This is a genomic window from Streptomyces griseicoloratus (genome assembly GCF_014534645.1).
Lineage (GTDB): Bacteria > Actinomycetota > Actinomycetes > Streptomycetales > Streptomycetaceae > Streptomyces > Streptomyces griseicoloratus.
Genome location: NZ_JACVQF010000223.1, coordinates 110,844 through 316,875, shown reverse-complemented (window position 1 = coordinate 316,875; position 206,032 = coordinate 110,844). Strand labels below are relative to the sequence as shown.

The following is a 206,032-nucleotide window of genomic DNA, read 5'->3' as shown; positions in this document are numbered from 1 at the left end:
CACCGGGCGGCTGGGCCGCGCGGGTGGTGCCGTGGGGTGGTCGTGCGCGGCTCACCCGGACGGACCGGCGCGCTGGCCGAGGGGCGGGGCGGTGGTGGCGTGGAATGGCGTGACCGATCTTGCACGGCCCCCGGCCGCCCCGGCTCCCAGGAGGGACCCCCGATGCACCGCACCCCGGCCGCCCGCCCTCTCCTCGTCCTCGTGCTCTCGGCCGCCCTGGTCCTGGCCCTGTCCGCCTGCTCCGCCGGTGACCGCCACGACGCCCGCCAGGCCCCCACCGCCCCGGCGACCGCCCAGTCCCCGGCCGTGTTGCCCTCGCCCACCGCGCCGCCCGCCCTCACCCGGGACCAGGCGCGGGCCGCCCTGATCACGGAGGCCGACCTCGGGGAGCCGTGGGAGCCGACCCAGGGTGCCGCGACCTGGCGGGACGGGCTGCTCAAGGCCACCGCCGAGCACCCGGACTGCCAGCGGCTGCTGGACGCCCTCTACACCGAGGAGCTCTTCGACTCCGCCCCGGCTCCCCGCGCGACGGCCGCCCTCGACGACGGCGTCGACGGGGCCCAGCTGCACTACCGGATCACCGCCCACCGCGCGGCGGACCTCGACCGGACGCTGGCCTGGATGGGGACGCTGCCGGACACCTGCGGCCAGTTCCCCGCCGAGACCGACCACGGAGACCCCCTGGACGTCCAGGTCGTCGGCCTGGACGTGCCCGAGGCGGGGGACGCCCGCCAGGCTCTGCGGGTGGCGGTGGGCATCGAGGACACCGTCCTCACCATGGACGTCGTCGCGGCACGCCTCGGCGACGACGCGATCAGCCTGACCAACGGCACCCTCGGCGAGATCGCGGGCGACGCCACCTGGACGGCCCTGGAAACCGGCGCCCGCCGGCTGACGGAGATCCGGCGTCAGGGCCGCGCCCAGGTGTAGGACCACCGCCACACCCGCGCCAGCCATGGAACAGGCCGTGCGGCCCCGGCAACGGCACGGACGCGCAGTCGGGCTGTCGGGCCGTCGGGCCGTCGGGCCGTCGGGCCGTCGGGCCGTCGGGCCGTCGGGCTGTCGGGCTGTCGGGCTGTCGGGCTGTCGGGCTGTCGGGCTGTCGGGCTGTCGGGCCAAGGCATCGCCGGCCGGGGACAGGGGCCGCCGGCCGGGGCGCCATCCACCGGTGGTGCCGCGGCCCGGCCACGGGCCCCGGCGGAACCTCTGCCGGTGCGCCACACCCGCGTCAGCCACGGCACAGGCCGTGCGGCCCCAGGCAAAAGCACTGCGCGTCGTCGGGCCGTCGGGCCAAGGCGTCGCCGGCCCGGCGGCATCCACCGGGGGTTCCGCGGTGCGGCTAGCGGTCCTGGTCGAACGTCTGCCGGTGGGCGACCACCTCGCGGGCCATGGTGTGAGCCGTGTGGCCGCGGGCGAAGGCGCGGGCGCGGAGTCGGGCCAGGGCCTCGTCGGCGCCGACACCGAGCTGGGCCATGATCATGCCGACGGCCTGGTGGACCTCGTGGTGGTCGCCGCCCAGCCCGCTCAGCCACGCCTCCCCGCCCTGGACGTCGTACTCCTCACCGAGCGGCAGTGCCGTCAGCGCCGTCGTCATCACGGCGGCGACGAGCCGTGCCGTGCGCAGCTCGGAGCCGGTCAGCCGGCCGGGGGTGTCGCGGTAGAGGTCGAGGGTGCCCACGCACACCGCGTCGTCGCCCAGCGGCAGCGCGTACACCGCCCGCACCCCGACGGCCGTCGCCTGCTGGGCGAAGACGGGCCAGCGGCCGGCGTCGGCGCCGGCGGTCAGGTCGCAGGCCAGCACGGGCGCGCCGGTCTCGGCGGCCCGCACGCAGGGCCCGTCGCCGAGGGTCGTCTGGATCTCCGCCAGGTAGGCGGCCCGCTCGCCGCTGGTGCACAGCCGTACCGGCACGCCCTCGCCGCGCAGCGACACGCTGGCGCCGGTCACCGGCAGCAGCCGCACCGCCATCTCGCACAGCCGTCCCGGCACCTCGCCGGGCGGCGCGTCCCGCACCCCCTCGGCGATCACCTCGGCGGCGCCCGCCACGTCCGGGGACCACCAGGGGTCGTCGCTGGGCCGCACGGTCACCGCCTCCTTCGCACCCACCTGCCCGGAGACGAGCCCCGACTACCCGTGGCCGGCCCCGCGAAACCGGCCCGGCGACAGCGCCTGCCGCCTTCCCCGCGCCACCCGCCCCGGACCCGTCACAGGGGAGGCTGTGCCGGCGCGGGTCCGAGGGTGGTGGTGCCGGGGGCCGTACGGTGCCCGAGCCCCGTCCGGTACGCGTCCAGCGCCGCCTCCACCCGCCCGGTGCGGCGCAGCAGGTCGCCCAGCAGCCGGCACAGGTCGGCCAGGTCCCCGGCGGCGCCCGCCCGCTCCAGCAGGCTGAGCGCACGGACGTAGTGCTCCTCGGCGGTCTCGGTGTCGCGGGCGTCCTCGGCAATGATGCCGAGCAGCCGGTGCGCGCCGGCGGAGTGCACGGCGCCGCGTTCGGAGGACAGGTCGTCGAGCACCCCGTGCAGCAGCTCGGCGGCCTCCTCCGACTTGCCGCGCCGGTGCAGTACGTCGGCCAGCTCGACGGCGACCTGGCTGCTGTAGAGGGTGGCGCGGCTGGCGGTCAGCATGCCCAGGGCCTCCCGCATCTCGGCCTCGGCGCGGGGGAGTTCGCCGTTCTGGGCGCAGACGTAGCCGCGCATCCAGTGGCAGTTGGCCAGTTCGGTGCGCAGCTGGAGCGTGCGGTACAGCTCGGCCGCCTTGGCCAGCGAGGCGTCGGCCTCGGCGAGGCGGCCCTCGGCGAGCAGGGTGCGGGCGACGGACCGGTGCATCCGCGCCACCAGCGCCGGGTCTCCCGCCCGGGGCGCGAGGGCGAGGGCCAGCTCGGCGGCCTGGGCGGCCCGCGCGTGCGCCCCCATGTCCATGTAGGGGCCGATGACGCTGGCGTAGAGCAGGAGCAGCGCGTCGGGGTCGTGCAGGCCGCCGCGGTTGAGCTCGTCGAGGGTGGATTCCAGCAGGTAGACGGCGTACCGCAGTTCACCGGCGAGGTAGTGGGCGAGGGCCCGGCCGCGCAGCGCCGGGACGCGCGCGGGCAGCGGCGCGTCGGCCAGGCACTCCTCGGCGGCCTCGAAGTACCGCCGGCCGGCCACCAGCTCGCCGGTCTCCACGGCGCACTCCCCGAGGCCGAGCAGCGCGGCGGCCCGCTCCTCGGTGAGGCCGTACCTCTCCGCCTCGGCGAGCAGTTCGCCGTAACTTTCCGCCGCCTGCTCGGCACCGCCGGTGGCGAGCGTGCGCCGGGCCTCGGTGAGCCTGAGGCGCAGGTCGGTGGCGAGCCGTGCCGGGCGTCCGGTGGCCAGCTCCTCGTAGCCGACGCCGAGCCGGTCCGCGAGGTGCCGCAGCGCCTCGTCGGAGGGGCGGACGCGGCCGGCCTCCAGCGTGGAGATGTAGGCGGGCGTGTACGCCGGCTCCGCCAACTGGCGCTGTGTCATCCCGCGTTCGACGCGCAGCCGCTGCACGCGGCGCCCGATGGCCTCCTGGTCGTCACGGTCCCCCACTGCCAACTCCCCCTGTGGCTCTTGCCGTTCGACTCCGACGCCCCTAGGTTAAACCGCAGATTAAGCGCGCTTAACACGATGTTGCAGAGGACGCCGTGCTCGAACGCACCCGCACCGCCGAGCGGTACGCCAGAGGTTTCGCCGCCGGCGTCGCGGCCGTGGCCTGTCTGCTCCTGGCCGCGAACGCGGGCCCGGCCGGGCCCGCGGATCCCCCCGAGCCGGCCCGGCACCCCGCGGTCACGGACTCGCTGGCCACGGTGAGCCGCTGAGGCCCGTCCGTCGGATCATGCCCCGGCCGCGGGTTGCGCACGCACCCCGGCCCCGCTCGTCCGGACCGGCGTCATGCCTGCGTCTGGAGCCGCCGCAGTTTCCGCTGCACATGGTCGAGCGCTCCCTCGCGCCGGCCCGGGACCCGGCCGCGCAACGCGGCGAGTGCCGCGCCCAGCTCACGGGCCGGCCCCGCCTCGCCGATCCGCCCCCACTGGTGGTGGGCCCGGTCGACGGCCGCCTCGACGGCGGGCGCGTCCGGCGCCTGTCCGGCGTTCAGCCGGGCGGTGGCCACCGCCAGCCAGGCGCGGCAGCTGCGCACCGGATCCCCGGCGAACATGGCCAGGTCCGCCCGGACCTCCGTCCAGTGCAGCGCGTCCTCGGAGGCGGGCCCGTACGCCTGCGCGGCGGCCCGCTCGTGGTGCGCGGCGAGCGCCTCGGCGTCGGCGTGCCGCCCGGACCGGACGGCGTCGGCGATGACCGCGTGCGGATCACCCGGCAGGGGCCCCGGCGCCGACAGCACCAGGTCGGCCGCGGTGGCCCCGCCCTCGGCCGCGGCACGGGCCAGCGCCTGCTGGTGCAGCTGGTCCGGCGGTGGCCGGTGCCCGCTGCGCAGGATCGTGGCGATGGCGCGCATGTACGCCGGCTCCGCCACGGTCCGCCGGGACGGCGGCGGCGCGATGCGGCCGTGAACGGTGTTGTTGCGCCCCGAGTCGAGCGGATTGGCCCGCAGCCACTGCCAGGTCTCCCGGTCCGCGTGCAGGTCCAGCAGCAGCGTCGTCGCCCCGGTCGGCCGCAGGCGCAGTTCCTCGCGGATCCAGTGCCAGGGCAGGGCGGTGTAGCGGACCGTCGCCGGTGTCGTGCGGGCCAGGGCCAGGTGGGGCAGGCGCTGGCGGCGGTCCAGCTGGAGCTGTCCGGTGACGTACACCGTGAGCGGGCCGGGGGCCGCCGCGGCGGCGCGCAGCCGGGTGAGGACGGCCTGCGGCTCCAGCGGGTCGGCCAGTTCGACGACGTTCGCGGTGTCCGTGCCGGCCAGCACGGCGGGCGGCACGGCCGCGAGGACGGGAAGCACCGACGCCGCGTCCACCAGACACCCCTTGCCCACGGGCGATGCCGCGAGCAGCAGCACGGTTCCGGGCATGTCCCCTCCCCCTGTCGATCACGTACGGCAGCACCGTAACCGCTGCGCCTGCAAAGGGTGGCCCTCACCGGACACTCGGCCCCCCTCGGCGCACCTGCGGTACCTGGCAGCCCCCGGCCCGCCGGGTGCGCCGGCGTTCAGTGCCACAGGCGTCGTACCGCGAACACCGTCGTGTCGTCGGCCAGCCGGCCCCCGCAGTGGCGCAGTGTGCCGTCGCGGACGAGGGCGACCAGCCGCCGCGGCTCGGCGTTGCGCGGGTCGGCGGCGACGGCGCGGGCGACCTCGTCGGCGTGCCGGTAGAAGCATCCCGAGGAGTCCCGGCACTCGGTCACCCCGTCGGTGACCATCAGCAGCGTCTCGTCGTGCGCGAGGGCCACCCGCTGCACCGGCGCCGACGACCCGGGGACCAGTTCCCCGAGGCCCAGCGGAAGCCCGCCGCGGGCCGGCACGGGCCGGACTCCCGCCGGGCTGACCGCAAGCGGCGGCTCGTGGCCGAAGACGACGGCCTCCACCGCGTCGGGCAGCTCGTCGCGGAACCCGATCAGCACGGCGGTCGCGAAGCGGTCGCCGTCGGAGCGGCCCAGGGCAGCGGTGTGCCGACGGTGGCGCACCATGCGGACCTCCAGCCGCTGGGCGACCGTGGCGAGGTCCGGCTCGTGGTAGGCGGCCTCGCGGAACGTGCTGAGCAGCGCGGCCGCCGTCTCCACCGAGCCCAGCCCCTTGCCCTGCACGTCGCCGAGGAGGACGCGGGTGCCGTGGGGGCCGGGCTGGATGTCGTAGAAGTCGCCGCCCACCCGGGCGTCGATGTCCGCGGAGAGGTAGACGCCGGCGTGGTCGAGGCCGCCCCAGCCGACCGGGAACGGGCGCAGCACGGTGCGCCGGGTGGTCTCGGCGATGTCCCGCATGTGCAGCATGCGCCGCTCCCCGCCGATCCGGACCATACAGGCCAGCGTGGCGAGGAGACTGCCCACGGCGACGAGGATGAAGTCGGGCAGCCCGCTCTGGTACTGGTGCGGCCAGGCGCCGTCCACGACGACGTAGCCGCCGATCGCGAGCACCCCGAAGACGGCCGTGCTCCATACCCCGCAGATCGCGGCGGCGATGCCGGGCACCAGCACGATCCAGGAGATCACCCGGAAGTCGCCGCCGGTGCCGAGGTCGGTCAGCAGGATGCCGGCGAAGAGCAGCAGCGGGATCACCCAGGCGATGCTGCGTCCGCCGACGCTCAGCAGTCGCCGTCGGTGGGCGACGTCCTCCGGGCTCGTACCGAACGGCCGGCCGGGCCGCCCCGGACGTCCGCTCACCGGCCTCAGGACGCGACCCCTCACGCGCCTCAGCGAAACACGGCACGGTCGGGCCCGCATCCTGACTTGCCCGCCGGGCCGCCCCGGTGTCCGCTGGTAGTCGGGGCGAGGAGAGAGGAGTGCTGTCATGGCTCACGCGGCACCCGCGACCCGCGGGACGACCGGCCGAGGCCCTTCGACACCCGACGTCTTCGGCCCGGGTGTGCACACGGCCGCGAGGTGGGCGGTGCCCGTCGTCCTCGGGCTCGTCTACGGCTACTGGGCCGCGGCCAACCGGCGCGACGCCGGACCCATCACCGGCTGGAACCTGTTGTTCGGCTTCGTCACCGCGCTGGTGTTCGCCGTGCTGTACGTGGCGGTCCGGACGGTGGCCCAGCGGCTGGGCCGCGAACTGCACGCGGTGCTGTGGGCGGCGTTCGCCGGATGCGCGTTCGGCTTCCTGTTCAGCCAGACCGGGGCGAGCGTGCTCAAGTCCACGGGCCTGTCGCTGGTGATCGCGGCGGCGCTGTTCGCGGTGCTGTTCTACCGCTACTACACGCACGAGGACGCGGAGGGCCATCGCATCGCCTCCTGACCCCGAGGGCGGCCCGGTCCCGCCGGGCGTTCGGTCCGTGCCGCCCGTTCGGTCCGTGTCCTGCGGCCATTTGCAGGCACACCGCTCGCGCGCCCCGTCGCCCGGGCCTTGTCTGGGAGGGTGCCCCCACGTCTTCGGAGCGCCCTGTCGGCCGTCCTGGTCGTCCTCGCCTGCCTGCTCGCACCCTGCGGGACGCTGGCGGCCTGGGCGGCCTACGGGCTGGCCGACACCGGCCGGTACGTCGCCGCCATGGCGCCGCTCGCCACCGACCCCGACGTGCGGGAAGCGGTCGCCGACACGGTGGGCGACGGGATCATGGACAAGGTGGCCACGGGCCCGGCGCACGGCGCCGTACGGCTCTTCGTGCACGACGCGACCCGCTCGTTCACCCAGACCGCCGCCTTCCGCGTGGGCTGGGACGCGGCGAACCGCGCCGTCCACGACGCGGTGCTGCGCGCCCTGCGCGACGAACGGACGGACGGACGCCCCGTCACCGTCGACCTGGCCCCCGTCACCGCCCGGATCAAGGACCGGCTGGCCCAGGACCACGTGCCCTTCGCGCACCGCATCCCGGTCCGGCACACGACGGTCACCGTGCTGCGGGCCCAGGAGGCGGACCGGCTGAGGAAGGGCTACGACGTACTGGAGGTCGCCGCCTTCTGGCTGCCGCTCGCGGCCGTCGTCTTCGCCGTCGCGGGCATCGCGGTCGCCGCCTGCCGCCGCCGCGCGGTCGCGGCCACCGGGATCGGCACCGCCGTCGGCGGCGCGCTGCTCGCCCTCGCCGTCGTGGTGGGCCGGCACCTGACCCTCGCCGAGCTGCCCGGCGCGATGCGCGGCCCGGCCGCGGGCGCCGTCTACGACGCCCTCACGGCCACCCTGCGCACCGCCTCCTGGCTGCTGGTCGCCCTCGGTCTGACCGTCGCCCTCGTCTCCTGGCTCACCGGCCGCTACGGCCGCGTGCTGCGCCGCCGGGCACGCGGCCGTACGGCGGACCCGGCCACCCCGCCACGGCCCACACGCGCCCGCCTCTAGGCGCCCGTACCTGGCGAAGGGCGCCCGCCCGGCCTCAGGTGCGGCCGGAGGGGCAACTTTCCACCCCCGCGTCCCGTCTTTGAGGGAGGATTCGGGCATCTCTGGGATTCGGGGATTCGGGGACCTCAGGTGTGGGCGCCGCACCCCGCGAGCGGAAGGCCGGACGTGGACACGGACACGGTGACCGATGAGCGGACGGACTCCCGCGGCCGTGCGGAGGGGCGCCGGACCGGCCGGCGGTCCGGGGCCTGGTGCGCCGGGCTGCTGTTCGCCGGGGTGAGCGTGGTCGTCGGCTGCCGGGCCGCCGACAGCGACGGCATCACGCCGGTGCCGCAGCTGCTCGCCTTCCTGCCCTGGCTGCTCGTGCCGACCGGGGCCGGGCTGCTGCTGACGCTGCTCGCCCGCTGGTGGACCGGGGCGGTGTGGGGGGTCGCCCTGCTGGGGTCACTGGCCTGGTTCATCGAGCCGTACGGCAAGACCGCCGATCCCTCCGGCCCTCCCGTCGCCGAGGTGCGGGTGCTCACCTCGAACGTGGAGTTCGGACAGGGCACCGACTCGCTGGTCGCCGCCGTGGGCCGCGAGAAACCGGACATCCTTTTCGTGCAGGAGTGCGAGTACTCGTGCGACGCGGCGCTGCGGCGGGAACTCGCGGACGGCTACCCCCACCGCCGGGCCGTCGAGGGCGGCGGCTCCGAGGGGTCCGTCATCCTCAGCCGGTTCCCGCTCCGGGCCGGGCCCGGCGTCCCCGCCACCATGGGCATGCCCGGCGCCGTCGCCGACGTGCGCGGGCACGCCGTACGGCTCCAGCTCGCCCACCCGATGCCCCCGCTGCCGGACCAGGTCGGCCTGTGGCGCGAGGAGCTGGACGCCCTGCGCGACGCCGTCGCGGAGGACACCGGGACCCCCACCGTCGTCGCCGGCGACTTCAACGCCTCCCAGGACCACGCGGCCTTCCGCCGCATCCTCGACACCGGCCTGCGCGACGCCGCCCGCCTGGCCGGTGCCGACCGGACGCCCAGTTGGCCGGCCAGGACCGCCCCGACACTGGGGGTGCAGATCGACCACGTGCTGGTGTCGGAGGACTTCGCCGCGCACCGCGCCCGCTTCCTCGACCTGGCCGACACCGACCACCGCGCGCTGGTCGTCGACCTCACGCTGCACGGGGGCGAGTGACCCGGCGCCGCACGGGGACGGCCGTACGGCGCCGTGGTCACGCTCAGACGCCGATGTCGCGGCCGTCCGCGCGCCACACCGCCACGACCGCCGGGCGCACGATCTTCCCCGGCCCGTCGGGCCAGGTGCTGGCCGGCTTCTCCACCGAGGCGCCGTCGATCTCGCCCGGGTGCTGCACGGCGACCAGGACGCGCCGGTCCTGGATGACCGGGCCGCAGGTCTCCGCGCCGTTCGGCACGGTCAGGAACTGCTTCAGCTCGCCGCGCCGGTCGCCCTTCGTCGCCACGCCGAAGAGGCCGTCGTGGTTGCCGAGGGCGTTGCCGTCGGTGGACAGCCACAGGTTGCCGTGGTCGTCGAAGGCCACGTTGTCCGGGCAGGAGATCGGGCTGACGGCGTCCTTCGGGAAGCCCGCGAAGTACGTCGACGGGTCCTCCGGGTCGCCGGCCACCAGGAACAGCGACCAGGCGAACGTGGTGCTCTCCGGCCGGTTGAAGCGCTCGGTCAGCTCCAGGACGTGGCCGTGCTTGTTGCTGCTGCGCGGGTTGGCCTCGTCGGGGCCCGCGTATCCGGACTTGCCGCGGTTGGAGTTGTTGGTGAGGGCGACGTAGACCTTGCCGGTGTGCGGGGAGGGCTCGATGTCCTCGGGCCGGTCCATCTTCGTGGCGCCCACCTTGTCGCCGGCCAGCCGCGTGAAGACGCAGACCTCCTCCGCGGTCATGCCCTCGACGTGCGAGACGGCGCCGTCCGCGGTGGCGGTGACCAGCGGGATCCACCGGCCGCTGCCGTCGAACTCGCCGTCGGCCGGGAGCTTCCCGCTGCCGTCGATGTCGGTGGCCGGGGAGTCTCCGGTGAGCTTGGCGACGTAGAGGGTGCCCTCGTCGAGCAGCGACAGGTTGTGCTCGCGGACGCTGCGGCTGCTGCCCCGCTTCATCCGCTTGCTGCCGACGAACTTGTAGAAGTAGTCGAACCGCTCGTCGTCACCCGTGTAGACGACGGGCCGCCCGTCCTGCGTCAGCCGCACGGTCGCCGCCTCGTGCTTGAAGCGGCCGAGGAGGGTGTGCTTGCGGGGCGTGGAGGTGGGGTCGTACGGGTCCAGCTCGACGACGTACCCGAAGCGGTGCACCTCGTTCGGCTCCTGGGCGACGTCGAACCGCTTGTCGAAGCGCTCCCACTTGCGCTCGGTGGCGCCGGTGCCGACGCCGTACCGCTTGTCCGTGGCCCGGCTGCTGTTGGCGAAGTACTGGTTGAAGTTCTCCTCGCCGTGCAGGGTCGTGCCCCACGGGGTGGTGCCGCCGGAGCAGTTGTTGAGGGTGCCGAGCACCTTGGTGCCGGTGCGGTCGGCGGAGGTCTTGACGAGGTCGGAACCGGCGGCCGGACCGGTGAGCCGGAACTCGGTGGTGGCGGTGACGCGCCGGTTGAGGTGGTGCCGGGGCACCGGCGTCAGCCTCCCGCTCCGGCGGTCCTCCTCGACGACCACGGCGGACAGCCCGTGCGCGGCCCACGCGATCTCGACCTGCTCGCGGGTCGGGTTCTCGGGGTCGTAGCCCCGGAACATCAGCACCTCGTCGGTGTACTCGTGGTTGGCGACGAGGAGCTGCCGGCCGCGCTCGCCGTGCAGCGGCAGCAGCGCGAGGAAGTCGTTGTTGTACCCGAACTGCCCGGCCTGCGCCTTGGCGGTCTGCTTCTCGGGGTCGAACGCGGGCGCCCCGCGCAGGATGGGCTCGCCCCAGCGGATCACGACGTCCTGACGGTAACCCTCGGGGACGACGACGGCGTCCTCGGTGTTGGGCGCCACGGGCGTGAAGCGCAGGCCCCGCGCACCCTTCGGTGCGCTGCCGTGGCCCTGCCCCTTTCCGGCCACCGGCGCCGCCTGCGCCGACGGCGCACCCGCCACGCCCACGGCTCCGGCACCGGCCGCGGCGACGGTCACGACGGCGGCGGCACGCATCATCGAACGGCGGCTGAGTGCGCCCGCGATGACATCGCCGACGTACTCGTTGGAACTGGTGTTGGGTACCTCGTGGAAGCAGGCGTCACCACACCGGAAACGACAGGTCATGGCGGACCGGCCGCCGGGGTGGGAACCGGACGGCGTTCCGATCAACGGCAGCAGCTTGCGCACTCTGTTCTCCCCTTGAGAATCCCTGGATGCCCTTGGTGTCAGCGCGACCGTAGGGGCACATACGTGCGGGAGACGGGCGCCGGGATGAACGGCGAGTGAACCCCCGGCGGCCGGAGGGGAATTGTCCGCCAACCCCGCCGGGACGCCGTCGTCGACTCGATCCGTCCCTTGACGCGCCCGGACTTTCCTGGCAGACCCTGCACAAGATCACAAGCCGGGGCCGCTAACCTTACGTGTCCGTCCTGGCCAGGGATTGACGGGCTACAACTCACGCGAAGGGTTGCGCACATGGGCATTCTCTCTCTCCTGCGGAACGCGTTCGGCCGGTCACGCAGAGCACGGGCCGCCCAGGCGGAGGATGCGCCGCAGGAGTCGGCGGCGCCGGCCGCCCAGGACACGGCACCGGCCACGCCGGAGGCGACGGTCCCGCCCCAGCCCACCGCGTCCCCCGAACCCGCCGAGCCCGCCGAGTCCGCGCCCAGGGCCCACGTCCCCGAGCCCCGCGCGGCCACCGGCGACGAACACGAACTCGTCGCCGCGGCCTTCGACAACGTCACGGTCCCGAAACCGTCCCAGGCCCCGGACGACCGGACACCGACGGAACCGGCCCCGGAGCCCGCCCTCGAAAGCGCTCCGGAACCCGAGGCGGCCACAGCACCACCCACGACGGAGCCGGAAACGGCACCAGAGGCAGCCGAGCCCCGGCCGGAATCAACGCCGGAAGCAGCCGAGCCCAACCCGGAGCCCGCACCGGAGGCAGCCGAAACGGAGACGCCGGAGGCTCCCGCAGCCGAACCGCAGCCGGAGCCGGAGCCGACCCCCCAGCCCGAGGCCCAGCCTGAACCGGAGGCAGCCGCCCAGCCCGAGCCCCAGCCGACGGCGGCCGCCCCCACCCCCGAACCCGCGGCAGCCGCCGGCGGCGAGGACACCCCACAGGGGCCACCCGCACCCGAGGGCGCAAGCAGCACGGGTGGTGCGGGCGGGAATACGAAGGCCGAAGGCGAAGCCGAGGCCGCACCAGAGGCAGCCGAGCCGGAGGCCCCCGCACCCGACGACGAAGGCAGCACGGGTGGTGCGGGTGGCAACACGGAGGCCGAAGGCGAAGCCGAGGCCGCACCCCCCAAGCCCGCCACCCCCGCCGCCCGCATCCGCACCCGCGCCCCCGGCCTCACCACCGCCTACAAGGCCGCCGGCACCGCCCTCAAGAAGCACAGCCTCACCGGCACCCGCGCCAAGGTCCACCTCGTCCTGGACCGCTCCGCCTCCATGCGCCCGTACTACAAGGACGGCTCCGCCCAGGCCCTCGCCGAGCAGACCCTCGCCCTCGCCGCCCACCTCGACCCCGAGGCCACGGTCCACGTCACGTTCTTCTCCACGGACGTGGACGGCACCGGCGAGCTCACCCTCACCGACCACGAGAACAAGATCGACGAGCTGCACGGCACCCTCGGCCGCATGGGCCGCACCAGCTACCACGCGGCCGTCGAGGCCGTCCTCGCCCACCACGAGAAGGAAGCACCTGGCACCCCCGCCCTGGTGGTCTTCCAGACGGACGGCGCGCCCGACGCCAAGACCCCCGCCACCCAGTCCCTCACGGACGCCGCGAAGCACCACCCCGACGTGTTCTTCGCCTTCGTCGCCTTCGGCGACCCGGAGAACAAGGCGTTCGACTACCTCCGCAAGCTCAAGACGCCCAACACGTCCCACTTCCTCGCCGGCGAGACCCCCCGCGAGCTGACGGACAAGGAGCTCTACGAGGGCCTGCTGGCCTCCTGGCGGCCGTAGCCGGCCGTAGCGGCCGCAGCAGCGCCGGCAGCGCCGCCCCACAACCCGGGCCGCCCCCTTCCACCCCTCAAAACGGAAGGCGGGCGGCCCACCCGTGTCGGCTACGATTTCAAGGTTCCAAGGACGACCCGAAACCACGAGATCGTCACTTCACGTAACGACCTGGGAGCAGCCCGCGATGGCTCGACACCTCATCACCAGCGCCCTTCCGTACATCAACGGGATCAAGCACCTGGGCAACATGGTGGGGTCCATGCTCCCGGCGGACGTCTACTCCCGTTACCTGCGCCAGCGCGGCCACGAGGTCCTCTACATCTGCGCGACGGACGAGCACGGCACCCCGGCGGAGCTGGCCGCGAAGGAGCAGGGACTGCCCGTCGACGAGTTCTGCGCGCAGGCGCACGACGCCCAGAAGGCGGTCTACGACGGCTTCGCGCTCGCCTTCGACTACTTCGGCCGCAGCTCCTCGCCGGAGAACGTCGAGATCACCCAGCACTTCGCCCGCAAGCTCAACGAGAACGGCTTCATCGAAGAGCGCGCCATCCGCCAGGTGTACAGCCCCGCCGACGGCCGCTTCCTCCCGGACCGCTACGTGGAGGGCACCTGCCCCCACTGCGGCTACGACAAGGCCCGCGGCGACCAGTGCGAGAACTGCACCCGGGTCCTCGACCCCACGGACCTGATCAACCCCCGCTCCGCGATCTCCGGCTCCACCGACCTGGAGGTCCGTGAGACCAAGCACCTCTTCCTCCTGCAGTCCAAGCTCCAGCACGAGGTCGAGGAGTGGGTGGCCCGGCACGAGGAGGACTGGCCCCAGCTGGCGTCCTCGATCGCCCGCAAGTGGCTCAACGAGGGCCTGCACGACCGTGCGATCACCCGCGACCTGGACTGGGGCGTCCCGGTCCCGGCCGACACGTGGCCGGACCTGGCGGCCGAGGGCAAGGTCTTCTACGTCTGGTTCGACGCGCCGATCGAGTACATCGGCGCGACGAAGGAGTGGGCGGACCAGGACCCGGAGAACCGTGACTGGAAGTCGTGGTGGTACGACGCCGACGACACGGTCCGCTACACGGAGTTCATGGCCAAGGACAACGTGCCGTTCCACACGGTGATGTTCCCGGCGACGGAGCTGGGCGTCCGCGAGCCGTGGAAGAAGGTCGACTACGTCAAGGCCTTCAACTGGCTGACGTACTACGGCGGCAAGTTCTCCACGTCCCAGAAGCGCGGCGTCTTCACCGACCAGGCCCTGGACATCCTCCCGGCCGACTACTGGCGCTACTTCCTCATCGCCAACGCCCCGGAGTCGGACGACTCGTCCTTCACCTGGGAGCACTTCACCGCCACGGTCAACAAGGACCTCGCCGACACGCTCGGCAACTTCGTCAACCGCGTGCTGTCCTTCTCCAAGAAGCGCTTCGGCGAGGAGGTCCCGGCCGGCGGCACGCCCGGCGAGGCGGAGGCCCGGCTCGGTGAGGAGATCGCGAAGCTCCTCGCGGAGTACGAGACCCAGATGGAGGCGCTCCAGTTCCGCAAGGCCGCGTCCGCGCTGCGGGCCCTGTGGTCGGCGGGCAACTCCTACCTGGAGGAGAAGGCCCCCTGGCTGGAGATCAAGACCGACAAGGACGCCGCCGCGCTGACGCTCCGTACGGCGATGAACCTGATCCGCCTCTACGCGGTGGTCTCGGAGCCGTTCATCCCGGCGACCTCGGCGGCGATGCGCCAGGCCTTCACGCTGCCCGACGACACGGCGGCCTGGGTCACGCCGGAGGAGGCCCGCGCCCTCACCACGGTGACCGCCGGCACCCCGTTCACGGTCCCGCCGGTCCTCTTCGCCAAGCTGACGGACGAGGACCTGGAGACGTACAAGGAGCGCTTCGGCGGCGAGCCGCAGTCCGCGTAGCGCCCAGCACGACGCGCACCGAGGGCCCGGGAGCAACCGTTCCCGGGCCCTCGCGCGTCCGTTACTCCGAACACATCGTGAAGATCACGGGAAGACGTGATCCAGCCACACGGGGGGCGTCCATGGCACTGTTCGGCAACGCGCACAGCATCGACCCGGCCAAGGCCCAGCAGGACTACGCGCGCCTGCTCGGTCACGGCGAGCAGGTCCACGCCGCGTACCTGCTGATCCGCGACACCATCCTGTTCACCGACCGCCGCCTGATCCTGGTCGACAAGCAGGGCATCACGGGCAAGAAGACGGAGTACCACTCCATCCCTTACCGCAGCATCACCCACTTCTCCGTCGAGACGGCCGGCCACTTCGACCTCGACGCCGAACTGAAGATCTGGCTCTCCGGCACCCCGGCCCCGATCGAGAAGACCTTCACCAAGGGCGTCGACATCTACGAGGTCCAGGCCATCCTCACCCAGTTCGTGGCCCGCTAGGGCCGGTCCGGGAAGTCGGCTCCCACCTGCGCGAAAAGCCCCGCGAGCCCTCGCACGAGGACTGATAGCATCCGGCCACTTGTGCGAGGGCAGGGGCCCTCGCGGGGAGGGAACCTCACGTGGGCAGACACGCCCAGGGACGGGGCGGTCGAGCCGCCGCCGTCTCCTCGCTCGCGGTCGCCGTGGCGGCCGCGTCCCTCGTCGTCCTGCCGGACGGCGACGGTACGGCCGAGGCCGCCACCACGGCGTCCTCCGCCACCACGGAGATCACACTGCCGGACCCCGGCTCCACGACACCGCGCGCCGAGCGGCCGTACGCCGCCGGTCCGAGCGGGTTCCTGCACCGGTCGGGCGGGGTGCCCGGCATGCTGTGGACGAACCCCGCCGACGGCACCACGGTCACCGTGAAGAAGGCCGACGGCAGCGTCTACACGCCGGGCGCCGGATGCGACGTCATCGGCGCCGAGTGCCGCACCGCCTGGTACGGCACCGATTCCGACCTGGTCGCCCTGCCGTCGTCCCTGACGGGCAACTCCGTCACGCTCTGGGATCCGGCGACGGACCGGCGGACGACCGTGACCACCGGTGACGCGTACGACTACTACCGGGCGCTGGCCGGTGACACCGTCGTCACCAGCGACAGCCTCATCGACATCGTCGACGGCGAACAGCGCAGACGCCCCATCACCGGCGCGCCCGCGGACATCCGGGACAAGGAGATCGTCGCCGCGGACCCCGAGGGCGTGCTCTTCGAGCGCGGTGCGGCGCTCAGGTACGTCGATCTGGAGTCGGCGGTGAACACCGAGGTGTCCACCGCCACGGACTACCCCACCCACTTCGTGATGAGCGAGGACCGGATCGGCTGGTACGAGTCGGGCCGGCTGCACCTGAAGTCCCGTGCCGACCTGGCCGCCCCCGAGCAGGTCGTCACCGTGCCCGGCCCCACCGTCCTCGACGGCAAGCCGGTCCTGATCGGCGACTGGCTGCTGTTCGCCCGCGACACCGACACCGCCACGTCCAAGCTGCTCGCGGTCTCGCTGACCGACGGCTCGACGAGGACGCTGCTGAACTCCGCCGGCAAGTACACGACCCCCGCTCCCGGCGACACCGCCCTGGTCACGGGCGGCACCGGTGCCGCCGACTGGTGGGTACAGCGGGTGAGCCTCGCCGCCGACGGTTCGCCGAAGCTGGAGAAGCTGCACCAGGTCCCGGCCGTGGAGAACGCCAAGACCGGGATCGCCCTCAGCCGCGGCAGCCTGCGCGTCGTCGAGGACGACCCGGGCAACGACGTCATGGACACCACGTCCGTACGCACCCTCACGACCGACGGCGGAGCCACCCTCAGCGCCTCGGACGCCAAGGCGGGCGACGCGATCGCCGCCAAGTGCCCCTACCCGGGCGCCGAATGCTCGGCGCTGTGGGGCAACACCGGCACCGACCCCGAGGACGTCCACCTCAAGACCTACTACGACGGCGGCAGCGGCCTGGCGGACGCCGACCGGCTGGTCGCCACCCTCGACGGATGGTCCGACAGCACCCTGGCCTTCGGTACCACGGGCGGTCACATCGTCGACGTCTCCGACGGCTACGCGGTCTACAACTCCGGCGGCGCCTCCCCGATGCAGTACGTCGGCGAGTTCGGCTACGGACAGCAGATCAAGCGCTCCGTGCGCGCCGCGGCCCTGAACGGCTCCACCCTGTGGAGCGCCACCACCACGGCCGGCACGCTCACCTCGTACAGCCTGACCGAGAGGAAGACCCTCACCACGGTCACGGTCCCGAAGCTGGGCTGCGTGCCGACCGAGCTCCAGGCGGCCGGCCGCTGGGTGTACTGGTCCTGCGGCACCGCCTCGGCGGGCGTGTACGACACCAAGGCCGCCACGTCGACCGCCGTCACCCCCGGGGACGTGCTGCTCGGCGACGGCTTCACCGTCCGCCACGACGGCGCCGCCGGCACCCTCGTCCTCACCGACGCGGTCACCGGCACCACCCGCGTGATCGCCTCCGGCCTGAAGGACACCGGCCTCGCCGCCGACCGGCGCTACCGCTGGACCGTCGACGAGTACACCGGCCTCGTCGCCTGGTTCGACGCGTACGAGCGCACGCACGTCGCCACCACCGGCATCACCCCGTCCGCGCCGACCGCCTTCCGCACCGAGGCCGGGTCTTTCGTCCAGCCGACCTCGTCCGAGCCGTGGACGGGCCACTGGCAGCTGTCCCGGCCCGCCACCTCCTGGTCGCTGGCCTTCACCTCGGTGCAGAGCGGCACCACCGGCAGGGCCACCCGGACCGTCACCGGCGGCGCCACCACCGGCGAGGTCTCGGCGACCTGGAACGGCCGGACCGCGAGCGGTGCCTACTTCCCCAACGGCGCCTTCACCTGGACGCTCAAGGCCACCGGCCTCGGCACCACCACTCCGGTCACCGTGGCCACCGGCAAGGGCTACCTGCTGCGGGGCGCGCCCGTGCCCCACGACCACGTCAGCCCCGACGGGCCGGACGGACGGGGCGACCTGCTCACCCTGAACTCCACCGGCGGCCTCACCTTCCACAGCGGCACCGGAACCGGCGGGTTCGGCACCAAGGTGTCCGCGAGCGGCTGGGCGACGAACATCAAGGCCGTCCCCGTCGCGGACATGAGCGGGGACCGCTGCAACGACCTGCTCGTGAGGCCGAGCGACGGTTCCCTGCGCCTGTACAAGCCGGCCTGCGGAGCGGCGGCCAAGCCCGCCACGGCGTACACCGTCGTGGGCACCGGCGGCTGGAACCAGTACGACGTCCTCACCTCGCCCGGCGACGTCAGCGGCGACGGACGCGCCGACCTGATCGCGCGCAACTCCTCCACCGGCGCGATCTACCTCTACACCGCCACCAGCACCGGCAAGCTGTCCGCCCGCGTGAAGCTGGCCGACAACTGGAAGGCGTACAAGAAGATCGTCGGCACCGGCGACCTCAACGGCGACGGCATCGGCGACCTCCTCGTCCAGGACACCGCCAACACCCTCTACCGCTACAACGGCAGGGGCAACGGCACCTTCGCCGCCCGCGCCAAGGTGTTCGGCAACTGGGGCGCCACCTACAACGCCGTCCTCGTCGTCGGCGACCTCACCGACGACGGCAAGGCCGACCTGGTCTCCCGCGACAGCAGCGGCACCCTGTGGCGCAACAACGGCGACGGCAAGGGCTCGTTCGGCGCCCGGTCGAAGATCTCGACCGGCTGGAGCGGCTACAAGTTCCTGGTCTGACCGACGACGAACGGCCCGGTTCCCTGGAAGGGGAACCGGGCCGTTTCTCGCAGAGCGCCGCCTACTTCGGCTGCGGCTTGCGCACCGACAGGTGCAGCTCCTTCAGCCGGGCCTCCTCCAGCTCCGTCGGGGCGCCCATCATCAGGTCCTGGGCGTTGCCGTTGAGCGGGAAGGCGATGGTCTCGCGGATGTTGGGCTCGTCGGCCAGCAGCATCACGATGCGGTCGACGCCCGGGGCGATGCCGCCGTGCGGCGGGGCGCCGAAGCGGAAGGCGCGCAGCATGCCGGCGAACTTCTCCTCGACCGTCTCGCGGTCGTAGCCCGCGATCTCGAAGGCCTTGAGCATGATCTCCGGCTCGTGGTTCCGGATGGCGCCGGAGGACAGCTCGACGCCGTTGCACACGATGTCGTACTGCCAGCCCAGGATGTCCAGCGGGTCCTGGGTCTGAAGGGCCTCCAGGCCGCCCTGCGGCATCGAGAAGGGGTTGTGCGAGAAGTCGATCGCGCCGGTCTCCTCGTCCTTCTCGTACATCGGGAAGTCGACGATCCAGCAGAACCGGAAGACGTTCTCCTCGAACTGGCCGGCCCGCTTGGCGGCCTCGACACGGACCGCGCCCATGATCTTCGAGACCTCGTCGAACTCGCCCGCGCCGAAGAACACGGCATGGCCGGGGGCCAGGGAGAGGCGCTTGGTCAGCTCCGCGACGTTCTCCTCCGTCAGGAACTTCGCGATCGGGCCGGTCAGCGAGCCGTCCTCGCCGACGCGGACCCAGGCCAGGCCCTTCGCGCCCTGGGAGACCGCGTAGTCACCGAGCTGGTCGAAGAACTTGCGGGGCTGTCCGGAGACGTCCGGCACCGGCAGCGCGCGCACGTGCTTGCCGGCGAAGGCCTTGAACTCCGAGCCCTCGAAGATGTCGGTGATGTCGACGAGCTCCAGCTTGGCGCGCAGGTCCGGCTTGTCGGAGCCGTACTTCAGCATCGCCTCGCGGAACGGGATCCGCGGGAACGGGGACGTCACGTGACGGCCGTTGCCGAACTCCTCGAACAGCTCGGTCATCAGCTGCTCGATCGGCCGGAAGACGTCCTCCTGCTCGACGAAGCTCATCTCGACGTCGAGCTGGTAGAACTCGCCCGGCGAGCGGTCGGCACGGGCGTCCTCGTCGCGGAAGCAGGGGGCGATCTGGAAGTAGCGGTCGAAGCCGGAGATCATCAGCAGCTGCTTGAACTGCTGCGGCGCCTGCGGCAGCGCGTAGAACTTGCCCGGGTTGAGGCGCGAGGGCACCACGAAGTCACGGGCTCCCTCGGGGGAGGTGGCGCTCAGGATCGGCGTCGCCATCTCGTTGAAGCCCAGCGCCGTCATCTTCTGGCGGATGGCGGAGATGACCGCCGTGCGCAGCATGATGTTGCGGTGCATGCGCTCGCGGCGCAGGTCGAGGAAGCGGTACTCCAGTCGCCGCTCCTCGTTCACCCCGTCCTCGGTGTTGATCGTGAACGGCAGCGGCTGGGCGGCGCCGAGCAGCTCGACCTCGCCGACCTCGACCTCGACCTCACCGGTGGGCAGGTCGGGGTTGACGTTCTCGGTGCCGCGCGAGACGACCTTGCCGTCGACGCGGACCGTCGACTCCTTGGACAGCTTGTCCAGCGCCTCGTACGCCTCCGTACCCGGACGGGCGACGAGCTGCGTGATGCCGTAGTGGTCGCGCAGATCGATGAAGAGGATGCCGCCCAGGTCGCGCCGATTGTGCAGCCAGCCACTCAGCCGGACGTCGGTGCCGACGTCAGAGGAGCGGAGCTCGCCGCAGGTGTGGGACCTGTACCGATGCATCGTCGTTCATCCAGTCTTCGCGGATCGTGGGCTGTGTTTCACGTGAAACAACCCCAGCGTACCGGGCCCCGCCTGTCGGCTTCCCCTCATTGGGGCCGCGGGCGAGCGGTGGCAGCGTCCGATCCCCTGTTCTTACAGTGGGGCAATGCGCACTGGTGAGCCCCTGCCGGAGGTGGGGGACGTACTCGCCGCCCTCGCGACCGGCCTGTGGCACTGGGACACCGCCGCCGGAGAGGTCAGGGTCGACGCGGAGGCGGCACGGTTGCTCGGGCTGCCCGCCGAGGGAGCCCGGCTCACCGAAGCACAGGTGCGGGCCCGGCTGCATCCCGTGGACTGGAACGAGATCACCGGTGTGGTCCGGCTGGCGGTCACCGAGGGCACGCTCGCCGAGGTCCGGATCCGGGTCATGGACGAGCAGGGCCGGGTGGTCCGGGTCGTGCGCAGCCGCTCCAAGCAGTCCTTCGACCCCGACCACAAGACGTACGAGCTGATCGGCACCCTCCAGGAGGTCGCCGAGCCCGCTCCGGGCACGCCCGCCGGGCGCAGCGCGGTCACCGGTGACTGGCGCCGCTCGCGGGAGGCGTTCCTGCTGGACGCGGGCCGGGCGCTGGCCGAGGCCCGCTCCACGCAGGAGGTGCTGCGGGTCGCGGCGGGCCTGTCGATGCCGGGTTTCTCACCGGACGGGCTGGCGGTGTTCGGCGTGGAGGGCGACCGGCTGAGGATCATCGGTCACCACGGGCAGCGGCAGGGGGAGGAGGGACCGTTCTCGGGGATGCCGCTGGACACCGACTACCCGGCCGCCGAGGTGGTCCGCACCGGTCGTGCCGTCTACCTCTCCTCCCCCGAGGAGTACCGTTCCCGCTACCCGGTCACCTGGCCGCTCGCCGAGCGCTTCGGACGGCACTCCTGGGCGTATCTGCCGCTGACCGTGGCGGGCCGCACCATGGGCGCCTGGATGGCGGCCTTCGCCTATCCGGTCGCCTTCACACCGGACGAGCGGTCGGTGCTGACCACCGTGGCACGGATGCTGGCGCAGGCCCTGAGCCGGGCCGGCGCGGCCGAGACCCAGCGGGAGCTGACCGACGGACTGCAGCGTTCCATGCTGCCCGTACTGGGACCGGAGATCCCGGGCATGGACATCGCCGCCCGCTATGTGCCCACCGGCGGCGGGCTCCAGGTCGGCGGCGACTGGTACGACGTGATTCCGCTGCCGGGCGGCCGCTTCGCCCTGGTCATCGGTGACGTCCAGGGCCACGACGTGCGGGCGGCCGGGCTGATGGGGCAGCTGCGCATCGCCCTGCGCGCCTACGCCGCCGAGGGCCACCGCCCCGACGCCGTGCTCTCCCGGGCCTCGCACTTCTTCCACGGCCTCACCCAGGCGGACTGCGACGAGGACCCCGCCGACATGCGCTTCGCGACCTGCTACTACGCCGAGGTCGACTCCGCGACGGGGACCGTGGAGAGCGCCCGGGCCGGGCATCTGGACCCGGTCGTACGCATGGCGGACGGCACGGCGCTGATCCGCGCCACGGCGGGCGGGCTGCCCCTCGGCATCGACCCGGACTCCGACTACCCGACGACCCGGCACGCCCTGGAGCCCGGCGAGACGCTGATGCTCTGCACGGACGGCCTGGTGGAGACCGGCGGCCACGACCTGCGGACCGGCTGGGGACGGCTGCGCCATGTCCTGGAGGACCGCTGGGAGACCATGGACGAGCTGGCCGACGCACTGGTCCAGGCCGTCCTCGGACCGTCCTCGCACCACACGACCGGGCCGCTCGCCGACCGCCGCGAGGACGACATAGCGCTCCTGCTGCTGCACCGGGAGACCGGGGACTACGGCCGTGGCCGGCCGCCGGCGCGCCGCACGATGATGACGGTCGCGCAGGCCGAGCCGGAGCGCATCTCCGAGGCCCGGCAGCAACTGCGCGCGCTGCTGCACGACTGGCCCGACGAGGACCAGCGGGACTCGGCCGTGCTGCTGCTCTCCGAGGTGCTGACGAACGTCCTGGTCCACACCGACACGGACGCCCTGCTGGTCACCGACGTCACCGGAGAGCCCGGCGAGCGGCGGATCCGGGTCGAGGTCACCGACACCGGCGAGGACCTGCCGCACAAGCGCCGGCCGGGCGAGATGGCGTCCTCCGGACGCGGCCTGATGCTGATCGAGCTGCTCTCCCACGCGTGGGGCGTGGCACCACGCGGCGAGGGCAAGAGCATCTGGTTCGAGTTCTACGAGTCCGAGGGCTCGCGTGCGGAGCCGGTGGCCCCCTCCGAGGTGCCGTAGCGCGCCTGGAGCTCATGGAAGACGCCGAAGCCGGCGGCGGTGAGCGGCACCGCGAGGAGCATGCCCAGGATCCCGGCGACCGAGGCCCCCGCCGTGATCGCCAGCAGTACCGCCGCGGGATGCATGTGGACCGTACGGCTCTGGATCATGGGCTGGAGCACATGGCCCTCAAGCACCTGCACGGCCAGGACCACGCCCAGGGCCCACAGCGCGATGGCGAACCCACGGTCGGCGAGCGCGACCAGCACGGACACGGCACCGGAGATGAAGGCGCCGAGGTAGGGGATGTAGGCGCCGACGAAGACCAGGGCGCCGAGGCCGACGGCACCGGGCACGCGGAGCACGAGCAGCCCGACGGTGATGCAGACGGCGTCGATGAGGGCGATCAGCGTGGTGCCGCGCATGAAGCCCTCGACGGCCCCGTAGGCCCGCCGTGCGATCGCCTCGACGGTGTCGGCGCTGTTGTGCGGGGTGATGCCGCGCAGGGCGGCGGCGGCCCGGTCGGAGTCGCGCAGGAAGAAGAAGACCAGCAGCAGGGCGAGGACGGCCATGGCGATGGTCTCGCCGACCACGCTGACTCCGCTGATGACGCCCGAGGCGGCCGTCCCGCCGAACTTGCCGAGCAGCTCGCGCGCGTTGGAGGCGAGGTCGTCCAGCGAGGTCCCGGCCGCCCCGAAGTGGTCGGCGATGTCCTTCGCGGCGGCCTTGAGCGAGGCGACGATCTGGTCGCCGCTCTCGATGAGGGCGGCGGCCACGATGTAGACGGCGCCGCCGACCACGGCCACGACGGCGACGCAGGTGAGCCCGGCGGCCAGCGACCGCTGCACCCCGGCCCGCACCAGCCGCCGGTGCAGCGGGCCGAGCAGCGCGGTGCCGAGCAGCGCGAGCAGCACCGGCGTCACCGCGGTGCGCAGCTCCACGCAGAGCCGGATCCCGACGTAGACGACACCGGTGACGAGCAGGGCGACGGCGCACCAGGCACCGAGACGGCGTACCGGACCGGGAAGCAGCTCCACGCCTCCAGCCGATCACGCGCGGGGCGCACTGTCCTGCGCGGACGACCCGCCCGGGTGACAGCCGTCAGCGGCCCACCACACGGACCCGGGTCCGCGCCCCCCACCGCACAGAGCCAGATCCGCCACCCAACCGCACGAAGCGCGGCCCCGCGGCCTGCCCGCACGGGGCGGAAACGGCAAAGGCTGCCGCACGGCACACCGGGGGGTGTGCGCCGCGCGGCAGCCAGTAAAGGGGCGGGCGCCAAGCGGGCCTCCCGACCGAGCGGACCGGCCCGGGCCGACAGGCGCCCGCCCGGCGGAACGGACCCGCCGGCACCCGTCGGCCGAGTGGCCCGCGGGGAGGCCGAGACCAGTGCGACCGGGCCGTGAGCGGGCCGCCGAGGCCGGCACGGCCGGACCCGGGAACAGACCACCGAGACCACCACAGCCGAGCCCGGAAACGGGCCGCCGGGGCCAGTGCTGCCGGGGCCCGGGAACAGACCGCCGGGGCCACGGCCGGGCCCAGCAACAGACCGCCGAGGTCAGTACTGCCGGGCCCGGAAACGGGCCGCCGGGCCCGGTGCGGACAGGCCGGGACGCAGGCGCCGCGAGCCGTCGGGCCGTCAGGCGCCGGGACCCTCCGACGACATGCCGTGGACCGCCGGGACGGTGCCGAGGCGGCCCTTCTGGAAGTCCTCGAAGGCCTGCATCAGCTCGTCCTTGGTGTTCATGACGAACGGGCCGTAGTGCGCCATGGGCTCGCGGATCGGCCGGCCGCCGAGCAGGACGACCTCCAGGTCCGGCGTCCGGGAGTCCTGCTTCTCATCGGCGCGGACGGTCAGCGAGGAACCGGCGCCGAAGACGGCGGCCTGCCCCAGGTGGACCGGCCGGCGCTCGGCGCCCACCGAGCCGCGCCCGGCCAGCACGTACGCCAGGCCGTTGAAGTCCTCCCGCCAGGGCAGGGTGACCTCGGCGCCCGGCGCGAGCGTGGCGTGGATCATCGTGATCGGCGTGTGCGTGCTGCCGGGGCCCTGGTGGCCGTCCAGCTCGCCGGCGATGACGCGGATCAGCGCGCCGCCGTCGGGGGAGGTGAGCAGCTGGACGCTGCCGCCGCGGATGTCCTGGTACTTCGGGGCCATCATCTTGTCCTTGGCCGGCAGGTTCACCCACAGCTGCAGGCCGTGGAAGAGGCCGCCGGACATCACCAGCGACTCCGGCGGGGCCTCGATGTGCAGCAGCCCGCTGCCGGCGGTCATCCACTGGGTGTCGCCGTTGGTGATGGTGCCGCCACCGCCGTGACTGTCCTGGTGGTCGAAGGTCCCGTCGATGATGTACGTGACGGTCTCGAAGCCGCGGTGCGGGTGCCAGGGCGTGCCCTTGGGCTCGCCGGGCGCGTACTCCACCTCACCCATCTGGTCCATCATGATGAACGGGTCGAGATGGCGGTAGTTGATACCGGCGAACGCGCGGCGCACCGGGAATCCCTCGCCCTCGAAACCGCTCGGCGCGGTCGTGACGCTGAGTACGGGACGCGCCACGGCGTCGGCGGGTGCGGATACACGGGGCAGCGTCAACGGGTTCTCGACGGTCACTGCAGGCATGTCGGTACCTCCTCGGGTACACCCACTTTAGTTGAGCGTTGAACTTCTTGCCACCCCAAACCAAGAAAGCCCGGAGGGCATTCCCTCCGGGCTCGCGGTTGCGCCGGCATCCGGCCACGCGGACCTAGCCGCACATGCGGACCTAGCCGCACATGCAGACCTAGCCGTACATGCGGCGCATCGCGAAATCGACCATCTGCTCGACGGCCTTCGCGTCGAACACCATCCGGTGCTCGCCCTCCATGTCCAGTACGAAGCCGTAGCCGGTCGGCAGCAGGTCGATCACCTCGGCACCGGTGATCACGAAGTACTTGGACTCCTTGCCCGCGTACCGGCGCAGCTCCTTGAGCGAGGTGAACATCGGGATCACCGGCTGCTGGGTGTTGTGCAGGGCGAGGAAACCGGGGTTGTCGCCGCGCGGGCAGTAGACCTTCGAGGTCGCGAAGACCTGCTGGAAGTCCTCGGCGGACATCTGCCCGGTGGTGAAGGCCCGCACCGCGTCCGCGAGCGAGGGCGGGGACGGCTCGGGGTACAGCGGCGGCTGCTGCCCGTATCCGCCGGACATCGGCTGCTGGGGCGGGGCGTACTGCTGCTGCTGAGGACCCGCGGTCTGGTCGTAGCCGTACATGCCGCAAAGAGTAACGAGTCACAGATGACCCGCTCGGGGTTGCTTCTTATTACTGACGGGTAGCATCATCTTAGCTACTAGTTGGTACGCGTAACAGGTGCGAGGAGACAGTGCCTCGCCGATCTCTCAACGGAGCCGTCGCCATGGGGCACTACAAGCCGAATCTCCGGGACATCGAGTTCAACCTCTTCGAGGTGCTCGGCCGCGACAAGCTGTACGGCACCGGCCCGTTCGCCGAGATGGACGTCGACACCGCCAAGAGCATCCTGGAGGAGCTGACCCGCCTCTCGGAGAACGAGCTGGCCGAGTCCTTCGCCGACGCCGACCGCAACCCCCCGGTCTTCGACCCGGAGACCAACACCGCGCCGGTCCCCGCCTCCTTCAAGAAGAGCTACCAGGCCTTCATGGACTCCGAGTACTGGCGCCTCGGCCTGCCGGAGGAGATCGGCGGCACGACCTCTCCCCGCTCCCTCATCTGGGCCTACGCGGAGCTGATCCTCGGCGCCAACCCGGCCGTGTGGATGTACTCCTCCGGCCCGGCCTTCGCCGGCATCCTCTTCGACGAGGGCAATGAGGTCCAGAAGCACATCGCGAAGATCGCCGTCGAGAAGCAGTGGGGCTCCACCATGGTCCTCACCGAGCCGGACGCCGGCTCGGACGTCGGCGCCGGCCGCACCAAGGCCGTGCAGCAGGAGGACGGCTCCTGGCACATCGAGGGCGTGAAGCGCTTCATCACCTCCGGTGAGCACGACATGTCGGAGAACATCCTCCACTACGTGCTCGCCCGCCCCGAGGGCGCCGGCCCCGGCACCAAGGGCCTGTCCCTGTTCCTCGTCCCGAAGTACCTCTTCGACTTCGAGACCGGCGAGCTGGGCGAGCGCAACGGCGTCTACGCCACCAACGTCGAGCACAAGATGGGCCTGAAGGCCTCCAACACCTGCGAGATGACCTTCGGCGACCAGCACCCCGCCAAGGGCTGGCTGATCGGCGACAAGCACGACGGCATCCGCCAGATGTTCCGCATCATCGAGTTCGCCCGCATGATGGTCGGCACGAAGGCGATCTCCACCCTCTCCACGGGCTACCTCAACGCCCTGGAGTACGCCAAGGAGCGCGTCCAGGGCCCCGACCTGGCCAACTTCATGGACAAGACCGCGCCCAAGGTCACCATCACCCACCACCCCGACGTGCGCCGCTCGCTGATGACGCAGAAGGCGTACGCGGAGGGCATGCGCGCGCTCGTGATGTACACCGCGGCCGTGCAGGACGAGATCCAGGTCAAGGAGGCGAACGGCGAGGACGCCTCCGCCGAGCACGCCCTCAACGACCTGCTCCTGCCGATCGTCAAGGGCTACGGCTCGGAGAAGGCCTACGAGCAGCTCGCCCAGTCGCTGCAGACCTTCGGCGGCTCCGGCTTCCTGCAGGAGTACCCGATCGAGCAGTACATCCGCGACTCCAAGATCGACACCCTGTACGAGGGCACCACGGCGATCCAGGGCCAGGACTTCTTCTTCCGGAAGATCGTCCGCAACCAGGGCGCCGCGCTGAACTCCCTCGCCGAGGACATCAAGAAGTTCCTGGCCCTCGGCACCGGCGGCGAGGAGCTGTCCGCCGCCCGCGAGCACCTGGCCAAGGCCGCCGTCGAGCTGGAGGCCATCGTCGGCCTGATGCTCACCGACCTCGCCGCCACCGAGCAGGACGTCAAGAACATCTACAAGGTGGGCCTCAACACCACCCGCCTGCTGCTCGCCTCCGGTGACGTGGTCGTCGGCTACCTGCTCCTCAAGGGCGCCGCCGTCGCCGCCGAAAAGCTGCCGACGGCCTCCGCCAAGGACAAGGCGTTCTACACCGGCAAGATCGCCGCGGCGAAGTTCTTCGCGGCCGAGGTCCTGCCCGGCGTCACGCTGGCCCGCAAGGTGGCCCAGGGCGTCGAGCTGGACCTGATGGAGCTGGACGAGGCGGCCTTCTAAGACATCCGAGACACCGGGGCCAAGGCTCCGAGGGTCCCTCCACAGACCCCACACACCCCTGCGAGGGCCCGCTCCCGTCTGACGGGAAGCGGGCCCTCGTCCGTCGTTAAGGTGAACCCCATGAGCGAACCTCCTCGTTTCGACCGCGGCCACACCGACGACCTGATGTCCTTCCTCGCCGCGAGCCCGACGCCGTACCACGCCGTGGCGAACGCCGCCGACCGGCTGGAGAAGGCCGGCTTCCGGCAGGTCGCGGAGACGGACGCCTGGGACGGGACGAGCGGCGGCAAGTACGTGCTGCGCGGCGGCGCGATCGTGGCCTGGTACGTCCCGGAGGGCGCCGCGCCGCACACCCCCTTCCGCATCGTCGGCGCGCACACCGACTCCCCCAACCTGCGCGTGAAGCCGCGCCCCGACAGCGGGGCGCACGGCTGGCGCCAGGTCGCCGTGGAGATCTACGGCGGACCGCTGATGAACTCCTGGCTCGACCGCGACCTGGGCCTGGCCGGCCGCCTGAGCCTGCGCGACGGCTCCACGCGCCTGGTGAACGTCGACCGGCCGCTGCTGCGTGTCCCCCAGCTCGCCATCCACATGGACCGCAACGTGTCCACGGAGGGCCTCAAGCTCGACAAGCAGCGCCACCTCCAGCCCGTCTGGGGCCTCGGCGACACCGTGCGCGACGGCGACCTGATCGCCTTCCTGGAGGAGGAGTCGGGGATCCCCCGGGGCGAGGTGACCGGCTGGGACCTGATGACCCACTCCGTGGAGCCCCCGGCGTACCTGGGCCGCGACCGGGAACTGGTGGCCGGACCCCGCATGGACAACCTGCTGTCCGTGCACGCGGGCGTGGCCGCGCTGACGGCGGTGGCGGCGGCCGGGACGGAGCTCACCCACATCCCCGTCCTCGCCGCCTTCGACCACGAGGAGAACGGCTCCCAGTCGGACACCGGCGCGGACGGACCCCTGCTCGGCGGCGTACTGGAGCGCTCGGTGTTCGCGCGCGGGGGCTCCTACGAGGACCGGGCGAGGGCGTTCGCGGCCACGGTGTGCCTGTCGTCGGACACCGGCCACGCCGTCCACCCCAACTACGCGGAACGGCACGACCCGACGCACCACCCCCGCGTCAACGGCGGCCCCATCCTCAAGGTCAACGTCAACAACCGCTACGCCACGGACGGTTCGGGCCGCGCGGTGTGGGTCGCCGCCTGCGAGAAGGCGGACGTCCCCTTCCAGTCCTTCGTCTCCAACAACTCCATGCCCTGCGGCACGACGATCGGCCCCATCACCGCGGCCCGGCACGGCATCCGGACCGTGGACATCGGCGTGGCCATCCTGTCGATGCACAGCGCCCGGGAGTTGTGCGGCGCCGACGACCCGCACCTGCTCGCGAACTCCCTGGTGGCCTTCCTCCAGCCGTAGAACGGCACACCACGGCATGGGGGTTGACGCCCGGGGTACCCGCCCGGAACCGGATCGACCGGAAAGCCCGGACCGACCGGATCTCCAGGGAGGCGACACTCATGGGCCTCGGCGGGTGCATCATCCTCATCGCCGTGGGAGCCATCCTCACGTTCGCGACCGACTGGGACATGCGGGGCGTCAACCTCGACCTGGTCGGCGTCATCCTCATGGTCGTCGGCCTGATCGGCGTGGCGACCTTCAGCAGCATCGCCCGGCGCCGACGCGTGGTGGTACCGCCGACGACCCCGGTCGTCGACGACCCGACGACCCGCCGCCGCGGCGACGGGTACCGCGACGGCTACGGCGTCTGACACCCGCGGACCCGCGGGTGTCAGCCGTCCAGCCCGGCCAGGACCAGCGGCAGACGGTCCGCGCCCGCCTCGGTGAGCCGGACCGGCACGCCCCAGTCCTGCTGGTGGACATGGCAGGCCGGGTACTCGTTGGCCGGATCGTCGTCGCAGGACGCCGCCATCGCGGAGACGTGCAGGACGCCCTCCGGCACGTCCGGGTCGAGCTCCAGCTCGCGGGTCAGGTCCGTCCCCGCGCCCTCACCGGCGCGCAGCAGCCCGGGCGGGGTGGAAGAGACCAGCAGCCGGGTCGAGGGGCCGTAGCGGGTGTCGAGCTTCTGGCCCGACGGCGCCTGGAAGATCACCTCCAGCCGCAGCGTGCCCGGCGCCACCTCCGTGGCCGCCCGCTGGGTGCGGTGGGCGACCGCCTCCACACGGACCGCCTCCTCGGGCAGCCGCAGCCGGGTCAGCCGGTGCCGGGCCGACTCCACGACCACGATGTCGTCCCCGGCCAGTACCGCGTCGCTCGGCTCCCGCAGATCCGTGGCCAGCGTGGTCACCTCGCCGCTCGCCGGGTCGTAGCGGCGCAGGGCGTGGTTGTAGGTGTCGCTGACCGCCACGGAGCCGTCGGGCAGCGCGGTGACGCCCAGCGGGTGCTGGAGCAGCGCCTGCCCGGCGGCACCGTCACGGTGCCCGAAGTCGAACAGACCGGTGCCGACGGCCGTGTGCACGGCACCCTCCCGGTCCACCCAGCGCAGGGCGGACGTCTCGGAGTCGGCGACCCACAGCCGCTCGTCCGTGGCCGCGAGACCGGACGGCTGCGCGAACCACGCCTCGCCGCCGGGCCCGTCGACGAGCCCCTCGTTGGTCGTGCCCGCCGTGACGGCGACGGAGCCGTCGGCGGGGTCGTACGCCCAGAGCTGATGGACGCCGGCCATGGCGATCCACACCTTGCCGTTCCACCATGCGACGTCCCACGGCGAGGACAGGCTGACGTCGCGGCCGGGGCCGGAGGTGGGCTCGCCCTGCATCCACTGACGGCCGGTGCCGGCCAGCGTGGTGACCTCGCCGGAGCCGAGGTCCAGCCGGCGCAAGGCGTGGTTGACAGTGTCGGCGACGACCACCGAACCGTCATCCAGGAGGGCGAGGCCCTGCGGCTCGTTGAAGGCGGCGGCCCCGGCCGGGCCGTCCACGAGCCCGCGCACGCCGGTCCCGATCCGCCGCACGACGCTCTCCCCGTCCTCCGCCAGCTCCACCAGCTGGTGCCGGGTGGTGTCGCTGACCAGGAAGTTCCCGGACGGCAGCAGCAGCGCCTTGCCGGGGAAGCGCAGCGTGGTCGGCTCCGGCTCCGGCGCCACGTACGGCCCGTCGCCGCGCCGCAGCGTGCCCTTCGCCGCGTGCTCGGCCTCCAGCTCGTCGATCAGCCGCTCGATGGCGTGCGCGTGCCCCTCGCCGGCGTGCTGGGCGACGACGTAGCCCTCCGGGTCGATGACGACCAGCGTCGGCCAGGCGCGCACCGCGTACTGCTTCCAGGTGGCCAGCTCCGGGTCGTCGAGCACCGGGTGCTCCACGCCGTAGCGCTCCACGGCGTCGACGACAGCCTGGTGCTCGGCCTCGTGGACGAACTTCGGCGAGTGCACGCCGATGATCACGACCGTGTCCCGGTGCTTCTCCTCCAGCTCGCGCAGCTCGTCGAGGACGTGCAGGCAGTTGATGCAGCAGAAGGTCCAGAAGTCCAGGACGACGATGCGTCCCCGCAGGTCGGCGAGGCTGTACTGCTTCCCGCCCGTGTTCAGCCATCCGCCCTTGCCGATCAGCTCGGGGGCGCGGACTCGGGCGCGGCGGCCGGTCGGAGCCGGGGTGGAATCGCTCATGGACCAAGGGTGCCACCCGGCTCGGACATTCACGTCAGCGCATGCCCCGTCGTCGCGTCCACGTGGTCCGGCACCTCGTCGTGCCGGTCGCCGACGGTGAGGGTGCCGGTCGGCTCGAACACCAGGATGGCCGTGGGGACGGGCGCGTACGGCTTGTGTTCCGTGCCGCGCGGGACCGTGAAGACCGAGCCCTTCGGCAGGACGACCGTGCGCTCGCCGGCCGGCTCGCGCAGGCCGATGTGGAGCTCGCCGTCGAGGACGAGGAAGAACTCGTCGGTGTGGTCGTGCACGTGCCAGACGTGCTCGCCCTCGACCTTGGCGACACGGACGTCGCAGTCGTTGACGGCGGTGACGATGCGGGGGCTCCACTTCTCGGTGAAGGAGGCGAGGGCGGAGGAGAGGGAGATCGGTTCCTGGGTCATGACGTCATCGTCGGGGGTGACCGGGCCGTCGCATAAGTGCTAGGAATCGCACATGCCGCAAGGATCCTCTCAGCCCTCGCGCCCCCACCGGGTCGCGGTGATCGTCGACGAGGGCACCAATCCGTTCGAGGTGGGCTGCGCCACCGAGCTGTTCGGTCTGCCCCGCCCCGAGCTGGGGCTGCCGGGGCCGTTGTACGAGGTGACCCTGTGCACGCCGACGCCCCGGGTGCGGATGAACCACGGGTTCTTCACGCTCACCGGCGTGCCCGGACTGGACGCCGTGGACGACGCGGACACGCTCGTCGTGCCCGGCCGGCCGGACAACGTCGTGCCGCGCGGCCCCGCCGTACTGGACGCGATCCGGCGCACCCACGCACGCGGCGCCCGCGTGATGAGCCTGTGCACCGGCAGCTTCGCACTCGCCGAGGCCGGGCTCCTGGACGGGCGGCGGGCCGCGACGCACTGGCTGTGGGCGGACTCCTTCCGCCGGCTGCACCCGCGCGTACTGCTCCAGCCGGACGTGCTGTTCGTGGACGAGGGCGACATCCTCACGGCGGCGGGCAGCGCCGCCGCACTGGACCTCGGGCTGCACATCTGGCGCCGGGACCACGGCGCCGAGATCGCGAACGCCGTCTCCCGGCGGCTGGTGTTCGCCGCGCACCGGGACGGGGGCCAGCGGCAGTTCCTGGAGCGGCCGGTGCCGGACGTGCCGGACGCATCGCTCGCGCCGCTGCTGGAGTGGGCGCAGGAGCGGCTGGGCGAGCCGCTGACGGTGGCCGGTCTGGCGGCCCGCGCGGCGGTGTCCCCGGCCACGCTGCACCGGCGGTTCCGGGCGCAGCTGGGGACGACCCCGCTCGCCTGGCTCACGGCCGAGCGGGTGACCCTCGCGCGGCGGCTGATCGAGCGCGGCGAGGAGCGGCTGGACGTGGTGGCGGCCCGCAGCGGGCTGGGGACCGCTGCCAACCTGCGGATCCGGCTGCGGCGCGAGACCGGGCTCAGCCCGTCGGCCTACCGGCGGCGTTTCGGGACGGGTGCGCGGGAAGCGATCACGCCATGAGATTCCTCGTGTACGACCGGCTCCTCGGCTTCGGCGACGACTACTGGATCGAGGACGCCGAGGGCAACAAGGCGTACCTCGTCGACGGCAAGGCGTTGCGGCTGCGCGACACCTGGGAGCTGAAGGACGCCCAGGGGCGGGTCCTGATCGACATCCACCAGAAGATGTTCGCCCTGCGGGACACCATGGTGATCGAGCGGGGCGGCGGGCCGCTGGCGACGATCAGGCGCAAACGGCTCTCCCTGCTGCGCAATCACTACCGGGTGTCCCTGGCCGACGGAACCGAGCTGGACGTCAGCGGCAGGATCCTCGACCGGGAGTTCGCCATCGAGTACGACGGTGAACTGCTGGCCGTCGCCTCGCGGCGCCTGGTGACCCTCCGGGACACCTACGGCGTGGACGTCGTCCGGGACGACGCGGACCCGGCGCTGCTGATCGCGCTGACGGTGTGCGTCATCCACCTGGCGGAGAAGGAACGCGAGCGGGACTAGGGCCCGTCGGACACGCCGCCCTGGCCGTGTCCGTGTCCCTGTCCCTACCCCTGCCCCTGCCCCTGCCCCTGCCCCTGACGCCAGGGAGTTTCCAGGCCCAGCACCCGGTCCTTCAGCGCCGGGAACTGCTCCCGGGTCCTCGTCACCTTCTGCGGGTCGAACTCGACCGTGAGGATCTCCTCGTCCGCGCCGGCCTCCGCCAGCACCTCGCCCCAGGGGTCGACCACGATCGAGTGACCGGCCTGCGGAACTCCGGCGTGCGTCCCGGCCGTTCCGCAGGCGAGGACGAACGCCTGGTTCTCCACCGCCCGCGCCTGTGCCAGGAGCGTCCAGTGGGACCGCCGGCGCTCCGGCCAGCCCGCCGGGACGACGAAGGTCTCGGCACCGGCGTCGACGAGGCCGCGGAAGAGCTCGGGGAAGCGGAGGTCGTAACAGGTCGCCACGCCCAGGGTGGTGTGCGGCAGACGGACCGTCACCAGCTCGCTGCCCGCGCCCATCAGCACGGCCTCGCCCTTGTCGAAGCCGAACCGGTGGATCTTGCGGTAGGCGGCGGCCAGGTCACCGGAGGGGGAGAAGACGAGAGAGGTGTTGAAGAGCTGTCCGTCGGGGGCGCGCTCGGGGACGGACCCCGCGTGCAGCCACACGCCCGCCTCGCTCGCGGCCTTGGCCATCGCCTCGTACGTCGGGCCCCGGAGCGGCTCGGCGCCGGTGCCGAACTCGTCGAAGGCGAAGGCGCCCGTGGTCCACAGCTCCGGCAGGACGACGAGATCGGCGCCCTCCTGCTGCCGTACCAGCGACGCCGCCCGCCGGCGGCGCGCTTCGACCGTTTCGTCCTCGTTCACGGCGATCTGGATCACAGAGGCGCGCACACTACCACCGTCCTGGCATTCGAGCCGTCCACACGGGCCTACGATCGTCACACGAAAGCACTGCCGGGGTGCCGCACAGCAGCGTAACTTAGCCTCCCAAGACGCCCGCCGACCGCAGCCACCTCCCACTGGCACCGCCGCCACAACCTGCCCGTGTACCGACCGCCGAGGGGTCCCGTTCCGTGAGTCTGCATCCCACCCTCCAGCCCTACGCCGACGCCTGGACTCACTCCATCGAGGCGATATCCGAGCTGGTCCAGCACCTCGTGGAGGCAGAGTGGAACCGCCGCACCCCCTGCCCGGGCTGGTCGGTGCGGGACGTCGTCTCCCACGTCATGGGCCTGGACTCCGAGATGCTGGGCGACCCGCGCCCCATCCACACCCTCCCGCGCGACCTGTTCCACGTCACCAACGACCACCAGCGCTACATGGAGATGCAGGTCGACGTCCGCCGCCACCACACGGCGCCGGAGATGACGTCCGAGCTGGAGTACATGATCATCCGGCGCAACCGTCAGCTGCGGAACGAGTCGCGGGACCCGGGCACCAAGGTCCGCGGCCCCTACGGCGCCGACCTGACGCTGGAGGAGTCCATGCGCCGGCACGCCTTCGACGTGTGGGTGCACGAACAGGACCTGCGCACGGCCCTCGGCCGTCCCGGCAACCTCGACTCCCCGGGCGCGCACGTCGCCCGTGACGTGCTGCTGGCCGAGCTCCCGCGCGTCGTCGCCGAGGACGCGAGCGCGCCGCGCAGCTCGGCCGTCGTCTTCGACGTCCACGGTCCGGTCGAGTTCCTGCGCACGATCCGCGTCGACATCCAGGGCCGCGGCACCCTGGAGACGGCCCCCGCCCTCGGCCCGGCCGCCACCCTCACCCTCGACTGGGAGACGTACGTCCGCCTGGCCTGCGGCCGGGTGACGCCGGAGGCGGTGGCGGACCGCGTCAAGACGGAGGGCGACCCGGCCCTGACGACGGCGATCCTCAGGAACTTCACGGTGACGAAGTAACCCGAGCTGCGGGCAGTCGTGCCGCAGGGGCGGCACGGGTGGGCGCAGCGGCACCCCGCAACGCCGGGCTGCGCACCCACCCCCGCCCCGCACCCACGCCGGGCGCCTACGCAGGAACGTGCACCGTCTCCACCCGGCTGGCAACCAACCGCTCCCGCTCCCTCCGAGCCGCCCGCTTCCGCAGCCGCAGAATCTGCGACACCCCCAGCGCCTGCAGCACGAACACCGACGAGAAGGCGACGGCGTAGTCGTCCCCGGTCGCATCCAGCAGCACCCCGATCGCGAACAGCGTGGTCATCGACGCGACGAAGCCGCCCATGTTCGTGATCCCGGACGCGGTCCCCTGCCGCTCCGGCGGGTTGGCCGGCCGCGCGAAGTCGAAGCCGATCATGGACGCCGGTCCGCAGGCGCCCAGCACCACGCACAGCACGACCAGCAGCCACATCGGCGCGTGCTCGGCCGGGTAGGCGAGCGTCGTCGCCCACAGTGCCGCCGTCGCGGCCACGGTGCCGAGGGCCAGCGGCAGCCGCGCGCCGTGGTGCCGGGCGATGATCTGGCCGTAGACCAGACCGACGGCCATGTTGGACAGCACGACGAGCGTGAGCAGCCCGCCGGCCGTGCCGCGGGACAGCCCCTGAGCCTCCACGAGGAACGGCAGGCCCCACAGCAGCAGGAAGACCATCGCCGGGAACTGGGTGGTGAAGTGCACCCACAGCCCGAGCCGCGTACCCGGCTCCCGCCAGGAGGTGGCGATCTGCCGCCGTACGTACGCGGCCCCCTGGTGCGGCATCGGCTCCGGCTCGTACCCCTCGGGGTGGTCCTTGAGGAAGAGCAGCAGCAGGACGAGGACGACGACTCCGGCGAGCGCGCTGCCCGCGAACGCCGCCGTCCAGCCGACGCCGTGCAGCAGCCGGGCCAGGACGAGCGTGGAGACCAGGTTGCCCGCCATGCCGACCAGCCCGGCGAGCTGGGCGACCAGCGGGCCGCGCCGGGCCGGGAACCAGCGGGTCCCCAGCCGCAGCACGCTGATGAACGTCATCGCGTCGCCGCAGCCCAGGAGAGCGCGCGAGGCGAGCGCCATGCCGTACGACGGTGAGAAGGCGAAGCCGAGTTGGCCGGCCGTGAACAGCACCACGCCGATGCCCAGCACCTTCTTCGTGCCGAGCCGGTCGACGAGCAGGCCGACGGGTATCTGCATGCCGGCGTAGACCAGCAGCTGGAGGATGGAGAAGGTGGACAGGGCCGAGGCGTTGACGTGGAAGCGGTCGGCGGCGTCGAGCCCGGCCACGCCGAGGGACGTGCGGAAGATGACGGCGACGAAGTAGACGGCGACGCCGATGCCCCACACGGCCATCGCGCGCCGGCCGCCCGGGGGGTCGCCGGGTATTCCCGTGGTGCCGCTCATCGGACCTCCCCCCTGGCCAGGTGCGAGAACCAGCCCACGTGCCGGTGGACGATGCCCACGGCCGCCTCCGCGTCCCCCGCGCGCAGCGCGTCGAGGATCTCCTCGTGCTCGGCAAGGGTCTTGGCGATGCGGTCCGGGTGGGAGTGCATGACGGCGACGCCCATGCGCAGCTGGCGGTCCCGGAGCTGGTCGTAGAGGCGGGAGAGGATCTCGTTGCCGCCGCTGCGGACGATCTCGGCGTGGAAGCAGCGGTCGGTGACGGAGGCCGCCGCGAAGTCGCCGGCGGCGGCCTGCTCCTTCTGCCGGGCGAGCAGTTCCTCCAGCCGCTCGATGAGTCCGGCCGGGGCGGGGACGGCCTTGCGTGCCGCGTGCTCCTCGACCAGCAGCCGGGTCTCCACGACGTCCGCGATCTCCTGCGCGGAGACGGGCAGGACCATCGCGCCCTTCTTCGGGTAGAGCCGGAGCAGTCCCTCGGCCTCCAGCCGCAGCAGCGCCTCGCGCACCGGTGTGCGCGAGACCCCCACGGCCTCGGCGAGCTCTCCCTCGGTGAGCAGGGACCCGCCCTCGTAGCGGCGGTCCAGGACGCCCTGCTTGACGTGGGTGTAGACGCGGTCGGCGGCGGGAGGTTGCTTCACGGCCATGGTCATGCCCACAGGATAGATACAACAGGGACGCAAGCAGGCCCCCGTCCAGCATGCGGACGCACGCACCCACGCCCGAACGGCCACCCGTCAGAGGGACGCGCCGACCCGGCCGGCGCCAACGGCACAACCATCCGTGCTACTTACGAGTCGCACATACATGGCCCCACGCCGTAATCGACCACAACGCGGCCACACCACCGGGGCGTTCACATAATCGGGGTATCTCACTTGATAAACGACATCCAGGGCATCCGCCTTCGCAGAGCCGTCGCCGTCGCCGTGACCACCGGCGCCGTCCTGACGACCGGAGCCCTCTCCACCGCACCCGCGCAGGCCGCGCCCGCCGCCGCCGTGCGCGCCGCCGCCGCGCCCACGATCGTCGCCAAGGGCGGCTACGTGATGAACGACGCGAACGGCAAGTCCCTGTACACCAAGTCCGCGGACACCAGGCGTTCCACGGGCTCCACGACGAAGATCATGACGGCCAAGGTGGTGCTCGCACAGCCGAAGCTGAACCTCGACCGCAAGGTCACGATCCAGATGGCGTACAGCGACTACATCGTGTCGAAGAACGCCTCGTCGGCACGCCTGATCGTCGGCGACAAGGTGACCGTCCGCCAGCTGCTGTACGGGCTGATGCTGCCCTCGGGCTGCGACGCCGCGTACGCGCTGGCCGACACCTACGGCTCGGGCAAGACGCGCGCCGCCCGGGTGAAGTCGTTCATCGGCAAGATGAACGCCACCGCCAAGTCCCTGGGTCTGAAGAACACGCACTTCGACTCGTTCGACGGCATCGGCAACGGCAAGAACTACTCCACGCCCCGCGATCTGACGAAGCTCGCGAGCAGCGCGATGAAGAGCTCGACGTTCCGCACGATCGTCAAGACGAAGAAGTACACGGCGAAGACGACGACGAAGAACGGCGGCACCCGCACGATGGCGCCGTGGACCAACACCAACACGCTGCTGAGCAGCTACAGCGGCGCCATCGGCGTGAAGACCGGCTCCGGCCCCGAGGCCAAGTACTGCCTCGTCTTCGCCGCCACGCGCAAGGGCAAGACGGTCATCGGCACGGTGCTCGCCTCCTCGTCCGCCACCCAGCGGGCGACGGACGCCAAGAAGCTGCTGGACCACGGTTTCAAGACGCTCGGCTGACCCGCCGTCCGCCGGCGCCGGGCCGCGCGCCCCGGTCGGGGACGCGCGGCTCGGCGACTGCCGGGACTCAGGCCCAGGTGATGAGCCGCTTGGGCTGCTCCAGGATCGCCGCCACGTCGGCGAGGACCTTCGAGCCCAGCTCGCCGTCGACCAGGCGGTGGTCGAAGCTGAGCGCCAGCGTCGTCACCTGACGAGGCTTCACCTTGCCCTTGTGGACCCACGGCTGCGGCTTGATCGCGCCGACCGCGAGGATGGCGGACTCGCCGGGGTTGAGGATCGGCGTGCCGGTGTCGACGCCGAAGACGCCGACGTTGGTGATGGTCACCGTGCCGCCCTGCATGGCGGCCGGGGAGGTCCTGCCCTCCCGGGCCGTCGACACCAGCTCGCCCAGGGACTCGGCCAGCTGCGGCAGCGTCTTGGCGTGGGCGTCCTTGATGTTGGGCACGATCAGACCCCGCGGGGTCGCCGCGGCGATGCCCAGGTTGACGTAGTGCTTGACCACGATCTCCTGGTTCGCCTCGTCCCAGGACGCGTTGATGTCCGGGTTGCGCCGGATCGCGACCAGCAGGGCCTTGGCGATCAGCAGGAGCGGGTTCACCCGCAGGCCCGTGAACTCCTTGTCCTGCTTCAGCTCCTCGACCAGCTTCATCGTGCGCGTCACGTCGACCGTCACGAACTCCGTGACGTGCGGCGCCGTGAACGCCGAGCCGACCATCGCCGCCGCCGTCGCCTTGCGGACGCCCTTGACCGGGATGCGGGTCTCGCGCGCCGTGTCGTACGGCACCGCGGGCGCGGGGGCCGCCGGGGCCACGGGCGTCGCCGGTGCCGCCTCGGGCTCCGGGGCCTTGGGGGGCGCCACGGCCGCGTGGACGTCCTCGCGGGTGATGATGCCGTCCGGACCGGTCGGGGTGACCGTCGCCAGGTCGACGCCGAGGTCCTTGGCCAGCTTGCGCACCGGGGGCTTGGCCAGGGGGCGCTCGCGGGTGACCGGCCCGTGGCCGTTCAGCTCGGACTGGATCGCGGCCGGGGCCTCCTGGGCCGGGACCTCCGCGCTCTTGCGGGGACGGCGCCGGGTCGAGGAGGTGGCCACCCCGTAGCCCACCAGGACCGGCTGGCGGCCCTCCGGCTTCGGCTCCTCCGCCTGCGCGGGCGCGTCCTCCACGGGCGCCTGCGCCGGCTCCTGTTCGCCGGCCGCCGCGCCGCCCACGGCGACCGCGATGATCGACGTGCCCACGTCGACCGTGGTGCCCTCGGGGAAGTGCAGCTCGCGGACCACCCCGTCGTAGGGGATGGGGAGTTCGACGGCGGCCTTGGCCGTCTCGACCTCGCACACCACCTGTCCGTCGGTGACCGTGTCACCGGGCTGGACGTACCACTTGAGGATTTCGGCCTCGGTGAGTCCCTCGCCCACGTCGGGCATCTTGAACTCGCGTACGGACCCTTCAGTCATCGTCGTCACGGCCCTCTCCTCAGTACGCCAGCGAGCGGTCGACGGCGTCCAGCACCCGGTCCAGGTCGGGCAGGTACTCCTCCTCCAGGCGGGCCGGCGGGTACGGGGCGTGGTAGCCGCCGACCCGGAGAACCGGGGCCTCCAGGTGGTAGAAGCAGCGCTCCGTGATCCTGGCCGCGATCTCCGCGCCCGAGCCGAAGAACACCGGCGCCTCGTGCACCACGACCAGGCGGCGGGTCTTCTCCACCGACGCCTGGATCGTGTCGAAGTCGATCGGGGAGACGGAGCGCAGGTCCAGCACCTCCAGGGAGCGGCCCTCCTCGGCGGCCGCGTCGGCGACCTCCTGGCAGAGCTTCACCATCGGGCCGTAGGCGGCCAGCGTGAGGTCGGTGCCCTCGCGCACCACGCGCGCGCCGTGCAGCGGGCCGGGAATGGCCTCGGTGTCGACCTCGCCCTTGTCCCAGTAGCGCCGCTTGGGCTCGAAGAAGATCACCGGGTCGTCGCTCTGGACGGCCTGCTGCATCATCCAGTACGCGTCCGAGGCGTTCGACGGGGAGACCACCTTCAGGCCCGCCACGTGCGCGAACAGCGCCTCCGGGGACTCGGAGTGGTGCTCCACCGCGCCGATGCCGCCGCCGTAGGGGATGCGCACGACGACCGGCAGCTTGACCTTGCCCAGCGAGCGGGCGTGCATCTTCGCGAGCTGCGTGACGATCTGGTCGTAGGCCGGGAAGACGAAACCGTCGAACTGGATCTCCACCACCGGGCGGTAGCCGCGCAGGGCCAGGCCGATGGCGGTGCCGACGATGCCGGACTCGGCCAGCGGGGTGTCGATGACGCGGTCGTCGCCGAAGTCCTTCTGCAGGCCGTCGGTGACCCGGAAGACGCCGCCGAGCTTGCCGACGTCCTCACCCATGATCAGGACCTTGGGGTCGGAATCCAGGGCGCGCCGCAGCGATTCGTTGATCGCCTTGGCCAGAGCCATTTTCTCCACTGCCATGTCAGACCCCCTCTGCGTCCGCGAACGACGCCTGGTAGGCGGCGAACTGGGCTCGCTCCTCGTCGACGAGCGCGTGCCCGTCCGCGTACACGTTCTCGAAGATGGCGAACCGGTCCGGGTCCGGCATGGCACGGACCACTTCGCGCACTCGTTTGCCCAACGCCTCGCTCTCCGCCTCCAGTTCCGCGAAGAATCCCTCGTCCGCGTGGTTTGCGGCCTCCAGGTGGCGGCGAAGGCGCAGGATCGGGTCCTTCGCCTCCCAGGCGGCCCGCTCGTCGTCGTGGCGGTAGCGGGAGGGGTCGTCGGAGGTGGTGTGGGCGCCCATGCGGTAGGTGTACGCCTCGATGAGCGCGGGTCCCTCGCCGCGCCGGGCCCGCTCCAGGGCCCAGCGGGTCACCGCGAGGGAGGCCAGCACGTCGTTGCCGTCGACGCGGACGCCGGGGAAGCCGAAGCCCTGGGCGCGCTGGTAGAGCGGCACGCGGGTCTGCTTCTCGTTCGACTCGGAGATCGCCCACTGGTTGTTCTGGCAGAAGAACACCACGGGGGCGTTGTAGACGGCGGCGAAGTTGAACGCCTCGCTCACGTCACCCTGGCTGGAGGCGCCGTCGCCGAAGTAGGCGATCACGGCGGAGTCCGCGCCGTCCTTGGCGACGCCCATCGCGTAGCCGGTGGCGTGCAGCGCCTGCGAGCCGATGACGATGGTGTAGAGGTGGAAGTTGTTGCCGTTCGGGTCCCAGCCGCCGTTGTTCACACCGCGGAACATGCCGAGGAGATTGGTCGGGTCCACGCCGCGGCACCAGGCGACGCCGTGCTCACGGTAGGTGGGGAAGACGTAGTCGTCCTCGCGGGTGGCGCGGCCGGAGCCGATCTGGGCGGCCTCCTGGCCCAGCAGCGACGCCCACAGGCCCAGCTCGCCCTGGCGCTGCAGGGCGGTGGCCTCGGCGTCGAAGCGCCGGGTGAGCACCATGTCGCGGTACAGGCCGCGGAGCTCATCGGCGGTGATGCCGTCGACGTAGCCGTCGTACTCGGCGTTCTTCACGCGCTCGCCCTCGGGCGTCAGCAGTTGCACGAGCTCGGGGTCCGTGCCCTGCGCCTTCTTGGCGGTCGTGCGGGTGGTGCGCTTGGTGCCGGTGGTGCCGGCCTTGCCTCCGGCGCTGCGTCGCGGCTTTCGCGCGGCAGTGCTCTCCACGGTCACGTGTGCTCCTCCGTCGGTCCGGCCCCCGGGTTCGCCGGAAGCCAGTGCGGCTCACCTGCGGCCCGTCAGACGCACAGGGTGGGTGCGCCGCGATCGGGAACAGGCGTGACAGGTGCCCCGGCGAGCGCCCTGCAAAAGGCACGTTACCCAGTGCTCCACATTTCTGTGAAACCCCTCCTGACCTGCGTTTTTACTTGGGTTTCCAAGTAAACCGCGAAAGTCGGGAAGTCCTACTGGTCACAGCCTCGCAGGGGGCCGGAACAACGGCACGTTATCCCGGCCACCCCGGGCACGGGAAGAGTTCGTGTGTGACACTGAGCGCGTGCATGAAATCGGAAAAATCCGGGTATTTCTTCTCGATGACCACGAGGTCGTCCGCCGGGGCGTCCACGATCTGCTGTCGGGCGAGGACGGCATCGAGGTGGTCGGCGAGGCCGGCACGGCGGCCGACGCGCTGGCCCGGATCCCGGCCACCCGCCCGGACGTGGCGGTGCTGGACGTACGCCTCCCGGACGGCAGCGGCGTGGAGGTGTGTCGCGAGATCCGCTCCCGGGACGAGTCCGTCCGGTGCCTGATGCTGACCTCCTTCGCCGACGACGAGGCCCTCTTCGACGCGATCATGGCGGGCGCCTCGGGCTACGTCCTCAAGGACATCCGCGGCGCCGAGCTGCTGACCGCCGTGCGGGACGTGGCCGCCGGCAAGTCGCTGCTCGACCCCGTGGCCACCGCGCGCGTGCTGGAGCGGCTGCGCGACGGCGGGGCGAGGACGGACGACCGGCTCGCCCGCCTGACCGAGCAGGAGCGCCGGATCCTGGAGCTGATCGGCGAAGGGCTGACCAATCGTGCGATCGGCGAACGGCTGCACCTCGCCGAGAAAACGATCAAGAATTACGTGTCGAGTCTGCTGGCCAAACTCGGCATGCAGCGACGTTCCCAGGCCGCCGCCTATGTGGCCCGGATGCAGGCCGGGAAGCGCTGAGAATTCGCCGGTCCCGCACGGCGGACTCCATCCGCCCCGGACGGCGCGTTTATTCGGGACTTACGTCCCGTCACACCGGGGCGGGGGACCCTGTTCCGTCCTTTCCCGCTCCCGCACAGTGAGTGCATGCCCACCGACGAAAAGCTCGCCGTCGGCCTGCTCGGCCGCACCGACCACGGCCGGGCGGCCACCAGCATGCGTGCCCTGCCCTTCCTCGCGTTCGCGCGGCACATCGTGGTCGACGGCCGCGTTCTGCTGCGCATGCCCAGGAGCTGGGGATACCACCGCGCGTGCGCCGGGAGCGTCGTCGCGTACGGTGCCGACAACCTCGACTCCGCCCGGCCGGGCGAGAGCCTGTGGACCGTACAGGTCGTGGGCAGGTGCGAGGTCCACGACCCGACCGCCGCCGAGATCGAGCGGTTCGGCCCCGCCCCGCACGCCGTGGACGGCGTCCCGTACGAGCCCGTCTACCTGCGCATCGAGCCGCGGTTCGGCACCGTGCACTCCCTGGGACACGGCCTCGAACGCCACTTCCAGGACGCCGTCTGACCCTGACGCGACCGAAAGCGACCGCTGGCGACTGTCTGTGACAACGCCCAGCTCACAGCTTCTTTTCGTGCCCTAGCATCAGCCGCGTGCCGCGCTTACGTGTACCACCCCCTGTACCTCATGCGCCCCCCTTGGGCGCCCTCCTCCGCCGCTACTCCGCCGGTTCCGCGCTCACCTGCGAGCCCGTCGACCAGGGCCTGCTCAACCGCGGCTACCGGCTGTGCACCACCCGCGGCCGGTACTTCCTCAAGCACCACTCCGACCCCGACACCGCCGACCCCGCCGCCATCGACCGCCAGCACCGGGCCACCCGGCGCCTGGCCGACCTGGGCGTCCCGGTCGCGCCGCCGCTGCCCGGCCGCGACGGGCGCACGGTCGCCGTCGTCGGCGGCCACGCCTACGCCCTGCACCCGTGGATCGACGGCCGGCACCGCCACGGCGGCCAGCTCACCCTCGCCCAGTGCGCACGCCTCGGTGCGCTGCTCGGCGCGGTGCACGCGGGCCTGGAGCAGGTGATGCCGGCGCACGGGAGGGCGCCCGCGGCCCGCACCGAGGGCCCCTCGGGACCCGGCCCGGCCGAGAGCGCCGACCCCGCCGACACCTTCGCCCTCATCGACGACCTGCTCGCCCGGGTGCAGCGGCACCGCCCCGCCGACTCCTTCGACGAACTCGCCCGCCACCGGCTCCTGGAGCGGCGCCTGCTCCTGGCCCGCCACGCCGACCGGCGCCCCCCGCGCGGGGCCGCGGTCGGCTGGGTGCACGGGGACTTCCACCCGTTCAACCTGCTCTACAAGGGCGACGCCCCCGCCGCCATCGTCGACTGGGACCGGCTGGGCGTACGCCCCCGCGCGGAGGAGGCCGTCCGCGCCGCCGCGATCTTCTTCGTCCGGCCCGGCGGTGCGCTCGACCTGCCGAGAGTGCGGGCCTACGCGCGCGCGTACCGGCGGACGGCCGGGGCCACGCCCTCCCACCTCGGGGCGGCCGTGCACCGCGTGTGGTGGGAACGCCTAAACGACTTCTGGATGCTGCGCTGGCACTACGAGCGCGGCGACACCCGCGCGGACCCGCAGTTCCCGGCCGCCTCGGCGCTCGCGGTGTGGTGGACACGGCAGTACGACGCGGTGTGCGACGCGTTCGCGCAGTGACGGCCGGCCGGCCGGGGATCAGCCGCCGCTCGTGCTGCCGGTCGTACCGGGGTCGCCCGCGCCGCCGTCGTCGCCGCCGCCGTCGCCCGGGGGCGGGGTGACCGGAGCCGACGAACCGGGCGACTCGCCGCCCGACGTCTCCTCCGGCGGGGTCGACGGCAGCGTCTCCTCGTCCGTCGGCTCACCCGACGGGTCCTGGGTGACGCTCTGCGACGGGGTGTAGGAGGGCGTGTACTCGGGCTGCGTCCAGTCGCCGCCCGTACCGCCGCCGCCGTTGCCCTGCTCGGTGCCCGGGTCGGTGGTCTCCTGGGTCGCCTCGTCGCTCGGCGACTCGCTGGCCTTCTCGTCCTCGGTGGTCTGGGTGGCCGTGGGCGAGGGGGAGGTCTCCGGATCGCCGCCCTTGCCGCCCCCGCCGTTGTTCAGCGCCAGCGCGACGCCCGCGGCGATGGCGATCACCGCGAGCACGGCCAGGATCCACAGCTTGCCCCGGCCGCTGCCCTTGTTGCCGTGGCCCTCGAAGCCTCCGTCGTCCCCGCCGCCGTATCCGTTGGGCAGGATCGGCTGCGGGATCTGCTGGGTGTCCGAGGCGTGGTCGGGGTGCGGCAGCACCGTCGTGCCCGCCATCCCGGCCGAGGGGGTGTGCCGGCCGTCGTGCATGCCGACCGGGCCGGTGTTCCAGGTGCCGGTGTGGCCGCCCTGGTCGTACAGCATCTGCAGCCCGTACTGCACCAGGCCGCGCATCTCCTCGGCGGTCTGGAAGCGGTCGTCGGGCTCCTTGGCCAGCGAGCGCATCACCAGGCCGTCGAGCTCCGGCGGGGAGGCGTCGGAGACCTCGGACGGGGGCGTCGGGATGTCCTGGACGTGCTGGTAGACCACCGACAGCGGGGTCTCGCCGGTGAACGGCGGGCGCAGCGCGAGGAGTTCGTACAGCAGGCAGCCGGTGGCGTACAGGTCGGAGCGGTGGTCGACGGCCTTGCCGAGCGCCTGCTCCGGGGAGAGGTACTGCGGGGTGCCCATGACCATGCCGGTCTGCGTCATCGTCGTCGACGCCCCGTGCAGGGCGCGGGCGATGCCGAAGTCCATCACCTTCACCGCGCCGTTGTGCGTGATGATGACGTTGGCCGGCTTGATGTCTCGGTGCACGATGCCGTGCTGGTGCGAATAGGCCAGCGCCTCCAGGACGCCCGAGACGATGATCAGCGCCTGCTCGGGGCCGGGTGCCTCGGCGTTGAGGAGGAGGTCGCGGATGGTGCGGCCCTCGACGAGCTCCATCACGATGTACGGCACGGACTGGCCGCCGACGAAGTCCTCGCCGGAGTCGTACACCGCCACGATGGCGTGGTGGTTGAGGCCGGCCACCGACTGCGCCTCACGCGTGAAGCGGGCCTTGGACACCGGGTCCTCGGCGAGGTCCGCGCGCAGCAGCTTGACCGCCACGGTGCGTCCCAGGCGGACGTCCTCGGCCGCGAAGACCTCGGCCATGCCGCCCCGCCCGAGCCTGCGGGTCAGCCGGTACCGGCCGTCGCCGACAAGCCCGCCGTTGCCCCAGGTCTCCGGCGCGTCCGACATACCGCCGCCAGTCGCCTCGGGGTCGGACGGGCCCTGAGCGCGCTGCTGCTGTGCCATCAGTCCTCGCCGTCGTTTCTGCCCGCGGTGCGCGCGGTGTTGTTACGGTCTCCGTCGGCCACGCTACAGCCTCGCCGGTGGCCTCCGGTCCGAGACGGGCGCCCCGACCGGCACGAGACGGACCGGCCATGAAACCCTGGTTCCGTACTGTCGTGCAAATTCTGTGTACCGGCCGTACGCCCGCTGTAACGCTTCCGCGACGCTTCTTTCGCGTACGGTCACGGAACGGGCACCGCGCTTGACGTGTCAGTGCCCTGGGGCAGACTTGGCCGGGAATAACACTTTGGATCAACGTGCGCCCGGGCCGCTGCCACCGGCGCCTATGGGGGACGCAGAGACATGAGCCAGGACGGCGGACAGGGCCGGTACGCGGGGCGTGCGCTCGCCGGCGGCCGCTATCAGCTGCGCGACCTGCTCGGCGAGGGCGGCATGGCCTCGGTGCACCTGGCGTACGACTCCGTGCTCGACCGCCAGGTCGCCATCAAGACGCTCCACACCGAACTCGGCCGGGAACAGGCCTTCCGCGAGCGGTTCCGCCGTGAGGCCCAGGCCGTGGCCAAGCTCACGCACACCAACATCGTCTCCGTCTTCGACACTGGCGAGGACGATCTGAACGGCATGACGACGCCGTACATCGTCATGGAGTACATCGAGGGCCGCCCGCTCGGCTCGGTACTCGACGAGGACGTCCGGCAGTACGGCGCCATGCCCGCCGACAAGGCCCTGAAGATCACCGCGGACGTGCTGGCCGCCCTGGAGATCAGCCACGAGATGGGCCTGGTCCACCGGGACATCAAGCCGGGCAACGTGATGATGACCAAGCGCGGTGTGGTCAAGGTGATGGACTTCGGCATCGCCCGCGCCATGCAGTCCGGTGTGACGTCGATGACACAGACCGGCATGGTCGTCGGCACCCCCCAGTACCTCTCGCCGGAACAGGCCCTCGGCCGCGGCGTGGACGCCCGCTCCGACCTGTACTCGGTCGGCATCATGCTGTTCCAACTGGTCACGGGACGCCTGCCGTTCGACGCGGACTCGCCGCTGGCCATCGCCTACGCGCACGTGCAGGAGGAGCCGGTCGCGCCCTCCTCCGTCAACCGCTCCCTGCCGCCGGCCGTCGACGCGCTGGTGGCCCGCGCGCTGAAGAAGAACCCCAACGAGCGCTTCCCCAGCGCCGAGGCCATGCGCGACGAGTGCCTGCGCGTGGCGCAGTCCTTCCACGCCGCCCCGCCGAGCATCGTGCCCGGCGCCCACACGCCGAGCGGCGCGGGCGTCGGCTCCGCGGTGTTCCCGCCGGTCGACCAGTCCACCCCGGCGCCCACCGGACCCGTGCAGTCGCCGTACCAGCCGACGCCGGCCCCGGGCCCGTACGGCACCCCGGCCCCGTCGGCGCCCTCCCCAGCGTACGGCTATCCGCAGCAGGGCGGCTACCAGACGCCGGCCGCGTCGGGATACGCGCCGCAGCAGAGCCCGTCGACACCGCCGCCGTACAACATCACGCCCGCGTCCCAGGGGTCCGGCTCCCCGGGCGGCGGGAAGAGCAACAAGGCCGTGATCATCGGCTCGATCGTGGTCGCCGTGGTCGCGGTCGGCGGTCTCGTCGGGGCGCTGCTGATGAACGGCGGCGGCGATGACGACCCCCAGGGCGGTGGCGGCGGCACCTCGACCGCCACGGCGTCCGCGTCGCCGTCGAAGGCGGCGGGCTACCGCGGCCCCGACACCTCGAAGACGATCGAGAAGGAGGAGTGCACGGAGCCGGAGGAGTCGTACAACGACCCCGACAAGATCCGGGTGCCCGACTTCACCTTCAAGTACATCGGCTCGGTCAAGGAGTGCTTCCAGGCCGCCGGCTGGACGATGAAGGTCGTGAACGTGGACGAGAACACGTACGGCGAGGGCTCGATCAGGGACCAGTTCCCCGCGCCCGGCACGGACGTCGACCCCAAGGACATGCCCGAGATCCAGCTCAAGGTCTCGACGGGCAACCCTCCGTCGTCCTGATCCGGCGCGCGGTTCCCGCGCACGGTTCCCGCGCACGGTTCCCGCGTACGGCGAAGGGCCCGGCGCCCCCGAAGGGTGCCGGGCCCTTGCCGCCCGTGACGGCCTCCGGTGAGCGGTGCCCGGCGCCGTCCGGACCGGGGGGTCAGACGAAGATGGAGAGGTTCTTCGCCATGAGGACGGACTGGTCGAGCAGGAGGTGGCGCTTCACCACGCGCCAGCCGTCCTCGGTGCGCCGCAGGGTGTCACGGCGGCGGCCGACCAGGAAGTCGGTCTCGTCGGCGACGCGGTTGCGGTAGACCAGGAACCGGCAGCTGACCTCCACCTCGGGCAGCTCGACCCGGTCGAGGCGCACGTTGGTGACCAGGTGCGAGACGCGGGACACCGGCTCCTCCGCCCAGTGCACGCCGGTGGCGAGCTGGGCGACACGGAGTTCGACGGTGCTCTTGTCCTCGTCGAACCACTGAACCTCGCAGGCGCGGGTGTTCTCCCGCTCGGCGACGTCGTCGTACCGGACGTTGAGCCGCAGCGGGACGGAGTAGTGGTAGTCGTCGGCGAGCAGGTCGAGCCACTCGTCGTAGCGGCGCTCGTCGAGCAGGTCGGCCTCACGGTAGAGGAAGTCGGCGACCTCCCGCTCCAGCAGCACCTTCTCGATGAGCTTCTCGTCGATGGCCATGTCGGGCCCTCCCTCGGTGGTCAGTTGTCCTCTTCGCGGCGGCCGATCTCGGGCAACGCGTCCGGGGCGACAGCGGTGGCCCGGTCGTCGGTCTTCGCGAGTTCCTCGAGCTCGGGCCACGACAGGTTGTCGGTGAACTCCGCCCAGCGGCGATAGAAGGCACGGGCGTTGACCTCACCGGCGATGGCGTGGTGGGAGTGGACGGCCCGGTCGAGGTCGCTGGGCAGTTCCTGGCCGAGGCCCTGCTGGTAGTTGTACGGGTAGCGGCGGGCGACGACGCCGAGGCTGGCCTGGGTGGCGTAGTCCCAGTTCTCCATGTCGTCCTGCTCGGTCATGCCGGCCGGGCCGCCGTAGCGCATGTAGTAGTGGCGCAGCCACTCACGCACGAACTCCGGCGCGTCCTTGTCGACGATGAACCAGCGCCACACCTCGGTCTCGGTGGGGCTGATCGGGTGGGCGACGAGGATGGAGCGCGGGAAGCCGGCCGCGAAGGACATGTTGGGGAACAGCGTGGCCGGTCCGCGGCCGCCCAGCGGGCGGTCCTCGGCGCGGAGCTTCTCGGCGCGCTTCTGCCACGCCGCAGCGAAGTACTCCTCCATCTCGGGCTCCGCGAACTCGGGGTAGGGCACCTCGTAGGCGAGGTTGTCGGAGGCGCCGTGGCCGAGCCGGAAGGAGGTCTTCATCCGGCCCTTGGAGAAGCCGCCCTGGTCCTGGCGCTCGCCGTGGCGGCGCTTGCCCTTTCCGCCGGGGCCGATGCCGACGGCCTCGACGGAGGCGTGGGTGGACGCGCCGTGGTAGGTGTCGCCGAGGAAGTTCTCGGAGACGAACTTCCAGTTGGACTTGATGCGCCACTTGAGCACGCCGCGGAAGACCTCGGTGGCCCCCTCGGTGCCGTCGAAGGCGTCGGCGAGGTTGTCCAGCCACCAGTGGAAGTCGCCGACGTACTCCTCGAACGACGGCGCCTCCGGGTCCCAGTTGGCGAATACCAGGCCCTTGTAGACGTGGATGTTGGGGCAGTGGACGAGGCCCCACTGCTTCTTGCGGAGCTTGTTGTCGTACGCCGCCTTCATCTGCGGCACGCCGTGCAGGTCGCCCGGGGTCTCCACCAGGGCGCCGTCGATCGAGTAGGACCAGGCGTGGTACGGGCAGGTGAACTGCATGGTGTTGCCCTCGTCGTAGCGGCACACCCGCATGCCGCGGTGGCGGCACGAGTTGAGCAGGACGTGGATCTCGCCCTTGTCGTCCCGGGTGAGCAGCACCGGGTCGGAGCCCATCTGCGAGGAGAAGTAGTCGCCGGGGTTCGGGACCTGGCTGGCGTGGCCGACGAAGAGCCAGGCGCGGGGGAAGAGGTGCTCCATCTCGCGGCGGAAGATCTCCTCGTTGACGAAGATCTCCCGGCTGATCTCGCCGGTGCCGAGGTCGACGAGGTCGCTGACCGGTCCGAGCCCCTGCTTCTCAGGGGTGTTCGTGCTCATGCGCGGTTGCCTTCCAGGTAGGTCGACGATGACAGGTCGAGGGGAGTGAGTGCGGTGGTCAGGCCGGCGAGCCGGGCCGTCACGTCGGCGATGTCGGCGCCCTTGGCCCAGGCTTGTCGTGCGGTCATGCAGCCACGCGGCCAGCCGAAGGTGACGGCGGCGGTGAGGCGGCCGTCGCGGCTGTACAGGACGACCTTCCGGTCGCCGGTGGGCGTGGTGGCGGTGAAGGCCTGCACGTGGTCGTCGGCGGAGCGGCGGCCGACCATCTGGAGCTTCACCCCGTGCTGGTCGGACCAGAGGTAGGGAACAGGGTCGAACGGCCGGCGCTCCCCGGTGACCAGTGCGCGGGCGACCAGCGCGGCCTGCTCGGTGGCGCTGGTCCAGTGCTCGACGCGGCGGTGGCCGCCGGTGCGCCGGTCGTACCAGCGGGACACGTCGCCGACGGCCCAGACACCGTCGGCGCCCGGCACGGCGCAGTACTCGTCGGTCACCACGCCGTCGTTCAGCCCGAGGCCCGAACTCTCCAGCCACTCCGTGTTGGGCACACAGCCGATGCCGACGATCACGGTGGCGGCTTCCAGGCACCGCCCGTCGTCGAGCCGCACCAGCGCCCAGCCGTCCGTGAGCGGCTCCACCCGGTTCACCCGCGCTCCCGCCAGCACCTCCACGCCGTGATCGGCGTGGAGCCCGGCCAGCAGTGCACCGACCTCCGGGCCGAGAGCGGCGAAGGGCGCGGGGCCGGATTCGGCCAGGGTGGTGGGGCAGCCGAGCGCCGCCGCGGTGGCCGCGGCCTCGGCGCCGATGAAGCCGCCGCCGACGACGATCACGGGCTCCTTCTTGGCGAGCCGGGCCGCCAGCTCGGCGCTCTCCGACAGCTCCCGGACGGTGAAGCAGGGCAGCTCCGTGACCGGCTTCCCCACCGGCGCGGGGAGCGTCCGCGGCCGCACGCCGGTCGCGAGCACCAGGGCGTCGTAGCCGAGCAGCTCACCGTCCGCCAGCCGCACCCGGCGCCGCTCCACGTCCAGGGCGACGGCCGCCCGACCGAGCCGCAGGGTGAACCCGTGGTCTGCCTCGGGGCCGCCCGGCAGCAGCCGGATGTCCTCGGCGCCGCGCGTCCCGGCGAGGAACTCCTTCGACAGCGGCGGCTTGTCGTACGGCAGGTGCGGTTCCGCACCGACGAGGGTCAGCTCGCCGGTGTGGCCCTCCGCGCGCAGTGCCTGGGCGGTGCGGACGCCGGCCACGGAGGAGCCGACGACGAGGACCCGTTCCGGGCGTTCAGCCGTCATTCTCGACCAGCCACAGGGCGTCCGCCGGGCAGCTGCGCACCGCCGCCGCCACCCGTTCCCGGTCGGCCTCGGACACCTTGTCGTCCAGCAGGACGACCAGTCCGCTGTCGTCGAGGTCGAAGTGCGCCTCGTCCGCGGCCACGCAGTTTCCGTAGCCCTGGCATTTACCCAGATCCAGGCCGATGTGCATGGAACGTCCTCCCCGCTTCCCAGTGAACGTTTAATGGTTTAGTGATTAAACCGATGGAGACGTTAAGAAGCAGCAGGCGTGAGTGTCAAGGGGTGGAGCGATGGACTTACCCTTGGCGAGCACCCAGGGAGAGGGAGTGGCAGTGGCCTCGAGCACGGCGGCGCCAGGCGCTTCGGACGAGATCTTCCGGCCGGTACCCACCGGCCGGGCGTCCGCGATGATCGTCGGTCAGATCCGGGATCTCATCCGTTCAGGATCGCTGCCGGTGGGCACGCGTCTGCCGGCCGAGCGGGACCTGTGCGAGCGGATGAACGTCAGCCGGCTCACGCTGCGCGAGGCCCTGCGGGCGCTCGAGGTCAGCGGCCTGATCCAGATCCGCGCGGGCGCCCATGGCGGGGCCTTCGTCACCGCGCCGGACACCGACCGCGCGGGGCAGGGCCTCACCGACCTGCTGTCGACGTCCGGGCTGAGCGCCTCCCAGGTGACGGAGGCCCGGATCGCCCTCGAACTGGGCACCGTCCAGCACATCTGCGAACGGGCCACCGAGGACGACCTGCGGGAGCTGCGCGTGCTGTGCGACCAGGCCGAGGAGGCCCGGGAACTGGGCAGCTACACCGTCGACATGTCGTACAGCTTCCATCTGCGGGCCGTCCAGGCGAGCCACAACCCGGCCATCGGCATGATCATGGGTTCCATCCGGGACGCCGTGCTGATGTCCATGCGGGCCGCTCACCACGAGGGAAAGCAGGGTGTCGAGGAGCACCGGGCCTTCGTCGACGCCGTCGGGCGCAGGGACGCCGCCGAGGCCCGCCGCATCCTGGCGGCACACCTCCAGCGCACCGTCGACGCGGTGGCGGGCGACTGACCGCACACTGCGCCGGCGCGGAACCGGCGTGGAGGCGGGCACGCGTCCGACACCTCCAGGGGCCTGTCGTCACGTTCCCGTCGTCGCCCCGGAAGTCCTCGTAGGCCTTCGAGGCAGAGGAGGAGCGTGCCAGGCGTCGCGGGGAGGACGGGAATGTGACGACAGGCCCTAGCAGGACGGCGCGGCGCGGAGGATGTCCTCGAGCTGAGCGGCGGCGGCGTGCAGGTGGCGGACGACGCGGCGCTGGTCACGTTGCGTCATCCGGGAGGCCGGTCCCACGGCGTTGATCGCGGCGACGGTGACGTCGTCGCCGTCGCGCACCGGTGTCGCCACGGAGATGACGTCGTCGGGACGGGCGTTCACCGCGTATCCGCGCTGGCGGATCTGCTCGAGCTCCTTGTACAGGCCGGACAGTTGCGCATCCTGGGTCACCAGGCGCTCCACGATGGGTCCGAGCCTCGATTCGGGCAGGTCCGCCAACAGGACCCGGCCGGTGGCGCTGGTGTGCGCCGGCACGACCTGGCCGGTCCGGTCGACCACGCGCAGCGCCTCCCCGCCCTCGGCGCCGATGAGGTAGCGCACGTTGGCGCCCTCCAGCTGGGCGAGGTGGACCGTCTCACCGAGCCTCATCGCCAGGTCGGTGAGCACGGGCCTCGCGTGTTCGCGGATGTCCATGTTCCGGACGGCGGCCAGGCCGATGTCGAGGAACGCGGGCCCCGGCACGTAGGTGCGTACGTTCTCCTCCTGCCGGACGAACCCGTGGAACTGCAGCATGGCCAGCAGCCGGTGAGCCGTCGACGTCGCGACCCCCAGCTCCTCGGCGGCGTCGGAGAGCCGGACGCGCCGGTGTTCCTTGAACATCAGCATCAGGCGCAGGGCGTTGTCGACCGACGTGATCGGATAAGCCGGCCGGCTGTTCCCACTCGAATTCAAGGCTCCTCACTTTCGGGCTCCCCGCGGCGGGCGAAGTGTCCGTTCCGGACGCTTCGTCACGGCACGGGCCTGTTCTTCGCCGCGTCCGGTCGGGGGAACCCCGTGCCGGAACACGGTCACGATAGACGAGACACGCCCATGTCAGTGGCGTGATCGGACGTGCTTCTCCGTGGGGCCGTTCCGTAGTGACACGAGGACCGCGGGCAGGGACATCAGCGCCCCCGCCGTCGCGAGGGCGGCGCCGGCGGACATGACCAGCACCAGCGCACCGGCGCCGAGCGGCGCCGCCAGGAGCGTCGCGGCCCGGAACGTTCCGATGGTCGCGATGGCGTCGCCGCGTTCCTCCGGGCCGACGGAGTCCGCCGCCAGCGCGGGGCCCACGGTCTGCAGGACACCGGCGCCCAGTCCCGCCGCGAACAGCATGGCCGTGGCGACCACGATGCTCCCCGGGAAGAGTCCGGTCAGGCCGATGCCCACCCCGGCGGGCACAAGCCCCAGGAGCATCGCCGGGCGCAGCCCGGCGGCCTGCACCCGCTTCGAGACGGCGCTGCCCATCAGACCCGCCAGATTGGCACCGGTGACCAGCGCGCCGACGGCGGGAGCGGCGTGCCCGGCGTGCGACAGGACCACCGGTACGTAGGAGTTCATCAGCCCCTTCCAGGCTCCGCCGCCCGCGGTCATCGCACAGGCCGCGCCGACACCGGGCCGCAGCCAGAGACGGCGCCGCCCGTTGCCCTTCTCCTGAGGAGCCGAGCGGAACGGCCGGAAACTCCTGAGGAGCGCGGCGGAGACGAGTCCGAGCACCCCCATTACAGTCGCCACGACCAGGGAGAGGGACAGGGACCGGACGGCCAGGGCTCCGGCGAGGACGGGACCCACCAGGGCCCCCACCCCGTTGGCGATGTTGATGACGGTCAGGCCGCCCACCGAGGTCGGCCAGGCCCGGATCGCATGCGTCTGGGTCCCGGTCCAGAACAAGGCGCGGGCCAGGCCCTGCAGCAGTTGGGACACCGCGAACGCCCACATCGCGGTCTCCCGTACGAGAAGCGCGCAGGACACCGCGAGGGCGCCGGACGCGAACGCGACGAACAGCTTGTCCGGGAACCGCCGCAGCAGTGGCCCCATGCACAGGCGGGTGGCGATCTGCGAGACCCCCGAGAGCGCCACGAGCAGGCCGATGGCCGCGGTCGAGATCCCGGCCTGCACGGCGATCACCGGCGCCGCGACACTCACCATGCCCAGGGAGACCGAGAACAGGGTCGTCGTGACGACGCTGAACGCACGGTCGGTCCCCGGCGAGACCGGCCCGGCTGCCTCGGCGGACTCGCCCGGTGAGCTGTCCTCGGCGGCCGCGCCCGGCGAGGTGTCCTTGTCCGGCACGCGCCGCCTACCTCCGCAGCCCGAGGCCGGCCAGTTCCAGCTGTGCGCGCTGGTACTGCCAGACATACATGTCGTTGAACGTCGATCCCAGATCGGGCATCGCCGACATGTCCTCCTCGGGGACCTCGGGCGGCACCGTTCCCGGGCGGTTGGCGTCGAGCGTCATCCGGGCCAGGATCTCGAGGTTCAGGGCACGGACCACCGCCTGTTCCACGGTCTCGCCGACGGTGACGACGCCGTGTCCGCGCAGGACGCACGCCGGACGGTCGCCGAGCGTGGCGGCGACGGCGGCGCCGAGCTCGTCGTTGTTGATGAGCAGGCTGCGTGGGTAGAGGGGGATCCCCTCACTCGCCATCCGCATCGCGGGGATGTTGTAGGCCCCGACGATCGGCCGCAGCTCAAGGCCCGCCAGGTCGCAGGCGACGACGGAGGGAGCATGCGCGTGCACCACCGAGTTGACGTCCCGGCGAGCCTTCAGGACCTGGCTGTGGATGGGGAACTCGTTGGGAGCCCGGTAGCCCAGCGGCAGCGTGTCGTCCTTGTCCCCCACCTCGTGGATGTCGGCCGGTGTGGTGAACAGCAGCCCGCGTTCCTGAGGACTGCGCGACCGCACCAGGACGGCGTCGCCCCCCGGGGTACGCGCACTCACGTGCCCGAGGATGTCCTCGGCGAGGCCGGCCCGGGCGATCACGCGGCATGCCTCGGCCAGGACCAGCTTCAGTTCGCCCGTCGCTCCGTCCGCCGCCGTGCCCGGTGTGGCGGGCACGTCCGTGCGCGGGCCGGGCGCCTGGGTACCGGTGACGGTCACAGCAGGGTCTCCTCGACGTCGTCGGCGCACCGGCCGGTTCTGAGGGTCTCGAGCAGGGCGTTGCCGGCGGGGAAGGGCCGGTCGGCGTAGTCACTCGCGACGAGGCGGCCGAAGAAGTCGGTGACGACCGACAGGGTCGGACTGCTCACTCCGGCCGCCTCGGCGAGTTCGGCGGCCAGCACCATGTCCTTGGCGATGGTGCGGGCCGGCCCGTGCGCCGCGACCTCGGCGGCGTCGTCGAGGAAGTAGGCGGCCGCGTCGGCGAAACCGCGGCTGGCGCCGCTGGACCGCTCCACCGCCTCGACCACCGTCCTCGTGTCCAGTCCCCATTCCCTGGCGACGAGCAGTGCCTCGGAGGAGGCCAGGTACCACGCGTACTTGATGTGCTGGTTCACCAGCTTGACGGCGTATCCGGCGCCGCGTGACCCGCAGTGGACGACCGACGAGGCGACGTCGCGGAGCACCTGCTCCGCCTCGCCGAGCTCTCCCTCCTCCGCTCCGAGCAGCACCGTCATCCCAGGCGCCTTGCCCGACACCGGCGCGTCGACGAAACGCCGGCCCACGGCGGTGAACTCGCCGTGGAGGCGGTGCGCCAGCGGCGGGCCGGCGGTCGTCATGTCGATCAGCAGCGCGCCGTCGGCCAGTCCGCCCAGGATCCCCCGCTCCGCGTCGAGCGCCACCTCGAGGACGGCGCCGGCATGCGGCAGCACCGTGAACACGACGTCGCTGCCGGCCGCCGCCTCCCGGGCGTCGCCCACCGCCGTCACCCCGGCTGCCGCGGCGGCGGTGCGCCGCTCGGGGTCCCGGTCCCAGCCCACGACGTCGTACCCCTTGGAGAGGAGAGCGCCGGCGAGGGCCCGGCCCATGGGCCCCAGGCCGACCACGCCCACCTGTCGTTCCGTCAAGAGTCAGCCTCCCGCGATCGATCTATGAAGATGTTTCTTCTGTATAGCAGAAAAAGCTCTTGAAGAGATACGTATGAACCGCCGGTCCGGGACCCGGGAACGGACTCGTCGGCCAGCCACCACAAGGGTGCACCGAGGGATTGAGTGGCCGCCATCTCGCCTGCATGGAACGCATATTCGCAGTTCAGAAGCCCTGCAACAGCTCCTGTCAGATTCGTTGACAGCCCATGTGACGGAAGCTACAGTCCACCCCCGTCGACGCAGAAAACTTCTCTGCAGTGCGAACCAGCACCACACCGCCACGAGCCGATGAGCGACGACCGGCGTCCGTTCCCAGTCAGTCGTCGAAGGAATCCGGCAATCGTGGGCGAGATTGGAGTCGGGCCTTGTTGGAACAGCTCGGGAGCGCACTGCAGCAGGTGGTCGCGCCCGATTCGCTCGCGATGCTGCTGTTGGGCGTCGCCATCGGTTTCGTGGTCGGCATCCTGCCCGGCCTGGGCGGGGCGGTCACGCTCGCCCTGCTCATCCCCATCACCTTCGGCATGGATCCCGTGCCGGCGTTCTCCCTGCTGCTGGGCATGTACGTGGTCTGCGCCGTCGCCGGTGACTTCACCTCGGTGCTGTTCGGCATACCGGGAGAGGCCAGCGCGGCAGCCATGGTGCTGGACGGCTTTCCACTGAACAAGAAGGGGCAGGCCGGCCGGGCCCTGGGCGCGGCCCTGGCCAGCTCGGTCATCGGCGCGGTCTTCGGCGTGGCCGTACTGACCGCGCTGATCCCCGTCCTCAGCCCGCTGGTGCTGATGATCGGCCCGCCCGAACTCTTCGCGATCGGCCTGCTGGGGCTCGCCTTCGTCGCGTCGCTGTCCGGCAAGAACATGTTCAAGGGCTCGATCATGGCCGCCCTGGGCGTCCTCCTGTCGCTCGTCGGCCTCGACCCCAACACCGGTATTCCGCGCTATACGTTCGGTTCGCTGGAGCTGTGGGAGGGGATCGGCATCGTCCCGGTGGTCGTCGGCCTCCTCGGCGGCGCCGAACTGCTCCAGATCATGCTGGACAAGGACAACCGGACCCGCCACCACGGCCGGCCGAAGGTCGGGGGCATCAGGACGGGCGTGCTGGAGACGGCGAAGCACTGGTTCCTGGTGGTGCGGGCCAGCGCGATCGGTGTCGCCGTCGGCATCGTTCCCGGTCTGGGCGGATCGATGGCGCAGTTCATCGCCTACGGACACGCGAAGCAGACCTCGAAGAAGCCCGAGCGGTTCGGCCGTGGCGCGATCGAGGGCGTCATCGCCTCCGGCGCGACCAGCACCGCCAAGGACGGCGGTGCGCTGGTTCCGACGATCGCCTTCGGCGTGCCCAGTTCGGTCTCGATGGCCGTACTGCTGGGAGCCTTCGTGATCCTCGGACTCGACCCGGGGCCGTCCATGCTCACGGACGACCTCGATGTCACCCTGTCGATGGTCTGGATCGTCGTCCTCGCGACCGTCGCCGCTGCCGCGCTGGGCTACGTGCTGCTGCGCCCGCTCACCCACCTGACCCGGGTGAAGGGGCGTGTCCTGGTGCCGTCCCTCATCCTGCTCCTGACCCTGGGCGCCTACTCGGAGTCCAACAGCTTCGCCAACGTGCTGGTGATGCTGCTGTTCCTGGCGGTCGGAGTCGTCGCCATCCGCTGGGACTGGCCGCGCGTGCCCCTGCTGCTCGGCCTGGTGCTCGGGGCGATCCTCGAGCGGTACTTCATCCTGTCCCACTCGATCTACGACTGGGAGTGGCTCGGCCGGCCCTCCGTCATCGCCATCATCGCGGTCGCCCTGCTCCTGGTCGTCTCCCAGATCCTGCGCGCTCTCCGCAAGCCCAGGACGGCAGTTGACACCCCTCGGACGAAAGAAGGTGCCGCGGTATGACGAACAGTGTGAGCCCGGGTGCGACCGTCACGGGCACCGGCGAGGAGAGCGACGCGGCCGAGGAGATCACCGGTCCCGGGGCCCCGCGCCGGCGCGGCGGCGCCAGGTCGGCCGACTTCGTCATCGCTGTCGCACTGCTGGTCATCTTCACCGCCGCGTTCGTCACGGCGCTGCAGTGGCAGGCGATCGCGGGTCTGTTCCCGCTGATCGCCACGGGTACCGGGATCGCGCTCTCGGCGGCCTTCGCGGTGAGTTCCCTGCTGTCCCGCGAGCGCGAGCGGCCGTCGGAACCGGGTCCGGCGTCCACCGGCCCCGCCGCGGGCCAGAACGCCGAGGACGCCGAGGGCACCGAGGACGACCAGGCCGACGCCGACCACTTGTTCTTCGCGTCGCTCGGCCGCCAGGACTGGACGGTGTCCCTGGCTTACTTCGCCGCCTTCTTCTCGGGCCTGTACGTCTTCGGCCTGTACGTGGCCTCGGTCGTCTTCACCGTCGTCTACCTGCGGTTCCAGGCCAGGTCGTCCTGGCTGTTCTCCGCCGTCTACGCGGTCGTCCTGGCCGCGGCGGTCTACGCCCTCTTCGGGATGGCACTCGAGCTGCCCGTCCCGGAGGGACTGCTCGAACTGACGGGCAGGCGCTGAGCAGCCGCAACCGAAGCACCCCATGATGGAGCACACGGATGAGAGCACACAGGAGACAAGGGACCCGCATGCGCCTGCTTCCCGCCTTGGCTGCGGGGGCCGCGGCGATGCTCGCCCTGACCGGCTGCGCCAACGCGTCGGCCGGTGACGGAAACACGGTCTCCCTGGCGGGGAGGACCATCGAACTGATCGTCCCGTTCGCCCCCGGCGGCGGGTACGACTCGTACGCCCGCCAGCTGGCCCCGAAGCTGGGCGAGGAACTGGACGCCACGGTCATCGTGGTGAACAAGCCCGGCGCAGGCGGCGTCCTGGCCACCAACGAGCTGTCGAAGGCCGAGCCGGACGGAACCACACTCGCCCTGTTCAACATGCCCGGTCACATCGGGAGCGCACTCGCCGGGGCGCCCGGTGTCCAGTACGACGTCAATTCCTTCTCCTACATCGGCCGGCTCAGCTCCGAACCCGACGTGGTCCTCACGTCCGAGAAGGGTGCCATCGACACCTGGTCCGACGTGATGAAGGAGAAGGATCAGGACCCGACGCGCTTCGCGGCCACCGGCCCCGGTTCCAACGAGTACATGGACGGTGTCGTCCTGCACAGCCTGCTCGGGCTCGACTCCAAGGTGATCACCGGATACTCCACCAGCAATGAGGCCTACCTCGGTGTCCTGTCCGGGGTCGTCGACCTGCACTCCCGGTCGTACGGGAGCCAGGAGTCGGCCCTCAAGTCCGGCGACGCGGTACCGCTGCTGACCATCGGCAGCAAGCAGGGCAAGAAGCTGCTGGCCGACACCCCGGTGCTCGCCGACATCGTGCCGCCGGAGAAGGCGGAACTGGCCCGCAGCCACACCGCACTGGTCGAGAGCGGTCGCGCCATCGCCGGACCTCCCGGCATGAAACCGGAACAGCTCGAACTCGTCCGCGACGCGTTCCGGAAGGTGGTCACCGACCCCGAGTACGCGGCCGCCGCCGAGGAGTCGCGACGCCCCATCTCCTTCGCCACGGGGCAGGAGGTGGCCGACAACGTCGCGGCCCTGATGCGATCGCCCAAGGCGTACGTCGACCTGCTCGAAGAGGCGTACGGGGTCTGACCGTCGCCGGTGCGGGCGGCGCCCGTCGCCCACACCGGCGAAGCAGGGCCGCCCGGACCTCCGCTCAGGCTCCGCCAGTGATCAGCCGTTCGGCGCGTTCGGACATCGACACGCCGAGGCCCGGCACTCCGAAGGGTGCCGGGCCCTTTCACCCAACGCAGTGGTTTACAGGTACGGCCCGCCCGAGCGGCCGCCCTTGTGGCCCTCCTCGCCGTCGTGGCCCACGCCCGGCGGCAGGGCACGGCGCATCTGCTCCAGCTGGGCCCGCGCCGCCATCTGCTGGGCGAACAGCGTGGTCTGGATGCCGTGGAACAGGCCCTCCAGCCAGCCGACCAGCTGGGCCTGCGCGATGCGCAGCTCGGCGTCGGTGGGGGTCGCGTCGTCCGTGAAGGGGAGGGAGAGCCGCTCCAGCTCCTCGACCAGCTCCGGTGCCAGGCCGTCCTCCAGTTCCTTCACCGAACTGGCGTGGATCTCCTTGAGCCTGGCTCGGCTGGCCTCGTCCAGGGGAGCGACGCGCACCTCCTCCAGCAGCTGCTTGATCATGCTGCCGATCCGCATGACCTTGGCAGGCTGCTCCACCTGCTCGGTCACCGGGACCTCCCGGGAGTCCTCGTCTCCTCCGCCTCCGCTGAGCGCCATTCCGTCCTGGCCGACGACCAGGATCTGGGGGTTCTCCGGTGACCTGTCGTTCCTCGGCTTCTCCATGCCGCCATTCTCTCGCACGGCCGCGCCTAGCCCGGGTGGTGCCCCCGAGGAAGGCCGGCGCCCCGCGTACGGCGGAACACGGAATGCCGGAATAGTCAGTGAATGTGAGGCTTGTGCCGTCGATCTCGCCGACCGGTACGAGGAGGGGGCCACCGACGTGACTCCATGGCTGCGCGCACTGCGGACGACGGGACTGGCGGGGGCCCTGGGGATGGGCGCGGTGGCGATGCCGTGCGCGGTCGGGGCGGCGCACGGTGCCGGGCTCGTCCCTCCGGCCGCCGTGGCGTCCCCGTCCCCCTCGGCGTCGGCCTCCGCCGCGGCCTCGGGAACGGCTCATGAGGATCCGGACGGCACGGGCAGCACGGGCAGCACGGGCGGCAGGGACGGCACGGGCGGCAGGGACAGCGCGGGGGGCAGGGACGGCACGGGCGGCACGGGCAGCATGGAGGGCACGGGCGGCAGGGACGGCAGGGAGACCGGCTCCGCCTCCCCGGCCGCGTCCACCCACGCCTCCCGCCCGACGTCCGGTCCGGCGGGCAGTACGGCACGCTCCAAGTCCGCCACGCCGCCGTCTCCTTCCGCTTCGCCCGTCTCGTCCGCGTTCACCGCCGACTCCGCGCCGGGCGACGAGCCGTCCCGGGCGGGCAGCCTGCCGGGCGAGGGACGCGAGCGGCCGGGGCGGCTGGAGCCGTGGGACGCGGAGGAGAGCCCGGACCGAAACTCCGGTGACACCGGCGCCGACGGCGGTGTGGGCTTCTCCGACGGCCTCCATCCCGTCATGTCGCCGGGGAAGCCCGGGGAGCCCACCCTCGTGTCCTCCGCGGTCCCGACACGGCAGGAACCGCAGACCGGCACGGGCGCCGAGCCGGCCGCCGAGCCCGTCATGCGGCTCCTGCCGCTGGGCACCGGGCTGGTCGTCATGGGCCTCGGCCTGGCCCTGGCCTTCGTGGGCCTGCGGCTCCGGCGCGGCTAGGCGGCGTGTTCGGCTCTCAGGACCGTTGTCGGCTCCCAGGAGCCGTGGTCAGCTCTCAGGAGGCCGTGGTCAGCAGCACCTTGCCGATGTGGCCGCTCTCCTCCACGACCCGGTGGGCGGCGGGCGCCTCGCTCATCGGCAGCTCGCGGTCGACGATCGGGCGGACGTGGCCCGCGGCGACCAGCGGCCAGACGTGTTCGCGCACCGCCGCCACGATGGCCGCCTTCTCCTCCAGGGGGCGGGCACGCAGCGAGGTCGCGCTGACGGCGGCGCGCTTGGCGAGGAGCGTGCCGATGTTCAGCTCGCCCTTCCTGCCGCCCTGCATCCCGATGATCGCCAGCCGTCCGTTGACGGCCAGGGCCTGGACGTTGCGGTCCAGGTACTTGGCGCCCATGTTGTCCAGGATGACGTCGGCACCGGCGCCGCCCGTGGCCTCCTTGATCTCGGCGACGAAGTCCTGCTCCCGGTAGTTGATCAGGATGTCGGCGCCCAGCTCGGCGCAGCGCTCCAGCTTCTCCTTGGTGCCCGCCGTGACGGCGACCTTCGCGCCGACGGCCTTGGCGAGCTGGATCGCCATGGTGCCGATGCCGCTGGAGCCGCCGTGCACCAGCAGCGTCTCGCCGGGACGGAGGTGGGCGACCATGAAGACGTTCGACCAGACCGTGCAGACCACCTCGGGCAGCGCCGCCGCCTGCTTCAGGCCGACGCCCTCGGGCACCGGCAGCAGCTGACCGGACGGGACGGCGACCTTCTGGGCGTAGCCGCCGCCCGCGAGGAGCGCGCACACCTCGTCGCCGACGGCCCAGCCGGACACTCCGGGCCCGAGCGCGGCGATGCGCCCGGCGCACTCCAGGCCGGGGTACGGGGACGCGCCGGGCGGCGGGTCGTAGAAGCCCTGCCGCTGCATGATGTCGGCCCGGTTGACGGCGCTGGCCGTCACCTCGACCAGGACCTCGCCCTCGCCGGGCACCGGATCGGGGACCTCGGCCCAGACGAGCGCCTCGGGGCCTCCGGGTTCGGAAATCGTGATCGCATGCATGAGGGGGACGCTACTCCTCCGGCCCCGGCCGGAGCCGGGTTGCCTGCGCCCGCGGTCGGACCGGTCCTCCGTCTTTGGACCCATCCGCCGGAAATCCCTGTGCGTGACCGATGAGTTTGCGCGACGGTAAAGGTCTCCCCATGCGTACCCCAAGCACGCGGAAGGACCAAGCATGAGAACGCAGACGTCCGGTCTCGCGATCGAGACGGCGGGCCTGGCGAAGACGTTCGGCGAGACGCGGGCCGTCGACGGTGTGGACCTCGCGGTGCCGGCCGGCACGGTCTACGGCGTCCTCGGTCCGAACGGCGCCGGAAAGACCACCACCGTGAAGATGCTCGCCACGCTGCTCAGGCCGGACGGCGGCGAGGCCCATGTCTTCGGCCACGACGTCGTGCGCGAGGCCGACGAGGTGCGCGCCCGCGTCAGCCTCACCGGGCAGTACGCGTCCGTGGACGAGGACCTCACCGGCACCGAGAACCTGGTCCTGCTGGGCCGGCTCCTCGGGCACGGCAAGAAGGCCGCCCGGGAGCGGGGAGCGCAGCTGCTGGAGGCGTTCGGGCTGACGGACGCGGCCGCCAAGCAGGTCAAGCACTACTCCGGCGGCATGCGGCGGCGCATCGACATCGCCGCGTCCATCCTCAACACACCCGACCTGCTCTTCCTCGACGAGCCGACGACGGGCCTGGACCCCCGCAGCCGCAACCAGGTGTGGGACATCGTGCGCGCGGTCGTCGCCCAGGGCACGACCGTCCTGCTGACCACGCAGTACCTGGACGAGGCCGACCAGCTGGCGTCCCGGATCGCCGTGATCGACAAGGGCAGGGTGATCGCCGAGGGCACGAAGGGCGAGCTGAAGGCGTCCGTCGGCGCCGGTTCGGTCCATCTGCGGCTGCGGGACGCGGACCAGCGGCCGGAGGCCGAGCGGGTGCTGCGGGAGCTGCTGGTCGCCGAGGTGCAACTGGAACCCGACCCGGTGGCGCTGACCGCCCGGCTCGGTGCGGCGGCGAGCGACACCGCGGCGGGCCAGGCCGCACGGGCGCTCGGCGAACTGGCCCGGACCGGCATCACCGTCGACAACTTCTCGCTGGGACAGCCCAGCCTCGACGAGGTGTTCCTGGCCCTGACCGGGCACGACGCCGGGCAGGACACCGGCCACGACACGAAGGACGAGGTGACGGCGTGAGCACGGCCACGAGCACCGAGAGCAAGGAACTGGCACCGGTCCGGACCGAGTCCCTGGCCGCCCTTCTGATCGCCAGGGAACGGCCGCCGCGGCCCAGCTCCCTGTCGACCTCGCTGACGTTCGGCTGGCGCGCGATCCTCAAGATCAAGCATGTGCCGGAGCAGCTCTTCGACGTCACGGCCTTCCCGATCATGAACCTGCTGATGTTCACGTACCTCTTCGGCGGTGCGCTGGCCGGTTCGCCGAGCGACTACATCCAGTTCGTGCTGCCCGGCATTCTCGTGATGTCGGTCGTGATGATCACGATGTACACCGGGGTCTCGGTGAACATCGACATCGAGAAGGGCGTGTTCGACCGCTTCCGGTCACTGCCGATCTGGCGGCCGTCGGCCATGGTCGGTTACCTGCTCGGCGACGCCCTGCGCTACACGATCGCGTCCGCCGTGATGCTCGTCGTCGGGCTGGTCCTCGGTTACCGGCCGGACGGCGGGTTCACCGGGGTCGTCGTCGGCATCGGGCTGCTGCTGGTGTTCTCGTTCGCCTTCTCGTGGATCTGGACGATGTTCGGACTGATGCTGCGCACCGAGAAGTCGGTGATGAGCGTCAGCATGATGGTGATCTTCCCGCTCACCTTCCTGTCCAACGTCTTCGTCGATCCCCGGACGATGCCGGGCTGGCTGCAGGCGTTCGTCAACAACAGCCCGATCACGCATCTGGCGTCCGCCGTGCGCGGGCTGATGGCGGGCGAGTGGCCGGCCGACGAGATCGGCTGGACGCTGGGCTGGGCGGCCCTGTTCCTGGTGGTCTTCGGGCCGGTCACGATGCGGCTGTACAACCGCAAGTAGCCGGGTCGCGGCCGGTCGCCGACCGGCCCGCCGGTGAGTCGCCGGGCCGCGGTCAGTCGCCGAGCAGCGGTCAGTCGCCGAGCAGCGGGCGGGCGTCGGGTGCCACCTTGGTGCCCGGTGTCGCCCGCACGATCGTGATCAGCCGGTCCGTCAGTTCCAGTCCGCCGACGGCGGGATCGTCGTAGCCGAGCACCCGGTGCCCGCGCAGCACGCTCACCACCAGGTCGTCCGTCTCTCGGGGGCTCCTGCCCACCTCGGCCTTTATGACCGGCCGTTCGACGAGATCGAGGCCGCTGCCCTGATGGATCAGGTCCTCCATGACCATGCCGGCGGCGGGGCTGAGCACGGACAGACCGAGCAGGCGGCCCGCGGCGCTGGCGCTCGTGATCACGGCGTCGGCGCCGGACTGTTTCAGCAGCGGCGCGTTCTCCTCCTCGCGGACCGCGGCCACGATCTTCGCGCCGCGGTTTATCTGCCGGGCCGTCAGGGCCACGAGAACGGCCGTGTCGTCGCGCTGGGTTGCGATGATGATCTGGCGGGCGCGCTGCACCTCGGCCCTCTTCAGCACGTCGCTGCGGGTGGCATCGCCTATCACCCCGGCGAAGCCGTCGGCCGTCGCGGCCTCGATCGCCTTGCTGCTGGGGTCGACCACGACGACCTGATCCTTGCGCAGCCCGGTAGCGCAGACGGTCTGGAGCGCGGACCGCCCCTTCGTGCCGAAGCCGACGACGACGGTGTGATCGCGCAAGGTGGACCTCCAGCGGGTCAGTCGCCATTCCTCCCGGGTGCGCTCGGTGAGGGCTTCCAGCGTGGTGCCGACCAGGATGATCAGGAACAGCACGCGCAGGGGCGTGATGACGAAGATGTTGGTCAGCCGGGCGGCGTCGCTGACGGGCGTGATGTCGCCGTACCCGGTGGTGGAGAGGGTGACGGTCGCGTAGTAGAAGGAGTCGAGCAGGTCGACGGAACCGTCGGAGTTGTCGTTGTAGCCCTCGTGGTCGGCATAGACGATGAAGGCGGTGACCACGAGCACCACGAGGGCCATGGACAGCCGCTTGCCGACCTGCCGGATCGGGTGCTCCACCATCTTTCTCGGGAGTTTCACCCGATGGGTCACAAGGTGTTCGTCCGCCTGGCGGGCGATCGCGTCCTGGCCCGGAAGTTTCACGTGAAACACACTCCGATTCCGCCGGCGGCCCAGGGCAGGTCGAGAAGTTCCGTCTCCCGCCCCGGCCGTGCGCCGCCCGGGGGTACGACGGCCAGGGCGTCGGCCGCCGCGATGCCGCGCAGCATGGCCGGACCGTTGTAGTGCAGCGGCACGGCCTCGTCGCCGCGCAGGACGACGGGGACGAGCCGGGTGTCGTACGGGTGTCCGTGCACCCCGTCCCGCAGCGGCAGCGCGTACGGGTCCGGTGCCGGACGGGCCGCGAGGACGCGCAGCAGCGGCTCGGCGAGCGTGAGCAGCCCGGAGACGGCGGCGAGGGGGTTGCCCGGCAGACCGACGAGGAACCGGCGCTCCGAGATGCGGGCCAGCAGCATGGGGTGGCCCGGGCGGACCTTGACGCCGTCCACGAGCAGTTCGGCGCCGATGCGCCGCAGGGTGGGGTGGACATGGTCGACCGGGCCCGCCGCGGTGCCGCCGGTGGTGACGAGGACGTCGGCGTCGGACGTCGTGACCGCGCGGTGCAGTGCCTCGGCGTCGTCGCCGATCCGGCGGACCGCGGTGACCTCGGCGCCCAGTGCCCGCAGCCAGGGCGGCAGCATGGGGCCGAGCGCGTCGCGGATGAGGCCGTCGTGCGGCAGGCCCTCGGTGAGCAGTTCGTCGCCGAGGACGAGGACGTCGACGCGGGGGCGGGGGACAGCGGTGAGGGCGTCGTACCCGGCGGCCGCGGCGAGCCCGATGACCGCCGGGGTCACGAGGGTGCCGACGGGCAGGAGCTGGTCGCCCGTGCGGCACTCCTGGCCGCGCGGACGGATGTCCTGGCCGTGCACGACCTCTCCGGTCGCGTGCAGACGGTCCTTGTCGTCGCTGCGGCCGTGCTCGGTGCGGAGCACGGCGGTGGTGTCCGGGGGGACACGGGCACCGGTGGCGATGCGGACGGCCTCGCCGTCGGTGAGCGGTTCCTGCTCCGCGTGTCCGGCCAGGGCGCCTTCGGCCCGCACGCTCCAGGGTCCGGGGCCGGCGACCGCCCAGCCGTCCATCGCGGAGGTGTCGAAGGAGGGCAGGTCGGTGAGGGCGGTCAGGGGCGCGGCGAGGGTGAGGCCGAGGGCCGCGTCGAGGGGCACGGAGACCGGCGCCCTGCGGGCGCCGCGGCTCCCGCTCCGGGCGGCGCGCTCGGCGGTCGTCCGGGCCTCGGGCCAGGGTGTGGCGCGGTGGCGGTGCTCCGCCGGCCGGTGGGAAGTGCCCTGGTGACCGTGGTGCGGGGCGTGCGCGGGCACAGGGCCGCCGGGGGGAGCTCCGGGGTTCTCCTTCACGAGGGCGAGCACCTCCTCGACGTCGAGGTCTTCCGCTTCCTCGTCGGTCCGGGCGCCGGGGGCGGTCATCCGGCGTCCGGGCGGGTGTCCGGGGTGGCGTCGGGTGCCACGTCGGGCCTTGCCTCGGCGGGGGTGGCGGTGGCCTCCTCCGCCCAGCGCTGGGCGAGGGCCGCGGCCTTGCGGGCGGCCTCGGCGACGGCCTCGGGGCCTCCTCCGGCGCGCGCGGCCGCGTAGCCGACGAGGAAGGTGGTCAGCGGGGCGGCCGGCCTGGCCACGCCGTGGGCGGCGTCACGGGCGAGGTCGAGCAGGACGCCGGTGTCGACGTCGAGGTCGATGCCCAGCTCGTCCTTGGCTGCGGAAATCCATTCATCCAACACGTGCCCATGCTCCCTGATGCGTGCCCTTGCCGTGGCGATGTCGTCCCAGGTGTCGCAGTCGAAGGCCGCGACGGGACCGTGGACGCGGGTGAGACGGAGACCGGCGGTCAGGCGACGCAGGGGCAGGCCGGCCGGGCCCGCGCGGTCACCGGTGAGCGCGGCCAGTTCGCGGCGGACCGCGGAGGCACGGTAGGCGGCGACGAGGGGCTGGTCGCGGCCCTCGGCGTCGATGAGCAGCGCGCCCTCGGCGGCCTCCGCGACCAGGGCCGACAGCAGCCGCTCGACGGTCCGCGCGTCGAGGAACGGCAGGTCGGCGGAGACCACCACGACGTGCTCCGCCGTGGTGTGCCGCAGGCCGGCGGCGAGCGCGGCGAGCGGTCCGCCGCCGGGCGGGTCCTCGCGCGCCCAGGTCACCGGCCGCGCGGTGGGCCGGGGGTCGGCGACGACGACGGTGGTCCGTGCTCCGGCGCAGGCGGCGAGCACCCGGTCGAGCAGCGCGCGGCCGCCCACGCGCACGCCGGGCTTGTCCGCGCCGCCGAGCCGGCGTGCGGCGCCGCCGGCGAGTACGACGGCGTCCCACGCGGCGGCGGCCGTCCCCGGCGCGGGGTCGGTACCGGAGCCGGGGTCGCCCGGGGGCTCGTACGCGGTCACCCCCCGAGTATGCGTGTCCGGGCGATCACAGGGAACGCAGGGGGACCGGCTCGGTCACAGTGTGCGCAGCAGCACCGCCGGCTGTTCCACGCAGTCCGCCACGTACCGCAGGAAACCGCCCGCCGTGCCGCCGTCGCACACCCGGTGGTCGAAGGTGAGCGAGAGCTGGACGACCTGCCGCACCGCCAGCTCTCCCTCGTGCACCCAGGGCTTGGGGACGATCCGGCCGACGCCGAGCATGGCCGCCTCGGGGTGGTTGATGATCGGAGTGGAGCCGTCGACGCCGAACACGCCGTAGTTGTTCAACGTGAAGGTGCCGCCGGTCAGTTCGGCCGGTGTCAGCCGTCCCTCCCGGGCCGCCCCGGTCAGCCGGGCGAACTCCTCGGTCAGCCCCTCGGCGTTGCGCGCGTGCGCGTCCCGGACGACCGGAACGACCAGGCCGCGGTCGGTCTGGGCGGCGAAGCCGAGGTGGACGCGGTCGAGCTGGACGACCTCCCGGGCCTGCGTGTCGACCGTGGAGTTCAGCTCGGGGAAGCGGGCGAGCGCGGCCGTGCAGATCCGGGCCAGCAGGGCGAGCAGGGAGATCTTCGGCCCGCCGGCCGCGTTCATCGCGGCTCGCGCCCGCATCAGCTCCGTGGCGTCGGCGTCCACCCAGGTCGTCGCGTCCGGTATCTCGCGCCGACTGCGGGAGAGCTTGTCGGCGACGGCGCCCCGGACTCCCTTCAGGGGGGTCCGTACGACGCCCCCGGAGACCCGGGCCTCGGGGGCGGCGGCTGCCGGCTCCCGGACCACCCCGGCCGCGGGCGCCCCGGCCGCGGGCGCCCCGGCCGCGGGCGCCCCGGCCTGCGGGACCGCCGTACGGCCCTGCGCGGCGGCGGCACGCAGCGCGTACTCCACGTCCGCCCGCAGGATCAGCCCGTCCGGGCCGGAGCCGGTCAGCTCGCGCAGGTCCAGGCCGTTCTGCCGGGCCAGCCTGCGGACCAGCGGCGAGATGACGGGGACGGGGCCGCCCTCCTCGTCGGCGGTGCGGACCTCCCCGTCGGCCCGTCCGGACGCCGCGGGGGCTGCGGTCGCCGTCCGCACCGGCCGCACCCGGCGCCGGCGCGCGGGCGCCTCGGAGGTGCCGTACCCCACCAGGACGTTGCCCGAGCCCTCGGTGCCCGTGCCGTCGCCGGTACTCGTGCCGTCGCCCGTGCGCGTGCCGTCGCCCGTGCCCGAATCCGCCGGCGCGCGGTCGGCGTCGGGCTCGCCCACGGCCACCGTCAGGAGCGGCGCTCCCACGGGCAGTTCCGAACCCTCCTCGCCGAAGCGGGCGGTGACCACGCCGCCGTACGGGCAGGGCACCTCGACCATCGCCTTGGCCGTCTCGACCTCGACGACCGGCTGGTCGACCGCGACGACGTCGCCGACCTCGACCAGCCAGCGCACGATCTCCGCCTCGGTCAGCCCCTCACCGAGGTCGGGGAGCTTGAACTCCAGCACCTGTGCCATCAGCTCTCGGCCTCCCATTGCAGACGCCCCACCGCGTCCAGGATGCGGTCCACACCGGGCAGGTGGTGGCGCTCCAGCATCGGCGGCGGATACGGCACGTCGAACCCGGCGACACGCAGCACCGGCGCCTCCAGGTGGTGGAAGCAACGCTCCGTGACCCGGGCCGCGATCTCCCCGCCCGGGCCCCCGAAGGAACCCGACTCGTGGACGACGACCGCCCGTCCCGTCCGCCGCACCGAGGCGCACACCGTCTCGTCGTCGAACGGCACCAGCGAGCGCAGATCGACGACTTCGAGGTCCCAGCCCTCGGCCCGGGCCGCCTCGGCCGCCTCCAGGCAGACGACCACGGACGGCCCGTACGTGATGAGCGTGGCGCTCCGCCCCGAGCGCCGCACCACCGCGCGGCCTATCGGTTCAACGGGCGTCGGCTCCTCGGGGTTCCAGGCGTCCTTCGACCAGTACAGGCGCTTGGGTTCGAGGAAGACCACCGGGTCGTCGGAGGCGATGGCGGCACGCAGCAGCCCGTAGGCGTCGGCGACGGTCGCGGGCGTGACGACATGGAGCCCCGGAGTCGCCATGTAGTACGCCTCGGAGGAGTCGCTGTGGTGCTCGACGCCGCCGATGCCGCCGCCGTAGGGCACGCGGATGGTCAGCGGCAGGGGCATCGCCCCCCGCGTGCGGTTGCGCATCCTGGCGACGTGGCTGACGAGCTGCTCGAACGCCGGGTAGGCGAACGCGTCGAACTGCATCTCCACCACCGGGCGCAGCCCGTACATCGCCATGCCGACGGCCGTGCCGAGGATGCCGGCCTCGGCGAGCGGCGTGTCCGTGCAGCGGTCCTCGCCGAACTCCTTGGCGAGCCCGTCGGTGACCCGGAAGACGCCGCCGAGCGTGCCCACGTCCTCGCCCATGACGTGCACGGCGGGGTCGGCGGCCATGGCGTCGCGCAGCGCGCGGGTGAGGGCCTGCGCCATGGTGGCCGGCCTGACGGCGACGGTCGTCATCGGTGCGTCCCTTCCGACTCGGCCTCGGCCTCCAGCTCGGCCCGCAGCTGCTCCTGCTGCTCACGCAGTTGGGGCGTGGGCTCGGCGTACACGTGGGCGAACAGGTCCATGGGGTCGAGCACCGGGTCCTGGTTCATGCGGGCACGCAGGTCGGCGGCCATGGTCTCGGCGTCCTCGCGGGCGGCGCGGATGCCGTCCTCGTCGAGCAGGCCGCGCTCGGTCAGCTCGCGCTCCAGCAGCTCGACCGGGTCGTGCGCGCGCCAGGTCTCGACCTCGGCCTCGCCGCGGTAGCGGGTGGCGTCGTCGGCGTTGGTGTGGGCGTCCACGCGGTACGTGATCGCCTCCACCAGGGTCGGGCCGCCACCGGCGCGCGCGTGCCGTACGGCGTCGGAGAGGACCTCGTGGACGGCGGCGGCGTCGTTGCCGTCGACCAGGCGGCCGGGCATCCCGTAGCCGACGGCCTTGTGGGCCAGCGACGGGGCCGCGGTCTGCTTGGCGAGCGGGACGGAGATCGCGAAGCCGTTGTTCTGCACGAGGAAGACGACCGGGGCCTGCCAGACGGCGGCGAAGTTCAGCGCCTCGTGGAAGTCGCCCTCGCTGGTGCCGCCGTCGCCGACCATCGCCAGCGCGACCACGTCGTCGCCCTTGAGGCGGGCGGCGTGGGCGAGGCCGACGGCATGCGGAAGCTGGGTGGCGAGCGGAGTGGACAGGGGGGCCACCCGGTGCTCGTAGGGGTCGTAGCCGGTGTGCCAGTCGCCGCGCAGCAGCGTGAGGGCCTGGACGGGATCGACTCCGCGGGCGACGACGGCGAGCGTGTCGCGGTAGCTGGGGAAGAGCCAGTCCTGCTCCTGGAGCACCAGCGCGGCGGCGACCTCGCAGGCCTCCTGGCCGGTGCTGGAGGGGTAGACGGCGAGCCGTCCCTGCTTGGTCAGGGCCGTGGCCTGCGCGTTGTACCGCCGGCCGTGCACCAGCCGGGCGTAGAGCGCGCGCAGCAGCTCGGGGTCGGCCCGGTCGGCCGCCTTCGTGCCGAGGACCCGGTACGGCTCCGCGTCGGGCAGCAGCGGCGCGGGGTCGGTACGGGGCTGCCAGGCGGGCGGCGGGGTGGGCCGGTACGCGCCCCGCTGCTCCATGACCGTCATGACGGCACCTCCTCGTGGGAGCGGCTTGTCGGCACGGCACGGGTGTGACGGGCCTCACCTACCGATTGTTCGGTCGTCGGCACAATTTGGCTACAGGCGCCCCCAGGCTGTGGACAAACGGTTCTCCACAGCCTGAGATGGATGCAGTACGTCCATGGTAGGAAGGCGGGGGGACATGGCATCTGAACAAATGGCCGAGCGCCCGGAGGAGACCGGCGTCCTGCCGCCCCCGCGCCCCCTGGACGCCATCGACCAGGACATCCTGCGCATGCTCCAGGCGGACGGCCGTGCCTCCATACGGTCGGTCGCCGAGCGGGTGCACGTCTCGCGCGCGAACGCCTACGCGCGGATCAACCGGCTCGTCGAGGACGGCGTCATACGCGGCTTCGGCGCCCGCGTCGACCACGAACGCGCGGGACAGGGCACCTCGGCGTACATCACCCTGAAGATCGTCCAGAACTCCTGGCGCACCGTGCGCGAGCAGCTCAGAGAGCTTCCCGGCGCCTCCCACATCGCCCTCGTGGGCGGCGACTTCGACGTCCTGCTCCTGATCCACACCCCCGACAACCGCGCCCTGCGCGAGCTGGTGCTCACCCGCCTCCAGGCGATCCCGGAAGTGCTCAGCACCCGCACCCTGCTGGTCTTCGAGGAGGAGGACCTGGAGCCGCAGGGCTGAGCCCGCGCCGGGTCACGAGGTTCCGCGCAGCCCCCCGAACACCAACCGCGTCACGGCGTCGGCCACTTCGCGCTCGCTCATGCCCCGCCCGTCCGGCCTGTACCACTCGACGATCGAGTTGATCATTCCGAAGACCAGCCGCGTCGCGAGCCGCACCTCCACGTCGCCGCGCACGTCCCCGTCCGCGGCCGCCGCCTTCAGCAGTCCGGCCACCCGGTGGTCGAACTCGCGCCGCCGCTCCAGCGCCCACCGCTCGGTGTCCGTGTTGCCGCGGACCCGCAGCAGGAGCGTCACGTAGGGCAGTTCGGCTATGAGCACCTCGACCATCCGCCGCACGACGTACTCCAGCCGCCCCGCGGCGGGCCCCACGCGCGCGTGCTCCTCGTCGAGGATCCCGAACAGGCCGTCCAGCGCCCGGCTCACGGCCCGGCGCAGCAACTCCTCCTTGCCCGTGACGTGGTGGTAGATCGAGGACTTGGAGATGCCGGCGGCCCTGGAGAGGTGCTCCATGGACGTGCCGTCGTAACCACGCTCGTTGAAGACCCGGACGGCCACGGACAGCAGCGTCTCCGGCGTGTAGGTGTCGCGCTTGGCGGTGGTCATGACGAGCTGCCCTCCCGCTTGTCGGAGGCGTACGCGTGGCGGTAGAGCGCGAGGGACGGCGCGTAGCGGCCCGAGGGCGTGCACTCGTGCAGGTTGTCGAGGACGGCGCAGGCCCAGCCGCCACCGAGCCTGCGGCTCCATTCGAACGGGCCCAGCGGGTAGTTGACGCCCAGGCGCATCGCGGTGTCGACGTCCTCCTCGGTGGCCACGCCCTTGGCGACCGCGTCGTGCGCCAGGTCGATGATCCGTGCCACCGTGCGGGCGACGATCATGCCGGGGACGTCGCCGATGACGCTGACCTTCTTGCCGAGCGCCTGGAACAGGCCGGTGGACTCGGCGAGCGTCCGGGGCGAGGTGTGCTGCGCGGCGGACAGGGCGATGCGGGTGGCCTCGCGGTAGTCGAGGGCGAGGTCGAAGTACACGACGTCCCGGAACTCCACGGAGGTCTGGCCGTCGGCGAGCACGAGCTGTCCGCCGCCGGGCAGGACCAGCCGCGTGCCGTTGTCCTCGTCCGTCTCACGGACCTCGATGCCCGCCTCGCGGATCAGCGCGAGCAGTTCGGCGGCCGGCCCCAGGTCCCCCTCGGCAACCACGTACGCGGGCGGCTCGGCCGGCTCAGCGGTGTGCGGCTCGGGACGCTCGGCGCCGTCCCGGTAGTCGTACCAGCCCTGCCCGCTCTTGCGGCCGAGCCGGCCGGACTCGACCAGGCGGCGCTGGACGAGCGACGGCGTGAAGCGCGGGTCCTGGAAGAAGGACTGCCACACGGAGTGCGTGACGGACTCGTTGACGTCCTGCCCGATCAGGTCGGTCAGCTCGAAGGCGCCCATCCGGAAGCCGCCCGACTCGCGCAGCACGGCGTCGATGGTCGCGGGGTCGGCGCCCTGGTTCTCGTACACCTCGAAGGCCTCGGCGTAGAAGGGCCGGGCGATGCGGTTGACGATGAAGCCGGGGGTGTCGGCGCAGGCGACCGGGGTCTTGCCCCAGGCGCGGGCCGTCTCGTACGCGCGCGTGGCCGACGCCACGTCGGTGGCGAACCCCGAGACCACCTCCACCAGCGGCAGCAGCGGCGCGGGGTTGAAGAAGTGCAGGCCGACGAAGCGTCCGGGCCGGGCGAGGGCGCCGCCGATGGCGGTGACGGACAGGGAGGAGGTATTGGTGGCGAGCAGGCAGTCGTCGCCGACGATGCCCTCCAGCTCGCGGAACAGCTCCTGCTTGATCTCCAGCCGCTCCAGGACCGCCTCGACGACCAGGGCGCAGTCGGCCAGCTCGGCGAGGTCCTCGGCGGGCTTCAGACGGGCGCGTGCCGCGTCCCGGTCGGCGGCGGTGAGCCGTTCCTTCTCCACGAGCCGGTCGAGCCGGGCACCGATCGCGTCGGCCGCCGACCGGGCACGCCCCGGGACGGCGTCGTACAGCCGTACGGGATGGCCCGCGACCAGCGCCACCTGGGCTATGCCCTGGCCCATGGTGCCGGTGCCGACGACGGCCACGGGGCTGCTGAGGTCGAGTGCTGTCATGTGCGCGATCCTCCCGCACGGGGTTTTCCACAGATGCGGCGGTCCCCCTTGTCCCGACCGATCGTTCGGTTACTCTAACTCTGTCCGGTTGTTCCCGCCCAGGTTTCTGCCCAGGTCATGAGCTCGACGAAGAGTTCCTGAGACGAGGAGTTGGTCCCGCATGGCCGCCGAACTCACCGCGCCCCAGCTGATCGCCCAGCACCGGCCCACCCTCGATCAGGCGCTGGAAACGATCCGCACGCGCGCGTACTGGTCCCCCCACCCCGAGCACCCCAAGGCCTACGGGGAGAACGGCAGCCTCGACACGGCCGCGGGCAAGGCCGCCTTCGACGCGCTGCTCGGCACCCGCCTCGACCTGGGCCAGCCCGGCACGGACGGCTGGGTGGGCGGCGAGGTCTCGCCGTACGGCATCGAGCTGGGCGTGGAGTACCCGCACGCGGACATCGACGTGCTGCTGCCCGCCATGAAGGCCGGGCAGCGCGCGTGGCGGGACGCGGGTCCCGAGCTGCGCGCGATGGTCTGCCTGGAGATCCTCAAGCGGATCAGCGACCGGACGATGGAGTTCGCGCACGCGGTGATGCACACCTCCGGCCAGGCCTTCATGATGGCCTTCCAGGCGGGCGGCCCGCACGCACAGGACCGCGGCCTGGAAGCGGTGGCGTACGCGTACGCGGAGCAGGTCCGCACGCCCGAGGCGGCACAGTGGACCAAGCCCCAGGGCAAGCGCGACCCGCTCGCGCTCACCAAGCGGTTCACGGCGGTGCCGAGGGGCATCGGCCTCGTCATCGGCTGCAACACCTTCCCGACGTGGAACGGCTACCCGGGCCTGTTCGCCTCCCTCGCCACCGGCAACGCGGTCCTGGTCAAGCCCCACCCGCGCGCGGTGCTGCCGCTCGCGCTCACCGTGCGGACCGCCCGCGAGGTGCTCGCCGACGCAGGCTTCGACCCGAACCTGGTGGCACTGGCCGCCGAGCGCCCCGGCGAGGGCATCGCCAAGGACCTGGCGACCCGCCCGGAGATCCGGATCATCGACTACACGGGCTCCACCGCCTTCGGCGACTGGCTGGAGGCCAACGCCCGCCAGGCGCAGGTCTTCACCGAGAAGGCCGGTGTCAACACGGTGATCGTCGAGTCGACCGACGACTACAAGGGGATGCTCTCCAACCTGGCCTTCTCCCTGTCCCTGTACAGCGGCCAGATGTGCACCACCCCGCAGAACCTCCTCATCCCCCGCGACGGCATCCGCACCGACCAGGGAGCGAAGACCTACGACGAGGTGGTCGCCGACCTGGCGCGCGCCGTCGACGGGCTCCTCGGCGACGACGCGCGGGCGAACGCCCTGCTCGGCGCCATCGTCAACCCGGACGTCAAGGCACGCCTGGAGGCCGCCGCCGGCCTCGGCGAAGTGGCCCTGGCCTCCCGCGAGGTGACCAACCCCGAGTTCCCGGACGCGGTCGTGCGCACCCCGGTCGTCGTGAAGCTGGACGGCGCCAAGCCGGACGACGAGGCGGCCTACATGAGCGAGTGCTTCGGGCCCGTCTCCTTCGCCGTCGCGGTCGACTCGGCGACGGACGCGGTGGAGCTGCTGCGCCGCAGCATCCGCGAGAAGGGTGCGATGACGGTCGGCGCGTACACCACCGACGCAGAGGTCGAGCAGGCCGTGCAGGAAGCCTGCCTGGAGGAGGCCGCCCAGCTGTCCCTCAACCTCACCGGCGGGGTGTACGTCAACCAGACCGCCGCCTTCTCCGACTTCCACGGCTCCGGCGGCAACCCGGCGGCCAACGCGGCCCTCACCGACGGGGCGTTCGTCGCGAACCGGTTCCGGATGGTGGAGGTGCGCCGGGAGGCATAGGGTGCCGGGCCCGTCCTAGCGCAGGTGGGTCGCGCCCCCGGTGGCACTCCAGTGGTACAGCGTCATGGCCACGCTGGTCGCGAGGTTGTAGCTGGAGACCTGGGGGCGCATCGGCAGCGCCAGCAGATGGTCGGCACGCGCACGCAGCTCGCGGGACAGGCCGCTGCGCTCGGAGCCGAAGGCGAGCAGCGCGTCGTCCGGCAGCTTGACCCCGCGGAGGTCCTCGCCCTCCGGGTCCAGCGCGAACACCGGCCCCGGCGGCAGCTCCTCGACGGACAGCCGCTCCACGGTGGTCGCGTAGTGCAGCCCCGCCCCGCCGCGCACCACCGTGGGGTGCCACGGGTCGAGCGTTCCCGTGGTGACCACACCGGTCGCCCCGAAGCCGGCCGCCAGCCGGATCACGGCCCCCGCGTTGCCGAGGTTGCGGGGGTTGTCGAGGACCACGACGGGCGCGCTGCGGGGCGTGTGCGCCAGCTTCCGCAGTCCGGCCGCGCGCGAGGGACGCACGGCCAGGGCGGCCACGGCCGTGGGGTGCGGGCGCGGGACGAGGGACGCGTACGTCTCCTGGGGCACCTCGGCGAGCAGACCGTCCAGGGCGTCCCGTACGTCCGGGGCCAGCTCGCCGGCGAGGGCGAGGGCAGCCGCGCGGTCGCCCGTGACCGCCACCGGCACCTCGGCACCGAAGCGCAACGCGTGCTTGAGGGCGTGGAAGCCGTCGAGCAGCACACACGCGTCGGCGTGCCTGCGCCAGACGTGCAGGGCGTCGGTGCCGGTTCCGGTCATGCCGAGAAGCCTACGCGCGCGTGCTCGGCGTCCTTTCCGTCGCGCGGGGCGGGCACCGGCGCGCGCCCGCCCCGGCACGGGACCAGCCGGTCACGGGCGCGTTCCGCCCAGCCGCCCAGGCGGCGCAGGAACGTCGTCGGCAGGAACACCGCATCGGCGGCGATCATCGCCAGCGAGAAGAAGGGCAGTCCGAGCACCACGGCGATCACGGCGTGCTCGATGATCATTGCGGCCAGCAGGACGTTCTTGATCCGCCGGTTGAACAGCGTGAACGGGAAGGCGACCTGCACGGCGACCGTGCCGTACGTGATGAGCAGCACGAGCGTGCCGCTGGCGGTCAGCAGGTCGGCGAGGGCGGGCCAGGGCGAGAAGTAGTCCAGGTGCAGCGGGTAGTAGACCGCGGTGCCGTCCTGCCAGCGCGAGCCCTGGATCTTGTACCAGCCGGCCGTGGCGTAGATCAGACAGGCCTCGGCCATGATCACGAACAGGGCGCCGTTGTGCACGATGTTGGCGACGACGTCCAGCAGCACCCGGGGCTCACCGCTCCGCGCGAGGCGCCCCACGACCCACCACACGGCCTGCCCGAGCCACACCGCCCACAGCAGCGCCGGTACGAACCAGTCGCCGTCGAGCCGGCCCGCCAGCGTCACGGTGACGAGCAGCAGCCCGAGCACACCCCACAGCGCGGGACCGGTCCGGTCCACGACGCGTTCCCCACGCGCGCGTGCCTCGCGCGCCCGCCCCGCCCGGCGGGCGTCGAGCGACCACACCTGGCCGCAGCGGGTGAGGACGAGGTAGATGCTCATCAGGTGCAGGACGTTGTCGCCGCCGTCCCCCATGAAGATGCTGCGGTTCTGCAGCGAGAGCACGCCGGCCATGAAGAGCACCGACATCGTGCGGGTGCGCCAGCCGAGCAGCAGCAGGACGCAGGCCAGGGCGGACAGCGCGTAGACGGCCTCGAACCAGAACCGGCCGTCCCACCACATCAGCGCCGTGAAGGCACCGTTGTCCGTGATCAGCTGCTCGGCGAGGTCCCGGCTCCAGGGGCCGTCGGGGCCGTACAGCTCGTGGCGGTGGGGGAACTCGCGCAGCAGGAAGAGCAGCCAGGTCGCGCTGAAGCCGATGCGGATCACCGCGGTCTGGTACGGGCCGAGCGCGGAGTCGGTGACGCGGGAGATGCCCCGGGAGACCGAGAGGGCGAAGCGGTTCACGCGGCGCCCCCCACCGTCTCGCCGGCGGGCACCGTCCACCAGGGGAGCACCCGGTACACCGGCCGGTCGGAGACCCGCTCACCGCTCCATTCGGGCGGCGGCACGTTCACGGTCCGGGAGCGGTACTGGACGCGCTCGACGACGCCGCGCGGCCCGGCCGCGTCGTTCCGGTCCAGGCGCAGCACCGCGATCCGGCGCAGATAGGTCTCCGAGAGCGCGCCGCGCAGGCCCACCGGGCGGTTGTCGGAGTCGTGGGTGGCGACGAAGAAGTCCCAGGCACGGCGCAGCTCGTTCTGCTGGGTGTGGCTCGGCAGCGGGTTGCCGTCGATGGCCCGGCCGTCCTGGGCGGACAGGTCGTACCAGCCGGTGGTGCGTATACCGCCGTCCGCCGTACTCACCTCGGCCCGGACCTGGACGGAGATGTTCTGCTGGAGCGGGTTCGGCGCGAAGAGCTTCCAGTTCTGCTCGAACTCCGGGTAGATCCACTCGTCCATCACCGCGCCGTGCTGCTTGGTGAGGGTGTTGGACGGGGCGACGTGCAGGAACGTCAGGCCGATGTGGACGCAGACGGCGACCGCGACGACCGCGAGCGCGAGAGCGGCACCGATCTGATACCGCGGGGAGAGCGCGGCGACTCCGGTACGGGGATCCACGGCACCGTCCCGGACCGCCGCGACGCCCTCCCGGGCCGCCGCGACGCCGCCTCGGGACTCCGTGGCGCCGGACTGGGACTCCGTGACCGCCGTCTGAGACTCCATGGGCCCGGCATGGAACCACCGCTCGGCCCCGGCACCAGCCGCCTCGGGCCCGGAAAGAGACCCCTCTGCCCCGTCCCGAGACGCCTCCGACCCGACACGAGCCCCCTCGAACCCGTCGCCGGACTCGGCGGAACGACCTGGCTCGCCAGCACCGCCGGGCTCGCCGGCACCATGGGACGCAGCACCGCCAAGCTCGCCAGGACCACAGGACCCGCCTGGACCACTGGCCCCGCCGATACCGTCAGCAACGTCACTGGGACCACGGGTGTCACTGAGCCCAGCGGCCTCACCGGCCCCACCGGCGCCACCCGGCTCGCCCCGACCGCCCGGCCCCTGCCGGGCGGTCGAGCCTGTGTCGTACGCGTCCATCCCGCCCCGTTTCCCGGTCCCGGTTCGTCGTTCCACCCGCCTGCCGCGGGGCGCCGTGCCCACCACCCGTGGCGCCCGCTCCACGGCGCTCGAACGGGAACGGTACTCAGGACCGCCCGCCCGCACAGCCCCGTCGGACCGACCGCAGCGTGGCCGTCACCACACCCGCCGCCACACGCCGCCGCACGCCTCCACCCGCCGCCCGCTCCGGGCCGGGCCGGACACGGGCCGCGATCCTCCGGGCCACGGGAGGATTCCGCTTTTCCACAGACGGCCCCGGCAGGTTATCCACAGCGGTTGACACCTTACGGCCCCCGTCTCACCATGGAATCGCACGAACCGAACGATCGGTCGGGAGCATGCCCCGAGCAGAGCCCAGGTCGAGGGGGACCTCATGGCGACAGCAGCCGCGCACGACACGGCCGGTACCACGGCATACGGCACTCCGGACGCCGCCGAAGACACCACCGCGTTCGAGCGCGCCTTCGACGCCGCCGTGGCCGCCGACGACCGCATCGAGCCGCGCGACTGGATGCCCGACGCCTACCGCGCGACACTCGTCCGGCAGATCGCCCAGCACGCCCACTCCGAGATCATCGGCATGCAGCCGGAGGCCAACTGGATCACGCGCGCGCCTTCCCTGCGCCGCAAGGCCATCCTGATGGCCAAGGTCCAGGACGAGGCCGGCCACGGCCTGTACCTGTACAGCGCGGCCGAAACCCTGGGCGTGAGCCGCGACGAGCTGCTCGACAAGCTCCACTCGGGCCGCCAGAAGTACTCCTCGATCTTCAACTACCCCACGCTGACCTGGGCGGACGTCGGCGCGATCGGCTGGCTCGTGGACGGCGCCGCGATCACCAACCAGGTGCCCCTGTGCCGCTGCTCCTACGGCCCGTACGCGCGCGCGATGGTCCGGATCTGCAAGGAGGAGTCCTTCCACCAGCGCCAGGGCTACGAGCTGCTGCTCGCCCTCAGCCGCGGCACCCCCGAGCAGCACGCGATGGCACAGGACGCGGTGAACCGCTGGTGGTGGCCGTCGCTGATGATGTTCGGGCCGCCCGACGACGCGTCCCGGCACTCGGCGCAGTCGATGGCCTGGAAGATCAAGCGCCACTCGAACGACGAACTGCGCCAGCGCTTCGTCGACATCTGCGTCCCCCAGGCCGAGTCGCTGGGCCTCACCCTCCCCGACCCGGACCTGAAGTGGAACGAGGAGCGCGGACACCACGACTTCGGCCCGATCGACTGGACGGAGTTCCAGAACGTCCTCAAGGGCAACGGCCCGTGCAACGAACAGCGGATCACCCAGCGCAGAAGGGCACATGACGAGGGCGCCTGGGTACGGGAGGCCGCCGCGGCCCACGCGGCCAAGCACCACGGTGAGACCCGGCACGCCGGGCAGACGGGAGCGACGCGAGCATGACCACCACCGACTGGCCCCTGTGGGAGGTCTTCGTGCGCTCGCGCCGGGGCCTGTCCCACACCCACGCCGGCAGCCTGCACGCGCCGGACGCGGACATGGCCCTGCGCAACGCCCGCGACCTGTACACGCGGCGCGGCGAGGGCGTCTCCATCTGGGTCGTCCCGTCGTCCGCGATCACGGCGTCCTCCCCGGACGAGAAGGACCCCTTCTTCGAGCCGTCCGCCGACAAGCCCTACCGGCACCCGACCTTCTACGAGATCCCCGAGGGAGTGAAGCACCTGTGACAGCCCCGGTCGACACGACGGCAGCCGCCGCCCTCGCCCTCGGCGACGACGCCCTGGTGCTCTCCCACCGCCTGGGGGAGTGGGCGGGCCACGCCCCCGTCCTGGAGGAGGAGGTCGCCCTCGCCAACATCGCCCTCGACCTGCTGGGCCAGGCCCGCACGCTCCTGTCGATGGCCGGCGACGAGGACGAGCTCGCCTACCTGCGCGAGGAGCGCTCCTTCCGCAACGTGCAGCTCGTCGAGCAGCCCAACGGCGACTTCGCCCACACCATCGCCCGCCAGCTGTACTTCTCCGTCTACCAGCAGTTGCTGTACTCGGGCCTGGCCACCGGCGACGGCCCCTTCGCACCACTGGCCGCCAAGGCCGTCAAGGAGGTCGCCTACCACCGCGACCACGCCGAGCAGTGGACCCTGCGGCTCGGCGACGGCACGGATCTCAGCCATGAGCGGATGCAGCGGGCCTGCGACGCCCTGTGGCGGTACACCGGCGAGATGTTCCAGCCGGTGGACGGGCTGGACGCCGACTGGGCGGCGATGGAGACGGCCTGGCTGGAAGGGGTGGGAGACGTACTGCGCCGGGCCACCCTGACGGTCCCCGAGGGTCCGCGCACGGGCGCGTGGTCGGCCGGAGCGGGCCGCCAGGGCCTGCACACCGAACCCTTCGGCAGGATGCTCGCCGAGATGCAGCACCTGCACCGCAGCCACCCGGGGGCGTCATGGTGACGACCACCCCGCTGGAGGCGGAGCTCCTCCGGATCGCCGGCTCGGTCCCCGATCCCGAACTGCCGGTGCTGACCCTGCACGAGCTCGGCGTCCTGCGCGCGGTGCACCTCCGCGGCACGGACGCCGTCGAGGTCGAGCTGACCCCGACGTACACCGGGTGCCCTGCGATAGAGGCGATGTCCCTGGACATAGAGCGGGCGCTGCGCGAGCACGGCATGCGGGAGGTCACCGTCCGCACGGTGCTCAGTCCCGCCTGGTCGACCGACGACATCACCGACGAAGGGCGGCACAAGCTGCAGCGGTTCGGCATCGCCCCGCCGCGCGCACACCGGCCCGCCGGCCCCGTCCCCGTGGCGCTGGGACCGGTCCGGACACGGTCCCCGGAACCGGAAGAGCCCCCCGCCCAGCCCCCCGTCCGCTGCCCGCACTGCGGATCCGCCGACACCGAACTGCTCAGCCGCTTCTCGTCCACCGCGTGCAAGGCGCTACGGCGCTGCCTCGCCTGCCGTGAACCGTTCGACCACTTCAAGGAGCTGTGATGGCCCGCTTCCACCGGCTCCGGGTGGCCGCGGTCGACCGGATCACCGACGACGCCGTGGCCCTCACCCTCACCGTGCCCCCGGCGCTTCGCGAGGAGTACCGGCACGCGCCCGGCCAGCACCTGGCCCTGCGCCGTGCGGCCGACGGGAGGGAGATACGCCGCACCTACTCCATCTGCTCACCGGCGCCCGGCGACGAGGGCCCGAGCGAGCTGCGGGTCGGGGTGCGGCTGGTCGAGGGCGGAGCCTTCTCGACGTACGCGCTGAAGGAGATCGACATCGGTGACGAACTGGAGGTGATGACCCCGGCCGGCCGTTTCACGCTCGACCCCGCGCCGGGCCTGTACGCCGCGGTCGTCGGCGGCAGCGGCATCACCCCGGTGCTGTCGATCGTGTCGACGCTGCTGGCACGGGAGCCGGAGGCCCGGTTCTGTCTGATACGCAGCGACCGGACGTCCGCGTCGACGATGTTCCTGGAGGAGGTCGCCGACCTGAAGGACCGCCACCCCGAGCGGCTGCAACTGGTGACGGTGCTCTCCCGGGAGGAACAGCAGGCCGGGCTGCCGTCCGGGCGGCTCGACCAGGAGCGGCTGACCGGGCTGCTGCCGGCGCTGCTGCCGGTGGAGCGGGTGGACGGATGGTTCCTGTGCGGGCCGTTCGGGCTGGTGCAGCAGGCCGAGCGGGCACTGCGCGGGCTCGGCGTGCCGCGCACCCGGATCCACGAGGAGATCTTCCACGTGGAAGCCGGTACGGCCGTGGCGGCGCCCTCCCCCGCCCCCGCGCACAGCACGGTGACGGCCCGGCTCGACGGCCGCGGCGGCACCTGGCCCGTCCAGGACGGCGAGTCACTGCTGGAGACGGTGCTGCGCAACCGGCCCGACGCTCCCTACGCCTGCAAGGGCGGGGTGTGCGGGACGTGCCGGGCCTTCCTGGTCGCCGGCGAGGTGCGAATGGACCGCAACTTCGCGCTGGAACCGGAGGAGACGGAGGCCGGATACGTGCTGGCCTGCCAGTCGCATCCGCTGACGGAGAAGGTGGAACTGGACTTCGACCGCTGACCCGAAGCCCGACCACTCACCGGCCCGCCCGCCGGCTCACGGTCACCCAGCCGCCCGACCAGGCCCCGGACAATCCTGACCCGACCAGGTTCCGGGTGGCCCTGCCCGACCAGTCCCCGGACGGCTCTAGAGGACGTGCCCCGGCTCGCCCTGCTCGTTCACCACGGGACGGCCGGCGGCCGCCCACACCTGCATGCCGCCGTCGACGTTCACCGCGTCGATACCCTGCTGGACCAGGTACATGGTGACCTGGGCCGAGCGCCCGCCCGAGCGGCAGATCACATGGACCCGGCCGTCCTGCGGCGCGGCCTCGGTCAGCTCGCCGTAACGGGCCACGAACTCGCTGATGGGGATGTGCAGCGCCCCGTCGGCGTGACCCGCCCGCCACTCGTCGTCCTCGCGGACGTCCAGCAGGAAGTCGCCGTCCTTGAGGTCCGTGACCTCGACCGTGGGCACACCAGCTCCGAAACTCATGCCCCCGACGCTACCCGAACCGCCGCCCCGCTCAGCTCTGCCCGAGCGCCGCCGCCAGTTCGGCCTCCCGCTCGCCGACCTGGGCCGTCAGCTGCTCGGCGATCTCGTCCAGCAGTCGGTCGGGATCGTCCGGGGCCAGCCGGAGCATGGAGCCGATCGCGCCCTCCTCCAGCTCCTTGGCGAGCCGGGTGAGCAGTTCCTTGCGCTGGGCGAGCCATTCGAGGCGGGCGTACAGCTCCTCCGCGCGGCTCGGCCGCCGTTCGGGCACCGGACCGGCGGCCCACTCCTCGGCCAGCTCCCGCAGCTCCGCCTCGTCCCCCCGGGCGTAGGCGGCGTTGACGCGGGTGATGAACTCCTCGCGCCGCACCCGCTCGGCCTCCTCCTGCGCCAGGTCGGGATGGGCCTTGCGGGCCAGCTCGCGGTAGAGCCGCCGGGCCTCCTCGCTGGGCCGCACCCGCTGCGGCGGCCGTACCGCCTGGTCCGTGAGCATCGCGGACGCCTCGGGGAACAGCCCGTCCCCGTCCATCCAGCCGTGCAGCAGCTCCTCCACCCCGGGGATCGGCATCAGCCTGGCCCGCGCCTCGTCGGCCAGGCGCTGGTCCTCGGGGTCGCCGGTGCGGGCCGCCCGGGCCTGGAGGATCTGCGCCTCCAGCTCCTCCAGCCGCGCGTACATCGGGCCGAGCCGCTGTTCGTGCAGCCGGGAGAAGTTCTCGACCTCCACACGGAAGGTCTCCACCGCGATCTCGAACTCGATGAGTGCCTGCTCGGCGGCCCGTACGGCCTGCTCCAACCGCTCCTCGGGCCGCGGCGCGCCCTGCTCTGGCTCAGCTTCCGGGGTCGTCACCCGACCAGCCTAGGGCCTGTCGTCAAACTCCCCGCCACGCGAGGCCACACCCCGCGCACGCCACGGCGGCGAGACCCGTCACACCCCCAGTTCCGCCGCGACCCGCCCCGCCCGCACGGCCGCGACCAGGTGGGCGTGGTCCGCCTCGGTGCGGTCGGCGTAGGCGACGGCGAAGGCGGCCACGGCCTCGTCCAGTTCCCCGTTCTTGCCGCAGTAGCCGGCGATGACGCGCGGGTCGGCACTGTGCGAGTGGGCCCGGGCCAGCAGGGCGCCGGTCATGCGGCCGTAGTCGTCCATCTGGTCGGCGGCCAGCGCCGCGGGATCGACGCTGCCCTTGCGGTTGCGGAACTGCCGCACCTGGAAGGGCCGCCCGCCGACGGACGTCCACCCCAGCAGAATGTCGCTGACCACCTGCATCCGCTTCTGCCCGAGCACCACCCGCCGGCCCTCGTGCGCCACCTCCGGCGCCTCGAAACCGGCTGTCGCCAGGTGCGGTACCAACGCCGACGCCCGTGCCTCCTTCACCTGGAGCACGAGCGGTTCGCCACGGTGGTCCAGGAGCAGCACGACGTAGGACCGCGTGCCCACGCTGCCGGTGCCGACGACGCGGAAGGCGACATCGTGCACCGCGTACCGGGCCAGCAGCGGAAGCCGGTCCTCCGACAGGGTGGCCAGGTACTGCTCCAGGGACGCGGCGACCTCGGCCGCCTCCTGGGCCGGCACGCGCCGCAGCACCGGCGGGGCGTCGACGAAGCGCCGCCCGCCGTCCCCGGTGGCCTCGGTCGACCTGGCGGCGAAGCGCCCGCTGGTGTTGGCCCGCGCCTTCTCCGAGACCCGCTCCAGGGTGCCGAGCAGGTCGTGGGCGTCGGTGTGGGAGACCAGTTCCTCGTCCGCGATGGCGTTCCAGGCGTCCAGTGCCGGGAGCCGGGCGAGCAGCCGCATGGTGCGCCGGTAGGCGCCGACCGCGTCGTGGGCCGCCTCACGGCAGGTGTCCTCGTCCGCCCCGGCCTCCCGGCCCGCGAGGACCAGCGAGGCGGCGAGCCGCTTCAGGTCCCATTCCCAGGGGCCGTGCACCGTCTCGTCGAAGTCGTTCAGGTCGATGACCAGGCCGCCGCGCGCGTCCCCGTACAGACCGAAGTTGGCCGCGTGCGCGTCGCCGCAGATCTGGGCGCCGATGCCCGTCACCGGCGTGCGCGCCAGGTCGTACGCCATCAGGCCGGCCGATCCGCGCAGGAAGGCGAACGGCGTGGCCGCCATCCGGCCGACGCGGATCGGGGCGAGCCCGGGTATCCGGCCGCGGTTGGACTCCTCGACCGCGCTCACCGCGTCGGGACGGGCCCCGTCCAGGTCGAGGGCGGCGTGCGCGGACCGCGGAACCCGCGTGCGCAGCGCCTTGCCCCCCGCCTTCGCCGAGCCGTCGGCGGGCCACCGCGCGAACCCCGGCACGTCCGGCACCCGCGCCGCCGAGCGTCCGCCCGGTCCCGTGTCCGTCCCCCTGTCCGGCCCCGCGTCCGTCCCCGCGTCCGTCCCCCTGTCCGTTCCGGTGCGCGTCCCCGCGATCGCCTCGGTCATCCGTCCGCCCTCCCCAGTTGCACGTGCTCGCGCGTACTCGGCCGTACGCCGACGACGACGCGCCACGACGGTACAGCCGGCCGCCCCGCCCGTACACGGCACCACCCACCCCGCACCCCCGCGACCCCGCGCCCCCAACCACCCGCCCGTCCGCCCGCCCCCCGGTCCGCCCGCCCCCCGGTCCGCATAACGCGGGGCAGAGGGCGAAACGGGAGGTCCGCGCGACCCTCCGGCCCGACTACGGTTTCGGCGATCACCACCGGAACGCGCCCCCGGAAGCGATCACCGCCTGCCCCGCACCCCGGGGGCGCGCTCCGTGTCATGCACGTCGTCATGCACGTCCCGTCCTTCTTCCCCCACCGAGGAGACCGAGGAACCCGCCATGACACCCACCACCCCCGACGAATCCGGCACCGGGCCCGGCGCGGGCGCCGACCGCGGCATCAGCCGCAAGACCCTGCTCAGGGCGGCCGTGGCCGCCGGTGCCGCCGTTCCGCTGCTCGCCACCGGCGCGGTGGCACTCGCCCGGGACGCCCGCTCCGAGGGCCGGTCCCTCACCCCGACCCCGTTCTGCGACGACGGCGACGACCCCACGCCCGACCAGATCGAGGGCCCCTATTTCAAGCCGAACTCGCCGCTGCGCACCAACCTGGTCACTCCGGGCACCGCCGGCACCCGGCTGACGGTGAGCGGCTACGTCTTCGGCCGCAACTGCGTCCCGCTACCCGGGGTCCTGCTCGACTTCTGGCAGGCCGACAACGCCGGCGCCTACGACATGGCCGGATACACCTTCCGCGGCCACCAGTTCACCGACACCACCGGCGCCTTCACCCTGCAGACGATCGTGCCGGGCCTCTACCCGGGCCGCACCCGGCACATCCACGTCAAGGCCCAGGCGCCCGGCGAACCCGTGCTGACCACCCAGCTCTACTTCCCCGGCGAGCCCCGCAACAACACGGACGCGATCTTCGACCCGGCGCTGCTGATGAACGTCCGCGACGCCGGCGGCGGCAAGCAGGCCACCTTCGACTTCGTGCTGAACGTGGACGGCGACCCGGGCACGGGCGAACCCACCGACCCGCCGACCGACCCGCCGGGCGGCACCTGGGCACCCGGCCGCTCGTACACCGCGGGCGACCGGGTCACCTACGGCGGCGCCGCCTACCGCTGTCTGCAGGCCCACACCTCGATGGCGGGCTGGGAACCGCCCAACGTCCCCGCCCTGTGGCGCCGCGAGTGACCCGCCCGCCGGCGGGCCGCCACCCCTGAGACGTTCCTCACAGGTCCACAGATGCACAAGTGCACAGATACACAGGTGCACAGATACACAAGTGCACAAGTACGCAGGTGCACAGGAGACCGGCCCCCGGCAACGCGAAAGCCCCGCAGGTCCGAGACCTACGGGGCTTCCGTCTTGTGCGCGAGGGGGGAGTTGAACCCCCACGCCCTTGCGGGCACTGGAACCTGAATCCAGCGCGTCTGCCTATTCCGCCACCCGCGCATTGGGTGTGTCCTCCGGCTCCGTTCCTTTCGGCCCGGCGCCTTCCGACACCGAGAACATTAGCACGCCGGACGGGGTGGACTCACATCCCTTGTGCCGGGCCCCCGGCCGCCCCCGGGCACGCAACGCGACGCGCGCCCGTTCACGTATCAACCTCGTACCGGTCCGGCCCGTCTCCCCAGGAGCCGGTGGGGGTCCGCCCTCCGGTGCGGGACACTGGTCTTCGGACGCCTCTACGATCCTGGGCAGAAAGTCACGTCCAGGAGTGCTTCCCGAGGAGTTCCAACAGGACTCCGCAGGGGAACCAGTCGATCGACCGGCGCGTGGATACGATCAGTAAGCACTACCAGGTAAGCGGCACGCAGGGCAGTGAACAGGACGGCAACTACGGAGGAGGTGCCCCATGGGAGTCCTGAAGAAGTTCGAGCAGCGTCTCGAAGGTCTGGTCAACGGCACCTTCGCCAAGGTGTTCAAGTCCGAGGTGCAGCCCGTGGAGATCGCGGGAGCGCTCCAGCGCGAGTGCGACAACAACGCGACCATCTGGAACCGCGACCGCACCGTCGTCCCCAATGACTTCATCGTGGAGCTGAGCGCGCCCGACTTCGAGCGCCTCAGCCCCTACTCCGGCCAGCTCGGCGACGAGCTCGCCGGCATGGTGCGCGACTACGCCAAGCAGCAGCGCTACACCTTCATGGGACCGATCAAGGTCCACCTGGAGAAGGCGGACGACCTCGACACCGGCCTGTACCGGGTGCGCAGCCGCACGCTCGCCTCCTCCACCAGCCAGCAGGGCGGCGGCCAGGCACCGGCCGCCGCACCCCCCGCCCCCTCCGGGCGGCCCGGCGGCCCCGGCGGTCCCGGAGGCTATGGCTACCCGCCCTCGGCACCCGCGGGCGCCCCGCCGATGCCGTCCGCGCCGCCGCCCGGCGGCCGGCCCGGCGGCTACGGCTACCCGCAGCCCGCCGGCGCCCAGCGACCCCCGGCCGCACCCGCGCCCGGCGGACGCACCCGCTACTGGATCGAGATCAACGGCACACGCCACCAGATCTCCCGCGCGACGCTGGTGCTGGGCCGCAGCACCGACGCCGACGTGCGGATCGACGACCCCGGCGTGAGCCGCCGGCACTGCGAGATCCGGACCGGAACGCCCTCGACGATCCAGGATCTCGGGTCCACCAACGGCATCGTGGTGGACGGGCAGCACACCACCCGCGCTACGCTCCGCGACGGCTCGCGGATCGTCGTGGGCAGCACCACCGTTATCTATAGGCAAGCCGAAGGGTGATCCGGGGGCAATGTCAGAGCTGACCCTCACGGTCATGCGGCTGGGTTTCCTGGCCGTACTGTGGCTGTTCGTGATCGTGGCCGTGCAGGTCATCCGCAGCGACCTGTTCGGTACGCGCGTCACCCAGCGCGGGTCGCGCCGGGACGCCGGCCGTGCACAGCAGCAGGCCGCACGCCAGGCGCCCCCGCAGCAGCGCCAGCAGCAGAGCGGCGGCCGGGGCCGCCGCAACGCCCCCACCAAGCTGGTCGTCACCGAGGGCACCCTCACGGGCACCACCGTGGCCCTCCAGGGCCAGACCATCACCCTGGGCCGGGCCCACGACTCGACCATCGTGCTGGACGACGACTACGCCTCCAGCCGCCATGCCAGGATTTACCCGGACCGCGACGGCCAGTGGATCGTCGAGGACCTGGGCTCCACCAACGGCACCTACCTGGACCGGTCCCGGCTGACGTCCCCCACACCGATTTCGCTGGGTGCGCCGATCCGCATCGGCAAGACCGTCATCGAGCTGCGGAAGTAGTACGACAATGAGCGAGCGGAGCGAGCACGCAGCGGCGGCCGGCACCCCGGGCCACGGCGCGCTCCCGACCGGAGGGTGGGCAGTGTGGCTCGACACGACCGGCTGTACCCGGAGCCGACGGGCGAGGTGCGCATGAGTCTGTCACTGCGCTTCGCCGCCGGATCGCACAAGGGCATGATCCGGGAGGGCAACGAGGACTCCGGTTACGCCGGTCCGCGCCTGCTCGCCATCGCCGACGGCATGGGCGGCCAGGCGGCCGGCGAGGTCGCCTCCTCCGAGGTGATCTCCACCATCGTCGCCCTCGACGACGACGTGCCCGGCTCCGACATCCTCACCTCCCTCGGCACCGCCGTACAGCGCGCCAACGACCAGCTGCGCCAGATGGTCGAGGAGGACCCCGCCCTGGAGGGCATGGGCACCACCCTCACGGCCCTGCTGTGGACCGGCCAGCGACTCGGCCTCGTCCACGTCGGCGACTCCCGCGCCTACCTCCTGCGCGACGGCGTCCTGACCCAGATCACGCAGGACCACACCTGGGTGCAGCGCCTCGTCGACGAGGGCCGCATCACCGAGGAAGAGGCAGGCACCCACCCCCAGCGGTCCCTGCTGATGCGCGCCCTCGGCAGCGGCGACCACGTCGAACCCGACCTGTCCATCCGCGAGGTCCGGGCCGGCGACCGCTACCTCATCTGCTCCGACGGGCTCTCCGGCGTCGTCTCCCACCAGACGCTGGAGGACACCCTCGCCAGCTACCAGGGCCCCCAGGAGACCGTGCAGGAGCTGATCCAGCTCGCCCTGCGCGGCGGCGGACCCGACAACATCACCGTCATCGTCGCCGACGTCCTCGACCTCGACACCGGCGACACCCTCGCCGGGCAGCTGTCCGACACCCCGGTCGTCGTCGGCGCCGTCGCCGAGAACCAGCACCAGATCGGCGACAACGGCATCATGCAGACGCCCGCCGGCCGCGCCTCCGGCCTCGGCCGCCAGGGCGGCTCACAGGGCGGCGGCGGCGAGTTCGGCCCGCCCGGCAGCGGCGACACCACCGGCTACGTCCCGGCGGCCGGCTTCGGCGACTACGGTGACGACGACTTCGTCAAACCCCGCAAGAACCGCAAATGGCTCAAGCGGTCCTTCTACACCGTGCTCGCCCTCGCCGTCGCCGGCGGCGGCCTCTACGGCGGCTGGCGCTGGACACAGACCCAGTACTACGTCGGCACCAAGGACGACCACGTCGCCCTCTACCGCGGCATCAGCCAGGACCTCGCCTGGGTGTCGCTGTCGAAGGTCCAGAAGGACCACCCCGAGATCGAACTCAAGTACCTGCCGCCCTACCAGCAGAAGCTGGTCGAGGCGACCATCGCCGAGGGCGACCTGAACAACGCCCGGGCGAAGATCGAAGAGCTGTCGGTACAGGCCTCCGCCTGCAAGAAGCAGGCCGAACGGCGTGCCGCGGACAGCGAGAACGCGAAGACGGGCGAGGGCGAGGCCGGAGGCACCACGGGAACCACACCCGCCTCCTTCACGTCCAAGGCCTCGCCGACCCCGGACCCGTCGGGCTCCCCGTCGGCACCGGAATCGTCCCCGTCCACGACCGCACCCACTCCCAGCCCCGGCCCCAGCCTCTCGGAGGAAGAGCAGAAGGTCGTCTCGCTGTGCGGTAAGCAGTAGGCAAGCCGTGAGAGGCCCTGTCACACGATGAGCAGTACTACCAACTCGCCGACGCACCACACGTCCACGATCGGCGCCATCGGCGCGCCGAGCCGGCGCAACACCGAGCTGGCGCTGCTGGTGTTCGCCGTCGTCATCCCGGTGTTCGCCTACGCGAACGTCGGCCTGGCCATCAACGACTCGGTGCCGCCGGGCCTGCTGAGCTACGGACTCGGCCTCGGCCTCATCGCCGGGGTCGGCCACCTCGTCGTCCGGAAGTTCGCCCCGTACGCGGACCCGCTGCTGCTGCCGCTGGCCACGCTGCTCAACGGCGTCGGCCTGGTCGTCATCTGGCGCCTGGACCAGTCCAAGCGGCTCCAGGCGAGCAGCACGTTCATCGAGGCGGCCCCCCGCCAGCTGCTGTACTCCGCACTCGGCGTCGGCCTGTTCGTCGCCGTACTGATCTTCCTCAAGGACCACCGCGTCCTGCAGCGCTACACCTACATCTCCATGGCCGGCGCGCTGATCCTGCTGATCCTGCCGCTGGTCCCGGGCCTCGGGGAGAACGTCTTCGGCGCGCGCATCTGGATCAAGATCCCCGGCCTGGGCACCATCCAGCCGGGCGAATTCGCGAAGATCGTCCTGGCCGTCTTCTTCGCCGGCTACCTCATGGTCAAACGCGACGCGCTCGCCCTAGCCAGCCGCCGCTTCATGGGGCTCTACCTCCCCCGCGGACGCGACCTCGGCCCGATCATCGTCGTCTGGGCGATCTCCATCCTGATCCTGGTCTTCGAGACCGACCTCGGCACCTCGCTGCTGTTCTTCGGCATGTTCGTGATCATGCTGTACGTCGCCACCGAGCGGACCAGCTGGATCGTGTTCGGTCTGCTGATGTCCGCGGCCGGCGCCGTCAGCGTCGCCTCCTTCGAACCGCACGTGCAGCAGCGCGTCCAGGCATGGCTCGACCCGATGCGCGAGTACACGCTCAGCCGCCAGGGCGTCGTCGGCCACACCGAGCAGTCCATGCAGGCCCTGTGGGCCTTCGGCTCCGGCGGCACCCTCGGCACCGGGCTCGGCCAGGGCAACTCCGACCTCATCGGCTTCGCCGCCAACTCCGACTTCATCCTCGCCACCTTCGGCGAAGAACTCGGCCTGGCCGGCGTCATGGCGATCCTCCTGCTGTACGCACTGATCGTCGAGCGCGGCGTGCGCACCGCCCTCGCCGCCCGCGACCCGTTCGGCAAGCTCCTCGCCATCGGCCTGTCCGGCGCCTTCGCCCTCCAGGTGTTCGTCGTCGCCGGCGGTGTCATGGGCCTCATCCCGCTCACCGGCATGACCATGCCGTTCCTGGCATACGGCGGCTCCTCGGTCATCGCCAACTGGGCCCTGATCGGCATCCTGCTGCGCATCAGCGACACCGCACGCCGGCCCGCCCCCGCCCCCGCAGCCAACCCCGACGCCGAAATGACCCAGGTGGTCCGACCGTGAACAAGCCCCTGCGCCGCATCGCGATCTTCTGCGGCCTCCTGGTTCTCACCCTGCTCATCCGCGACAACTGGCTGCAGTACGTCAAGGCCGACACCCTCAAGGACGACGAGCACAACCGCCGCGTCGCCATCGAGCGGTACGCCACCCCCCGCGGCGACATCATCGTCGACGGCAAGGCCATCACCGGCCACACCACCACCGACGGCGACTTCAAGTACAAGCGCACCTACAAGGACGGCGCCATGTGGGCGCCGGTGACCGGCTACGTCTCCCAGGCCTACGGCGCCACCCAGCTCGAAGCCATCGACGACGGCATCCTCACCGGCAACGACGACCGGCTCTTCTTCCGCAACACGCTCGACATGATCACGGGCAAGAAGAAGGAGGGCGGCAACGTCGTCACCACCCTCAACGCCGCCGCGCAGAAGGCCGCCTACGAGGGCCTGAAGAAGCAGGGCGCCAAGGGTGCCGTCGCCGCCATCGAGCCGTCCACCGGCAAGATCCTGTCCCTGGCGTCGTACCCGTCGTACGACCCCTCGACGATCGCCGGCGGCTCCTCCGCCGACGAGAAGGCCTGGACCAGGCTCGACAAGAAGAACAACCCCGACGACCCGATGCTCAACCGCGCGCTGCGCGAGGTCTACCCGCCCGGCTCCACCTTCAAGGTGGTCACCGCCGCCGCGGCCCTGGAGCACGGCAAGTACGGCTCGGCGGACGAGAAGACCGACTCCCCCCTGCCGTGGACCATGCCGGGCACCACCACCGAACTGCCGAACGAGGGCGACCTCCCCTGCGAGAACGCCACCCTGCGCGAGGCGCTGCGCGTCTCCTGCAACACCGTCTTCGGCAAGATCGGCTCCGACCTCGGCAACGACAAGATGCTGGAGACGGCCAAGAAGTTCGGCTTCACCAAGGAGCAGTTCGTCCCCGTCCGCTCCAGCGCCTCCGTCTTCTCCGACGACATGAACGAGTCGCAGACCGCGCTGTCCTCCATCGGCCAGTACAACACCGCCGCCACCCCGCTGCAGATGGCCATGGTCTCCGCCGCGATCGCCAACAACGGCACCCTGATGAAGCCGTACATGGTCGACGAACTCCAGGCCCCGAACCTCGACACGATCGAGAAGACGGACCCCGAGGAGATGAGCAAGCCGCTGTCGCCGAAGAACGCGCAGATCCTGCAGTCGATGATGGAGACCGTCGTCAAGGACGGCACCGGAACCAACGCCCAGATCCCGGGCGTCACTGTGGGAGGCAAGACCGGTACGGCTCAGCACGGTGTCGACAACAGCGAGAACCCCTACGCCTGGTTCATCTCGTACGCCAAGGGCGAGGACGGCAGCTCGCCGGTCGCCGTCGCCGTGGTGATCGAGGACGAGAACGCCGTCCGTGACGACATCTCCGGCGGCGGCCTCGCGGCGCCGATCGCGAAGAGCGTGATGGAGGCCGTCATCAACAGCAAGAAGTGACCAGGAGCTGAACGGGACGTGAGTCCGCTCACGTCCGCTTCACAACGGTGCACGTTGCGATACCGGTCCTGTATCGGGTGACGGGCTTGGCCAGGTCACGCAGAGCGAGCCGGGTACGGTAGGCCGGACGGCAGCCTCCGACCGTACAAGCATGCCGGTCGGGACCGACGGAGAGGGCTGGTAGGTAACCATGGAAGAGCCGCGTCGCCTAGGCGGCCGGTACGAGCTGGGCCCGGTGCTCGGCCGTGGTGGCATGGCGGAGGTTTACCACGCACATGACACACGGCTCGGGCGTCAGGTGGCGGTGAAGACGCTGCGTGCGGACCTCGCGCGCGACCCGTCCTTCCAGGCCCGGTTCCGCCGGGAGGCCCAGTCGGCCGCCTCGCTCAACCATCCCGCGATCGTGGCGGTCTACGACACGGGCGAGGACTACATCGACGGGGTCTCCATCCCGTACATCGTCATGGAGTACGTCGACGGCTCCACCCTCCGTGAGCTTCTCCACTCCGGCCGCAAGCTGCTGCCCGAGCGGGCCATGGAGATGACCATCGGCATCCTCCAGGGCCTGGAGTACGCCCACCGCAACGGCATCGTCCACCGCGACATCAAGCCGGCCAACGTCATGCTGACGCGCAACGGCCAGGTCAAGGTCATGGACTTCGGCATCGCCCGCGCCATGGGCGACGCCGGCATGACCATGACCCAGACCGCCGCCGTCATCGGCACCGCCCAGTACCTCTCCCCGGAGCAGGCCAAGGGCGAACAGGTCGACGCCCGCTCCGACCTGTACTCCACCGGCTGCCTCCTCTACGAGCTGCTGACCGTCCGCCCGCCCTTCGTCGGCGACTCCCCGGTCGCGGTCGCCTACCAGCACGTGCGGGAGGAACCGCAGGCGCCGAGCGTCTTCGACCCCGAGATCACGCCCGAAATGGACGCGATCGTGATGAAGGCGCTGGTCAAGGACCCCGACTACCGCTACCAGTCGGCCGACGAGATGCGTGCCGACATCGAGGCCTGCCTCGACGGCCAGCCGGTCGCCGCCACCGCCGCGATGGGCGCCGTCGGCTACGGCGGCTACCCCGACGACAAGCCGACGACGGCCCTGCGCGCCGAGCCCGGCGCGGCCGCCACCACCATGCTGCCGCCCATGAACCCGGACGACGGCGGCTACGGCTACGACGACCGCCCCGACCGGCGCCGCCAGCAGAAGAAGAACAACACCTCCACGATCCTGCTGGTCGTGGCCGGCATCCTCGTCCTCGTCGGCGCGATCCTCATCGGCAAGTACGCGTTCAGCGGCGACGGCGCGGGCAACGACACCGTCCCCGTACCGAACCTCGTCGGCCAGACGCAGGGCGACGCCGAGAAGCTGCTCACCAACTCCGACCTGAAGCTGGGCGAGGTCACGCGCAAGCCCTGCGAGGAGCAGCCGGAGGGCAAGATCTGCGAGTCGACCCCGGCCTCCGGCACCAAGGTGGACAAGGAGTCGGCCGTCGACCTGGTGGTCTCGACCGGGGCCCCCAAGGTGACCGTGCCCAGCGTGATCGGCCTGAGCCTGGAGGAGGCCCAGTCCAAGCTGGAGGGCGACGACTACCAGTTCAAGATCAAGACCGAGGCCCGCGAGTCGTCGGAAGAGGCCAACACCGTCCTCGACCAGGACCCGAGGCTGGGTGAGGAGATCGAGAAGGGCTCGACGATCACTCTCACCATCGCCAAGGCCGCGGAGAAGGCCACGGTGCCCGACGTCGTCAACCAGACGTGCGACGCGGCGAAGGCCCAGATGACGGCCAACAACCTCGTCGGCACCTGCGCGGACCAGCCCACCACCGACCCGAACCAGAACGGCAAGGTCATCTCCACCACGCCGACGGCTGGCCAGCAGGTCGACAAGGGCTCCCAGGTGCAGATCTTCGTCGGCAAGGTCGAGCAGAAGACCAAGGTCCCGGAGGTCCGGGGCCAGACCGTGGCACAGGCCCGGCAGGCCCTGCAGGGCTCCGGCTTCACCAACATCCGGGTCGCCAACGGTGGTGACGAGAACTCGCTCGTGGTCAACATCGACCCGGCGCCCGGCACCGAGGTCGAGGACCCGGCCGCCACGCCGATCACCCTGACGGTCGCGGGCGGCGGCGGCAACGGCGGGAACGGCAACGACGGCGGCGGAATCTTCGGCGGCCTCACCGGCGGCCGCGGCGACGACTGACGCCCGGCTGAAGCCCGCGACGCACGGCAGAGCCCCGGCCCCTCGACGGAGGGACCGGGGCTCTGCCGTGTCCGCCGTGTCCGCCGACACAGCACCGCCGTCAGGCGACTGAGGCCCCGTCAGGACACCGGTGTCACCGCAGTTCCTTCGGCGGCGTCCGCTCGCTGTCCACCTTCTCCGTGCGCACCAGCTCGCCCCACACCACGTACCGGTACCGGCTCGTGTACACCGGCGTGCAGGTCGTCAGCGTGATGTAGTGGCCCGCCTTCGTCTTCCCGGACTCCTTGGGCACGGCGCCGAGGACGTCGACGTTGTACTTCGAGGTCTCCGGGAGGATCCCGTAGACCTTGTAGACGAACCACTTGTCCTTCGTCTCGAAGACGATCGGGTCGCCCTTCTCGATCTTGTGGATGTTGTGGAACTTCGCCCCGTGCCCGTCCCGGTGCGCCGCCAGCGAGAAGTTGCCCGCCTTGCCCGACGTCGGCAGCGTCGCCTTGACCGGGTCCGTGTAGTAGCCGGCGACGCCGTCGTTGAGGACCTTCATCGACGTCCCCTTCTCGACCAGGATGTCGCCGTTGCCCATCGCGGGCACGTGCAGGAATCCGATGCCCGCCTTGGTGTCCAGCGCCCCCGGGCCCCCCGGACCGACCCTGTCCTGCGCCCAGTTGTCCCGGACCTTCTCACCCTGCTTGTCGGCCGCACGGTCGGCCATGACGTTCGTCCACCACAGCGAGTAGACGACGAACAGACCGAGCACCAGGCCCGCCGTGATGAGGAGTTCACCGAAGACGCTCACCGCCAGGGCGAGCCCGCGGCCCCGACCGCGCCGGCGCGGGACGGCCGGCGGTTCTCCGGGCGTGCCGGTGTGCTCTTCGTGATCCGTTTCGGTGGTCGCTGCCACTGGTCTTCCGCCCTTAACTGACGAGCGCATCCGGCTTGCCCTTGCTGCGCGGCCGTTCCTCGACCATCTTGCCCCAGACGATCATCCGGTACTTGCTCGTGAACTCCGGCGTGCAGGTCGTGAGCGTGATGTACCGGCCGGGCCCCTTGAAACCCGACTGCTTGGGCACCGGATCGAGGACGCTGACGTTGCTCGGCGACGTCACCGGCAGGATGGACGCCATCTTGTAGACGAAGTACTTGTCCTGCGTCTCCACGACGATGGGATCGCCCGGCTTCAGCTTGTTGATGTACCGGAACGGCTCACCGTGCGTGTTGCGATGCCCCGCCAGCCCGAAGTTGCCGGTCTTCGCGTCCGGCATCGCCGTCTTCAGGGCACCCTCGGCATAGTGCCCGACCATGCCCCGGTCCAGCACCTTCTTGCTGTCGATGCCCTCCGCGATCGGCACCACGACGTCCAGCTCGGGGATGTGCAGCAACGCGAAGCCCTGACCCGGCTCGAACGTCCCCGGGTTGCGCTTGCCGTTCGCCCAGTCGTCCTGGAGGTTGCTCGCCGCCTTGTCGGCCTGCGCCTGCGCGCGCACGTTCGTCCACCACAGCTGGTAGGTGACGAACAGCAGCATCAGCACGCCGGTCGTGATGAAGATCTCGCCTATCGCACGGCTCGCGATCACCGCCGCGCCCGGCTTCCGTGCCCGCGCCTGCCGACGGGCCTCCACGCGCGACAGAGGCGCCTTCGGGGCCTCTGCGGCCTCCGGGGCCCCAGTGGCCCGCCGCGTGCCCCCACGACGCCCGTGACGCCGTCTGGCGGCCTTCCTGCGCGCCGCACGGCCGCCGCCGGGGGGAACGGAAGCGGACGGCACCTCCTCGCGCGCCGTCCGCTCCGGCGGAGCCGGGACCCGCAGCGCCACGGTCTCGTCGTCCACGACCGGCGGCACGTACGAGCCGTACTCGTCACCGCCGGCGGAATACCCCTCGTACCAGCCGCCCCCGAACGCACCCGGATCCTCGTACGGCTGCCCGTACGAGCCCCCCTGGTCACCGGCCGCGCCGGATGCGCGCTCGGGGCGCAGCGCGGTCACGCCGTGGCCCTGCCCACCACCGGGGCAAGCCCCGCCGACCTCGCCACCGCGCCCTCGTCCCCGCACTCCACCAGCCAGTTGGCCAGCATCCGGTGCCCGTGCTCCGTCAGCACCGACTCCGGATGGAATTGCACGCCCTCGACGGGCAGCTCCCGGTGGCGCAGGCCCATGACGATGCCGTCGGGCGTGCGGGCCGTCACCTCCAGCTCCGCGGGCACGGTCGCCGGCTCCGCCGCCAGCGAGTGGTAGCGCGTCGCCGTGAACGGGGAGGGCAGGCCCGCGAAGACGCCCTTGCCGCCGTGCTCGACCGGTGACGTCTTGCCGTGCAGCAGCTCCGGCGCCCGGTCCACCACACCGCCGTACGCCACCTGCATCGACTGCATGCCGAGGCAGACGCCGAAGACGGGCACGCCGGTCGCCGCGCAGTGCCGCACCATGTCGACGCAGACGCCCGCCTGCTCCGGCGCGCCGGGGCCCGGCGACAGCAGCACGCCGTCGAAGCCGTCCTGGGCGTGCGCCGTGGACACCGCGTCGTTGCGCACGACCTCGCACTCGGCGCCCAGCTGGTACAGGTACTGGACCAGGTTGAAGACGAAACTGTCGTAGTTGTCGACGACGAGAATGCGCACGCTCACTGGTTGTCCACCGTCACATCGTTGAAGGGAAGCAGCGGTTCGGCCCATGGGAAGACGTACTGGAAGAGGACGTAGACCACGGCCACGACCAGCACGAGCGAGAGCAGCGCCTTCACCCACGCGTTCCCCGGCAGATGCCGCCAGATCCAGCCGTACATGCCGTCCCTTCCGTCGCACCACGGCACCAGACTCACGCCGTACGGCACCAGACTAGCGGCGCGGGGCCCTCCGGAACGGCGTCAATCCACAGGCTGGGCATAGTGCAGGTCCACGGCGCCCGAGTAGCCGGGCAGCGTGACCTCCCCGTCGTCCTCGACCTTCCAGCCGAGCCCGTAGACATTGACGTACACCATGTAGTTCTGGATCGCCGGGGACTCGGCGAGCGCCTGCTTCAGCCGCTCCGGGTCGCCGACCGCCGTGATCTTGTACGGCGGTGAGTAGACGCGGCCCTGGAGGATCAGGGTGTTGCCGACGCAGCGCACGGCGCTGGTGGAGATCAGCCGCTGGTCCATGACCTTGATGCCCTCGGCCCCGCCCTGCCACAGGGCGTTCACCACGGCCTGCAGGTCCTGCTGGTGGATCACCAGGTAGTCGGGCTGCGGCTCCGGATACCCGGGCAGCTTGGCGGTCGCGTCCGGCGGGGCGTCGTCGAGCGTGACGGATATCGCCTCGCCCTTCAGCTCCTGCGTGCCGGCCTTCTCCTCCAGGGCGGAGAGCTTGTCGTCCTGCGCCTTCGTGCTGCCGTCGTCCCGCTCGGCGAGGGATTCGATGTCGCTGCGCAGGGCCGCGTTGGACTCGTCCAGCTCGCCGTTCTTGCGACTGCGCTCGTGGATGAGATCGGACAACTTCAGCAAAGAGGTGTCCGTGCGGATATTGGTGCCCTTGGCGGTATTGAAGCTGGTGAAGAAAATGAGGCCCGCGAGAGCGAAGACCGCGGCCGTGAGCACCCGCACGGGCCGGAAACGGCGCCTGCGGGCGGGGCTGGAACCCGTCCCGGGGGAGTCGGCAGAATTGCTCAACGTACCCTTATCTCCTTCGGCGCCACGGAAGCACTACGCTAACGGACGCCCGGGGGAGCGTTAAGAGTCCCCTTGTACGTCTTGTACGTCGCCCCCGAGCCCGACCCGTTCCCTGCGCGGCCACGCAGCGCATCGACAGGAGAGACCCTCGTGCCGAAGTCACGTATCCGCAAGAAGGCCGACTACACGCCGCCGCCCGCGAAGCAGGCGACCGCCGTCAAGCTGAACAGCCGGGCCTGGGTCGCACCCGTGATGCTGGCCATGTTCGTCATCGGCCTCGCCTGGATCGTCGTCTTCTACGTCACCGACGGTTCACTTCCCGTCGACCAGTTGGGCAACTGGAACATCGTGGTGGGATTCGGCTTCATCGCCGCCGGATTCGGCGTCTCGACGCAATGGAAGTAGCCCTGCCCAGGGCTATCCACCGAGTTATCCACAGGCGCTGTCCACACCCTGAGGAAAAAGAAAGACGATCTGTGGATAACTCGCTGGGCATTGACGCCGGTGTGACAGAACCACCGGCGACCGAAAGCTTGTTCGCCCCCTGCCTGACCTGCGGAAACACTGGTCGGTGACAGGGGGCACACCTGTTCCCGCACACTGTGCACAAGATCCGGCACCCGCTGTGGACAACCCGGCGCTCAGGTGAGCTGAGCGGTTCTCAACAGGGTCAGTCCGACGACCAGGACGAGCACCAGTGCACAGGTGCCGTACTGCACGAGCGTCCGCCGCTCACGCGGGGCGTGGACCATGCCGTAACCGATCACGACGCCCGCGACGAGGCCGCCGATGTGCGCCTGCCAGGAGATGTTGAAACCTGGACTGAAGGTGAAGATCAGGTTGATCGCCAGGAGGGCGATGACCGGCCGCATGTCGTAGTTGAGCCGGCGCATCAGGACGGCGGTCGCGCCGAAGAGGCCGAAGACGGCTCCGGAGGCGCCGAGCGTGGCCGTGGTGGGTGAGCTCAGCAGATAGGTGAGGGCGCTGCCGGCCAGGCCGGAGACGAGGTAGAGGGCGAGATAGCGCGCTCGGCCGAGGGCGGCTTCGAGGGGGCCGCCGAGGAACCAGAGGCTGAGCATGTTGAAGGCGATGTGCCAGATCTCCTCGTGGGTGAACATCGTGGTGACCATGCGGTACCACTCGCCCTCGGCGACGCCCTGGTCGGGGACGAACGGTGCGGGCGGCCAGCGTCCGATGAGTACGAGGTCGTTCAGCAGGGACGACGAGGCGTGGACGGCGATGAACACCGCCACGTTGATCCCCACGAGGATCTTGGTGACGAGGCGGGGATCCGCGGTCACGGTGCCGCCGGCGAGGGTGCGGGGCCGGGAGGCGTCGGGTGCGTGGCCGGTGCCGGAGCCGGTGCGGACGCAGTCGGGGCAGTGGAAGCCGACGGAGGCGTTGACCATGCACTCCGGGCAGATCGGGCGGTCGCAGCGGGTGCAGCGGATGCCGGTCTCGCGGTCCGGGTGGCGGTAGCAGCCGGGCAGGCTCTGGGCGGGCCGGGGTCCTTGCTTCTCCGGGCCCTGCGGGTCGCCTGGTGCCTGGTCCATGGGGATCCCCTCACTCGTCCGTCCGCAACGTGCAATCGCCCCGCCCATCCTTACGGACGAGCGGGGCGATTAGTTCCCTTCGGACACGCCGGACATGGCGTGACGGAGGGGAATCAGCCCTCGCGGGTCTCGATCACGACCGAGTTGATGACGACGTCGTTGACCGGGCGGTCGGTGCGGGGGTTGGTCTGCGTGGCGGCGATGGCGTCGACGACCTTCTGGCCGGCCGTGTTGGCGACCTCGCCGAAGATCGTGTGCTTGCGGTTCAGCCACGTCGTCGGGGCGACGGTGATGAAGAACTGCGAGCCGTTGGTGCCCGGTCCCGCGTTGGCCATGGCCAGCAGGTAGGGCTTGTCGAAGGAGAGGTCCGGGTGGAACTCGTCCTCGAACTGGTAGCCGGGACCGCCGGTGCCGTTGCCCAGCGGGTCACCGCCCTGGATCATGAATCCGCTGATCACCCGGTGGAAGACCGTACCGTCGTAGAGCTTGTCCGTGGACTTCTTCCCGGTGGCGGGGTTCGTCCACTCACGCTCGCCCTTGGCGAGCTCGACGAAGTTCTTGACCGTCTTGGGGGCGTGGTTCGGCAGGAGCCGGACTTCGATGTCGCCGTGGTTGGTCTTCAGGGTGGCGTAGAGCTGCTCAGCCACGATGTGCCTTCCGTCGTCTTGTTGTGCTCACCGATCCTCGCACGGTCCGCGCCGCACGTCGCCCAGCGGCCCATTCCTGCTCCCGGTCGGTGCGTGTCGCTTGCGGAAATCGGGTCCAGTACTCCCGGGTCGCGAGCGCGGTGCGCCGATCCGTGGCATTGTCGTCGACAAGCTCGCGTTGCTCCGTATTCATCCGCTATTGCAGTCGATCGACTCTTGATCGCTTCTTCATCACCACTTGTCCCATGGGGCCCGGGGTGATCGGCCATGACCCGGATGCCCGCCCTCACATGCCTGGCAGAGCGTCGGCAGGCATGATCCGTAAAAGGGTGGAAAGTCGAATTACCGTACGCCACCGAGGAGGAGGAACCCGTGACCCGCATCGACAGCGTGCGCGCCGCGACCGGTTCGGCGAAGGACAGCGTGCTGCACGCCGCGGAAGTGGTGGCGCCCTACGCCGACACGGCCAAGGACAGGGCCGCTCACTACGCACACGAGGCGCGCGTACGGCTGGCGCCCAGGGTGTCGCAGGCCGCCGACCAGGCTCGCCTCCAGTACGGCGTGCATGTCGCGCCTCGGCTGGAGCAGGCCCGCACACATGTGCCGCCGAAGATGGACCAGGCCGCCCACGAGGCCGCCATCCGTACGCGCCTGGCCGCCCGGCAGGCCGCCGACTACTCCCGGCCGAGGATCGAGCAGGCGGTGGCCGCGGCCGCTCCCGTCAGTCAGGAGGCCGCCGCACGGGGTGCCGCCGCTCTGGCGGCGCTGCGTGGTCAGGTGACGGCCGAGGACATCCAGCGGCTGGCCCGCAGGAAGGAGCGCCGGGCGAAGGCGGGCCGCATCGCCAAGGCGGTGGCGGTGTTCGGCGTCGTCACGGCGGGTGTCTTCGCCGTGTGGAAGTGGTGGGACAAGCAGGCGAACCCGGACTGGCTGGTGGAGCCGCCCGCGGCGACGGATGTTCCCGAGAACGGGCGGCTGACGTCGGTGGACGGCAGTGGCGACGCGATTCTCGACCCCGAGGTGCAGGCCAAGCAGGCTCAGGACGAGGCCGCCGAGGGCGACGAGCCGCGCTGACTCACGGCGGCCTGTGTTTCGCCGCGGGGCGGGAGGCCCTGACGCCTCCCGCCCCGCGGTGACGTTTCACGTGGCGGTGTTTCACGTGGAACGGCCGTGCTCCGGCGATCAGCGGCCGTAGCGGCGCTCGCGCAGGGAGTAGGAGCGCAGGGCGCGCAGGAAGTCGATCTCGCGGAAGTCCGGCCAGTAGGTCTCACAGAAGTACATCTCGGCGTAGGCGGACTGCCAGAGCAGGAAGCCGGACAGCCGCTGCTCGCCGGAGGTGCGGATGATGAGGTCGGACTCGGAGCGCGTCTTGGAGTACAGGTGCTTGGAGATGTGCTCCATGGTGAAGGAGTCAATGAACTCGTCGATGTCGCCGCCCTGGGCGCTGTGTTCCATCAGCGCCGAGCGGACGGCGTCGACGATCTCGCGTCGGCCGCCGTAGCCCACGGCCACGTCGACCTTCGTTCCGCCCCGGCGGCCCTCGGTCGCGGCGGTGGCGGTCTTCAGCCGGCTCGCCGAGTCGGCGGGCAGCAGGTCCAGGGCGCCGACGACCTGGACGGGCCAGGGGTTGCCCGGAACGGCCAGCCGCTCCACCACCTCGGCGATGATGTCGATGAGCGGGTTCAGCTCTTCCTCGGGCCGGTGCAGGTTGTCGTCGGAGAGCATGTACAGGGTGACGTGCTCGATCTCGGCGGAGTCGCACCAGCGGAGGAAGTCCAGCACCTTGGCCCCGCCGGCCCGGTAGCCCTCACGCGGATCGTTGATGCCCGACATCTTGGCCCACCGGCGGTTGCCGTCCAGCATGATGCCGATGTGCTGCGGGCGTGGTCGTCCTTCCAGTTCCCTGACCAGCCGCTTCATATAGATCGCGTCGAGAGCGGCCCGTACCTTCGCCCGCATGGTCTACCCCTTCCACCTCGTCGGCAGCGACCGAACGGCTCCGACGGCGATGAGCCACTTGGCACCGCCCCGCAGGGGTGTGGCGCTGGTGCCCTGTGGGGTGACGATATCAAGAGCAGACCACCGCGCCTCGGCGCTGAGCGGGGGCCCACCGTGAGCCTGCTGAGGCCCGGTTCCCCGGGCGCGTCGGTTGTCCTGCATCGTCAACGGACCCTTCCCGGCCGGTCGTTGGTGATCGTTCTGGTCGGTGCATCCGGGAGCGGATGCGGTGCACGCGTGAAGTCGGCGCGGTACGTCCGCCCAGTCCACCGAGCCCCGGGCGCGCACCGCACTCGGCCGGCGGGCGCCGTGGATCGCGAGGCGTGACCGCCTGGATGCGAAGAGCCCGTCCGCCCTGCGTATCCGCAAGGTTGGACGGGCTCTCGGGTTGTGGAGCCTAGGGGAGTCGAACCCCTGACATCTGCCATGCAAAGACAGCGCTCTACCAACTGAGCTAAGGCCCCGGAAGAGGAAGCGTCCGACCGGCTGGACAGCATGCCGATGGGGCGCCGCAGACAAGAGTACCGGGTCGCACCCCGTATCTCACAAATGATTGGGGGTCCCGATGAACGACCACGCTCCGTAAGATGCTCGGCGTGGTTCGCTGGAGCGAACTGCGGTTTTTGGGGAAGCGATGGGGAGACGCAATGGACGCCGCACAGCAGGAAGCCACCGCAAGAGCGCGGGAACTGCAGCGGAACTGGTACGGGGAGCCGTTGGGGGCGCTCTTCCGTAGGCTCATCGACGATCTTGGTCTCAATCAGGCTCGTCTCGCGGGGGTTCTGGGACTGTCCGCACCGATGCTGTCGCAGCTGATGAGCGGCCAGCGGGCGAAGATCGGCAATCCCGCGGTGGTCCAGCGGGTGCAGCTGCTGCAGGACCTGGCGGGGCAGGTCGCCGACGGCAGCGTGAGCGCGGCCGAGGCCACCGAGCGCATGGACGAGATCAAGAAGTCACAGGGGGGTTCTGTGCTCAGCAACACCACGCAGACCACGAGCAGTTCGGGTGCTCCGACGGTCAAGCGTGTCGTCCGCGAGATCCAGTCGCTGCTGCGCTCGGTGGCGGCCGCCGGTGACATCATCGATGCGGCGGACGCACTGTCTCCGACCCACCCGGAACTGGCGGAGTTCCTCCGGGTGTACGGCGCCGGTCGCACCTCCGACGCGGTCGCGCACTACCAGTCCCACCAGAACTGACCCCGGAGTCCGGCCGCCGAAGGGGGTGCGGCGGCCGGGCCCGCGAGTGGTGCGAGGGGGAGGAGCGGCACAGAGCCATGGGTGAGGTCTTCGCCGGCCGGTATGAACTGGTCGACCCGATCGGCCGTGGAGGAGTCGGCGCCGTCTGGCGCGTGTGGGACCAACGCCGTCGGCGCTATGTGGCCGCGAAAGTGCTTCAGCAGAGGGACGCCCACTCGCTGCTGCGGTTCGTCCGTGAGCAGGCGCTGCGGATCGACCATCCCCATGTGCTGGCGCCGGCCAGCTGGGCCGCCGACGACGACCAGGTCCTGTTCACCATGGATTTGGTCACGGGCGGCTCGCTCGTCCACCTGGTCGGGGACTACGGCCCGCTGCCGCCCGCGTTCATCTGCACGCTGCTCGACCAGCTGCTGGCGGGGCTGGCCGCGGTGCACGCGGAGGACGTCGTGCACCGTGACATCAAGCCCGCCAACGTGCTTCTGGAGGCCACCGGCACGGGCCGGCCCCGGCTGCGGCTGTCCGACTTCGGCATCGCGATGCGGCTGGGCGAACCGCGCCTTACGGAGACCAACCTCGTGGTGGGGACGCCCGGTTACCTCGCGCCCGAGCAGCTGATGGGCTCGGAGCCGGACTTCCCCGCCGACCTGTTCGCCGTCGGCCTGGTGGCTCTGTACCTGCTGGAGGGCGCCAAGCCGGATGCCAAGGCGCTCGTGCAGTACTTCACCGAGCACGGGACGCCGGGTGCGCCCCAGGGCATTCCCGAGCCGCTGTGGCAGGTCGTGGCCTCCCTGTTGCAGCCGGATCCGTCGGCGCGGTTCCGTACGGCCATGGGGGCGCGCAAGGCGTTGGCCGCGGCCGCGGAACTGCTGCCGGAACCGGGCCCCGACGACGAGCTGATCGAGATCTTCGACCAAGTCGGCCCGCTGCCACCGGGGTTCGGCCCCGACGGACCGCTCAGGACGGCACCCGGAGCGGCACCCGAGCCGCCGGCCCGCGGCGTGGCCACGCCCCCCGTCCCCACGGATCCTCGGCAGGGCTCGGCCCCGGCCCCGGCGGTCCCGGACAGCGCGCCTGCGTCCGGCCCGGTCTCCGCCCCCGGTGATTCCGGTACCCGGGTACCGCCTCTCCCGGCTCACCAGGAGGCGCCCGTGCCGCCCGCTGCTCCGTCCTCGATGTCGGACACCGGCAGCTTCCCTCTGCCGCCTCCGCAGGCCACGGTCACCCCCTTCCCCCGGCCCGGCGCCCAGCAGCACGCGCAGCCGGGCGCAGAGCAGAACGCACAGCCGGACGCACAGCAGAACGGCCGTCCACAGGCCGTCCCGCAGCCACCGCGTCAGCCCTCCCATGCGCTGCCCTCGCATGTGCTGCCCTCCCCTCAGCCGCTCGCGCCGCCGTACCCCGCTCAGTCCCTGACAGCGCCGCCGCACCAGCGCGCCGACGCCTCTACTGCTTCGTACACCGCCCAAGCCCCGAGGGTTCCCCCTTCCGCCCGGACTTTTCCGCAGCACCGCGCGGAGCGGCGACGCCCCGGCCCTCCGGCCAAGGTGGCGGTCCCGCTTCTGCTGCTGGCGGTGGCCTGCTACGCCGTGGGCTTCTGGGCCTTGGCCCGCCTCTGACACGCGGGAGGGCCGCGCCGCCGCCAAGTCCGGGGCCGCGGGGCCGCCGCTACAGTCCCGGGCTGCCGGGGCGCGGGCCCGGACCTCTGCGCCGCGCCACCACCGTCCACACGCCGAGCCCCACCAGCAGCGCGCTCCCCGTACCGATGCCGCCCACGGCGACCGCCTTCATGGCGAGGTCGTCACTCGCGGCCCCGCCCTCCGAAGCGGCCGCCCGGCCCGCGACCTCGAAGACGCCCCGGGGCACCGGCTCCCCGTCGTACCCGGGACCGCCCTGCCCGCCCCCCTTGATGCGCACGCGCAGCGTCAGCCCGAACGGACCCTCGCCGAAGTCCTCGGCGACCCCCTCCGCGAGGTGCACGACGAGGTAGTACTCGCCGGCGAACCGCATGCCGCTGACCTGGTCGGCGGCGGCATGGCGGTTGGCGTGGGCGACCGGGGGCACGGGCGACAGGTCGGCAGTCGCCCGGCGGCCGGCGTATCCGGTGGCGGCGTCGTCGACCTCTCCCCGCACGGGGTTGTGCAGGGTCAGGGACAGGGCGCCGGGCGCATAGCCGGAACCACCGCCGGCGCTGCCGAGTTCGGCCGTCGCGTACAGCTGCCGGCCCCAGTCGACCGGCACCTTGTAGAAGAGGGTCTGCCCGGGCCGGACGTCGTCGCGCCAGACGCCCTGCGCGACGGCGGTGGCGTCGGCGAATCCGCTGCCGCCGCGGCGGCGCTCCGGCTCGCCGGTGACGGGCTCCGGCGAGGACGAGTCCCAGGTGCCGGGTGCGCTCGTCGCCCCGGTGCGTTCCAGGCCCGGCTCGGTGGCGGTGGCGAGTTCCAGGGCCCAGGGATCCGGCGGGGAGTCCTGCGGCCGGATCCGCTCGACCGTGACGTAGTAGGTGCCGGGTTCCTGGCACCTGAGCCCGCCGGGGGAGATCTCCCGCATGCCCCAGGCCGTGAGGGGGCGCGGGCTGCGGGCGGCGCCGAAACTCACGCTGTCCGAGGAGCAGGAACTGCCATCGGCGTCCCGTACGGACATCCGGATGCCGTCGGCGGCCGTGACAGCGGCACCGGCAGCCGGGACGGCGGTGACGGAGGCGTACGCGTTCGAGGCGGCGTCCAGTTCGAGCCGGAAGTGGACCGTGCCGCTCCGCGGCAGGGAGCTCCGGTACGTCGTGCCCGGCTCCAGGGCGACGGCGTCCGCCGTACCGGTCGCTCCCTCGATGCGCCGGGCCCCGTCGGCGAAGGCGTAGGCGTAGCCGTCCGCCGCGTCGGCCGCCGGTGCGGTGGCTCCCGGCAGGAGGACCGTGGCACCGGCCACCGCGGTCACCACGGCCAGGCGTACGGCCACCAGGCCCGGGCGTACGACCACCCGTGCGCGCCTCCCCGACGGCCTGACGCGCCGGACCCCGGCCCGCCACGCCCAGGGCCGGCAGCCCCAGGCTCGCCGCGCCCGGGCCCGCCGCCGAGCCATACACCACCGCCCCATCACCCGCCACTCCTCGCAGTCGCCCGGACCGGACCGTGGCCCATCCTGCCCGGCGACCCCGCCCGCCATCCGGGCAACACAAAACCCCGACCGCAATGACGGCCGGGGTCTGTTCAGAACCGGATGTCGGTCGTACTCACGAACCCGTGGGCACGGAGTCAGTCGCCTCCGTCCACAGATCCTGCTCGGCGCGATCCGCCTGGATCTGGCGGTACACGAGGAGCCCGCCGATGGCGGCCAGTGCGACCAGGAGAAGCTTCTTCACCGCGCGACCTCGTCTTTCCTTGACGTAGGGGACCTCTGGCGCCCGACTATACACACCGATCGATATCGATCGGTGACCTGTGTCGTCCGTCAACTCCCGGTCACCAGAGCCGGATAGAAGCGGACCAAACCGTTCCGACCGGAGGGTGATCACACCCGCACGGACGGTCACTTTGCCCGCGGTCCTCCCGTCTCCGGTCTTTTTCACCTCTCTTGCGTCCATCCGAGTGGTGTTCATCAGAAGAGCGCCGCGCCACGGGCGTCGGTCCACCACTTCGCGGCCCACATACACATCATGAGCAAAGTACGCAAATCGCCCGACCCGAAAGTGAGGGGCCATGGCCCGGAACAAGGTCATGAAGCTGTGGACCACCATCGTCACCGCCTTCCTCGCGCTGTTCACGGCGCTCGGAATCTTCACGACGACCGCCTCGGCGGCCGTACCGCAGACCGAGACGCAGCGCAACAGCGAGAACAGCAAGAAGAGCGACAGCACCGGCCGGGTGACGGCGCCGACGATGCCCTCCCGAACCTCACTCCGGGCAGAGGCCCTGCCCCCCACGATGAAGCAGCGCATCCACGCCGAGGCCCACGGCAAGTCCCCCAGCTGCCGGCACCGCCCGCCCTCGGACGCTTCCCAGGCCACGCTCTCCGCCGCCCTCTGCGACTCCGGCTCGTCCCAGGAGGAGGAAGAATCCCCCGCCCCCGCCGACACGCCCCTCCAGCGCTGACAGCCGGGCACGTCACCGCACGTGCCGACGCCGGCCGTCCGGCCTCTCGACCCTCTCGATCCCCCCGTTGCTCTGCCCCTCCCGGCCCTCTGGCCACTCCCGCCCCGACCAGTCCCCCACGGCGTACTTGCGTACAGCACCGCCCACGACGAAGGCCCGGCCGCTCGAAGGAGCCGCCGGGCCTCTCTGTCTGCGCGAGTCGCGGCCCCACGCCCAGGCCCGGAGCCACCCATACATGCAGAAGACCTCCAGGTGGATCACCTGGAGGTCTTCTCGCTGGTGGGGCTAACAGGATTTGAACCTGTGGCCTCATCCTTATCAGGGATGCGCTCTAACCAACTGAGCTATAGCCCCGCCGCGCTTTGCGGTGTGTGTCCCGCGCGCTGACTCCTGAAGATTAGCGCACGAGGTGGGCAGTCCCAAAATCGGTTGTCGGAGGGCCGCCGGGGGACCACCGAAAAGCCGTCGTGAGGCCCGTCGGAGAACCCCCCGCTCCAGCCGTGAAACCGCCCGTCTCAAGCGCGGAACCGCCCGTCTCAGGCGTGGAACCACCCGTCCCAGCCGCGCGGCACTCGTCCGCGCGGCACTCGTCCGTCCGTCACTCGTCCTCGGCGAGCGTCAGCTCGACGCCGCCGACGAAGCCGGCGGAGAGGTTGTAGATGAACGCGCCGAGCGTCGCCAGGGCCGTCGCGAGGACGACGTCGATGACCGCGATGATCGTCGTGAACATCAGCACGTTGGGCAGCGACAGGAACGACTGCAGGTCGAAGCCGTTCGACTCGTTGGAGCCGGTCGCCTCGGAGATCGTGCCGCCGACCGATGAGAAGACGCCCATGGCGTCCATGACCATCCACAGCACGGCCGACGCGACGATCGTGCAGATGCCCAGCGCGATGGAGAGCAGGAAGCTGACCTTCATCACCGACCACGGGTCGGCCTTCGCCACGCGCAGACGTGCCTTGCGGACGCGGGGCGTGGTGCGCGCACCGGTGCGCGGGCGGCGTACGGCGCCGGACGGGCCGGCGCCGCCCTGGGTCTGGTACGCCTGCGGCGGGTGGTACGGCCCGCCGGGCTGCTGCGGTTGCCGTTCCCCCGGCAGCGGCGAGGCCGGCTGCTGAGCGGCTTCCTGGTGGTGCGCGGGCCGCCCCTGGGCGCCCGAAGCGGCCGGGCCCGCTCCAGCCGCGTACTGCTGGGTCTGCGGACCTCGGGTGTCCGTCACAGTTCCCCCCTGGGATCCATGAGTGTCGTACGAGGGTGAGGACGAGGGGGCTTGCGAGTCCGTTCCGTGCGCGACGGAGCCACGGCCGCCGTCCGATTCCGTACCCCTGGAGGTACCGGCCGATCCGGCGCCCGTGGCTCCGTTCACGATGACTCTCCTCGTGCTACTCGGCCGAGGGCGCCTCACCCTCGTCCGTGCCGGCGGCAACGGCGTCCTCGGCGGTCTCGTCGACGACCACGTCGCCGTCGACCTCCTCCGCCTCGCGTCCCGCCTCGGCGTTGCGTGCGATGCCCACGACGGCATCGCGCTTGCCCAGATTGATCAGTTGAACGCCCATGGTGTCACGGCCCGTCTCCCTGACCCCGTTGACTCGCGTGCGAATCACACCGCCCGAGAGTGTGATGGCAAGGATCTCGTCGTGCTCCTCGACCACCAGCGCTCCCACGAGCGATCCACGGTCCTCGACGATCTTGGCGGCCTTGATGCCGAGACCGCCGCGACCCTGGACGCGGTACTCGTCGACGGGAGTGCGCTTCGCGTACCCGCCGTCGGTGGCAGTGAACACGAACGTACCGGGTCGAACAACATTCATCGAGAGCAGCTCGTCCCCCTCGCGGAAACTCATGCCCTTGACGCCCGAGGTGGCACGGCCCATGGGACGGAGCGTGTCGTCCGAGGCGGTGAACCTGATCGACTGCGCCTTCTTGCTGATCAGGAGCAGATCGTCGTCGGCCGAGACGAGCTCGGCTCCGATCAGTTCGTCGTCGGATCCGTCCTCCCGCTCGCGCAGGTTGATGGCGATCACGCCGCCCGAGCGCGGGGAGTCGTAATCCTTCAGTGACGTCTTCTTGACCAGACCCGCCTTGGTGGCCAGCACCAGGTACGGCGCCGCCTCGTAGTCGCGGATCGCGAGGATCTCGGCGATCGCCTCGTCCGGCTGGAAGGCCAGCAGGTTCGCCACGTGCTGGCCGCGGGCGTCCCGGCCGGCGTCGGGCAGCTCGTAGGCCTTGGCGCGGTAGACCCGGCCCTTGTTGGTGAAGAACAGCAGCCAGTGGTGGGTCGTCGACACGAAGAAGTGGTCGACGATGTCGTCTTCCTTCAGCTTCGTGCCGCGTACGCCCTTGCCGCCGCGCTTCTGGGCCCGGTAGTCGTCGGTCTTCGTGCGCTTGATGTAGCCGCCGCGCGTGACCGTGACGACGATGTCCTCCTCGGCGATCAGGTCCTCGATGGACATGTCGCCCTCGTAGGGGATCAGCTTCGTCTTGCGGTCGTCGCCGTACTTCTCGACGAGCGCGGCCAGCTCCTCGCTGACGATCCCGCGCTGACGGACCGGGGAGGCCAGGATCTCGTTGTACTCGTTGATCTTCGCCTGGAGCTCGTCGTGCTCCTGGACGATCTTCTGCCGCTCCAGGGCCGCCAGGCGGCGGAGCTGCATCTCCAGGATCGCGTTGGCCTGGATCTCGTCGATCTCCAGGAGGTCCATCAGGCCCCCGCGCGCGATCTCGACGGTCTCGCTGCGCCGGATCAGCGCGATGACCTCGTCGATGGCGTCCAGGGCCTTCAGCAGGCCGCGCAGGATGTGGGCGCGCTCCTCGGCCTTGCGCAGCCGGAAGCGGGTCCGGCGGACGATGACCTCGATCTGGTGGGTCACCCAGTGGCGGATGAACGCGTCCAGCGACAGCGTGCGCGGCACGCCGTCGACCAGCGCCAGCATGTTGGCGCCGAAGTTCGTCTGCAGGTCCGTGTGCTTGTAGAGGTTGTTCAGGACGACCTTGGCGACCGCGTCCCGCTTCAGCACGATGACCAGGCGCTGTCCGGTACGGGACGACGTCTCGTCACGGACGTCCGCGATGCCGCCGATCCTGCCGTCCTTCACCAGGTCGGCGATCTTCTGGGCGAGGTTGTCCGGGTTGACCTGGTAGGGCAGCTCCGTGACCACCAGGCACTGGCGGTTCTGGATCTCCTCGACCTCGACGACCGCGCGCATGGTGATCGAGCCGCGGCCGGTGCGGTACGCCTCCTCGATGCCCTTGCGGCCGACGACCAGGGCGCCGGTCGGGAAGTCGGGGCCCTTGATGCGCTCGATCAGCGCGTCCAGGAGCTCTTCGTGCGACGCCTCCGGGTTCTCCAGGTACCACTGGGCGCCGGCCGCGACCTCGCGCAGGTTGTGCGGCGGGATGTTGGTCGCCATGCCGACCGCGATGCCGGCCGAGCCGTTGATCAGCAGGTTCGGGAAGCGGGCGGGCAGGACGGTCGGCTCCTGGGAGCGGCCGTCGTAGTTGTCCGTGAAGTCGACGGTCTCCTCGTCGATGTCGCGGACCATCTCCATCGACAGCGGCGCCATCTTGCACTCGGTGTACCGCATGGCCGCCGCCGGGTCGTTGCCCGGGGAGCCGAAGTTGCCGTTGGAGTCGACGAGCGGCATGCGCATCGCCCACGGCTGGGCGAGGCGGACCAGGGCGTCGTAGATGGAGGAGTCGCCGTGCGGGTGGTAGTTGCCCATGACGTCGCCGACGACACGGGCGCACTTGTAGAAGCCGCGCTCGGGGCGGTAGCCGCCGTCGTACATGGCGTACAGCACGCGGCGGTGGACGGGCTTGAGGCCGTCCCGGACGTCGGGCAGCGCACGCGAAACGATGACGGACATCGCGTAGTCGAGGTAGGAGCGCTGCATCTCCGTCTCGAGCCCGACGGGCTCGACGCGCAGGCCGGCCTGGCCGTCCTCTTCAGACGTGACGGGAGTGTTCTCGTCGGTCATTGCTGGTGAAGGTCCTTCCTGGTGCGGTCAGCTGAGACCGACTCAGATGTCGAGGAAGCGGACGTCCTTGGCGTTGCGCTGGATGAACGCGCGGCGGGCCTCGACGTCCTCGCCCATCAGCACCGAGAACAGGTCGTCGGCCTGGGCGGCGTCGTCGAGGGTGACCTGGCCCAGGACGCGGTGCTCCTGGTCCATCGTGGTGACGCGCAGCTCCTCGGCGTTCATCTCGCCGAGGCCCTTGAAGCGCTGGACGGAGTCCTCGCGGATGCGCTTGCCGGCCTGGCGGCCCATCTCGATCAGCGCATCGCGCTCGCGGTCGGAGTAGGCGTACTCGAAGTCGTCCCGGCCCCACTTGATCTTGTAGAGCGGCGGGCGGGAGAGGTACACGTGACCGGCCTCGACCAGCGGCCGCATGAAGCGGAACAGGAAGGTCAGCAGCAGGGTGTTGATGTGCTGGCCGTCGACGTCGGCGTCCGCCATCAGGATGATCTTGTGGTAGCGGAGCTTCTCGATGTCGAAGTCCTCGTGCACGCCCGTGCCGAACGCGGAGATCATCGCCTGGATCTCCTGGTTTTGCAGGATGCGGTCGATGCGCGCCTTCTCGACGTTGAGGATCTTGCCGCGGATCGGGAGGATCGCCTGGTACTCCGGGTTCCGGCCGGACTTGGCCGAGCCGCCGGCGGAGTCGCCCTCGACGATGAAGATCTCGCACTTGGTCGGGTCGTTCGACTGGCAGTCGGACAGCTTGCCCGGCAGGGACGCCGACTCCAGCAGGCCCTTGCGGCGGGTCAGGTCGCGGGCCTTGCGGGCCGCCACGCGCGCGGTGGCCGCCTGGATGCCCTTGCGGACGATGTCCGCGGCCTCGTTCGGGTTGCGGTCCAGCCAGTCGTTGAGGTGCTCGTAGACCGCCTTCTGCACGAAGGTCTTCGCCTCCGTGTTGCCCAGCTTGGTCTTGGTCTGGCCCTCGAACTGCGGCTCGCTCAGCTTGACCGAGATGATCGCGGTCAGACCCTCGCGGATGTCGTCGCCCGTGAGGTTGTCGTCCTTGTCGCGCAGCAGCTTCTTGTCGCGCGCGTACTTGTTGATGAGCGAGGTGAGCGCCGCGCGGAAGCCCTCTTCGTGCGTACCGCCCTCGTGGGTGTGGATGATGTTGGCGAAGGAGTACACGCCCTCGGTGTAGCCGCCGTTCCACTGCATGGCGACCTCGAGGGACAGGGCCTTGTCCTTGTCCTCCGCCTCCAGGTCGATCACGGTGGGGTGCACCACGTCGCCCTTGCGGGAGTTGAGGTACTTCACGAAGTCGACGATGCCGCCCTCGTAGTGGTACGTGACCGTCTTGGCCTTCTGCTCCTCGGCCAGCTCGTCCGCACCGGCCTCGTCCGCGCCCGCAGTGGCCTTGGCCGACTCCCGCTCGTCGGTGAGCTTGATCGACAGCCCCTTGTTGAGGAACGCCATCTCCTGGAAACGCCGCGACAGCGTCTCGAAGGAGTACTCGGTGGACTCGAAGATGTCCGGGTCGGCCCAGAACGTGACCGAGGTGCCCGTCTCCTCGGTCGCCTCGTGCTGCGCGAGCGGGGCCGTCGGGACACCCATCTTGTAGTCCTGCGTCCACCGGTACCCGTCGGTCTTCACCTCGACGGACACCTTGGTCGACAGGGCGTTCACGACGGAGACGCCGACGCCGTGCAGACCACCGGAGACCGCGTAACCGCCGCCGCCGAACTTGCCGCCCGCGTGCAGCACGGTCAGCACGACCTCGACCGCCGGCTTGCCCTCCGAGGGCACGATGCCCACCGGGATGCCACGGCCGTTGTCGACGACGCGCACGCCGCCGTCGGCCAGGATCGTCACGTCGATGGTGTCCGCGTGGCCGGCCAGCGCCTCGTCGACGGAGTTGTCGACCACCTCGTACACGAGGTGGTGCAGGCCGCGCTCACCGGTCGAGCCGATGTACATACCGGGTCGCTTGCGGACCGCGTCCAGACCCTCGAGGACGGTGATGGCGCTGGCGTCGTACGACGCGGCGGCTGAGCCCTCGGCGCCTTGGGCCGGGGCCTCGGTGGACGGGATGTTCTCGTTGGGGTTGCCGGAATCGGCCACGAAGCGCCCTTTCTGGCACAGCACGAGCCGGGCTCGTCGGCGGGTTGCCGGAGCGGCTGCGGCATGTTGCGTTGGTAAGCCTGGATTCAGCGTTGCTCAGCTTTTCCCGGACGGTCCCCACGTTCGGGGCGGGATTGTCTCCCAGTCTACCGGTAGCACTGACACTGATGGGTGTTTGCCGGTACCTGAGTCCCCATGTGCCGCCCTGAACCATCGTCGTCCGACTCCCGATATGCGGATGGGGGCCCCAAGAGGCTCACGAGGGCACTCAGCGCTTCGAGGCGTCAACCCATGGCTACTTCGAAGTCAGATCGCGATTCGCAACCGTGTGCGGTTGTACGACAAGGGGCGCGCCGTCGGCACACACCGGCCGTTGACGCGCGTTGATGTGATGTCAGTCACCCTGCGTCAAGGCAGGGGCCGCAGCTCACCCGTACGTGTCCCCCGGCCCCGTACTCCCCGGCGCACGCAGCGGACCGTAGCGACGGGCCGGACCACCCGGACCACCCGGACCCTGCACCTTGATCACGCGCACCGAGCCGTGACCGAGGTCCTCGTTCAGCCGGGCGACCAGCGTCGGCGCGAGCAGCCGCAGGTTCGTCGCCCACGCCGTCGAGTCGCACCGCACGACCAGCACCCGCTCGTCCTCGTCGTACCGCTCCGGGACACAGTGCTTGGCCACGTCCTCACCGACGATCTGCGGCCACCGCCCCATCACACCACCCACCGCGGCCGGGGTCTCCCAGCCCCGCTCGGTGATCAGCCGGTTGATCGCCGAACCCAGCGCCATGGGATCGCGGCCGTCGGCGCGCGCGCCGGAGCGCAAACCACCACGCCGGGCCTGCCGCTTCTGCTGAGCCGCCTCACCACGCGCGCGTGCCGCCTCCCGCGCCGCCCGCAACGCCACGCGCGCGAGATCGACACCGGACGGCTCGGGAGACCTCCGCGGCGTCGGCTCGTCCGTGCTCATACGCGCTCCACCGTCCCCTCGGCCACGGCGAACCGCGCCCCCGCCAGCACATGCGGTACGTCGTCGTCGACCGCGGCGGTCACCAGGACCTGCTCGCCGGGCGCGACCAGCTCGGCCAGCCGCTCGCGGCGCCGGGCGTCCAGCTCGGCGAAGACGTCGTCGAGGACGAGCACCGGCTCGTTGCCCTCCGCTCTGAGCAGGTCGTACGACGCGAGACGCAGCGCCAGCGCGTACGACCACGACTCGCCGTGGGAGGCGTACCCCTTGGCGGGCATCTGCCCGAGCCTGAGGAGCAGGTCGTCCCGGTGCGGACCGACCAGCGTGACGCCCCGCTCGATCTCCTGCTTGCGGGCCTCGGCGAACGCGGCCATCAGCTGCTCGAAGAGGTCCTCCCGCGTGTGCGCCTCACCGGGCGCCGACGGCTTGTAGTCCAGGGCGACGGGGCCGCCGCCGGGGGCCAGCTGTTCGTACGCCTTGTCGGCCAGCGGCTGGATCGCGGCGATCAGGTCCAGGCGCTGGGCGAGCAGCTCGGCACCCGCGCGCGCGAGGTGCTGGTCCCAGACGTCGAGCGTGGACAGGTCCATCGCGCGGCCGCCGTGCCGGCGGGCGAGCGCGGCCGACTTCAGCAGGGTGTTGCGCTGCTTGAGGACCCTGTCGTAGTCCGAACGCACCCCCGCCATGCGCGGGGAGCGGGCGGTGATCAGCTCGTCGAGGAAGCGGCGACGCTCACCCGGATCGCCCTTGACCAGGGCGAGGTCCTCGGGCGCGAACAGGACGGTCCGTACGATGCCGAGCACGTCACGCGGCCTGACCTGCGAGGACCTGTTGATACGGGCACGGTTGGCGCGGCCCGGGTTCAGCTCCAGCTCGACCAGCTGCTGCCGGTCCCCCTGGCGCACCTGGGCGCGGACGATCGCGCGGTCGGCGCCCATGCGGACCAGGGGGGCGTCGGAGGAGACCCGGTGACTGCCGAGGGTCGCCAGGTAGCCGACCGCCTCGACCAGGTTCGTCTTGCCCTGCCCGTTGGGACCGACGAACGCGGTCACGCCGGGGTCGAGCGGGACCTCGACCCTCGCGTACGAGCGGAAGTCGGCCAGCGACAGATGCGTGACGTGCATGGTCGTTCGCCGACCTCCACCCATGTCCTTCGCGTACTGATTACTTCTTCTCGACCGCGTGGCCGCCGAACTGGTTCCGCAGCGCGGCGATCATCTTCATCTGCGGCGAGTCGTCCTGGCGCGAGGCGAACCGCGCGAACAGCGACGCTGTGATCGCCGGCAGCGGAACCGCGTGGTCGATCGCGGCCTCCACAGTCCAGCGTCCCTCACCGGAGTCCTGTGCATAACCCCGGAGCCCGTCCAGGTGCTGGTCCTCGTCGAGGGCGTTGACCGCCAGGTCGAGCAGCCAGGAGCGGATGACGGTGCCCTCCTGCCAGGAGCGGAAGACCTCGCGGACGTTCTCCACGGAGTCGACCTTCTCCAGCAGCTCCCAGCCCTCGGCGTAGGCCTGCATCATCGCGTACTCGATGCCGTTGTGGACCATCTTCGCGAAGTGGCCCGCACCGACCTTGCCGGCGTGCACCGAACCGAAGTCACCCTCCGGCTTCAGGGCGTCGAAGATCGGCTGCACCTTGGCGACGTTCTCCGCGTCACCGCCGTACATCAGCGCGTAGCCGTTCTCCAGGCCCCACACGCCGCCCGAGACGCCGCAGTCGACGAAGCCGATGCCCTTGGCCGCCAGCTCCTCGGCGTGCTTCTCGTCGTCGGTCCAGCGGGAGTTGCCGCCGTCCACGACGACGTCGCCGGGCTCCAGCAGCTCGGCGAGCCGGTCGATGGTGGCCTGCGTGGGTTCGCCGGCCGGGACCATCACCCAGACCACGCGGGGACCCGTGAGCTTGCCCACAAGCTCTTCCAGGCTGTGGACATCGGCGAGGTCCGGGTTGCGGTCGTATCCGACGACGGTGTGGCCCGCGCGGCGGATCCGCTCGCGCATGTTGCCGCCCATCTTGCCGAGGCCGACGAGACCGAGCTCCATCAGTTGTTTTCCTTAGGTGTGCGAGATGGCGTGGCGGCACCGACGTGCCGCGGCACTTTCGTACCCGCGTACGAGACTAAACCCGGACGCTCGTGCACACCTGTGGGCACTTGCGCTCAAACGTCGCCCTGACCTGCGGCTTCGTCCGCCGGGCCCGGTTGTCCACCGGCCCGGCGGGGCTGTGGACAACCGGTTCCGGACAGTCGCCCGGCGGATCAGCCGCTCAGGCGCACCGGCATGATCAGGTACTTGTAGGCCTCGTCCGCCTCGGCGTCCACCGCGGGCTTGCCGCTCAGCAGCGCCGGCTTCGTGGACGTCGTGAAGGACAGCTGCGCCACCGGGGAGTCGATGGCGCTCAGGCCGTCCAGCAGGAACGTCGGGTTGAAGGCGATCGAGATGTCGTCGCCCTCCAGTTGGGCGTCGACCCTTTCCACAGCCTGTGCGTCATCGCTGGAGCCGGCCTCCAGGATGAGCACGCCCTGCTCGAAGCTGAGCCGCACCGGGGTGTTGCGCTCGGCGACCAGGGCGACGCGCTTGACGGCCTCCACGAAGGGGGCGGTCTCGATCACGGCGACGCTGTTGAACTCCGTCGGGAACAGCGTCTTGTACTTCGGGAGGTCGCCCTCCAGCAGCCGGGTCGTCGTCCGGCGGCCGGCGCCCTCGAAACCGATCAGGCCCTCGCCCGCGCCCGAGCCGGACAGCGCCAGGATCACCTGGTCGCCGCTGGTCAGCGCCTTGGCGGTGTCCAGGAGCGTCTTGGCGGGCACCAGGGCGACCGCCGAGGCGTCCGGGTTCTCCGGCTTCCACAGGAACTCGCGGACCGCGAAGCGGTAGCGGTCGGTGGAGGCCAGCGTCACCGTGTCGCCCTCGATCTCGATGCGCACACCGGTGAGGACGGGCAGCGTGTCGTCGCGGCCGGCGGCGATGGCGACCTGCTGCACGGCGGACGAGAAGACCTCGCCGGGGACCGTGCCCGTCGCGTTCGGCATCTGCGGCAGGGCCGGGTACTCCTCCACAGGCAGGGTGTGGAGGGTGAACCGCGAGGAGCCGCAGACCACCGTCGCCCGTACACCGTCTGTGGAAATCTCCACCGGCCGGTTGGGCAGGGCACGGGAGATGTCGGCGAGGAGGCGGCCGGAAACGAGGACCGTGCCCTCCTCCTCGACCTCGGCCTCCACGGACACCCGCGCCGAGACCTCGTAGTCGAAGCTCGACAGGCTCAGCTGCCCGTCCTCGGCCTTCAGCAGCAGGCCCGCGAGGACCGGCGCCGGCGGACGGGCCGGGAGGCTGCGCGCCGCCCAGGCCACTGCCTCCGCGAGTACGTCGCGTTCCACCCGGATCTTCACCGTAAGCCGCCTCCTGCTGTTGCCGGCGCTTCTCGCCCTGCTTCGCCTTCGTCGTCTGACTCGGTGTCGCCGGTCCCTGTGACGGGAAGGACACCGGGGACCAGTCTGACGCACCGCACTGACAGTAGGTGCCCTTCGGGGTCAAGTCGCGACGAGGGGCGGTCGGGCTCGAGACCGCGAGTTGTGCACAGGACCCGCTTCGAAACGAATTCCGCGCTCTCTCTGGTCGGGAGTAGTAGTAGGGCCTGTGGATACCGTGGATAACCACGTTTGCCCAGCTCAGCGCGGGAATTTTGTCCACGGGGCCTGTGGGTGGAGGCCGTGGACAACCCGGGGTCTCTGTGGAGAACGGAAAGTTCTGCACACCCCGTGCACAGGGAGAGGCGACTTCTCCCCAGAGCCGTCCCCAGGTTTACCCACCTTTCCCACAGCCCAATCCGGCACCTTGTTGTGACGCCTTTCACTCGACGCGGTGAGGGCGGGCTCCTGGTTGCCGAACAGTGGACAGACATGTGGAGAAGCCGGTGATCACTGGGGACAACCGGCCGCCGCCTGTGGGTTGCCCGTGGACAACCCGATGCACAGGTTGTGGACCACTCGGTCATCCACAGCCTGTGGAGATCGTTCGTCCACGAATCCACAAGGGGCTGACCTGGCCTGATGCATCTTCAACAGACCTGGCTGTGGACAGGATCGGGACAACTTCCCGGTCCCCAAGGTGTGGACGGAAGAAAGTCGCCGAATCTGTGGAGAGCGACCGTAACCCGGCAGGTATTCGAACAGCGGGTTGCCCGTGCACGACAGCGACGTGCCCTGCGGGACCACGAGACGGGATGAGGTTCTGGGGCACTGACGAGGTTCTGGGGCACGGGGTGAGGTCCGGAGGCGACGGGGCGGGGCCCGGAGGCGACGGGGCGAGGCCCGCGGGCGCGAAAAGGCGCCCCCAGGACTCCCCGGGGGCGCCTCGGCGAACGCGGCCGGCCTGCTGCCGTCAGCCGTTCTTGATGCGGTTGGTCAGCTCCGTCACCTGGTTGTAGATGGAACGCCGCTCGGCCATCAGGTTGCGGATCTTCCGGTCGGCGTGCATGACCGTCGTGTGGTCGCGGCCGCCGAACAGCGCACCGATCTTCGGCAGCGACAGGTCCGTCAGCTCCCGGCAGAGGTACATGGCGATCTGGCGCGCGGTCACGAGCTGGCGGCCGCGCGAGCTGCCGCACAGGTCCTCGACCGTGAGCCCGAAGTAGTCGGCGGTCGCGCCCATGATGGCCGTCGAGGTGATCTCCGGCGTCGAGTCCTCACCGCCGGGGATCAGGTCCTTCAGGACGATCTCGGTCAGGCCCAGGTCCACCGGCTGCCGGTTGAGCGAGGCGAACGCCGTGACACGGATCAGCGCGCCCTCCAGCTCGCGGATGTTGCGCGAGATGCGGGAGGCGATGAACTCCAGGACCTCCGGCGGTGCGTTCAGCTGCTCCTGCACGGCCTTCTTGCGCAGGATCGCGATGCGCGTCTCCAGCTCCGGCGGCTGGACGTCGGTGATCAGACCCCACTCGAAACGGTTCCGCAGCCGGTCCTCCAGCGTGACCAGCTGCTTGGGCGGCCGGTCGCTGCTGAGGACGATCTGCTTGTTGGCGTTGTGGAGCGTGTTGAAGGTGTGGAAGAACTCCTCCTGCGTCGACTCCTTGTCCGCCAGGAACTGGATGTCGTCGACGAGCAGGATGTCCATCTCGCGGTAGCGCTTGCGGAAGCTGTCGCCCTTGCCGTCGCGGATGGAGTTGATGAACTCGTTGGTGAACTCCTCCGAGCTGACGTACCGCACGCGCGTGCCGGGGTACAGGCTGCGCGCGTAGTGCCCGATCGCGTGCAGCAGGTGCGTCTTGCCGAGCCCCGACTCCCCGTAGATGAACAGGGGGTTGTACGCCTTCGCGGGCGCCTCGGCGACGGCGACCGCGGCCGCGTGCGCGAAGCGGTTGGAGGCGCCGATCACGAAGGTGTCGAACAGGTACTTCGGGTTCAGGCGTGCGGTCGGCTCGCCCGGTCCGGTCGCCGGTGCGGGCTGGGCGGCCAGCGGGCCGGGTGCGCCGGTGGCCGGCAGGCCGGGGCCGACCGGGCCGCCGCGATGGGCCTGGCCCGCGCCGGACGGCGGTTCGGGCAGGTCACGTCGGGTGGCGCGCTGGTCGTAGTCGCCGCGTGGCTGGTCGTAGTCGGCGCGCTGACCGTCGTACGACGGGTGCTCCGGCGACTGCGGGCGGTAGTCCTGCTGGTACGGGTCCTGGGGGTAGGGCTCCTGCTTGTAGGAGTCCTGGGGCGACGAGCCGTACGAGTCCGGCGGAGAGGCGTACGGGTCCCGCTCGGGGAAGCCGAGGCGCTGCTGCTGCCATCCGTAGTCGTCCTGTGCGGGGCGCGGCCAGGAGCCTGGTTCGGGGCGCTGGTACTCCGAGGGGTAGGCGGGGCGGGCCGTGGGGAGCTGGTCGCCGCGGTGGCGCCCGTAACCCTCGTAGTCGTCGCGGCCGCCCGGGCCGGGGGCCGGCAGTTCGGGCTCTTCGTAGCGCGACTGGGGCCGCGAAGGCGGGGCCGGCGGGGCCGGGGGTTCCCCGGCGGAGTCGTCGACGGTGATCGCGATGCGGATCGGCCGGCCGCACTCGCGGCTCAGGGTCTCGCTGACGACCGGGGCGAGGCGGCCTTCCAGTACGCCTTTCGCGAATTCGTTCGGTACGGCAAGCAGGGCGGTGTCCGCGACCAGAGCGAGCGGCTGGCAGCGACGGATCCAGTGCTCGTCCTTGGACTCGACGCCCTGGCCGCGTCCCTCCCCGAGGAGCTGCTCCAGTACGCGTGGCCACACTGCGGCAAGATCGGCAGGTACGTCAGCCACAGGGCACGCTCTCTCATGTGTCCCTCGAAGGTGTGATTCGGGGACGGGTCGGGATGAAAATCGGGGCGGGCAGGGATAAGGGAACGAATCGGAGTCCACCAACGGTAGTCAGCGCGGCCGGTAGGGTTCAAGTCGTTGTCCCCAGCCTGTGGACAAGTCTCGCCCACCGCCCGTTGGTTTGACCGAATGGCGCAGTCCCGCGTACCGTGACCAGGTCGAGTTGTCGATGGCTGCTGCCGCCTGCCTCCGATGGGCACAGATCACGTCAAGGTGATCGGACAGCGGTGCACTCGGGCGTAACGCGAGCTACTCGTGGGCGCACGGTGACAGCCAGGCACCCCGCCAACCCCGATTTCTTTCTGGAGCCCCCGAGTGAGCAAGCGCACCTTCCAGCCGAACAACCGTCGTCGCGCGAAGACCCACGGCTTCCGGCTGCGTATGCGCACCCGTGCCGGCCGCGCGATCCTCGCGTCCCGCCGCAGCAAGGGTCGCGCCCGTCTGTCCGCCTGATTCCGATCAGGTCATGACGTCGTGCTGCCCACCGAGAACCGGCTGAGGCGGCGCGAGGACTTCGCGACCGCGGTACGACGAGGTCGCCGGGCAGGCCGCCCGCATCTCGTCGTCCACTTTCGTAGCGGTGCCACGGACCCGCACGCGCCTGGGGAGAGCGCTTCCCCGACGCGTGCGGGTTTCGTCGTGAGCAAAGCCGTCGGCGGTGCGGTCGTGCGCAACAAGGTGAAGCGCAGGCTTCGCCATCTGATGCGCGACCGGGTCGACCTGTTTCCCCCCGGTAGCCTGGTAGTCGTACGAGCGCTGCCCGGTGCGGGTGACGCCGACCATGCACAGCTGGCCCGAGACCTGGATGCCGCCCTGGAGCGGCTGCTGGGAGGGGGCGCGCGATGAAGTACCCGCTGCTGGCCCTGATCAAGCTGTACCAGTGGACGATCAGTCCGCTGCTGGGGCCGGTCTGCAAGTACTACCCGTCGTGTTCCCACTACGGCTACACGGCCATCGACCGGCACGGTGCCATCAAGGGCACGGTGCTCACCGCCTGGCGCATCCTGCGGTGCAATCCGTGGTCGCCGGGCGGAGTGGACCATGTTCCGCCGCGCAAGCGTCCGCGGTGGCACGAAATGTTGCGTGACGCCTGGCGTGCACGCAGGGGCGGGACCTCCGCCGCCGAACCGGCCACCGGGGGACAGACTTCTCCGACGAGTCCGTCCGGTCCTCCGAGCCCGGCCGCAGAGACCCAGTCCCATGCCCAAGGAGCATGATTAGTGGACACGATTGCCAGCCTCTTCAGCTTCATCACGACACCTGTCTCCTGGGTCATCGTCCAGTTCCACAGCGTGTACGGCGCCATCTTCGGCCCCGACACCGGATGGGCCTGGGGCCTGTCCATCGTGTCCCTGGTGATCCTGATCCGTATCTGCCTGATCCCGCTCTTCGTGAAGCAGATCAAGGCGACGCGCGGCATGCAGACGCTCCAGCCGGAGATGAAGAAGATCCAGGAGCGTTACAAGAACGACCGGCAGCGCCAGTCCGAAGAGATGATGAAGCTGTACAAGGAGACGGGCACCAACCCGCTCTCCTCGTGCCTTCCCATCCTGGCGCAGTCCCCGTTCTTCTTCGCGCTCTACCACGTGCTCAACAGCATCGCGTCGAACGACACCATCGGCGTGATCAACCAGAACCTGCTGGAGAGCGCGCAGAAGGCGCACATCTTCGGGGCCCCGCTGGCCTCGAAGTTCTTCAGCAGCGAGAGCGACGTCGCCGCGCTCAACGCTTCGCTGACCGACGTCCGGGTCGTCACCGCGATCATGATCGTCCTGATGTCGGCCTCGCAGTTCTTCACCCAGCGCCAGCTGATGACGAAGAACGTCGACACCACGGTGAAGACGCCGTTCATGCAGCAGCAGAAGATGCTGATGTACGTCTTCCCCGTCATGTTCGCCGTCTTCGGTGTGAACTTCCCGGTCGGTGTCCTCGTCTACTGGCTGACCACCAACGTGTGGACCATGGGCCAGCAGATGTACGTCATCCACAACAACCCGACCCCGGGTTCGAAGGCCCAGGCTGCCTACCTGGAGCGCCTGCACAAGCGGGTCACCCACCACGGCAAGACCCGTGGCCGCGGTGAGAAGGCGATCGTCAAGGCCATCGTCGCCAAGGGCCGTGACCGCAACGAGTTCGAGCGCAAGTTCATCAACGGCCTGAACAAGGCGGGCCTCGCGGCCCAGGCGGACGGCACCGTGGTGAAGAGCGAGACCGCTGTCGCCGCCCAGACCGAGGACGGTGCGCCCGCCGCCACCGGCGCACCCAAGCGCCAGCAGCCCAAGCGGCAGAGCAAGTCTCAGCGGCAGTCCGCGAAGCCGGCCGGTGCGGCCGAGCCGAAGACGTCGCTCAGCAAGTCCGGAGAGCCGGAGGATGCCAAGCCCGCAGGCGGTGCGAAGAAGCCGGCCCAGAAGCCCGGCACCGGTGCCCGCAGCAAGGCCCAGTCCGGACAGCGCAAGGGCCCGCAGCGGCCCAAGTCCCCGTCGAAGAAGTAAGAAGGAGTCCATCCCGTGACGGAAGGCACCACCTCCGCCGCTGCCGAGGGCGCAGACACCCTGACCCGCCTGGAGCAGGAGGGTGAGATCGCGGCGGACTACCTGGAGGGTCTGCTCGACATCGCCGATCTCGACGGCGACATCGACATGGACGTCGAGGCCGACCGTGCCTCTGTCTCGATCATCAGCGACACGGGCAGCCGCGATCTGCAGAAGCTGGTCGGCCGTGACGGCGAGGTGCTGGAGGCCCTGCAGGAGCTCACGCGGCTGGCCGTGCACCGGGAGACCGGGGACCGCAGCCGGCTGATGCTCGACATCGCGGGCTACCGCGCCAGGAAGCGTGCCGAGCTCTCCGAGCTGGGCGCCAAGGCCGCGGCCGAGGTCAAGAGCAGCGGGGAGTCCGTGCGGCTGAAGCCGATGACCCCCTTCGAGCGCAAGGTCGTGCACGACGCGGTCAAGGCCGCGGGACTGCGCAGCGAGTCCGAGGGCGAGGAGCCGCAGCGCTTCGTCGTCGTGCTTCCTGCCTGATCGGTCTCCACGTTCCCCGGCCCCGTCTGTTGCGCAGACGGGGCCGAATTTTGTCAGCCTGATAGTTCTGGTGGTTCTGGCATCGGCGCCCAGGGCACCGATGCGGTACGGAAGGACGGTCCCCCGTGACGGAGGCAGCGGAGCTTCCCCCCGCGCCCGAGCAGGCACGCGAGGTTTTCGGCGATCGCTATGCGGATGCGGTCCGCTACGCGGAGTTGCTCGCCGAGGCGGGAGTGCAGCGCGGTCTGATCGGCCCGCGTGAGGTGCCCCGCCTGTGGGAGCGGCACCTGCTGAACTGTGCGGTGCTCGCGGAGGTCGTGCCCGAGGGGGTCACGGTGTGCGACGTCGGCTCGGGTGCCGGTCTGCCCGGGATCCCGCTGGCGCTCGTCCGGGACGACCTGAAGATCACGCTCTTGGAGCCGCTGCTGCGGCGCACGAACTTCCTGACCGAGGTCGTCGAGCTGCTGGGGCTGGATCATGTGACGGTGGTACGCGGCCGGGCCGAGGAGGTCATGGGCAAGCTCACTCCGGTGCATGTGGTCACGGCCCGTGCAGTGGCCCCGCTGGACCGTCTGGCCACCTGGGGGATTCCGCTGCTGCGCCCGTACGGCGAGATGCTCGCGCTCAAGGGCGACACGGCCGAGGAAGAGCTCAAGAGCGCGGCCGCGGCCCTGAGCAAGCTGGGTGCGGTCGAGACGTCGATCCTGCACGTCGGTGAGGGGATCGTGGAGCCCATGTCGACCGTGGTGCGGGTCGAGGTCGGGGAGAGCCCCGGTGGTGTGCGCTTCGCCGCCAAGCGGGCCAAGGCGGCCCGCACGGGGCGGACGCGCCGGCGTCGCTGAGGAGGAGACGTACTCCACGACAAGGAGACGTACTCCACACAAGCCTGCAAACCTGCGCATGCCGGAGTGTCGCGACAGTTCGGGCTGGGTCGCTCGGCATCGTGTTTCACGTGAAACGTCGCTCACTGTTGCACGGCATCATCAGTCGCGGCCGCGCTGCGGCCGAACCTCGCGACCGGCAGCCTCTTGGGTCGCTCGGCGAGGATCCCGCCGCTCGGGACACTCCGCCCCCCGTGAGGGGTGCGGAGTTGTCCACAGAGGTGGATTTCTCCACAGAACGTCAGGCCTCACTGGTTCATGACCCCGAAGGCATGGGAGGCTCTGTTCATTGCGAGCCTGAAGTCGAGGAGAGTGAATCCTTGCGGTCCGACGCCAACATCGCGGGACCGATGACCGATCCGGTCCCCGGTCCCCGTACCGAGTCGATGGGGGCCGATGTTTCACGTGAAACACCGCCTCCGATGGACGACACTCCGATCGGTCGTGCGGCCCAATTGGCGGTGGACGCCCTCGGCCGCGCCGGCGAGGGCCTGCCACGGCCCGAGCAGACCCGAATCATCGTGGTCGCCAACCAGAAGGGCGGCGTGGGCAAGACGACGACGACCGTCAATCTTGCCGCGTCGCTGGCCCTGCACGGCAGTCGCGTCCTGGTGGTCGACCTCGATCCTCAGGGCAACGCGTCCACCGCCCTGGGTATTGATCATCACGCCGAAGTGCCGTCCATCTATGACGTGTTGGTCGAGAGCCGGCCGCTGTCTGATGTCGTCCAGCCGGTCCTCGATGTCGAGGGCCTTTTCTGCGCCCCTGCCACGATCGATCTCGCCGGTGCGGAGATCGAACTGGTCTCCCTGGTTGCGCGGGAAAGCCGACTGCAGCGAGCCATCCAGGCGTACGAGCAGCCGCTGGACTACATCCTCATCGACTGCCCGCCGTCCCTGGGCCTGCTGACCGTCAACGCACTCGTCGCCGGCCAAGAAGTGCTCATTCCGATCCAGTGCGAGTACTACGCGCTGGAAGGCCTGGGGCAGCTGCTGCGCAACGTCGACCTGGTGCGTGGACACCTCAACCCCACTCTTCACGTGTCGACGATCCTGCTCACGATGTACGACGGCCGTACGCGGCTCGCGTCCCAGGTCGCGGACGAGGTGCGCAGCCACTTCGGCGACGAGGTGCTGCGGACGAGCATTCCCCGTTCCGTCCGGATCTCCGAGGCCCCGAGCTATGGACAGACGGTGCTGACCTACGATCCAGGATCGAGCGGAGCCCTCTCCTATCTGGAGGCGGCACGAGAGATCGCGCTGAAGGGCGTCGGCGTCAGTTATGACGCCACTCATGCCCACCTCGGCGCCCAGAACGACCCGAGCATGGTGGAGGGGATCCAGTGAGTGAGCGACGGAGGGGGTTGGGTCGTGGTCTCGGCGCACTGATCCCGGCCGCCCCGACGGAGAAGACGGTGGCCTCGGCCGCTCTGGGGAATGCGGGTGCCGCTTCCCCTGCGGCCGTGCCCCTGCCGTCGGGCGACCGGGGAGTAGCCGCGGCGAAGGTGGCCACGCTGGGCTCTGTTTCACGTGAAACAGAGGCAGCGAACGCATCAGGCGTCGAGGGAAGTCCCGCGGCTCCCATGGGGGCGTACTTTGCGGAGATCCCCCTCGGCGACATCACGCCGAATCCACGACAGCCGCGTGAGATCTTCGACGACGACGCCCTCGCCGAGCTCATCACCTCCATCAAGGAGGTCGGTCTCCTGCAGCCGGTCGTCGTGCGGCAGACGGGCCCGTCCCGTTATGAGCTCATCATGGGTGAGCGCCGCTGGCGGGCCTGCCAAGAGGCGGGCCTGGAGGCCATCCCGGCGATCGTGCGGGCCACAGAGGACGAGAAGCTTCTTCTGGACGCCCTCCTCGAGAACCTGCACCGCGCGCAGCTCAACCCGCTGGAAGAGGCCGCCGCCTACGACCAGCTGCTGAAGGACTTCAACTGCACGCACGATCAGCTGGCGGACCGTATCGGGCGTTCTCGGCCCCAGGTCTCCAACACCCTGCGCCTGCTGAAGCTCTCCTCGGCGGTCAAGAAGCGCGTCGCCGCCGGGGTGCTCTCCGCGGGCCACGCCCGGGTGCTGCTTTCGGTGGAGGACTCGGAGGAGCAGGACCGGCTGGCCCATCGGATCGTGGCCGAGGGGCTGTCGGTGCGGGCGGTCGAGGAGATCGTCACGCTGATGGGTTCTCGACCGCAGAAGGCGGCGCGTGCCAAGGGCCCGCGGGCCGGCGCCCGGGTCTCCCCGGCTCTGTCCGAGCTGGCCACGCGGCTCTCGGACCGCTTCGAGACCCGGGTGAAGGTCGACCTGGGCCAGAAGAAGGGCAAGATCACCGTTGAGTTCGCCTCCATGGAGGACCTCGAACGGATCCTCGGCACTCTCGCTCCCGGCGAGGGCCCCGTGATGCAGAAGAGCCTGCTGGAAGGGGACTCCGAGGAGGAGTCCGACTCCTGAGGCGCGGGAGGCGGAGCGCGTGACGGCGCTCCACGGTCCGGCAGGGCGGGTCGTGTCCGGCGTGTACTGGAACACGGTCCGCCCTTTGCTTTCCGTCGGTATCGAGTCGATCGCATCATCGATACGATGCGATCGGGATGGCGCTATCACCTGGCAGTACCTCTGAGAGGGAGGCAGGGGCCATGCGAACCAGGAGCCGCACCGGGCTGGTGAGCGCAGGTCTGGGGCTGGGCGCGATCGGTGGTTTCATCGGCAGCCTGCTCAGGGAACGGAGTGCTCTGACCGCCGCCCGTGATGCGGCGGGAGAAGGAAGCGAGGAACAGCCTCCATGGGGCGTCGGCTCGTACCGCTCACGCTGGACAATCTTCAGGACCTTCCCCAGCGCTGTCGCTCGTGTGTCTTCTGGGAGCTGGATCCCGTCAGCGGTGAAGCGGCGGTAAGAGCGGGCACGGCCGCCCTGGAGAAGGAATCCTGGATCTCCGCGGTGCTGCTGGACTGGGGCTCCTGCGGGCGGGTGGTCTACGTCGACGACGTTCCGGTGGGGTTCGTGCTGTACGCCCCTCCCGCCTACGTCCCGCGCTCGACGGCGTTCCCCACCAGTCCTGTCTCACCTGATGCGGTGCAGTTGATGACCGCGTTCCTGATGCCGGGCTACCAGGGGCAGGGTCTGGGCCGGGTGATGGTCCAGACGGTCGCCAAGGACCTGTTGCGGAGGGGCTTCAAGGCGGTCGAGGCATTCGGGGACGCCCGCTGGAAGGAACCCGCCTGTGTCCTGCCGGCGGATCATCTGCTGGCGGTGGGCTTCAAGACGGTCAGGCCCCATCCCAGCTATCCACGGCTGAGGCTGGAGCTGCGGTCCACGCTCTCCTGGAAGGAAGACGTGGAGATGGCGCTCGACCGACTGCTCGGAGCCGTACAGAAGGAACCGGCGCTGAGGCCGTTGTGAAGGGGGCCTGCTGAGAGCGGGTGCCTGTGGGGTGCCGTCATGCGAATGGGCCAGCCCGTCCGGGCCGGCCCATTCGTGTTTCACGTGAAACGTCAGTCGGCGATGAAGTCCTCGAGGTCGCGAACGATCGCGGCCTTCGGCTTGGCACCGACGATGGTCTTGGCGACCTCGCCGCCCTGGTAGACGTTCAGGGTCGGAATCGACATGACGCCGTACTTGGCGGCCGTACCCGGGTTCTCGTCGATGTTCAGCTTGACGACCTCGATCTTGTCGCCGTACTCGGCGGCGATGGCCTCGAGGGACGGCGCGATCTGGCGGCAAGGACCGCACCAGGCGGCCCAGAAGTCCACCAGGACGGGCTTGTCGCTCTTGAGGACGTCCTGCTCGAAGGAGTCGTCGGTCACTTGCTTCAGGGTGCCGGCCACGGCGGGCTCCTTAACTGTTTGGTGCGTGGGGCGGATGGGGGTCAGACAGTGGTCTTCTCGGGCTCGGCCTTGTCCTCGTCGCTCAGCGCGGCGAGGTAGCGCTCCGCGTCGAGAGCGGCGGAGCAGCCGGTACCGGCCGCGGTGATCGCCTGGCGGTAGGTGTGGTCGACCACGTCACCGGCGGCGAAGACACCGGTCAGGTTGGTGCGGGTCGAGGGCGCGTCGACCTTCAGGTAGCCCTCCGAGTCCAGGTCGAGCTGGCCCTTGAAGAGCTCGGTGCGCGGATCGTGGCCGATGGCGATGAACAGGCCGGTCACCGCGAGGTCCGAGAGCTCGCCCGTCTTGACGTTGCGCAGCTTCAGGCCCGAGAGCTTCTGGTCGCCCTGCACCTCGGCGACCTCGCTGTCCCAGATGAACGTGATCTTCGGGTCCGCGAAGGCACGCTCCTGCATCGCCTTGGAGGCGCGCAGGGTGTCGCGGCGGTGGACGATGGTCACGGACTTCGCGAAGCGCGAGAGGAACGTCGCCTCCTCCATGGCGGTGTCACCGCCGCCGATCACGGCGATGTCCTGGTCCTTGAAGAAGAAGCCGTCGCAGGTCGCGCACCAGGAGACACCACGACCGGAGAGAGCGTCCTCGTTCGGCAGGCCGAGCTTGCGGTGCTGGGAGCCGGTGGCGACGATGACGGCCTTCGCCCGGTGGACGGTGCCCGCGGTGTCCGTGACGGTCTTGATCTCACCGTCCAGGTCGACGGCGACGACATCGTCCGGGACGAGCTCGGCACCGAAGCGCTCGGCCTGAGCGCGCATGTTGTCCATGAGCTCGGGGCCCATGATGCCGTCCTGGAAGCCCGGGAAGTTCTCCACCTCGGTGGTGTTCATCAGCGCACCACCCGCGGTGACGGCGCCCTCGAACACCAGCGGCTTCAGCGACGCGCGCGCGGTGTAGAGCGCCGCCGTATAGCCGGCGGGCCCGGAGCCGATGATGATCACGTTTCGGACGTCGCTCACGGCTTCATTCCTCGTCTCTGGACTGCGTCTTCAGGACCGGTGGGAGCTTTCTCGGAGCTCTCACCCCACCCAACGGATCCTAAGGGGCGCGCATTCCCGCGGAGACCAGGCGGCGGTGTCGCCCGCGGTCACGACCGGGAGTAGGTGTCCTTCAGGAGGACCTCGGCCGCCGTGGGTGAAGCCTGAGACACACAGCTCGCCTCGACGATGTAGGCGGTGACCCTGCTGTCGTCGGAAGGGTCGGGCAGCACGACGAGCAGCGCCTCCTTGCCCTTGTAGACGCCCTCCTCGGTGGCGAGCGCCGCATCGTTGCGGCCGATGCCCTTCTGGACGCACTCGGGCACCGTGGGCTGCTTGAAGACGTGGTTCTCTGCGCCGGTCTCGGATTCCACACCGAAGCTCTGCGGGGTGCGGGGCGTCCCCTGCTGGTCGGAGAGGAGAGTGGTGACCTGCTCCTGCAGCTTGCCCTTGGAGAAGGTGTCCGCAAGTGCCGTCTGCCGGCCGTGAGCGGTGTCGTCGGGCGTGTTGCCGTCGGTGACGGACGCCACGATCACAGAGCCGAGCCCCAGGGCGGCGGCAGCGACCACAGCCCCGAGGGCGGCGATCCTGCGGCGTCCGCCCCGCCTGCGCTCCTTGCGGCCCGGGCCGGTGGTGGAGGGGCGAGCGCGCCCGGCAGGACGGTCTGCCGGTGCCGATGTTTCACGTGAAACATGTGCGCTGTCGTCCCCGTCGGAAGGGGCAGCCGAAGCGTCGGCGGCACCGGGGGCAGTGGTGTGGAGCAGCGCCTCGGCCGCGAGGGCGGCGTCGATACGGCCGACCACGTCGTCCGGCATCCGTGCCGGCCCCGGCGCTGTGCCCAGCAGTCCGCGGATCTCCTCCAGAGACGTGTAGACATCCGCGCAGAGTTCGCAGGAGTCCAGGTGGAGCCGTAGGTCCGTGGTCCGCGAGGGCGGCAGCAGGCCCTCGGCGAGGTCGGAGATCTCCGTGACGTCCGGGTGCCCGGTCAGGTCTGTCGTCGACGACGTCACGCTCGTCCACCTCCGCCCTTCACTGCGGCTGAATCGCTCGGCCCTGCGTCCGGCGGACCCGCCTGGTGCGGTCCCGCTGCGGGTGGGACGGATGTCTCTTGCATCCGGTTCCGCTTCCCGTCCCGGTTCTTGCTGTCGCCGCTGCCGTCCGGACGCAGATGGTTGAGCAGCGGCAGGAGTCTGGCTCTGCCGCGGGCGCACCGGCTCTTGATCGTGCCGGTCGGCACGTCGAGGATGCGGGCGGCCTCGGCGACGGGGTAGCCCTGCATGTCCACCAGGACGAGGGCCGCCCGCTGGTCGGGCGGCAGGGTGTCCAGGGCCTCCAGCAGCTGGCGGTGCAGATCATTGCGCTCGGCGGGCGCGGACGCCGACTCGTGCGGTTCGAGGAGCTGCTCCAGACGTTCTGTGTCGTCGACCGGAGACGTCTTCCGGGAGTCCGCCTTGCGGGCACGGTCCAGGCAGGCGTTCACCGTGATCCGGTGCAGCCAGGTCGTGACGGCCGACTGACCGCGGAAGGTGTGGGCGGCCCGGTAGGCGGAGACGAGAGCGTCCTGGACCGCGTCAGCGGCTTCCTCGCGGTCCCCCAGTGTCCGCAGGGCCACGGCCCAGAGCCGGTCCCGGTGGCGGCGCACCAGTTCGGCGAAGGCGTCCGGGTCGCCTTCCACGTGGCGGGCCAGGAGGTCCTGATCGCTGGTGCCGCCGTACGCGGTGTCATCGGCCATCGGACCCCCCTCCCCTGTGTTCGGCGGGCTGTCAGCCCTTGAACGTCACGTCGGTGATCGCCTGCTTGTATCCGGCATTGCTGTACCCGTCACCCGGTGCGTACGGCAGGGCTGTGAACCAGACCAGAACGTACTGGGTCTTCGCGGGCTTGCTGACCTTCACCGTGGCGGAGCTGCCGGTCGTGGTCGTGGTTCCGAGCTTCTGCATCGAGTCGACGGGGCCGGCGGGGCTGAGCGAGTCCGCCGCGTACAGCGTGGCCGTGGTGTGGTCCCCGCTGAACCGGAGCCCTATCGACGCGGACGAGACCGTCTGGGCCGATCCGAGGTCGTAGACGATGCCGACACCGGGCTTGAAGGAGGGCTTCATCTCCGGGCCGTCGACGAAGCTCTTGGTACGCCAGTACGTCGAAGCGTCTCCGTCGTAGGTCTTGGCCACGTCCCCCGGGGCCTGGGCGTCGCCCTTGGCGACGTACTCCTGGGCGCCCTGGACGGCGATCGGCTTGGCCGGCCTGACCTGCTTGTCGTTCTTGTCGTTGCCGTCGGTCGTCTGTGTCTGGTTCTGGTCGTCGGCCTTGCCGCCGCGTTCCATGAGGGCGTCCGCCAGTTGCCAACTGCCCAGGCCGAGCGCGGCGATCAGCAGGGCGGAGACGCCCCACTTCAGTGCCTTGCCCGTGCGGCTCTGCAGCGGGGGCGGCGGGGCCGGTACCGGCTGGGTGGCGCCGGGGCGCGGTGCCGGGCGGCCGTACGTGCCCTGCTGGTACGTCGTGCGCTGGTACTCCGGCGGGGCGGTGAAGGCCGGCTCCGGCGGGCGGATGCGGGGCATCTCGCCGATCGCCTTCACCAGCTCCTCCGGCGTGGTGCACGGAGACTCGTGGCGGGAGGCGGTGGCGCCGTCGTTGGCGAGAGCGCGCATGGCGAGCTCGGACAGACCGCGGTGGACACCGGCGCGCACCTGGTCGGGCGGGATCAGACCGATGTCCTTGGGCAGGCCGGACAGGCCGTAGGCGTCGCTCTCGTACGGCCAGCGCTGGGTGAGCGCCGCGTACAGCAGCGCGCCGATGGCCTCGGTGTCGGTGCGCTGCGGAGTGTCCGAACTGATGCCGCGCAGCGCGGCGTTCACGGCGAGTCCCCGGATGCGCCACTGGCCGGTCGACGTGCGCAGCACGGCGTTGGGATTCAGGCGCAGATGGGCGAGTCCCTCGCGGTGGGCGGCCGCCATGGCGAACGCGACCTGACTGACCATCTGGTAGGCCTCGTACACCTCCAGCGGGCCGGAGGCGAGGAGCGCTGTCAGCTCGGTGGCGTCGGGGAGCCACTCGTGGACGACGTAGACGAGGTCGTTGTCCTCCACGGCGTCCAGCACCTGCACGAAGCGGGGGTCGCCGAGGAGGGCGGAGGAGCGGGCCGCGGCCAGCACCGAGCGGGCCCGCGCGTGGTCCGCGGGGAGGACATGGACGCCGACGGCCCGGCGGAGCTTCTCGTCGACGGCCCGCCAACTGCTGAATCCGTCCAGACGGGTGACGCACTCCTCGAGGCGGTAGCGTCTGGCGAGCTTGTGCCCGCTGTGCAGTTCGGGGGGCGAGGCCTTGCCGGATTCCTCGCTCTTGGCGCTTCCCTGTCCCTCGTCGCTGTCCGTGTCCCGCTCCCGGTTGTTGGCCACCCCGTCGGCCGTGGACTGGTCCGCCTGTGCGGTCAGCGACTCCTCGCCGCTGTTGTCTGCCACGTCGACGGCAGCTGTGCTCCGTTCCGCCACCGTCGTTCCTGCCTCCCCATTCGATGCGCGCCGGCCGACACCCGTTGCGCGCCGTCCGACGCCGAAACCAATTGTGCCCACAGTCCGCCGCTATGCACGACACACAGAGGCGGACGATGGTTGTGCGCCTACCCCCGGTATCAACGTCCCAGGCGTCCGCGGACCATGCCGACGAGCGAGTTGACCTCCTCGATGCGCATGCGGCGGGCGGCGACGTAGAAGACGCCGAGCAGGATCAGGCCGCCGGCCAGCAGCGCGGCGAACGAGCCCAGCACGCCCTGGCCGAGTGTCTTGGTGACCCCGTAGCAGGCTGCCCCGCTGAGCAGTGCGGCCGGTACCGATGCGATGCACAGGCGGGCGTACGTGCGCATGACGCGGGCGCCGTCCAGGTCCCCGCCGAGCCGCTTGCGCAGCCGGCGCCAGGCGACGGCGACGCCGATCACGTAGGCCAGTCCGTAGGAGGCCGCCATGCCGACCACGGCCCAGCGCGCCGGGATCAGGAAGAAGCACAGGGCCGAGGCACCGGCGTTGACGAGGGCCACGATGACCGTGTTGTAGAAGGGCGTCCGGGTGTCTTCGTAGGCGTAGAACGCGCGCAGGACGACGTACTGCACGGAGTACGGGATGAGGCCGAGGCCGAAGGCCATCAGCATGTAGCCCATGTTGGTGGCCGGGCCGGTGCCCGAGGAGCCGAAGATCAGCGTGCACATCGGGACGCCGAGCGCGACGAAGCCGAAGGAGACCGGCACGATCGCGACGGCCGTCGTGCGCAGACCCTGGGAGATGTCGTCGCGGACCGCGCCGACGTCGTTCTCGGCCGCCGACCGCGAGATGCGGGGCAGCAGGGCGGCCATCAGCGACACGGTGATGATGGCCTGCGGCAGGCCCCAGATCAGCTGGGCGTTCGCGTAGGCGCTGTACCCCGTGCCCGAGATGCTGGTGTCCGCGACGGACGCGGTGGCCAGCTGGGTGACGACGAGGGCGCCGGCCTGGTTCGCGAGGACGAAGAGGATCGTCCACTTGGCGAGCATCGCCGCCTTGCCGAGGCCGTGACCCTTCCAGTCGAACCGCAGCCGCAGCCTGAACCCGGTCTCCCGGAGATAGGGGATCATCGCCAGCGCCTGGACGACGAGGCCGAGGAGGACGCCGACGCCGAGCAGCCGCTCGCCCTCCGGCGGGATGCTGTCGACGGTCATGCCGGAGTTTGCGGCGGTGCCGTACACCCAGATGAACGCGCCGAGGGCGACGATGATGACGATGTTGTTCAGGACCGGGGTCCACATCATCGCGCCGAAGCGGCCGCGGGCGTTGAGGATCTGCCCCATCACCACGTGGATGCCCATGAAGAAGATGGATGGCAGGAAGTACCGGGTGAAGGTGACGGCGGCGTCGTTGGCCGCCGGGTTCGAGGCCACCGGGTTGGACAGCGCGCGGACCAGCAGCGGCGCCGCGAGCATGGCGAGTGCGGTCAGGACGCCGAGGGCGACCATCACCAGCGTGAGCAGCCGGTTGGCGAAGGCCTCGCCGCCGTCGTCGTCCTCCTTCATGGCGCGGACGAGCTGGGGGACGAACACCGAGTTGAGGCCGCCGCCGACGGTCAGGATGTAGATCATCGTCGGCAGCTGGTAAGCGATCTGGAAGGACTCGCCCAGCAGGGCGAGTCCCAGCGCCGAGACGATCATCGCCGATCGGATGAACCCGGTCAGGCGGGAGACCATCGTGCCCGCCGCCATCAGGGCACTGGACTTCAGCAGACCCCCCGCCCGTCCGCCCTTCTTGGGGGCGGTGGCCGCCGGCGCGGGCTCCGGCTCCTGGAGCGGAGCCTCGGCCGCCTCCGGAGTCGGGGCGGTCGCGTACTGGCCCGGTGCGGGCGCCGCGTGCTGTCCCGGTGCCGGAGCGCCGTAGTGGCCATGGGCCTGGGCGTCACCGTAGTGGCCGGGCGCCTGGGCGCCTCCGTACTGACCCGGCGTGTACGGCCCGCCGTACTGGTCCGGTCCGGGAGCTGCGCCGTACTGGCCGGGCGCCGGCGCTCCGCCGTACTGCCCCGGTGCCGCGGAGGGGCCGGGTACCGACAGGGAGTCGTCGTACGCCGGGTGGCCACCGCCTTGCTGCTGGTCCCGGAAGAGGTGCGCGAAGGCGTCCGGCTCGTGACGCTGCTCGCCGGCCTGGGTGACCAGGTCGTCCACCCCGACGAACTGGGTCGTCCGCGGGTCGTCGCCGTACGGCAGGTACTGCGTCGGCCCCTCCGGCTCGGGCGCCGGAGGCTGCGCCCAGACCCGCGGGTCGGGGGCGTGCGGCGACTGGGGCGGCTGCGCGTAGAGGGGCTGTTGCGGCGGGTAGGTGCCCGGAGGCGGCGGAGGGTGCGCGGCGCGGTCGTAGAGCGCCTCGGAGACCGGGTCCTGAGCGGAGAGGTCGTGCGCCCGGTAGGGGTCTTGGTCGTAGGCGTCCTGGAGGTACATGTCCGCGGGCGGCTGCTGCGGCGTCTGGCCGTGCTCGGGCGGCTGGCCCTCGGGGTGCCCCGAGCCGCCCGCGGCCTGGCCGCGGTCACCGTCGTACGGCGCGTTCATGGTTACCCCACCTCATCGTCCCGGGCCCACCGGCCACGACATCCTCAACGGTCCACTCTCTCACCCGTGCCGGACGGGTCGCCTTCTTCCGCTGCGGTGTCCGGGGCCGGGTCACTCGGCTGCTCCGGGTCGCCTGCCCGGGAGCGTTGCTCGGACTCCTGCTGGGGACGTTCGTCGGGGTTCTCCGGGTTCTCCGGGCCGTCCGTGACGTCGTCCGTCTCCGGATCGCCCTTCTCGTTCTCGCGGGTGGCGGCCCGCTTGCGCTGGGTGTACATGCGGAATCCGGCGAGGACGAGCAGCAGGACACCGCCGCCGATGACCAGCATCACGGTGGCCGTGATCTCGGTGACCTTCACGTCGAAGGTGACGGGGGCGCCGTACTTCCGACCGTCCATCGTGTAGAGCTGGGCGATCACCGTGGCCCGGCCGTTGGCGTTGGCCGATGTGGTGAACTTCACCGACTGGCTGTGGCCGCCGGAGACGGAGACCGGCTGCTCCTGGTAGGCGGCCCCGTCGATCTCGAGGCGCGTGGGGTTCGTGGAGGTGAGCCGCAGCACCAGGGGGCCGACGTCCTGTACCAGGTTGTTCTGCACCGTCACGGGGATCGTGGCGCTGCGGCCGGAGAGCTTCGTCTCCGACTTGTCGATCAGTCTGACCCGGCTGGTCAGTCCGTCGAGGTAGGTCTCGACGCCGTCGCGGAAGGAACTCGCCTCGGTGGCCCGGCCGCGCCAGGAGGTGGACATCCCGCGGTTCAGGGCCCGCCCGAAGGGGGTCACCACCCGGGACGGGTCCGACAGGACGACCTTGAAGTTGTCGAGCTTGCCCTGCGTCTCCGCGATCTGCTGGAACGCCGACCGGGGCAGCTCCTTCTTGCGCAGCGAGGACGGGTAGGAGGAACCGCCCGGGACCCTCGTGGAGGCGTTCGGGTCCGGCTTGGCCGCGGCGGCAGCCGTCAGATCCTGGGACTCGGACCAGGTGCCGCCCTGCAGGGCCGTCAGCGCCTCGGCCATCGCCCGGGCCTGACTGCCGGAGGGCATGCGCTGCGGGGCGACGACGATGCTGCGTTCCTTGCCGGTCTGCAGGCCGAGCGTCAGGCTCTGGGCGAGGAACCGCTGTACCGCCTGTGTGGACGCGGAGGCCCTCGTCAGATCGCCTTCGAACGCCCTGGACAGCCGGGCGTCCGCGACGACCGCCGTCGTGCCGCCGCCGATGGGGCGGGCCGCGGAGGGTGTGTACGACAGGCCGCTGCTCTCCTGGAGGCTGTCGCTGCGGGCGATCACCTTGTCGGCGCCGGCGGAGGTCGCGACCTTGACGATCGACCGGTCCACGGCGCCGTCCACGGGCCAGGCGAAGTCGGTGCTCGGCTTCACGTGGAGGATGGGCTCGACCGTGTTGGCGACGACGTCGGTGGCGTCCTTGAGCTGGCTGAGCGAGCCGGTGATGTCCGTGCCGTTGTGGGCCAGGGACGCCAGGTCGGGGTCGGCGAAGGGCAGGGCGACGACCTCCTTGTCGGCCACCGCGTCCTGCAGCTCGGCGAGCCACTGCTTGGCGACCGCCTGGTGGGTGCCGTTGGTGGTCTCGTCCCCGTCACGGACCTGGTAGCTGCGCGTCATCGCGTCGACGGAGGCGAGCAGGTCGGGATCGACGACCCAGGTGACGTCGAGGTCCTTGCCCAGCGTCACCATCTGGTTCAGGCGGCCACCGGGAGAGATCTCCTTGGCCAGGTCGTCGTTGAGGAAGACCGGCGTCTGCTGTTCGTTCGGTCCCGTCTCGGCCGCCATGTGCGTGGTCGAGACGAGCGGCCACAGAAACGTCGTCCTGGTCTTGGTGCCGGCCCCGTCGGGCTGCCAGGGCAGGAAGGTCCGCTGGATGCCGAGGATCTGCTCCCAGGGCTGTGCGGACGTCTGCCCGGAGAGTGCGACGCCCAGCTGGTAGACGCCGTCCTGGCCGAGGTCCAGCTCACTGACGGGGACGGAGATGTTGAAGTGCTCGGCGACGCCGGGGGTGAGCTTGGAGAACTTCTCGATGTACTTGTCGTCGATCGCCGAGCCGAGGGATTCCTGGAGTCCGTCGCTGTTCTTGGCAACTGCGTCGATGGCCGAGCGGGTGTTCAGCGGGGGACCCACACGCAGGCCCACGTGGGCGTCGGTGATCGTCCGCTTGCCGTTGTTCGTCACCGTGCCCGACACGGTGACCGTGTCGCCGTCCCTGGGGGCGGCGGGGCTGAGCGAGTCGACGGCGACGGCCACCCTGCCCGAGTCGGAGTCGGCCGGGGCAGCCCGGCCGTCGGCGTGTGCGGGGTCTGCCGCGGGCAGCTGGAGCAGACCGGCCAGCAGGGGCACACCGGCGATCAGTGCCGTGGTGCGCCGTAGCCACCGGCGGGCAGGTGAGGGACTGGTCCCCTGGAAGTCTGCCGCCTCGGCCACGCGCTCGCCCGTCCCTCGTCGTCGTCAGTGGTCTCGGAATGTGCGTCCACGCATGGTAACGATGCGCGCCGAGGGGAAGTGCCGCGGAGTGCTCCACAAGATCGGGGACTCACGCTGTGCTGTCCCGTATATGCCCCTATAAAAGGGAGCGCTCCGGTGCACGATGAACGGGGGAGCCCGCGGCCGCTCGGGCCACGTACCCTTTTCTGTTGTGCCGAACGCCAACGAAGTCAACCCCAGTGCCCTGAGCCAGGCGCAGCACCGCGCGGTGAGTGAACTGCTGCGGGTCGCCCCTGTCGCCGACGACCTCGCCCGCCGATTCCAGGAGGCCGGGTTCTCTCTTGCCCTGGTCGGCGGCTCGGTCCGGGACGCGCTGCTCGGCCGGCTCGGCAACGACCTGGACTTCACCACCGATGCCCGCCCGCAGGACGTCCTGAAGATCGTCCGGCCCTGGGCGGACGCCGTCTGGGATGTCGGGATCGCCTTCGGCACGGTGGGGGCGCAGAAGGACGGCTACCAGATCGAGGTGACCACCTACCGGTCGGAGGCCTACGACCGCACCTCGCGCAAGCCCGAGGTCTCCTACGGCGACTCCATCGAGGAGGACCTCGTCCGCCGGGACTTCACCGTGAACGCCATGGCCGTCGCCCTCCCGGAGAAGGAGTTCATCGATCCGCACGGCGGGCTCGACGACCTCGCTCAGCGGGTGCTGCGTACCCCGGGCACCCCCGAGGAGTCCTTCTCGGACGATCCGCTGCGGATGATGCGGGCCGCGCGGTTCGCCGCGCAGCTCGACTTCGAGGTGGCTCCGGAGGTCGTGAAGGCCATGAAGGACATGGCCGGGCGTATCGAGATCGTTTCGGCCGAGCGGGTGCGGGACGAGCTGAACAAGCTGGTCCTCTCCGCTCACCCGCGCAAGGGACTGACGCTGCTGGTGGACAGCGGCCTCGCCGAGTGGGTCCTGCCCGAGCTGCCGGCCCTGCGTCTGGAGAGGGACGAGCACCACCGGCACAAGGACGTCTACGACCACACGCTCATCGTCCTGGAGCAGGCGATGGCCCTGGAGGACGAGGGTCCCGACCTGACCCTCCGCCTGGCCGCGCTGCTGCACGACATCGGAAAGCCGCGCACGCGCCGCTTCGAGAAGGACGGCCGGGTCTCGTTCCACCACCACGAAGTGGTCGGGGCGAAGATGACGAAGAAGCGCATGACCGCGCTCAAGTACTCCAACGACCTGGTGAAAGACGTCTCGCGCCTGGTCGAACTGCACCTGCGGTTCCACGGTTACGGCACGGGCGAGTGGACGGACTCCGCCGTCCGCCGGTACGTACGGGATGCCGGCCCCCTGCTCGACCGTCTCCACAAGCTGACCCGCTCGGACTGCACGACCCGCAACAAGCGGAAGGCCGCCGCGCTCTCACGTGCGTATGACGGGCTGGAGAAGCGGATCGCGAAGCTTCAGGAACAGGAGGAGCTGGACGCGATCCGCCCGGACCTCGACGGCAACCAGATCATGGAGATCCTCGGAATCCGGCCCGGTCCGGCCGTCGGTCAGGCGTACAAGCACATGCTGGAGCTGCGCCTGGAGAACGGCCCGATGGAGCACGACGAGGCGGTGGCGGCCCTGAAGGTCTGGTGGGCCGAGCAGGAGGGGTGAGCCGGGAGTCGGGTCATGTTTCACGTGAAACATGACCCGACACGCGCCGAGGGGGGCGGTGTTTCACGTGAAACACCGCCCCCTCGGGCGTCTGAGCGTCCGCCTTACTTCTTGTAGTCCTTCAGGCAGAGCAGGAAGTCGCTGCCGTCACCGCTCTCGGTGTACGAGTACTGGAAGTCCTTGGCCTCTTCCTCGCACTTGCTCTCGGCGGTGAGAGCGGAGTACGAACCCTCGACCTTGGCCAGCACCACGTACTGGGCCTTCGCGTCACTGCACTCGACGACCTCGAGATCGGGGTTGTTGTCGTCGGTGCTGCCGCGGTGCATGCAGTCGCCGACCGCAGCGGTGTTGGCGTCGTCCCGGCTGGCGATGAAACCGCCGATGGCCACGCCGACGACGATCACGGCGATGACGATGTTCTTGATCGTCTTGAAGCTGAGCTTGCGGCGGGCCGGCTGCGGCGGAACCGGGGCGTAAGGAGCGCCCTGCTGGGGAAAGCCGGGCTGACCGGGCTGACCGGGCTGCTGGGGGAAGCCAGGCTGACCCTGCGCGTAGGGGTTCTGCCCGTAAGGCTGCTGCGGAGCCTGCGGCTGGCCCTGGGCGAACGGGTTGCCTTGGGGCGGCGGAGTGGTCACTGGGGGTCCCCCTTGGAAAATAGCTGCGTGACGCGAACATGGCGCGAATAAGACGCACGTAAGCTATCGGTCCCCGCTGACATCTCTGTAGTCCGGTGGGACTCTGTGGCATTGATGTGACACTTACTGACGGGCAAACCGTGCCATAGCGAGGGCAACCGCTCCGTAGATCACAGCGACCGAGACGACCAGCGGAACCGACCGTCCGTCCGGCGGCAGCATCAGCGCGGCCACTCCGGCGGCGCCGACGAAGGCGACGTTGAACAGCACGTCGTAGACGGAGAAGATCCGGCCGCGGAAGGCGTCGTCGACCGAGGACTGCACGATCGTGTCGGTCGCGATCTTGGATCCCTGGGTCGCCAGCCCCAGGACGAACGCCGCGGCCAGCAGCGGCACGGTGGTGAACGGCAGGCCGAGAGCCGGTTCCAGTACGGCGGCGACCGCGGCGCACAGGGCCATCCAGCGGACGGGGCCGAGTACTCCCGCCGCCCAGGGCGTGATCACGGCGGCGGCGAAGAAGCCGGCGCCTGACACGCCCAACGCCAGCCCCAGCAGGGCAAGCCCCTCGTCCCTGTCCGAGGTCAGGGCGTAGCGGCACAGCATCAGCAGCATGACCAGCAGGGCGCCGTAGCAGAACCGCATCAGCGTCATGGCGGCGAGCGCCCAGGCCGCCCCCCGGCGCGTGGGTTCGGCGAGATGACGCACCCCCGCCACCAGGTCCCGGGCGGTGCCGACGAGTGCCGCGGCGAGCCTCGGCCGGACCAGCGCGCGGTCGGGCCCCAGCAGTTCCACGGCCATGCGCAGCGACGCCAGTGCCCCGCACAGGTACAGGGCGGCGCCCAGCAGCACCACGGCGGCGTCGGAGTCGGCGATGACCAGACGTACGACGAACGCGAGGCCACCGCCCGCCGTCGCGGCCAGTGTCCCGGCGGTCGGGGAGAGGGAGTTGGCGATGACCAGGCGTTCGGCGTCGACCACGCGGGGCAGTGCGGCGGACAGACCCGCGAGGACGAAGCGGTTGACGGCGGTGACGCACAGGGCGGAGACGTAGAAGAGCCAGTCCGGTACGGAGGCGACCATCAGCACGGCCGTGACCGAGGCCAGCAGGGCGCGCAGCAGGTTGCCGTAGAGAAAGACCTGGCGGCGGCGCCAGCGGTCCAGCAGGACGCCGGCGAAGGGGCCCACCAGGGAGTACGGCAGCAGCAGGACCGCCATGGCGGAGGCGATCGCGGCGGCCGAGGTCTGCTTCTCCGGCGAGAAGACGACGTAGGTGGCGAGCGCGGTCTGGTAGACGCCGTCGGCGCCCTGGGAGAGCAGGCGTACGGCGAGCAGGCGCCGGAAGCCCTTCAGGCGCAGCAGGACGCGCAGGTCACGGACGACGGCCATGGGGCACAGCCTCACATACGGGAAAGCCCCCGGGTCAGGTGACCCGGGGGACCCTCAGCGGACTTCAGTCCGAGGCTTTCAGCGCTCGACCTCGCCCTTGATGAACTTCTCGACGTTCTCGCGGGCCTCGTCGTCGAAGTACTGGACCGGCGGGGACTTCATGAAGTAGCTCGACGCCGACAGGATCGGACCGCCGATGCCGCGGTCCTTGGCGATCTTCGCGGCGCGCAGGGCGTCGATGATGACGCCGGCCGAGTTCGGGGAGTCCCAGACCTCGAGCTTGTACTCCAGGTTCAGCGGGACGTCGCCGAACGCGCGGCCCTCCAGGCGGACGTAGGCCCACTTGCGGTCGTCCAGCCAGGCGACGTAGTCGGACGGGCCGATGTGGACGTTCTTCTCGCCGAGGTCCCGGTCGGGGATCTGGGAGGTGACGGCCTGCGTCTTGGAGATCTTCTTGGACTCCAGGCGCTCGCGCTCGAGCATGTTCTTGAAGTCCATGTTGCCGCCGACGTTCAGCTGCATCGTGCGGTCCAGGATGACGCCCCGGTCCTCGAACAGCTTCGCCATGACGCGGTGCGTGATGGTCGCGCCGACCTGCGACTTGATGTCGTCACCGACGATCGGCACGCCCGCCTCGGTGAACTTGTCCGCCCACTCCTTGGTGCCGGCGATGAAGACCGGGAGGGCGTTGACGAAGGCGACCTTCGCGTCGATGGCGCACTGGGCGTAGTACTTCGCCGCGTCCTCGGAGCCGACGGGCAGGTAGCAGACGAGGACGTCGACCTGCTTGTCCTTGAGGACCTGGACGATGTCGACCGGCTCCTCGGCGGACTCCTCGATGGTCTGGCGGTAGTACTTGCCGAGACCGTCGAGGGTGTGGCCGCGCTGGACCTGGACGCCGGTGTTCGGCACGTCGCAGATCTTGATGGTGTTGTTCTCGGAGGCGCCGATGGCGTCCGCGAGGTCCAGGCCGACCTTCTTGGCGTCCACGTCGAAGGCGGCGACGAACTCGATGTCACGGACGTGGTAGTCGCCGAACTGGACGTGCATCAGGCCCGGGACCTTGGACGCCGGGTCGGCGTCCTTGTAGTACTCGACGCCCTGCACCAGCGATGCGGCGCAGTTGCCCACGCCGACGATGGCTACGCGAACCGAACCCATTCCGGTTGCTCCCTGTGTGTACGAGTGAGGCCCTGACTGGGCGCTCACGTGGCGGTGTCGCCGGGCGTATCCGGCCGGGAGTCGTCCCCCGGCCGGGGCAGGCCGCCCGTCGCTCCATGTGTGGTGTCCTGTTGAGCGGTCCCCTCGGAGGCGGAACCCCGCAGGTCCCGTCCCGCCCGCTCGCTCTCGATGAGCTCGTTCAGCCAGCGCACTTCGCGCTCCACGGACTCCATTCCGTGGCGCTGGAGCTCAAGCGTGTAGTCGTCGAGGCGCTCCCGGGTGCGGGCCAGTGAGGCGCGCATCTTCTCCAGGCGCTCCTCCAGCCGACTGCGTCGGCCCTCCAGTACGCGCATGCGTACGTCGCGCGACGTCTGACCGAAGAACGCGAAGCGAGCGGCGAAGGTCTCGTCCTCGTACGCGTCGGGGCCGGTCTGCGACAGGAGCTGCTCGAAGTGCTCCTTACCCTCTGCCGTCAGCCGGTAGACGATCTTGGCTCGGCGGCCCGTGAGGGGAGCGGCGGCCTCGGCGGTGGTCCCCGGTTCCTCGATCAACCAGCCGTTGGCGACCAGCGTCTTGAGGCACGGGTACAGCGTCCCGTAGCTGAACGCCCGGAACACGCCCAGTGATGTGTTGAGCCGTTTGCGCAGCTCATAGCCGTGCATCGGGGATTCGCGGAGCAGGCCGAGTACGGCGAACTCGAGGATTCCGGAACGCCGGCTCATCGTCGCCTCCTCTCTGCCGCGGCCCGTGGCGGCGGGTGCCGTGACGGTGTCGTCCTGGTCTTTATGCCGCACTGATGTATCGACTCGATACATCACGACGATAGAACGGCCTCCGGCATGCGACAAGAGGGGAACTGGTGAACGGGGTCACATCACCGATTCATGGGAAGCAAGTTGCCTGATTTGAGGTGAACTTCGGGGCTCGGGGGTTTTGGCGGTGCGTAGTCTGTGCGCCATGCACACCACCGGGAACCGAGTGACGCCCGGGGGGCGTCCTCGTCCCCGGTGCAGTACGGGTGAATGTGGAAGGGACCACATCCGTACTTCGGGGGGACCGGAAATCAGCCGCCGTTTCCAGGCGCGCAGAGGTGCGCCTGCCCGAGGAGTAGTCGTTCGATGAGCGAGCACCGTCGCAAACCGCCGCCGCCGCAGGGAGGCGGACGTGCCGCGGCCCGACGCGGCCAGTCCGGCTCGTCCTCCGGCCGCCGCGCGGCACCGCGAGGCGCCACAGGGACTCCGTCCGGCTCCTATGAGTCGGGCTCGTACGGTCCTGGAGACGAGGGCCGTCCATACGGTGGTCGCGCCGAAGCCCGGCGCGCGGCGCAGCGTGGAGGCGGCCGCCGCAGAGCGGCCGAGCCGGGACGCGGAGGCCGGCGTGCCGCTCCCGGCGGCCCGACCGGACCCGGACGGGGCCGTGCGGCCGCGCCCGGCAAGAAGCGGATGATCGACTACCCGCGCCGGGACCGGGACGGATGGGGCCGCTGGGTGCCGTCCTGGAAGCTCGCTTCCGGCCTGTGCATCGGGTTCTTCGGCAGTCTGGTGGCCGCCGCCGGCATCGCCTACGCCATGGTGGGCGTCCCCGTCGTCGCGGAGACCGCGACGGCGCAGAACAACGTGTACTACTGGTCCGACGGCAGTCAGATGGTCGCCACGGGCGGTGAGCGCAACCGCCAGATCATCAATCTCTCGCAGATCCCCAAGGCGATGCAGAACGCCGTCATCTCGCAGGAGAACAAGACCTTCTACGAGGACAGCGGCATCGACCCCAAGGGCATCGCCCGCGCCATGTTCAACATGGCCCGGGGTGGTGACACGCAGGGTGGCTCCACCATCACCCAGCAGTACGTCAAGAACGCGATGCTGGAGGACCAGTCCCAGACGCTCTCCCGCAAGTTCAAGGAGATCCTCGTCTCGATCAAGGTCGGAGCCGAGGAACCCAAGGACAAGATCCTCGAGGGCTATCTGAACTCCGCCTACTACGGGCGCGGTGCCTACGGCATCCAGGCGGCGGCACGGGCGTACTTCAACACGGACGCCGTCGACCTGAACCCGGGCCAGTGCGCCTTCCTGGCGGCCGTGCTCAAGGGCGCCACGTACTACGACCCGGCCGGTGCGACCTCCATCGATCCGGCCGCCACCCCCGAGGCCAACAAGAAGCGTGCCCGGACCCAGATGCAGGACACGCTGGACAAGATGGTCGAGTACGGCCATCTGAACCAGGCCGAGCGGGACAAGTACACGGACCTTCCCAAGGTCGAGAACCCCCGGTCGAACACCCAGCTGGGCGGCCAGATCGGCTACCTGGTCGACCTTGCCAAGTCCTCTCTGATCAAGAACGACGTCGTCACGCAGGACCAGCTGGAGCAGGGCGGCTACTCGATCTACACGACCTTCGACAAGAAGAAGGTCGAGGAGCTCGAGACCGCGGTCACCAAGGTCTACAAGGCCAACATCAAGCCCGAGGAACGTCCGAAGACGGACACGCACGTCCAGTTCGGCGGGGCGTCCGTGGACCCCGAGACGGGTGCCATCAAGGCCATCTACGGCGGTGCGGACGCGACCAAGCACTTCACGAACAACGCCGACGTCACCGGTGCCCAGGTGGGTTCGACGTTCAAGCCGTTCGTGCTCGCGGCGGCGATGAAGTGGGGCGTCCGGGACCCGGACCTCGGTGAGGTCCAGGCCCAGGACGAGCGCACCGTCGTCTCCCCCAAGAGCCTCTACAGCGGCAAGAACAGGCTCAAGATCAAGAACTACGACGGGACGATCTGGAAGAACGAGAAGGGCGAGGAGTGGCTGCAGACCAATGACGGCGACGCCTCGCTCGGCGAGCCGCCGAACTACCAGATCGACCTCCGCGAGGCCATGCGGGAGTCGGTCAACTCCTCCTTCGTGCAGCTCGGCATGGACGTCGGGCTGGACAAGGTGAAGGAGGCCGCCGTCGACGCCGGTCTGCTGGAGAGCAGCCTGACGGGCACCACCTACCCGTCCTTCTCCATCGGCATCTCCGACCCCAGCGCGATCCGCATGGCGGGCTCGTACGCCACCTTCGCGGCCAGCGGCAAGCAGCGTGAGCCGTACTCCGTCACGAAGGTGACGAGCAAGGACGGCACCATCTACACGCACAAGACCCGGACCAAACAGGCATTCACCGCCAAGGTCGCGGACAACGTCACCGACGTCCTGAAGACCGTCGTCGACAAGGGAACCGGTAGCAACGCCCAGCTGGAGGGGCGTGATGTGGCGGGCAAGACCGGTACGACGGACGGCAACAAGTCCGCCTGGTTCGTCGGCTACACCCCGCAGTTGTCGACCGCGATCAGCATGTTCCGGTACCCGGACGACGAGACCATCAAGAACCGCACGTTCCTGGAGATGTACGGGACGGGTAACCAGACGTCGATCCACGGTGCCTCGTTCCCGGCCGTGATCTGGCACGACTACATGGAGAAGGCGCTGAAGGGCGAGCCGGCGAAGAAGTTCCCCACGCCGGAGCCCATCGGCGAGGTCATCAACGACACCCCGCCCCCGAGCCCGTCTCCCTCGCCCTCCAAGACGCAGGAGACGAGCCCGTCGCCATCTCCGTCGCCCAGTAAGACCGAGACCAGTCCTTCGCCCTCGCCGAGCGCCACGTGTGGCGTCTTCGACTGGAACTGCGATGACGGCAAGAACGGCGGCAACGACACGTCCGGCAACGACAGCGGCGGGCCGGGCACAAGCCAGTCTCCGTCTCCTTCCGCCAGTGAGTCCGGGGGCGACGACGGCAACGGCAACGGCAACGACAACGGGAACGGGCCAGGAGGAACCATCTGGGGGTCGAGCGGTTAGCCGTCAGATCGCCCGGCATGGGTGTTTCACGTGAAACACCCGCATGTTTCACGTGAAACAGGGGCCGTCGCATCCACGAGGGTGCGGCGGCCCCCGCGTTTTCCCAGGCTCGTACGGCAGGATGTGCCCCATGCCCAGTGCAGAATCGATGCAAGCGAGCGTGCGCAAGCCGGACCCGGTGCGGCCGACCAGCGAGGACGAGGTCGCCGCGGCCGGCAGCGAGCTGATCGGCGGCCCCGCCGGCCGACATGCCCTGCTCGGGACGTCCTGGTGGACCCCTGTCCGGGTGATCGCGCTCGTGGCGATCGGTATGTTCGCCCTCGGCCTGGTACAGAAGGCGCCCTGTTACAACGGCGCCTGGTTCTTCGGCGCCAGTTCCCAGTACACGCACGCCTGCTACTCGGACATCCCGCACCTCTACCAGGGGCGTGGGTTCGTCGACGGGCTCGTGCCGTACTTCGACAAGCTCCCCGGCGACATGGAGTACCTCGAGTACCCGGTGCTGACCGGCGTGTTCATGGAGGTGGCGTCCTGGCTCACTCCGGGCAGCGGCAGCATCCAGTACCAGGAGCAGTGGTACTGGATGGTCAATGCCGGGATGCTCATGGTGTGCGCGGCCGTCATCGCCGTCTGCGTGACCCGCACACACGCCCGGCGGCCCTGGGACGGGCTGCTGATCGCCCTGGCGCCTGCCTTCGCCCTGACCGCGACCATCAACTGGGACCTGCTGGCGGTCGCTCTGACGGCCGCCGCGATGCTGATGTGGTCAAGGGGCCGGTCCCTCGCCTTCGGCGTGCTTCTCGGGCTGGCCACGGCCGCCAAGCTCTATCCCTTCCTGCTGCTCGGCCCGTTGCTCGTCCTGTGCTGGCGCGCGGGCAAGTGGCGTGAGTACGGAACGGCACTCGCGGGCGCCGCGGTCGCCTGGCTCGTGGTGAACGTGCCCGTGATGCTCTTCGCCTTCGACGGCTGGTCGAAGTTCTACACGTTCAGCCAGGAACGCGGCGTCGACTTCGGCTCCTTCTGGCTGATCCTGGCCCAGAACTCGGACGACCCGCTCAGCACGGAGACCGTCAACACGGTCGCCATGCTCCTGATGCTGCTCAGCAGCGGCGTCATCGCGGCGCTCGCACTGGCCGCCCCACGGCGTCCGCGGTTCGCCCAGCTCGCCTTTCTGATCGTCGCCGCGTTCATCCTCACCAACAAGGTCTATTCGCCCCAGTACGTCCTGTGGCTGGTGCCGCTGGCCGTGCTGGCCCGGCCGAAGTGGCGGGACTTCCTGATCTGGCAGGCGTGCGAGGTGGCGTACTTCCTGGGCATCTGGATGTACCTCGCGTACACGACCAGCGGAGACGCGCACAAGGGCCTGCCGACGGACGGCTACCACTGGGTCATCGGCGTGCACCTGCTGGGAACGCTGTACCTGTGCGTCATGGTCGTGCGCGACATCCTCCTGCCCGACCGGGACCCGGTCCGCCGCGACGGCGGCGACGACCCCTCAGGTGGCGTGCTCGACGGTGCCGAAGACGTCTTCGTCCTCAGCACCGCGGGCGGGCGCAAGGACCACCTTGCCGGGCCTCAAGTGGAGTGGGGCACGGGGCGGGAGCCCGGCAGTTCGCTCTGAGCGAACGGACGTTGGTGGTCCGTCGGAGCAGGCGCCGTACCCACGTGCACATCCGAAAGGGCCGTACACGGGAAACCGTGTACGGCCCTTTCGCCGTCCTGCCGAACCGCGGCCGGCCCCGCGGTCGTCAGCGGTCGACGATCCGGTCGAACTGCGTGGTGGTGTGCCGCAGATGGGCGACGAGCTCGTCGCCGACCGTCGGCTCCGGCGCGTCCGAGGGCACGAACAGGATCGACACCTGCATGTGCGGCGGCTCGGCGAACCAGCGCTGCTTGCCGCCCCAGACGAAGGGTGAGAGGTTCCGGTTGACCGTGGCGAGGCCGGCCCGGGCGACCCCCTTGGCGCGCGGCATGACGCCGTGCAGCGCCTTCGGGGCCTCCAGGCCCACCCCGTGGGAGGTGCCGCCCGCCACGACCACGAGGAAGCCGTCCGAAGCGGCCTTCTGCTGCCGGTAGCCGAAGCGCTCGCCCTTGGCCACGCGCGTGACGTCCAGGACGGCACCGCGGTACTCGGTGGCCTCGTGGTCCCCGAGCCACAGCCGCGTGCCGATGCGGGCGCGGAAGCGGGTCTGCGGGAACTGCTGCTGGAGGCGGGCGAGTTCCTCGGCCTTGAGGTGGCTGACGAACATGGTGTGCAGCGGCAGGCGGGCCGCGCGCAGCCGGTCCATCCAGCCGATGACCTCCTCGACGGCGTCCGAGCCGTCGGTCCGGTCCAGCGGCAGGTGGATGGCGAAGCCCTCCAGCCGGACGTTCTCTATGGCTGCGTGAAGCTGCGGGAGGTCGTGTTCACTGATGCCGTGCCGTTTCATCGAGGACATCACCTCGATGACCACGCGGGCGCCCACGAGCCCGTACACGCCGTCGACGGACGACACCGAGCGCACGACCCGGTCGGGCAGCGGCACGGGCTCCTCACCGCGCCGGTAGGGCGTCAGCACCAGCAGGTCACCGCTGAAGAAGTCCTTGATCCGGGCGGCCTCGTACGTCGTGCCCACGGCGAGGATGTCCGAGCCCAGCCGCGTGGCCTCCTCCGCCAGCCGCTCGTGCCCGAAGCCGTAGCCGTTGCCCTTGCAGACCGGGACGAGCCCGGGGAACTGCTCCTGGACGTGCTTGTGATGCGCCCGCCAGCGCGCGGTGTCGACGTAGAGCGTGAGCGCCATGGCCGGACCTGGAACCTTTCTCGTGGCTGCGGTGTATCAGAGATATGGGAGCTGTTGGAGCTATTGAAGCCGTCGCCGGGGCCGCCGGCGCGCAGAACGCGGGGTCAGCGGCGCGACATGTAGATGTCGAGCGCCTTGTGGAGCAGCTTGTTCAGCGGGAAGTCCCACTCGCCGAGGTACTCGGCCGCCTGCCCGCCCGTGCCGACCTTGAACTGGATCAGACCGAAGAGGTGGTCGCTCTCGTCCAGGGAGTCGGAGATGCCGCGCAGGTCGTAGACGGTGGCGCCGAGGGCGTAGGCGTCGCGCAGCATCGCCCACTGCATCGCGTTCGAGGGCCGGACCTCGCGGCCGATGTTGTCGGAGGCGCCGTAGGAGTACCAGACGTGGCCGCCGACGACCAGCATGGTCGCCGCCGACAGGTTCACGCCGTTGTGGCGGGCGAAGTACAGGCGCATGCGGTTGGGGTCCTCGCTGTTGAGGGCCGCCCACATGCGCTGGAAGTACGAGAGGGGGCGGGGCCGGAACTGGTCGCGCACGGCCGTGATCTCGTACAGGCGCTGCCATTCCTCGAGGTCGTGGTAGCCACCCTGGACGACCTCGACACCGGCCTTCTCGGCCTTCTTGATGTTGCGGCGCCACAGCTGGTTGAAGTTCTTGTGGACCTCTTCCAGGGAGCGGTTGGCCAGCGGCACCTGGAAGACATAGCGGGGCTGGACGTCGCCGAAGCCGGCGCCGCCGTCCTCACCCTGCTGCCAGCCCATGCGGCGCAGCTTGTCCGCCACCTCGAAGGCGCGCGGCTCGATGTGGTCGGCCTCGATGTCCCGCAGGCGCTTGACGTCGGGGTCCTGGATGCCCTTCTTGATCGACGGGGCGTCCCAGCGCCGGATGATCACCGGCGGGCCCATCTTCACCGAGAAGGCGCCCTGCTGCTTGAGGTGCGCCAGCATCGGCTGGATCCAGTCCTGGAGGTTCGGCGCGAACCAGTTGATGACCGGGCCCTCGGGAAGGTAGGCGAGGTAGCGCTTGATCTTGGGCAGCTGGCGGTAGAGGACGAGACCCACGCCGACCAGCTCACCGGTCCGGTCGTCGAACCAGCCGAGGTTCTCCGAGCGCCACTCCGCCTTTACGTCTGCCCATGCCGGGACCTGCATGTGACTCGCCGCCGGCAGGCTCTGGATGTAGGCCAGATGCTGCTCGCGACTGATGGTCCTCAGGGTCAGGCTCATTCGGGGCGCTCCTCGGGCTGGTGTGTCCCCATGGGTACAGGGGCTCCGGCTCTCGCGCCGAAGCCTACTGCGCCCCGCAGAGCCCCGATCGGGCGCCGGACACCTTCGCTCCGGCCGGTAGGCCGGCCGGAGCGTTCCGTGGCGTTCGAGAGGTGGTGTCCGTGGCGTCAGTCGATGACCCCGCCGAAGAGGCCGCCGTGCGCCATGCCCAGCAGGAATCCGACCCCCGCGGCGCCGAGACCGACGATCAGTCCGAAGCGTTCACGGGTCGTCACAGAGATCCACTGGCCGTATGCGCCGGTGATGATCCCCACCAGGCCGGTCCAGGAGCTGAGCAGGTGCAGATGGTGGAACATCGCCGTGATGAAGGACGTGATGCCCAGCACCAGGGTCACCGCGAGCAGGGTGTCCTGAAGCGGGTGGGACTTCCCGTCCGTGGCGAAGAGGCCTCCGGCGGTGTTGGGTCGCATTGCCTGTGCCATAAGGCACCTCCTGCGAAAGGCGGCGCATCGTAGCGCGGTACACACCCGATGTGTACAGACTGACTGCCCTCGCGGCCGGATTTCAACCGGAAGCGGGTGTGCGGGTAGTCTGTACCCTCTGCACCGGTGTCTGTCCGGACAGAACCAGGAAGGGCCCGGATCACCTGGGCCGACCTGGCAGGACCATCGGCCGTCCCCTGATTGTCAGTGGCGGCTGTTTTACTGACAGGCACTGTTGCTCACGCATCACGACCCTCCTGCCACGGAACGACCGTGGCCGCTGAGTCCAAAGGAGGTGGGTTCCACATGCGTCACTACGAGGTGATGGTCATCCTCGACCCCGATCTCGAGGAGCGTGCTGTCTCCCCGCTGATCGAGAACTTCCTTTCTGTCGTCCGTGACGGCGGCGGAAAGGTCGAGAAGGTCGACACCTGGGGCCGTCGTCGTCTCTCGTACGAGATCAAGAAGAAGCCCGAGGGCATCTACTCGGTCATCGACCTGCAGGCCGAGCCTGCGGTCGTCAAGGAGCTCGACCGCCAGATGAACCTGAACGAGTCGGTCCTCCGGACCAAGGTCCTCCGTCCCGAGACCCACTGAGCCCTTCCGCTCAGCCGATCTCGGTATTCGAGTAGCAGCACAAGCAGCCAGCAGCAAACCCGCCGAGAGGTTCCCCCATGGCAGGCGAGACCGTCATCACGGTCATCGGCAATCTTGTCGACGACCCCGAGCTGCGCTTCACCCCGTCCGGTGCGGCCGTCGCGAGGTTCCGTGTCGCGTCGACTCCCCGCACCTTCGACCGCCAGACGAACGAGTGGAAGGACGGCGAGAGCCTGTTCCTGACCTGCTCGGTCTGGCGCCAGGCGGCGGAGAACGTCGCCGAGTCGCTCCAGCGAGGCATGCGCGTCATCGTGCAGGGCCGGCTGAAGCAGCGGTCCTACGACGACCGTGAGGGCGTCAAGCGTACGGTCTACGAGCTGGACGTCGACGAGGTCGGCGCCAGCCTGCGCAACGCCACGGCCAAGGTCACCAAGACCTCGGGCCGCGGTGGCCAGGGCGGTTACGGCGGCGGCGGTGGCGGCCAGCAGGGCGGCGGCTGGGGCGGCGGCCCCGGCGGCGGTCAGCAGGGCGGCGGTGCTCCGGCCGACGACCCGTGGGCGACCGGCGCTCCCGCCGGTGGCGGCCAGCAGGGCGGCGGCTGGGGCGGTGGCTCCGGCGGCGGTGGCGGCTACTCGGACGAGCCCCCCTTCTAGTGCCATGGGCCGGACCGTGAGGTCTGGCCGGGCCGGAGGACGGGCCGTAACCAAACTTCTTGATCACACAGGAGAAACACCATGGCGAAGCCGCCTGTGCGCAAGCCTAAGAAGAAGGTCTGCGCGTTCTGCAAGGACAAGGTCACGTACGTGGACTACAAGGACACGAACATGCTGCGGAAGTTCATTTCCGACCGCGGCAAGATCCGTGCCCGCCGCGTGACCGGCAACTGCACGCAGCACCAGCGTGACGTCGCCACGGCCGTCAAGAACAGCCGTGAGATGGCGCTGCTGCCCTACACCTCCACCGCGCGATAAGGGAAGGGTGACCGACTCATGAAGATCATCCTCACCCACGAGGTCTCCGGCCTCGGCGCCGCGGGCGACGTCGTCGACGTCAAGGACGGCTACGCTCGCAACTACCTGATCCCGCGGAAGTTCGCGATCCGCTGGACCAAGGGCGGCGAGAAGGACGTCGAGCAGATCCGTCGTGCTCGCAAGATCCACGAGATCCAGACCATCGAGCAGGCCAACCAGGTGAAGGCCCAGCTCGAGGGTGTGAAGGTCCGCCTGGCCGTCCGCTCGGGCGACGCCGGTCGTCTCTTCGGTTCCGTCACCCCGGCCGACGTCGCCTCGGCGATCAAGGCTGCCGGTGGTCCCGAGGTCGACAAGCGCCGCATCGAGCTGGGCGCGCCGATCAAGACCCTGGGCGCCCACGAGACGTCCGTGCGTCTGCACCCCGAGGTTGCCGCGAAGGTCAACATCGAGGTCGTTGCTGCCTGAGCCTGGCTCTCGCTGAAGCGATGAGATGGGGCCGCACCCCTGGCTGGGGGTGCGGCCCCGTCTTCATGACGCCATGTTTCACGTGAAACGGCGTGTTTCATGTGAAACGGTCAGCGTGTGGCACCCGTGACAATCCAGCGGCCGGACCGCGTGCGCAGCCACAGGGTCAGCATGCGTACGGCCATCATCAGCGTCATGGCCGCCCATACGGCGGTCAGTCCGCCGCCGAACGTCGGGACGAGCAGCGCAGCAGGGGTGAAGACCGCGAGCGTGAGCAGCATCGCCCAGGCGAGGTAGGGGCCGTCACCAGCGCCCATCAGGACACCGTCCAGGACGAAGACCACACCGCAGATCGGCTGTGAAGCGGCGACGATCATCAAAGCGGGCAAGGCTGCGTCCTTGACCGCGGAGTCCCCCGTGAACAGCGCGAGGAACGCGGGGCGCGTCAGTACCACCAGCAGGCCGAGCAGGACCCCGACGGCCACGCCCCACTCCACCATCCGGCGACATGCGTTGCGGGCACCCTGGGCGTCACCGGCTCCCAGATAGCGGCCGATGATGGCCTGGCCGGCGATGGCGATGGCATCGAGGGCGAAGGCGAGCAGGCTCCACAGGGACAGGATGATCTGGTGGGCCGCGACGTCGGCGTCGCCGAGGCGGGCCGCGACAGCCGTGGCGATCATCAGGATCGCCCGCAGGGAGAGCGTGCGCACCAGCAGTGGCACGCCGGCCTGCGCGGAGGCCCTGATACCGGCGGCGTCAGGGCGCAATGAGGCGCCGTGCCTGCGAGCCCCACGGACCACGACCAGGAGATACACCGCGGCCATACCGCACTGAGCGATGACCGTTCCCCAGGCGGAGCCCGCGATGCCGAGGCCGGCGCCATAGACGAGCCCGACGTTGAGGACGCCGTTGGCGATGAAGCCGGCGATGGCGACGTAGAGCGGGGTCCTGGTGTCCTGCAGCCCCCGCAGGACACCGGTCGATGCGAGGACGACGAGCATCGCGGGGATGCCGAGGGCGGATATGCGCAGATAGGTGGTGGCGTAGGGGGCCGCGGTGTCGGAGGCGCCGAAGAGTTCCACCAGGGACGGGGCGGTGGGCAGGACGACGGCTATCACGGCGGCACCGAGCAGCAGAGCCAGCCAGATGCCGTCCATGCCCTGCCGGATCGCGGCTTGCAGGTCGCCCGCACCGACGCGCCGGGCAACGGCTGCCGTCGTGGCGTAGGCGAGGAAGACGAAGACGCTGACGGCGGTTGTCAGGAGGGCCGAGGCGACGCCGAGTCCGGCGAGTTGTGCCGTGCCGAGATGGCCGACGATCGCGCTGTCGGCCATGACGAAGAGAGGCTCGGCGACGAGTGCGCCGAAGGCCGGGACGGCCAGCGCGATGATCTCTCGGTCGTGCTGGCGCCGGACCGTCCGGGAGCGCGCGGGGGCCTGTGTCATGAGCACCAATCTAATCGTCCACAGGTAAGAGATGCAAAGCTTTTGTGCCCCTTACTTCTGGTGTCGTCGTGTGCGCTCTTGTGCACGGTTCGAAGTGATCTTGACTCGGTCGGGAAAGTTTTTCTTCTGCACAGCCCGTGGACGGCATATGTGCAGGTCAGAGCGGTCTCTGCGAACGCTTCGAGGGCTTGTTCACAGGGCTGTCCACCGGGTCGTGCACAGGTTTCCCGAAGTTCTCCACAGCATCTGGGTCGTCTTCCACAGGGCCTGTGGATAACCAGATTGGCTGACGGTGCCGGGGGGCCTACCGTGGTCCGGCGCCTCCTCCCTCCGCGGGCTTGTGAACCATCACAAAACCGACGCGTCAGAACCGGAGTTGGGCGTCTTACTTGTCAGTGCCGTGCCGTAGAAATGAGGGGCATGGCGAGGTCCGCTCGGCGGACGGGAGGAGGTGGCTCGGTGAGCATTTCCGAGCCCTTGGACGACCCGTGGGCCGACAGCGGACCCAGTGATCGTCTGCCCGCTTCCCGCCGCCGCGAAGACAGTGTCCGAAGCCGTGAGGAGCAGCACGACCGCGGCCGGGACAGCGGAGCGTGGGACGGGGCAGCACCGTCGTTCGAGAGGGTGCCGCCGCAGGACCTCGACGCCGAGCAGTCCGTCCTCGGCGGCATGCTCCTGTCGAAGGACGCCATCGCGGATGTCGTCGAGATCCTCAAGGGCCACGACTTCTACAAGCCCGCCCACGAGACGATCTACCAGGCGATCCTGGACGTCTACGCCAAGGGCGAGCCGGCCGACCCGATCACCATCGCCGCGGAGCTCACCAAGCGCGGCGAGATCAACAAGGTCGGCGGGGCCTCGTATCTGCACACCCTCGTCCAGACCGTGCCGACGGCTGCGAACGCCGCGTACTACGCGGAGATCGTGCACGAGCGAGCCGTGCTGCGCCGTCTGGTCGAGGCCGGTACGCGGATCACACAGATGGGATACGCGGCCGACGACGACGTCGACGAGATCGTCAACCGCGCCCAGGCCGAGATCTACGCCGTCACCGAGCAGCGCACCAGCGAGGACTACCTGCCGCTCGGCGACATCATGGAGGGCGCTCTCGACGAGATCGAGGCGATCGGCTCGCGCAGCGGTGAGATGACCGGTGTGCCCACGGGCTTCACGGACTTCGACTCGCTCACCAACGGCCTGCACCCGGGGCAGATGATCGTCATTGCCGCGCGTCCCGCGATGGGTAAGTCGACGCTCGCACTGGACTTCGCGCGAGCCGCCTCGATCAAGAACAACCTGCCGAGTGTCATCTTCTCGCTCGAAATGGGGCGCAACGAGATCGCGATGCGTCTGCTGTCCGCCGAGGCCCGTGTGGCACTGCACCACATGCGCTCCGGCACGATGACGGACGACGACTGGACCCGTCTGGCCCGCCGGATGCCCGACGTCTCGGCCGCCCCGCTCTACATCGACGACTCCCCGAACCTGTCGATGATGGAGATCCGCGCCAAGTGCCGCCGTCTGAAGCAGCGCAACGACCTCAAGCTGGTCGTCATCGACTACCTCCAGCTGATGCAGTCGGGCGGCTCCAAGCGGGCCGAGAGCCGTCAGCAGGAGGTCTCGGACATGTCCCGTAACCTCAAGCTCCTGGCCAAGGAGCTGGAGATCCCGGTCATCGCCCTCTCCCAGCTGAACCGTGGTCCCGAGCAGCGTACGGACAAGAAGCCGATGGTCTCCGACCTGCGCGAGTCCGGCTCCATCGAGCAGGACGCAGACATGGTCATCCTGTTGCACCGTGAGGACGCCTACGAGAAGGAGTCGCCGCGCGCGGGCGAGGCGGACCTGATCGTGGCCAAGCACCGTAACGGTCCGACGGCGACGATCACGGTCGCCTTCCAGGGCCACTACTCGCGGTTCGTGGACATGGCGCAGACCTGATCCGCCGCCACGGGGAAATCGGCTCGACGCCGGGGCCCGGGCCGGGTGGACTGGGGCCATGACGACACCTCAGGATGACCTGCTGCCCGCCACCCGTCGGGCCCTGCTGCACCGGATCGCCGTGGCCCAGGCCGAAGGGCGGGCGCCCTCTCTCGTCGCGGCGGTCGTGCGGGGCGGGCGGACCGTGTGGCACGGTGCGCGGACCTCGGTGGACGGGCATGGTCCGGACGAGAACGTGCAGTACCGGATCGGCTCCATCACCAAGACCTTCACCGCCGTCCTCGTCCTGCGACTGCGCGACGAGGGCGTGCTGGACCTCGGGGATCCGCTGGAGAAGCACCTCCCGGGCACCGGCGTGGGTGAGGTGACGATCGTCGAGCTGCTCTCGCACACCAGCGGCCTGGCCGCCGAGTCGCCGGCGCCGTGGTGGGAACGGACTCCCGGCTCCCTCCGCCCCGAACTCGCCGACGTGCTGGGCGAGCAGCCGCTGCTGCATCCGGCAGGCCGCCGGTTCCACTACTCCAATCCCGGCTACACCCTGCTCGGCGCGCTGGTCGAAAAGCTCCGGGGCGCCCCCTGGGAGGACGTGCTGCGGCGAGAGGTGCTCGAACCACTGGGCCTGAACCGTACGACCGGCCGACCGCAGGCGCCCCACGCGGGTGGCTGGGCGGTGCATCCGTGGGCCGATGTGATGCTGGCGGAGCCCACCGAGGACCTCGGACGGATGGCTCCGGCCGGTCAGCTCTGGTCCACCACCGGTGACCTGGCGCGGTTCGCAGCCTTCCTGGCGAACGGGAACGACAAGGTGCTGAGCGCGTCGAGCGTGCGGGAGATGCGGACCCCCGCGGCGCCGGCCGAGGCCACCGACTTCGCGGACGGTATGACCTACGGCCTCGGACTGCAGATCCAGCACCGGGACGGGCGGTTGCTCGTCGGACACTCCGGCTCCCTGCCGGGCTTCTTGGCGAACCTCACCATCGGTGTCGAGGACGATGTGGCGGCGGTGGTGCTGGCCAACTGCACCTCGGGTCCGCTGCTGTCCGTGGTGGGTGCCGATCTGGTCCGTATCGTCGCCGAGGCCGAGCCTCGGATGCCGGAGCCGTGGCGTCCGCTGTCGGAAGTCGATCCGTCCGTTCTGGAGCTGGCCGGTCAGTGGTACTGGGGGACACACGGGTTCGCCCTGCGGCTGACGATCGACGGGGGAGTCTCGCTGGAGCCGCTGTCGGGCAACGGTCGTCGGTCGCGCTTCCGGGCGAACGCCGACGGCACCTGGACGGGGCTGGAGGGCTACTACGCAGGCGAGCTGCTCCGGGCGGTGCGTCGTCCTGACGGGAGCGTGAGCCATCTGGATCTCGGGTCGTTCGTGTTCACGCGTCAGCCGTACGGCGAGGGTGCTGCGGTACCGGGTGGCGTGGACCCGGAGGGGTGGCGGACGATCGGCTAGGCAGGGCTCGCGGTGGTGGGCTCTGTTTTCCGTTTCACGTGAAACAGAGCCCACCGCCTGTCAGAGCTGGAGTTTGAAGCCCGTGTGCGAGGCCGAGAAGCCGAGCCGTTCGTAGAAGCGGTGGGCGTCGGTGCGGGTGTTGTCCGAGGTCAGCTGGACCAACTGGCAACCCTGCCGACGGGATTCGTCGATCGCCCACTCGATCAGTTGTGTGCCCAGGCCGCTGCCGCGCTCGTCGGCGTGAATGCGCACCCCCTCGATGATCGACCGCGTCGCACCGCGCCGGGACAGCCCGGGGATGACCGTGAGCTGGAGCGTGCCGACGACACGGCCCTGGCGGACGGCGGTGATCAGGTGCTGGTTCGGATCGGCGTTGATCTGTTCGAACGCGGCCAGGTAGGGGCTCATGTCGTCCAGGGACTCGCGTTGGGCGCCCAGGGGGTCGTCGGCGAGCATGGCGACGATCGCGGGGATGTCGCTCTTTTCGGCGGGCCGTACTTCAAGATCTCCCATGGGCCGCACCCTACGCAGGGACGGCCGGGGAGGGCACGGGGGTGTGATGGTCGGGCACCGGCCTCGCCGTCACCGGCAGCAGGTCAGCCCGCAGCCACGGTCAGCGGAGCGAACCGCCGGCTCCAGTCACCCGGCAGCTCGGTCACCCCGTACGTCATGACCGCGTTGAACGCCACCGAGCCGAGACCCCGTTCCTTCACCCAGGTCAGCAGCTCTTCGTGGCGTACGTCGATGTCGGTGCGCAGCGGGCGGTCGGTGTGGGCGGCCAGGGACGCCACCAGGGCCTTGGCCGTCTCGGTGTCGCGGGCGATCAGGGGGCCCACGACGTGCGTGTCCATGTTGGGCCAGGCGGCGGCGTACCCGATGAGGCGGCCGTCCTCCTCGGCGACGCGCAGCTGGTCGGCGAACGCGGGCAGCCGCGTGATGACGTGCGTGCGATCGGCGCCGAACACCTCCTCGTCGAGCCGCAGAATGGCGGTGAGGTCCTCGGCGGTGGCCGCACGTGTGGCGATCCGGGGCCCGGGTCCGCCGGGCGTGAAGTGCCCGCGCACCATCTCCGCCCGGCCGGTGACCTTGAAGCCCAGCTCTTCGTAGAGCGGTCGGCCGTACGGGGTCGCGTGCAGGGTCAGGGGGGTGGTGCCCATCGCCGAGACGATGTGGCGCATCAGCCGGCGTCCGACCCCCTGGCGGGCATGCCGCTCGGCGACGAGCACCATGCCGATGGCCGCGAGGGAGGGGCGTTCCTGCGGCCCGTACTCGGTGACCGCGCAGGCGGTGACGAGCCCGCCGTCGGGATCGTCGATGCCGTAGCCCTTCCCGGCGGTGAGGAGGAGGCCCCACTTGTGCTCTTCGCGTGGCCACCCCCGGTCCTCGGACAAGTCGGCGCAGGCGGTGAGATCGCGGAGCGTCAGACGGCGGACGGGCAGAGAGGCGAGCGAAGGAGTCGGCACGCAGGTCAGGCTGTCCGACAGGGGCCGCCTGCGTCCACCTCTTTCCGCCGGAACACGCGACGTTTTGGCCATGTCGTGGCCGGGCGCACAGCACCACGACACCTGCCGGACGCTTCACGGGCCGGCAGGCCGGTGCCCTCGGCGTCAGCCGAGATCGGGGGCGTGCATGGCGCGGACGCCTTCGATGTTGCCGTCCAGGTAGTGCCGCAGCGACAGCGGTACGAGGTGGACGGAGGCGATACCGACGCGGGTGAACGGCACCCGGACGATCTCGTACTCGCCCGCCGGCTCCTCGATCTCGGGGCCGTGCCGCAGGGACGGGTCCATGGATTCCAGACGGCAGACGAAGAAGTGCTGCACCTTCACACCCGTCGCGCCGCCGTCCTCACCGATGTGCTCCACGGTGTCCACGAAGCACGGGACCACGTCGGTGATCTTGGCGCCGAGTTCTTCGTACACCTCGCGGTGCAGGGCGTCGACGACGGTCGTGTCCCCCGGCTCGACCCCGCCTCCGGGAGTGACCCAGTAGGGATCGACGCCGGGCTTGGTGCGCTTGATCAGGATCAGGTCGTCACCGTCCAGGAGAACGGCGCGGGCGGTGCGCTTGACCACGGGTCGGACGGTCATGGGAGAAATGTGGCCCGGCTGGTTCCACGTGAAACATCGCGGACGGCTCCTTGCGTGCGACGTCCTGCGGCGCTTCTGCCTCCCTGGTCGTTTGCCCTGCGGCCGCGGCTGCTCAGTTCCAGTCGGCGGCCGCACGCAGCAGCCACTCATGGGCCCGTGCGATGTGCGGCATCGCCAGGGTGCCGGTGCGCACCACCAGGAAGTATGTCCGCAGCGGCGGCACCGCCGGATCGTGCAGCGTGACGACGTCGCCGCTCTGCAGGGCGTGCGCGCACAGATAACGCGGCAGCACCGCGAGCCCGGCGCCCATGACCACGCAGGCGAGCACCGCGCGCAGATCGGGGACGACGACCGTGCCGGGAGCGGCGGGGCAGGAGTCGAAGACGGACGCCCAGTAGCGGGAGACGAAGGGCAGTGACTCGTGCACCTCGACCACGGGGACGTGTTCCAGGGCGGGTGCCGCGTCGCGCCGGAGCCTTCCGGTGTCTATGCGCTCGGCCCAGCGGGGCGAGGTGACCAGGACATGCTCCTCGTCACACAGCGCAGTCGCCGTGAGCAGTGCGCCGCGTGGGCGGGCCGTGCCGATGGCCAGATCATGATGTCCGGCGGCCAGCCCCTCCAGGGTCTCCTCGGCGTTTCCGAAGGAGGCGCGCAGGGCGAAGCCCTGACCGTCCTCGCCGATCAGTCCGGTGAGCGCGGGCAGCGCCCGCTCGGCGGTGAACTCGGGTGGGCCGGCGAGATGCAGTGTCCGCAGGGAGGAGCCGTCGTCGAGCCCGGTCTCGGTGATCTCGACCAGGGCGTCGAGATGCGGTGCGGCCTTGTGGGCGAGCTCGTCGCCGATGGTCGTCGGTGTCACGCCGCGGGCCTGCCGGAGGAAGAGGGGGCGTCCGAGCTGCCGTTCCAGCGTGCGGATCTGCGAGGTGACGGCCGGCTGGGAGAGACCGAGCAGGGCGGCCGCGCGGGTGAAGGAACCGGCCCGGTGCACGGTCACGAAGGTGCGCAGCAAGGCCAGATCCACGGAAAGCCTTCCCCTCTTCTGCCCTTCTCCCGGCCCCCCGGCCGCGCCCAACTATAAATATGTCGATAGGTCGCTGTCGCTACAGTGATTGGACACTGACACTGAGTCAACTAGCCTTGGTCGGGCGGTTCTTCGCGCGCGGAACCGAGGACGGTCCGAGCCATGAGGGGGGAGGCTCGGACCGTCCGTCGTGCCTGGCGGAGCGCCTGCCGGGCCGCCCGCGCAACGGCGGTCAGCCGGCCGATTCCTCCAGCGCGCGCACCAGGTCCGCGATCAGGTCGTCGGGATCCTCGGCCCCGACCGAGAGGCGGATGAAGCCCTCCGGCACCGCGTCGCCGCCCCAGCGTCCCCGCCGCTCGGCCGTGGACCGCACGCCGCCGAAGCTCGTCGCGTCGTCGACGAGCCGCAGCGCGTCGAGAAAACGATCGGCACGCGCGCGCGTGGGCAGGGTGAAGGAGACCACGCACCCGTAGCGCCGCATCTGCTGCGAGGCGATCTTGTGCGAGGGGTCGTCGGGCAGCCCCGGGTACCGCAGCCCGGTGACCTCGGGCCGCTCCCGCAGGGCCTCGGCGACCTTCAGCGCGGTGGCGTTCTGCCGGTCGACACGCAGATGGAGCGTGGCGAGGGAGCGGTGCGCGAGCCAGGCCTCCATGGGACCGGCGATCGCCCCGACGATCTTGCGCCAGCGTCGTACCGCGGCCATGGCCTCGGCGTCGCGTCCGGCGACGTATCCCAGGAGGATGTCACCGTGGCCGGTGAGCTGCTTGGTGCCGCTGGCCACGGCGAAGTCGGCGCCGAGCTCCAGCGGGCGCTGGCCGAGCGGGGTGGCGAGCGTGTTGTCGACGGCGACCAGGGCACCACGCGCATGTGCCGCCTCGACGAGCCGCCGGACGTCGCAGACGTCGAGCCCGGGGTTCGACGGCGTCTCGATCCACAGCAGCTTCGCCCCGTCCAGGACGCCGAGCTGGGCGTCGCCGCCGGTGGGCGCGGTGCGCACCTCGACGCCGAACGCCTCCAGCTGGGCGCGGACCAGCGGAAGCACCTGGTAGCCGTCGTCGGGCAGGACGACCGCGTCACCGGCGCGCAGCTGCGAGAACAGCACCGACGAGATCGCGGCCATGCCCGAGGCGAACACGAGCGTCTGGACGTCGTCCCGCCCGGGGGCCTCCAGTTCGCCGATGGCCTGTTCGAGACGGGTCCACGTCGGATTCTCGTCGCGGCCGTAGGTGTACGGACCGGTGGGGTCGCCGGGGAGATGGAAGTGGGCGGCGAACACCGGGCCGGGCAGGGTCGGCTCGTACTTCACCGGTTCCGGCAGCCCGGCGCGCACCGCGCGCGTGCCGTCACCGGCGCCGGAGGCGGACGCCGCCGCCCCCGCGGATCCCTCGTCGTTCGTGGCGGAACCGTTCATGCCGCCCGTCCTTCCACTTGCTCGCGTACCGCGGCGAGCAGTCCGGTGCTCGCCGCCTCCACCATCTCAAGGCACTCCTCGAAACCGTCCACTCCCCCGTAGTAGGGGTCCGGCACGTCGAGGTCGCCGCTGTCGACGGCGGGATCGTAGGATCGCAGCAGGCGCACCTTGGCCGCGTCCTGCTCCGTGGGCGCGAGGCGGCGCAGGGCCCTCGCGTGGCCGGCGTCGAGGGCGACGACCAGGTCCAGGCGGGAGAACCAGGAGGGCTGGAACTGCCGGGCCGTGTGGTCGATGACGTAGCCGTTCTCCTCCAGGACGGCCACGGTGCGCGGGTCGGCGCCCTCGCCCTCGTGCCAGCCACCGGTGCCGGCGCTGTCGGCCTCCACCAGGTCCTCGAGCCCGGCCTCCGCCACGCGCGCGTGGAAGACGGCCTCGGCCATCGGGGAGCGGCAGATGTTGCCGGTGCACACGAAACAGACGCGGTAGGTCATTGGGTTCAGTCCTTGTCGGGCAGGAACGCGTTCAGGGCCCAGGAGACGATCGAGACGATCAGGCCGCCCAGTACCGCGGTCCAGAATCCCTCCACATGGAAGCTCAGGTCGAGCTTGTCGGCCACCCACGAGGTGAGCAGCAGCATGAGCGCGTTGACCACCAGCGTGAACAGGCCGAGGGTCAGGATGAACAGCGGGAAGGTCAGCACCGTCACGATCGGCTTGACCAGGAGGTTCACCAGACCGAAGACCAGGGCGACGAGGATCAGCGTCACGGCCTTCTCGCCCGTGCTGCCTCCGGTCAGCGTGATCTTGTCGAGCAGCCACACGGCGACCGCGAGGGCCCCCGCGTTGGCGATCGTCTTGACTAGGAAATTCATCATGTGTCTGATCGTGGCAGACGCGATCGGAATCGAACGGTGAGACAGGGGCGGACGAGGCGATGAAGGCATTCCGGCTGGACGAACTGGAGGCGGAGCGCGCCGCCAACGACGGTGCCTACCTGCAGTTCCTGCGGGAGCGGAACATGTCCGTCGGCCTGTACGCCCTCGACGCGGGCGCGACCGACCCCCAGAAACCGCACGAGCAGGACGAGGTGTACTTCGTGGTCAGCGGCCGCGCTGCGATCACCGTCGGCCTGGAGACGACCCAGGTGGCCCGGGGCAGCGTGGTCTACGTGCCGGCCGGCGTCGCCCACAAGTTCCACCACATCAGCGAGGACCTGCGGGTTCTCGTGGTCTTCTCTCCGCCCGAGAGCTGAGCCGCGGCCTCGGGGTTCCCTAGGGGTTCGGTCAGGGGACGGCAAGGGATGCGAGGCCTCCGTCCGGCCCCCCTGCGGCCCTAGCATCGAGTCAGGACATCAGGAGATGCCCGGACACCGAAGGACCCGGCAACCGGACGGGTGGAGAGGTAAGGACGAGGGCGATGCGAGAGATCTTCACGGAACTGCCGTGGTGGGTGAAGTGGATCGCGGTGCCGGTCATCGCCCTGGTCGTGTTCGGCGGTCTGATCGCGAGCGTGGTCGGCTTCGTGATCGCGCTCCTCTTCAAGGTGCTGGTATTCGTGGCGCTGGTCGGCGGACTGATCTACGTCGTGCGCAAGTTCATGTCGAGTTCGTCCTCGCGCAGCGACTGGTGAGAGCCGTGGGACACCGGTGGTGGTAACAGGAATCACCGGTTCCCTCGCGCGAGGGAAGTTTCCCGGAGGCGCTGCCTGCGAGCGGTGACCGGCGGTTAGAGTCCGGAATTCCACGCGGGGACCACCCCCGCAAGGGCGTACACCCCCACCCGTGTGCTCCGCACGGGGCAGCCCCCTCGCGCTTCGGGAGTGACCCTTTGGCCTCGGCTGACACCGCACCCGCCCAGCTGCACCCGCTCCCCGTGCAGCCCCACTCGAAACCTCCCGCTGTGGATCCGCCGCCCGCGAAGCCGCCGACCGGAACGCTCATCGGGTCCGTGCAGCGGGCGATGCGCCTGCTGGAGTGCGTCGCCGAGCACGCCTACGGGGCGCCCGCCAAACAGCTGGCCCGTGAGACGGGACTGGCGCTGCCGACGGCATACCACCTGCTGCGCACGCTCGTGCACGAGAACTACCTGCGCCGCGAGAAGGGCCTGTTCTTCCTCGGTGAGGCGGCTGAGCGGCTGGCCGGCAGCGGTGCCGAGCAGAAACGTCGCGGCGCGGTCGTCGACGCGCTCGCGCGCTGCCGGGACGCGATCGGCGTCCCCGTGTACTACGCCCTCTACCGCGACGGCGAGATCGACATCATGTGCGTCTCCGACAGCCCGGACATCCCGGCGGTTGAGGAGTGGGCCGACTTCCGCGAGACCGGGCACGCGCACGCCATCGGGCAGTGTCTGCTGTCGCAGCTGGACGAGGAGGCCCGACGCGACCACCTCGACCGCTATCCCGTGCAGGCCGTCACGCCGTACACGGTGCGCGACGGCCACAGTCTTTTGAAACGCCTGGAACGCGTGCGGCGGATGGCCCCGGTGACCGAGCGCCAGGAATACGCGCTGGGGACGGTCTGCGCGGCGATTCCGATCACGATCGGCACCGTGGCCGCGACCATGGCCATCTCCCTGCCCTCGAATCAGGCCGAACGACTGCTGCCCGCGGTGCAGCGGTTGCAGAACGAGATGGGACGTCTCCTGGGATCGCTGGCGATCTCTATCAGTATCTGAAAACTCACTCCTTGTGATCTGGTGTGTACGTTCAGCAAGATGCCACCAGTGTAAGAGGTTTGATTCCCGGCCAGTCGACGGCGAATGACGGGGTAGGCGATGGGCGAGTCCGTACAGGCGGAGGTCATGATGAGCTTTCTCGTGTCCGAGGAGCTCTCTTTCCGGATCCCGGTGGAGCTGCGTTACGAGACCTGTGATCCCTACGCCGTGCGGCTCACGTTCCATCTCCCCGGGGACGCTCCGGTGACCTGGGCCTTCGGCCGGGAACTGCTGGTCGACGGGGTGGGCCGGCCGTGCGGCGACGGCGATGTGCGCATCTCGCCCGTGGATCCGGAGCCGCTGGCCGAGGTGCTGATCCGCCTTCAGGTCGGCAGTGACCAGGCGCTGTTCCGTTCCTCGGCCGCACCGCTCGTGGCCTTTCTCGACCGCACCGACAAGCTGGTGCCGCTGGGCCAGGAAGGCGCGCTCGCCGACTTCGACGCGCACCTCGACGACGCCCTGGACCGCATCCTGGCGGAGGAGCAGAGCACGGGCTGAACCGTTACGGCGCGGCCGTGCGGCGGTGGCGTAACGCTTCGCCGGTGCCGCCGGCTCAGCAGGAACGGTTCTTCAGGAGTCGTCCCGGGAATCGGTGGCCGGTGTGCGCCGTGCCACCGGGCCGGGCCGAGCGGAGGCCGGGTGCGACAGCGCCCGCCTCAGCGCTTGCGCCGGCGGCCCCGCCCACCGCGTACGGGCGACGCCGGTCCCGCGGCGGACGTCGCCGTCTGGCCTGCCGGCCGGTCGGCGGAGACGACCAGGGCGGCGAGTGCGGTGGTGACCGGAACCGACGCGACGAGTCCGATGGAGCCGACCAGCGTGCGCACGATCTCCTCGGCGACCAACTCGCTGTTGGCGACCGTCCCCACGCTGCTCTGGGCGATCGAGAACAGCAGCAGCAACGGCAGGGCGGCGCCCGCGTAGGCGAGGACCAGCGTGTTGACGACGGAGGCGATGTGGTCCCGGCCGATGCGGATGCCCGCGCGGTACAGCCCGCGCCGGCCCATCGTCGGATTGGCCTCGTGCAGTTCCCAGACCGCCGACGTCTGAGTGACGGTCACGTCGTCGAGGACACCCAGCGAACCGATGATGACGCCGGCCAGCAACAGGCCGCTCATGTCGATCGACGGGTACAGGCCGTGGATCAGCCCGGTGTTGTCGTCCGTGTTGCCGGTGAGCGCCGCCCAGCCGATGAACAGCGAGCCCAGGACACCGATCAGCAGCAGCGAGATCAGGGTGCCGAGCACCGCCACCGAGGTACGGGCCGACAGCCCATGACACAGATACAGCGCGATCAGCATGATGGCGCTCGACCCGATCACCGCCACGAGCAGCGGATTCGAGCCCTGGAGGATCGCGGGCAGGATGAAGAAGTTCAGCACCAGGAAGCTGATGGCGAGCGAGACCAGTGCCATGACGCCCCGCAGCCGCCCGACGACCACGACGGCCAGCGCGAAGATCCCGGCCAGCAGGGCCATGGGGACCCGGCGGTTGATGTCGGTCACCGAGTACTGGAGGTCCTTGGGCGCGGAGGGCTCGTAGGCGACCACGACCTCCTGGCCCTCGTGCAGCTGGCGTGACTGGTCCGGCTGCACGATCTCGGTGAACGTACGGCCCTTGTCCTTGCCGGTGTCGACCCGGATCGTGGCCCGCTTGCAGGTGCCGTTGGCCTGCTGCACCGCCGAGGACCCCTCCGCGGTGGAGGTGTCGCCGGTCGGGGTGCTGCCCGAGGCGTTGACGGACGCACAGCTCAGCTCGACCACCTTGGTGACCGTGGCCTGCTGTGTCTGCCGGTCGAAGCCGACACCGGTGCGCTCGTGCGGCGGCGCGCCGCCCGGCCAGAGCACCGCGAGGCCGACCAGCACCGCGGTGGCGAACGGGATGAGGACTGCCGCGATGACCTTCCGCAGATGCCGGGAGACGGGCGCAGCGGGCCCGTGGCTGTGCCCGTGGGAGTGCCCGTGTCCGCCACCCGGCCCTGAGCCGCCGCCCGCCCCCGGGCCGCCTCCCGCCCCTGGGCCGCCACCCTGTTCCGGGCCACCGCCTGAGCCATGGCCACCACCCCAGCTCCTGCCGCCACCGGTGCCGTGGCCCCCACCCGCGCCGTGCGCGCCGCCGGCAGCGGAGCCGTCGCCGCGGCCGTTGCCGTCTTCGGCGCCCGGGCCGTGGTGGGGCTCGTGCGGCGGGTAGGGGGGATGCTGCGTCATGGTCACCGACCGATCATCGCAAGAACGAGGGGGGCCCTCTGTTCACCGCGCCCGAATTGACGCTAGCGTGGAGGCACCTTTGTACACGCGGGAGCTCGGAGCACCGGGCTGAGAGGGCGCTGACCTCCGTCCCAGCGATGTTTCACGGGAAACATCACCGAAGCCGAGTGATGTTTCCCACGAAGCGTCGGCAGACGGAAACCGCTGCGTCGACCGCCGAACCTGTTACCGGGTAATGCCGGCGTAGGGAGTAGGTCTCATGACCATCAAGGACGCACGCACGCCTGCCTCCACGCAGAACACGACGGAGACGTCGACGGACGCGGAGGTTGGGAAGTCCATCGGCTGGCACAAGGCGTACGTCGAGGGTTCACGCCCCGACCTGCGGGTGCCGGTCCGTCAAGTGCACCTCACCAACGGGCAGTCGGTCACGCTCTACGACACCTCGGGCCCGTACACCGATCCACTCGTCGACACCGATGTCCGCCGGGGACTGTCGCCCCTGCGGGAGAACTGGATCGTCGCCCGCGGCGACACCGAGGAGTACGCGGGCCGCCCCGTCCGTCCCGAGGACGACGGGATCAAGCACACCTCTCCGCGCGGTGGCCTGCGCAACCTCGACGCGGTCTTCCCCGGACGGCCGCGCCAGCCGCGCCGGGGCCGTGACGGCCAGGCGGTCACGCAGCTCGCGTATGCGCGCCGGGGCGAGATCACACCGGAGATGGAGTTCGTGGCCATCCGCGAGAACGTCTCTCCCGAGGTGGTCCGCGAGGAGATCGCGGCGGGCCGGGCCGTGCTGCCCGCCAACGTCAACCACCCGGAGATCGAGCCGATGATCATCGGCAAGCGGTTCCTGGTGAAGGTCAACGCCAACATCGGCAACTCCGCGGTCACCTCCTCCATCGAGGAGGAGGTCGAGAAGATGACCTGGGCGACCCGCTGGGGCGCCGACACGGTCATGGACCTGTCCACCGGCCGCAACATCCACACCACCCGCGAGTGGGTGCTGCGCAACTCCCCCGTGCCGATCGGCACCGTGCCGCTCTACCAGGCGCTGGAGAAGGTCGACGGCAGGGCCGAGGAGCTGACCTGGGAGATCTACAAGGACACGGTCATCGAGCAGGCCGAGCAGGGCGTCGACTACATGACGGTGCACGCGGGCGTCCGCCTGGCGTACGTACCGCTGACCGCGAACCGCAAGACCGGCATCGTCTCGCGCGGCGGCTCGATCATGGCGGCGTGGTGCCTGGCGCACCACAAGGAGTCGTTCCTGTACGAGAACTTCGAGGAGCTCTGCGAGATCCTCGCCGCCTACGACGTCACCTACTCCCTCGGCGACGGCCTCCGGCCGGGGTCGATCGCGGACGCCAACGACGAGGCGCAGTTCGCGGAGTTGAGGACGCTCGGGGAACTCAACCGGATCGCGAAGCGTTACAACGTTCAGACCATGATCGAGGGCCCGGGCCACGTCCCGATGCACAAGATCAAGGAGAACATCGACCTTCAGCAGGAGATCTGCGATGAGGCTCCGTTCTATACGCTCGGCCCCCTGACGACGGACGTCGCGCCGGCGTACGACCACATCACCTCCGGCATCGGCGCCGCGATGATCGCCTGGTGGGGTACGGCCATGCTCTGCTACGTCACCCCCAAGGAGCACCTGGGCCTGCCCAACCGTGACGACGTCAAGACCGGCGTCATCACCTACAAGATCGCCGCCCATGCCGCCGACCTCGCCAAGGGGCACCCAGGTGCGCAGGAGTGGGACGACGCCCTGTCGGACGCCCGCTTCGAGTTCCGGTGGGAGGACCAGTTCAACCTGGCCCTCGACCCGGACACGGCACGGGAGTTCCACGACGAGACGCTGCCGGCCGAGCCCGCCAAGACGGCCCACTTCTGCTCCATGTGCGGGCCGAAGTTCTGCTCGATGAAGATCTCGCAGGACATTCGCCGTGAGCACGGCGGCACCAAGGCCGAGATCGAGGAGGGGATGGCGCAGAAGTCGAAGGAGTTCGCGGCCGCCGGCAACCGCGTCTACCTGCCGATCGCCGACTGACGGGATGCGGGAGGGGGCTGACCGCCGTGCGCTGCCCCCTCCCGCACCGGGGGCTGTTCTCGGCAGACTGGCCCCATGACAGCCCGATCCCTGAGCAAGGGCGCGAACGTCGCCGTCGACTCACCCGCGGTACGTGTCGAACTCGCCTGGTCCACCGCGCCCGGTGTGCCCGAGGTCGTCGCCTCGGCCCTGCTGGTCGGCGCGTCCGGCCGCGTGCGGGACGACGGCGACTTCGTCTTCTACAACCAGCCCCGCCACGCGTCCGGTGCCGTGCGGCATGCGGGGAAGCGGAGCGACTCCGCGGCCGGTGTCACCACCGACGCCGTCGAGGTGGACCTCGGCTCGCTGGAGCCGGGTGTCGAACGCATCGTCCTGTGCGCGTCGGCCGACGGCGGGACGTTCGGCCAGGTATCCGGGTTGTCGTTGCGGCTGCTGGACGCCGGGACCCGGACCGAGCTGGCCCGGTTCGACATGGCGGCGGAGACAGAGACCGCGTTGATCGGCGGCGAGCTGTACCTGCGCCAGGGGAGGTGGAAGTTCCGCGCGGTCGGGCAGGGTTACGCGTCCGGGCTCGCGGGGCTGGCCACCGACTTCGGCATCACCGTCGACGACGCTCCCCCGCCCGTCCCCGTCCCCGCCACCACCGCGCCGACGGCCCCGACGCCGCCCGTACCGCCCGCACCGCCGGCTCAGCCCACGCCTCCCCCGGCGAGCCCGCCCGCCGCGCCGCCCGGCCCGCGCCTCACCAAGGGCGAGGAACGGCTGCCGGTGGACATGCGCAAGCGGCTGTCGCTGCGCAAGGAGCAGGTGGCGGTCAGCCTGTCCAAGCACGGGGCGTCCGGTGTCACCGCGCGCGTCGTGCTGGTCCTCGACGCCTCCGGGTCCATGTCCTTCCTGTACTCCAAGGGCGTGGTGACCGATGTCGTGGAGCGGATGGCCGCCGTCGCCGCGCAGCTGGACGACGACGGTGAGATGCAGGCGTGGACCTTCGCCTCGAACCCGGCGCGCCTGCCCGACCTGCGCCTGGGCGAGCTGCCCGAATGGCTGCGACTGCATGTGCGCGTGGGGGAGGTGGGCCTTTTCCGCCGCAGCAGGAAGAAGGGACTGCACCCCGACCAGGTGGACATGCGGGAGGTCGGCATCCAGAACGAGGAGCAGAAGGTGATCGCCGAGGTCCGCGCCTTCGTCCGGGACCATCCCGCGCCCGTTCCGACCTTGGTGCTGTTCTTCTCCGACGGAGGCGTCTACCGCAATGCGGAGATCGAGCGGGAGCTGCGGGAGGCGGTGGAGGAGCCGGTCTTCTGGCAGTTCGTGGGGCTGGGCCGGTCCAACTACGGCGTGCTGGAGCGCTTCGACACCCTGCCCGGACGCCGCGTCGACAACGTCGGGTTCTTCGCGGTGGACGACATCAGCACGGTCCCCGACGCGGAGCTGTACGACCGTCTGCTCTCGGAGTTCCCGTCCTGGATCACCGCCGCCCGCGGGGCGGGCATTCTCTGAGCGGCCCGCGGACAGGGGCGCAGGACAGGGACAAGGGCACACCGGCGTGCGCTCCCCGGAGGAAGGGCCTCCCGAGAGGGGAGCGCAGGCCGGTGGCTACTCCGGGCGGTGCTCCGGGCCGCCGAAGTCCGGGCTGGTGTAGTCGGGGCTCGAGTAGCTCGGACGCGGGCCCGCGGCGGGACCGTCGTCGGGGCTGGTGAATCCGGGCCGGTCGTATCCGAGGTGCGGGATGCGGCTGGTCGGCGCGGCCGGTGCCGTGCGGTGCAGGGCGGTCGCCGTGCCGGGGTCGGCGAGCGCCTCGCGCAGGAACGGCATGATGCCGCGCTCGAGCAGGGCTTCGTGCCAGGCTTCCCTGGCCCGCGCCACCTCCCCGTCGAGTTCGCCGTGGGGCCGGGCCTTGGCCGAGGGGCCGTTGCGCAGCGCGGTGAGCAGCAGCCCCACCGCGGCCACGAGGATCGCGACCGCGGTCACGGCGCCGAACACCCACCCCGTGGTGAGCATGGTCTGGGCGAACGTCTGGTCGGGGTCCAGCATCTTCAGGACGTAGCCGACGAGCAGGAAGATCGCCGCGGCGGTGCCCGCCAGGACGGGTGCGAGGACGGCGACGACGGCGACGGCACCCGCGCCGGTCTCGGCGACCTCTCCCACGGTGGCGGCGAGACCCGCCCCGTTCGCGTCCGACTCGGTGGAGCCGGAGGTGCGGACCGAGGGCGACGGGCCGGCCGGCCGGCGCATCTCCTCGCGGACCTTCACGTAGTGCTGGTACTCGGTGGCCGCCGCCGCCGTGATGAGGGCGGAGGCGTTGAGCGCCATGGTGCGCAGTTGTTCCGAGTTGAGCCGCCGGCCGGCAGCGGCCAGTTCCGGACGGTGTGGTGCGGAGCGCAGCGCCTCATCGAGGATCCGCTCGTAGTCCTGGCGGTCCTCGCTCGACAGGTGCTGCGGAACGCTGTTCATGTGCATCCCCCGATGCTCCGTAGGGCTTGGGGCTCGCATGCCAACGAGCCGTCGGGCAGAAACGGAGGGGAGCCTGCTACGGATAAGCCGATGGTAGAGCGGTGACGGCGTACGGTGACAGGGGGTTTCCAGAAATTGGGTGCCGGCCTGTACGGACGCCGTCGGTGAACTGCTCTTTCGGTGAACGGTCAGTCGTCGAGCGGAAGTTGCTGGACCAGCAGCTTTCCGGCCATGGTCACGCCGCCGTCCATCGCGATGGCCAGTCCGTCCGCGTAGACGTGGGGTCCGTCGACCGCGGTACGGGTGTCGTCCTCGCCGTCCTCGGAGCCGACCTCGCCCAGCAGGTAGGGGATGGGGCTGTGGCCGTGAACGATTCGGGTTCCGCCGTACGTATCCAGCAGTGAGCGCACGGCGTCGGCGCCGCCCTCGTCGCGGAAGGAGAAGCGCTTGGTGAACTTGCGGAACAGGTCCCACACCTCGTCCGCGTCGTTGCGCGTGAGCGTTTCGCGGACCGTGTCGTTGACCTCCTCGATGGAGCGTCCGTAGTCGAGGTAGGCGGTGGTGTCGGAGTGGACGAGGAGGTGTCCGTCGACCTCTTCGAGGGCGTCGAGACGGGCCATCCACTGCAGGTGGTGGTCCTGCAGGCGGTCCATGTCGGTCTTCTGCCCGCCGTTCAGCAGCCAGGCCGCCTGGAAGGTGGCGGTGCCGGCGCCCGAGTTGACGGGCGTGTCGCCGAACCGCTTGGCGCCGATCAGCAGCAGCTCGTGGTTGCCCATGAGGGCCTTGCAGTAGCCGCCGGCCGCGGCGGCTTCGGCGGACAGCCGCATGACCAGGTCGATGACGCCGATGCCGTCCGGTCCGCGGTCGGTGAAGTCGCCGAGGAACCACAGCCGGGTGGTGCCGGCACACCACTGGCCGGAGGCGTCGATGAGGCCCTTCTCCTGCAGGGCCGCCGTCAGCTCGTCGAGGTAGCCGTGCACGTCACCGACGACGTAGAGCGGGCCCGGGCCCGTGGCGGGCTGGGGGGCGGGATCGGGCGCCGGCAGGGGCTCGACGGTCACCTGGACCGTGTCGCCCCGGTTGATGACGGGCAGGTCGCGCTGGGTGGGTGTGTACCCCTCCGGATACGCGTCGTCGTACGGCTCCTCCGCGTGCGGGGCGGGGGCGGCCGGGGGCGTTCCGGGGGCGTACGGACGGGCCTCGTGGACGTACGCGGGTACCCGGAAGTCGCGCAACGTCGCCGTCCGCTCCGTCTCGGGTCCCTGACCGGCCCCCTGAGTCATCGACCCCTCCACCATTGCGCCGCATCTGCACCGCTTCGGACTGCCTGGTCGCAGCGGCCCGCGGTGTCGTGGGCCCATCATAGGAATGCGGATCGCGCTGTGTGATGACCCAGGGGTGGTGAATCAGAGCAGGACTCCGGTTCACCGCGGCTTTCGCCCCGATTGGGCCGGGGTTCGACCGTCCGCGACCACCACGTGACCATGGTGTCACCGTGGCGCGATCGCTCCGGTGACGGCCGTGCGGCCACGTCGCGCGCGTCCGCCTTCCGCCTCGTGCCGAACCCGCGATGCCGTCGGGGCTCCGGGTACGGATCGCGCCCGGAGCCGGGCTTTCGCGGGGCCTGTGCCCTACGTGGGGGCTGGGCCCTAGCGGGCCCTGTGCCTTACGCGGGCCCGGTGCCCTATTCGCGCTCGGGTGACCGCGGCGGGCTGACGGTCGTGCGGGGCGGGCGGCGCTGCGACGACGTCCGCACGATCAGCTCGGTCGGTATCACCTGCTGCACCGGCTGGTCCGACTCGACCCCCTCGATGGCGTCGATGAGGAGCTGGACCACCGCCGTGCCGATCCGGCGCGGTTTCAGGGAGAGCGTGGTGATGGCCGGGTCGGTGCTGGCGTACACGTTGGACTCGCTGCAGCAGACCAGCAGCAGGTCCTCCGGGACGCGCAGCCCGTAGCGGCGGGCGGCGGCGAGCAGATCGGTGCCGTTGGGGTCGAAGAGGCCGTAGACGGCGTCGGGGCGGTCGGGGCGGGCGAGCAGCCGGTCGGCGGCGACGGCGCCCGCGCACGGATCGTGCGCCGGGTAGGCCTCGTACACCGGGTCCTGGCCGACGCGCTCGCACCAGCGCAGGTACGCGGTGGTCGACAGGTGGGTGTAGGTGTCGGTCGTGGTGCCGGTGAGCAGGCCGATACGGCGGGCGCCGGCGGCTGCCAGGTGGTCGAGGATGCCGAGTACGGCGGCCTCGTGGTCGTTGTCGACCCAGGCGGTGACGGGGAGCGAACCGGCCGGGCGGCCGTCGGAGACGACCGGTAAGCCCTGGCGTACCAGCTCGCTGACGACCGGATCGTGGTCGGAGGGGTCGATGACGACCGTGCCGTCGAGGGCGACGTTGGACCACACGTCGTGACGGGAGGTCGCCGGGAGGATGACGAGGGCGTAGCCGCGGGCCAGCGCGGCCGAGGTGGCGGCGCGCGCCATCTCCGCGAAGTACGCGAATTCGGTGAAGGTGAAAGGTTCATCCCCGTACGTCGTCACGGTCAGGCCGATGAGTCCCGACTTGCCGGTGCGGAGCGTACGGGCGGCGGCCGAGGGGCGGTACCCCAGCCGGTCGGCGACCTCGCGGACATGGCGCCGGGTGGCATCCGGGAGCCGGCCCTTGCCGTTGAGGGCATCGGAGACGGTTGTGATGGAGACTCCGGCGGCGGCGGCGACGTCCCTGATGCCCGCCCGACCCGGCCGGCTGCCTCGACGTGAGGTTTCCGCGCGGCTCACCTGGTGCTTCCCTGCTGCTGTCATGGCGAGCCGATAGTAGGGCTCATGCGGCGGGGTAGGGCGGACGCATATGCACGCGTTGACAGGCACGTTTCTGCATGATCATTTATGATCAATGGCCTTTGAAAGCAAGTCAATTGAGGGTCCGCACCCCAGTACGTGGCCTGTCGGCGTACGGGGGCCTGTCGAGTCGCCGATGTTGCGAAGAGGTCTCAACTCACCTTCACGGGGGATGCGCGCCACGGCGTGAGCTACCGGCGCGTAGATATATGTGCGGCGCGCCCCCCGAATCGTGCGCCTTCGTGTACTGATGCCCCTGATGCCGGTGTGACGGATGAGGTCGTTCCCCACCTATACGCAGCGGCGCCGAATCCTCATAAGGTGAGGAGTATTCGATGCCGGTGGTGGTCACGAGGAGGACTGCGGTGAGCGAGACGAGCCCCAAGCTGCGCGCCGAGCTGGAGGGTATTCCCACCTACAAGCCGGGCAAGCCCGCCGCCGCCGACGGTCCGGTGGCCTACAAGCTGTCCTCCAACGAGAACCCCTATCCGCCCCTCCCGGGCGTGATGGAGACGGTGACGGCCGCGGCCTCGTCGTTCAACCGCTACCCGGACATGGCCTGTACGGCCCTGATGAACGAGCTGTCGGAACGGTTCGGCGTCCCGCTCTCCCACCTGTCCACCGGTACCGGGTCGGTCGGTGTGGCCCAGCAGCTGATCCAGGCGACCTCCGGCCCGGGTGACGAGGTGATCTACGCCTGGCGCTCCTTCGAGGCGTACCCGATCATCACGCAGATCAGCGGCGCGACGTCGGTACGGGTGCCGCTGACCCCGGGCGATGTGCACGACCTGGACGCGATGGCGGAGGCGATCACCGACCGGACCCGGCTGATCTTCGTCTGCAACCCCAACAACCCGACGGGCACGGTGGTGCGGCGCGCCGAGCTGGAGCGGTTCCTCGACCGGGTGCCCGGCGATGTGCTCGTGGTCCTCGACGAGGCGTACCGCGAGTTCATCCGCGACCCCGAGGTGCCGGACGGTGTCGAGCTCTACCGCCGGCGGCCCAATGTCTGTGTCCTGCGGACCTTCTCCAAGGCGTACGGCCTCGCCGGCCTGCGCGTCGGCTTCGCGATCGCCCACGAGCCGGTGGCGGCGGCACTGCGCAAGACCGCGGTGCCCTTCGGGGTGAGCCAGCTCGCGCAGGAGGCGGCCATCGCCTCGCTCCGGGCCGAGGACGAGTTGCTGGGCCGGGTCGGCTCACTGGTGTGCGAGCGCACGCGCGTGGTCGACGCGCTGCGCGCCCAGGGCTGGACGGTGCCGGAGACCCAGGCCAACTTCGTGTGGTTGCGGCTGGGGGAGCGCACGGTCGCCTTCGCGGACGCGTGCGAGCAGGCCGGCGTGGTCGTCCGGCCGTTCCCGGGCGAGGGTGTGCGGGTCACGGTCGGGGAGAGCGAGGCGAACGACATCTTCCTGAAGGCGGCGGAGGCGTTCCGCAGGGAGCGGTAGGCCGCGGGGCCTACCGGGCGACGGGGCGGCGGGTCGGCCCAGGCGCAGCGCGCCGGGTCGGCCGTCGTGCTCAGGCGCCCACGCGCTCCACGCGTACCGGGTCGCCGTCGCGCACCGTCGCCAGCAGGCGCGGGTCGCCGTCGAGGCGGCCGAGGATGTTGCACGGGCTCGCGAGGCGGCATTCGTCCGCCCGTGAGATCGGCGTCGGCCCATAGGGGAGGGCCAGGGCGTCCCCGTCGGTCCAGAAGGCGACGGTGCCCGGCTCGACGACCTGCCGGGCGTCCGTTTCACGTGAAACCGACACTCCTGTATCGAAGTACACCTCCTCGCCCCATGTGCGGGCAGTGGAGGTGAGCGGCAGTGCCTTGAGGAGGGCCTGCGTGCACGGGGTGTCGTGAAGGTCCGCGGTGAGGTGACCCGCGGGCCAGGAGATCCGTATCCGTGTCTGCCGTGTGATCGGCGTCTCTGTGGTCATGCGGCGGATTCAACAAGATGTTGAAGTTCTTGCCAAGGGGTTGACGTCACAGGGGACCCCCCTTCCGGCGTCGAAAATCGGTACGTCATAATTGCTTGTGAATGTGAACGCGTTCACAAGCGTGTCTGCTTGCTCCCAAGTTAGGTGCGACATACACGCACAAAGTGCCGCTGACCCACGGCGATGTGGCGATGTAAGGAGACCGACGACGTGGACATGGCATTGGCGCCGGAGACGCTGGCGCGCTGGCAGTTCGGCATCACCACCGTCTACCACTTCCTGTTCGTTCCCCTGACGATCTCGCTGGCCGCCCTCACGGCCGGACTGGAGACCGCCTGGGTGCGCACGGGCAAGGAGAAGTACCTCCGGGCGACCAAGTTCTGGGGCAAGCTCTTCCTGATCAACATCGCCATGGGCGTGGTCACCGGCATCGTGCAGGAGTTCCAGTTCGGCATGAACTGGTCCGACTACTCCCGGTTCGTCGGGGACGTCTTCGGGGCGCCGCTCGCCTTCGAGGCCCTGATCGCCTTCTTCTTCGAGTCCACCTTCATCGGCCTGTGGATCTTCGGCTGGGACAAGCTGCCGAAGAAGATCCACCTGGCCTGCATCTGGATGGTCTCGATCGGCACTCTCCTGTCGGCGTACTTCATCCTCGCGGCCAACTCCTGGATGCAGCACCCCGTCGGCTACCGGTTCAACGAGGAGAAGGGCCGCGCCGAACTCACGGACTTCTGGCAGGTCCTCACCCAGAACACCACGCTCAACCAGGTCTTCCACAGCTTCTCGGCGGCCTTCCTGACGGGCGGCGCCTTCATGGTGGGTATCGCCGCCTTCCACCTGATGCGCAAGAAGCACATCCCGGTGATGCGGACGTCGCTCCGGCTCGGTCTGGTCACCCTCGCGGTCGGCGGCATGCTCACCGCGATCAGCGGAGACACCCTCGGCAAGGTCATGTACGAGCAGCAGCCGATGAAGATGGCCGCAGCCGAGGCACTGTGGGACGGCGAGAAGCCGGCGCCGTTCTCCGTGTTCGCCTACGGCGACGTCGACAAGGGGCACAACAAGGTCGCCCTGGAGATACCCGGCCTGCTGTCCTTCCTCGCGCACAGCGACTTCGAGTCGTACGTGCCCGGCATCAACGACACCAACGAGGCCCTGCAGGAGAAGTTCGGGCCCGGTGACTACAAGCCCATCGTCCCCGTCGCCTACTGGGGCTTCCGCTGGATGATCGGCTTCGGAATGGCGTCCTTCTCCCTCGGCCTGCTGGGGCTGTGGCTGACGCGGAAGAAGTTCCTGCTGCCGGCAGCCTTCCGGACCGGGGAGGACGAGGTGCCGCAGCTGGTGCTGCTGAAGAAGCCGCTCGGATCGAGGCTCACCCGGCTGTACTGGCTGCTGGCTCTCTGGACGATGGCGTTCCCGCTGATCGCCAACTCCTGGGGCTGGATCTTCACCGAGATGGGCCGTCAGCCGTGGGTCGTCTACGGCCTGTTCCAGACCCGCGACGCGGTCTCCCCCGGTGTCTCCACGGCCGAGGTCCTCACCTCGATGATCGCCTTCACCCTGCTCTACGCCGTCCTCGCCGTCATCGAGGTCAAGCTGCTCGTCAAGTACGTCAAGGCCGGCCCGCCCGAGCTCACCGAGGCCGACCTCAATCCGCCCACGAAGATCGGCGGCGACGCCCGTGACGCCGACAAGCCGATGGCCTTCTCGTACTAGGCCGAGGGAGCTGCACAGTCATGGAACTGCACGACGTCTGGTTCGTCCTGATCGCCGTCCTGTGGACCGGCTACTTCTTCCTGGAGGGCTTCGACTTCGGGGTCGGTGTGCTCACCAAGCTGCTCGCCCGGAACCGGGCCGAGAAGCGGGTGCTGATCAACACGATCGGTCCCGTCTGGGACGGCAACGAGGTGTGGCTGCTCACGGCCGGCGGGGCGACCTTCGCCGCCTTCCCCGAGTGGTACGCCACGCTCTTCTCCGGCTTCTACCTGCCCCTGCTGGTCATCCTGCTCTGCCTGATCGTCCGGGGTGTCGCCTTCGAGTACCGGGCGAAGCGGCCCGAGGAGCACTGGCAGCGCAACTGGGAGACCGCGATCTTCTGGACCTCGCTCATCCCGGCGTTCCTGTGGGGTGTGGCCTTCGGCAACATCGTCCGGGGCGTGAAGATCGACCAGGACCTGGAGTACGTCGGCACCGTCTGGGACCTGCTCAACCCGTACGCCCTCCTGGGCGGCCTGGTGACGCTGACACTGTTCACCTTCCACGGGACGGTGTTCACGGCCCTCAAGACCGTGGGCGAGATCCGCGGGCGGGCGCGGACGCTGGCGCTGCGTCTCGGCCTCGTCACGGCCGTGCTGGCCCTGGTCTTCCTCGTCTGGACGCAGGCCGACAAGGGTGACAGCAAGAGTCTGGTCGCGCTGGTGGTGGCGGTCGCCGCGCTGGTCGTCGCGCTGATGGCGAATCAGGCCGGGCGTGAGGGATGGGCCTTCGCACTGTCCGGCGTCACGATCGTGGCGGCCGTGGCGATGCTCTTCCTCACGCTCTTCCCGAACGTCATGCCGTCCACGCTCGACGCGGACTGGAGCCTCACCGTCACCAACGCCTCGTCCAGCGCCTACACGCTGAAGATCATGACGTGGCTGGCTGCCATTGCCATGCCGGTGGTCCTTCTCTACCAGGGATGGACGTACTGGGTGTTCCGCAAGCGGATCGGCACCCAGCACATCGCGGAACCCGCGCACTGAGTCCGGCACAGCGAGTCCGTCACGGGGTGTGTTTCACGTGAAACACACCCCTCGGGACCGAAGGGCATGTTTCACGTGAAACCTATCGACCCACGTCTTCTGCGGTATGCGCGCGCGACCCGGTTCTTCCTGGCGGCGGTCGTCGTCCTGGGTGCCATGGGCGCCGGACTGGTCGTCGCGCAGGCGATGCTGATTGCCGAGATGGTGGTGGGCGCCTTCCAGCACGGCAAGCCCGTCGGTGAACTCCGCACCTCTCTCCTGCTGTTGGTGGCCGTCGCCTGCGGCCGTGCGCTGGTCGGCTGGCTCACCGAGCTCGCCGCGCACCGGGCGAGCGCGGCGGTGAAGTCCGAGCTGAGGGGCCGACTGCTGGAGCGGGCCACCGCGCTCGGCCCCGGGTGGCTGTCCGGGCAGCGCACCGGGTCACTGGTCACCCTGGCCACGAGGGGAGTCGACGCCCTCGACGACTACTTCTCGCGCTACCTCCCGCAGTTGGGGCTCGCGGTGGTCGTGCCGGTGGCGGTGCTGGCCCGGATCGTCACCGAGGACTGGGTCTCGGCGGCCATCATCGTCGCCACTCTGCCGCTCATTCCGGTCTTCATGATGCTGATCGGCTGGGCCACACAGTCCCGGATGGACCGGCAGTGGCGGCTGTTGTCCCGGCTGTCCGGGCACTTCCTCGACGTCGTCGCCGGACTGCCCACACTGAAGGTCTTCGGACGGGCCAAGGCGCAGGCCGAGTCGATCAGGCGTATCACCGGGGAGTACCGGCAGGCGACCATGCGGACGCTCCGGATCGCCTTCCTGTCGTCCTTCGCGCTGGAGCTGCTGTCCACGCTGTCGGTGGCGCTGGTGGCCGTGACGATCGGCATGCGGCTCGTCCACGGCGACATGGCTCTGTACGACGGTCTGGTCGTGCTGGTGCTGGCGCCCGAGGCCTATCTGCCGCTGCGGCAGGTGGGGGCGCAGTACCATGCGGCGGCCGAGGGGCTCTCGGCCGCCGAGGAGATCTTCTCGGTGCTGGAGAGGCCCGTCCCGGCGCCGGGGACCGGGCCGGTGCCGGCGGACGGTGCCCTGTCCTTCGAGGGTGTGACCGTCCGCTACCCCGGTCGCTCCACGGACGCCGTGTCGGACGTGAGCCTCACCGTGGCGCCCGGTGAGACGGTCGCACTCGTCGGGCCGAGCGGGGCGGGCAAGTCGACGCTGCTCGGCGTCCTCCTCGGCTTCGTACGGCCGACCGAGGGCCGGGTGCGGATCGGGGGAGCCGATCTCGCGGACCTCGACCCGGCGGAGTGGCACGCCCGTGTCGCCTGGGTGCCGCAGCGGCCGCACCTGTTCGCCGGGACCATCGCCGAGAACGTACGACTGGCCCGGCCCGGCGCGGACGACGCGGCGGTACGGCGGGCGCTGCGCGACGCCGGGGCCCTGGACTTCGTGGACGCGCTCCCCGAGGGCGCCGGCACGGTGCTCGGGGAGGACGGGGCAGGGCTGTCCGCCGGACAGCGGCAGCGGCTCGCGCTCGCCCGGGCGTTCCTCGCGGACCGGCCGGTGCTGCTGCTCGACGAGCCGACGGCCGCCCTGGACGGGGCCACCGAGGCCGAGATCGTGGCGGCGGTGCGGCGGCTCGCGGTGGGCCGGACGGTGCTGCTGGTGGTGCACCGGCCGGCGCTGCTGGAGGTGGCGGACCGGGTGGTGCGGCTGGCGGAGCCGGTCTCGCCCGCCGTGGCCGACGGGACGTCGAGGGCGCTCGCGGTCCGTCCGGCCGACGGAACGCCGGACGTCTCCAGCCCGGACGCTTCCGACGTCCGCGGTCCGGACGTCGCTGACGACTCCGGTCCGACGGAGCCCGCGGCAGGGGCGCGCGGGGGTGTTCTCGCCCGGGTCCGGGCGATGTGCGGCGCCCGGCGCGGGCGGCTCGGGCTGGCCCTGCTGCTCGGCAGCCTGGCGCTCGGCAGCGCCGTCGGCCTGATGGCCACCTCCGGGTGGCTCATCTCCAGGGCTTCGCAGCAGCCGCCGGTGCTCTATCTGATGGTGGCCGTGACGGCGACGCGGGCCTTCGGCATCGGCCGGGCCGTGTTCCGGTACGCCGAGCGGCTGGTGTCGCACGACGCCGTGCTGCGGATGCTGGCCGACACGCGGGTCGCCGTGTACCGGCGGCTGGAGCGGCTGGCGCCCTCCGGGCTGCGCAGCAGCCGCCGGGGCGATCTGCTGTCCCGGCTCGTCGCCGACGTCGACGCCTTGCAGGACTACTGGCTGCGGTGGCTGCTGCCCGTCGGTACCGCGGTGGCCGTGTGCGCTGCTTCCGTCGGCTTCACGGCCTGGCTGCTGCCGGAGGCCGGTGCCGTCCTCGCGGCCGGCCTGCTGGCGGCCGGGGCCGGGGTCCCGCTGGTCACCGGTGCCGTGGCGCGGCGGGCCGAGCGCAGGCTGGCCCCCGCCCGCGGTGTGCTCGCCACCCGGGTGACCGACCTGCTCACCGGCACGGCCGAGCTGACCGTCGCCGGTGCCCTGCCCGCGCGGACCGCCGAGGTGCGGAGGGCCGACGGCACGCTCACCCGGATCGCCTCGCGTGCCGCCACCGCGACCGCCCTGGGTGACGGGCTGACCGCGTTGATCTCCGGTCTCACCGTGGCCGGCGCCGCCCTCGTCGGAGCCCAGGCGGTCGCCGACGGCCGGCTGGCGGGCGTGGCCATGGCCGTCGTCGTCCTGACCCCGCTGGCCGCCTTCGAGGCCGTGCTCGGACTGCCGCTCGCCGTGCAGTACCGGCAGCGGGTGCTCCGGAGCGCCGAGCGCGTGTACGAGGTGCTGGACGCGCCCGAACCGGTCCAGGAGCCGGAGCGGCCCCGCCAGGCACCGGTGTCGCCGTTCCCGGTCGTCCTCAAGGGGCTGGCCGCGCGCCACCCCGGGCAGGACCGGGAGGCCGTCTCGGAGCTGGACCTGACCTTGGACCAGGGGCGCCGCATCGCGGTCGTCGGCCCCTCCGGGTCCGGCAAGACGACGCTGGCGCAGGTGCTGCTGCGCTTCCTCGACGCGGACGCGGGCTCGTACACACTCGCGGGCGTGGACGCCTACGCCCTGGACGGCGACGACGTGCGCGGGCTCGTGGGCCTGTGCGCCCAGGACGCGCACCTCTTCGACAGCTCGGTGCGCGAGAACCTGCTCCTGGCCAGGAAGGATGCCACCGAGGCAGAGCTGCGCGACGCGCTGGCCCGGGCGCGGCTGCTGGAGTGGGCCGACGGCCTGCCCGACGGTCTGGACACGCTGGTGGGCGAACACGGGGCCCGGCTGTCCGGCGGTCAGCGGCAGCGACTGGCGCTGGCCCGTGCGCTGCTCGCCGACTTCCCGGTGCTCGTCCTGGACGAGCCCGCCGAACACCTCGACCTGCCGACCGCCGACGCGCTCACCGCCGATCTGCTGGCGGCCACGGAGGGCCGGACCACGCTGCTGATCACGCACCGGCTGGCGGGTCTGGAGGCCGTGGACGAGGTGGTCGTGCTGGGCGAGGGCAGGGTGGTGCAGCGGGGGACGTTCCATGAGCTGGCCGCCGTGCCGGGGCCGCTGCGGGCGATGGCCGAGCGGGAGGCGGCGTCGGAGCTGCTGGTGGAGGCGCTGTAGGGCCCGCCGCATGCCGCCGCGTGTGTGGGCCAGGGCAAGTCGGAGAATCCGACTTTCCATGACAAAACCGTCTCATTAGGCTCGGGGCATGCCCCCTGCACCGCCCCCCGGACCTCCGCCGCCCCGCCAGGAGGTCCCGGCCGAGCTCCTGGCGCGGGTGCCGAAGCTGCTGGACGCGATGCGGTCCGTCGGCAGCGGCCTGGAGCTGCACTCCACCCTGGACCGGATCTGCGAGACGGCGGCCGACCTGGCGAACGCCCGCTACGCGGCCATCGGCGTCGTCGCCGAGGACGGGGAGGGCCTCGCCGACTTCGTCCACCACGGCGTCGACGAGGCCGCCGCCCGGCGGATCGGCCGCCTGCCCGACGGCCGCAAGGGCCTGCTCGGCGCCCTCATCCGCGATCCGAGGCCGGTCCGGCTCACGGACCTGACGGGGGACCCGCGCTTCTGCGGCTTTCCCGAGCACCATCCGCCGATGCACGGATTCCTGGGAGTGCCCATCCGTGTACAGGGCGAGATCTTCGGCAACCTGTACCTGACCGACAAGCGTGGCGGCGAACCGTTCAACGACTACGACCTCGCCATGGTCAGGGTCCTGGCCACGGAGGCCGGCATCGCCATCGGCAACGCGCGGCTGTACGAGGCCGCCCAGCAGCGGGAGCGCTGGATCGACGGCTCGGTCGCCGTGACCACCGCGCTGCTGTCCGGCGGCGATACCGACGACGCCCTCCAGACCGTCGCCGAACAGGCCCGCCGGCTGGCCGGAGCGGCCGCCGGCATCGTGCTGCTGCCGGCCGAGGGCGGCGGCCTGGAGATCGCGGCCATCGCCCCGCAGCGGCCGACGGAGGCGCTGGGCACGGTGATACCGGCGGACAACGGCATCGTCGCCGAACTCCTCGACGGAAAGGCGGTCTTCGTGGACGACGCTGCCACCGACCCGCGCCTGGACGCGGGGCCGGTGCGCGCCTACGGGCCGATCATGCTGTTGCCGCTGTGCAGCGACGGGCGGGTGCTCGGGAGTCTCGTGGTGCCCCGTGCGCCGGGCGAGCGCCCGTTCACGCGAGCGGAGCGCACCCTCGCCGACCAGTTCGCCTCGCAGGCGGCGCTCGCACTGATGATGGCCGAGGCCCAGCGCGACCGGGAACGGCTCGCGGTGTACGAGGACCGTGATCGCATCGCCCGTGACCTGCACGACCTCGTCATCCAGCGGCTGTTCGCGACGGGGATGATGCTGGAGAGCGCGCAGCGGCGGTCGGTCGTGCCCGAGGTGCGTGACGGTGTCGGCAGGGCCGTCGACGAACTCGACGTCACCATCCAGGAGATCCGGTCCGCGATCTTCGCGCTGCGGCAGCCCGCCGAGGAGCCGGCGGGGCTGCGGACGCGTGTGCTGCGGGAGATCACCACGGCGGCCGTGCCGCTCGGCTTCACGCCCTCCCACCGCTTCGTGGGCCCCGTCGACAGCGCGGTCGGCGACCTGACCGGCAAGAACCTCATCGCCGCCCTGCGAGAAGCCCTGTCCAATGCCTTCCGGCACGCCCGGGCCACCCGCATCGACGTCCGCGTCGACGCGACGGTCACGCTCGCGGACGGCCGGCCGGGCGTACGGCTGACCGTCGCGGACGACGGCGTCGGCATCACCGAGGGCGGCCGGCGCAGCGGCCTGCGCAATCTGGAACGCCGTGCCGAGTCGCTCGGTGGCACCAGCCGTCTCGGCCCGGGTGTCGGGGCGGGGGGCGCCGGGACGACGGTGCTGTGGGAAGCGCCGTACTGAGAGCCGTCACCGTCGCGTTGCCCCGTGTGCAGCAGTCGTACTGAGCCGTGTGCAGCAACGGGTCCCCCGCCCGTACGACCTGAGGAAGACCGTCCGCCCGCATCCGGGCCACGATCACTGACATGCCTTCACCTCGCCGCCGTCCGCTGCTCGTTTCGGTGCTGCTGTGCGCCCTCGCCGTGCTCGCGGCCCGCCCCATCGGCGCCTGGGACGGGGACGAAGGCTCCGGCTCCGTCCTGAGCGCGCAGGTGGCGCGGCTGTACGAGGACGCGGCCAGGGCCACGCAGCAGTACGAGGAGGGGCGCCGGGAGGCCGAGGTGCAGCGGTCGAAGGCCCGGCGGTACGAGAGGCTGCTGGACCGGCAGCGGCAGGCGGTGGCCGCCGTGCACGAGGACCTGGGCCGGATCGCCCGCGCACAGTACCGCGGTGGCGGCGGGCTGCCGCTCAGCGTGCAGATGATCCTCGCCGAAGACCCCGACGAGGTGATGCGTGGTCAGCGAACCGGGTGGCAGGCCGATCTGGCCGTCGACCACATCATCGGCAAGAGCCGGCGGGCCGAGGCCCGACTGGCCGCCGACGAGGCGAAGGCCAGGGCGGCGTGGCAGTCGCTGGAGAGGCGGAACGCCGAACTCGCCGAGCTGAAGAAGGAGATCGAGGGGAAGCTCCAAGAGGCGCGGTCCCGGCTGGAGCGGCGGGCGGAGGCCTCGGTCGCGGCCGGCTCGTGTCCCGGCTCCGTCCGGCTGGACCAGCCGGAGGAGCGCACCACGCGCTCCTGGGTCGCGCCGGTGGAGACGTACGAACTGTCGGCGTCCTTCGGCGGCGGGGGGCCGCGGTGGGCGCACCGGCACACCGGGCAGGACTTCGCGGTACCGGTCGGCACGCCGGTCCGGGCGGTCGGCGAGGGCCGGGTGGTGACGGTCTCGTGCGGAGGCGCCTTCGGCATGCAGGTGGTGGTCCGGCACGAGGGCGGCTACTACACGCAGTACGCCCATCTCGCCGCCGTCACCGTCGATGAGGGAGACCGGGTCGGTCCCGGGCAGTGGATCGGCCAGTCGGGCAGCACCGGCAACTCCACCGGGCCGCACCTGCACTTCGAGGTGCGCGTCACCCCGGAGACGGGTTCGGCGCTGGACCCGGTGCCGTGGCTGGCACGGCACGGGGTCTCCCTCTGAGAGGACCGGCTACGGCCGAGGGGCCGGTTGCGGCCGGGCAGGACGGGTCAGGACGTCTCCGCCAGCATCTGCTCGATCACGACCGCCACACCGTCGTTGTTGTTGGCGACGGTCCGCCCCGAAGCGGCGGCGATCACATCGGGGTGCGCGTTGCCCATCGCGTAGGAGCGTCCCGCCCAGGTCAGCATCTCGACGTCGTTCGGCATGTCGCCGAAGGCGACCACCTCCTCGTGGGAGATGCCCCGTTCCGCGCAGCACAGGGCGAGCGTGCTGGCCTTGGAGACGCCCGGACCACTGATCTCCAGCAGGGCGCTCGGGCTGGAACGGGTGACGTCGGCACGGTCGCCGATGGCGAGGCGGGCCAGCGTGAGGAAGGCGTCGGGGTCGATGTCGGGGTGGAACGCGAGGATCTTCAGCACCGGTTCGCCGGCGGCGGGGCCGTCGGGCGCCAGAAGCTCTTCGGCGGGCGCGAGGACGTCCGGAACCTCCATGTGCATCTTCGGGTACGCCGGCTCCTGACGGAAACCGTAGGTCTGCTCGACCGCGTACACCGTGCCGGGAGCCGCCTCCCTGAGCAGCCGCACGGCGTCCAGCGCGTTCTCCCGGGGCAGTTCCCGGATCTTGACGAAGCGGTGGGCTCGGGGGCCGCCGTGCAGGTCGACCACGGCGGCGCCGTTGCCGCAGATGGCGAGGCCGTGACCGTGCACGTGGTCGCTGACGACGTCCATCCAGCGCGCGGGGCGCCCGGTGACGAAGAAGACCTCGATGCCCGCCTTCTCGGCGGCGGCGAGCGCGGCGACCGTGCGCGGGGACACCGACTTGTCGTCGCGCAGCAGCGTGCCGTCGAGGTCGGTGGCGATGAGCCGGGGGCGGATGGTGGCGGCCGGGGTCTCGGGCTGTCGGGTCGCTGAAGTCACCCGGCCATTGTCACGCATATGCACGCACGCACGTGCGGGAGTCCGCACATCTGTGAGCAACGGCTCTCATCAGGGCTGGGACAGCCATCCCGAACCCCCGGCCCGTCCTTCGGCTCAGCGCAGCTGCGACGGGGCCTCCATGGCGATCCGCTCAAAGACCTTCTCGTCCGCCGCGAAGTCCGTATCGGGGATCGGCCAGTGGACCACGATCTCGGTGAAGCCCAGTTCCCGGTGGCGCCCGGCGAAGTCGACGAACGCGTCCAGGGACTGCAACGGCCGGTTGCGGTCCGGGGTGAAGCCGGTGAGCAGGACCTTGTCGAGCTCGCCCACGTCACGGCCGATCCGGGCGCAGGCGTCGGCGAGCTTCTCGGCCTGTCCGCGCAGGGCACGGACCGACTGCTCGGGTGTGCCCTCCTCGTACAGCTTCGGATCTCCGGTGGTCACCCACGCCTGTCCGTACCGGGCCGCGAGCCGCATCCCCCGCGGACCGGTGGCGGCCACCGCGAACGGCAGCCGGGGCCGCTGGACACAGCCCGGGATGTTGCGTGCCTCGTGTGCCGAGTAGAAGTCGCCCTCGTACGACACCGCGTCCTCCGTCAGCAGCCGGTCGAGCATCTGGAGGAACTCGGCGAAGCGGTCGGCCCGCTCGCGCGGCGTCCACGGTTCCTGGCCGAGCGCGGTGGCGTCGAACCCGGTGCCGCCCGCTCCTATGCCGAGGGTGACCCGTCCACCGGAGACGTCGTCGACGGAGATCAGCTCCTTGGCGAGCGTCACCGGGTGCCGGAAGTTCGGCGAGGTGACCAGCGTGCCGACGCGCAGGCGCTCGGTGACGGCCGCGGCGGCGGTGAGCGTCGGCAGGGCGCCGAACCACGGGCCGTCGCGGAAGCTCCGCCAGGACAGGTGGTCGTAGGTGTACGCGGTGTGGAAGCCGAGCTGCTCGGCGCGTGTCCAGGTCGAACGGCCGCCCTCGTGCCAGCGGCGGTACGGGAGGATCACGGTGCTCAGGCGCAGACTCATGCCCCGAGCCTATGTGGCCGATCAGGTTTCACGTGAAACATCGAGGGGTGGTTTTCACGGGTGGTTTCCCCTGAGGCAGGGCGTCACCGTACACGGCTGCTGAGCCAGGGCGTGAGGAGGATCATCGGGATGAGCTCCTTGTGCGTACGGTCGCCGGGCAGCGGCACGACCAGGCGGTAGCCGCTCAGGAAGCTGCCCGCCGAGACATGCGCCAGGCCGCCGAAGACCGAGCGGAGAAACGCGGGGACGTCGTCGCGCGGGATGTCGGGGCACTCGACGCCCTCGACGGTGATCAGGGCGTCGTCCTCGGGAAAGAGCCGGACGCTCACCCGGGGTGATCCGCCGAACTCGACGAAGGCCTCGTGCGGGAGGGAGCCGTCCGGGTCGGTGGTCACACCGACGCCCGCGGCGCTGCGGCGGGAGGTCTGGTCGGCGCCGATGTCGTGAGTGACCTCGATCTCGCGCGCGTACTCCGAGGCGATCTCCCGGAGGGCGGTGACGGCGGCTTCGGTGGTGGGCAGATGCTCCATGCCCCGATCATGCGGGCTCAGCGGCTCCCGGGAAAACGCAGGTACTGAGGCGGTACGGCCTTCGTCAGCCAGACCCCGTTCGCGCTGACCCGGAAGACATGGCCGTCGCGGTGCATGGCGGCGGCGTCCACCGTCAGCACGACCGGCCGGCCGCGGCGTGCGCCGACGCGGGTCGCGGTCTCCCGGTCGGGAGAGAGGTGGACGTCGTGCCGATTCATGGGCCTGAGCCCCTCGGCCCGGATGGCGCCCAGGTGACGGGCCACGGTCCCGTGGTACAGGTACGGCGGCGGGGTTGCCGTCGGCAGTCCGAGGTCCACGTCGATGCTGTGTCCCTGGCTGGCGCGGATCCGCGTGCCCTCGACGGCGAAGCGCCGCTTGTCGTTGGTGGCGACGACGTGGTCCAGTTCGTCCCGGGAGAAGCGGAAGCCGTGGGCCGCGGCCGCGGCGATCAAGGTGTCGATCTCGACCCAGCCGCCCTCGTCGAGGGTCAGCCCGATCCGGTCCGGCTGGTGTCGCAGATGCTTCGACAGGTACTTGGACACCTTCACGGTGCGTCTCTCGTCCATGTCGTTCCTGTGCTCTTGGCGCATGTGTTCAGCGTGCCGAGCGAGACCGGCGTCACGCGATCGATTTTGCCGCCGATGTTTGATCCACAGCCGGACGAGGTTGTCCACAGGCGATGGGGGCAAGCCTGTGGAAACCGCGGTGGGGACGAGCCGTGGAACCTACAGGGGCGGCTCCACCCGTGCGAGCGCCCGCAACGCCCCCGGAAGGAAACGGGACATCAGTCGGACGCCGCGCGCCTCCGGCGTCACCGGGACGACGGCCCTGTCGTGCACGACGGCCTCCAGGATCGCGTCGGCGACCTTCTCCGGCGGGTAGTTGCGCAGCCCGTACAGCCGGGCGGTGCGCTGCCGGCGCCGGTTCTCCTCCTCGGCGTCGACCCCGGCGAAGTGCGCGGTCGCGGTGATGTTGGTGTTGACCAGGCCGGGACAGATCGCCGTCACGCCGATCCCCTGCCCGGCCAGCTCGGCGCGCAGGCACTCGCTCAGCATCAGCACGGCCGCCTTGGAGGTGCTGTACGCGGGCAGCACCTTGGAGGGCTGGAAGGCGGCCGCCGACGCGGTGTTGACGATGTGGCCGCCCTGGCCGCGTTCGGCCATCTGCCTGCCGAAGAGGCGGCAGCCGTGGATGACCCCCCACAGATTGACGTCGAGGACCTTCTTCCAGTCCTCCGGCGTGGTGTCGAAGAAGGAGCCCGACAGTCCGATCCCGGCGTTGTTCACCAGGACGTCGACCACGCCGTACTCGGCGGCGACCTTCTCGGCCAGTTGCTCCATGGCCCGCCCGTCGGACACGTCGACGGTCTCGGCCCACGCCCCGGGCGCCCCGACCAGCCGGGACAGCTCGGCGGTGCGGGCCGCCGACTCGGCGTCCCGGTCGACGGCCACCACGCGCGCGCCGGCCTCGGCGAACGCGAACGCCGTCGCCCGCCCGATGCCGCTGCCCGCCCCCGTGACCAGCACGAGCTGCCCGCCGAACCGGTCGGCGTGCTTCCCGCTCGCCACCACCTCGGTCCGCCCGCCCTCGACGGTGGTGACGAACTCCGTGATCCAGTCGGCCAGCCGGTCGGGCCGGGTGCGCGGCACCCAGTGCTTGGCGGGCAGTGTGCGGCGGGTCAGCCGCGGCGCCCACAGTTCGAGCTCGTCGTAGAGCCGTTCCGACAGGAACGAGTCGCCGAGGGGCGTGATGAGCTGCACGGGTGCGTGGGCGTAGGCGTCGTCACGCGGGTGGCGCAGCCGGGGCCGTACGTTGTCCCGGTACAGCCAGGCCCCGTGCGCCGCGTCGGCCGGCAGTGAGGGCGTCGGGTAGTCGCCGCCGGGCACCTTCTCGACGCGTCGCAGGATCCCCGGCCAGCGCTTGCCCAAGGGGCCGCGCCAGGCCAGTTCGGGCAGTACGGGCGTGTGCAACAGGTAGACGTACCAGGACTTGGCGCCCTGGCCGAGGAGCTGGCCGACGCGGCGGGGGGTGGGCCGCTTCAGCCGCCGGTTGATCCAGTGACCGAAGTGGTCGAGGGACGGCCCGGACATCGAGGTGAAGGAGGCGATCCGCCCCTCGGTGCGCCTCACCGTGACGAACTCCCAGGACTGCACCGAGCCCCAGTCGTGGCCCACCAGGTGCACGGGACGGTCCGGGCTGACCGCGTCCGCCACGGCCAGGAAGTCGTCCGTCAGCTTCTCCAGCGTGAACCCGCCGCGCAGCGGTCGCGGAGCCGTGGACCGGCCGTGGCCCCGGACGTCGTAGAGCACCACGTGGAAGCGGTCGGCGAGGCGGACGGCCACCTCCGACCAGACCTCCTTGCTGTCCGGATAGCCGTGCACGAGGACGACCGTCGGCTGCTCCGGATCGCCCAGTTCGGCCACGCACAGCTCCACGCCGCCCGTGTGGACCCGGCGTTCCCGCGCACCATCGAGCACCGTCATTCCTCCTCCGCCCAGCGCCGCAGGTGCGGCAGATCGTCGTCCAGCCAGAAGGCGCTCTCCTCGGGGTCCCGGGAATCGGTGACGACGAGAATCTCCTCGAACTTCGCGCCCGTACCCCGGAAGCCGAGGTGGGGTTCGACCGCCCACAGGCCCGGCCGCGGCGGGTGGTCGGAGAAGCGGTACGGCGACCACAGCGGGGACCAGCCCTCCCGGTGGCCGTGCAGCGCATCGCTCGCCAGGCCCTTGAGGGACTGGGTGCCGAAGCCGAACAGGTGCGGGGAGAAGCGTCGTTCCCGGACCCGGTCCACCTTGTGCGCGATCACCCCGAAGGGATACGCGCGATGCCGGTTGGCGTAGCCCTGGCGGACCATGAGGCGGTCCACGTCCTCGTAGATCTCCCGCAGCGACCGGCGCTCGCGCACCTCGCGCAGGATGAGCTCGCGGTGCGCCCGCAGATCGGACATCAGCCGGTCCTGGACCGGGTTGGGACCCAGCGAGCCCGAGAAACCGATGTCGGCGGTGAAACCCTCGTACACCGGCGCCATGTCCAGGATGAACGGCATCCCGGGCTCCAGCCGGCGCCCGGTCGGGAAGAACTGCAGCGGAATGCGGAAGCCCGTGAAGGCGGTGCGGTCGCCGAACCAGGCGAAGGGCAGGTGGAACCAGTCGCGCACGCCCCGCTCGCGCAGCCACTCGCGCTGCATCCGGGCCGCATCGCGCTCGGTCACGCCCGGCTCCAGCCGGGCCGCCACCGCCTCGGCGCACTCGTAGGCGAGGCGCTGCACCTTCCGGAAACCCCGCAGTTCCGCCCGGAGCTCACCTGCCACTGCCGTCGTCATGCCACCCCGCTCCACCCGAGCGACCCGGCACGGCCGCCGACCGCACCGATCGCGCTACTCACTCGTAACGTGACGCCGCCGAATCTCCCAGTTGTTAGACCCGGCGTCAATAGGATGGTCCGCACGGCGTCCCGCCGAGCCCCGTAGCTCTCAGGCACTGCATCCCCTACGGGCCCGTAATACTCGAGTCGGACCCCAAGACGGCTCTCCGGTCTGACGACCGGAGTGGCGCGGGTCACTACCGTCATGGGTGTGACTGTGATCGCGACCGAAAGCCTGAGCAAGCGGTTCCCCCGGGTGACCGCGCTCGACCGGCTCTCCGTGGACATCGGACCCGGTGTGACCGGACTCGTCGGGGCCAACGGCGCCGGCAAATCCACCCTGATCAAGATCCTGCTGGGTCTGTCCCCCGCCACCGAGGGCCGTGCCGAAGTGCTCGGACTCGATGTCGCCACCAAGGGCGCGGACATCCGCGAACGGGTCGGCTACATGCCGGAGCACGACTGCCTGCCGCCCGACGTCTCGGCCACCGAGTTCGTCGTCCACATGGCGCGCATGTCCGGGCTCCCGCCGACGGCCGCCCGCGAGCGCACCGCGGACACACTGCGCCACGTCGGCCTCTACGAGGAGCGCTACCGCCCCATCGGTGGCTACTCGACCGGCATGAAGCAGCGCGTGAAACTCGCGCAGGCGCTCGTCCACGACCCGCAGCTGGTCTTCCTCGACGAGCCCACCAACGGCCTCGACCCGGTCGGCCGCGACGAGATGCTCGGACTGATCCGCCGCGTCCACACCGACTTCGGCATCTCCGTCCTGGTCACCTCCCACCTGCTGGGCGAGCTGGAACGCACCTGCGACCACGTCGTCGTCATCGACGGCGGCAAGCTGCTGCGCTCCAGCTCCACCACCGACTTCACCCAGACCACGACGACCCTCGCGATCGAGGTCACCGACACCGACGACCACCCCGACGGCACCCGCGCGGTGCGCGACGCGCTCCACGCGCGCGGGGTGACCGTCGAGGACGGCAGCGGCCTGCCCGGCGCCGGACACGTCCTGCTGCTCACCGCGGCGGGCGAGGAGACGTACGACCTGGTCCGGGACGTCATCGCGGACCTCGGCCTCGGCCTGGTGCGCATGGAGCAGCGCAGGCACCACATCTCGGAGGTCTTCAAGGACGGCGACGCAGCACGGAAGGAGGCGGTCGGCCATGGCAACTGAGCAGCCCACAGCCACTGCGGCGGGCGACCAGACCCGCATCCACAACATCGGCTACCGCAGCTACGACGGCCCCCGCCTCGGCCGCGCCTACGCCCGCCGCTCGCTGTACTCGCAGTCCCTGCGCGGCGCCTACGGCCTCGGCCGCTCGGCCAAGTCCAAGGTGCTGCCGATGCTGCTGTTCGTGGTGATGTGCCTGCCCGCGGGCATCATGGTCGCCGTCGCCGTCGCGACCAAGGCGAACGAACTGCCCCTGGACTACACGCGCTACGCGATCGTCCTCCAGGCCGTCATCAGCCTCTACGTCGCCGCCCAGGCACCCCAGTCCGTCTCGCGCGACCTGCGCTTCAAGACCGTGCCGCTGTACTTCTCGCGGCCCATCGAGACATCCGACTACGTCCGCGCCAAGTACGCGGCACTGGCCTCGGCCCTGTTCATCCTCACGGCAGCGCCGCTGCTGGTGCTCTACGTGGGTGCGCTGCTCGCCGAACTCGACTTCGCGGACCAGACGGAAGGGTTCGCACAGGGACTGGTCTCCGTGGCACTGCTCTCGCTGCTCTTCGCCGGCCTCGGCCTGGTCGTCGCGTCGGTCACCCCCCGCCGCGGCTTCGGCATCGCGGCCGTCATCGCCGTCCTGACCATCACCTACGGCGCGGTCTCCACGCTCCAGGCCATCGCGGACGTCCAGGACAGCTCCGGTGCCGTCGTCTGGATCGGCCTCTTCTCGCCGATCACCCTCATCGACGGCGTGCAGTCCGCCTTCCTCGGCGCCACCTCGGCCTTCCCGGGCGGTACCGGCCCGAGCAACGCGGAGGGCGTGGTCTACGTCCTCGTCACCCTGGGCCTGATCGCCGGCGCCTACGGCCTGCTGATGCGCCGCTACAAGAAGGTGGGACTGTGACCACGCTGAACATCGACCACGTCTCCCGCTGGTTCGGCAACGTGGTCGCCGTCAACGACATCACCATGACCATCGGCCCCGGCGTCACCGGCCTGCTCGGTCCCAACGGCGCCGGGAAGTCCACCCTCATCAACATGATGGGCGGCTTCCTCGCCCCCTCCACGGGCACCGTCACCCTCGACGGCCAGCCCGTCTGGCGCAACGAGGCCATCTACAAGCACATCGGCATCGTCCCCGAACGCGAGGCGATGTACGACTTCCTCACCGGCCGCGAGTTCGTCCTCGCCAACGCCGAACTGCACGGACTGGACGCCAAGGCGGCTCAGCAGGCGCTCGCCACCGTCGAGATGGAGTACGCGCAGGACCGGAAGATCGCCACGTACTCCAAGGGCATGCGCCAGCGCGTGAAGATGGCGAGCGCCCTCGTCCACAACCCCTCGCTGCTCCTGCTGGACGAGCCGTTCAACGGCATGGACCCGCGCCAGCGCATGCAGCTGATGGACCTGCTGCGCCGCATGGGCGACGAGGGCCGCACGGTGCTGTTCTCCTCGCACATCCTCGAAGAGGTCGAGCAGCTCGCCTGGCACATCGAGGTCGTCGTCGCCGGACGGCACGCCGCCAGCGGCGACTTCCGCCGGATCCGCCGCCTGATGACCGACCGTCCGCACCGCTACCTGGTGCGCTCCAGCGACGACCGGGCGCTGGCCGCGGCACTGATCGCCGACCCGTCGACCGCCGGCATCGAGGTCGACGTGGCGGAGGGCGCGCTGCGCATCCAGGCCGTCGACTTCGGCCGGTTCACGGCCCTGCTGCCGAAGGTCGCCCGTGACCACGGCATCCGGCTGCTCACGGTCTCGCCCTCCGACGAGTCCCTCGAGTCCGTCTTCTCGTACCTCGTCGCGGCGTAGGAGGCCGAAGAATGTACGACCCCACAGTCGCCCGGCTCACCTACCGGGCCCTGCTCGGCCGCCGCCGGGCCCTCATCCTGGGCGCGCTGCCCCTGCTGCTGCTCGTCATCGCCGTGGCGGTGCGCGCCCTCGCCGGAGCCGATGACCAGACCACGGCCGACGTGCTGGGCGGGTTCGCGCTCGCCACCATGGTGCCGATCATCGGCGTCATCGCCGGGACCGGAGCCATCGGCCCCGAGATCGACGACGGCTCGGTGGTGTACCTGCTGTCCAAGCCCGTCAAGCGCCCGACGATCATCTTCACCAAGCTGATCGTCGCCATCGCCGTGACGATGGTCTTCTCCGCCGTGCCCACGCTGCTCGCCGGCCTGATCCTCAACGGCAACGGCCAGCAGATCGCCGTCGCCTACACGATCGCCGCGCTGGTCGCCTCCATCGCCTACGCCGCGCTGTTCCTGCTGCTGGGCACGGTGTCCCGGCACGCGGTGGTGTTCGGGCTCGTCTACGCGCTCGTCTGGGAAGCCCTGTTCGGCTCCCTCGTGCCCGGGGCCCGCACCCTGAGCGTCCAGCAGTGGTCGCTGGCGGTGGCCCAGAAGGTGGCCGACGGCAACATGGTCACCTCCGACGTCGGCCTGCCGGCCGCGACGGTGCTGCTGGCCGCGGTCACCGTGCTCGCGACCTGGTACGCCGGGCAGAAACTGCGGTCGCTGACGCTCGCCGGGGAGGAGTGACGCGTCCCGGTCCTTGACCGGGGCTTCACCCCGCGGCGGGCACACTGACCGGACGGACACACGCACGGCTGGGAGGACGGCCATGGCACAGGACACGCCTCAGCAGGACGGACCCGGACGGCCCGAGGACGACTCCTGGGGCGACCTGGTCCTGGACGAGGAGTTCGTCCGCGGCGCGGAGACCTCCGAGCCGTCCGCCCGCGCCCGGATGCTCGCAGCCCGCTGGCGCCGCGAGGCGCCCGAACCCCAGCCGTGGCGCTCCGACGAGCCGCCCGCCGGATGGTTCTTCAGCAAGGCGCGCCGGCGCAGATGGCGCAGGCGGTGACCTGCGCGCGGGGCCGCCCGGGCCGCGCGTGAGCTGACGCCCGGCCGCGCGTGAGCTTGACGCCCGGCCGCCCATAATCGGTGGCGCCCGGCGCCCCGCCCCGGCACTGTGGAGGACGTACGAGGCCGGACGGCGCCGGTGTCACGGGCGGCCGCTTCGAGCACGTGGGGGGCCCGGAAGGGCCCTCGCGTGGGCCGCCCGACGGGGATCGTCGGCGCCGGTCCGGCCGACGTCAGCCCAGCAACCGCTCCAGCACGACCGCGATGCCGTCCTCGTCGTTCGCCGACGTCACCTCGTCGGCCACCGCCTTCAGCTCCGCATGGGCGTTGGCCATCGCCACGCCCCGGGCGGCCCAGCCGAACATCGGGATGTCGTTGGGCATGTCGCCGAAGGCGATCGTGTCCGCGGCCCTCAGACCGAGACGGCGGGCCGCCAGCGACAGGCCGGTGGCCTTCGACAGGCCGAGGGGGAGCAGTTCGACGACGCCCGCGCCGGCCATGGTGACCGTGACGAAGCCGCCCGCGGTCTGCCGGGCCGTCTCGGCCAGCTCGTCGTCCGACAGGGTCGGGTGCTGTATGTAGATCTTGTTCAGCGGCGCGGACCACAGGTCCGAGGCGTCGGTGAACGGCACGGCCGGAAGATCGCCCCCGACCTCGTAACCGGGCCCGACCAGGACGTCGCCGTCCAGGCCGTCGCGGCTGGCCGCCAGATACAGCGGACCCGTCTCGGCCTCGATCTTGGCCAGCGCCACCCCGGCGAGCTGCCGGTCCAGCGTGACGGAGGTCAGCAGACGGTGCTCCCCGGCGTGGTACACCTGCGCGCCCTGGCCGCAGACGGCCAGCCCGTCGTAGCCGAGGTCGTCGAGGACGTGCCGGGTCCAGGGGACCGCGCGGCCGGTGACGACGATGTGGGCGGCGCCCGCCGCGGTGGCCGCGGCGAGCGCCTCACGGGTGCGCTGCGAGACCGTGTCGTCGGTGCGCAGCAGCGTGCCGTCGAGATCGGTCGCGATCAGGCGGTACGGGAACCTCTCGGACCCCGCACCGGAACCGGCGTCGCTCACTTGGCCACCGGCTCCAGGACCTCCCGGCCGCCCAGGTACGGACGCAGCACCTCGGGCACGCGCACGGAACCGTCGGCCTGCTGGTGGTTCTCCAGGATCGCCACGATCGTGCGCGGCACGGCGCACAGCGTGCCGTTGAGCGTGGCCAGCGGGCGCACCTTCTTGTCCTCACGCACCCGGATCGACAGCCGTCGCGACTGGAACTCGGTGCAGTCCGAGGTCGAGGTCAGCTCGCGGTACTTGCCCTGGGTCGGGATCCACGCCTCGCAGTCGAACTTCCGCGAGGCCGAGGCGCCCAGGTCGGCCGAGGCCACGTCGATGACCCGGAACGGCAGCTCCAGCGACGTCAGCCACTGCTTCTCCCACTCCAGCAGGCGCTGGTGCTCGGCCTGCGAGTCCTCGGGGAGGACGTAGGAGAACATCTCGACCTTGTCGAACTGGTGCACGCGGAAGATGCCCCGGGTGTCCTTGCCGTGCGAACCGGCCTCGCGGCGGAAGCAGGGCGAGAAGCCGGCGTAGCGCAGCGGCAGCCGCTCGGCGTCGATGATCTCGTCCATGTGGTAGCCGGCGAGCGCCACCTCGGAGGTGCCGACCAGGTACAGGTCGTCCTTGTCGAGGTGGTAGACGTCCTGGGAGGCCTGGCCGAGGAAGCCGGTGCCGCCCATGGCCTGCGGGCGCACCAGCGCCGGGGTCAGCATCGGCGTGAAGCCGGCCGCCGTGGCCTGGGCGATGGCCGCGTTCACGAGGGCGAGCTCCAGAAGCGCGCCGACACCGGTGAGGAAGTAGAAGCGGGACCCCGAGACCTTGGCGCCGCGCTCGACGTCGATGGCGCCGAGGCGCTGGCCGAGCTCCAGGTGGTCCTTGGGCTCGAAGCCCTCGGCACCGAAGTCGCGGATGGTGCCGTGCGTCTCCAGCGTGACGAAGTCCTCCTCGCCGCCGACGGGCACGTCGGGGTGGACGAGGTTGCCGAGCCGCTGGAGCAGCTCCTGGGTCTCGGCGTCGGCCGCGTCGCGCTCGGCGTCGGCCGCCTTGACGTCGGCGGCGAGCTGGCTCGCCCGCTTCAGCAGCTCGGCCTTCTCGTCACCGGTGGCCTTGCCGATGAGCTTGCCGAGGCCCTTCTGCTCGGCGCGCAGCTCGTCGAAGCGGACGCCGGACGACCTGCGCCGCTCGTCGGCAGACAGGAGGGAGTCGACGAGCGCGACGTCCTCTCCACGGGCGCGCTGCGACGCGCGCACACGGTCGGGGTCCTCACGGAGCAGGCGAAGGTCAATCACGCGGTCAAGGCTACCGGTGTGCGGTGACGGCTCACGACTCACTATTGCCGGCGGTCCGCCTCGCGTTCCGGTATGCGGGAATTGCTCCTTGTGCTCCTGCCTGTCAATAAAGCGCGTCTCATTCCCTGGGACGGGGCAGCGGCCGGGTGGCGGATTGACCGGATTTCCTTGTGGAGAACGGGACTTGGGGGTGCGGCTGTCCACAGGGATCCACAGCCCGGAAAAGTTATCCACAGGCTGTGCGAAAGATCTGTGGACTCTGGAAGTGATCATTTCCAATCGGGCATGCGGGGGCATGTGGGGCGCAGAATTTCTGGTCCAAACCCTCTGTGGGCCCACTTTCGAGTGAAATCGGGTCGCTCCGGAGTATGGAGGGTGAGAAACAGGTGGACGAAGGGTGACCTGGGCCCCTGTGTGCGAAGTGGGGCCCGTAGGGGGATTTGTCGACCGAATGCCCCTTGCTTGTCGACTTGTCCCCAGGTCGAGAAGCAGACCTGTGGATAACTTCTGTGGATAACGAAAATCAGCAGTACGACCGTATCCAGCCCCGCCAGGACCGACCGTCAGGACCGACCGCCAGGACCGACCGTCAGAGCCAGTCGTCAGAACCGGCCGTCCTGGCACCGCGCCACCCAGTCCGCCGCCGCCACGAACTCCTCGTCCGAGGTTCCCGGCCGCGGGGTCTCCACGTCCGAGGCGCCGGCATCCGCGCGCGGATACGACCCGAGGTACCGCACCTGGAGGCAGATCCGCTTCAGCCCCGTCAGAGCCTCGGCCACCCGGCGGTCGGAGATGTGCCCCTCGGCGTCGATGCAGAAGCAGTAGTTGCCGATGCCGGCGCCGGTCGGACGGGACTGGAGCAGCATCAGGTTGATGCCCCGCGTGGCGAACTCGCCCAGCAGGTCGCGCAGCGCACCGGGGTGGTCGTCGCGCTGCCACAGCACGACGGACGTCTTGTCCGCGCCGGTCGGTGCCGCGGGCCGGGCGGGGCGGCCCACCAGGACGAACCGCGTCTGGGCGTTCTCGGCGTCGTGGATCCCGGTCTCCAGGGCCTCCAGGCCGTACCTGGCGGCGGCGAACTCACCGGCGAAGGCCGCGTCGTACCGGCCCTCCTGCACCAGGCGGGCGCCGTCCGCGTTGGAGGCGGCCGACTCCCAGACGACGTCCGGGAGATGGGCCTTGAGCCAGTTGCGGACCTGCGGCTGGGCGGCCGGGTGGGCAGTGACCGTCTTGATGTCCGACAGCTTCGTGCCGGGGCGCACCAGCAGCGCGAAGGTGATCGACAGCAGCACCTCGCGGTAGATCATCAGCGGCTGGCCCGCGACCAGCTCGTCGAGGGTGGTGGTGATACCGCCCTCGACGGAGTTCTCGATCGGCACGAACGCCGCCTCGGCCTCGCCGGCGCGCACCGCGTCCAGCGCGGACTGGACGGACACGTACGGGACCAGCTCCCTGGTCGCCGTCTCGGGAAGGGTGCGCAGGGCGACTTCGGTGAAGGTGCCTTCAGGGCCGAGATACGCATAACTGGCGGGCATGTCCTCACCTTAATGGGCACTCCCGGACCCCGGCCCACGTATCTCGCACGAGCCCCCGCGGGGTGACCGAGCGCGAGCCCCCGCCGTGACCGAGCGCGATCCCCCGAGGGGTGACCGCGTGGTCCCTCAGCCCTCCAGCAACCGCTGCCCCACGTACTCCCCCTCCGCCGCGCCGCCCGGCACCGCGAACAGGCCGCTGGCCTCGTGCCGGATGAACCTGGACAGTGCGTCTCCCCGGTCCAGCTTGCGCTGCACCGGCACGAAGCCGCGCAGCGGATCGGCCTGCCAGCAGATGAACAGCAGTCCGGCGTCGGGGACGCCGCCGGTGTCGAAGCCGTCGTGGTACGAGAAGGGGCGACGGAGCATCGCGGCGCCACCGTTCTGGTCGGGGCGGGAGATCCGGGCGTGGGCGTTGATCGGGACGACCAGGTCTCCGGCCTCGTCGGTCTTCTCCAGGTCCATCTCGGTCGTCTCGGTGCCGCCGGACAGCGGTGCCCCGTCGGACTTGCGGCGCCCGATGACCGCCTCCTGGTCGGTGACCGACAGCTGCTCCCAGTCGTCGAGGAGCATGCGGATGCGGCGTACGACCACGTAGGAGCCGTTCGCCATCCATGCCGGGTCCTTCGCGCCGGACGACGGCACGAAGATCCGCTCGTCGAAGTCGGCGTCGCCCGGCTTCGGGTTGCGGGTGCCGTCGACCTGGCCCATGAGGTTGCGGGCGGTCATGGGGTGAGCGGTGGCGCCCGGCGAGCGGTTGAAGCCGTTCATCTGCCAGCGCACCCGGGCGGCCGCCCCGGCGTCCTTCTGGATCGCGCGCAGGGCATGGAAGGCCACGAGGGCGTCGTCGGCGCCTATCTGCACCCACAGGTCGCCGTTGCTGCGGGCCTTGTCCAGGTGGTCGGAGGAGAAGTCGGGCAGCGGATCCAGGGCGGCCGGCCGCTGCTCGTCCAGTCCGGTCCGGCCGAAGAAGCTGTGGCCGAAGCCGAACGTGACGGTCAGGGAGGACGGTCCGGCGTCCCGGGCCACGTCCGTGTCGCCCGACCCGGCGGGTTCGCCCGCCATGAGCCGGCGTGCGGTGTCGGACCAGCGGCGCAGCAGAGCGGCGGCCTCCTTGCGGCCGGCGCCCGCCGCCAGGTCGAAGGCGACCAGGTGGCCGCGGGCCTGCATCGGGGTGGTGATGCCGGGCTGATGTTTCCCGTGAAACATCACCTGTCCGTCGCCCAGCGAGGTGAGCGGTGTGGCCGCGGAGGGCGCGGCGGAGTACCCCACGGCACCACCGGCCGCACCGAGGACGAGCCCGGTGGCGCCGGCGGTGCCGAGCAGCCGACGCCGCGAGATGCCCTCGCGTGCGGAGGCGCCCGGGGAGTCGTGCGGGCCGGGGGCCGCCTCGGGGGTGCGGGCCTGCGGGATGGACGGGTCAGCCATGGTGCGGTTCAGCCGATCTGCGCGTTCTTGGAGACGGTCACCTGGTCGATGTCGGAGCTCCGTACGGTGACGGCGACCTCCCAGTCGCCGGCCATCGGGATCTGGACTCCGCTCGCGGACCAGTGTCCGGTGGTGATGTGGTCGGGGACGACGGGCAGCGGCCCGATGTCCTGGGCTTCCAGGGTGAGGGCGACCTTCACCTCGGGGATGTCGAGGGCGCGGCCGTCCGGGTTCTCGACGTAGACGTGCAGGTCGTTGGCGCCCACGCGGGCGGGGTCGAGGTCGATCCGCACGACGCCCTTGCCGTCCTTGCCGCCGGTGTCGAACGGCATGTCCAGGGTCAGCACCCCGGACTGCGCGGAGGAGGAGGCGGAGGACGGGCTCGCCGCCTTGACCTCCTGTTCCGTACGCCCCGGCTCTGTCTGCGTCAGGACGGTGGTGACGGCGAGCAGCACCACGGCGACGCCCGCCTCCGCGAGCACCGAGCGGCGCAGTCCGAAGCGCTGCGGGTCGGCGTCCCGCAGGCGCTTCTGCCGGGCGGCGTCCATCGCCGCCCGCTGCCGGGCGAGCTGGGCGGCGCGCTGGGAGCCTCCGGTGCCGGTTCCCTTGCCGCCGCCGGCCGTCTTCGAGGTACTGCCGGCGGAGGCGGCGACCTGCTGCTTCTCCCGTCGGGCCGCTGCGGCGGGCACCGCGTCGGCCAGCTGGGCCGTCCACCGCCGGGACACGTAGGCGATGCCGACGAGCACCGCCATGAGCCCGATCTTGGCGAGCAGCAGCTGTCCGTAGCGGGTGTCGGTGAAGGCCGTCCAGGAGCTGAGCTGGCGCCAGGACTGGTAGGTGCCCGTCGCGACGAGGGCGACCACGCTGCCGAAGGCGACGCGGGAGAACCGGCGGACGGCGGAGGTCTCGACGGGTGTGTCGGCGGGCGCCCGGTACAGGCTGACGAGCAGGGCGGTGAGCCCGCCGAGCCAGGCGGCGACGGCCAGCAGATGCAGGACGTCGACCGGCATGGCGAGGCCCGCCTGGAGCCCGACCGAGGCGTGCTCGGACATCGCCCAGGTCGCGGCGAGCCCCGCGGCCACGACGGTGCCGCCGACCGCGAGCCCGAAGGTGAGGTCCCGCTTCTCCTCCTTCTCCCGCTTGTCGTAGGCGCCGAAGAGCACGGCGATGAACAGCGCCGCCGCGGCGAGCAGCAGCAGCCGGGAGACCAGCGCCGCGCCCGACTTGGTCTGCAGCACCTGTCCGAGCAGGCTCAGGTCGAAGACGTCGCCGAGCTTGCCGGAGCCGGTGTACGAGCCGCGCAGCAGGAGCAGCAGGAGCGTGGCGGCGGTGAGCGCGAGCCAGCCGGTGACGACGAGCCGCTGGACGACCCGCACTCCGGAGCCGCGCGGCCAGCAGGCGAGCACGAAGGCCGCGCCGCCGGTCAGCACGACGAAGCCGGCGTAGGACACGTACCGCCCGAGGCCGTACAGCCAGCCGACGATCCCGCCGCCGGTCTCCTGGCCGGAGACCGAGACGGAGGTCTCGGAAGGGGCGCCGATGGAGAAGGTGTAGGCGCCGGAGACCGGGTGGCTGTCGGCGGACACGACCTGGTAGCTCACGGTGTAGGTGCCGTCGGGCAGGCCGGCGTGCAGTTTCACGGCGTACCTGGTGCCGCCGGTGCCCTGCGGCTCGCCGCTGTCGACGCGCTTGCCCTTGGGGTCCAGGACGCGCAGCGAGTCGTCGTCCATGGAGACCGGCTCGGAGAAGGTGAGCGTCACCTGGGCCGGGGCCTTGTCGACCACCGCCCCCTGCCGGGGGTCGCTGCCGGTCAGCGCGGCGTGTGCGGAGGCCGGGCCGG

At 70.9% G+C, this 206,032-nt stretch carries 180 protein-coding genes and 3 tRNA genes (1 of these 183 running past the window's edge); 82 read left to right on the top strand and 101 right to left on the bottom strand.

Annotated elements, in window-relative coordinates; all coding sequences use genetic code 11:
- Positions 1 to 162 precede the first annotated feature (162 nt).
- Positions 163 to 930, top strand: coding sequence for a hypothetical protein (locus H0H10_RS31835; RefSeq protein ID WP_188184603.1), 768 nt, complete (start codon positions 163 to 165; stop codon positions 928 to 930).
- Between the two features lie 409 nt (positions 931 to 1,339).
- On the opposite strand, the gene H0H10_RS31830 is transcribed toward H0H10_RS31835, so the two are convergent.
- Together H0H10_RS31830 and H0H10_RS31825 are read right to left on the bottom strand one after the other, a co-directional pair.
- A complete protein-coding gene (locus H0H10_RS31830) occupies positions 1,340 to 2,086 on the bottom strand; it encodes a GAF domain-containing protein (RefSeq protein ID WP_373566933.1) in 747 nt (248 codons plus the stop codon).
- Between the two features lie 116 nt (positions 2,087 to 2,202).
- Positions 2,203 to 3,546: a helix-turn-helix domain-containing protein gene (locus H0H10_RS31825; protein WP_188184602.1), complete on the bottom strand. Its 1,344-nt coding sequence runs from the start codon at positions 3,544 to 3,546 to the stop codon at positions 2,203 to 2,205.
- 95 nt (positions 3,547 to 3,641) lie between these two features.
- Between H0H10_RS31825 and H0H10_RS31820 the strand changes: the two genes are divergently transcribed.
- Positions 3,642 to 3,815, top strand: a complete 174-nt coding sequence (locus H0H10_RS31820; protein WP_188184601.1) for a hypothetical protein — start codon at positions 3,642 to 3,644, stop codon at positions 3,813 to 3,815.
- Between the two features lie 71 nt (positions 3,816 to 3,886).
- Here the strand turns inward: H0H10_RS31820 and H0H10_RS31815 are convergent, their stop codons facing one another.
- Together H0H10_RS31815 and H0H10_RS31810 are read right to left on the bottom strand one after the other, a co-directional pair.
- On the bottom strand, positions 3,887 to 4,954 hold the full coding sequence (locus H0H10_RS31815; protein WP_188184600.1) for a hypothetical protein: 1,068 nt from the start codon (positions 4,952 to 4,954) through the stop codon (positions 3,887 to 3,889).
- 137 nt (positions 4,955 to 5,091) lie between these two features.
- Positions 5,092 to 6,267 carry a PP2C family protein-serine/threonine phosphatase gene (locus tag H0H10_RS31810; RefSeq protein ID WP_373566936.1) on the bottom strand — a complete coding sequence of 392 codons (1,176 nt, stop codon included), beginning with the start codon at positions 6,265 to 6,267 and terminating at the stop codon, positions 5,092 to 5,094.
- A gap of 118 nt (positions 6,268 to 6,385) precedes the next feature.
- Between H0H10_RS31810 and H0H10_RS31805 the strand changes: the two genes are divergently transcribed.
- The 3 genes from H0H10_RS31805 to H0H10_RS31795 all read left to right on the top strand — a co-directional run bounded on the left by H0H10_RS31805 (position 6,386) and on the right by H0H10_RS31795 (position 9,037).
- On the top strand, positions 6,386 to 6,832 hold the full coding sequence (locus tag H0H10_RS31805; protein ID WP_188184599.1) for a hypothetical protein: 447 nt from the start codon (positions 6,386 to 6,388) through the stop codon (positions 6,830 to 6,832).
- A gap of 120 nt (positions 6,833 to 6,952) precedes the next feature.
- Entirely contained in the window at positions 6,953 to 7,864 is a 912-nt protein-coding gene (locus H0H10_RS31800; protein WP_188184598.1) for a hypothetical protein, read from the top strand.
- A gap of 165 nt (positions 7,865 to 8,029) precedes the next feature.
- Positions 8,030 to 9,037: an endonuclease/exonuclease/phosphatase family protein gene (locus H0H10_RS31795; protein ID WP_188184597.1), complete on the top strand. Its 1,008-nt coding sequence runs from the start codon at positions 8,030 to 8,032 to the stop codon at positions 9,035 to 9,037.
- A gap of 43 nt (positions 9,038 to 9,080) precedes the next feature.
- Here the strand turns inward: H0H10_RS31795 and H0H10_RS31790 are convergent, their stop codons facing one another.
- Positions 9,081 to 11,159: a PhoX family protein gene (locus tag H0H10_RS31790; protein ID WP_188184596.1), complete on the bottom strand. Its 2,079-nt coding sequence runs from the start codon at positions 11,157 to 11,159 to the stop codon at positions 9,081 to 9,083.
- Between the two features lie 288 nt (positions 11,160 to 11,447).
- Between H0H10_RS31790 and H0H10_RS31785 the strand changes: the two genes are divergently transcribed.
- The 4 genes from H0H10_RS31785 to H0H10_RS40800 all read left to right on the top strand — a co-directional run bounded on the left by H0H10_RS31785 (position 11,448) and on the right by H0H10_RS40800 (position 18,577).
- Positions 11,448 to 12,944 carry a VWA domain-containing protein gene (locus tag H0H10_RS31785; RefSeq protein ID WP_188184595.1) on the top strand — a complete coding sequence of 499 codons (1,497 nt, stop codon included), beginning with the start codon at positions 11,448 to 11,450 and terminating at the stop codon, positions 12,942 to 12,944.
- 178 nt (positions 12,945 to 13,122) lie between these two features.
- A complete protein-coding gene (metG, locus tag H0H10_RS31780) occupies positions 13,123 to 14,844 on the top strand; it encodes a methionine--tRNA ligase (RefSeq protein ID WP_188184594.1) in 1,722 nt (573 codons plus the stop codon).
- A 122-nt stretch (positions 14,845 to 14,966) separates the two neighbouring features.
- Positions 14,967 to 15,332, top strand: a complete 366-nt coding sequence (locus H0H10_RS31775) for a PH domain-containing protein (RefSeq protein WP_188184593.1) — start codon at positions 14,967 to 14,969, stop codon at positions 15,330 to 15,332.
- 119 nt (positions 15,333 to 15,451) lie between these two features.
- Entirely contained in the window at positions 15,452 to 18,577 is a 3,126-nt protein-coding gene (locus H0H10_RS40800; protein ID WP_188184592.1) for an FG-GAP repeat domain-containing protein, read from the top strand.
- Positions 18,578 to 18,638: 61 nt separating this feature from the next.
- On the opposite strand, the gene aspS is transcribed toward H0H10_RS40800, so the two are convergent.
- A complete protein-coding gene (aspS, locus tag H0H10_RS31765) occupies positions 18,639 to 20,402 on the bottom strand; it encodes an aspartate--tRNA ligase (RefSeq protein ID WP_188184591.1) in 1,764 nt (587 codons plus the stop codon).
- Positions 20,403 to 20,547: 145 nt separating this feature from the next.
- Between aspS and H0H10_RS31760 the strand changes: the two genes are divergently transcribed.
- A complete protein-coding gene (locus H0H10_RS31760) occupies positions 20,548 to 22,689 on the top strand; it encodes an ATP-binding SpoIIE family protein phosphatase (RefSeq protein ID WP_188184590.1) in 2,142 nt (713 codons plus the stop codon).
- On the opposite strand, the gene H0H10_RS31755 is transcribed toward H0H10_RS31760, so the two are convergent.
- From H0H10_RS31755 to H0H10_RS31745, 3 genes are all read right to left on the bottom strand, one after another.
- On the bottom strand, positions 22,635 to 23,705 hold the full coding sequence (locus tag H0H10_RS31755) for an AI-2E family transporter (protein ID WP_188184589.1): 1,071 nt from the start codon (positions 23,703 to 23,705) through the stop codon (positions 22,635 to 22,637). The two genes, H0H10_RS31760 and H0H10_RS31755, sit on opposite strands and share 55 nt — an antisense overlap.
- 602 nt (positions 23,706 to 24,307) lie before the next feature.
- Positions 24,308 to 25,285, bottom strand: coding sequence for a pirin family protein (locus H0H10_RS31750; protein ID WP_188184588.1), 978 nt, complete (start codon positions 25,283 to 25,285; stop codon positions 24,308 to 24,310).
- A gap of 160 nt (positions 25,286 to 25,445) precedes the next feature.
- On the bottom strand, positions 25,446 to 25,913 hold the full coding sequence (locus H0H10_RS31745) for an SseB family protein (RefSeq protein WP_188184587.1): 468 nt from the start codon (positions 25,911 to 25,913) through the stop codon (positions 25,446 to 25,448).
- A 143-nt stretch (positions 25,914 to 26,056) separates the two neighbouring features.
- Here H0H10_RS31745 and H0H10_RS31740 point away from each other — a divergent pair, with 143 nt between their 5' ends.
- From H0H10_RS31740 to H0H10_RS31730, 3 genes are all read left to right on the top strand, one after another.
- Entirely contained in the window at positions 26,057 to 27,883 is a 1,827-nt protein-coding gene (locus H0H10_RS31740) for an acyl-CoA dehydrogenase (RefSeq protein WP_188184586.1), read from the top strand.
- A 120-nt stretch (positions 27,884 to 28,003) separates the two neighbouring features.
- A complete protein-coding gene (locus H0H10_RS31735; protein ID WP_188184585.1) occupies positions 28,004 to 29,302 on the top strand; it encodes a M18 family aminopeptidase in 1,299 nt (432 codons plus the stop codon).
- Positions 29,303 to 29,403: 101 nt separating this feature from the next.
- Positions 29,404 to 29,655: a DUF6458 family protein gene (locus H0H10_RS31730; protein WP_188184584.1), complete on the top strand. Its 252-nt coding sequence runs from the start codon at positions 29,404 to 29,406 to the stop codon at positions 29,653 to 29,655.
- Positions 29,656 to 29,675: 20 nt separating this feature from the next.
- On the opposite strand, the gene H0H10_RS31725 is transcribed toward H0H10_RS31730, so the two are convergent.
- Both H0H10_RS31725 and H0H10_RS31720 read right to left on the bottom strand, forming a co-directional pair.
- Positions 29,676 to 31,505, bottom strand: a complete 1,830-nt coding sequence (locus tag H0H10_RS31725) for a thioredoxin-like domain-containing protein (RefSeq protein WP_188184583.1) — start codon at positions 31,503 to 31,505, stop codon at positions 29,676 to 29,678.
- Between the two features lie 29 nt (positions 31,506 to 31,534).
- Positions 31,535 to 31,927, bottom strand: a complete 393-nt coding sequence (locus H0H10_RS31720; protein WP_188184582.1) for a cupin domain-containing protein — start codon at positions 31,925 to 31,927, stop codon at positions 31,535 to 31,537.
- Between the two features lie 52 nt (positions 31,928 to 31,979).
- Between H0H10_RS31720 and H0H10_RS31715 the strand changes: the two genes are divergently transcribed.
- Positions 31,980 to 32,984 (top strand): helix-turn-helix domain-containing protein, encoded by a 1,005-nt coding sequence (locus H0H10_RS31715; RefSeq protein WP_188184581.1) that lies wholly within the window; start codon positions 31,980 to 31,982, stop codon positions 32,982 to 32,984.
- Positions 32,981 to 33,475, top strand: coding sequence for an LURP-one-related/scramblase family protein (locus H0H10_RS31710; RefSeq protein WP_188184580.1), 495 nt, complete (start codon positions 32,981 to 32,983; stop codon positions 33,473 to 33,475). Before H0H10_RS31715 ends, H0H10_RS31710 begins: the two co-directional genes overlap by 4 nt.
- Before the next feature lie 44 nt (positions 33,476 to 33,519).
- Here H0H10_RS31710 and H0H10_RS31705 read toward each other — a convergent pair whose 3' ends face one another.
- The gene (locus H0H10_RS31705; protein WP_188184579.1) at positions 33,520 to 34,344 is read right to left on the bottom strand and encodes a carbon-nitrogen family hydrolase; all 825 of its coding nucleotides are present in this window, start codon (positions 34,342 to 34,344) and stop codon (positions 33,520 to 33,522) included.
- Between the two features lie 182 nt (positions 34,345 to 34,526).
- On the opposite strand from H0H10_RS31705, the gene H0H10_RS31700 reads away from it, so the two are divergent.
- A complete protein-coding gene (locus H0H10_RS31700) occupies positions 34,527 to 35,351 on the top strand; it encodes a maleylpyruvate isomerase family mycothiol-dependent enzyme (protein ID WP_188184578.1) in 825 nt (274 codons plus the stop codon).
- 106 nt (positions 35,352 to 35,457) lie between these two features.
- On the opposite strand, the gene H0H10_RS31695 is transcribed toward H0H10_RS31700, so the two are convergent.
- Entirely contained in the window at positions 35,458 to 36,756 is a 1,299-nt protein-coding gene (locus tag H0H10_RS31695) for an MFS transporter (RefSeq protein WP_188184577.1), read from the bottom strand.
- Positions 36,753 to 37,403 (bottom strand): GntR family transcriptional regulator, encoded by a 651-nt coding sequence (locus H0H10_RS31690; protein ID WP_188184576.1) that lies wholly within the window; start codon positions 37,401 to 37,403, stop codon positions 36,753 to 36,755. Before H0H10_RS31690 ends, H0H10_RS31695 begins: the two co-directional genes overlap by 4 nt.
- Before the next feature lie 225 nt (positions 37,404 to 37,628).
- Here H0H10_RS31690 and H0H10_RS31685 point away from each other — a divergent pair, with 225 nt between their 5' ends.
- Positions 37,629 to 38,555, top strand: a complete 927-nt coding sequence (locus H0H10_RS31685; RefSeq protein ID WP_188184575.1) for a D-alanyl-D-alanine carboxypeptidase family protein — start codon at positions 37,629 to 37,631, stop codon at positions 38,553 to 38,555.
- A gap of 67 nt (positions 38,556 to 38,622) precedes the next feature.
- On the opposite strand, the gene H0H10_RS31680 is transcribed toward H0H10_RS31685, so the two are convergent.
- Genes H0H10_RS31680 through pdhA (H0H10_RS31670) form a run of 3 tightly spaced genes read right to left on the bottom strand, consistent with a single transcriptional unit; the run spans position 38,623 to position 42,200 of the window.
- A complete protein-coding gene (locus H0H10_RS31680; RefSeq protein ID WP_188184574.1) occupies positions 38,623 to 40,014 on the bottom strand; it encodes a dihydrolipoamide acetyltransferase family protein in 1,392 nt (463 codons plus the stop codon).
- A 10-nt stretch (positions 40,015 to 40,024) separates the two neighbouring features.
- A complete protein-coding gene (locus H0H10_RS31675; protein WP_188184627.1) occupies positions 40,025 to 40,990 on the bottom strand; it encodes an alpha-ketoacid dehydrogenase subunit beta in 966 nt (321 codons plus the stop codon).
- 16 nt (positions 40,991 to 41,006) lie between these two features.
- A complete protein-coding gene (pdhA, locus tag H0H10_RS31670; protein WP_188184573.1) occupies positions 41,007 to 42,200 on the bottom strand; it encodes a pyruvate dehydrogenase (acetyl-transferring) E1 component subunit alpha in 1,194 nt (397 codons plus the stop codon).
- 322 nt (positions 42,201 to 42,522) lie between these two features.
- Here pdhA (H0H10_RS31670) and H0H10_RS31665 point away from each other — a divergent pair, with 322 nt between their 5' ends.
- The 3 genes from H0H10_RS31665 to H0H10_RS31655 all read left to right on the top strand — a co-directional run bounded on the left by H0H10_RS31665 (position 42,523) and on the right by H0H10_RS31655 (position 44,873).
- Entirely contained in the window at positions 42,523 to 43,179 is a 657-nt protein-coding gene (locus H0H10_RS31665) for a response regulator (protein ID WP_188184572.1), read from the top strand.
- Positions 43,180 to 43,305: 126 nt separating this feature from the next.
- Positions 43,306 to 43,728, top strand: coding sequence for a pyridoxamine 5'-phosphate oxidase family protein (locus H0H10_RS31660; protein WP_188184571.1), 423 nt, complete (start codon positions 43,306 to 43,308; stop codon positions 43,726 to 43,728).
- Between the two features lie 86 nt (positions 43,729 to 43,814).
- Positions 43,815 to 44,873: a phosphotransferase enzyme family protein gene (locus H0H10_RS31655; RefSeq protein ID WP_188184570.1), complete on the top strand. Its 1,059-nt coding sequence runs from the start codon at positions 43,815 to 43,817 to the stop codon at positions 44,871 to 44,873.
- Positions 44,874 to 44,891: 18 nt separating this feature from the next.
- Here H0H10_RS31655 and H0H10_RS31650 read toward each other — a convergent pair whose 3' ends face one another.
- A complete protein-coding gene (locus H0H10_RS31650) occupies positions 44,892 to 46,499 on the bottom strand; it encodes a protein kinase domain-containing protein (RefSeq protein WP_188184569.1) in 1,608 nt (535 codons plus the stop codon).
- 339 nt (positions 46,500 to 46,838) lie between these two features.
- Here H0H10_RS31650 and H0H10_RS31645 point away from each other — a divergent pair, with 339 nt between their 5' ends.
- Positions 46,839 to 48,500, top strand: a complete 1,662-nt coding sequence (locus H0H10_RS31645) for a Stk1 family PASTA domain-containing Ser/Thr kinase (RefSeq protein WP_188184568.1) — start codon at positions 46,839 to 46,841, stop codon at positions 48,498 to 48,500.
- A 142-nt stretch (positions 48,501 to 48,642) separates the two neighbouring features.
- Here H0H10_RS31645 and H0H10_RS31640 read toward each other — a convergent pair whose 3' ends face one another.
- The 4 genes from H0H10_RS31640 to H0H10_RS31625 are packed head-to-tail and all read right to left on the bottom strand — an operon-like array spanning position 48,643 to position 52,124.
- On the bottom strand, positions 48,643 to 49,173 hold the full coding sequence (locus H0H10_RS31640) for a 3-phenylpropionate/cinnamic acid dioxygenase subunit beta (protein WP_223180691.1): 531 nt from the start codon (positions 49,171 to 49,173) through the stop codon (positions 48,643 to 48,645).
- 20 nt (positions 49,174 to 49,193) lie between these two features.
- Positions 49,194 to 50,648 carry an aromatic ring-hydroxylating oxygenase subunit alpha gene (locus H0H10_RS31635; protein WP_188184567.1) on the bottom strand — a complete coding sequence of 485 codons (1,455 nt, stop codon included), beginning with the start codon at positions 50,646 to 50,648 and terminating at the stop codon, positions 49,194 to 49,196.
- Positions 50,645 to 51,934, bottom strand: a complete 1,290-nt coding sequence (locus H0H10_RS31630) for an NAD(P)/FAD-dependent oxidoreductase (protein WP_188184566.1) — start codon at positions 51,932 to 51,934, stop codon at positions 50,645 to 50,647. Before H0H10_RS31630 ends, H0H10_RS31635 begins: the two co-directional genes overlap by 4 nt.
- The gene (locus H0H10_RS31625; RefSeq protein ID WP_188184565.1) at positions 51,924 to 52,124 is read right to left on the bottom strand and encodes a ferredoxin; all 201 of its coding nucleotides are present in this window, start codon (positions 52,122 to 52,124) and stop codon (positions 51,924 to 51,926) included. Before H0H10_RS31625 ends, H0H10_RS31630 begins: the two co-directional genes overlap by 11 nt.
- Before the next feature lie 100 nt (positions 52,125 to 52,224).
- On the opposite strand from H0H10_RS31625, the gene H0H10_RS31620 reads away from it, so the two are divergent.
- Positions 52,225 to 52,989, top strand: a complete 765-nt coding sequence (locus H0H10_RS31620; RefSeq protein ID WP_373566931.1) for a FadR/GntR family transcriptional regulator — start codon at positions 52,225 to 52,227, stop codon at positions 52,987 to 52,989.
- Positions 52,990 to 53,157: 168 nt separating this feature from the next.
- Here H0H10_RS31620 and H0H10_RS31615 read toward each other — a convergent pair whose 3' ends face one another.
- The 4 genes from H0H10_RS31615 to H0H10_RS31600 form a co-directional block, all read right to left on the bottom strand.
- The gene (locus H0H10_RS31615) at positions 53,158 to 53,922 is read right to left on the bottom strand and encodes an IclR family transcriptional regulator (RefSeq protein WP_188184564.1); all 765 of its coding nucleotides are present in this window, start codon (positions 53,920 to 53,922) and stop codon (positions 53,158 to 53,160) included.
- A 141-nt stretch (positions 53,923 to 54,063) separates the two neighbouring features.
- Positions 54,064 to 55,302, bottom strand: coding sequence for an MFS transporter (locus tag H0H10_RS31610; protein WP_188184563.1), 1,239 nt, complete (start codon positions 55,300 to 55,302; stop codon positions 54,064 to 54,066).
- A gap of 7 nt (positions 55,303 to 55,309) precedes the next feature.
- A complete protein-coding gene (gene phtC / locus H0H10_RS31605; RefSeq protein ID WP_309141933.1) occupies positions 55,310 to 56,110 on the bottom strand; it encodes a 3,4-dihydroxyphthalate decarboxylase in 801 nt (266 codons plus the stop codon).
- Positions 56,107 to 57,015, bottom strand: coding sequence for an NAD(P)-dependent oxidoreductase (locus tag H0H10_RS31600; RefSeq protein WP_223180689.1), 909 nt, complete (start codon positions 57,013 to 57,015; stop codon positions 56,107 to 56,109). Before H0H10_RS31600 ends, phtC begins: the two co-directional genes overlap by 4 nt.
- A 386-nt stretch (positions 57,016 to 57,401) precedes the next feature.
- Between H0H10_RS31600 and H0H10_RS31595 the strand changes: the two genes are divergently transcribed.
- The 3 genes from H0H10_RS31595 (at position 57,402) to H0H10_RS31585 (ending at position 60,648) form a co-directional block, all read left to right on the top strand.
- Positions 57,402 to 58,916, top strand: a complete 1,515-nt coding sequence (locus H0H10_RS31595) for a tripartite tricarboxylate transporter permease (RefSeq protein WP_188184562.1) — start codon at positions 57,402 to 57,404, stop codon at positions 58,914 to 58,916.
- Complete coding sequence (locus H0H10_RS31590) at positions 58,913 to 59,557, top strand: tripartite tricarboxylate transporter TctB family protein (RefSeq protein ID WP_188184561.1); 645 nt, start codon at positions 58,913 to 58,915, stop codon at positions 59,555 to 59,557. Before H0H10_RS31595 ends, H0H10_RS31590 begins: the two co-directional genes overlap by 4 nt.
- Before the next feature lie 68 nt (positions 59,558 to 59,625).
- A complete protein-coding gene (locus H0H10_RS31585) occupies positions 59,626 to 60,648 on the top strand; it encodes a Bug family tripartite tricarboxylate transporter substrate binding protein (RefSeq protein WP_188184560.1) in 1,023 nt (340 codons plus the stop codon).
- A 165-nt stretch (positions 60,649 to 60,813) separates the two neighbouring features.
- Here H0H10_RS31585 and H0H10_RS31580 read toward each other — a convergent pair whose 3' ends face one another.
- A complete protein-coding gene (locus H0H10_RS31580) occupies positions 60,814 to 61,353 on the bottom strand; it encodes a bacterial proteasome activator family protein (protein WP_188184559.1) in 540 nt (179 codons plus the stop codon).
- 157 nt (positions 61,354 to 61,510) lie between these two features.
- On the opposite strand from H0H10_RS31580, the gene H0H10_RS31575 reads away from it, so the two are divergent.
- A complete protein-coding gene (locus tag H0H10_RS31575; protein ID WP_188184558.1) occupies positions 61,511 to 62,326 on the top strand; it encodes a hypothetical protein in 816 nt (271 codons plus the stop codon).
- A gap of 55 nt (positions 62,327 to 62,381) precedes the next feature.
- Here the strand turns inward: H0H10_RS31575 and H0H10_RS31570 are convergent, their stop codons facing one another.
- Positions 62,382 to 63,365 (bottom strand): NAD(P)H-quinone oxidoreductase, encoded by a 984-nt coding sequence (locus H0H10_RS31570; protein WP_188184557.1) that lies wholly within the window; start codon positions 63,363 to 63,365, stop codon positions 62,382 to 62,384.
- A 172-nt stretch (positions 63,366 to 63,537) separates the two neighbouring features.
- Between H0H10_RS31570 and H0H10_RS31565 the strand changes: the two genes are divergently transcribed.
- Positions 63,538 to 64,548, top strand: coding sequence for an ATP-binding cassette domain-containing protein (locus tag H0H10_RS31565; RefSeq protein ID WP_188184556.1), 1,011 nt, complete (start codon positions 63,538 to 63,540; stop codon positions 64,546 to 64,548).
- The gene (locus tag H0H10_RS31560; RefSeq protein WP_188184555.1) at positions 64,545 to 65,393 is read left to right on the top strand and encodes an ABC transporter permease; all 849 of its coding nucleotides are present in this window, start codon (positions 64,545 to 64,547) and stop codon (positions 65,391 to 65,393) included. The genes H0H10_RS31565 and H0H10_RS31560 overlap by 4 nt, the downstream gene beginning before the upstream one ends.
- A gap of 70 nt (positions 65,394 to 65,463) precedes the next feature.
- Here the strand turns inward: H0H10_RS31560 and H0H10_RS31555 are convergent, their stop codons facing one another.
- From H0H10_RS31555 to pdhA (H0H10_RS31530), 6 genes are read right to left on the bottom strand one after another with little or no spacing between them, the layout of a single operon-like run.
- Complete coding sequence (locus H0H10_RS31555) at positions 65,464 to 66,561, bottom strand: potassium channel family protein (RefSeq protein WP_188184554.1); 1,098 nt, start codon at positions 66,559 to 66,561, stop codon at positions 65,464 to 65,466.
- Positions 66,558 to 67,937, bottom strand: coding sequence for a molybdopterin molybdotransferase MoeA (locus tag H0H10_RS31550; RefSeq protein ID WP_188184553.1), 1,380 nt, complete (start codon positions 67,935 to 67,937; stop codon positions 66,558 to 66,560). Before H0H10_RS31550 ends, H0H10_RS31555 begins: the two co-directional genes overlap by 4 nt.
- Positions 67,934 to 68,896 (bottom strand): NTP transferase domain-containing protein, encoded by a 963-nt coding sequence (locus H0H10_RS31545; RefSeq protein WP_188184552.1) that lies wholly within the window; start codon positions 68,894 to 68,896, stop codon positions 67,934 to 67,936. Before H0H10_RS31545 ends, H0H10_RS31550 begins: the two co-directional genes overlap by 4 nt.
- A 54-nt stretch (positions 68,897 to 68,950) precedes the next feature.
- On the bottom strand, positions 68,951 to 70,387 hold the full coding sequence (locus H0H10_RS31540; protein ID WP_188184551.1) for a dihydrolipoamide acetyltransferase family protein: 1,437 nt from the start codon (positions 70,385 to 70,387) through the stop codon (positions 68,951 to 68,953).
- Positions 70,387 to 71,391, bottom strand: a complete 1,005-nt coding sequence (locus H0H10_RS31535) for an alpha-ketoacid dehydrogenase subunit beta (RefSeq protein WP_188184550.1) — start codon at positions 71,389 to 71,391, stop codon at positions 70,387 to 70,389. Before H0H10_RS31535 ends, H0H10_RS31540 begins: the two co-directional genes overlap by 1 nt.
- Positions 71,388 to 72,530, bottom strand: coding sequence for a pyruvate dehydrogenase (acetyl-transferring) E1 component subunit alpha (pdhA, locus tag H0H10_RS31530; RefSeq protein ID WP_188184549.1), 1,143 nt, complete (start codon positions 72,528 to 72,530; stop codon positions 71,388 to 71,390). Before pdhA (H0H10_RS31530) ends, H0H10_RS31535 begins: the two co-directional genes overlap by 4 nt.
- Before the next feature lie 175 nt (positions 72,531 to 72,705).
- Here pdhA (H0H10_RS31530) and H0H10_RS31525 point away from each other — a divergent pair, with 175 nt between their 5' ends.
- Positions 72,706 to 73,206, top strand: coding sequence for an Lrp/AsnC family transcriptional regulator (locus H0H10_RS31525; RefSeq protein ID WP_373566928.1), 501 nt, complete (start codon positions 72,706 to 72,708; stop codon positions 73,204 to 73,206).
- Positions 73,207 to 73,218: 12 nt separating this feature from the next.
- Here H0H10_RS31525 and H0H10_RS31520 read toward each other — a convergent pair whose 3' ends face one another.
- Together H0H10_RS31520 and H0H10_RS31515 are read right to left on the bottom strand one after the other, a co-directional pair.
- Positions 73,219 to 73,809, bottom strand: a complete 591-nt coding sequence (locus H0H10_RS31520; RefSeq protein WP_188184548.1) for a TetR/AcrR family transcriptional regulator — start codon at positions 73,807 to 73,809, stop codon at positions 73,219 to 73,221.
- Positions 73,806 to 75,323: a 3-hydroxyacyl-CoA dehydrogenase gene (locus tag H0H10_RS31515; protein ID WP_188184547.1), complete on the bottom strand. Its 1,518-nt coding sequence runs from the start codon at positions 75,321 to 75,323 to the stop codon at positions 73,806 to 73,808. The genes H0H10_RS31520 and H0H10_RS31515 overlap by 4 nt, the downstream gene beginning before the upstream one ends.
- 160 nt (positions 75,324 to 75,483) lie before the next feature.
- On the opposite strand from H0H10_RS31515, the gene paaN reads away from it, so the two are divergent.
- Positions 75,484 to 77,175 (top strand): phenylacetic acid degradation protein PaaN, encoded by a 1,692-nt coding sequence (gene paaN / locus H0H10_RS31510; RefSeq protein ID WP_188184546.1) that lies wholly within the window; start codon positions 75,484 to 75,486, stop codon positions 77,173 to 77,175.
- A gap of 15 nt (positions 77,176 to 77,190) precedes the next feature.
- On the opposite strand, the gene H0H10_RS31505 is transcribed toward paaN, so the two are convergent.
- Genes H0H10_RS31505 through H0H10_RS31495 form a run of 3 tightly spaced genes read right to left on the bottom strand, consistent with a single transcriptional unit; the run spans position 77,191 to position 79,927 of the window.
- Positions 77,191 to 77,958, bottom strand: coding sequence for a TrmH family RNA methyltransferase (locus H0H10_RS31505; RefSeq protein WP_188184545.1), 768 nt, complete (start codon positions 77,956 to 77,958; stop codon positions 77,191 to 77,193).
- The gene (locus H0H10_RS31500) at positions 77,955 to 79,169 is read right to left on the bottom strand and encodes an HTTM domain-containing protein (RefSeq protein ID WP_188184544.1); all 1,215 of its coding nucleotides are present in this window, start codon (positions 79,167 to 79,169) and stop codon (positions 77,955 to 77,957) included. Before H0H10_RS31500 ends, H0H10_RS31505 begins: the two co-directional genes overlap by 4 nt.
- Positions 79,166 to 79,927, bottom strand: coding sequence for a DUF5819 family protein (locus H0H10_RS31495; RefSeq protein ID WP_373566927.1), 762 nt, complete (start codon positions 79,925 to 79,927; stop codon positions 79,166 to 79,168). Before H0H10_RS31495 ends, H0H10_RS31500 begins: the two co-directional genes overlap by 4 nt.
- Positions 79,928 to 80,690: 763 nt before the next feature.
- Here H0H10_RS31495 and paaA point away from each other — a divergent pair.
- Genes paaA through paaE form a run of 5 tightly spaced genes read left to right on the top strand, consistent with a single transcriptional unit; the run spans position 80,691 to position 84,322 of the window.
- Complete coding sequence (gene paaA / locus H0H10_RS31490; protein WP_188184542.1) at positions 80,691 to 81,719, top strand: 1,2-phenylacetyl-CoA epoxidase subunit PaaA; 1,029 nt, start codon at positions 80,691 to 80,693, stop codon at positions 81,717 to 81,719.
- Positions 81,716 to 82,003 (top strand): 1,2-phenylacetyl-CoA epoxidase subunit PaaB, encoded by a 288-nt coding sequence (paaB, locus tag H0H10_RS31485; protein ID WP_188184541.1) that lies wholly within the window; start codon positions 81,716 to 81,718, stop codon positions 82,001 to 82,003. The genes paaA and paaB overlap by 4 nt, the downstream gene beginning before the upstream one ends.
- Positions 82,000 to 82,725 (top strand): 1,2-phenylacetyl-CoA epoxidase subunit PaaC, encoded by a 726-nt coding sequence (gene paaC, locus H0H10_RS31480; protein WP_188184540.1) that lies wholly within the window; start codon positions 82,000 to 82,002, stop codon positions 82,723 to 82,725. The genes paaB and paaC overlap by 4 nt, the downstream gene beginning before the upstream one ends.
- A complete protein-coding gene (gene paaD, locus H0H10_RS31475) occupies positions 82,719 to 83,264 on the top strand; it encodes a 1,2-phenylacetyl-CoA epoxidase subunit PaaD (protein WP_188184539.1) in 546 nt (181 codons plus the stop codon). Before paaC ends, paaD begins: the two co-directional genes overlap by 7 nt.
- Positions 83,264 to 84,322, top strand: a complete 1,059-nt coding sequence (paaE, locus tag H0H10_RS31470; RefSeq protein ID WP_188184538.1) for a 1,2-phenylacetyl-CoA epoxidase subunit PaaE — start codon at positions 83,264 to 83,266, stop codon at positions 84,320 to 84,322. Before paaD ends, paaE begins: the two co-directional genes overlap by 1 nt.
- A 126-nt stretch (positions 84,323 to 84,448) precedes the next feature.
- On the opposite strand, the gene H0H10_RS31465 is transcribed toward paaE, so the two are convergent.
- The 3 genes from H0H10_RS31465 to H0H10_RS31455 form a co-directional block, all read right to left on the bottom strand.
- A complete protein-coding gene (locus H0H10_RS31465; protein WP_188184621.1) occupies positions 84,449 to 84,778 on the bottom strand; it encodes a rhodanese-like domain-containing protein in 330 nt (109 codons plus the stop codon).
- A gap of 49 nt (positions 84,779 to 84,827) precedes the next feature.
- Positions 84,828 to 85,640, bottom strand: a complete 813-nt coding sequence (locus H0H10_RS31460) for a hypothetical protein (RefSeq protein WP_188184537.1) — start codon at positions 85,638 to 85,640, stop codon at positions 84,828 to 84,830.
- Positions 85,641 to 85,718: 78 nt separating this feature from the next.
- Positions 85,719 to 87,212: a DUF2252 domain-containing protein gene (locus H0H10_RS31455; protein WP_188184536.1), complete on the bottom strand. Its 1,494-nt coding sequence runs from the start codon at positions 87,210 to 87,212 to the stop codon at positions 85,719 to 85,721.
- A gap of 382 nt (positions 87,213 to 87,594) precedes the next feature.
- Here H0H10_RS31455 and H0H10_RS31450 point away from each other — a divergent pair, with 382 nt between their 5' ends.
- Positions 87,595 to 88,452 (top strand): carbohydrate-binding protein, encoded by an 858-nt coding sequence (locus H0H10_RS31450; RefSeq protein WP_188184535.1) that lies wholly within the window; start codon positions 87,595 to 87,597, stop codon positions 88,450 to 88,452.
- Between the two features lie 177 nt (positions 88,453 to 88,629).
- Here H0H10_RS31450 and H0H10_RS31445 read toward each other — a convergent pair.
- Positions 88,630 to 88,713: transfer RNA gene (locus H0H10_RS31445), tRNA-Leu, on the bottom strand.
- A gap of 403 nt (positions 88,714 to 89,116) precedes the next feature.
- Between H0H10_RS31445 and H0H10_RS31440 the strand changes: the two genes are divergently transcribed.
- The 6 genes from H0H10_RS31440 to pknB all read left to right on the top strand — a co-directional run bounded on the left by H0H10_RS31440 (position 89,117) and on the right by pknB (position 97,328).
- The gene (locus H0H10_RS31440; protein WP_188184534.1) at positions 89,117 to 89,998 is read left to right on the top strand and encodes an FHA domain-containing protein; all 882 of its coding nucleotides are present in this window, start codon (positions 89,117 to 89,119) and stop codon (positions 89,996 to 89,998) included.
- 10 nt (positions 89,999 to 90,008) lie between these two features.
- Complete coding sequence (locus tag H0H10_RS31435; RefSeq protein ID WP_188184533.1) at positions 90,009 to 90,521, top strand: FHA domain-containing protein FhaB/FipA; 513 nt, start codon at positions 90,009 to 90,011, stop codon at positions 90,519 to 90,521.
- Between the two features lie 132 nt (positions 90,522 to 90,653).
- Positions 90,654 to 92,192, top strand: a complete 1,539-nt coding sequence (locus H0H10_RS31430) for a Stp1/IreP family PP2C-type Ser/Thr phosphatase (protein WP_188184620.1) — start codon at positions 90,654 to 90,656, stop codon at positions 92,190 to 92,192.
- A gap of 27 nt (positions 92,193 to 92,219) precedes the next feature.
- On the top strand, positions 92,220 to 93,659 hold the full coding sequence (locus H0H10_RS31425; protein ID WP_188184532.1) for an FtsW/RodA/SpoVE family cell cycle protein: 1,440 nt from the start codon (positions 92,220 to 92,222) through the stop codon (positions 93,657 to 93,659).
- Positions 93,656 to 95,128, top strand: coding sequence for a peptidoglycan D,D-transpeptidase FtsI family protein (locus H0H10_RS31420; protein WP_188184531.1), 1,473 nt, complete (start codon positions 93,656 to 93,658; stop codon positions 95,126 to 95,128). The genes H0H10_RS31425 and H0H10_RS31420 overlap by 4 nt, the downstream gene beginning before the upstream one ends.
- 190 nt (positions 95,129 to 95,318) lie before the next feature.
- Positions 95,319 to 97,328: a Stk1 family PASTA domain-containing Ser/Thr kinase gene (gene pknB / locus H0H10_RS31415; protein WP_188184530.1), complete on the top strand. Its 2,010-nt coding sequence runs from the start codon at positions 95,319 to 95,321 to the stop codon at positions 97,326 to 97,328.
- A 133-nt stretch (positions 97,329 to 97,461) separates the two neighbouring features.
- On the opposite strand, the gene H0H10_RS31410 is transcribed toward pknB, so the two are convergent.
- From H0H10_RS31410 to H0H10_RS31390, 5 genes are read right to left on the bottom strand one after another with little or no spacing between them, the layout of a single operon-like run.
- A complete protein-coding gene (locus H0H10_RS31410) occupies positions 97,462 to 98,229 on the bottom strand; it encodes a class E sortase (protein ID WP_188184529.1) in 768 nt (255 codons plus the stop codon).
- Between the two features lie 13 nt (positions 98,230 to 98,242).
- Positions 98,243 to 99,310: a class E sortase gene (locus H0H10_RS31405; RefSeq protein WP_188184528.1), complete on the bottom strand. Its 1,068-nt coding sequence runs from the start codon at positions 99,308 to 99,310 to the stop codon at positions 98,243 to 98,245.
- Positions 99,307 to 99,945, bottom strand: a complete 639-nt coding sequence (locus H0H10_RS31400; RefSeq protein ID WP_188184527.1) for an aminodeoxychorismate/anthranilate synthase component II — start codon at positions 99,943 to 99,945, stop codon at positions 99,307 to 99,309. The genes H0H10_RS31405 and H0H10_RS31400 overlap by 4 nt, the downstream gene beginning before the upstream one ends.
- Entirely contained in the window at positions 99,942 to 100,139 is a 198-nt protein-coding gene (locus tag H0H10_RS31395) for a hypothetical protein (RefSeq protein ID WP_188184630.1), read from the bottom strand. Before H0H10_RS31395 ends, H0H10_RS31400 begins: the two co-directional genes overlap by 4 nt.
- A 45-nt stretch (positions 100,140 to 100,184) precedes the next feature.
- Complete coding sequence (locus H0H10_RS31390) at positions 100,185 to 100,964, bottom strand: DUF881 domain-containing protein (protein ID WP_188184526.1); 780 nt, start codon at positions 100,962 to 100,964, stop codon at positions 100,185 to 100,187.
- A gap of 150 nt (positions 100,965 to 101,114) precedes the next feature.
- Here H0H10_RS31390 and crgA point away from each other — a divergent pair, with 150 nt between their 5' ends.
- On the top strand, positions 101,115 to 101,369 hold the full coding sequence (crgA, locus tag H0H10_RS31385) for a cell division protein CrgA (protein WP_188184525.1): 255 nt from the start codon (positions 101,115 to 101,117) through the stop codon (positions 101,367 to 101,369).
- Between the two features lie 236 nt (positions 101,370 to 101,605).
- Here the strand turns inward: crgA and H0H10_RS31380 are convergent, their stop codons facing one another.
- Both H0H10_RS31380 and H0H10_RS31375 read right to left on the bottom strand, forming a co-directional pair.
- Entirely contained in the window at positions 101,606 to 102,517 is a 912-nt protein-coding gene (locus tag H0H10_RS31380; protein ID WP_188184524.1) for a rhomboid family intramembrane serine protease, read from the bottom strand.
- Positions 102,518 to 102,630: 113 nt separating this feature from the next.
- Positions 102,631 to 103,164 (bottom strand): peptidylprolyl isomerase, encoded by a 534-nt coding sequence (locus tag H0H10_RS31375; RefSeq protein ID WP_188184523.1) that lies wholly within the window; start codon positions 103,162 to 103,164, stop codon positions 102,631 to 102,633.
- A gap of 372 nt (positions 103,165 to 103,536) precedes the next feature.
- On the opposite strand from H0H10_RS31375, the gene H0H10_RS31370 reads away from it, so the two are divergent.
- Complete coding sequence (locus H0H10_RS31370; RefSeq protein WP_188184522.1) at positions 103,537 to 104,238, top strand: DUF5324 family protein; 702 nt, start codon at positions 103,537 to 103,539, stop codon at positions 104,236 to 104,238.
- Between the two features lie 108 nt (positions 104,239 to 104,346).
- Here the strand turns inward: H0H10_RS31370 and H0H10_RS31365 are convergent, their stop codons facing one another.
- Positions 104,347 to 105,123 (bottom strand): isoprenyl transferase, encoded by a 777-nt coding sequence (locus H0H10_RS31365; RefSeq protein WP_188184521.1) that lies wholly within the window; start codon positions 105,121 to 105,123, stop codon positions 104,347 to 104,349.
- Positions 105,124 to 105,553: 430 nt separating this feature from the next.
- Positions 105,554 to 105,626, bottom strand: a tRNA-Ala gene (locus H0H10_RS31360).
- A gap of 183 nt (positions 105,627 to 105,809) precedes the next feature.
- Here H0H10_RS31360 and H0H10_RS31355 point away from each other — a divergent pair.
- A complete protein-coding gene (locus H0H10_RS31355; RefSeq protein ID WP_188184520.1) occupies positions 105,810 to 106,358 on the top strand; it encodes a helix-turn-helix domain-containing protein in 549 nt (182 codons plus the stop codon).
- 77 nt (positions 106,359 to 106,435) lie between these two features.
- Positions 106,436 to 107,974, top strand: coding sequence for a protein kinase domain-containing protein (locus H0H10_RS31350; protein WP_188184519.1), 1,539 nt, complete (start codon positions 106,436 to 106,438; stop codon positions 107,972 to 107,974).
- Between the two features lie 49 nt (positions 107,975 to 108,023).
- Here the strand turns inward: H0H10_RS31350 and H0H10_RS31345 are convergent, their stop codons facing one another.
- Both H0H10_RS31345 and H0H10_RS40280 read right to left on the bottom strand, forming a co-directional pair.
- Positions 108,024 to 109,448: a hypothetical protein gene (locus H0H10_RS31345; RefSeq protein ID WP_373566925.1), complete on the bottom strand. Its 1,425-nt coding sequence runs from the start codon at positions 109,446 to 109,448 to the stop codon at positions 108,024 to 108,026.
- 136 nt (positions 109,449 to 109,584) lie between these two features.
- Positions 109,585 to 109,713, bottom strand: coding sequence for a DLW-39 family protein (locus tag H0H10_RS40280; protein ID WP_003999697.1), 129 nt, complete (start codon positions 109,711 to 109,713; stop codon positions 109,585 to 109,587).
- A gap of 337 nt (positions 109,714 to 110,050) precedes the next feature.
- Between H0H10_RS40280 and H0H10_RS31335 the strand changes: the two genes are divergently transcribed.
- Positions 110,051 to 110,443: a DUF6344 domain-containing protein gene (locus tag H0H10_RS31335; RefSeq protein WP_223180683.1), complete on the top strand. Its 393-nt coding sequence runs from the start codon at positions 110,051 to 110,053 to the stop codon at positions 110,441 to 110,443.
- A gap of 277 nt (positions 110,444 to 110,720) precedes the next feature.
- Here H0H10_RS31335 and H0H10_RS31330 read toward each other — a convergent pair.
- The 9 genes from H0H10_RS31330 to dnaA form a co-directional block, all read right to left on the bottom strand.
- A tRNA-Ile gene (locus tag H0H10_RS31330) sits at positions 110,721 to 110,797 on the bottom strand.
- Positions 110,798 to 111,041: 244 nt separating this feature from the next.
- Positions 111,042 to 111,809 (bottom strand): DUF3566 domain-containing protein, encoded by a 768-nt coding sequence (locus H0H10_RS31325; protein WP_188184518.1) that lies wholly within the window; start codon positions 111,807 to 111,809, stop codon positions 111,042 to 111,044.
- A gap of 16 nt (positions 111,810 to 111,825) precedes the next feature.
- A complete protein-coding gene (gyrA, locus tag H0H10_RS31320; RefSeq protein ID WP_188184517.1) occupies positions 111,826 to 114,420 on the bottom strand; it encodes a DNA gyrase subunit A in 2,595 nt (864 codons plus the stop codon).
- 42 nt (positions 114,421 to 114,462) lie between these two features.
- The gene (gyrB, locus tag H0H10_RS31315) at positions 114,463 to 116,520 is read right to left on the bottom strand and encodes a DNA topoisomerase (ATP-hydrolyzing) subunit B (RefSeq protein WP_188184516.1); all 2,058 of its coding nucleotides are present in this window, start codon (positions 116,518 to 116,520) and stop codon (positions 114,463 to 114,465) included.
- Between the two features lie 427 nt (positions 116,521 to 116,947).
- Positions 116,948 to 117,490 (bottom strand): DciA family protein, encoded by a 543-nt coding sequence (locus H0H10_RS31310; protein WP_188184515.1) that lies wholly within the window; start codon positions 117,488 to 117,490, stop codon positions 116,948 to 116,950.
- Positions 117,487 to 118,608: a DNA replication/repair protein RecF gene (gene recF / locus H0H10_RS31305; RefSeq protein WP_188184514.1), complete on the bottom strand. Its 1,122-nt coding sequence runs from the start codon at positions 118,606 to 118,608 to the stop codon at positions 117,487 to 117,489. The genes H0H10_RS31310 and recF overlap by 4 nt, the downstream gene beginning before the upstream one ends.
- A gap of 40 nt (positions 118,609 to 118,648) precedes the next feature.
- Positions 118,649 to 119,524 (bottom strand): phosphogluconate dehydrogenase (NAD(+)-dependent, decarboxylating), encoded by an 876-nt coding sequence (gene gnd, locus H0H10_RS31300; RefSeq protein WP_188184513.1) that lies wholly within the window; start codon positions 119,522 to 119,524, stop codon positions 118,649 to 118,651.
- Positions 119,525 to 119,739: 215 nt separating this feature from the next.
- Positions 119,740 to 120,870 carry a DNA polymerase III subunit beta gene (gene dnaN, locus H0H10_RS31295; protein WP_188184512.1) on the bottom strand — a complete coding sequence of 377 codons (1,131 nt, stop codon included), beginning with the start codon at positions 120,868 to 120,870 and terminating at the stop codon, positions 119,740 to 119,742.
- Positions 120,871 to 121,861: 991 nt separating this feature from the next.
- Positions 121,862 to 123,739, bottom strand: coding sequence for a chromosomal replication initiator protein DnaA (dnaA, locus tag H0H10_RS31290; RefSeq protein WP_188184511.1), 1,878 nt, complete (start codon positions 123,737 to 123,739; stop codon positions 121,862 to 121,864).
- Positions 123,740 to 124,111: 372 nt separating this feature from the next.
- Here dnaA and rpmH point away from each other — a divergent pair, with 372 nt between their 5' ends.
- The 9 genes from rpmH (at position 124,112) to H0H10_RS31245 (ending at position 131,089) form a co-directional block, all read left to right on the top strand.
- Entirely contained in the window at positions 124,112 to 124,249 is a 138-nt protein-coding gene (rpmH, locus tag H0H10_RS31285; RefSeq protein ID WP_003956500.1) for a 50S ribosomal protein L34, read from the top strand.
- A 21-nt stretch (positions 124,250 to 124,270) separates the two neighbouring features.
- Positions 124,271 to 124,642 carry a ribonuclease P protein component gene (gene rnpA / locus H0H10_RS31280; RefSeq protein ID WP_188184510.1) on the top strand — a complete coding sequence of 124 codons (372 nt, stop codon included), beginning with the start codon at positions 124,271 to 124,273 and terminating at the stop codon, positions 124,640 to 124,642.
- Entirely contained in the window at positions 124,639 to 125,013 is a 375-nt protein-coding gene (gene yidD, locus H0H10_RS31275; RefSeq protein WP_188184509.1) for a membrane protein insertion efficiency factor YidD, read from the top strand. Before rnpA ends, yidD begins: the two co-directional genes overlap by 4 nt.
- A 3-nt stretch (positions 125,014 to 125,016) precedes the next feature.
- The gene (gene yidC / locus H0H10_RS31270; RefSeq protein WP_188184508.1) at positions 125,017 to 126,288 is read left to right on the top strand and encodes a membrane protein insertase YidC; all 1,272 of its coding nucleotides are present in this window, start codon (positions 125,017 to 125,019) and stop codon (positions 126,286 to 126,288) included.
- Between the two features lie 15 nt (positions 126,289 to 126,303).
- Positions 126,304 to 126,816 (top strand): Jag family protein, encoded by a 513-nt coding sequence (locus H0H10_RS31265; RefSeq protein WP_188184507.1) that lies wholly within the window; start codon positions 126,304 to 126,306, stop codon positions 126,814 to 126,816.
- A gap of 125 nt (positions 126,817 to 126,941) precedes the next feature.
- On the top strand, positions 126,942 to 127,658 hold the full coding sequence (rsmG, locus tag H0H10_RS31260; protein ID WP_188184506.1) for a 16S rRNA (guanine(527)-N(7))-methyltransferase RsmG: 717 nt from the start codon (positions 126,942 to 126,944) through the stop codon (positions 127,656 to 127,658).
- A gap of 311 nt (positions 127,659 to 127,969) precedes the next feature.
- Positions 127,970 to 129,043, top strand: a complete 1,074-nt coding sequence (locus H0H10_RS31255; RefSeq protein WP_188184617.1) for a ParA family protein — start codon at positions 127,970 to 127,972, stop codon at positions 129,041 to 129,043.
- Complete coding sequence (locus tag H0H10_RS31250) at positions 129,040 to 130,143, top strand: ParB/RepB/Spo0J family partition protein (protein WP_188184505.1); 1,104 nt, start codon at positions 129,040 to 129,042, stop codon at positions 130,141 to 130,143. Before H0H10_RS31255 ends, H0H10_RS31250 begins: the two co-directional genes overlap by 4 nt.
- Positions 130,144 to 130,471: 328 nt before the next feature.
- Positions 130,472 to 131,089, top strand: a complete 618-nt coding sequence (locus tag H0H10_RS31245) for a GNAT family N-acetyltransferase (RefSeq protein ID WP_188184504.1) — start codon at positions 130,472 to 130,474, stop codon at positions 131,087 to 131,089.
- A 92-nt stretch (positions 131,090 to 131,181) separates the two neighbouring features.
- On the opposite strand, the gene trxA is transcribed toward H0H10_RS31245, so the two are convergent.
- The 7 genes from trxA to H0H10_RS31210 form a co-directional block, all read right to left on the bottom strand.
- On the bottom strand, positions 131,182 to 131,514 hold the full coding sequence (gene trxA, locus H0H10_RS31240; RefSeq protein WP_077798175.1) for a thioredoxin: 333 nt from the start codon (positions 131,512 to 131,514) through the stop codon (positions 131,182 to 131,184).
- Positions 131,515 to 131,555: 41 nt separating this feature from the next.
- Positions 131,556 to 132,524 (bottom strand): thioredoxin-disulfide reductase, encoded by a 969-nt coding sequence (gene trxB / locus H0H10_RS31235; RefSeq protein ID WP_188184503.1) that lies wholly within the window; start codon positions 132,522 to 132,524, stop codon positions 131,556 to 131,558.
- Between the two features lie 128 nt (positions 132,525 to 132,652).
- The gene (locus H0H10_RS31230) at positions 132,653 to 133,552 is read right to left on the bottom strand and encodes an RsmA family anti-sigma factor (protein WP_188184502.1); all 900 of its coding nucleotides are present in this window, start codon (positions 133,550 to 133,552) and stop codon (positions 132,653 to 132,655) included.
- Positions 133,549 to 134,274, bottom strand: coding sequence for an RNA polymerase sigma factor SigM (gene sigM, locus H0H10_RS31225; protein ID WP_188184501.1), 726 nt, complete (start codon positions 134,272 to 134,274; stop codon positions 133,549 to 133,551). The genes H0H10_RS31230 and sigM overlap by 4 nt, the downstream gene beginning before the upstream one ends.
- A 31-nt stretch (positions 134,275 to 134,305) precedes the next feature.
- Positions 134,306 to 136,027 carry a protein kinase family protein gene (locus H0H10_RS31220; RefSeq protein WP_188184500.1) on the bottom strand — a complete coding sequence of 574 codons (1,722 nt, stop codon included), beginning with the start codon at positions 136,025 to 136,027 and terminating at the stop codon, positions 134,306 to 134,308.
- Between the two features lie 140 nt (positions 136,028 to 136,167).
- Positions 136,168 to 138,594 carry a murein biosynthesis integral membrane protein MurJ gene (murJ, locus tag H0H10_RS31215; RefSeq protein ID WP_188184499.1) on the bottom strand — a complete coding sequence of 809 codons (2,427 nt, stop codon included), beginning with the start codon at positions 138,592 to 138,594 and terminating at the stop codon, positions 136,168 to 136,170.
- A gap of 44 nt (positions 138,595 to 138,638) precedes the next feature.
- Positions 138,639 to 141,020 (bottom strand): DUF6049 family protein, encoded by a 2,382-nt coding sequence (locus H0H10_RS31210; protein WP_188184498.1) that lies wholly within the window; start codon positions 141,018 to 141,020, stop codon positions 138,639 to 138,641.
- A gap of 211 nt (positions 141,021 to 141,231) precedes the next feature.
- Between H0H10_RS31210 and H0H10_RS31205 the strand changes: the two genes are divergently transcribed.
- Complete coding sequence (locus H0H10_RS31205) at positions 141,232 to 142,677, top strand: CCA tRNA nucleotidyltransferase (protein WP_188184497.1); 1,446 nt, start codon at positions 141,232 to 141,234, stop codon at positions 142,675 to 142,677.
- A 104-nt stretch (positions 142,678 to 142,781) separates the two neighbouring features.
- Here the strand turns inward: H0H10_RS31205 and H0H10_RS31200 are convergent, their stop codons facing one another.
- The 4 genes from H0H10_RS31200 to H0H10_RS31185 all read right to left on the bottom strand — a co-directional run bounded on the left by H0H10_RS31200 (position 142,782) and on the right by H0H10_RS31185 (position 146,581).
- Positions 142,782 to 143,312, bottom strand: a complete 531-nt coding sequence (locus tag H0H10_RS31200) for an LppU/SCO3897 family protein (protein WP_188184496.1) — start codon at positions 143,310 to 143,312, stop codon at positions 142,782 to 142,784.
- Between the two features lie 123 nt (positions 143,313 to 143,435).
- Positions 143,436 to 144,698: an MFS transporter gene (locus H0H10_RS31195; protein WP_188184495.1), complete on the bottom strand. Its 1,263-nt coding sequence runs from the start codon at positions 144,696 to 144,698 to the stop codon at positions 143,436 to 143,438.
- Positions 144,699 to 144,776: 78 nt separating this feature from the next.
- Positions 144,777 to 145,859 (bottom strand): inositol-3-phosphate synthase, encoded by a 1,083-nt coding sequence (locus H0H10_RS31190; protein WP_188184494.1) that lies wholly within the window; start codon positions 145,857 to 145,859, stop codon positions 144,777 to 144,779.
- 44 nt (positions 145,860 to 145,903) lie between these two features.
- Positions 145,904 to 146,581, bottom strand: a complete 678-nt coding sequence (locus tag H0H10_RS31185) for a PadR family transcriptional regulator (protein ID WP_188184493.1) — start codon at positions 146,579 to 146,581, stop codon at positions 145,904 to 145,906.
- A 720-nt stretch (positions 146,582 to 147,301) separates the two neighbouring features.
- Between H0H10_RS31185 and H0H10_RS31180 the strand changes: the two genes are divergently transcribed.
- Complete coding sequence (locus H0H10_RS31180; RefSeq protein ID WP_223180678.1) at positions 147,302 to 149,689, top strand: transglycosylase domain-containing protein; 2,388 nt, start codon at positions 147,302 to 147,304, stop codon at positions 149,687 to 149,689.
- Between the two features lie 121 nt (positions 149,690 to 149,810).
- Positions 149,811 to 151,310 (top strand): glycosyltransferase family 87 protein, encoded by a 1,500-nt coding sequence (locus H0H10_RS31175; protein WP_188184491.1) that lies wholly within the window; start codon positions 149,811 to 149,813, stop codon positions 151,308 to 151,310.
- Between the two features lie 127 nt (positions 151,311 to 151,437).
- Here the strand turns inward: H0H10_RS31175 and H0H10_RS31170 are convergent, their stop codons facing one another.
- From H0H10_RS31170 to H0H10_RS31160, 3 genes are all read right to left on the bottom strand, one after another.
- Positions 151,438 to 152,469 (bottom strand): alanine racemase, encoded by a 1,032-nt coding sequence (locus H0H10_RS31170; protein WP_188184490.1) that lies wholly within the window; start codon positions 152,467 to 152,469, stop codon positions 151,438 to 151,440.
- A gap of 104 nt (positions 152,470 to 152,573) precedes the next feature.
- Positions 152,574 to 153,695: a peptidoglycan bridge formation glycyltransferase FemX gene (femX, locus tag H0H10_RS31165; protein WP_188184489.1), complete on the bottom strand. Its 1,122-nt coding sequence runs from the start codon at positions 153,693 to 153,695 to the stop codon at positions 152,574 to 152,576.
- Positions 153,696 to 153,862: 167 nt separating this feature from the next.
- Entirely contained in the window at positions 153,863 to 154,177 is a 315-nt protein-coding gene (locus H0H10_RS31160; protein WP_188184488.1) for a hypothetical protein, read from the bottom strand.
- A gap of 306 nt (positions 154,178 to 154,483) precedes the next feature.
- Between H0H10_RS31160 and rpsF the strand changes: the two genes are divergently transcribed.
- The 4 genes from rpsF to rplI all read left to right on the top strand — a co-directional run bounded on the left by rpsF (position 154,484) and on the right by rplI (position 156,210).
- Positions 154,484 to 154,774 carry a 30S ribosomal protein S6 gene (rpsF, locus tag H0H10_RS31155; protein WP_004985983.1) on the top strand — a complete coding sequence of 97 codons (291 nt, stop codon included), beginning with the start codon at positions 154,484 to 154,486 and terminating at the stop codon, positions 154,772 to 154,774.
- A gap of 77 nt (positions 154,775 to 154,851) precedes the next feature.
- A complete protein-coding gene (locus H0H10_RS31150; protein WP_188184487.1) occupies positions 154,852 to 155,427 on the top strand; it encodes a single-stranded DNA-binding protein in 576 nt (191 codons plus the stop codon).
- A gap of 81 nt (positions 155,428 to 155,508) precedes the next feature.
- Positions 155,509 to 155,745: a 30S ribosomal protein S18 gene (gene rpsR, locus H0H10_RS31145; protein WP_003949403.1), complete on the top strand. Its 237-nt coding sequence runs from the start codon at positions 155,509 to 155,511 to the stop codon at positions 155,743 to 155,745.
- A gap of 18 nt (positions 155,746 to 155,763) precedes the next feature.
- Positions 155,764 to 156,210, top strand: a complete 447-nt coding sequence (gene rplI, locus H0H10_RS31140; protein WP_043502361.1) for a 50S ribosomal protein L9 — start codon at positions 155,764 to 155,766, stop codon at positions 156,208 to 156,210.
- 110 nt (positions 156,211 to 156,320) lie between these two features.
- Here rplI and H0H10_RS31135 read toward each other — a convergent pair whose 3' ends face one another.
- Complete coding sequence (locus H0H10_RS31135; protein ID WP_188184486.1) at positions 156,321 to 157,658, bottom strand: MATE family efflux transporter; 1,338 nt, start codon at positions 157,656 to 157,658, stop codon at positions 156,321 to 156,323.
- A gap of 459 nt (positions 157,659 to 158,117) precedes the next feature.
- Here H0H10_RS31135 and dnaB point away from each other — a divergent pair, with 459 nt between their 5' ends.
- Together dnaB and H0H10_RS31125 are read left to right on the top strand one after the other, a co-directional pair.
- Entirely contained in the window at positions 158,118 to 159,596 is a 1,479-nt protein-coding gene (dnaB, locus tag H0H10_RS31130) for a replicative DNA helicase (protein WP_188184485.1), read from the top strand.
- A gap of 58 nt (positions 159,597 to 159,654) precedes the next feature.
- Positions 159,655 to 161,040 carry a serine hydrolase domain-containing protein gene (locus tag H0H10_RS31125; RefSeq protein WP_188184484.1) on the top strand — a complete coding sequence of 462 codons (1,386 nt, stop codon included), beginning with the start codon at positions 159,655 to 159,657 and terminating at the stop codon, positions 161,038 to 161,040.
- A 60-nt stretch (positions 161,041 to 161,100) separates the two neighbouring features.
- On the opposite strand, the gene H0H10_RS31120 is transcribed toward H0H10_RS31125, so the two are convergent.
- From H0H10_RS31120 to H0H10_RS31090, 7 genes are all read right to left on the bottom strand, one after another.
- The gene (locus H0H10_RS31120; RefSeq protein ID WP_188184483.1) at positions 161,101 to 161,553 is read right to left on the bottom strand and encodes a GNAT family N-acetyltransferase; all 453 of its coding nucleotides are present in this window, start codon (positions 161,551 to 161,553) and stop codon (positions 161,101 to 161,103) included.
- An 83-nt stretch (positions 161,554 to 161,636) separates the two neighbouring features.
- The gene (locus tag H0H10_RS31115; RefSeq protein ID WP_188184482.1) at positions 161,637 to 162,503 is read right to left on the bottom strand and encodes a GNAT family N-acetyltransferase; all 867 of its coding nucleotides are present in this window, start codon (positions 162,501 to 162,503) and stop codon (positions 161,637 to 161,639) included.
- A gap of 144 nt (positions 162,504 to 162,647) precedes the next feature.
- A complete protein-coding gene (locus tag H0H10_RS31110; protein ID WP_188184481.1) occupies positions 162,648 to 163,130 on the bottom strand; it encodes an NUDIX hydrolase in 483 nt (160 codons plus the stop codon).
- A 112-nt stretch (positions 163,131 to 163,242) separates the two neighbouring features.
- Positions 163,243 to 164,148, bottom strand: a complete 906-nt coding sequence (locus tag H0H10_RS31105) for a LysR family transcriptional regulator (RefSeq protein ID WP_188184480.1) — start codon at positions 164,146 to 164,148, stop codon at positions 163,243 to 163,245.
- A gap of 232 nt (positions 164,149 to 164,380) precedes the next feature.
- Entirely contained in the window at positions 164,381 to 165,559 is a 1,179-nt protein-coding gene (locus H0H10_RS31100; RefSeq protein ID WP_188184479.1) for a cystathionine gamma-lyase, read from the bottom strand.
- Complete coding sequence (locus H0H10_RS31095) at positions 165,556 to 166,050, bottom strand: low molecular weight protein-tyrosine-phosphatase (RefSeq protein ID WP_188184478.1); 495 nt, start codon at positions 166,048 to 166,050, stop codon at positions 165,556 to 165,558. Before H0H10_RS31095 ends, H0H10_RS31100 begins: the two co-directional genes overlap by 4 nt.
- Positions 166,051 to 166,055: 5 nt before the next feature.
- Positions 166,056 to 166,433, bottom strand: a complete 378-nt coding sequence (locus H0H10_RS31090) for a phage holin family protein (protein ID WP_188184477.1) — start codon at positions 166,431 to 166,433, stop codon at positions 166,056 to 166,058.
- A gap of 59 nt (positions 166,434 to 166,492) precedes the next feature.
- Between H0H10_RS31090 and H0H10_RS31085 the strand changes: the two genes are divergently transcribed.
- From H0H10_RS31085 to H0H10_RS31070, 4 genes are all read left to right on the top strand, one after another.
- Complete coding sequence (locus H0H10_RS31085; protein WP_188184476.1) at positions 166,493 to 166,810, top strand: cupin domain-containing protein; 318 nt, start codon at positions 166,493 to 166,495, stop codon at positions 166,808 to 166,810.
- Between the two features lie 164 nt (positions 166,811 to 166,974).
- A complete protein-coding gene (locus H0H10_RS31080) occupies positions 166,975 to 167,187 on the top strand; it encodes a DUF5326 family protein (protein ID WP_188184475.1) in 213 nt (70 codons plus the stop codon).
- Positions 167,188 to 167,504: 317 nt separating this feature from the next.
- Positions 167,505 to 168,230, top strand: a complete 726-nt coding sequence (locus H0H10_RS31075) for an IclR family transcriptional regulator (protein WP_309141935.1) — start codon at positions 167,505 to 167,507, stop codon at positions 168,228 to 168,230.
- Positions 168,231 to 168,329: 99 nt separating this feature from the next.
- Positions 168,330 to 168,767, top strand: a complete 438-nt coding sequence (locus H0H10_RS31070) for an SsgA family sporulation/cell division regulator (RefSeq protein ID WP_188184473.1) — start codon at positions 168,330 to 168,332, stop codon at positions 168,765 to 168,767.
- 158 nt (positions 168,768 to 168,925) lie between these two features.
- Here the strand turns inward: H0H10_RS31070 and H0H10_RS31065 are convergent, their stop codons facing one another.
- On the bottom strand, positions 168,926 to 170,479 hold the full coding sequence (locus H0H10_RS31065; protein WP_188184472.1) for a YibE/F family protein: 1,554 nt from the start codon (positions 170,477 to 170,479) through the stop codon (positions 168,926 to 168,928).
- 253 nt (positions 170,480 to 170,732) lie between these two features.
- Between H0H10_RS31065 and thiC the strand changes: the two genes are divergently transcribed.
- Positions 170,733 to 172,529 (top strand): phosphomethylpyrimidine synthase ThiC, encoded by a 1,797-nt coding sequence (gene thiC / locus H0H10_RS31060; RefSeq protein ID WP_223180677.1) that lies wholly within the window; start codon positions 170,733 to 170,735, stop codon positions 172,527 to 172,529.
- Between the two features lie 75 nt (positions 172,530 to 172,604).
- Complete coding sequence (locus H0H10_RS31055; RefSeq protein WP_188184471.1) at positions 172,605 to 174,029, top strand: VWA domain-containing protein; 1,425 nt, start codon at positions 172,605 to 172,607, stop codon at positions 174,027 to 174,029.
- A 96-nt stretch (positions 174,030 to 174,125) separates the two neighbouring features.
- Here the strand turns inward: H0H10_RS31055 and H0H10_RS31050 are convergent, their stop codons facing one another.
- The 3 genes from H0H10_RS31050 to H0H10_RS31040 all read right to left on the bottom strand — a co-directional run bounded on the left by H0H10_RS31050 (position 174,126) and on the right by H0H10_RS31040 (position 177,780).
- Complete coding sequence (locus H0H10_RS31050) at positions 174,126 to 174,989, bottom strand: hypothetical protein (RefSeq protein ID WP_188184470.1); 864 nt, start codon at positions 174,987 to 174,989, stop codon at positions 174,126 to 174,128.
- Between the two features lie 182 nt (positions 174,990 to 175,171).
- On the bottom strand, positions 175,172 to 176,281 hold the full coding sequence (locus tag H0H10_RS31045; protein ID WP_262506322.1) for a metallophosphoesterase: 1,110 nt from the start codon (positions 176,279 to 176,281) through the stop codon (positions 175,172 to 175,174).
- 386 nt (positions 176,282 to 176,667) lie between these two features.
- Positions 176,668 to 177,780, bottom strand: coding sequence for a LacI family DNA-binding transcriptional regulator (locus H0H10_RS31040; RefSeq protein ID WP_188184468.1), 1,113 nt, complete (start codon positions 177,778 to 177,780; stop codon positions 176,668 to 176,670).
- A gap of 401 nt (positions 177,781 to 178,181) precedes the next feature.
- Here H0H10_RS31040 and hisC point away from each other — a divergent pair, with 401 nt between their 5' ends.
- Positions 178,182 to 179,261, top strand: coding sequence for a histidinol-phosphate transaminase (gene hisC, locus H0H10_RS31035; protein ID WP_188184467.1), 1,080 nt, complete (start codon positions 178,182 to 178,184; stop codon positions 179,259 to 179,261).
- Between the two features lie 70 nt (positions 179,262 to 179,331).
- Here hisC and H0H10_RS31030 read toward each other — a convergent pair whose 3' ends face one another.
- Positions 179,332 to 179,736, bottom strand: coding sequence for a cyclophilin-like fold protein (locus tag H0H10_RS31030; RefSeq protein ID WP_188184466.1), 405 nt, complete (start codon positions 179,734 to 179,736; stop codon positions 179,332 to 179,334).
- Between the two features lie 210 nt (positions 179,737 to 179,946).
- Between H0H10_RS31030 and H0H10_RS31025 the strand changes: the two genes are divergently transcribed.
- The 5 genes from H0H10_RS31025 to H0H10_RS31005 all read left to right on the top strand — a co-directional run bounded on the left by H0H10_RS31025 (position 179,947) and on the right by H0H10_RS31005 (position 189,029).
- Entirely contained in the window at positions 179,947 to 181,452 is a 1,506-nt protein-coding gene (locus H0H10_RS31025; RefSeq protein ID WP_188184465.1) for a cytochrome ubiquinol oxidase subunit I, read from the top strand.
- Between the two features lie 20 nt (positions 181,453 to 181,472).
- Positions 181,473 to 182,477: a cytochrome d ubiquinol oxidase subunit II gene (gene cydB, locus H0H10_RS31020; RefSeq protein WP_188184464.1), complete on the top strand. Its 1,005-nt coding sequence runs from the start codon at positions 181,473 to 181,475 to the stop codon at positions 182,475 to 182,477.
- A 75-nt stretch (positions 182,478 to 182,552) separates the two neighbouring features.
- Positions 182,553 to 186,086, top strand: coding sequence for a thiol reductant ABC exporter subunit CydD (gene cydD / locus H0H10_RS31015; RefSeq protein ID WP_188184463.1), 3,534 nt, complete (start codon positions 182,553 to 182,555; stop codon positions 186,084 to 186,086).
- An 88-nt stretch (positions 186,087 to 186,174) separates the two neighbouring features.
- Positions 186,175 to 187,857 (top strand): sensor histidine kinase, encoded by a 1,683-nt coding sequence (locus tag H0H10_RS31010; RefSeq protein ID WP_188184462.1) that lies wholly within the window; start codon positions 186,175 to 186,177, stop codon positions 187,855 to 187,857.
- A gap of 122 nt (positions 187,858 to 187,979) precedes the next feature.
- A complete protein-coding gene (locus H0H10_RS31005; RefSeq protein ID WP_188184461.1) occupies positions 187,980 to 189,029 on the top strand; it encodes a M23 family metallopeptidase in 1,050 nt (349 codons plus the stop codon).
- A gap of 47 nt (positions 189,030 to 189,076) precedes the next feature.
- On the opposite strand, the gene H0H10_RS31000 is transcribed toward H0H10_RS31005, so the two are convergent.
- The 6 genes from H0H10_RS31000 to H0H10_RS30975 form a co-directional block, all read right to left on the bottom strand.
- Positions 189,077 to 189,964: a Cof-type HAD-IIB family hydrolase gene (locus H0H10_RS31000; protein WP_188184460.1), complete on the bottom strand. Its 888-nt coding sequence runs from the start codon at positions 189,962 to 189,964 to the stop codon at positions 189,077 to 189,079.
- Between the two features lie 96 nt (positions 189,965 to 190,060).
- Positions 190,061 to 190,963 (bottom strand): LLM class flavin-dependent oxidoreductase, encoded by a 903-nt coding sequence (locus tag H0H10_RS30995; protein ID WP_188184459.1) that lies wholly within the window; start codon positions 190,961 to 190,963, stop codon positions 190,061 to 190,063.
- A gap of 83 nt (positions 190,964 to 191,046) precedes the next feature.
- Complete coding sequence (locus H0H10_RS30990; protein ID WP_188184458.1) at positions 191,047 to 191,493, bottom strand: hypothetical protein; 447 nt, start codon at positions 191,491 to 191,493, stop codon at positions 191,047 to 191,049.
- A gap of 17 nt (positions 191,494 to 191,510) precedes the next feature.
- Entirely contained in the window at positions 191,511 to 192,059 is a 549-nt protein-coding gene (locus H0H10_RS30985; RefSeq protein ID WP_188184457.1) for an RNA 2'-phosphotransferase, read from the bottom strand.
- 159 nt (positions 192,060 to 192,218) lie between these two features.
- Positions 192,219 to 193,976 (bottom strand): SDR family oxidoreductase, encoded by a 1,758-nt coding sequence (locus tag H0H10_RS30980; protein WP_188184456.1) that lies wholly within the window; start codon positions 193,974 to 193,976, stop codon positions 192,219 to 192,221.
- Positions 193,973 to 194,815 carry a M24 family metallopeptidase gene (locus tag H0H10_RS30975; protein ID WP_188184455.1) on the bottom strand — a complete coding sequence of 281 codons (843 nt, stop codon included), beginning with the start codon at positions 194,813 to 194,815 and terminating at the stop codon, positions 193,973 to 193,975. Before H0H10_RS30975 ends, H0H10_RS30980 begins: the two co-directional genes overlap by 4 nt.
- Positions 194,816 to 195,061: 246 nt before the next feature.
- On the opposite strand from H0H10_RS30975, the gene H0H10_RS30970 reads away from it, so the two are divergent.
- The 5 genes from H0H10_RS30970 (at position 195,062) to H0H10_RS30950 (ending at position 198,898) form a co-directional block, all read left to right on the top strand.
- On the top strand, positions 195,062 to 196,036 hold the full coding sequence (locus H0H10_RS30970; protein WP_188184454.1) for an ABC transporter ATP-binding protein: 975 nt from the start codon (positions 195,062 to 195,064) through the stop codon (positions 196,034 to 196,036).
- The gene (locus H0H10_RS30965) at positions 196,026 to 196,934 is read left to right on the top strand and encodes an ABC transporter permease (RefSeq protein WP_188184453.1); all 909 of its coding nucleotides are present in this window, start codon (positions 196,026 to 196,028) and stop codon (positions 196,932 to 196,934) included. The genes H0H10_RS30970 and H0H10_RS30965 overlap by 11 nt, the downstream gene beginning before the upstream one ends.
- On the top strand, positions 196,931 to 197,842 hold the full coding sequence (locus tag H0H10_RS30960) for an ABC transporter ATP-binding protein (RefSeq protein WP_188184452.1): 912 nt from the start codon (positions 196,931 to 196,933) through the stop codon (positions 197,840 to 197,842). The genes H0H10_RS30965 and H0H10_RS30960 overlap by 4 nt, the downstream gene beginning before the upstream one ends.
- An 11-nt stretch (positions 197,843 to 197,853) precedes the next feature.
- Positions 197,854 to 198,573, top strand: coding sequence for an ABC transporter permease subunit (locus H0H10_RS30955; RefSeq protein WP_188184451.1), 720 nt, complete (start codon positions 197,854 to 197,856; stop codon positions 198,571 to 198,573).
- 82 nt (positions 198,574 to 198,655) lie between these two features.
- Positions 198,656 to 198,898, top strand: coding sequence for an SGM_3592 family protein (locus H0H10_RS30950; RefSeq protein WP_188184450.1), 243 nt, complete (start codon positions 198,656 to 198,658; stop codon positions 198,896 to 198,898).
- A 232-nt stretch (positions 198,899 to 199,130) separates the two neighbouring features.
- Here the strand turns inward: H0H10_RS30950 and H0H10_RS30945 are convergent, their stop codons facing one another.
- The 5 genes from H0H10_RS30945 to H0H10_RS30925 all read right to left on the bottom strand — a co-directional run.
- Positions 199,131 to 199,958, bottom strand: a complete 828-nt coding sequence (locus tag H0H10_RS30945) for an HAD family hydrolase (RefSeq protein ID WP_188184449.1) — start codon at positions 199,956 to 199,958, stop codon at positions 199,131 to 199,133.
- The gene (serS, locus tag H0H10_RS30940; RefSeq protein ID WP_188184448.1) at positions 199,955 to 201,232 is read right to left on the bottom strand and encodes a serine--tRNA ligase; all 1,278 of its coding nucleotides are present in this window, start codon (positions 201,230 to 201,232) and stop codon (positions 199,955 to 199,957) included. The genes H0H10_RS30945 and serS overlap by 4 nt, the downstream gene beginning before the upstream one ends.
- A gap of 602 nt (positions 201,233 to 201,834) precedes the next feature.
- Complete coding sequence (gene pheA, locus H0H10_RS30935) at positions 201,835 to 202,767, bottom strand: prephenate dehydratase (RefSeq protein ID WP_188184447.1); 933 nt, start codon at positions 202,765 to 202,767, stop codon at positions 201,835 to 201,837.
- Between the two features lie 126 nt (positions 202,768 to 202,893).
- Positions 202,894 to 204,192, bottom strand: a complete 1,299-nt coding sequence (gene efeB / locus H0H10_RS30930; protein ID WP_188184446.1) for an iron uptake transporter deferrochelatase/peroxidase subunit — start codon at positions 204,190 to 204,192, stop codon at positions 202,894 to 202,896.
- A gap of 8 nt (positions 204,193 to 204,200) precedes the next feature.
- On the bottom strand, positions 204,201 to 206,032 hold the 3' portion of the coding sequence (locus H0H10_RS30925; protein ID WP_188184445.1) for a copper resistance CopC/CopD family protein. The gene runs 79 nt beyond the window's last position; only the last 1,832 of its 1,911 coding nucleotides appear in the window; its start codon lies beyond the right edge, outside the window; the stop codon is at positions 204,201 to 204,203.

What these genes read in the sequence shown, in the direction of transcription:
- H0H10_RS31835 (WP_188184603.1), top strand. Translation starts at nt 163, where the DNA reads ATGCACCGCACCCCGGCCGCCCGCCCTCTCCTCGTCCTCGTGCTCTCG.
- H0H10_RS31815 (WP_188184600.1), bottom strand. Translation starts at nt 4,954, where the DNA reads ATGCCCGGAACCGTGCTGCTGCTCGCGGCATCGCCCGTGGGCAAGGGG.
- H0H10_RS31805 (WP_188184599.1), top strand. Translation starts at nt 6,386, where the DNA reads ATGGCTCACGCGGCACCCGCGACCCGCGGGACGACCGGCCGAGGCCCT.
- H0H10_RS31785 (WP_188184595.1), top strand. Translation starts at nt 11,448, where the DNA reads ATGGGCATTCTCTCTCTCCTGCGGAACGCGTTCGGCCGGTCACGCAGA.
- metG (WP_188184594.1), top strand. Translation starts at nt 13,123, where the DNA reads ATGGCTCGACACCTCATCACCAGCGCCCTTCCGTACATCAACGGGATC.
- H0H10_RS31775 (WP_188184593.1), top strand. Translation starts at nt 14,967, where the DNA reads ATGGCACTGTTCGGCAACGCGCACAGCATCGACCCGGCCAAGGCCCAG.
- aspS (WP_188184591.1), bottom strand. Translation starts at nt 20,402, where the DNA reads ATGCATCGGTACAGGTCCCACACCTGCGGCGAGCTCCGCTCCTCTGAC.
- H0H10_RS31760 (WP_188184590.1), top strand. Translation starts at nt 20,548, where the DNA reads ATGCGCACTGGTGAGCCCCTGCCGGAGGTGGGGGACGTACTCGCCGCC.
- H0H10_RS31750 (WP_188184588.1), bottom strand. Translation starts at nt 25,285, where the DNA reads ATGCCTGCAGTGACCGTCGAGAACCCGTTGACGCTGCCCCGTGTATCC.
- H0H10_RS31745 (WP_188184587.1), bottom strand. Translation starts at nt 25,913, where the DNA reads ATGTACGGCTACGACCAGACCGCGGGTCCTCAGCAGCAGCAGTACGCC.
- H0H10_RS31740 (WP_188184586.1), top strand. Translation starts at nt 26,057, where the DNA reads ATGGGGCACTACAAGCCGAATCTCCGGGACATCGAGTTCAACCTCTTC.
- H0H10_RS31735 (WP_188184585.1), top strand. Translation starts at nt 28,004, where the DNA reads ATGAGCGAACCTCCTCGTTTCGACCGCGGCCACACCGACGACCTGATG.
- H0H10_RS31730 (WP_188184584.1), top strand. Translation starts at nt 29,404, where the DNA reads ATGGGCCTCGGCGGGTGCATCATCCTCATCGCCGTGGGAGCCATCCTC.
- H0H10_RS31725 (WP_188184583.1), bottom strand. Translation starts at nt 31,505, where the DNA reads ATGAGCGATTCCACCCCGGCTCCGACCGGCCGCCGCGCCCGAGTCCGC.
- H0H10_RS31720 (WP_188184582.1), bottom strand. Translation starts at nt 31,927, where the DNA reads ATGACCCAGGAACCGATCTCCCTCTCCTCCGCCCTCGCCTCCTTCACC.
- H0H10_RS31715 (WP_188184581.1), top strand. Translation starts at nt 31,980, where the DNA reads ATGCCGCAAGGATCCTCTCAGCCCTCGCGCCCCCACCGGGTCGCGGTG.
- H0H10_RS31710 (WP_188184580.1), top strand. Translation starts at nt 32,981, where the DNA reads ATGAGATTCCTCGTGTACGACCGGCTCCTCGGCTTCGGCGACGACTAC.
- H0H10_RS31695 (WP_188184577.1), bottom strand. Translation starts at nt 36,756, where the DNA reads ATGAGCGGCACCACGGGAATACCCGGCGACCCCCCGGGCGGCCGGCGC.
- H0H10_RS31690 (WP_188184576.1), bottom strand. Translation starts at nt 37,403, where the DNA reads ATGACCATGGCCGTGAAGCAACCTCCCGCCGCCGACCGCGTCTACACC.
- H0H10_RS31675 (WP_188184627.1), bottom strand. Translation starts at nt 40,990, where the DNA reads ATGGCTCTGGCCAAGGCGATCAACGAATCGCTGCGGCGCGCCCTGGAT.
- H0H10_RS31660 (WP_188184571.1), top strand. Translation starts at nt 43,306, where the DNA reads ATGCCCACCGACGAAAAGCTCGCCGTCGGCCTGCTCGGCCGCACCGAC.
- H0H10_RS31650 (WP_188184569.1), bottom strand. Translation starts at nt 46,499, where the DNA reads ATGGCACAGCAGCAGCGCGCTCAGGGCCCGTCCGACCCCGAGGCGACT.
- H0H10_RS31645 (WP_188184568.1), top strand. Translation starts at nt 46,839, where the DNA reads ATGAGCCAGGACGGCGGACAGGGCCGGTACGCGGGGCGTGCGCTCGCC.
- H0H10_RS31640 (WP_223180691.1), bottom strand. Translation starts at nt 49,173, where the DNA reads ATGGCCATCGACGAGAAGCTCATCGAGAAGGTGCTGCTGGAGCGGGAG.
- H0H10_RS31635 (WP_188184567.1), bottom strand. Translation starts at nt 50,648, where the DNA reads ATGAGCACGAACACCCCTGAGAAGCAGGGGCTCGGACCGGTCAGCGAC.
- H0H10_RS31630 (WP_188184566.1), bottom strand. Translation starts at nt 51,934, where the DNA reads ATGACGGCTGAACGCCCGGAACGGGTCCTCGTCGTCGGCTCCTCCGTG.
- H0H10_RS31625 (WP_188184565.1), bottom strand. Translation starts at nt 52,124, where the DNA reads ATGCACATCGGCCTGGATCTGGGTAAATGCCAGGGCTACGGAAACTGC.
- H0H10_RS31620 (WP_373566931.1), top strand. Translation starts at nt 52,225, where the DNA reads ATGGACTTACCCTTGGCGAGCACCCAGGGAGAGGGAGTGGCAGTGGCC.
- H0H10_RS31590 (WP_188184561.1), top strand. Translation starts at nt 58,913, where the DNA reads ATGACGAACAGTGTGAGCCCGGGTGCGACCGTCACGGGCACCGGCGAG.
- H0H10_RS31585 (WP_188184560.1), top strand. Translation starts at nt 59,626, where the DNA reads ATGCGCCTGCTTCCCGCCTTGGCTGCGGGGGCCGCGGCGATGCTCGCC.
- H0H10_RS31580 (WP_188184559.1), bottom strand. Translation starts at nt 61,353, where the DNA reads ATGGAGAAGCCGAGGAACGACAGGTCACCGGAGAACCCCCAGATCCTG.
- H0H10_RS31570 (WP_188184557.1), bottom strand. Translation starts at nt 63,365, where the DNA reads ATGCATGCGATCACGATTTCCGAACCCGGAGGCCCCGAGGCGCTCGTC.
- H0H10_RS31565 (WP_188184556.1), top strand. Translation starts at nt 63,538, where the DNA reads ATGAGAACGCAGACGTCCGGTCTCGCGATCGAGACGGCGGGCCTGGCG.
- H0H10_RS31550 (WP_188184553.1), bottom strand. Translation starts at nt 67,937, where the DNA reads ATGACCGCCCCCGGCGCCCGGACCGACGAGGAAGCGGAAGACCTCGAC.
- H0H10_RS31540 (WP_188184551.1), bottom strand. Translation starts at nt 70,387, where the DNA reads ATGGCACAGGTGCTGGAGTTCAAGCTCCCCGACCTCGGTGAGGGGCTG.
- H0H10_RS31535 (WP_188184550.1), bottom strand. Translation starts at nt 71,391, where the DNA reads ATGACGACCGTCGCCGTCAGGCCGGCCACCATGGCGCAGGCCCTCACC.
- pdhA (WP_188184549.1), bottom strand. Translation starts at nt 72,530, where the DNA reads ATGACGGTCATGGAGCAGCGGGGCGCGTACCGGCCCACCCCGCCGCCC.
- H0H10_RS31525 (WP_373566928.1), top strand. Translation starts at nt 72,706, where the DNA reads ATGGCATCTGAACAAATGGCCGAGCGCCCGGAGGAGACCGGCGTCCTG.
- H0H10_RS31520 (WP_188184548.1), bottom strand. Translation starts at nt 73,809, where the DNA reads ATGACCACCGCCAAGCGCGACACCTACACGCCGGAGACGCTGCTGTCC.
- H0H10_RS31515 (WP_188184547.1), bottom strand. Translation starts at nt 75,323, where the DNA reads ATGACAGCACTCGACCTCAGCAGCCCCGTGGCCGTCGTCGGCACCGGC.
- paaN (WP_188184546.1), top strand. Translation starts at nt 75,484, where the DNA reads ATGGCCGCCGAACTCACCGCGCCCCAGCTGATCGCCCAGCACCGGCCC.
- H0H10_RS31505 (WP_188184545.1), bottom strand. Translation starts at nt 77,958, where the DNA reads ATGACCGGAACCGGCACCGACGCCCTGCACGTCTGGCGCAGGCACGCC.
- H0H10_RS31495 (WP_373566927.1), bottom strand. Translation starts at nt 79,927, where the DNA reads ATGGAGTCTCAGACGGCGGTCACGGAGTCCCAGTCCGGCGCCACGGAG.
- paaA (WP_188184542.1), top strand. Translation starts at nt 80,691, where the DNA reads ATGGCGACAGCAGCCGCGCACGACACGGCCGGTACCACGGCATACGGC.
- paaB (WP_188184541.1), top strand. Translation starts at nt 81,716, where the DNA reads ATGACCACCACCGACTGGCCCCTGTGGGAGGTCTTCGTGCGCTCGCGC.
- paaD (WP_188184539.1), top strand. Translation starts at nt 82,719, where the DNA reads ATGGTGACGACCACCCCGCTGGAGGCGGAGCTCCTCCGGATCGCCGGC.
- paaE (WP_188184538.1), top strand. Translation starts at nt 83,264, where the DNA reads ATGGCCCGCTTCCACCGGCTCCGGGTGGCCGCGGTCGACCGGATCACC.
- H0H10_RS31455 (WP_188184536.1), bottom strand. Translation starts at nt 87,212, where the DNA reads ATGACCGAGGCGATCGCGGGGACGCGCACCGGAACGGACAGGGGGACG.
- H0H10_RS31450 (WP_188184535.1), top strand. Translation starts at nt 87,595, where the DNA reads ATGACACCCACCACCCCCGACGAATCCGGCACCGGGCCCGGCGCGGGC.
- H0H10_RS31440 (WP_188184534.1), top strand. Translation starts at nt 89,117, where the DNA reads ATGGGAGTCCTGAAGAAGTTCGAGCAGCGTCTCGAAGGTCTGGTCAAC.
- H0H10_RS31435 (WP_188184533.1), top strand. Translation starts at nt 90,009, where the DNA reads ATGTCAGAGCTGACCCTCACGGTCATGCGGCTGGGTTTCCTGGCCGTA.
- H0H10_RS31430 (WP_188184620.1), top strand. Translation starts at nt 90,654, where the DNA reads ATGAGTCTGTCACTGCGCTTCGCCGCCGGATCGCACAAGGGCATGATC.
- H0H10_RS31425 (WP_188184532.1), top strand. Translation starts at nt 92,220, where the DNA reads ATGAGCAGTACTACCAACTCGCCGACGCACCACACGTCCACGATCGGC.
- pknB (WP_188184530.1), top strand. Translation starts at nt 95,319, where the DNA reads ATGGAAGAGCCGCGTCGCCTAGGCGGCCGGTACGAGCTGGGCCCGGTG.
- H0H10_RS31380 (WP_188184524.1), bottom strand. Translation starts at nt 102,517, where the DNA reads ATGGACCAGGCACCAGGCGACCCGCAGGGCCCGGAGAAGCAAGGACCC.
- H0H10_RS31365 (WP_188184521.1), bottom strand. Translation starts at nt 105,123, where the DNA reads ATGCGGGCGAAGGTACGGGCCGCTCTCGACGCGATCTATATGAAGCGG.
- H0H10_RS31355 (WP_188184520.1), top strand. Translation starts at nt 105,810, where the DNA reads ATGGACGCCGCACAGCAGGAAGCCACCGCAAGAGCGCGGGAACTGCAG.
- H0H10_RS31350 (WP_188184519.1), top strand. Translation starts at nt 106,436, where the DNA reads ATGGGTGAGGTCTTCGCCGGCCGGTATGAACTGGTCGACCCGATCGGC.
- H0H10_RS31345 (WP_373566925.1), bottom strand. Translation starts at nt 109,448, where the DNA reads ATGGGGCGGTGGTGTATGGCTCGGCGGCGGGCCCGGGCGCGGCGAGCC.
- H0H10_RS31335 (WP_223180683.1), top strand. Translation starts at nt 110,051, where the DNA reads ATGGCCCGGAACAAGGTCATGAAGCTGTGGACCACCATCGTCACCGCC.
- gyrA (WP_188184517.1), bottom strand. Translation starts at nt 114,420, where the DNA reads ATGACCGACGAGAACACTCCCGTCACGTCTGAAGAGGACGGCCAGGCC.
- H0H10_RS31310 (WP_188184515.1), bottom strand. Translation starts at nt 117,490, where the DNA reads ATGAGCACGGACGAGCCGACGCCGCGGAGGTCTCCCGAGCCGTCCGGT.
- recF (WP_188184514.1), bottom strand. Translation starts at nt 118,608, where the DNA reads ATGCACGTCACGCATCTGTCGCTGGCCGACTTCCGCTCGTACGCGAGG.
- gnd (WP_188184513.1), bottom strand. Translation starts at nt 119,524, where the DNA reads ATGGAGCTCGGTCTCGTCGGCCTCGGCAAGATGGGCGGCAACATGCGC.
- yidD (WP_188184509.1), top strand. Translation starts at nt 124,639, where the DNA reads ATGAAGTACCCGCTGCTGGCCCTGATCAAGCTGTACCAGTGGACGATC.
- H0H10_RS31255 (WP_188184617.1), top strand. Translation starts at nt 127,970, where the DNA reads ATGGGAGGCTCTGTTCATTGCGAGCCTGAAGTCGAGGAGAGTGAATCC.
- H0H10_RS31245 (WP_188184504.1), top strand. Translation starts at nt 130,472, where the DNA reads ATGGGGCGTCGGCTCGTACCGCTCACGCTGGACAATCTTCAGGACCTT.
- sigM (WP_188184501.1), bottom strand. Translation starts at nt 134,274, where the DNA reads ATGGCCGATGACACCGCGTACGGCGGCACCAGCGATCAGGACCTCCTG.
- murJ (WP_188184499.1), bottom strand. Translation starts at nt 138,594, where the DNA reads ATGAACGCGCCGTACGACGGTGACCGCGGCCAGGCCGCGGGCGGCTCG.
- H0H10_RS31195 (WP_188184495.1), bottom strand. Translation starts at nt 144,698, where the DNA reads ATGGCCGTCGTCCGTGACCTGCGCGTCCTGCTGCGCCTGAAGGGCTTC.
- H0H10_RS31190 (WP_188184494.1), bottom strand. Translation starts at nt 145,859, where the DNA reads ATGGGTTCGGTTCGCGTAGCCATCGTCGGCGTGGGCAACTGCGCCGCA.
- H0H10_RS31185 (WP_188184493.1), bottom strand. Translation starts at nt 146,581, where the DNA reads ATGAGCCGGCGTTCCGGAATCCTCGAGTTCGCCGTACTCGGCCTGCTC.
- H0H10_RS31180 (WP_223180678.1), top strand. Translation starts at nt 147,302, where the DNA reads ATGATCGACTACCCGCGCCGGGACCGGGACGGATGGGGCCGCTGGGTG.
- H0H10_RS31175 (WP_188184491.1), top strand. Translation starts at nt 149,811, where the DNA reads ATGTGCCCCATGCCCAGTGCAGAATCGATGCAAGCGAGCGTGCGCAAG.
- H0H10_RS31170 (WP_188184490.1), bottom strand. Translation starts at nt 152,469, where the DNA reads ATGGCGCTCACGCTCTACGTCGACACCGCGCGCTGGCGGGCGCATCAC.
- femX (WP_188184489.1), bottom strand. Translation starts at nt 153,695, where the DNA reads ATGAGCCTGACCCTGAGGACCATCAGTCGCGAGCAGCATCTGGCCTAC.
- H0H10_RS31160 (WP_188184488.1), bottom strand. Translation starts at nt 154,177, where the DNA reads ATGGCACAGGCAATGCGACCCAACACCGCCGGAGGCCTCTTCGCCACG.
- rpsF (WP_004985983.1), top strand. Translation starts at nt 154,484, where the DNA reads ATGCGTCACTACGAGGTGATGGTCATCCTCGACCCCGATCTCGAGGAG.
- H0H10_RS31150 (WP_188184487.1), top strand. Translation starts at nt 154,852, where the DNA reads ATGGCAGGCGAGACCGTCATCACGGTCATCGGCAATCTTGTCGACGAC.
- rpsR (WP_003949403.1), top strand. Translation starts at nt 155,509, where the DNA reads ATGGCGAAGCCGCCTGTGCGCAAGCCTAAGAAGAAGGTCTGCGCGTTC.
- rplI (WP_043502361.1), top strand. Translation starts at nt 155,764, where the DNA reads ATGAAGATCATCCTCACCCACGAGGTCTCCGGCCTCGGCGCCGCGGGC.
- H0H10_RS31135 (WP_188184486.1), bottom strand. Translation starts at nt 157,658, where the DNA reads ATGACACAGGCCCCCGCGCGCTCCCGGACGGTCCGGCGCCAGCACGAC.
- H0H10_RS31125 (WP_188184484.1), top strand. Translation starts at nt 159,655, where the DNA reads ATGACGACACCTCAGGATGACCTGCTGCCCGCCACCCGTCGGGCCCTG.
- H0H10_RS31120 (WP_188184483.1), bottom strand. Translation starts at nt 161,553, where the DNA reads ATGGGAGATCTTGAAGTACGGCCCGCCGAAAAGAGCGACATCCCCGCG.
- H0H10_RS31110 (WP_188184481.1), bottom strand. Translation starts at nt 163,130, where the DNA reads ATGACCGTCCGACCCGTGGTCAAGCGCACCGCCCGCGCCGTTCTCCTG.
- H0H10_RS31100 (WP_188184479.1), bottom strand. Translation starts at nt 165,559, where the DNA reads ATGAACGGTTCCGCCACGAACGACGAGGGATCCGCGGGGGCGGCGGCG.
- H0H10_RS31095 (WP_188184478.1), bottom strand. Translation starts at nt 166,050, where the DNA reads ATGACCTACCGCGTCTGTTTCGTGTGCACCGGCAACATCTGCCGCTCC.
- H0H10_RS31090 (WP_188184477.1), bottom strand. Translation starts at nt 166,433, where the DNA reads ATGATGAATTTCCTAGTCAAGACGATCGCCAACGCGGGGGCCCTCGCG.
- H0H10_RS31085 (WP_188184476.1), top strand. Translation starts at nt 166,493, where the DNA reads ATGAAGGCATTCCGGCTGGACGAACTGGAGGCGGAGCGCGCCGCCAAC.
- H0H10_RS31080 (WP_188184475.1), top strand. Translation starts at nt 166,975, where the DNA reads ATGCGAGAGATCTTCACGGAACTGCCGTGGTGGGTGAAGTGGATCGCG.
- H0H10_RS31070 (WP_188184473.1), top strand. Translation starts at nt 168,330, where the DNA reads ATGGGCGAGTCCGTACAGGCGGAGGTCATGATGAGCTTTCTCGTGTCC.
- thiC (WP_223180677.1), top strand. Translation starts at nt 170,733, where the DNA reads ATGACCATCAAGGACGCACGCACGCCTGCCTCCACGCAGAACACGACG.
- H0H10_RS31055 (WP_188184471.1), top strand. Translation starts at nt 172,605, where the DNA reads ATGACAGCCCGATCCCTGAGCAAGGGCGCGAACGTCGCCGTCGACTCA.
- H0H10_RS31050 (WP_188184470.1), bottom strand. Translation starts at nt 174,989, where the DNA reads ATGCACATGAACAGCGTTCCGCAGCACCTGTCGAGCGAGGACCGCCAG.
- H0H10_RS31045 (WP_262506322.1), bottom strand. Translation starts at nt 176,281, where the DNA reads ATGGTGGAGGGGTCGATGACTCAGGGGGCCGGTCAGGGACCCGAGACG.
- H0H10_RS31040 (WP_188184468.1), bottom strand. Translation starts at nt 177,780, where the DNA reads ATGACAGCAGCAGGGAAGCACCAGGTGAGCCGCGCGGAAACCTCACGT.
- H0H10_RS31030 (WP_188184466.1), bottom strand. Translation starts at nt 179,736, where the DNA reads ATGACCACAGAGACGCCGATCACACGGCAGACACGGATACGGATCTCC.
- cydB (WP_188184464.1), top strand. Translation starts at nt 181,473, where the DNA reads ATGGAACTGCACGACGTCTGGTTCGTCCTGATCGCCGTCCTGTGGACC.
- H0H10_RS31010 (WP_188184462.1), top strand. Translation starts at nt 186,175, where the DNA reads ATGCCCCCTGCACCGCCCCCCGGACCTCCGCCGCCCCGCCAGGAGGTC.
- H0H10_RS31005 (WP_188184461.1), top strand. Translation starts at nt 187,980, where the DNA reads ATGCCTTCACCTCGCCGCCGTCCGCTGCTCGTTTCGGTGCTGCTGTGC.
- H0H10_RS31000 (WP_188184460.1), bottom strand. Translation starts at nt 189,964, where the DNA reads ATGCGTGACAATGGCCGGGTGACTTCAGCGACCCGACAGCCCGAGACC.
- H0H10_RS30995 (WP_188184459.1), bottom strand. Translation starts at nt 190,963, where the DNA reads ATGAGTCTGCGCCTGAGCACCGTGATCCTCCCGTACCGCCGCTGGCAC.
- H0H10_RS30990 (WP_188184458.1), bottom strand. Translation starts at nt 191,493, where the DNA reads ATGGAGCATCTGCCCACCACCGAAGCCGCCGTCACCGCCCTCCGGGAG.
- H0H10_RS30985 (WP_188184457.1), bottom strand. Translation starts at nt 192,059, where the DNA reads ATGGACGAGAGACGCACCGTGAAGGTGTCCAAGTACCTGTCGAAGCAT.
- H0H10_RS30980 (WP_188184456.1), bottom strand. Translation starts at nt 193,976, where the DNA reads ATGACGGTGCTCGATGGTGCGCGGGAACGCCGGGTCCACACGGGCGGC.
- H0H10_RS30975 (WP_188184455.1), bottom strand. Translation starts at nt 194,815, where the DNA reads ATGACGACGGCAGTGGCAGGTGAGCTCCGGGCGGAACTGCGGGGTTTC.
- H0H10_RS30970 (WP_188184454.1), top strand. Translation starts at nt 195,062, where the DNA reads ATGGGTGTGACTGTGATCGCGACCGAAAGCCTGAGCAAGCGGTTCCCC.
- H0H10_RS30965 (WP_188184453.1), top strand. Translation starts at nt 196,026, where the DNA reads ATGGCAACTGAGCAGCCCACAGCCACTGCGGCGGGCGACCAGACCCGC.
- H0H10_RS30955 (WP_188184451.1), top strand. Translation starts at nt 197,854, where the DNA reads ATGTACGACCCCACAGTCGCCCGGCTCACCTACCGGGCCCTGCTCGGC.
- H0H10_RS30950 (WP_188184450.1), top strand. Translation starts at nt 198,656, where the DNA reads ATGGCACAGGACACGCCTCAGCAGGACGGACCCGGACGGCCCGAGGAC.
- pheA (WP_188184447.1), bottom strand. Translation starts at nt 202,767, where the DNA reads ATGCCCGCCAGTTATGCGTATCTCGGCCCTGAAGGCACCTTCACCGAA.
- efeB (WP_188184446.1), bottom strand. Translation starts at nt 204,192, where the DNA reads ATGGCTGACCCGTCCATCCCGCAGGCCCGCACCCCCGAGGCGGCCCCC.